Source organism: Ralstonia sp. Ralssp110 (assembly GCF_047325135.1).
Classification (GTDB): domain Bacteria; phylum Pseudomonadota; class Gammaproteobacteria; order Burkholderiales; family Burkholderiaceae; genus Ralstonia; species Ralstonia mojiangensis.
This window is the reverse complement of record NZ_CP168609.1, coordinates 229,804-460,489: the sequence shown is the minus strand read 5'-3', so window position 1 is coordinate 460,489 and position 230,686 is coordinate 229,804. Positions and strand designations below refer to the sequence as shown.

At 63.5% G+C, this 230,686-nt stretch carries 194 protein-coding genes, 2 pseudogenes and 1 riboswitch (2 of these 197 running past the window's edge); of the genes and pseudogenes, 113 read left to right on the top strand and 83 right to left on the bottom strand.

What is annotated here, in order from left to right:
* Both ACEN9T_RS02635 and ACEN9T_RS02630 read left to right on the top strand, forming a co-directional pair.
* A protein-coding gene (locus tag ACEN9T_RS02635; protein WP_413706340.1) for a c-type cytochrome crosses the window boundary here: on the top strand, positions 1–156 show its 3' portion. Its footprint begins 1,011 nt before the window's first position; 156 of the gene's 1,167 nt are visible here — the last part of the coding sequence; its start codon lies off the left edge, out of view; the stop codon is at positions 154–156.
* Positions 157–181: 25 nt separating this feature from the next.
* Positions 182–1,123 (top strand): ABC transporter substrate-binding protein, encoded by a 942-nt coding sequence (locus ACEN9T_RS02630; RefSeq protein WP_413706339.1) that lies wholly within the window; start codon positions 182–184, stop codon positions 1,121–1,123.
* On the opposite strand, the gene ACEN9T_RS02625 is transcribed toward ACEN9T_RS02630, so the two are convergent.
* Complete coding sequence (locus ACEN9T_RS02625) at positions 1,120–1,485, bottom strand: hypothetical protein (RefSeq protein ID WP_413706338.1); 366 nt, start codon at positions 1,483–1,485, stop codon at positions 1,120–1,122. The two genes, ACEN9T_RS02630 and ACEN9T_RS02625, sit on opposite strands and share 4 nt — an antisense overlap.
* Before the next feature lie 55 nt (positions 1,486–1,540).
* Positions 1,541–2,437, bottom strand: coding sequence for a LysR substrate-binding domain-containing protein (locus ACEN9T_RS02620; RefSeq protein ID WP_092975378.1), 897 nt, complete (start codon positions 2,435–2,437; stop codon positions 1,541–1,543).
* A gap of 118 nt (positions 2,438–2,555) precedes the next feature.
* Here ACEN9T_RS02620 and ACEN9T_RS02615 point away from each other — a divergent pair, with 118 nt between their 5' ends.
* The 9 genes from ACEN9T_RS02615 to ACEN9T_RS02575 all read left to right on the top strand — a co-directional run bounded on the left by ACEN9T_RS02615 (position 2,556) and on the right by ACEN9T_RS02575 (position 13,963).
* Positions 2,556–3,617, top strand: coding sequence for an SMP-30/gluconolactonase/LRE family protein (locus ACEN9T_RS02615; protein ID WP_413706337.1), 1,062 nt, complete (start codon positions 2,556–2,558; stop codon positions 3,615–3,617).
* A 183-nt stretch (positions 3,618–3,800) separates the two neighbouring features.
* Positions 3,801–4,739, top strand: coding sequence for a 5-dehydro-4-deoxyglucarate dehydratase (gene kdgD, locus ACEN9T_RS02610; RefSeq protein WP_092975375.1), 939 nt, complete (start codon positions 3,801–3,803; stop codon positions 4,737–4,739).
* A gap of 27 nt (positions 4,740–4,766) precedes the next feature.
* On the top strand, positions 4,767–6,338 hold the full coding sequence (locus ACEN9T_RS02605) for an aldehyde dehydrogenase (NADP(+)) (protein ID WP_413706336.1): 1,572 nt from the start codon (positions 4,767–4,769) through the stop codon (positions 6,336–6,338).
* Between the two features lie 97 nt (positions 6,339–6,435).
* Positions 6,436–7,788 (top strand): MFS transporter, encoded by a 1,353-nt coding sequence (locus ACEN9T_RS02600; RefSeq protein ID WP_092975370.1) that lies wholly within the window; start codon positions 6,436–6,438, stop codon positions 7,786–7,788.
* Between the two features lie 18 nt (positions 7,789–7,806).
* Complete coding sequence (locus ACEN9T_RS02595; protein ID WP_413706335.1) at positions 7,807–9,216, top strand: enolase C-terminal domain-like protein; 1,410 nt, start codon at positions 7,807–7,809, stop codon at positions 9,214–9,216.
* A 35-nt stretch (positions 9,217–9,251) separates the two neighbouring features.
* A complete protein-coding gene (gene garD, locus ACEN9T_RS02590; protein WP_413706334.1) occupies positions 9,252–10,853 on the top strand; it encodes a galactarate dehydratase in 1,602 nt (533 codons plus the stop codon).
* Between the two features lies 1 nt (position 10,854).
* Entirely contained in the window at positions 10,855–11,700 is an 846-nt protein-coding gene (locus ACEN9T_RS02585) for an NAD-dependent epimerase/dehydratase family protein (protein ID WP_413706333.1), read from the top strand.
* A gap of 4 nt (positions 11,701–11,704) precedes the next feature.
* Positions 11,705–12,607: an SMP-30/gluconolactonase/LRE family protein gene (locus ACEN9T_RS02580; RefSeq protein WP_092975357.1), complete on the top strand. Its 903-nt coding sequence runs from the start codon at positions 11,705–11,707 to the stop codon at positions 12,605–12,607.
* A 54-nt stretch (positions 12,608–12,661) separates the two neighbouring features.
* Complete coding sequence (locus ACEN9T_RS02575; protein WP_413706332.1) at positions 12,662–13,963, top strand: MFS transporter; 1,302 nt, start codon at positions 12,662–12,664, stop codon at positions 13,961–13,963.
* Positions 13,964–13,985: 22 nt separating this feature from the next.
* On the opposite strand, the gene ACEN9T_RS02570 is transcribed toward ACEN9T_RS02575, so the two are convergent.
* The gene (locus tag ACEN9T_RS02570) at positions 13,986–14,567 is read right to left on the bottom strand and encodes a hypothetical protein (RefSeq protein ID WP_092975351.1); all 582 of its coding nucleotides are present in this window, start codon (positions 14,565–14,567) and stop codon (positions 13,986–13,988) included.
* A 253-nt stretch (positions 14,568–14,820) separates the two neighbouring features.
* On the opposite strand from ACEN9T_RS02570, the gene ACEN9T_RS02565 reads away from it, so the two are divergent.
* Positions 14,821–15,606, top strand: coding sequence for an MHYT domain-containing protein (locus tag ACEN9T_RS02565; RefSeq protein ID WP_413706331.1), 786 nt, complete (start codon positions 14,821–14,823; stop codon positions 15,604–15,606).
* Positions 15,607–15,701: 95 nt separating this feature from the next.
* Positions 15,702–18,446 (top strand): DNA translocase FtsK 4TM domain-containing protein, encoded by a 2,745-nt coding sequence (locus ACEN9T_RS02560; RefSeq protein ID WP_413706330.1) that lies wholly within the window; start codon positions 15,702–15,704, stop codon positions 18,444–18,446.
* 128 nt (positions 18,447–18,574) lie between these two features.
* Here the strand turns inward: ACEN9T_RS02560 and ACEN9T_RS02555 are convergent, their stop codons facing one another.
* The 7 genes and pseudogenes from ACEN9T_RS02555 to tssJ all read right to left on the bottom strand — a co-directional run bounded on the left by ACEN9T_RS02555 (position 18,575) and on the right by tssJ (position 27,151).
* Positions 18,575–19,285 carry a hypothetical protein gene (locus tag ACEN9T_RS02555; protein WP_413706329.1) on the bottom strand — a complete coding sequence of 237 codons (711 nt, stop codon included), beginning with the start codon at positions 19,283–19,285 and terminating at the stop codon, positions 18,575–18,577.
* A 57-nt stretch (positions 19,286–19,342) separates the two neighbouring features.
* Positions 19,343–20,119 (bottom strand): hypothetical protein, encoded by a 777-nt coding sequence (locus ACEN9T_RS02550; RefSeq protein ID WP_413706328.1) that lies wholly within the window; start codon positions 20,117–20,119, stop codon positions 19,343–19,345.
* A 404-nt stretch (positions 20,120–20,523) separates the two neighbouring features.
* Entirely contained in the window at positions 20,524–21,015 is a 492-nt protein-coding gene (locus ACEN9T_RS02545) for a hypothetical protein (RefSeq protein WP_413706327.1), read from the bottom strand.
* 840 nt (positions 21,016–21,855) lie between these two features.
* Positions 21,856–24,343 (bottom strand): annotated as a pseudogene (locus ACEN9T_RS02540) (type VI secretion system Vgr family protein); the annotation flags it as partial.
* Between the two features lie 70 nt (positions 24,344–24,413).
* The gene (icmH, locus tag ACEN9T_RS02535; protein ID WP_092975336.1) at positions 24,414–25,199 is read right to left on the bottom strand and encodes a type IVB secretion system protein IcmH/DotU; all 786 of its coding nucleotides are present in this window, start codon (positions 25,197–25,199) and stop codon (positions 24,414–24,416) included.
* Positions 25,196–26,542, bottom strand: a complete 1,347-nt coding sequence (gene tssK, locus ACEN9T_RS02530; protein ID WP_024978983.1) for a type VI secretion system baseplate subunit TssK — start codon at positions 26,540–26,542, stop codon at positions 25,196–25,198. The genes icmH and tssK overlap by 4 nt, the downstream gene beginning before the upstream one ends.
* A gap of 15 nt (positions 26,543–26,557) precedes the next feature.
* Positions 26,558–27,151 carry a type VI secretion system lipoprotein TssJ gene (tssJ, locus tag ACEN9T_RS02525; RefSeq protein ID WP_254775731.1) on the bottom strand — a complete coding sequence of 198 codons (594 nt, stop codon included), beginning with the start codon at positions 27,149–27,151 and terminating at the stop codon, positions 26,558–26,560.
* Positions 27,152–27,588: 437 nt separating this feature from the next.
* On the opposite strand from tssJ, the gene ACEN9T_RS02520 reads away from it, so the two are divergent.
* From ACEN9T_RS02520 to tssA, 14 genes are all read left to right on the top strand, one after another.
* The gene (locus ACEN9T_RS02520; RefSeq protein ID WP_092975583.1) at positions 27,589–28,221 is read left to right on the top strand and encodes a hypothetical protein; all 633 of its coding nucleotides are present in this window, start codon (positions 27,589–27,591) and stop codon (positions 28,219–28,221) included.
* A gap of 34 nt (positions 28,222–28,255) precedes the next feature.
* The gene (gene tssB / locus ACEN9T_RS02515; protein ID WP_009241817.1) at positions 28,256–28,768 is read left to right on the top strand and encodes a type VI secretion system contractile sheath small subunit; all 513 of its coding nucleotides are present in this window, start codon (positions 28,256–28,258) and stop codon (positions 28,766–28,768) included.
* Positions 28,761–30,245: a type VI secretion system contractile sheath large subunit gene (gene tssC / locus ACEN9T_RS02510; RefSeq protein ID WP_024978980.1), complete on the top strand. Its 1,485-nt coding sequence runs from the start codon at positions 28,761–28,763 to the stop codon at positions 30,243–30,245. The genes tssB and tssC overlap by 8 nt, the downstream gene beginning before the upstream one ends.
* A gap of 105 nt (positions 30,246–30,350) precedes the next feature.
* Positions 30,351–30,854 (top strand): Hcp family type VI secretion system effector, encoded by a 504-nt coding sequence (locus tag ACEN9T_RS02505; RefSeq protein ID WP_009241815.1) that lies wholly within the window; start codon positions 30,351–30,353, stop codon positions 30,852–30,854.
* Between the two features lie 68 nt (positions 30,855–30,922).
* Positions 30,923–31,396: a type VI secretion system baseplate subunit TssE gene (tssE, locus tag ACEN9T_RS02500; RefSeq protein WP_024978979.1), complete on the top strand. Its 474-nt coding sequence runs from the start codon at positions 30,923–30,925 to the stop codon at positions 31,394–31,396.
* Positions 31,397–31,475: 79 nt separating this feature from the next.
* On the top strand, positions 31,476–33,326 hold the full coding sequence (tssF, locus tag ACEN9T_RS02495) for a type VI secretion system baseplate subunit TssF (RefSeq protein WP_413706326.1): 1,851 nt from the start codon (positions 31,476–31,478) through the stop codon (positions 33,324–33,326).
* Positions 33,290–34,381, top strand: coding sequence for a type VI secretion system baseplate subunit TssG (tssG, locus tag ACEN9T_RS02490; RefSeq protein ID WP_413706325.1), 1,092 nt, complete (start codon positions 33,290–33,292; stop codon positions 34,379–34,381). The genes tssF and tssG overlap by 37 nt, the downstream gene beginning before the upstream one ends.
* Before the next feature lie 39 nt (positions 34,382–34,420).
* Entirely contained in the window at positions 34,421–37,144 is a 2,724-nt protein-coding gene (gene tssH, locus ACEN9T_RS02485; protein WP_413706324.1) for a type VI secretion system ATPase TssH, read from the top strand.
* A gap of 21 nt (positions 37,145–37,165) precedes the next feature.
* Entirely contained in the window at positions 37,166–39,928 is a 2,763-nt protein-coding gene (locus ACEN9T_RS02480) for a type VI secretion system Vgr family protein (protein ID WP_413706323.1), read from the top strand.
* Positions 39,929–40,019: 91 nt separating this feature from the next.
* Entirely contained in the window at positions 40,020–40,886 is an 867-nt protein-coding gene (locus ACEN9T_RS02475; RefSeq protein ID WP_413706322.1) for a DUF4123 domain-containing protein, read from the top strand.
* Between the two features lie 133 nt (positions 40,887–41,019).
* Complete coding sequence (locus ACEN9T_RS02470) at positions 41,020–43,659, top strand: T6SS effector BTH_I2691 family protein (RefSeq protein ID WP_413706321.1); 2,640 nt, start codon at positions 41,020–41,022, stop codon at positions 43,657–43,659.
* Entirely contained in the window at positions 43,660–44,406 is a 747-nt protein-coding gene (locus ACEN9T_RS02465; RefSeq protein WP_413706320.1) for a putative type VI secretion system effector, read from the top strand.
* Between the two features lie 137 nt (positions 44,407–44,543).
* Positions 44,544–44,951, top strand: a complete 408-nt coding sequence (locus ACEN9T_RS02460) for a hypothetical protein (protein WP_254775722.1) — start codon at positions 44,544–44,546, stop codon at positions 44,949–44,951.
* 33 nt (positions 44,952–44,984) lie between these two features.
* Positions 44,985–46,061: a type VI secretion system protein TssA gene (tssA, locus tag ACEN9T_RS02455; protein ID WP_092975307.1), complete on the top strand. Its 1,077-nt coding sequence runs from the start codon at positions 44,985–44,987 to the stop codon at positions 46,059–46,061.
* Between the two features lie 5 nt (positions 46,062–46,066).
* Here tssA and ACEN9T_RS02450 read toward each other — a convergent pair whose 3' ends face one another.
* The 8 genes from ACEN9T_RS02450 to ACEN9T_RS02415 all read right to left on the bottom strand — a co-directional run bounded on the left by ACEN9T_RS02450 (position 46,067) and on the right by ACEN9T_RS02415 (position 57,143).
* A complete protein-coding gene (locus ACEN9T_RS02450) occupies positions 46,067–47,617 on the bottom strand; it encodes a TIGR04222 domain-containing membrane protein (protein WP_413706319.1) in 1,551 nt (516 codons plus the stop codon).
* Positions 47,618–47,692: 75 nt separating this feature from the next.
* Positions 47,693–48,526: a hypothetical protein gene (locus ACEN9T_RS02445; RefSeq protein ID WP_413706318.1), complete on the bottom strand. Its 834-nt coding sequence runs from the start codon at positions 48,524–48,526 to the stop codon at positions 47,693–47,695.
* A gap of 155 nt (positions 48,527–48,681) precedes the next feature.
* Positions 48,682–49,497 (bottom strand): OmpA family protein, encoded by an 816-nt coding sequence (locus ACEN9T_RS02440; protein WP_413706317.1) that lies wholly within the window; start codon positions 49,495–49,497, stop codon positions 48,682–48,684.
* Positions 49,498–49,499: 2 nt separating this feature from the next.
* Positions 49,500–50,495: a type VI secretion system-associated protein TagF gene (gene tagF / locus ACEN9T_RS02435; RefSeq protein WP_413706316.1), complete on the bottom strand. Its 996-nt coding sequence runs from the start codon at positions 50,493–50,495 to the stop codon at positions 49,500–49,502.
* Positions 50,492–54,442: a type VI secretion system membrane subunit TssM gene (gene tssM, locus ACEN9T_RS02430; RefSeq protein ID WP_413706315.1), complete on the bottom strand. Its 3,951-nt coding sequence runs from the start codon at positions 54,440–54,442 to the stop codon at positions 50,492–50,494. Before tssM ends, tagF begins: the two co-directional genes overlap by 4 nt.
* 52 nt (positions 54,443–54,494) lie before the next feature.
* The gene (locus tag ACEN9T_RS02425) at positions 54,495–55,979 is read right to left on the bottom strand and encodes a hypothetical protein (RefSeq protein WP_092975289.1); all 1,485 of its coding nucleotides are present in this window, start codon (positions 55,977–55,979) and stop codon (positions 54,495–54,497) included.
* Between the two features lie 11 nt (positions 55,980–55,990).
* Positions 55,991–56,260: a PAAR domain-containing protein gene (locus ACEN9T_RS02420; protein WP_092975286.1), complete on the bottom strand. Its 270-nt coding sequence runs from the start codon at positions 56,258–56,260 to the stop codon at positions 55,991–55,993.
* A gap of 25 nt (positions 56,261–56,285) precedes the next feature.
* Positions 56,286–57,143, bottom strand: a complete 858-nt coding sequence (locus ACEN9T_RS02415) for a M15 family metallopeptidase (RefSeq protein ID WP_092975283.1) — start codon at positions 57,141–57,143, stop codon at positions 56,286–56,288.
* A 261-nt stretch (positions 57,144–57,404) separates the two neighbouring features.
* On the opposite strand from ACEN9T_RS02415, the gene ACEN9T_RS02410 reads away from it, so the two are divergent.
* The 5 genes from ACEN9T_RS02410 (at position 57,405) to ACEN9T_RS02390 (ending at position 63,758) form a co-directional block, all read left to right on the top strand.
* Entirely contained in the window at positions 57,405–58,163 is a 759-nt protein-coding gene (locus tag ACEN9T_RS02410) for a hypothetical protein (RefSeq protein WP_092975280.1), read from the top strand.
* 149 nt (positions 58,164–58,312) lie between these two features.
* Positions 58,313–61,378 carry a type VI secretion system Vgr family protein gene (locus tag ACEN9T_RS02405; RefSeq protein ID WP_413706314.1) on the top strand — a complete coding sequence of 1,022 codons (3,066 nt, stop codon included), beginning with the start codon at positions 58,313–58,315 and terminating at the stop codon, positions 61,376–61,378.
* 25 nt (positions 61,379–61,403) lie between these two features.
* Entirely contained in the window at positions 61,404–62,453 is a 1,050-nt protein-coding gene (locus ACEN9T_RS02400; RefSeq protein ID WP_254775720.1) for a DUF2515 family protein, read from the top strand.
* On the top strand, positions 62,450–63,385 hold the full coding sequence (locus tag ACEN9T_RS02395) for a hypothetical protein (RefSeq protein WP_175537186.1): 936 nt from the start codon (positions 62,450–62,452) through the stop codon (positions 63,383–63,385). The genes ACEN9T_RS02400 and ACEN9T_RS02395 overlap by 4 nt, the downstream gene beginning before the upstream one ends.
* 97 nt (positions 63,386–63,482) lie before the next feature.
* Positions 63,483–63,758 (top strand): hypothetical protein, encoded by a 276-nt coding sequence (locus ACEN9T_RS02390; RefSeq protein WP_092975271.1) that lies wholly within the window; start codon positions 63,483–63,485, stop codon positions 63,756–63,758.
* 49 nt (positions 63,759–63,807) lie between these two features.
* Here the strand turns inward: ACEN9T_RS02390 and fliD are convergent, their stop codons facing one another.
* From fliD to ACEN9T_RS02360, 6 genes are all read right to left on the bottom strand, one after another.
* Positions 63,808–65,844 carry a flagellar filament capping protein FliD gene (gene fliD, locus ACEN9T_RS02385; RefSeq protein ID WP_413706313.1) on the bottom strand — a complete coding sequence of 679 codons (2,037 nt, stop codon included), beginning with the start codon at positions 65,842–65,844 and terminating at the stop codon, positions 63,808–63,810.
* A 194-nt stretch (positions 65,845–66,038) separates the two neighbouring features.
* Positions 66,039–71,888 (bottom strand): excinuclease ABC subunit UvrA, encoded by a 5,850-nt coding sequence (gene uvrA / locus ACEN9T_RS02380; protein ID WP_413706312.1) that lies wholly within the window; start codon positions 71,886–71,888, stop codon positions 66,039–66,041.
* Between the two features lie 245 nt (positions 71,889–72,133).
* Positions 72,134–73,027, bottom strand: coding sequence for a class II glutamine amidotransferase (locus tag ACEN9T_RS02375; protein ID WP_092975262.1), 894 nt, complete (start codon positions 73,025–73,027; stop codon positions 72,134–72,136).
* A 79-nt stretch (positions 73,028–73,106) separates the two neighbouring features.
* Positions 73,107–74,012, bottom strand: coding sequence for a mechanosensitive ion channel family protein (locus ACEN9T_RS02370; RefSeq protein WP_413706311.1), 906 nt, complete (start codon positions 74,010–74,012; stop codon positions 73,107–73,109).
* 328 nt (positions 74,013–74,340) lie between these two features.
* On the bottom strand, positions 74,341–74,796 hold the full coding sequence (locus tag ACEN9T_RS02365) for a universal stress protein (RefSeq protein WP_252694944.1): 456 nt from the start codon (positions 74,794–74,796) through the stop codon (positions 74,341–74,343).
* An 80-nt stretch (positions 74,797–74,876) separates the two neighbouring features.
* Positions 74,877–75,887: a zinc-dependent alcohol dehydrogenase family protein gene (locus tag ACEN9T_RS02360; protein ID WP_413706310.1), complete on the bottom strand. Its 1,011-nt coding sequence runs from the start codon at positions 75,885–75,887 to the stop codon at positions 74,877–74,879.
* 153 nt (positions 75,888–76,040) lie between these two features.
* Here ACEN9T_RS02360 and ACEN9T_RS02355 point away from each other — a divergent pair, with 153 nt between their 5' ends.
* Positions 76,041–77,267 (top strand): MgtC/SapB family protein, encoded by a 1,227-nt coding sequence (locus ACEN9T_RS02355; protein ID WP_413706309.1) that lies wholly within the window; start codon positions 76,041–76,043, stop codon positions 77,265–77,267.
* On the opposite strand, the gene ACEN9T_RS02350 is transcribed toward ACEN9T_RS02355, so the two are convergent.
* Positions 77,268–77,450 (bottom strand): DUF2892 domain-containing protein, encoded by a 183-nt coding sequence (locus ACEN9T_RS02350; protein ID WP_252694840.1) that lies wholly within the window; start codon positions 77,448–77,450, stop codon positions 77,268–77,270. It lies immediately after the preceding gene.
* A 32-nt stretch (positions 77,451–77,482) separates the two neighbouring features.
* The gene (locus ACEN9T_RS02345) at positions 77,483–77,950 is read right to left on the bottom strand and encodes a CBS domain-containing protein (protein WP_413706308.1); all 468 of its coding nucleotides are present in this window, start codon (positions 77,948–77,950) and stop codon (positions 77,483–77,485) included.
* A gap of 288 nt (positions 77,951–78,238) precedes the next feature.
* Between ACEN9T_RS02345 and ACEN9T_RS02340 the strand changes: the two genes are divergently transcribed.
* The 6 genes from ACEN9T_RS02340 to ACEN9T_RS02315 are packed head-to-tail and all read left to right on the top strand — an operon-like array spanning position 78,239 to position 81,969.
* Positions 78,239–78,739 (top strand): universal stress protein, encoded by a 501-nt coding sequence (locus tag ACEN9T_RS02340; RefSeq protein WP_413706307.1) that lies wholly within the window; start codon positions 78,239–78,241, stop codon positions 78,737–78,739.
* 40 nt (positions 78,740–78,779) lie between these two features.
* Positions 78,780–79,619 (top strand): universal stress protein, encoded by an 840-nt coding sequence (locus ACEN9T_RS02335; RefSeq protein WP_413706306.1) that lies wholly within the window; start codon positions 78,780–78,782, stop codon positions 79,617–79,619.
* A 34-nt stretch (positions 79,620–79,653) separates the two neighbouring features.
* On the top strand, positions 79,654–80,307 hold the full coding sequence (locus ACEN9T_RS02330; protein WP_413706305.1) for a BON domain-containing protein: 654 nt from the start codon (positions 79,654–79,656) through the stop codon (positions 80,305–80,307).
* Between the two features lie 45 nt (positions 80,308–80,352).
* Entirely contained in the window at positions 80,353–80,883 is a 531-nt protein-coding gene (locus ACEN9T_RS02325; RefSeq protein ID WP_092975237.1) for a flavodoxin family protein, read from the top strand.
* A gap of 45 nt (positions 80,884–80,928) precedes the next feature.
* The gene (locus tag ACEN9T_RS02320) at positions 80,929–81,291 is read left to right on the top strand and encodes a TraR/DksA family transcriptional regulator (protein ID WP_092975234.1); all 363 of its coding nucleotides are present in this window, start codon (positions 80,929–80,931) and stop codon (positions 81,289–81,291) included.
* 30 nt (positions 81,292–81,321) lie between these two features.
* Complete coding sequence (locus tag ACEN9T_RS02315) at positions 81,322–81,969, top strand: BON domain-containing protein (RefSeq protein ID WP_092975231.1); 648 nt, start codon at positions 81,322–81,324, stop codon at positions 81,967–81,969.
* 82 nt (positions 81,970–82,051) lie between these two features.
* Here ACEN9T_RS02315 and ACEN9T_RS02310 read toward each other — a convergent pair whose 3' ends face one another.
* A complete protein-coding gene (locus ACEN9T_RS02310; protein ID WP_092975229.1) occupies positions 82,052–82,852 on the bottom strand; it encodes a helix-turn-helix domain-containing protein in 801 nt (266 codons plus the stop codon).
* A gap of 395 nt (positions 82,853–83,247) precedes the next feature.
* Here ACEN9T_RS02310 and ACEN9T_RS02305 point away from each other — a divergent pair, with 395 nt between their 5' ends.
* From ACEN9T_RS02305 to mgtA, 7 genes are all read left to right on the top strand, one after another.
* Entirely contained in the window at positions 83,248–84,495 is a 1,248-nt protein-coding gene (locus tag ACEN9T_RS02305) for a PAS domain-containing sensor histidine kinase (protein ID WP_413706304.1), read from the top strand.
* Complete coding sequence (locus ACEN9T_RS02300; RefSeq protein WP_092975223.1) at positions 84,492–85,139, top strand: response regulator transcription factor; 648 nt, start codon at positions 84,492–84,494, stop codon at positions 85,137–85,139. The genes ACEN9T_RS02305 and ACEN9T_RS02300 overlap by 4 nt, the downstream gene beginning before the upstream one ends.
* Positions 85,140–85,283: 144 nt before the next feature.
* Positions 85,284–86,420 carry an ABC transporter permease gene (locus ACEN9T_RS02295; RefSeq protein WP_413706303.1) on the top strand — a complete coding sequence of 379 codons (1,137 nt, stop codon included), beginning with the start codon at positions 85,284–85,286 and terminating at the stop codon, positions 86,418–86,420.
* A gap of 2 nt (positions 86,421–86,422) precedes the next feature.
* A complete protein-coding gene (locus ACEN9T_RS02290; protein ID WP_092975574.1) occupies positions 86,423–87,121 on the top strand; it encodes an ABC transporter ATP-binding protein in 699 nt (232 codons plus the stop codon).
* Entirely contained in the window at positions 87,118–88,203 is a 1,086-nt protein-coding gene (locus ACEN9T_RS02285) for an HlyD family secretion protein (protein WP_413706302.1), read from the top strand. Before ACEN9T_RS02290 ends, ACEN9T_RS02285 begins: the two co-directional genes overlap by 4 nt.
* Positions 88,204–88,220: 17 nt before the next feature.
* Positions 88,221–89,675 (top strand): efflux transporter outer membrane subunit, encoded by a 1,455-nt coding sequence (locus ACEN9T_RS02280; protein ID WP_413706301.1) that lies wholly within the window; start codon positions 88,221–88,223, stop codon positions 89,673–89,675.
* A gap of 95 nt (positions 89,676–89,770) precedes the next feature.
* On the top strand, positions 89,771–92,368 hold the full coding sequence (gene mgtA, locus ACEN9T_RS02275; protein WP_413706589.1) for a magnesium-translocating P-type ATPase: 2,598 nt from the start codon (positions 89,771–89,773) through the stop codon (positions 92,366–92,368).
* Between the two features lie 9 nt (positions 92,369–92,377).
* Here mgtA and ACEN9T_RS02270 read toward each other — a convergent pair whose 3' ends face one another.
* The 4 genes from ACEN9T_RS02270 to ACEN9T_RS02255 form a co-directional block, all read right to left on the bottom strand.
* Positions 92,378–93,028, bottom strand: a complete 651-nt coding sequence (locus ACEN9T_RS02270) for a phosphoribosyltransferase (protein WP_413706300.1) — start codon at positions 93,026–93,028, stop codon at positions 92,378–92,380.
* A gap of 4 nt (positions 93,029–93,032) precedes the next feature.
* Positions 93,033–93,716: a dienelactone hydrolase family protein gene (locus tag ACEN9T_RS02265; protein WP_413706299.1), complete on the bottom strand. Its 684-nt coding sequence runs from the start codon at positions 93,714–93,716 to the stop codon at positions 93,033–93,035.
* 87 nt (positions 93,717–93,803) lie between these two features.
* Complete coding sequence (locus tag ACEN9T_RS02260; RefSeq protein ID WP_413706298.1) at positions 93,804–94,292, bottom strand: hypothetical protein; 489 nt, start codon at positions 94,290–94,292, stop codon at positions 93,804–93,806.
* 185 nt (positions 94,293–94,477) lie between these two features.
* Positions 94,478–96,028 (bottom strand): AAA family ATPase, encoded by a 1,551-nt coding sequence (locus ACEN9T_RS02255; protein ID WP_413706297.1) that lies wholly within the window; start codon positions 96,026–96,028, stop codon positions 94,478–94,480.
* Positions 96,029–96,154: 126 nt separating this feature from the next.
* On the opposite strand from ACEN9T_RS02255, the gene ACEN9T_RS02250 reads away from it, so the two are divergent.
* The 4 genes from ACEN9T_RS02250 (at position 96,155) to phbB (ending at position 99,159) form a co-directional block, all read left to right on the top strand.
* Positions 96,155–97,192, top strand: a complete 1,038-nt coding sequence (locus tag ACEN9T_RS02250; RefSeq protein ID WP_413706296.1) for a zinc-dependent alcohol dehydrogenase family protein — start codon at positions 96,155–96,157, stop codon at positions 97,190–97,192.
* Positions 97,193–97,239: 47 nt separating this feature from the next.
* Positions 97,240–97,893, top strand: coding sequence for a nitroreductase family protein (locus ACEN9T_RS02245; protein ID WP_413706588.1), 654 nt, complete (start codon positions 97,240–97,242; stop codon positions 97,891–97,893).
* 176 nt (positions 97,894–98,069) lie between these two features.
* Positions 98,070–98,405 carry a carboxypeptidase regulatory-like domain-containing protein gene (locus ACEN9T_RS02240; RefSeq protein WP_254775717.1) on the top strand — a complete coding sequence of 112 codons (336 nt, stop codon included), beginning with the start codon at positions 98,070–98,072 and terminating at the stop codon, positions 98,403–98,405.
* A 7-nt stretch (positions 98,406–98,412) separates the two neighbouring features.
* On the top strand, positions 98,413–99,159 hold the full coding sequence (gene phbB / locus ACEN9T_RS02235) for an acetoacetyl-CoA reductase (RefSeq protein ID WP_413706295.1): 747 nt from the start codon (positions 98,413–98,415) through the stop codon (positions 99,157–99,159).
* 23 nt (positions 99,160–99,182) lie between these two features.
* Here the strand turns inward: phbB and ACEN9T_RS02230 are convergent, their stop codons facing one another.
* Both ACEN9T_RS02230 and ACEN9T_RS02225 read right to left on the bottom strand, forming a co-directional pair.
* Positions 99,183–99,500: an HPF/RaiA family ribosome-associated protein gene (locus ACEN9T_RS02230; RefSeq protein WP_413706294.1), complete on the bottom strand. Its 318-nt coding sequence runs from the start codon at positions 99,498–99,500 to the stop codon at positions 99,183–99,185.
* Between the two features lie 2 nt (positions 99,501–99,502).
* A complete protein-coding gene (locus tag ACEN9T_RS02225; protein ID WP_413706293.1) occupies positions 99,503–99,772 on the bottom strand; it encodes a hypothetical protein in 270 nt (89 codons plus the stop codon).
* 487 nt (positions 99,773–100,259) lie between these two features.
* Between ACEN9T_RS02225 and ACEN9T_RS02220 the strand changes: the two genes are divergently transcribed.
* The 4 genes from ACEN9T_RS02220 to ACEN9T_RS02205 are packed head-to-tail and all read left to right on the top strand — an operon-like array spanning position 100,260 to position 105,298.
* Positions 100,260–100,853, top strand: coding sequence for a rhomboid family intramembrane serine protease (locus ACEN9T_RS02220; RefSeq protein WP_413706587.1), 594 nt, complete (start codon positions 100,260–100,262; stop codon positions 100,851–100,853).
* A 53-nt stretch (positions 100,854–100,906) separates the two neighbouring features.
* Entirely contained in the window at positions 100,907–101,695 is a 789-nt protein-coding gene (locus ACEN9T_RS02215; RefSeq protein ID WP_092975187.1) for a polysaccharide deacetylase family protein, read from the top strand.
* A complete protein-coding gene (locus ACEN9T_RS02210; RefSeq protein WP_413706292.1) occupies positions 101,670–102,950 on the top strand; it encodes a putative glycoside hydrolase in 1,281 nt (426 codons plus the stop codon). Before ACEN9T_RS02215 ends, ACEN9T_RS02210 begins: the two co-directional genes overlap by 26 nt.
* Positions 102,905–105,298 (top strand): exo-beta-N-acetylmuramidase NamZ domain-containing protein, encoded by a 2,394-nt coding sequence (locus ACEN9T_RS02205; protein ID WP_413706291.1) that lies wholly within the window; start codon positions 102,905–102,907, stop codon positions 105,296–105,298. The genes ACEN9T_RS02210 and ACEN9T_RS02205 overlap by 46 nt, the downstream gene beginning before the upstream one ends.
* A 55-nt stretch (positions 105,299–105,353) precedes the next feature.
* Here the strand turns inward: ACEN9T_RS02205 and ACEN9T_RS02200 are convergent, their stop codons facing one another.
* Together ACEN9T_RS02200 and ACEN9T_RS02195 are read right to left on the bottom strand one after the other, a co-directional pair.
* Positions 105,354–105,947, bottom strand: a complete 594-nt coding sequence (locus ACEN9T_RS02200; protein ID WP_413706290.1) for a copper resistance protein CopQ — start codon at positions 105,945–105,947, stop codon at positions 105,354–105,356.
* A 73-nt stretch (positions 105,948–106,020) separates the two neighbouring features.
* A complete protein-coding gene (locus ACEN9T_RS02195) occupies positions 106,021–106,716 on the bottom strand; it encodes a hypothetical protein (protein ID WP_413706289.1) in 696 nt (231 codons plus the stop codon).
* 86 nt (positions 106,717–106,802) lie between these two features.
* On the opposite strand from ACEN9T_RS02195, the gene ACEN9T_RS02190 reads away from it, so the two are divergent.
* On the top strand, positions 106,803–107,735 hold the full coding sequence (locus tag ACEN9T_RS02190; protein WP_413706288.1) for a 1-phosphofructokinase family hexose kinase: 933 nt from the start codon (positions 106,803–106,805) through the stop codon (positions 107,733–107,735).
* A gap of 29 nt (positions 107,736–107,764) precedes the next feature.
* On the opposite strand, the gene ACEN9T_RS02185 is transcribed toward ACEN9T_RS02190, so the two are convergent.
* The 4 genes from ACEN9T_RS02185 to ACEN9T_RS02170 all read right to left on the bottom strand — a co-directional run bounded on the left by ACEN9T_RS02185 (position 107,765) and on the right by ACEN9T_RS02170 (position 111,271).
* Positions 107,765–108,208 (bottom strand): BCAM0308 family protein, encoded by a 444-nt coding sequence (locus ACEN9T_RS02185; RefSeq protein WP_254775714.1) that lies wholly within the window; start codon positions 108,206–108,208, stop codon positions 107,765–107,767.
* A gap of 229 nt (positions 108,209–108,437) precedes the next feature.
* Positions 108,438–110,375, bottom strand: coding sequence for an ATP-dependent zinc metalloprotease FtsH (gene ftsH, locus ACEN9T_RS02180; protein ID WP_413706586.1), 1,938 nt, complete (start codon positions 110,373–110,375; stop codon positions 108,438–108,440).
* Positions 110,376–110,528: 153 nt separating this feature from the next.
* A complete protein-coding gene (locus ACEN9T_RS02175) occupies positions 110,529–110,750 on the bottom strand; it encodes a hypothetical protein (protein ID WP_092975562.1) in 222 nt (73 codons plus the stop codon).
* 14 nt (positions 110,751–110,764) lie between these two features.
* Positions 110,765–111,271: a lecithin retinol acyltransferase family protein gene (locus ACEN9T_RS02170; RefSeq protein WP_092975165.1), complete on the bottom strand. Its 507-nt coding sequence runs from the start codon at positions 111,269–111,271 to the stop codon at positions 110,765–110,767.
* A gap of 340 nt (positions 111,272–111,611) precedes the next feature.
* Between ACEN9T_RS02170 and ACEN9T_RS02165 the strand changes: the two genes are divergently transcribed.
* The 12 genes from ACEN9T_RS02165 (at position 111,612) to ACEN9T_RS02110 (ending at position 126,010) form a co-directional block, all read left to right on the top strand.
* Positions 111,612–112,034, top strand: a complete 423-nt coding sequence (locus ACEN9T_RS02165) for an Hsp20/alpha crystallin family protein (protein ID WP_092975163.1) — start codon at positions 111,612–111,614, stop codon at positions 112,032–112,034.
* Positions 112,035–112,051: 17 nt separating this feature from the next.
* Positions 112,052–113,416 carry an MBL fold metallo-hydrolase RNA specificity domain-containing protein gene (locus ACEN9T_RS02160; protein ID WP_413706287.1) on the top strand — a complete coding sequence of 455 codons (1,365 nt, stop codon included), beginning with the start codon at positions 112,052–112,054 and terminating at the stop codon, positions 113,414–113,416.
* Positions 113,413–114,354, top strand: a complete 942-nt coding sequence (locus ACEN9T_RS02155; protein WP_092975158.1) for a ribose-phosphate pyrophosphokinase — start codon at positions 113,413–113,415, stop codon at positions 114,352–114,354. The genes ACEN9T_RS02160 and ACEN9T_RS02155 overlap by 4 nt, the downstream gene beginning before the upstream one ends.
* A gap of 29 nt (positions 114,355–114,383) precedes the next feature.
* A complete protein-coding gene (locus tag ACEN9T_RS02150) occupies positions 114,384–114,662 on the top strand; it encodes a DUF1488 domain-containing protein (protein WP_092975155.1) in 279 nt (92 codons plus the stop codon).
* Between the two features lie 10 nt (positions 114,663–114,672).
* Positions 114,673–116,217: a thymidine phosphorylase family protein gene (locus tag ACEN9T_RS02145; protein WP_413706286.1), complete on the top strand. Its 1,545-nt coding sequence runs from the start codon at positions 114,673–114,675 to the stop codon at positions 116,215–116,217.
* A 79-nt stretch (positions 116,218–116,296) separates the two neighbouring features.
* The gene (locus ACEN9T_RS02140) at positions 116,297–116,731 is read left to right on the top strand and encodes a hypothetical protein (protein WP_413706285.1); all 435 of its coding nucleotides are present in this window, start codon (positions 116,297–116,299) and stop codon (positions 116,729–116,731) included.
* Between the two features lie 298 nt (positions 116,732–117,029).
* Complete coding sequence (locus tag ACEN9T_RS02135) at positions 117,030–118,115, top strand: efflux RND transporter periplasmic adaptor subunit (protein WP_413706284.1); 1,086 nt, start codon at positions 117,030–117,032, stop codon at positions 118,113–118,115.
* Entirely contained in the window at positions 118,115–121,228 is a 3,114-nt protein-coding gene (locus tag ACEN9T_RS02130; protein WP_413706283.1) for an efflux RND transporter permease subunit, read from the top strand. Before ACEN9T_RS02135 ends, ACEN9T_RS02130 begins: the two co-directional genes overlap by 1 nt.
* The gene (locus ACEN9T_RS02125; protein WP_092975144.1) at positions 121,225–122,481 is read left to right on the top strand and encodes a TolC family protein; all 1,257 of its coding nucleotides are present in this window, start codon (positions 121,225–121,227) and stop codon (positions 122,479–122,481) included. The genes ACEN9T_RS02130 and ACEN9T_RS02125 overlap by 4 nt, the downstream gene beginning before the upstream one ends.
* Before the next feature lie 45 nt (positions 122,482–122,526).
* Complete coding sequence (locus ACEN9T_RS02120) at positions 122,527–123,051, top strand: cytochrome b (protein WP_413706282.1); 525 nt, start codon at positions 122,527–122,529, stop codon at positions 123,049–123,051.
* 35 nt (positions 123,052–123,086) lie between these two features.
* A complete protein-coding gene (locus ACEN9T_RS02115) occupies positions 123,087–125,378 on the top strand; it encodes a heavy metal translocating P-type ATPase (protein ID WP_413706281.1) in 2,292 nt (763 codons plus the stop codon).
* 5 nt (positions 125,379–125,383) lie between these two features.
* Positions 125,384–126,010, top strand: coding sequence for a hypothetical protein (locus ACEN9T_RS02110; protein WP_092975135.1), 627 nt, complete (start codon positions 125,384–125,386; stop codon positions 126,008–126,010).
* Positions 126,011–126,046: 36 nt separating this feature from the next.
* On the opposite strand, the gene ACEN9T_RS02105 is transcribed toward ACEN9T_RS02110, so the two are convergent.
* Positions 126,047–128,233, bottom strand: a complete 2,187-nt coding sequence (locus tag ACEN9T_RS02105; RefSeq protein ID WP_413706585.1) for a copper-transporting P-type ATPase — start codon at positions 128,231–128,233, stop codon at positions 126,047–126,049.
* Between ACEN9T_RS02105 and ACEN9T_RS02100 the strand changes: the two genes are divergently transcribed.
* Positions 128,192–128,326 (top strand): hypothetical protein, encoded by a 135-nt coding sequence (locus ACEN9T_RS02100; RefSeq protein ID WP_413706615.1) that lies wholly within the window; start codon positions 128,192–128,194, stop codon positions 128,324–128,326. The genes ACEN9T_RS02105 and ACEN9T_RS02100 overlap by 42 nt on opposite strands.
* Positions 128,327–128,478: 152 nt before the next feature.
* Here ACEN9T_RS02100 and ACEN9T_RS02095 read toward each other — a convergent pair whose 3' ends face one another.
* The 4 genes and pseudogenes from ACEN9T_RS02095 to ACEN9T_RS02080 all read right to left on the bottom strand — a co-directional run bounded on the left by ACEN9T_RS02095 (position 128,479) and on the right by ACEN9T_RS02080 (position 131,128).
* Entirely contained in the window at positions 128,479–128,955 is a 477-nt protein-coding gene (locus ACEN9T_RS02095; RefSeq protein ID WP_413706280.1) for a hypothetical protein, read from the bottom strand.
* Between the two features lie 324 nt (positions 128,956–129,279).
* Complete coding sequence (locus ACEN9T_RS02090; RefSeq protein ID WP_413706279.1) at positions 129,280–129,699, bottom strand: hypothetical protein; 420 nt, start codon at positions 129,697–129,699, stop codon at positions 129,280–129,282.
* Positions 129,611–130,018: a helix-turn-helix domain-containing protein gene (locus tag ACEN9T_RS02085; protein WP_413706584.1), complete on the bottom strand. Its 408-nt coding sequence runs from the start codon at positions 130,016–130,018 to the stop codon at positions 129,611–129,613. Before ACEN9T_RS02085 ends, ACEN9T_RS02090 begins: the two co-directional genes overlap by 89 nt.
* A 299-nt stretch (positions 130,019–130,317) precedes the next feature.
* A pseudogene (locus tag ACEN9T_RS02080) lies at positions 130,318–131,128 on the bottom strand (IS5 family transposase).
* A 632-nt stretch (positions 131,129–131,760) separates the two neighbouring features.
* Here ACEN9T_RS02080 and ACEN9T_RS02075 point away from each other — a divergent pair.
* On the top strand, positions 131,761–132,243 hold the full coding sequence (locus tag ACEN9T_RS02075; protein WP_413706278.1) for a hypothetical protein: 483 nt from the start codon (positions 131,761–131,763) through the stop codon (positions 132,241–132,243).
* Here the strand turns inward: ACEN9T_RS02075 and ACEN9T_RS02070 are convergent.
* The 9 genes from ACEN9T_RS02070 to ACEN9T_RS02030 all read right to left on the bottom strand — a co-directional run bounded on the left by ACEN9T_RS02070 (position 132,240) and on the right by ACEN9T_RS02030 (position 145,383).
* Positions 132,240–133,390, bottom strand: a protein-coding gene (locus ACEN9T_RS02070) for an IS3 family transposase (protein ID WP_413706277.1) whose coding sequence is annotated in 2 segments (ribosomal slippage) — positions 132,240–133,144 and positions 133,144–133,390 — 1,152 coding nt in all. Because the reading frame shifts where the segments join, the coding sequence is not laid out codon by codon here. The genes ACEN9T_RS02075 and ACEN9T_RS02070 overlap by 4 nt on opposite strands.
* A 560-nt stretch (positions 133,391–133,950) precedes the next feature.
* Complete coding sequence (locus ACEN9T_RS02065; RefSeq protein ID WP_413706276.1) at positions 133,951–135,129, bottom strand: acetate/propionate family kinase; 1,179 nt, start codon at positions 135,127–135,129, stop codon at positions 133,951–133,953.
* A complete protein-coding gene (locus ACEN9T_RS02060; RefSeq protein ID WP_413706275.1) occupies positions 135,126–136,571 on the bottom strand; it encodes a bifunctional enoyl-CoA hydratase/phosphate acetyltransferase in 1,446 nt (481 codons plus the stop codon). Before ACEN9T_RS02060 ends, ACEN9T_RS02065 begins: the two co-directional genes overlap by 4 nt.
* A 9-nt stretch (positions 136,572–136,580) precedes the next feature.
* Positions 136,581–137,087 (bottom strand): hypothetical protein, encoded by a 507-nt coding sequence (locus ACEN9T_RS02055; RefSeq protein WP_092975989.1) that lies wholly within the window; start codon positions 137,085–137,087, stop codon positions 136,581–136,583.
* 9 nt (positions 137,088–137,096) lie between these two features.
* Positions 137,097–138,248 (bottom strand): ABC transporter permease, encoded by a 1,152-nt coding sequence (locus ACEN9T_RS02050; RefSeq protein WP_413706274.1) that lies wholly within the window; start codon positions 138,246–138,248, stop codon positions 137,097–137,099.
* Between the two features lie 12 nt (positions 138,249–138,260).
* Positions 138,261–141,077: a ribosome-associated ATPase/putative transporter RbbA gene (gene rbbA / locus ACEN9T_RS02045; RefSeq protein ID WP_413706273.1), complete on the bottom strand. Its 2,817-nt coding sequence runs from the start codon at positions 141,075–141,077 to the stop codon at positions 138,261–138,263.
* The gene (locus tag ACEN9T_RS02040) at positions 141,041–142,114 is read right to left on the bottom strand and encodes an HlyD family secretion protein (RefSeq protein WP_413706272.1); all 1,074 of its coding nucleotides are present in this window, start codon (positions 142,112–142,114) and stop codon (positions 141,041–141,043) included. Before ACEN9T_RS02040 ends, rbbA begins: the two co-directional genes overlap by 37 nt.
* The gene (locus ACEN9T_RS02035; protein WP_413706271.1) at positions 142,111–143,634 is read right to left on the bottom strand and encodes an efflux transporter outer membrane subunit; all 1,524 of its coding nucleotides are present in this window, start codon (positions 143,632–143,634) and stop codon (positions 142,111–142,113) included. The genes ACEN9T_RS02040 and ACEN9T_RS02035 overlap by 4 nt, the downstream gene beginning before the upstream one ends.
* Positions 143,635–145,383: a PHA/PHB synthase family protein gene (locus tag ACEN9T_RS02030; protein ID WP_413706270.1), complete on the bottom strand. Its 1,749-nt coding sequence runs from the start codon at positions 145,381–145,383 to the stop codon at positions 143,635–143,637. It abuts the gene before it with no gap.
* Between the two features lie 530 nt (positions 145,384–145,913).
* Between ACEN9T_RS02030 and ACEN9T_RS02025 the strand changes: the two genes are divergently transcribed.
* Both ACEN9T_RS02025 and dbpA read left to right on the top strand, forming a co-directional pair.
* Complete coding sequence (locus ACEN9T_RS02025; protein WP_413706269.1) at positions 145,914–146,099, top strand: hypothetical protein; 186 nt, start codon at positions 145,914–145,916, stop codon at positions 146,097–146,099.
* A gap of 14 nt (positions 146,100–146,113) precedes the next feature.
* Positions 146,114–147,511, top strand: coding sequence for an ATP-dependent RNA helicase DbpA (gene dbpA, locus ACEN9T_RS02020; RefSeq protein ID WP_413706268.1), 1,398 nt, complete (start codon positions 146,114–146,116; stop codon positions 147,509–147,511).
* 50 nt (positions 147,512–147,561) lie between these two features.
* Here the strand turns inward: dbpA and chrA are convergent, their stop codons facing one another.
* Positions 147,562–148,797 carry a chromate efflux transporter gene (chrA, locus tag ACEN9T_RS02015; protein ID WP_413706267.1) on the bottom strand — a complete coding sequence of 412 codons (1,236 nt, stop codon included), beginning with the start codon at positions 148,795–148,797 and terminating at the stop codon, positions 147,562–147,564.
* Between the two features lie 124 nt (positions 148,798–148,921).
* Between chrA and ACEN9T_RS02010 the strand changes: the two genes are divergently transcribed.
* The 3 genes from ACEN9T_RS02010 (at position 148,922) to ACEN9T_RS02000 (ending at position 152,683) form a co-directional block, all read left to right on the top strand.
* Positions 148,922–150,304: an ethanolamine ammonia-lyase subunit EutB gene (locus tag ACEN9T_RS02010; RefSeq protein WP_413706266.1), complete on the top strand. Its 1,383-nt coding sequence runs from the start codon at positions 148,922–148,924 to the stop codon at positions 150,302–150,304.
* 20 nt (positions 150,305–150,324) lie between these two features.
* Positions 150,325–151,116, top strand: coding sequence for an ethanolamine ammonia-lyase subunit EutC (eutC, locus tag ACEN9T_RS02005; protein ID WP_413706265.1), 792 nt, complete (start codon positions 150,325–150,327; stop codon positions 151,114–151,116).
* 64 nt (positions 151,117–151,180) lie between these two features.
* Positions 151,181–151,286: riboswitch (glycine riboswitch) on the top strand.
* A 143-nt stretch (positions 151,287–151,429) separates the two neighbouring features.
* Positions 151,430–152,683: a D-amino acid dehydrogenase gene (locus tag ACEN9T_RS02000; RefSeq protein WP_413706264.1), complete on the top strand. Its 1,254-nt coding sequence runs from the start codon at positions 151,430–151,432 to the stop codon at positions 152,681–152,683.
* A 67-nt stretch (positions 152,684–152,750) separates the two neighbouring features.
* Here the strand turns inward: ACEN9T_RS02000 and ACEN9T_RS01995 are convergent, their stop codons facing one another.
* Positions 152,751–153,815, bottom strand: coding sequence for a porin (locus ACEN9T_RS01995; protein ID WP_413706263.1), 1,065 nt, complete (start codon positions 153,813–153,815; stop codon positions 152,751–152,753).
* Between the two features lie 120 nt (positions 153,816–153,935).
* Positions 153,936–155,822, bottom strand: a complete 1,887-nt coding sequence (locus ACEN9T_RS01990) for a bifunctional sugar phosphate isomerase/epimerase/4-hydroxyphenylpyruvate dioxygenase family protein (protein WP_413706262.1) — start codon at positions 155,820–155,822, stop codon at positions 153,936–153,938.
* A gap of 137 nt (positions 155,823–155,959) precedes the next feature.
* On the opposite strand from ACEN9T_RS01990, the gene ACEN9T_RS01985 reads away from it, so the two are divergent.
* The 5 genes from ACEN9T_RS01985 to ACEN9T_RS01965 all read left to right on the top strand — a co-directional run bounded on the left by ACEN9T_RS01985 (position 155,960) and on the right by ACEN9T_RS01965 (position 161,520).
* Positions 155,960–156,727 carry an IclR family transcriptional regulator C-terminal domain-containing protein gene (locus ACEN9T_RS01985; RefSeq protein ID WP_413706261.1) on the top strand — a complete coding sequence of 256 codons (768 nt, stop codon included), beginning with the start codon at positions 155,960–155,962 and terminating at the stop codon, positions 156,725–156,727.
* Between the two features lie 205 nt (positions 156,728–156,932).
* Positions 156,933–158,318 carry an MFS transporter gene (locus ACEN9T_RS01980; RefSeq protein WP_413706260.1) on the top strand — a complete coding sequence of 462 codons (1,386 nt, stop codon included), beginning with the start codon at positions 156,933–156,935 and terminating at the stop codon, positions 158,316–158,318.
* 18 nt (positions 158,319–158,336) lie between these two features.
* On the top strand, positions 158,337–159,170 hold the full coding sequence (locus tag ACEN9T_RS01975; protein WP_413706259.1) for a shikimate dehydrogenase family protein: 834 nt from the start codon (positions 158,337–158,339) through the stop codon (positions 159,168–159,170).
* A 4-nt stretch (positions 159,171–159,174) separates the two neighbouring features.
* Entirely contained in the window at positions 159,175–160,365 is a 1,191-nt protein-coding gene (locus ACEN9T_RS01970) for an MFS transporter (RefSeq protein WP_092975944.1), read from the top strand.
* A gap of 81 nt (positions 160,366–160,446) precedes the next feature.
* Positions 160,447–161,520 (top strand): 4-hydroxyphenylpyruvate dioxygenase family protein, encoded by a 1,074-nt coding sequence (locus ACEN9T_RS01965; RefSeq protein WP_092975941.1) that lies wholly within the window; start codon positions 160,447–160,449, stop codon positions 161,518–161,520.
* A gap of 77 nt (positions 161,521–161,597) precedes the next feature.
* Here the strand turns inward: ACEN9T_RS01965 and ggt are convergent, their stop codons facing one another.
* The gene (gene ggt / locus ACEN9T_RS01960) at positions 161,598–163,328 is read right to left on the bottom strand and encodes a gamma-glutamyltransferase (protein WP_413706258.1); all 1,731 of its coding nucleotides are present in this window, start codon (positions 163,326–163,328) and stop codon (positions 161,598–161,600) included.
* Positions 163,329–163,472: 144 nt separating this feature from the next.
* On the bottom strand, positions 163,473–163,949 hold the full coding sequence (locus tag ACEN9T_RS01955) for an Lrp/AsnC family transcriptional regulator (protein ID WP_092975935.1): 477 nt from the start codon (positions 163,947–163,949) through the stop codon (positions 163,473–163,475).
* A 110-nt stretch (positions 163,950–164,059) separates the two neighbouring features.
* Here ACEN9T_RS01955 and ACEN9T_RS01950 point away from each other — a divergent pair, with 110 nt between their 5' ends.
* Positions 164,060–165,238: a cystathionine beta-lyase gene (locus ACEN9T_RS01950; RefSeq protein WP_413706257.1), complete on the top strand. Its 1,179-nt coding sequence runs from the start codon at positions 164,060–164,062 to the stop codon at positions 165,236–165,238.
* Between the two features lie 11 nt (positions 165,239–165,249).
* Here the strand turns inward: ACEN9T_RS01950 and ACEN9T_RS01945 are convergent, their stop codons facing one another.
* Positions 165,250–165,702, bottom strand: coding sequence for an Lrp/AsnC family transcriptional regulator (locus ACEN9T_RS01945; protein ID WP_112188049.1), 453 nt, complete (start codon positions 165,700–165,702; stop codon positions 165,250–165,252).
* A gap of 132 nt (positions 165,703–165,834) precedes the next feature.
* Here ACEN9T_RS01945 and ACEN9T_RS01940 point away from each other — a divergent pair, with 132 nt between their 5' ends.
* The 8 genes from ACEN9T_RS01940 to ACEN9T_RS01905 all read left to right on the top strand — a co-directional run bounded on the left by ACEN9T_RS01940 (position 165,835) and on the right by ACEN9T_RS01905 (position 170,887).
* On the top strand, positions 165,835–166,737 hold the full coding sequence (locus ACEN9T_RS01940; protein WP_413706256.1) for a DMT family transporter: 903 nt from the start codon (positions 165,835–165,837) through the stop codon (positions 166,735–166,737).
* Between the two features lie 156 nt (positions 166,738–166,893).
* Complete coding sequence (locus tag ACEN9T_RS01935; RefSeq protein ID WP_413706255.1) at positions 166,894–167,163, top strand: DNA-binding protein; 270 nt, start codon at positions 166,894–166,896, stop codon at positions 167,161–167,163.
* Positions 167,164–167,282: 119 nt separating this feature from the next.
* Complete coding sequence (locus ACEN9T_RS01930; protein WP_413706254.1) at positions 167,283–167,813, top strand: DNA-binding protein; 531 nt, start codon at positions 167,283–167,285, stop codon at positions 167,811–167,813.
* 225 nt (positions 167,814–168,038) lie between these two features.
* Entirely contained in the window at positions 168,039–168,305 is a 267-nt protein-coding gene (locus tag ACEN9T_RS01925; RefSeq protein WP_024978729.1) for a DUF2282 domain-containing protein, read from the top strand.
* Positions 168,306–168,327: 22 nt separating this feature from the next.
* The gene (locus ACEN9T_RS01920) at positions 168,328–169,197 is read left to right on the top strand and encodes a DUF692 domain-containing protein (RefSeq protein WP_413706253.1); all 870 of its coding nucleotides are present in this window, start codon (positions 168,328–168,330) and stop codon (positions 169,195–169,197) included.
* On the top strand, positions 169,184–169,942 hold the full coding sequence (locus ACEN9T_RS01915) for a putative DNA-binding domain-containing protein (RefSeq protein WP_413706252.1): 759 nt from the start codon (positions 169,184–169,186) through the stop codon (positions 169,940–169,942). Before ACEN9T_RS01920 ends, ACEN9T_RS01915 begins: the two co-directional genes overlap by 14 nt.
* Positions 169,939–170,409 carry a DoxX family protein gene (locus ACEN9T_RS01910; RefSeq protein WP_413706251.1) on the top strand — a complete coding sequence of 157 codons (471 nt, stop codon included), beginning with the start codon at positions 169,939–169,941 and terminating at the stop codon, positions 170,407–170,409. The genes ACEN9T_RS01915 and ACEN9T_RS01910 overlap by 4 nt, the downstream gene beginning before the upstream one ends.
* A gap of 61 nt (positions 170,410–170,470) precedes the next feature.
* Positions 170,471–170,887: a BON domain-containing protein gene (locus tag ACEN9T_RS01905; protein ID WP_027679014.1), complete on the top strand. Its 417-nt coding sequence runs from the start codon at positions 170,471–170,473 to the stop codon at positions 170,885–170,887.
* Positions 170,888–170,900: 13 nt separating this feature from the next.
* On the opposite strand, the gene ACEN9T_RS01900 is transcribed toward ACEN9T_RS01905, so the two are convergent.
* Entirely contained in the window at positions 170,901–171,323 is a 423-nt protein-coding gene (locus ACEN9T_RS01900) for a hypothetical protein (RefSeq protein ID WP_413706250.1), read from the bottom strand.
* A gap of 97 nt (positions 171,324–171,420) precedes the next feature.
* Between ACEN9T_RS01900 and ACEN9T_RS01895 the strand changes: the two genes are divergently transcribed.
* The 9 genes from ACEN9T_RS01895 (at position 171,421) to fdhD (ending at position 183,537) form a co-directional block, all read left to right on the top strand.
* Positions 171,421–171,822, top strand: a complete 402-nt coding sequence (locus ACEN9T_RS01895; RefSeq protein WP_051530863.1) for a MerR family transcriptional regulator — start codon at positions 171,421–171,423, stop codon at positions 171,820–171,822.
* 274 nt (positions 171,823–172,096) lie between these two features.
* Positions 172,097–173,350 (top strand): TolC family protein, encoded by a 1,254-nt coding sequence (locus ACEN9T_RS01890; RefSeq protein ID WP_413706249.1) that lies wholly within the window; start codon positions 172,097–172,099, stop codon positions 173,348–173,350.
* A gap of 4 nt (positions 173,351–173,354) precedes the next feature.
* A complete protein-coding gene (locus tag ACEN9T_RS01885; RefSeq protein ID WP_413706248.1) occupies positions 173,355–174,503 on the top strand; it encodes an efflux RND transporter periplasmic adaptor subunit in 1,149 nt (382 codons plus the stop codon).
* Between the two features lie 2 nt (positions 174,504–174,505).
* Positions 174,506–177,601, top strand: a complete 3,096-nt coding sequence (locus ACEN9T_RS01880) for an efflux RND transporter permease subunit (protein ID WP_413706247.1) — start codon at positions 174,506–174,508, stop codon at positions 177,599–177,601.
* A gap of 151 nt (positions 177,602–177,752) precedes the next feature.
* Entirely contained in the window at positions 177,753–178,166 is a 414-nt protein-coding gene (locus tag ACEN9T_RS01875; RefSeq protein ID WP_413706246.1) for an Hpt domain-containing protein, read from the top strand.
* Positions 178,167–178,456: 290 nt separating this feature from the next.
* The gene (locus tag ACEN9T_RS01870; protein ID WP_413706245.1) at positions 178,457–180,112 is read left to right on the top strand and encodes an OFA family MFS transporter; all 1,656 of its coding nucleotides are present in this window, start codon (positions 178,457–178,459) and stop codon (positions 180,110–180,112) included.
* 28 nt (positions 180,113–180,140) lie between these two features.
* Positions 180,141–182,480 (top strand): FdhF/YdeP family oxidoreductase, encoded by a 2,340-nt coding sequence (locus tag ACEN9T_RS01865; protein ID WP_413706244.1) that lies wholly within the window; start codon positions 180,141–180,143, stop codon positions 182,478–182,480.
* Positions 182,480–182,725, top strand: coding sequence for a hypothetical protein (locus tag ACEN9T_RS01860; protein WP_092971900.1), 246 nt, complete (start codon positions 182,480–182,482; stop codon positions 182,723–182,725). Before ACEN9T_RS01865 ends, ACEN9T_RS01860 begins: the two co-directional genes overlap by 1 nt.
* Entirely contained in the window at positions 182,722–183,537 is an 816-nt protein-coding gene (fdhD, locus tag ACEN9T_RS01855; RefSeq protein WP_413706243.1) for a formate dehydrogenase accessory sulfurtransferase FdhD, read from the top strand. Before ACEN9T_RS01860 ends, fdhD begins: the two co-directional genes overlap by 4 nt.
* A gap of 18 nt (positions 183,538–183,555) precedes the next feature.
* Here the strand turns inward: fdhD and ACEN9T_RS01850 are convergent, their stop codons facing one another.
* Positions 183,556–185,451 carry a potassium transporter Kup gene (locus tag ACEN9T_RS01850; RefSeq protein WP_092971902.1) on the bottom strand — a complete coding sequence of 632 codons (1,896 nt, stop codon included), beginning with the start codon at positions 185,449–185,451 and terminating at the stop codon, positions 183,556–183,558.
* Positions 185,452–185,800: 349 nt separating this feature from the next.
* On the opposite strand from ACEN9T_RS01850, the gene ACEN9T_RS01845 reads away from it, so the two are divergent.
* Both ACEN9T_RS01845 and ACEN9T_RS01840 read left to right on the top strand, forming a co-directional pair.
* On the top strand, positions 185,801–186,004 hold the full coding sequence (locus tag ACEN9T_RS01845) for a cold-shock protein (protein ID WP_004627322.1): 204 nt from the start codon (positions 185,801–185,803) through the stop codon (positions 186,002–186,004).
* 176 nt (positions 186,005–186,180) lie between these two features.
* Positions 186,181–186,387 (top strand): cold-shock protein, encoded by a 207-nt coding sequence (locus ACEN9T_RS01840; RefSeq protein WP_024978714.1) that lies wholly within the window; start codon positions 186,181–186,183, stop codon positions 186,385–186,387.
* 76 nt (positions 186,388–186,463) lie between these two features.
* Here the strand turns inward: ACEN9T_RS01840 and ACEN9T_RS01835 are convergent, their stop codons facing one another.
* Both ACEN9T_RS01835 and ACEN9T_RS01830 read right to left on the bottom strand, forming a co-directional pair.
* Positions 186,464–187,987 (bottom strand): CoA-acylating methylmalonate-semialdehyde dehydrogenase, encoded by a 1,524-nt coding sequence (locus tag ACEN9T_RS01835; protein ID WP_413706242.1) that lies wholly within the window; start codon positions 187,985–187,987, stop codon positions 186,464–186,466.
* A 1-nt stretch (position 187,988) separates the two neighbouring features.
* A complete protein-coding gene (locus ACEN9T_RS01830; protein ID WP_325652944.1) occupies positions 187,989–189,326 on the bottom strand; it encodes an aspartate aminotransferase family protein in 1,338 nt (445 codons plus the stop codon).
* Positions 189,327–189,480: 154 nt separating this feature from the next.
* Here ACEN9T_RS01830 and ACEN9T_RS01825 point away from each other — a divergent pair, with 154 nt between their 5' ends.
* The 4 genes from ACEN9T_RS01825 to ACEN9T_RS01810 all read left to right on the top strand — a co-directional run bounded on the left by ACEN9T_RS01825 (position 189,481) and on the right by ACEN9T_RS01810 (position 193,947).
* Positions 189,481–190,884: a PLP-dependent aminotransferase family protein gene (locus tag ACEN9T_RS01825; RefSeq protein ID WP_413706241.1), complete on the top strand. Its 1,404-nt coding sequence runs from the start codon at positions 189,481–189,483 to the stop codon at positions 190,882–190,884.
* 190 nt (positions 190,885–191,074) lie between these two features.
* Positions 191,075–191,818, top strand: coding sequence for an acetoacetate decarboxylase (locus tag ACEN9T_RS01820; protein ID WP_092971907.1), 744 nt, complete (start codon positions 191,075–191,077; stop codon positions 191,816–191,818).
* Between the two features lie 48 nt (positions 191,819–191,866).
* Entirely contained in the window at positions 191,867–192,652 is a 786-nt protein-coding gene (locus ACEN9T_RS01815) for a 3-hydroxybutyrate dehydrogenase (RefSeq protein ID WP_092971908.1), read from the top strand.
* A 32-nt stretch (positions 192,653–192,684) separates the two neighbouring features.
* A complete protein-coding gene (locus ACEN9T_RS01810; protein ID WP_024978708.1) occupies positions 192,685–193,947 on the top strand; it encodes a DUF3734 domain-containing protein in 1,263 nt (420 codons plus the stop codon).
* Positions 193,948–193,952: 5 nt separating this feature from the next.
* Here the strand turns inward: ACEN9T_RS01810 and ACEN9T_RS01805 are convergent, their stop codons facing one another.
* Both ACEN9T_RS01805 and ACEN9T_RS01800 read right to left on the bottom strand, forming a co-directional pair.
* The gene (locus ACEN9T_RS01805) at positions 193,953–196,064 is read right to left on the bottom strand and encodes a cation:proton antiporter (RefSeq protein WP_092971909.1); all 2,112 of its coding nucleotides are present in this window, start codon (positions 196,062–196,064) and stop codon (positions 193,953–193,955) included.
* A complete protein-coding gene (locus ACEN9T_RS01800; protein ID WP_413706240.1) occupies positions 196,061–197,137 on the bottom strand; it encodes an oxidoreductase in 1,077 nt (358 codons plus the stop codon). The genes ACEN9T_RS01805 and ACEN9T_RS01800 overlap by 4 nt, the downstream gene beginning before the upstream one ends.
* 266 nt (positions 197,138–197,403) lie before the next feature.
* On the opposite strand from ACEN9T_RS01800, the gene ACEN9T_RS01795 reads away from it, so the two are divergent.
* The 3 genes from ACEN9T_RS01795 to speG are packed head-to-tail and all read left to right on the top strand — an operon-like array spanning position 197,404 to position 201,287.
* The gene (locus ACEN9T_RS01795; protein ID WP_413706239.1) at positions 197,404–199,524 is read left to right on the top strand and encodes a TonB-dependent receptor; all 2,121 of its coding nucleotides are present in this window, start codon (positions 197,404–197,406) and stop codon (positions 199,522–199,524) included.
* A gap of 22 nt (positions 199,525–199,546) precedes the next feature.
* Positions 199,547–200,689 carry a PepSY-associated TM helix domain-containing protein gene (locus ACEN9T_RS01790; protein WP_092971911.1) on the top strand — a complete coding sequence of 381 codons (1,143 nt, stop codon included), beginning with the start codon at positions 199,547–199,549 and terminating at the stop codon, positions 200,687–200,689.
* Between the two features lie 55 nt (positions 200,690–200,744).
* Positions 200,745–201,287, top strand: coding sequence for a spermidine N1-acetyltransferase (gene speG / locus ACEN9T_RS01785; protein ID WP_092971912.1), 543 nt, complete (start codon positions 200,745–200,747; stop codon positions 201,285–201,287).
* Between the two features lie 16 nt (positions 201,288–201,303).
* Here speG and ACEN9T_RS01780 read toward each other — a convergent pair whose 3' ends face one another.
* Positions 201,304–202,020 (bottom strand): ArsR/SmtB family transcription factor, encoded by a 717-nt coding sequence (locus ACEN9T_RS01780; RefSeq protein WP_413706238.1) that lies wholly within the window; start codon positions 202,018–202,020, stop codon positions 201,304–201,306.
* A gap of 88 nt (positions 202,021–202,108) precedes the next feature.
* Here ACEN9T_RS01780 and ACEN9T_RS01775 point away from each other — a divergent pair, with 88 nt between their 5' ends.
* The 3 genes from ACEN9T_RS01775 (at position 202,109) to ACEN9T_RS01765 (ending at position 204,947) form a co-directional block, all read left to right on the top strand.
* Positions 202,109–203,248: a cytochrome P450 gene (locus tag ACEN9T_RS01775; protein WP_413706237.1), complete on the top strand. Its 1,140-nt coding sequence runs from the start codon at positions 202,109–202,111 to the stop codon at positions 203,246–203,248.
* A gap of 47 nt (positions 203,249–203,295) precedes the next feature.
* Positions 203,296–203,640: an antibiotic biosynthesis monooxygenase family protein gene (locus ACEN9T_RS01770; RefSeq protein ID WP_092971915.1), complete on the top strand. Its 345-nt coding sequence runs from the start codon at positions 203,296–203,298 to the stop codon at positions 203,638–203,640.
* A 152-nt stretch (positions 203,641–203,792) separates the two neighbouring features.
* On the top strand, positions 203,793–204,947 hold the full coding sequence (locus tag ACEN9T_RS01765) for a Gfo/Idh/MocA family protein (RefSeq protein ID WP_413706236.1): 1,155 nt from the start codon (positions 203,793–203,795) through the stop codon (positions 204,945–204,947).
* Between the two features lie 53 nt (positions 204,948–205,000).
* Here the strand turns inward: ACEN9T_RS01765 and ACEN9T_RS01760 are convergent, their stop codons facing one another.
* The 17 genes from ACEN9T_RS01760 to ACEN9T_RS01680 all read right to left on the bottom strand — a co-directional run bounded on the left by ACEN9T_RS01760 (position 205,001) and on the right by ACEN9T_RS01680 (position 224,140).
* Positions 205,001–205,291, bottom strand: coding sequence for a hypothetical protein (locus tag ACEN9T_RS01760; protein ID WP_092971917.1), 291 nt, complete (start codon positions 205,289–205,291; stop codon positions 205,001–205,003).
* Between the two features lie 169 nt (positions 205,292–205,460).
* A complete protein-coding gene (locus ACEN9T_RS01755; protein ID WP_413706235.1) occupies positions 205,461–208,700 on the bottom strand; it encodes a cytochrome P450 in 3,240 nt (1,079 codons plus the stop codon).
* Between the two features lie 150 nt (positions 208,701–208,850).
* The gene (locus ACEN9T_RS01750) at positions 208,851–209,642 is read right to left on the bottom strand and encodes a DUF2968 domain-containing protein (RefSeq protein ID WP_413706234.1); all 792 of its coding nucleotides are present in this window, start codon (positions 209,640–209,642) and stop codon (positions 208,851–208,853) included.
* 106 nt (positions 209,643–209,748) lie between these two features.
* On the bottom strand, positions 209,749–211,155 hold the full coding sequence (locus ACEN9T_RS01745) for a sigma 54-interacting transcriptional regulator (protein WP_092971920.1): 1,407 nt from the start codon (positions 211,153–211,155) through the stop codon (positions 209,749–209,751).
* A gap of 15 nt (positions 211,156–211,170) precedes the next feature.
* On the bottom strand, positions 211,171–212,850 hold the full coding sequence (locus ACEN9T_RS01740; protein ID WP_254775662.1) for a TadG family pilus assembly protein: 1,680 nt from the start codon (positions 212,848–212,850) through the stop codon (positions 211,171–211,173).
* Between the two features lie 63 nt (positions 212,851–212,913).
* Entirely contained in the window at positions 212,914–213,243 is a 330-nt protein-coding gene (locus tag ACEN9T_RS01735) for a DUF3613 domain-containing protein (RefSeq protein ID WP_413706233.1), read from the bottom strand.
* The gene (locus tag ACEN9T_RS01730) at positions 213,240–214,175 is read right to left on the bottom strand and encodes a hypothetical protein (protein WP_413706232.1); all 936 of its coding nucleotides are present in this window, start codon (positions 214,173–214,175) and stop codon (positions 213,240–213,242) included. The genes ACEN9T_RS01735 and ACEN9T_RS01730 overlap by 4 nt, the downstream gene beginning before the upstream one ends.
* Before the next feature lies 1 nt (position 214,176).
* Positions 214,177–215,166, bottom strand: a complete 990-nt coding sequence (locus tag ACEN9T_RS01725) for a type II secretion system F family protein (protein WP_413706231.1) — start codon at positions 215,164–215,166, stop codon at positions 214,177–214,179.
* 9 nt (positions 215,167–215,175) lie between these two features.
* Positions 215,176–216,102 carry a type II secretion system F family protein gene (locus tag ACEN9T_RS01720; protein ID WP_252694202.1) on the bottom strand — a complete coding sequence of 309 codons (927 nt, stop codon included), beginning with the start codon at positions 216,100–216,102 and terminating at the stop codon, positions 215,176–215,178.
* Positions 216,095–217,450, bottom strand: coding sequence for a CpaF family protein (locus ACEN9T_RS01715; RefSeq protein WP_092971925.1), 1,356 nt, complete (start codon positions 217,448–217,450; stop codon positions 216,095–216,097). The genes ACEN9T_RS01720 and ACEN9T_RS01715 overlap by 8 nt, the downstream gene beginning before the upstream one ends.
* Positions 217,447–218,790, bottom strand: a complete 1,344-nt coding sequence (locus ACEN9T_RS01710; protein ID WP_252694204.1) for an AAA family ATPase — start codon at positions 218,788–218,790, stop codon at positions 217,447–217,449. The genes ACEN9T_RS01715 and ACEN9T_RS01710 overlap by 4 nt, the downstream gene beginning before the upstream one ends.
* A 9-nt stretch (positions 218,791–218,799) precedes the next feature.
* Complete coding sequence (locus tag ACEN9T_RS01705) at positions 218,800–220,164, bottom strand: type II and III secretion system protein family protein (RefSeq protein WP_092971927.1); 1,365 nt, start codon at positions 220,162–220,164, stop codon at positions 218,800–218,802.
* Entirely contained in the window at positions 220,157–221,086 is a 930-nt protein-coding gene (cpaB, locus tag ACEN9T_RS01700; protein WP_092971928.1) for a Flp pilus assembly protein CpaB, read from the bottom strand. Before cpaB ends, ACEN9T_RS01705 begins: the two co-directional genes overlap by 8 nt.
* A gap of 55 nt (positions 221,087–221,141) precedes the next feature.
* Positions 221,142–221,645 carry a TadE/TadG family type IV pilus assembly protein gene (locus ACEN9T_RS01695; RefSeq protein ID WP_092971929.1) on the bottom strand — a complete coding sequence of 168 codons (504 nt, stop codon included), beginning with the start codon at positions 221,643–221,645 and terminating at the stop codon, positions 221,142–221,144.
* Between the two features lie 64 nt (positions 221,646–221,709).
* A complete protein-coding gene (locus ACEN9T_RS01690) occupies positions 221,710–222,174 on the bottom strand; it encodes a prepilin peptidase (protein WP_413706230.1) in 465 nt (154 codons plus the stop codon).
* A 96-nt stretch (positions 222,175–222,270) separates the two neighbouring features.
* The gene (locus ACEN9T_RS01685; RefSeq protein ID WP_004627381.1) at positions 222,271–222,450 is read right to left on the bottom strand and encodes a Flp family type IVb pilin; all 180 of its coding nucleotides are present in this window, start codon (positions 222,448–222,450) and stop codon (positions 222,271–222,273) included.
* A gap of 565 nt (positions 222,451–223,015) precedes the next feature.
* Positions 223,016–224,140 (bottom strand): collagen-like triple helix repeat-containing protein, encoded by a 1,125-nt coding sequence (locus ACEN9T_RS01680; RefSeq protein WP_413706229.1) that lies wholly within the window; start codon positions 224,138–224,140, stop codon positions 223,016–223,018.
* A gap of 490 nt (positions 224,141–224,630) precedes the next feature.
* On the opposite strand from ACEN9T_RS01680, the gene ACEN9T_RS01675 reads away from it, so the two are divergent.
* From ACEN9T_RS01675 to ACEN9T_RS01660, 4 genes are all read left to right on the top strand, one after another.
* The gene (locus ACEN9T_RS01675; protein ID WP_092971933.1) at positions 224,631–226,103 is read left to right on the top strand and encodes a collagen-like triple helix repeat-containing protein; all 1,473 of its coding nucleotides are present in this window, start codon (positions 224,631–224,633) and stop codon (positions 226,101–226,103) included.
* A gap of 268 nt (positions 226,104–226,371) precedes the next feature.
* A complete protein-coding gene (locus ACEN9T_RS01670) occupies positions 226,372–228,045 on the top strand; it encodes a ShlB/FhaC/HecB family hemolysin secretion/activation protein (RefSeq protein ID WP_413706228.1) in 1,674 nt (557 codons plus the stop codon).
* Positions 228,046–228,174: 129 nt separating this feature from the next.
* On the top strand, positions 228,175–229,428 hold the full coding sequence (locus ACEN9T_RS01665; protein ID WP_092971935.1) for a helix-turn-helix transcriptional regulator: 1,254 nt from the start codon (positions 228,175–228,177) through the stop codon (positions 229,426–229,428).
* A 302-nt stretch (positions 229,429–229,730) separates the two neighbouring features.
* A protein-coding gene (locus tag ACEN9T_RS01660) for a putative bifunctional diguanylate cyclase/phosphodiesterase (protein ID WP_413706227.1) crosses the window boundary here: on the top strand, positions 229,731–230,686 show its 5' end (the start). It continues 1,132 nt past the right edge of the window; only the first 956 of its 2,088 coding nucleotides appear in the window; its start codon is at positions 229,731–229,733; its stop codon lies beyond the right edge, outside the window.

The following is a 230,686-nucleotide window of genomic DNA, read 5'->3' as shown; positions in this document are numbered from 1 at the left end:
GCGCGCGGTGCGCGGGGCGCGACGTGGTCCGACGCTGATTTCCTGTGTACCTCTGCCGCACGGGGCGCCGCTCGCAGCACAAGCGGCCTCGATTCCTTGATCGCCCGCATGGACGCCGAACCGGTGCGCTATGTGAAAGGCGGCTTCATCCACTGACCCTCGACCGCATCGCTCCATCACCATGCCGCAACATCGACGACGTTTTCTGCAATCCACGCTGGCACTTGCTGCCGCGCCTGCCTTGTCCATCGCGCAACCCCGCCTCGTGCTCAAAGCTGGCGACCAGAAGGGTGGCCTGCGCGCGCTGCTGGAAGCGGCCGACGCGCTCAAGGGTGTGCAGTACGACATCCAATGGACCGAGTTTCCGGCGGCCGCACCGTTGGCCGAAGCGCTCAATGCGGGCGCTGTCGACCTCGGCCCGATAGGCGATGCGCCAGCCATCTTTGCCTTGGCGGCGGGTACGCGCATCAAGCTCATCGGCGCCAACCGATCGGACCCGTACGGCACGGCGGTGCTGGTGCGGCCCGATTCTCCGTTGAAGACCGCGGCAGATCTGAGGGGCAAATCAATCGGCACCAACCGGGGGTCGATTGGGCATTTCGTTGCGCTCAAGGCGTTGGAATCCGCAGGGCTGGGTCCGGACGATGCCAACTTCCGTTTCCTGCCGCCGGCGGATGCCAAGCTTGCGCTGGTCAACGGGTCGATCGATGCGTGGTCAACGTGGGAGCCCTACACAGCGATGGCCGAAACGGTCAAACATGCGCGCGTGCTCGTCAACGGACGAGGGTTGTGGTCGGGCCTCAGCTACCTGGCAGCGACCGACGCTGCGCTGGCGGTCAAGCGCGACGCACTGCGCGATTTCCTGCAGCGCGTGGTGCGCGCGCAGGTGTGGTCGTACCAGCATGTCGACAGTTTCTCGGCCACGCTGGCCCGCATCATCGGCATTGCGCCGGAGGCTGCGCGGCTGCAGTTCGCACGTCGACAGACTGTGTGGCGCTCCATCGATCCGCAGCTCATTGCGGAACAGCAGCGCACGGCCGATTTCTACGTGAAGGTGGGCCTGCTCAAACAGCGGCTGGAGGTGGCCACCACGTTTGACACGGGGTTTCCGCTGATCGCCTAGCGGGTGTTGCCCGAATGGGATTCCGCACTGGGCCGAGAGCCGCCATGCGGGCCGGCAGTACCCGGCGCTTCTGCGACGTTCTTGGGCAGGTTGGTGGTCGGCGTGACGGCATCTGGCGCGTTGTTGCCGCCCTTGCCAAAACGCGCTGCCAAACGGTCCTGCACTGCGGTCAGCTGGACCTGCTCCTGCGCTTTCTGGGCGCGCTCCGTCTCGGCCTGCTGGGCAGCGGCGGCTTGCTCAGCCGGCGTGGGCGGCGGCAGTTTGCCGTGAGCGGGATGCGGCAGCGCAACCACGGTCAAGCCGATGGCCGATGCGGCGAGCCACAGGGCCGAGCGTGGAATGTTGTTGGGTGTCTGGGGCATGGCGGTCTCCGGGTGGGGATCGCCGTGCCTCCAGCAAGTGCGGTGCCGCGTGAGTTCAGCGCCCCTCGGCTAGCGCGTTGTGCAGCACCGTCTTGAGCACGTTGAACACGGGGTTGTCGTTGTCCTTGCGATAGGCCATCCAGAGTTCAACCGGCTTGGCCGGCGTGGTGCGCACCGGGCGATAGACGACGCCCTCGAAGTGCAGCATGGCCGCCGCCGCCGGGATGAGCGCTACGCCAATGCCTGCACGCACCAGCGCCAGCATCGAGTGGATCTGGCTGACGTATTCGACGATGTCGGGCAGCACCTCTGCGCGTTCCAGCAGGCCGCTCACCATCTGGTGGAAATAGCGCGCCTCGTATGGCGAATACATGAGCAGCGGCTGGCCTTCGCAGTCGCGCAGGCTGGGGCGTTGCGGCCAACTATCGGCCACGGCTTCCGGCAGGGCGATCACGAGCGCTTCCTGCGAGCACGGCACGGCAATCAGCTCGCCGTGCTCCACCGGCGGGCGTAGCAGGCCGACATCGATTTCGCGCGCATCCAGCGCCGAGAGCTGCGCGCCGCTCACCATTTCTTTGAGCGTCAATCGCACGCCGGGTGAAGCCGCCCGCACGGCGCTCACCAGCGAAGGCAACTTCCCGTAGCCAACCGATGCGGTAAACCCGATCGCCAACTGTCCGGCAGCGCCCGTCGCGACACGCCGGGCCGTGGCGGCCGCTTCGTCCGCCAAACGCAGGATGCGCGACGCATCGGGCAGGAAACTGCGCCCCGCAGCGGTCAGCTTGACCGAACGGCTGTTGCGCTCCAGCAGCTCTGTCCCGACTTGGTGTTCCAGCAGGCGGACCTGGCGTGACAGCGGTGGCTGCGTCATGTGCAGACGCTCCGCTGCGCGCCCAAAGTGCAGTTCTTCGGCCACGGCAACAAAGCAGCGAAGTTGGCTGAGTTCAAACATCGATTCAAAACCTGTATGGATTGAGTCAGTGCTTATCTTGGATGGGAAAGATCGCCGGTGCAAGAATCGGCTCGCCCCTTCGTCTTGAAGGGCCAATGACAACCATCAGGAGACGAGCATGTCCATGGAAAGCGCGGAAGTCGACCGCCGCAGGTTTCTCAGGAGCGTGGCAGGCGCAGGGCTTGCGGCGGCCAGCGGCCTTGCAGCCGCACAGAAGATCGAAGGGTTCAAGCCGAACGCGCGCTACCCGGACGTGGCGGTAGAAGTGCTGGATCCGAGCTTCCTGAAATACCGGCTCTACAGCAGTTCCGTAGAGCAACTTGCCACCGGCATGCGCTGGGCGGAGGGGCCGGTGTACTTTCCCGCCGGGCGCTACCTGCTGGTGAGCGACATCCCGAACAACCGCATCATGAAGTACGACGAGACGAACGGCGCGTTCAGCGTGTTCCGCGAGCCGTCGAACTATGCCAACGGCAACACGCGCGACCGGCAGGGGCGCCTCGTCACGTGCGAGCACTCCGTGACGCGCCGCATCACGCGCACCGAATTCAACGGCAGCATCACTGTGCTGGCCGATCAATATCAGGGCAAGCGGCTGAATGCGCCCAACGACATCGTGGTCAAGTCCGACGACAGCATCTGGTTCACCGACCCGACGTTCGGCATCAACGGCAACTGGGAGGGCTTCAAGGCGCAGCCTGAGCAGGCCACGACCAACGTCTACCGGATCGACCCGAACGGCGGCATCCGCGCGATCATCACCGACCTCGTCAACCCGAACGGCCTGGCGTTCTCGCCCGATGAGAAGAAGCTCTACGTGGTCGAGTGGAAGGGCACGCCGTCGCGCAGCATCTGGAGCTACGACATCGCACCCGACGGCACGGCGTCCAACAAGACCAAGCTGATCGACGCCAACGGCGCGGGGGCGCTGGATGGCTTTCGCGTCGACAAGGATGGCAATCTCTGGTGCGGCTGGGGGTCGGACGGGCGCCTGGGCATCAATTCTGCCGACTACGACGGCGTGAAGATCTTCAACGCGCACGGCAAGCCGATCGGCTTCATCCACCTGCCGGAACGCTGCCCGAACCTGACCTTCGGCGGGCCGAAGAACAACCGTCTGTACATGGCCAGTTCGCATTCCCTGTACGCCCTTTATGTGGAAGCCGAGGGCGCGGTGTGACGCGCCAATGACCAAACGCGGCCGCGCCGTCACGTGCGGCTGCAGCATCGAAATCGGAGACTTAGGGAAGACCCTGTATCAATACAAGTTTTGTATTAATCGAGACAGCAGTTGGCTTGGACTTGAATCGATCCGGGTGCAAGAATTCGCTCATCAACAACACGCATTCATCGCGAGCGAGACATGTCCCGATACAGCCCCAAAGAATTCGCCCAACAGATCGGCTCTGGTCTACTGTCCTTTCCGGTCACGCACTTCAAGGCGTCGGACCTGTCGTTCGACGAGGCAGCGTATCGCGCCAACCTGAACTGGCTGTTCAGCCACGATGCCGCTGGCCTGTTTGCCGCTGGTGGCACCGGCGAATTCTTCTCGCTCACCGCGGCAGAAACCGACCGCGTGGTGCGCGCTGCCGTGGCGGAAACCGGCGGCAAGATTCCGGTGATCGCCCCGGCGGGCCGCGGTACGGCCGAATCGATCGAATACTGCAAGGCCGCTGAAGCTGCCGGCGCCGACGGCATCCTGCTGCTGCCGCCTTACCTGACCGAAGCCTCCGCCGACGGCGTGGCCGCGCACGTGGAGCAGGTCTGCAACTCGACCAAGCTGGGCGTGATCGTCTACAACCGCGCCAACCAGATCCTCGACGAAAACCACCTCGAACGCCTGGCAGACCGCTGCCCGAACCTGGTCGGTTTCAAGGATGGTGTGGGCGATCTGGAACTGATGACGCGCATCTACGCCCGCCTGGGCGACCGCTTTACCTACGTTGGTGGCCTGCCGACCGCCGAGACCTTTGCGCTGCCGTACCTGACGATGGGTGTGTCGACGTATTCGTCGGCCATCTTCAACTTTGTGCCGAAGTTCGCGCTAGAGTTCTACGCCGCCGTGCGAGCGTTCGACAATGCCAAGGTCTACAAGATGCTCAACGAGTTCGTGCTGCCGTACATCCAGCTGCGCAATCGCAAGCGCGGCTATGCGGTGTCGATCGTCAAGGCCGGTATGAAGGTTATCGGTCGTGACGCAGGTCCGGTCCGCGCCCCCTTGACCGATCTGACCGACGCCGAAATGGCAGAACTGTCTGCGTTGGTGTCGCGCATTGCCGAAGTGGAAAAGCTGGCGGCCTGAGCGCAACCGAAAACACAAGGAATCGATATGCAATTGAGCGGCGAACTGTTGTTGGGTGCTGCCCGCGTGGCGGGTGGTGCCGGCAAGGTTCACGCCATGAACCCCGCCACCGGGGAATGGCTCGAACCCGAATTCACCCTGGCCTCCAAGGCCGATGCCGCACGTGCCGCTGAACTGGCCGCCGCGGCTTTTGACGTTTACCGCGAGACCTCGCCGGAAACCCGCGCTGCCTTCCTGGAAGCCATCGCCAGCCAGATCGAAGCGCTGGGCGATGCGCTGATCGAACGCGCGATGGCCGAATCGGCACTGCCGCGTCCGCGCCTGGAAGGCGAGCGTGGCCGCACGTGCAACCAACTGCGCCTGTTTGCAAGCGTGGTGCGTGCCGGGGATGCCGTGGGCGCCCGTCTTGATTCGGCCCTGCCGGAGCGCAAGCCGCTGCCGCGCTCGGATCTGCGCATGCGCCGCATTGCGCTGGGCCCGGTGGCGGTGTTCGGTGCGAGCAACTTCCCGCTGGCGTTCTCGGTGGCGGGTGGTGATACCGCATCGGCGCTGGCTGCAGGTTGCCCGGTGGTCGTGAAGGCGCATCCGGCGCACCCGGGTACGTCCGAACTGGTGGGTCGTGCCATTCAAGCTGCGGTTGCCCAGTGCGGGCTGCCGGAGGGCGTGTTCTCGCTCATCCTGGCGGACAACGACGCGGCGGGTGCACTGGTGGCCGATCCGCATATCCAGGCAGTTGGCTTTACCGGTTCGCGCGCAGGCGGTCAGGCGCTGCTGCGCATTGCGCAGGCACGCCCGCAGCCGATTCCGGTGTATGGCGAGTTGAGTGCCATCAACCCCGTCTTCCTGCTGCCCGATGCGCTGGCCAAGCGCGCTGCTGCGCTGGGCCAGCAGTACGTGGCATCGCTCACGATGGGCGCGGGCCAGTTCTGTACGAACCCGGGCTTGCTGCTCGCCATCGACGGGCCGGAACTCGATGCCTTTGAAGCTGCCGCCGCTGCTGCCATGGGCGACGTGGCTGCGCAGCCCATGCTTACGGCGGGCATTCACTCCGCTTACACGCGCGGCGTCGACAAGCTGGCTGCCGAAGCCAACGTGCGCTGTGTCGCGCGCGGGCAAGGCAGCGACCAACCCAACCGGGGGCAAGCCGGCTTCTACATCACCGATGCGAAAAGCTTCCAGGCGCAACCGACGCTGCACGACGAGATCTTCGGTGCCACCGGCCTGGTCGTACGCTGCCGCGATGCAGAAGAGCTGCGCGCGCTGGCTGAATCGCTCGAAGGCCAGTTGACCGCCACGCTGCATCTGGATGCGGGTGATACAGCCATCGCGCGTTCGCTGCTGCCGATTCTGGAACGCAAGGCGGGCCGCATTCTGGCCAACGGCTGGCCGACCGGCGTCGAAGTGTGCCACGCCATGGTGCACGGTGGTCCCTGGCCGGCAACGACGGATGCACGCACGACTTCGGTCGGCACGGCAGCCATCGAGCGCTTCCTGCGCCCGGTGTGCTACCAGGATCTGCCGGCCGAACTGCTGCCCGAGGCACTGCAGGACGCCAATCCGCTCAAGCTGCGCCGCCTGGTGGATGGAAGCTGGGCCTGAAGCCGTAACAGTCGAATAGCAAAACAACACGCCGGGCCGCACAGGACCCGGCAACCTGAACCACCGGCACGACGGGTGTCGGCTTAAGGAGGAGACGATGGACATCAAAGCCCCCGCAGTGGGAGCACAGGCCGTGCCGCGCGCTGAGCGCATGAGCCGCGTGCGTTTCGTGATCCTCGCGATGCTGTTTATCGTGACGACCATCAACTACGCTGATCGGGCGACCATCTCCATTGCCGGCTCGGCCATGCAGAAGGAGCTCGGCATCGATGCCGTGTCGCTTGGCTATATCTTCTCGGCGTTTGGCTGGGCCTATGTGATTGCGCAGATTCCAGGCGGCTGGCTGCTTGACCGCTTTGGCTCCAAGCGCGTGTACACGTTCAGCATTCTGCTGTGGTCGCTGTTCACACTGGCGCAAGGCGCGATCGGCTTCTTTACCGGGGCCACCGCCATCATCATGGTGTTCTGCCTGCGCTTCCTGGTAGGGGCGGCAGAGGCGCCGTCCTTCCCTGCCAACAGCCGTATCGTGGCAGCCTGGTTTCCCGCCAATGAGCGCGGCACCGCAGCGGCGATCTTCAACTCTGCGCAGTACGCCGCCACGGTGGTGTTTGCCCCGCTGATGGCCTGGCTGGTGCACGCATTCGGCTGGCATCACGTGTTTATCGTGATGGGCGTGATCGGCATCGTCATGGCGGTCGTGTGGAGAGCCTTCGTGCACGAGCCGAAGGACCACCCGGGCGTCAACCGTGCCGAAATCGAGTACATCGAAGCTGGCGGCGGCCTGGTCAACATGGACCGTGCCGGCGTGGCAAAGACGGAAGGGCCGAAACTCGGCTACGTCAAGCAGCTCCTGCAGAACCGCATGCTGATGGGTGTGTACATCGCGCAGTACTGCATCAATGCGCTCACGTACTTTTTCATCACGTGGTTCCCGGTGTATCTGGTGCAGGCGCGCGGCATGTCGATCCTGAAAGCGGGCTTTGTCGCGTCGATTCCCGCGGTGTGCGGCTTCCTCGGCGGCATTCTGGGCGGGATCATTTCTGATGCACTGCTTCGCCGTGGCGCCTCGTTGTCGGTGGCGCGCAAGGTGCCCATCGTGCTGGGCATGCTGCTCTCCATGACCATGGTGATCTGCAACTACGTCGATGCGCAGACTGTCGTGGTGGCCGTGATGGCGCTGTCGTTCTTCGGTAAGGGCCTCGGCGCGCTGGGCTGGGCGGTGAACTCGGATACGGCTCCGAAGCAGATCGCGGGTTTGTCTGGCGCGCTGATGAACACGTTCGGCAACCTGTCGAGCATCACGACCCCCATCGCCATCGGTTACATCGTCAACACCACGGGTTCGTTCAACGGTGCGCTGGTGTACGTCGGTATCCATGCCGCCGTTGCGATCGTCTGCTACCTGTTCATGGTGGGTGAGATCAAGCGTGTGGAACTCAAGCCGCTGTAAGCCACAGGAGCCTTTGCAGTGACGTTGCAATCGATCGAATCCGGCGCGCGCACCCACACACCGCGTGTGACGGAGATGCAGGTGATCCCTGTCGCTGGCCGCGACAGCATGCTGCTGAACCTATGCGGCGCGCATGCTCCGTTCTTTACGCGCAACCTCGTCATCCTGAAGGACAACGCCGGGCGCACCGGCGTGGGCGAGGTGCCGGGCGGGGAGGGCATCCGTCAGGCGCTGGAACGCGTGATTCCGCTGGTGGTTGGTCAATCGATCGGTCGTACCAATGGCGTGCTGAACAGCATTCGCCGGGTGCTTGCGGGCGGGGGCAATGCGGCGCACCAGGCGACGGTGCACCAGGTGACCTCCGCTTCGGAGGCCGCTGTGCTGCGCCAGCCGCACGAGATCAACCTGCGCATGGACAACGTCATCACGGCGGTGGAAGCCGCGTTGCTCGATCTGCTTGGCCAGTTTCTGGAGGTGCCGGTGGCCGAACTGCTCGGTGCCGGCCAGCAGCGCGATAGCGCGCCGATGCTCGCCTATCTGTTCTACGTGGGCGACCGTCGCAAGACTGATTTGCCGTACCTGGATGGCATCAACGGCGCCGACGACTGGCTGCGCCTGCGCCACGAAGCCGCGATGACGCCCGACGCCATCGCACGCTTGGCTGAAGCCGCCACCGCGCGCTACGGCTTTGCCGATTTCAAGCTCAAGGGCGGTGTGATGCCCGGTGCCGATGAGATGGAAGCGATTGCCGCCATCAAGGCGCGCTTCCCGCGGGCCCGTGTGACGCTGGACCCGAATGGCGCATGGTCGCTCAACGAGGCGATTGCGCTGTGCAAGGGCCAAGGGCATCTTCTGGCTTATGCCGAAGACCCGTGCGGCCCCGAAGCCGGCTACTCGGGCCGTGAGGTGATGGCCGAATTCAAGCGCGCCACCGGCATTCCGACAGCTACCAACATGATCGCCACCGATTGGCGTCAGATGGGCCACGCCGTCCAACTGCACGCGGTCGATATTCCGCTGGCCGATCCGCATTTCTGGACCATGCAAGGCTCCGTGCGGGTGGCGCAGTTGTGCGACGAGTGGGGCCTGACGTGGGGCTCGCATTCCAACAATCACTTCGATGTGTCGCTGGCGATGTTCACGCATGTGGCTGCCGCCGCGCCGGGCAACATCACGGCCATCGATACGCACTGGATCTGGCAGGAGGCCGAGGAGCGCCTGACGCGCGAACCGCTGCGCATCGAAGGCGGCTACGTGGCCGTGCCCGAACGGCCCGGCCTGGGCATCGAGATCGACATGGAACGCGTGCACGCGGCCCACGCGTTGTACCAATCTCTCGGCCCGGGCGCGCGCAACGACGCTATGGCCATGCAATACCTCGTGCCGGGCTGGACGTATGACCCGAAACGTCCGAGCCTGGGGCGTTGAAGCAAAACCCGTTTGAATCAATCACGGAGTCTGTGATGTCTGAACCGACGCTGGCCCCTGAGGCCGGCAACGCAACTGAAAAGGCGCTGACGATCCGCGTGCACGACGGTGACAACGTCGCCATCGCCGTCAACGCACGCGGCTTGCCGGCCGGCACGGCATTGGCCGATGGCACCGTGCTCGTTGAGGGCGTGCCGCAAGGTCACAAGGTGGCGCTGGTCGACCTGGCCGAAGGCGACGCCATCATCCGCTACAACGAGGTGATCGGCTATGCCGTGAAGCCGCTACCGCGCGGTAGCTGGGTCAACGAGCATGCCGTCAAGCTGCCGTCCGCGCCCGCGCTGGATGAGCTGCCGCTGGCCACGCGCCCCGACCCCAAGCTCGCCAAGCTTGAGGGTTACACCTTCGAGGGCTATCGCAACGCAGACGGCACGGTTGGCACGAAGAACGTGCTCGGCATCATGACCAGCGTGCAGTGCGTGGCCGGCGTGACGGATTACGTTGTTGGCCGCATCAAGCGCGAGTTGCTGCCGCGCTTCCCAAACGTTGACGATGTGGTGGCGCTTAACCACGTGTACGGCTGCGGCGTCGCCATCAATGCGCCGGCCGCCATCGTGCCGATTCGCACGCTGCAAAACCTGGCGCTCAACCCGAACTTTGGCGGCGAGATCATGGTGATCGGCCTGGGCTGCGAAAAGCTTGTGCCCGAGCGCCTCGTGCCGGAAAAGCTCGCGCCGGGCGGCCGCATTCCCATTGAAGTTGCCGGCACCGCAGATTCGCCCGTGCTGCGTCTGCAGGACGAAGCCTTCGACGGCTTTATCGGCATGACCGACGCCATCATGGAGATGGCCGAGCGCCGTCTGGAACACCTGAACAAGCGCCAGCGCGAAACTTGCCCGGCGTCCGATCTCGTGGTCGGGGTGCAGTGCGGCGGCAGCGATGCGTTTTCGGGGGTCACGGCCAACCCCGCGGTAGGCTTTGCGGCGGACCTGATCGTGCGCGCAGGCGGCACCGTGATGTTCTCGGAAGTGACCGAGGTGCGTGACGCCATTCATCTGCTCACGCCGCGCGCCATTGACGAAGACGTCGGCCGTGCGCTGCTGCGCGAGATGGCCTGGTACGACGACTACCTGAGCGGCGGCCAGACTGACCGCAGCGCCAACCCGTCGCCTGGCAACAAGAAAGGTGGCCTGTCCAACGTGGTGGAAAAGGCGCTGGGTTCGATCGTGAAGTCGGGCAGCACGCCCATCGTCGACGTGCTTGGCCCCGGTGAGAAAGTGCGTCGCAAGGGCCTGATCTTTGCGGCAACGCCCGCGAGCGATTTCGTGTGCGGCACGTTGCAGCTGGCCTCCGGCATGAACCTGCAGGTCTTCACCACCGGCCGCGGCACGCCGTATGGACTGGCCATGGCGCCCGTCATCAAGGTGTCCACGCGCAAGGCGCTGTCCGAGCGCTGGCATGACCTGATCGACCTCGACGCAGGCCGCATCGCCACGGGCGAAGCGAGCATTGCCGACATCGGCTGGGAGCTGTTCCACCTGATTCTTGACGTGGCGAGCGGCCGCAAGCAAGTTTGCGCCGACAAGCTGGGCCTGCATAATGCGCTGGCTCTGTTCAACCCCGCCCCGGTGACCTGATATGACCACTGAAGTCCACGTTCAACCCGACCCGCTCGCGGGTGTGACCACGCGTTGCCACCGCCTGCTGCTCACTGGCGCAGGCGGCAACCTCGGCAAGGTGCTGCGCGAGCGTCTGCCCAAATACGCCGATCTTTTGCGCTTGTCTGATATATCAAATCTCGGCGAAGCGCGCACCGGCGAGGAGCTCGCACCGTGTGACTTGGCTGATGCGAAGGCCGTCGATGCGCTTGTTGCCGGCACGGATGCGATCGTGCATCTGGGCGGCGTGTCGGTCGAGCGGCCGTTTGAAGAGATCTTGCCGGCCAATATCGCAGGCACTTACAACCTGTACGAAGCTGCCCGTCGCCACGGCGTGCGCCGCATCGTGTTTGCCAGCTCGAACCACACCATCGGCTTCTACAAGCAGGGCGAGGTGATCGACAGCACCGTGCCCACCAAGCCCGATGGCTACTACGGGCTCAGCAAAGTATTCGGCGAACAGCTCGCCAGCTTCTATTTCGATCGCTATGGCATCGAGACGGTCGCCATCCGGATCGGCTCCTCGTTTGCCGAAGCGAAGGACCGCCGCATGCTCGTCACCTGGCTCGGCTACGACGACTTGGAACAGCTTATCCGCCGTGCCCTGTTTGTGCCGAGCGTGGGCTTTACCGTGGTCTACGGTATGTCGAACAACCGCGACCGCTGGTGGGACAACCGCCACGCCGCGCACCTCGGCTACACACCTACGGAGACGAGCGAGATCTTCCGCGCGCAGGTCGAAGCACAACCACCGCTGCCCGCAGATGACCCGGCGGCGCAGTACCAGGGCGGGGCGTTTGTCAAAGCCGGCCCGTTCGGAGACTGACGCAATGCAAGTGAACGTAGAGCCGGTGGTCGAGCGGGTTGGCAGCATGCAATGCGGTGTGGGCGAAAGCCCCATCTGGCACGCCGGCGAGCAGGCGCTGTACTGGACAGACATTCCGGGCCGCAGGCTATGGCGCTGGAACTTCTTCTCCGGCCAGGCCAACAGCTGGGCGTTGCCCGAGATGGCCGGCTGTATTGCCATGACGTCCAACGGCTGGGCGATGGCCATGGAGACGGGCATCTTCCTCGCGCCACAGCCCAGCGCCGGCGCCGAGCTTGGCCCGCTGCAGCGCCTCGCCACGGTGGCGCACCCGCGCCCTGACATGCGCTTCAACGACGGCCGCTGCGACCGCCAGGGCCGTTTCTGGGGCGGGACGATGGTGCAGGACACGTCGCTGGGTCTGCCGATTGGCAAGCTGTATCGCTTTGATGCGCAGGCCACTCACGCCGGGCGTGTAGATGCCGTTATCGACGATCTGATCGTGCCGAATGGCTTGGCTTTCAGCCCCGATGGCAGGACGATGTATCTGTCGGATTCGCATGCAAGCCGCCAGACCATCTGGGCCTTCGACTACGACGTCGACACCGGCACGCCGCACAATCGCCGCGTCTTCATCGACATGAATGTGCACCCGGGGCGTCCGGATGGCGCCGCGGTGGACGCCGATGGCTGCTACTGGATCTGCGGCAACGATGCTGGGTTTGTGCACCGTTTCACGCCGGATGGCCGTCTCGATCGCAGCATTGCCATTCCCACGTCCAAACCTTCCATGTGCGCATTCGGTGGGCCCGGGCTGGACACCCTGTTTGTGACGTCGATCCTGATCGGCGACGACCCGCTCTCGGGCGCCACGTTTGCAGTGCGCCCGGGCGTGACCGGATTGCCGGAACCTGTCTTGCACCTCTGAACCCGCAGTTCGCCCCACACACAAGAACACACCGGGGCTTTTAGGAGACAACTCATGAAACCCATCAAAGGCTTGCGCTGGTGGATCATCGGCCTCGTACTCAGCGGCCTGATCATGAACTACCTGGCCCGCAATGCGCTGGCGGTGGCGGCGCCTGAAGTCAACAAGGTGCTGAACATCAGCACGCAGCAGTACGGCTACATCGTCGCGGCATTCCAGGCGGCCTACATGGTGATGCAGCCGGTGGCAGGCTACGTGCTTGACGTGCTGGGCACCAAGCTGGGTTTTGCGCTGTTTGCGGCGGCCTGGTCGATGGTCTGCCTGCTGCACAGTACGGCGGGAAGCTGGCTGTCGCTGGCGGCGTTCCGCGCGATGCTCGGGATGACGGAAGCGGCCGGTTTCCCTTCGGCGCTGCGGGCAACGGCAGAGTGGTTCCCGGCTAAGGAGCGGTCGATTGCAACCGGCTGGTTCAACATCGGCTCGTCCGTGGGCGCGGTGGTGGCGCCGCCTCTGGTGGTCTGGTGCATCTTGCACGGCAACTGGCGTTTCGCCTTTGCCGTGATCGGCGGGATCGGCCTGGTGTGGAGCGTGCTGTGGTTCCTGCTGTATCGCGTGCCCGCCAAACACCACCGCCTGTCGGCAGAAGAGCGCGATTACATCCGCGCCGGCCAGGAAACACCGGACGACAACGCGAATGTGCCCAAGCCGTCGTGGGGCAAGATCGTCAGTGGCCGCCGGTTCTGGGGCATCGCCATCCCGCGCTTTTTGTCTGAGCCGGCATGGCAGACGTTCAATTATTGGATTCCGCTTTATATGGCCACCGAGCGCCATATGAACCTGAAAGAGATCGCCCTGTTTGCGTGGCTGCCGTTCCTGGCAGCGGACGTGGGGTGCGTGCTGGGTGGCTATCTGGCGCCGTGGTTCCAGAAGCGATTCTCGGTATCGCTCGTGACGTCTCGCAAGTTGGTGATGGTGACGGGCTGTCTGTGCATGATCGGCCCCGCCTGCATTGGTCTGGCGACGAGCCCCTACACGGCGATTGCGCTGTTCTGCGTGGGCGGCTTTGCGCACCAGACGCTCTCTGGTGCGCTGTACACGCTCACGTCCGACATGTTCGGCAAGCATGAAGTCGGCACAGCTGTGGGGCTGGCGGGCATGTCCGGCTACATGGGTGGCATGCTCTTCTCGCTGGCGGTCGGCACGCTGGCATCGACCATCGGCTACAACCCGCTGTTCGTGGCGCTGGCGGTGTTCGACATCGTGGCGGCCATCCTCGTGTGGACCATGCTCAACGACAACCAAGCGCGTCCGGTGCCAGTGCAGCCAGGCGGAACGGCGCCCAGCACGGCGGTTTGATTTCTCTTGTCGCCAACGTCGATCACGCAGCCCGCTGAGCAATCTTCGGGTTGAGCTTGGCAGGGCTGAGCGGGTCGAAGTCGACCCACTCGCCGTCGCGCCAGCGGCCTGCGGCTTCTTCAACATCCATTCCGCCGCCGCTGGCCAGAATGCGCGCGGCTTCGGCCTCTCGCTCCGGTGTCACATGTACGGCCAGCAGCACGCCGGAATGGCGCGTACGCAAGGTGGCGTCGGGCGGCTGTGCGGGATTGGGCTCATCGCGTGTGGCGAGCATCGCTCCCGCCAGCGAGCCGATATAGGCGCCCACCCCGGCCGCCACTACCGAGAACAGCACGGCCACGTGCAGCGCAATCAGCACCATAACGCCGGCGACCGCGCCAATTGCGGCGCCAATCGCCATTCCCTTGCCGGCGCCCGCATGCGCGCGAGCAGCACCCGGGTCTGCATTGCGGTCGCCGCCAATCGGAAACGCTGCGTGCTGGCCGGATGGGTTGACGAAGAAGACGTTCACATCGTCCTCGGAAAAGCGCTCGGCAAAAAGCGCGCGTGCGGCGCCTTCGGCGCGTTCAAACGTGTCGAAACGGGCAGCGACGATGAGCGACATGGGGCCTCCTGAGAAACGCATTTCTCATAGCGCAAGCAAGGCGGGGGCCAGCACCCAAAGTGGACCCAAAGTTACCTAGATCAGGTAATTGGCCGGGCAACCACTCGTCTCCATACTTGCCCACCAAGGCCTGATCAAGGCCAATTTCCAGCCACACGATAACGAGAACGTGGCTGCCCAGAAGTCGGGGGCAGCCGGCCGATACCGCCCGGCGATCTGGCGGTCTTTTGGTATTACAACGGGAGGGTGTCTCATGTTCAACGGCTTTTCTGCGGTGCCGGGCGCGGTTGTGCCCTATGCATACGACTGGCTGCTGGTGGGGCTGTCGTATCTCATCTCGGTGGCGGGGGCGTATGTCGGCTTGCGATGGTCAAGACGCGTGCGCAACAAGAACGGCACCATCGACATGGACCGGCTGCTCTGCGCCAGCGTGGCGCTCGGCGGCGGTGCTGTCTGGTCTATGCACTTCATCGGCATGGCGGCCTATCGGACACCCGTCCGGATCGAGTTTGATCTCTTCATGACCATGGTGTCGCTGGTGGTGGTGATGGTGTTTGCCGCCGGCGGCCTTGTCATTGCATCGCGCACCACGGGCAACCGCCTGCGCAACATTTCCGAGGGTGGTGTGCTGACCGGCCTTGGCGTGGCGGTGATGCACTACACCGGCATGGCTGCTGTGCACACCAACAGCAACTTCGACTGGGACATCTCCATCATGGGCATCTCGGCGTTGATTGCGGTGGTCGTGTCGATGGTCGCGCTGTGGCTTGCAACAACCGTCAAAACACGCGGCCAGCAGTGGGGCGCGGCGCTCATCATGGGCGTAGCCGTCTGCGGCATGCACTACACGGGCATGACTGCCGGCACGATGATCTGCACGGGGCAGAGCTATTCGCCGTCGCTGTTCGCCATTGAAGGCAGCAACATCGGCTATGCCGTGTTTGCGCTGGCCGGCACCATCCTGATGATCATTCTGCTGATCGAAGCCTCGCGCAGCGCAAGCAGTGCACGCGCCACTGCATCGGGCACGCTGCGCTGAAACGTGTTGCCTGAACGCCCGGCCGACTGTTTTTCGGTCGGGCGATTCTCATGGCGGTGGCGCGCCCCGCTACAATCGCGGCCTGGCATTTGTCGATGGCGTTTGAAATGGTGCTTGGCTGGTTTGGGATTTCCACCGTGTGGCTGCTGCCGCTGGTGTGGCGGTATGTAACGCGCGCGCTGGCGGGGGAGCGGGACTTCCTCAAAGGTCGGGGCACCGTGCGGCTCTGGCTGGTGACGCTCGTCGCGCTGAGCGCCAGCGCCGCGCTTGAAGCTCTGACTTCCGGGGCCGATCCGCAGGACAAGGCGGGAGGTGCTGCCGGGCGCGCAGTGTCGTCGCTGTTCTCGCACATGCTGGGCTGGACAGGGGCGTTCCTCCTGATGCTGGGCGTGCTGATCTGGGTCGCGCCCATGGTGTTCGGACGATCGTGGGGTCAGGTGTTCAACCGCCGCCGCACGGCTGATGCCGAGACGTCTGCCGAGCCAGACACCCGCCACGACGAACCCGTTGACGATGGCTTGAAACCGACCGCGCTTGGTCTCGGCGGGGCAGGGGAGGCGCGCTGGAGCGGTAATACCGGCCACACGCAGCCCGCCGTGCGTCACCGTGGCATCGAAGCCGTTTCTGCGCGGCGCCAGCCCGCGTGGCAGCCACCCCCGCGAACGCGCCCCTCGCCGCCGCAGCCGGGCGAAATCTGGCCGCTGATCGATGCAAAGAAGGGCGCGCCGGTAGACGCGCCCGCAAGCGCGAAGACGGCGCCGCCTGTCGCAGCGCCCATTCCGCCGCAGGCGCCTCCAGCGCGCCCCAAACCGCGCGCCACGATCGTCAGCAGCCCGTTCCATCAACCGCAACTGGGTCTGCAGGCGCCAGCGCCGGCACCAGCTGCACAGGCCATGCCCCCAAGCGAGCCGGTTGTCCTGGCCGAGCCGGCCGTGCCGGAGTTGGTGGAAGCGCAAGCTCCCGTTGCAGAAACTCAGTCCGTGGATCTGGACGCCGTACGCCAGGAGGCAGAGGCGCTCCTGGCGGAACTGCGCGGGCTGATGGCGCCCGCCGTAGTGACGATGCCTGAGCCGGAGGTTGCCGAGCTGCTAGTCGAAGCTGACGCTGCTCCGATTGTCGAAGCATTGTCCGAGGCGGAAGCACAGCCCGAGGTGGAAGTGCTGCGCGCCACGCTGTCCATCGAGCCGACCGCGCAGCCGGAAGCCGCACCTGCATTGCCCACGCCCAAGCCGCGCATCGTCCTGCCTGCCGTGGTGGGGGAGGTGGTGTCACGGGCGGCACCGGCCATCGCCGCCGTGCCCGCGCCGGCGCCCGCTCCTACACCTGTTCCGGCTCCTGTTGCACCGCGCATCGTCGATTACCGCCTGCCAGGCGCCGCATTGCTGACCGCCGCATCCACCAGCGCTGAAGCGGTCTCCGCCGAACACCTGGAGGAGACCAGCAACCTGATCGCCCAGCGCTTGGCGGAGTTCAAAGTACCGGTGACGGTCGTTGGTGCCTCGGCCGGCCCGGTCATCACGCGTTTCGAGGTCGACCCGGCGATTGGCGTACGTGGCGCGCAGGTTGTCGGGCTGATGAAAGACTTGGCGCGTGCACTCGGCGTGACGTCCATCCGGGTGGTCGAGACCATCCCCGGCAAGACATGCATGGGCCTGGAACTGCCCAACGCCAAGCGCGAAATGATCCGCTTGTCAGAAGTCGTGAACGCGGCGGATTTCCAGTCGCACGCATCGCACCTCGTACTGGCCATGGGCAAGGACATCACCGGCAACCCGGTGGTGACCGATCTCGCACGCGCACCGCACCTGCTGGTGGCCGGCACGACCGGCTCGGGCAAGTCGGTGGCCGTCAACGCGATGATCCTGTCGATGCTGTACAAGGCCACGCCCGACGACGTGCGCATGATCATGATCGACCCGAAGATGCTGGAGCTTTCGGTGTACGAGGGCATTCCGCATCTGCTGGCACCGGTCGTGACGGACATGAAGCAGGCCGCGCACGCGCTCAATTGGTGTGTGGGCGAAATGGAAAAGCGCTACCGCCTCATGTCGGCGCTGGGCGTGCGCAACTTGGCCGGCTACAACCAGAAGATCCGCGCGGCGGAACAGGCCGGCCGCAAGGTGCCGAACCCGTTCTCGCTTACGCCCGATGCGCCCGAGCCGCTCTCAACGCTGCCGCTGATCGTGGTCGTCATCGACGAGTTGGCCGACCTGATGATGGTGGCCGGCAAGAAGATCGAAGAACTGATCGCGCGCCTCGCACAGAAGGCCCGTGCCGCCGGCATTCACCTGATTCTGGCGACGCAGCGGCCGTCGGTCGACGTCATCACCGGCCTGATCAAGGCGAACATTCCCACGCGCGTGGCGTTCCAGGTGTCCTCCAAGATCGACTCGCGCACGATTCTCGACCAGATGGGCGCTGAATCGCTGCTTGGCCAGGGCGACATGCTGTTCTTGCCGCCGGGCACTGGCTACCCGCAGCGCGTGCACGGCGCGTTCGTTGCCGACGAAGAAGTACACCGCGTGGTCGAACACTGGAAGCAGTTTGGCGAACCCGAATACGACGAGGCCATCCTCGCCGGTGATCCGGGTGAAGCTGCCGCGAGCGGTGATCTGTTCGGTGGCGAAAGCAGCGATGCAGAAGCCGATCCGCTCTACGACGAGGCCGCGGCGTTTGTGCTCAACACGCGCCGCGCGTCGATTTCCTCCGTGCAACGGCAACTGCGCATCGGCTACAACCGTGCGGCTCGGTTGATTGAGCAGATGGAGGCGGCTGGGCTGGTGTCGCCGATGGGGCGGAATGGGCAGCGTGAGGTGTTGGCGCCGGCAGGCGGGGAGTGACAGGCGGGTGTCTGCCACTCCCGGGGGGGTGCGGCGCGACTGATTCATTGCGTCTGCTGCGGACCTGAAAACCTTGGCCGACTGGCGGTTTCCCAGAAGCCCAGTCGGGTATCAACTGCCGGCGCCGCTCAACTTTCGGCGGTGACGTTCAACGATTGCAGCCACGCCCCGAGCTGCACCTCGCCCTCCTCATCCAACTGCCCCGACAACACGCCATACCACTCAACGACCCCCTCGGCCGGCAGGGTGGCCTTGAGAATGGGCAGGCTGTTCTCCAGAAAGCCCGGAAAAAACGGGATGCCGCGCATGTACAGGAAGTGCGAATCGGTGATGCGAACGTGCGCGTAGACATCGCGCAGCCAATCCAGATACGGCAATGCCTCGGCCACGTGCCCGCTCTGCGTGAGCGACGAGATGAACTGCGTGCGAGCCGTGACGCTGGACATTTCGTGCGTTTGCTCGTTGATCTCGTCGAACTTCATCAACCAGGCTTCGCCGCGCTTGAGTTCGCCGCACATGACGGAGGTCGTCGCTAGCTGCAGCGCGTTGTGTGCGCTGGGTTCCTGTTCGAACAGCGCAAGCCAGTAAGGAAAAGCCTCGGCATAACGGCGCATGTCCGAATAGGCGAGTGCGCATAGGCGGTTGGCGTCGGCGTGGCGACTCGCGTAGGGTGCTGCCGCGGTGATGGCTGCTTCGTACTGGCCTTGTTGGTAGGCCTCCAAGGCAGGGGCGAGTTGGGGGGCGATGTCGGGCGAGGTGTCGTCGTCTTTCGGCGATGAGGGCGGGTTGGCGACCTGGTCTTTGGTGTTTCGGCCGAATAGTTTTTTAAGTAAGCCCATGGTGTCTTCTCGTTGTTCGTCAGTTTGACCACGCACTCTGTAGAGCGAGTAGCCAGCCTAGACATCCGCATACTGCTGGCACATAAACTTGGCGCCGAGCATGTCTGCAATCTCACCGAACACCGAAGTGAGCGCGTTCACGTGCTGTGCCTCATTGGCGAAGGGCAATTCGTATCGGGCGATGCGTCCGCGAGCATCTGATGAGCGATCGTTACGGGAAGCTCGGAATTCAAATGTGATGTCGTATCCGCCGCCGCCGCGGGCCGGATAAATGACCGTGCATATCACTTTCGCCACAGCGCGATGCCGAAAGCGGAAGCTGTCGCTTCCGCATCTGAAGCCGACCCACGCCTTGTCGTGCGAACGGAATACCACGAGCACATCGTCCGACGGCAACTGTGTTAGACCGTCCGCCAATTCGCTTGCGGAAACCATTGAGGTGCCGGCGTCGCCATGCTCCTGTTCCACGACCTCGTGTTCGGCGACCATCTTTAGCAATAGGTCATAGACGAGCCTCGTTGCAGCTTGGCGGCCGTTCTCTTCGCTGTACACGATCAGTTGTCGAAAACGTGCTCGCTCGCCTGTCTCCTCCGGCATCGGGACGTTGGCGCTCTCTACAGCGGTCCCAGCCCGTTCATTCTCAGGATTGGCTTTGCTTCGACGGTCCAGCACGGCGCTCAACCAGATGAGAAGAGCCGTTTGCGGCACCAGCACGGCGATCATCACGGCAATCAGGGCACCGAGTCCCGCGAGGAGGCCGTGCTTAGGTGCGACGTGCGATGCAGCTTGCGCCCCGGCGTAGACAGGAAGGGTCAGATAGAGAAGCCAAAACATCTATGACCTGCTCAGTTGCCGAGAACGAATTTAACGTGCTGGATTCGCTAGGGCACGCGATGGAAGTGCCGAATGCGATGTGGCCACGGACGCGAGTCGGTCGATGTTGCGGGACCGTGTGCGATGTTAGTGCGAAGTACCGGGGCTGATCACTGTATCGCCGCGCTTAAGGGCGTTCTCGATCAAACGTTTGTTCAGTTCTACACGATTTTTCTTGCGTTCGCGGGAAACGTGCGAATTGACCATTCTCATTCAGCAAGCTGGAACGCCCTGTCAACAGGACGTCCGATTCAGGGTCGTAATATCTCTGCCACTTACCACGCAGGAACTGAGCGATCGTTTGTTCCACCAGGGTCTGCGCCTCAGCGTTCGTCTTTATGCTCTTATCGTTAAGTAGAAGGGAGCTACCTGGCAGGGCAAACGCCACGTTCAATTGCGGGATCAACCACTTTTAACTTTCCGTTGGGTTGACGCATCAAGCAAAAATTTGCGCCGTAGACGAAGCCCGCGTCGGCGTCGTACGGAACAAGGCCGATTCCATACAGCACGCCGGGCTGGAGCTTTTTGGGTTCCGTCAGAATATTGGCGCCCGCGATAGCCTGGCCATAAGTGAGGCACTCGCCGCGCTTCAGATAAAGCGGTTTCGAGGATTCCGGAACCTCGACCTGCCAGTATGACTCACTTCCAAAAGACCCCGTTGCATGAGAAACGCCGACGAAATGGATCCGAACAGGTTGATTTCCATTCTCATCAGCCGCCGCAAGACATACGACGGGCGAGTCACCTGTTTGTTTAATTGCGAGCCCGATCGAACCCTTCGAAGTAGCGAAGCTACACGACGAAATGAAGAAAAAAGAGAGGAGTCCGGCAGCTTTATTTCGGAAGATTCGATGCATTGTCTGGATCTTTCAAAAGAGGGTCAAGCACCTGCCTTAGTTGGTTTGGTGTACCAACATTTCCGGCGTGAATGACGGCTCCATAGTCTTTCAATATACAGAGGGCAAAATAGTCTGAAACCAGGTTGCCCTGCTGCTCCATGTTGTAGTCGCTAAAAACCTGGTTCGGCTCAATCTGATAACGGTAGGCGCTGTTCCCTCGAATGGTCACTGTCAAGCCATGCAAGCGGACAGAGTATCCTTTTTGGTACTGCCAAACATGCGTCATTTCGTGCATGAACCACGCGCGGTTCATGTTTACGGTACGTTTCTGCTTCTCATTTGGGTCTTGAGAGAAATCCTCGACGAAATCTTCATCCCGGAAGTACATGTTTCCATTCGGGGTGACCGCGGTATCTTTACTTTGCAAGTCAAACCAGAAGTAACTACCCCGATGAACTCGTACTCGACTGTAATCCACGCTGTCTTTGAATACGGTTTTGGCCATCTCGATTTCACCTTCCGTCAAGGGGCGCTCGTCACCCTTTACCGTAACCTTCTTAACGGAGGAGCCGACCTCTGTGTCGTTGGTTTTTACGCCGGACAAATCAACCTTCAATTCTTCCGGTGGATTCGTGTTGGTTATTCCGCAACAATCGACGTGTTGTGTGGGAGTCAACGTAGCTGTTTGAATGGGAACTGGTCGGTCAGTGGCAATGCGTTGCGTTTTACCACCATCATCGGTGACGCCAGAAACTGTAGTCCCATCCTGCAGCTGGAGTTTGTAGCTGACATTCGAGAGTACATCGCCTCGCTGATTAACAAACTGGATCTGTTCGTCATAAACCGCAATAGGTCCGAGCAACCCCACAGGCAACGCCGGCAACGCCGCCGCCTGCCCCCCAGGCCCCTCAAACGGATGCCCAGCCCCCTTCACCGACAGCAACCCAGATGTCTCAAACGTCACCGCATTCCCTTCCAGCCGGATCAACGAATCCCCGCCGTGCAGCACGATGTTCTGCTGCGCGAGGATCTCGACTGAATCGGCGGACGAGGTCACGGTAACAGCCTTGTCCGCCAGCACGGCCAGCGCATCGGTATGCGCCTGGATCGACACCGGCCCGCCTTCGGCAATCACGCGCACACCATTGCGTTGAGCAAATAGGCTCACGCCTTTGGCCGCCGCCGCTGCGATGACATTGCCTGCCGCGAGGTGCCAGTCAGCCTGCGCGGTGCCGTGCAAATGCCGCCCCGCGTAGACGGTGGTCGTGGCTTGCGAGGTGAGCGCGATGGTGGATGGCGATTCCGTCACCAGCAGCGGCTGGCCAAATTTGTCGACTGGCTGCTGAGAGTCCTGGCCGTTGACGTTGCTGGGGTACTTGCCGTCCTGCGCAGGGTCGAGCGCTTTGTCGATCGGCTCGAAGGCTTCGTTGGCGGCCAGCGGCAGCGCTTGCTGGCTGGAGGCCGCGTCGGACAAGCGCTGTGCAGTCTTCTGCGCGGCGGTGAGTTGCCCGCGCGCTTCATGGGCGTCGAGCAGCGTGCCGGCGGCTTGCGCGCGCGCGGTGGTCGAGAGCAGCAGGCCCGCGCCCGCGCGCACCACGGCCCAGGCATCGGTGCGCAGTTCGGCGCCAGTGCCGCGCCAGCTGCCGCGGTCTCCGCCTGTGGCGCCGTGCGAGGTGACATAGCCGAGGTTCAGCTGGCTGTTGGCGGTGGAGCTGGCCAGGCGGGTGCGCAACTGGCCGGGATGATCGTCGACGACCCACTGGTTGTAGCCATCGCCGCCGAGGCCCTGCGAATGCCAGCCGGAAAGGGCTTGCCCAAGCGGCGCATCGGCAGGGGCCCAGGGCAGTGCGTCCTGCGTGTTGTGCAGCTGCATGGCGATCATCGGACGATCGATATCGCCGTCGATAAACGTCAGCAGGACCTGCGTGCCGGCGCGCGGCAGGTGATTGCCGCCCCAGTTCGGGCCCGCGCTGGCGCTGGCCACACGCACCCAGGCGGTGACCTGCGTGCGGTCGCTGCTGGACGGGTCGGAAAACGCATTGGCCTCCGGCGCGCGCAGCCACGGAAAACGCACGCGCACGCGGTGGTCGCGGTCGGTGGTAAGCGGCGCGCCGTCATCGGCGATGACCACGGCGGCCTGGCCCTCAGGCGCCGTCGGGCGACGGCGATAGGGCGGCACGATGGGCGCCTCTGCCGGCACAGCGACGAAACGATTGCGGTAGCTGCCCGATTCGATCTCGGTGGTGGAGAGCAAACGCGCGATGTCGGCGCCGAGGTTGTTGGCGGCTTCGTGCTCGATCTGCAGCGTGACGAACTCGCTGTGCTTGCTGTCGAAATGCTGTGTGAGCGTAAAGCGTTGGCCAGCGCCCAATTGGCGCACGCTGCCTTGCCCCTCGTAGCGCAGGTATGCGCCTTCGTGCGCCTGCATGCGCAGTTGCGCGGCGCGGCTGGCCTCTTGCGTATTCGTATATTGATACGAGCCCGAGGCCTCAAAACGCTCCAGCGTCGGCAGTTCGCCACCGGGTTCGCTGGCGCTGGCTTGGGCGCTGGTGGCGGCCAAGGCCTTGTAGTCCCACGAGGCGAGTGTCACTGCGTTGGTGCCGACGCTGTGCGCGTTTGACAGGCGCTCGATCGCGTCGTCGCTTTCGGTGGCGTCAACGCGGTGGAAGCGGATCTCCGGCTGCGGGCAGGCGGGCCGTTGCGCATCGTTGTCGAAGATGACGACAGTGTGACGTGACTGCGCGCTGCCTTGCTGTTGCTTGTCGTCGCTTTGCTCGTGTTCAATGCGGAACGACAGGCCTTCCTCGGCCAGCAGGCGCATCACGAAGGCGTAGTCGGTCTCTCGGTATTGGCAGCAGATCGAGCGCTTGGTACACGGCTGTGTGGCGGCAATCTTGTAATGCGCGGTGGGATATTCGCTGAAAACCTCTTCGATGATCTCCAGCGCGGTCTTGTCCTGATAGACGAAGCAATCGCTGCGCGTGCGCAGCCGATCCAGCCACGGCACGACGCGCAGGCGGTAGCGCGCGAGACCGCCGTCGCCACCAAGCGATGCGCAATCCGCTACGTAACCGTGCCACGCGCGCCGCTTGCCGTCGGCTTGCACCAGGCGCAGCGTGACTTCCTGCGAAGCCAGCTTGGCGGTATCCAGATGCGCCGATGGGCTCAGGCAATCGATATGCAGGACGAACGAGGCCGACACCGCTTCGGTGGCGGTAAAGCGCTCCACGACCAGGTTGTCGGAAGCGAGCGCCGTCTCAAGCGTGATCTGGCGGGTCTGCTGCCCGAGCAGCGCGCCCAGGACGGCTTGTGGCACGGCGGCCGGCAGGTTGGACAAAGGCTTCATCGGAACAGCGTCGCGCTGGGGTTCGTGTTGCGGTTCAGCAGGAGGATGGGCACGCGGCCCATCGTGGCCATCACGGCAGCGAAATCGTCAGGTGCGAGAAGCGCGGCCCGAGCTTGATGACCTGCGAATAGCCTTCCAGCGTTTCGTTGGTCTTGGTGCTTAGCGTGTGCGACAGGCCGAGGAAGCCCAGCAGCCCGATCAGCGCAAACACGGCGCCAAAAATCCACAGCGGCGTTTCACGCTTGAGCATGTGCGCGACCTTGTCGGGCAGCGGCCAGTGCGGGGCAAACGCGGCGCGCTTGCCCTTGATGGCGGAAATTTCGTCGCCCAGGCGTGCGGTCAGGTAAGCCAGTTTCTCCGGGCCTTCGAGGATGTACTTGCCGCGGAAGCCCAGCAGCAGGCACATGTGAAAGACTTCCAGCGCCTGCAGGCGCGGCGCACCGTGTGCACGCAGCTCTTCAAGCTTGACGAAGAAGGTCTCGCCGGCGAGCTGTTCGCCAAACAGCACGAGCTGCAGCGGGCGGCGCTCCCAGGCCGGGCGGATCGCAAAGTTGGACGACAGGATGGTTTCGTCCACGGCGGCGCAGAACGCGTACTTGGCGTCGAACACGTCTTCGGCCGACACGTTCAGGCGCTTGGCGCCGCGGTCGAAATCGTCGAGGAAGGCACGTACGCGCGAGAGGAAATCTTCTGCGCTGGTCGGCTGCTGGGCATTGCGCAACTGGAACAGCATGAAGAAACCGTCGTACAGCAAGTCGAGCAGCGTGCGCGCGTGCGTGTTGGATTCACGTGCATCCGCCGCAGCGGTTGCCGGTGCCGAGCCGCCAAACAGCGAAGGGGTGGAGGTAGCGCTCATGAAGTCACCGCGATCAATTCAAGTTTGAGTTCCCGGATACCGGCCGGGGCATAGATGGTGAGGGTCTGCGCCTGCAGCATGCGTTCGTACAGCATGCCCCGCGCTTCAACGGCGAAGTAGCACGCGCCCGGGCGCACCGGAATGGCGGGGGGCACCTGCGGCGTGTAGGTGAGCGGCACGCCGGGCATGGACGACAGCACGAGCTTTTCCACGTCGTCTGGGGCGCCGACCTTGAAGCGCGCCGGAATGGCTTCCACCAGCTCAGCGGCGGGCATGTCTGCCGACACCGACAGGTAGAAGCTGGTCTGGTCGTCGATCTTGCCGGAGTCGATGCGGCCGAGGTGGAACGACGGGCGCGTCTCTTCCAGGGCAATCGCAAAGTAGCGCGTGGAGATGACGGTATCGAGCAGCTCGCGCACGATCGTGTCGAGCTTGGCAAACACCGGGCCCGGATTGTCGTGATCGTAGGCGGGTAGGTCGGCCAGCGTGTAGCTCTTGGTGAACGTCATGAGCGCGCCGGCCAGACGCAGCATTTCCTGGAACAGGCGCTCAGGGTGCAGGTCGGGGTGGTGATACAGGTGCGACAACGCCGCAAAGGCCGCATTGGCCGTATGCAGCAGCCAGAAGGATGCAATGTCGCCGGAGCGGAATTCGATGATGTTCTTGGTCGGCTCGCGGTGGAAGCCGTACAGCGCGTTGACCTTGGCCTGCAGCGCGTCGAGCAGGCGGCGCAGGCGCTGATACAGCACGGCCGAGGCGTTGATCGCCATGCTGGGCGCGACAAAGCTCTCGTCCAGCTCAAAGCCGCCGGTGCCGGTACGCCGCACACGCACCACGGGCAGCGAGATGAACTGCTCGCGCGGCTCCGTTTCGGCAATCAGCTTGACCGACTTCTTCAGATACGTAATAGCGGCGGGTTCGGCCTCCGTATACAGGTCGGCCGTTTCCTCTTCCGTGCCGACAAAGCGTGACACAGATGCGCCCTCGATCTGCTCGCGATAGTTGCCGCCGTTGTCTTGCAGCGGATACAGCGCGATATGGAAGGTCAGCTCCGACACGCCAGCCGGAATGGCGTCGAGCACCAACGGCGGCGGAAGCGCGTCGGCCTGTGGAGCGAAGTACAACTCGCCGTCGGGAAAGAACAGCGACAGCTCAATCACGCGCAGCACGCCGCTGGCCAGCGCATCGGTATCGAAGCGCGCATGGCGGATGCCCCATCCGTACGGCTGGATGACTTGCGCGGTCGCGTGCAGGCGCGATTCGTGATACGCGTCCTGACGCTGGAAGTGCTGCGGACGCAGGAACAGCCCTTCGCCCCAGAGAATCTTTGCGGAGTAACTCACGTTGGCCCTTGTTGTTCAGCTACCGCACACCGCGGGGGAGAGCAGGTTCAGATCAGTCAGCGGCGTGGTGCCGGCGGGGGTGGTCAGCGTGCCGGACGTGACCGTCATGGCACAGGCGTGCAGCCCGATCACGATGCCCGACTTCTCGTTCTTCTCGGTGTTGAAAGCAAACTTCCAGCGCTGTGACGCAGGGCTGCGGAACAGCGCCACGATGCCCAGCGTGGTTGCTTCGCGCGAGACCTTCTCGGTGAAGTCGTAGCGCTGGCCTGGGATCAGCGTCATCTCGCGCACGTTGACCAGATCGGCGCCCAGCGTTTGCTTCTCACGCGCCGGGTCGATGAAGGTGTCATACGGCGCCTGCAGGAAGCTGGTCGGGTCTTTCAATGAATACAGGCGCACCACTACCGCTACGGGACGGCGGTCGTTGGCGGCGTTCAGGTTATTGCCCGCCGTCATCTTGAGCGGCACTTCGCGCGGCGGCTTCTGTGCATCGGGCAGGTTCGACGATTTGAGCCCCATCGCTTCCAGCGCACCGTTGGCCGCGCCGGCCAGCACGCTCGCACCGGTGGAGCAGGCGGCCAACGCCACCACGGTGGCGCTTACCAGCATCAGCTTGAGCGCCCCTGCGAGACGGTGCTTCAGAGAGTGCTTCAGAAGGCGGCCGCAGCCCGGCTGCCTTGCCGCTTGCCCCCAAGCAGCATCGAATTTCATCATCTTCATGCCTGATTTCTGAATTACTTAATTCTCTTTGTTTGACTGCTGCTGCGCCCGTTCCACTAAAGGGGTGGCGAATTGTTTCGGTTTCTTAATAAAGTAAATCGAAAGAATGTTTCGGTTTCTTAATAATCGAAGATTGTTGCCGGATGCGGCGCTAAGGTACTGAATACAAAGGATGTTTCGGTTCCTTAATAATCCGTTTTTGGTTGTCAACGGCAACGAGCGGAGTGTACTATTTCGCGCCAGTCGAGACCAACATTTAACTCGTCAATTCCGGCGAATTTGATTGGGTATCGACACACCGCTTTGAAACTTTGAAGAGTCTCGCCGTGGCCAAATCCTCGTCTACTTCCGTTCTCCGTTCCTTCATCGTGCTGGCTGCTGCCACCGCGCTCTTTGCGGGTTGTGCGACCAATAACCCCGGACCCCAAACCGACGAGGCCTTCGGCAAGAGCATGTCGGAGGCGGAAGCTGCGGCCAAGGGTGGCCAGCAGGACAAGGCCATTGATCTGTACCAGCAGATCGCCAAGCAGAACCCGACCCGTGACGAGCCATGGGTGCGCATCGCGCAGATCCAGTTCGGCGCAGAGAAATACCCCCAGGCCATCCTGGCTGCAGAAGAAGCCCTGCAGCGTGACAACGCTGATCGCCAGGCCAAGAGCATCCTGGCGGTGAGCGGCTTGCGCGTGGCGCGCCGATCGCTGCAGGAGCTGCGTGCCGACAGCGCGCTGGCCGGTGACGTGAAGACCGACGCGCAGGTGCTTGCCAAGATGCTGCGCGACACGCTGGGCGAACAAGTCCTGTTCCCGGGTGAACAGCCGGTCGCCAAGCAGCCGGTACGCCGCCCCGCGCGTGTTGTCCGCCGCGCAGCGCCGGCCGCCGAGCATGGCACCACTGCTGCGCCTGCAGCAGCCACCGGTGCTGCCAGCGGCAGCGCAGACCCGTTCGGCGCACTGCGTTAAGCACAGCGCTGGTTCGCATTCCTGGAGGAACGTGATGGCCAAGAAAGAAAGCGTACAGAAGCGTCTGCAGAAGGTGCGTCCGCCGCGTGTGCAATTGACGTATGACGTCGAAATCGGCGATGCAATCGAGACGAAAGAGCTGCCATTCGTGGTGGGCGTGGTGGCTGACCTGTCGGGCCAGTCCGAAGTGCAGCAACCCAAGCTGCGCGACCGCAAGTTCGTCAACATCGACCGCGACAACTTCGACGAAGTGATGAAGGGCGTGGAGCCGCGTGCGGCGTTCCAGGTGCCGAACACACTGACGGAAGACGGCGGCCGTTTTGGCGTCGACCTGAAGTTCCGCTCGCTCGAAGACTTCAGCCCCGAAGCCGTTGTCGAGCAGGTTGAGCCGCTGCGCAAGCTGCTCGAAGCCCGCTCCAAGCTGGCTGACCTGCGCAACAAGATGGCCGGTAACGACAAGCTCGAAGACCTGCTGTCGGAAGTGCTGAAGAACACCGAAAACGCGAAGAAGCTGGGCGCCAAGCAAAACGGGGGCGAGGATGCTTGAGAACCAATCCGCTGCGCAGGGCGCCTCGGTTGCGGAAGAGGTGAGCCTGCTGGACAGCATCGTAGAGCAAAGCCGCGTCGCCAAGTCCGACTCCGAGCGTGAGCGCGCGAAAGACATCATTGGCGAGCTGGCCAGCCAGGTGCTGAGTGGCACCGTGGTGGTGTCCGACAATCTGTCGGCCACCCTCGATGCACGCGTGGCCGAGCTGGATCGCCTGATCTCGCAGCAACTGAGCGCAATCATGCACGCGCCGGAATTCCAGAAGCTGGAATCCACCTGGCGCGGGTTGAACTATCTGGTCAAGGAAACGAGTACCGGCCAGACGATCAAGATCAAGGCGCTCAACGCGACCAAGCGCGATCTGACGAAGGACTTCAAGACCGCCATCGAGTTTGATCAGAGCGCGCTGTTCAAGAAGGTCTACGAAGAAGAATTCGGCACCTTTGGCGGTGCCCCGTTTGGTGCACTGATTGGCGACTACGAAGTCACGCGTCAGCCTGAAGACATGTACTTCATCGAGCAGATGGCGCACGTGGCAGCGGCATCGCATGCGCCGTTCATTGCGTCGTCATCGCCTGAGCTGCTGGGCCTGGAATCCTTTGCCGACCTGGGCAAGCCGCGTGACCTGGCCAAGGTGTTCGACACGGTCGAATACGCCAAGTGGAAGTCGTTCCGTGACTCGGAAGATTCGCGCTACGTCGGTCTGACCTTGCCGCGTTTCCTGGGCCGTCTGCCGTACAACCCGAAGGACGGCACCGTGGTCGAGAGCTTCAACTTTGTTGAAGACGTGGACGGCACCGATCACAGCAAGTACCTGTGGTGCAACGCCGCCTGGGCGTTCGGCGCGCGCCTGACGGCAGCGTTTGACGACTTCGGCTGGTGTGCTGCCATCCGCGGTGTGGAAGGCGGCGGCCTGGTCGAAGACCTGCCGACGCACACCTTCAAGACCGACGACGGCGAAATCGCACTCAAGTGCCCGACCGAGATCGCCATCACCGACCGCCGCGAGAAGGAGTTGAGCGACCTCGGCTTCATCCCGCTCGTGCATTGCAAGAACACGGACTACGCCGCGTTCTTCGCCGCACAGTCGGCGCAGAAGGCCAAGAAGTATGACTCCGACAGTGCAAACGCCAATGCGGTCCTGTCTGCGCAGCTGCAGTACATCTTCTCGGTATCGCGCGTGGCGCATTACCTGAAAGCGATGATGCGCGACAAGATCGGCAGCTTTGCCTCGGCCAAGAACGTTGAGACGTTCCTGAACCGCTGGATTTCGCAGTACGTGCTGCTGGACGACAACGCCACGCAAGAACAGAAGGCGCAATTCCCGCTGCGCGAGGCGTCGATCCAGGTGGCGGAAGTGCCGGGCAAGCCGGGCACGTACCGTTCGGTGGCGTTCCTGCGGCCGCATTTCCAGCTCGATGAACTGTCGATCTCGCTGCGTTTGGTGGCGGATCTGCCCAAGTCGGCCAACTCGTAATTCCTGACCGGACTCTCCCCGGGGGGGAATGTTCGGGCATAACCACCCGTTACGCTCGTTACCCGTTGCAGTACCAACAACCAATCTATTGAAGAGGGTCTCTGTATGAAGGATATCTACGTCAAGTTCGACAGCCCGGCAATCAAGGGGGAGTCGCAAGACAAGGATCACAAGGACTGGATCGAAATCAACAGCTGGTCGCAGGCCATCAGCCAACCGCGTTCGGCCACGGCTTCGACCGCCGGCGGCCACACGGCTGAGCGTTGCGAGCATCGCGACATGGTTTTCACGAAGGATCTGGACGTCGTCAGCCCGCTGCTGTACCAGCACGCTTCGGGCGGCACGACCTTTGGTGAAGTGACCATCGAGTTCTTCCGCGCAGACGGCGAAGGCAACCGCGTGAAGTACCTCGAAGTCAAGCTGAAGAACGCCATCCTGAGCGAAGTCGATTCGCAAGTGGTCGCCCAGGGCATTCCGACCGACACCTTCAGCCTGCGTTACGCCGCTGTGCAGTGGAAGTACACGCAGCAGAAGAGCGCCGGCGGCCAAGGCGGCAACTCGCAAGGCGCCTGGAGCCTCACCAAGAACGACAAGACCTACTCGGTTTAACGTTTGGCGTTCTCCTGATGACAAGAGCCGCAGCCGCCGTGCTGCGGCGTCTTGTTTTCTAGCAGCATATGAAAGGCTTCGAACCCAGCCTGCTCGACAAGCTCTTCGACGACGAGCCGCACGCGCCCATGCCCACGGCATTGCGCCAGCTCTCGCTTGAAGAACTCAAGAGCACCGTGGCACGCGATATTGAATCCTTGCTCAACACGCGCATCGTGTTGGAAGAGGACGACTTGCACGGCTTGCCGGAATGCAAGCGGTCGTTGCTCACGTATGGCCTGAACGATTTTTCCGGCCTGAGCCTGGCCAGTTTCTACGACCGCAACTACATCTGCCAGTCGCTCACCAAGGCGATCGAGCGGCACGAGCCGCGACTGCAGCATGTGAATGTGTCGCTGGAAATCAATGAACGCGCGACCAATGCCTTGTGCTTTGGGATCAGCGCGGTGCTGCTGGTGGGGCCCGCTCGCGAGCCCGTGAGTTTTGACGCCATGCTGCAACCATCGACGCTGCGGTATTCCGTTTCGCGCGGACGCGGCTGAGATTGCACGGACCTGCACAAACGCACCACCCGCAATACGCTGAAGCACCCGCAGGATCGCCACCGGACCGCCACGAAGAATGGAAGAGCTGCTGCCTTATTACGAACGAGAACTGGCCTTCCTGCGCCGGTACTCGCGCGACTTCGCCGAGCGGTATCCGAAGATCGCCGGCCGCCTTGCCATGTCGGGCGACGGCTGCGACGATCCGCATGTCGAGCGGATGATCGAGTCGTTTGCCTTCCTGACCGCACGCGTCAGCAAGAAGCTCGACGACGACTACCCAGAATTTACCGAGGCGCTGCTGGAGGTGCTGTATCCGCACTACCTGCGGCCCTTTCCATCGTGCTCGGTGGCGCATTTCGATGTGCGCGGCGTGGCTGCGCAACTGAGCGCGCCGGTCACGATTGCGCGCGGCACATTTCTCACCACACGCGTGGTGCGCAAGGTCGAATGCCGTTTCCGCACCGCGTACGACGTCACGTTCGCGCCGGTGCGCGTTGCCGGCGCGACGTTCGAGCGCGCAGTGTCGGCGCCGGCGGCCGTGCAATTGCCCAAAGGCGCGACGGGCGCCATTGCCATCACGCTCGAATACGTGGGCGAGCGCGGCGGTTTTGAATCGCTGCCACTGGACAAACTGCGCGTCTATATGGACGGCGAACCGTCTTTCGTAGCCGCGCTCGGTGACGCGCTGTTCCTGCATACCGCGGCTGGCTATGTTGAAGCTGAACGCGCAGGCGTCTGGAAGCGCCTGATTTCCGTGCCTTTGCACGAAGTCGGTTTCACCGAAGACGAATCCCTGATCGATTGCCCGGCACGCTCGCACCCGGCCTATCGGCTGTTGACCGAGCACTTCAGCTTTGCCGAGAAATTCAACTTCTTCGACATCGACCTGGCTGCATTGCGACGCGGCCTGACGCCGGGCGTGCCGGTGCGCCGTCTGACGCTGCATCTGGTGCTGAAAGACGTGCGCAGCGATTCGCACGCCGCACGCCTGCTCGAGAACCTGCAGCCGGAGCACCTGCGCCTGCATTGCACGCCCGTGGTCAATCTGTTCCAGCAGAAGGCCGACCCGATCCGCATCGAACATACGGCCAGCGCCTACCCAGTGGTGGCCGACAGCCGTCGCGCGCACGGCTTTGACATTTATTCCATCGACAACGTGCAACTGGTGCGCGAGACCGCGGCACACGAAAAGGTCACGGAGTTCCGGCCGTTCTACTCCCTCCATCACGGGGAAGAGCCCGGCCGCGCGGGCCATTATTGGCTGGCACGCCGCAACGAGCTGATTGCGCAGCGCAGCCCGGGTTTCGAAACTGAAATCTCCATCGTCGATACGCAGTTCGACCCCGCCAGCCCGCAGACGGATACGCTGAGCCTGACCGTCACCTGCACGAACCGCGACCTGCCTTCGACGCTGGCGTTCGGGCAGCCCGATGGTGATCTGTCGATGGAAGGCAGCTCCATCGCCCGCAACATCACCTTCCTGCGCAAGCCGACGCCGTCGATGCGGTTTGGCGGCGGACGGGCGGCGCAATGGCGTTTAATCTCGCTGCTGGCGCTCAACCATCTGTCGCTCGTGCAGAACGGTCTGCCGACGTTGAAAGAGATGCTGCGTCTGCACGATCTGCCGCGCAACGCGATCTCGGCACGGCAGATCGAGGGCATCGTTGCCCTGGACTACCAACCGGCGACGCAGTGGCTGGCCGGCAAGCCGTTCGCCACCTTCGTGCGCGGCCTGGAAGTGCGCCTCACGCTGGATGAAGACGCCTTTGTGGGCACCAGCATGCACCGGTTCATCCGTGTGCTGGACCACTTTTTCGGCCTGTACGTCCACATGAACAGCTTTGTGCAGTTGATTGCGGTCTCGCGCCGCAGCGGCAAGGAATTGGTCAAATGCGCACCCCGCAGCGGCGAATCGATCCTGGTGTGATCCGGCGGCTGCTCCAGCAGCCGCACCGGTACCAGTTCTTCCAAGCCGTGCGGTTGCTGGAGCAGCTGTTTGCGCGCGAAGGCGGCATGGCGCCCGAGCAGGCACTGGCCACGCGCCTGAGCTTTCGTAACACGCTGTCGCTCTCGTTTCCGCCCAGCGAACTGCAGCACATCGAGGCCGAGGGCATTACCGCCGAGATGCTCGAAACCGATACCGCGTTCATCGCTGCGCTGGAAGAGGGCGCACTCGATTTGCTGGCGATCACGCCCACGTTCTTCGGCATGCTGGGCGGCCAAGGTGCCTTGCCGCTGCGCTACACCGAAATCGTGGCGGAGCGCGAAAGCCTGTGGCGCGACCGCGCTGCACGTGCGTTCTTCGACATCTTCTCGAACCGGGCAACGGCGCTGTTCTACCTGGCGTGGAAGAAATACCGCCTGCCGTTCCAGTACGAAGTTGACAGCAGCAAGCATTACCTGCCGCTGCTGCTATCGCTGGCGGGTGCGGCTGACAAGACGCTGCGCCGCGATCTTTCCACCACGCCGGGGCCGATCCTCGACGAAGCGCTGGCCGGTTATGCCACGGCGATCCGGCATCGGCCGGTGTCTGCGGCGTACCTGCAGCGTGTGCTGTCGGATTACTTCCAGGCGCCGATGCGGGTGGAGCAGTTCGTCGGCGGGTGGTATCGCGTGCCGGCGTCGCAGTACACGCGGCTGGGCAGCACCAACAACGTGCTGGGCGCCACGGCGCTGGCCGGCGCGCGGGTGTGGCAGCGCGACCTGCGCGTGCGCCTGTGGGTCGGGCCGCTCAAGCGCGCGCAGTACCGCAATTTCCTGCCCGGTGCGTCTGGCGCGCTGGCACTGCGCAAGATGCTGACCATCCTGTGCGGCACCACGCTGGAGTTTGAGATCAAGCTGATCCTGCGCCACCAAGACGTGATCGGCAGCACGCTGGACAACAGCAACGACGGCCGCCTGGGCTGGGACACCTTCCTGTGCTCCCGCCCCGCGCAGCAGGACCGCAGCGATGCGCAGTACACGCTCGCGCCGCTGCATTGATACCGACACATTCATCGATTCTTTCGGAGCGCTGCCGCCATGGCCATCCCACTCAAAACCCTGATCGCCAAGCTGAATGCGACAAGCCGGCAAGCCGCCGAGCGCGCCGCGTCGCTGTGCATGGCGCGCGGCAACTACGAGGTCGATCTCGAACACCTGTTCCTGGCGTTGCTGGAAAACCGCCGCAGTGATTTTGCTGTGGCTGCCCGTGCCAGCGGTATCGACCTCGCGGCGCTGCAGCGTGACCTGGAGGCCGAGATCGGCCGCTTCCAGACCGGCAATACGCGCACGCCGGCGTTTTCGCCGTACCTGCCGAAGCTGTTCGAGCACGGCTGGCTGATTGCCTCGCTCGATTCGCAAATCACGCGCATCCGGTCCGGCCATCTGCTGCTGGCACTGTTGACGGAGCCGAGCCTGTCGGCGCTCGCGCAACGTGGCTCGCGCCTGTTCGGGCAGATTCAGGCAGACCGCCTCAAGCACGATTTCGATCGACTGACCGCCGGTTCAGACGAACAAGTGCAGGCCGTGGACATTGCTGACGACGGCGCAGATGCAGCGCAGGGCGAAGGCGGCAAGCCCGCTGCCGCCCTGACGGCCACACCGGCGCTGGATCAGTTCACCGTCGACCTGACGCAATCCGCGCGCGATGGTCGCATCGACCCTGTGATCGGCCGCGATGCCGAGATCCGCCAAGTGATCGACATCTTGATGCGTCGTCGCCAGAACAACCCCATCCTCACCGGGGAAGCGGGCGTGGGTAAGACCGCAGTGGTGGAGGGCCTGGCTTTGCGCGTGGCTGCCAACGACGTGCCGCCGCCGCTGCAGGGCGTGACGCTGCGCACGCTCGACATGGGTCTCTTGCAGGCCGGCGCCAGCGTCAAGGGCGAATTCGAGAACCGTCTGAAGAACGTGATCGACGAGGTGAAGAAGAGCCCGAAGCCGATCATCCTGTTCATTGACGAAGCGCACACCATCATCGGTGCGGGCGGGCAGGCCGGGCAGAACGATGCGGCCAACCTGCTCAAGCCCGCGCTCGCACGCGGCGAGCTGCGTACGATTGCGGCCACCACGTGGAGCGAATACAAGAAGTACTTCGAAAAAGATGCCGCACTGGCGCGCCGCTTCCAGGTCGTGAAGGTGGAAGAGCCCAGCGAGCCGCTGGCGGCCGCCATGCTGCGCGGCATGGCTGGGCTGATGGAGCGCCACTTTGGAGTGCGCGTGCTGGATGAAGCGATTACCGAGGCAGTGCGGCTGTCGCATCGCTATATCAGCGGCCGCCAACTGCCGGACAAGGCCGTCAGCGTGCTGGACACGGCCTGCGCCAAGGTGGCGTTGGGCCAGAGCGCCACGCCCGGTGCCATCGAAGACGACCAGAAAACGCTGGAACGCCTGCAGGGCGAAATCAACGCGCTGCAGCGCGAGCAAAGCGCCGGTGCCGAGCACGATGCACGCTTGAAGGCGCTGAACGAGCAGCGCACGGAACTGGAGCAACGCGTCGCGCAAAACACCGAACGTCTGGCGCAGGAGCGCGCGCTGGTTGCACGGATTCAGGCGCTGCGCGAAGCGCGCGAAAGCGATGCCGCGCAAGCCGGCGAGGAAGACGCACTGCCCGTGGCCGCCAACAGCGACGTGGTGTCGATCCCCAAACGCAAGCGCGCTGCCGACAAAGCGGACGAGCAGGACGAACTGGCCAAGCTGCTTGCCGAGCTGCGCGCGCTGCAAGGCGAATCGCCCATGGTGCCGCTGCAGGTGGATGGCCATGTCGTGTCGGAAATCGTCTCGGCCTGGACGGGCATCCCGCTGGGCCGCATGGTCAAGGACGAACTGCGCACGGTGCTGAACCTCAAGCCGCTGCTGGCCGCCCGCGTAATCGGGCAGGACCACGCGCTGGATGCCATTGCCCAGCGCGTGCGCACCGCCACCGCCAACCTGGAAGACCCGAACAAGCCGCGCGGCGTGTTCCTGTTTGCCGGCCCGTCGGGCGTCGGCAAAACGGAAACAGCGCTGGCACTGGCTGACATTCTCTACGGCGGTGAACGCAAGCTCATCACCATCAACATGAGCGAGTACCAAGAAGCGCACAGCGTGTCGGGCCTTAAGGGCTCGCCGCCGGGCTATGTCGGCTATGGCGAAGGCGGCGTGCTGACCGAAGCCGTGCGTCGCAACCCGTACAGCGTTGTGCTGCTGGATGAAGTGGAGAAGGCCCACCCGGACGTGCTGGAGATGTTCTTCCAGGTATTCGACAAGGGCGAGATGGACGACGCCGAAGGCCGCCCGATCGACTTCCGCAACACCATCATCATCCTCACGTCGAACGTCGGGTCGCAGGCCATCATGCAGGCGTGCCTGAACAAACCTGCCGAGGAACTGCCCGACACCGATGCGCTGGCAGAGCTGCTGCGCCCGACGCTCTACAAGGCGTTCAAGCCCGCATTCCTCGGGCGCATGAAGGTCGTGCCGTATTACCCGATTTCCGACGACGTGCTGGCCGAGATCATCACGCTCAAGCTGGGTCGCATCCGCGATCGCGTGGCCATTAACCACAAGGCGACGTTCCAGTGGGACAGCGCGTTGGTTGAATCCGTGCTCGCACGCTGCACGGAAGTGGATGCCGGCGCCCGCGCGGTTGATCACATCCTCAACGGTACGCTGCTTCCGCAGATTGCCGAGTCGGTGCTGACGCGCATGGCCGAGGGCGACAGCGTCGAGAAGATCAAAGTCGGCGTCGGCAAGAACGGCGAGTTCAAGTACCGCATCAACTAAGTGGCTTCGCTGGAGCACATCATGGTCTCTCCGACCGAGTTGGCAAACCTGCTACGTGCGTCGTTCTCCCAGGCCGACCGGCTGCTGCGGCTGGAAACGCCGTTGGGGCCGAACGCGCTGCTGCCTGAACAGGTGGACGCTGCCGAGCACATCGACGCAGGCGGTTTTCGCCTGGAACTCACGGCGCTGTCTGACAACGCCGACATCGATTCGGCCAAGTTGCTCGGCCAGCCGGTGCGGCTGGACTTGCTGACGCAGCAGAGCCGAAGCGCGCTGCGGCCGTTTCATGGTCACGTGACGCGCTTCGAGCAGGTGGGGGCCAACGGCGGCCTGGTGCGCTATCGGCTGGTGATCGAACCCTGGCTGGCATTCCTGCGCCACCGGCAAGACAGCTTCCTGTTCCAGGACATGTCGGTCATCGAGGTGATCGACAGCCTGTTTGGCGACTACCAGGGCCAAGGCCGCCTCGTGCCCGCATGGCGCTGGGCCTTGCGCGACAGCTCGGTTTACACGCGTCGCAGCGTCATCACGCAATACGACGAAAGCGACTTCGATTTCGTCACGCGCCTGCTTGCCGAAGAAGGGCTGTTCTATTTCTTCGAGCACGAAGCCAAGGATGGTGACGCGCTAGGCGTACATCGTATGGTCATTGCCGATGCCGACGACGTGTTTGTCGACAACGCACAGGCGAGCATCCGTTTTGGCCGCGCAGATGCCACCGCCACCGAAGACGTGATCGACCGCTGGCAAGGCGCGCGCCGCTGGCAAACGAACGCCGTGTCGATTGCAAGCTGGGACTACCGCACCAACGCCAAGCGCGCCGCGCAGCTCGGCGCGCAGCAGCAAGGTAACGACGGCCCGCAGCTGACGCTGCAAGACACCGATTACCCCGGTCAGTACTGGTTTGAAGACAACAACCAGGCACAGCGCGTCGCGCGGCTGATGATGGAAGCGCTGGAGCTGCGTGACAAGCAGTTCGACGGCGAAGGCACAGCGCGCACGTTGGCGACCGGCACGCGCTTCCAGTTGCTCGATCATTTCGATCACGACGATGGCGAGCAGCGCTTTGCCGTGTTGGCCGTGACGCACCAGGCGCGCAACAACTTCAACGACCGCTTCGGCCAGCTGCTGACCGAAACGCTGGGCGCACTGCGTGGCGGCGATGTGCTGGCCGCCGGCAGCAACCACGGCACGGGCGACGACGCGCCGTTCTATCGCAACCACTTCACCGTCGTGCGCGACAACGTGCCCGTGCGCCCGCAGCAGAGCGACGAGCAAGGCCGTGCGTTGCACCCACGTCCGACCGTCAACGGCAGCCAGACCGCGCTGGTGGTGGGCTCGGAAGGCCCTGTGCATACCGATCGGGACCATCGGATCAAGGTGCAATTCCACTGGCAGCGCGGCGCGCGGTCAGCCAGCCGCCAATCGCATCCGGCCGGCGACGACAACGCGCGTGCCAGCGCAGGTCTTGGCGCATGGGTGCGCGTGACGGCGCCCGTGGCCGGCCCGAACTGGGGCGGCGTGGCGCTACCGCGCGTCGGCCAGGAGGTGCTGGTCGAATTCCTGCAAGGCGACATCGATCGGCCTGTGGTGGTGGGCGCTGCCTACAACGGCAGCGGCCAGACCGACGCGCAGTACAACCAGAACCAGGCCGGCGCAGCCGGCGCCACCGGCAACGCGCCGGCGTGGTTTGCCGGCGACAGCAAGAGCCAGGGCGCCTACGCCCACAACGCCGTGCTGTCCGGCATCAAGACGCAGGCGCTAGCCGGCAGCCAGTCGGGCTCGTCGGGTTACAACCAACTCGTCTTTGATGACTCCGAAGGGCAGGCCCGCACGCAGCTCAGCACCACGCAGGCCGCCACGGGCCTCGTGCTTGGCCATCACAAGGAACAGGTCGACAGCGCGCGGCAGGCAGATCTTGGCCACGGGGCCGCGCTGGCCACCGACGACAGCGGCAGCGTGCGCGCCGGCGCCGGCCTGCTACTCACCGCGCACAGTGCCGACGCCGGCGCCGCGCTGCAAGACAGCGAAGCCGCCGCCAGTCAGATCGAAGCCGTGAGCTACCTCGCCGAATCGCTTGCCGACGCAGCGCAGAAGCAGAAGGCCGGCCTGGCCGATGAACCTGCCGCCAAGGAGCTTCCCGCGCTCAAGCAACTGCGCCACACCACCGAAGTGCTGCGCCATGCGGAAAGCGCCGGCGAGGGCGCACAAGCCATCGCCTACAGCGAACCGCATCTGCAAGTCTCCGCGCCCAAGGGCATCGTCAGCACGACGCCTGTGGATGCTGTGCTGGTTGCCGGCACGCAAGCCACGCTGATCGCGAAGCAGGACACCAACGTTGCCGCGGGCGGCAATCTCTCAGTCGCAGTCGCCGAGGGATTGAGCCTGTACGCGCACGGCAAATCGCTTGGGCAGGCGGGCGACGCGACACCTGGCATCGCCATGCATGCCGCCAGCGGCAAGGTCGGGCTCTCCAGCCTCAAGGGCGAGAGCCATCTGGTAGCCGAGAAGGCCGTGACCGTGGCGTCCACCCAGGGCAACGTGACGGCGGAGGCGAAGCAGCATGTGCTCGTCAATGCGGCCGGTGCGCAGATCAAGGTGACGAACGGCACGATTGAGCTGCATGCACCTGGGATGGTGACGTTTAAGGGGGCGGGGCATCGGTTTGTGGGGCCGGGTGGGGCGGGGGCAGACAACAGTCTTGCGAGTGGCAATCTGAAGGGGTGCAGTCCTGCTGTAGAAGGTGCTGCACGCGAGCAAAGCGCACTCATACCGTTAGGTTGAAGGTGCCATGACTGATCAACTATCGCGGCAGGCTGCACAGATTAGCCAAGCATTGCATTCCAGTGTGATTGCAAGGCTAGACGCGGATTGCATGCTGTTGATCGACACGGTGCCGCGCATCATTTCGGAAGACGATGCACTCTGGGAAGGCTATTCGCAGAGCAGAAACGAGCGCGTCAAGGTTGCACACCCGGGCATCGACCCCTCGCATTACCCAATGCTGTTGCCTTTGAATGTCGCAAAGTTCAAAGATAGTCATTTTCTTGAGCAAAGCGTTCTGAGTGCGCTCGAGGAATTGCCTTCTCAATCTCTATGCAATGGTTGGGGCCGGCGGATAACCGGCTGGCTGACCAGTTCAGAGCCCGTCCGTAACGTAGCCCGTCACTTGGCATCAAGCATGCTCCAGCGTCACCCTCAACACGGTGGTCTTGCTTGGTTGCGCTTGCAAGACCCCGCAGTGCTGTGGTGGCTTTGGTCATTTCTTTCTCGTGCACAGCGAAATGCTTTACTTGGGCCCATCGAAACCTTTTGGTTGCTGAATCCAGCTGGTAGTTTGATTGAGCTGCGGGTTGATCCCATTGATGGCGAACGTGCACAGGCGCCGCTGACGTTGAGTCCGGACCAGTGGCAAGACGTTGGTTGCATCGCATCGCTAAACATGGCACTCCGAGAGTGGGGGCGAGCTCAGATCATCGGAGCGCAATTCGATTCCTTGTGCATGGGCGCGCTCGCGGCCGTACGCCGGGCGCGCGCAGCCGGTTTCAATGACAAGCGCGATCTCGCGGCCTATGCACGCGCCGCGTTGGATATCCATCCGGATTTTGACGCCCATCCGCTAGTACAGGCTCGTCTCGCGCTGCGCAGCGAGGGCGACTATTTCACGAGTTTGATCGACGGCCTGGAAGAGCACGACTGGCAGCGCATCGCGAATGAGAGCGGTGTGGTAGCCGTTGGCTGAAGTGCCATCAAGGCATAGCTAATTTCGCCAAGACAATCCAGAACACCTCATGCCACCTAGTTCACCCCCCAGCCAATTCTGCGACCAGTGCAAAGCCACCGGTCTGCCTATTCTGCCGGTTCGATATGCCGTCGTGCCGAAGAGCGTCAATGCGGCGTTGCCTGACTGGGTCAGCGGTGACCGGGTGAAAAGTGTGCCTTTGGGAGACGATTTTCAATATGCACTGCGTACGTTGCGCACTGGCTACCTGTATCTGTTCTATGACAAAAATGCACGCGGCTCCAAGCAGTGGGAATGTTACGCAGTTGGTGAAGATGGCAGCCTGATTCGCCAATCTGATCCAAAATCCGCTCAGCCGCAAAGTACCCCGGTACTGCAATGCTCACGCCACGGGACCAATAACACTCAAGTGCACTATCTGGTGATTGAACACCCTGAAAGATGCGGTGCGACCTGGATTGCCTATAGCGAGCATAAATGGAGCGACGAGACCCTGGAGGAGTATCAGAAGAACAGCAAGCTCCGCAACAAGCGTATGCAGACCATTCAACCGGGGGTGATGGCTGCTGGAGCAAAGCACAGCCATGGCCACATTGCCGACAAGGCAGTGCTTGAAGCTGTGCTCGAATACGCACCAACAACGCCCAAGGCTCCGCTGCCGTTCAATCCCTCCGTGGGCACTTTGAGTAAGGACGACGGCAGCTATCTGGCGAACAAGCTTGAACAGATGAGTACCCGGTATCCATGGCATTTCCGGAACGGTATGGCAGAGGGTACGGTCAAGCACATGGAGAATCGTGGTAAAGGCGCAGGGACGACGGCCAAGCCCCATGTGCTGGCGCTCTGGGACGCCATGGGAATCACGCACGAACTCAACGGTTTCAGGAACGACGCAGCCGGATGGATCAAAAAGTACAGCGATGAGCGGGAATTGCAGTTGACGGCACTCAACAGCTATGCCGGGCTCAAGGAAACGCTAGAGGGCGTTGCTCAGGCGCAAGGGGAAGAATACATTCGGCGCGGTGTGGAAGACGGCCCACTGCAGGACGGGATACGTGAGCTGGAGGAGAAACTGAAGTCTTCGCCGGACGATGAGTATCTGCAAAATCAGCTTAAGCAGTTTCGGAGTCTGCAAGCCACACTGGCGGCTTCAGCGCCGCAGGTGGGCAAGGCGTTTGGCAAGAGCATGGCGGAACAGGCATGGCCCAAGTATCAGGACCGCATTGATGCGTCTGCCGAAAAATTCAAAGCAAGGTTGGAGGAATTTCACGCGAAGGCGGCCGGGATTGTCGACAGACGTACCGTACCGCTTATTCACTGGCTGGAGTCCGCGCTGCTGCTTGACACGCTGAACGACTACCATGGCGAGAACGTGGAAGACGGATTGCTGTTCGAGCAGGACATTGGCGAAGCGATCTTCGGGCTGGGTAGTTGCCGATCTGGGGCACGGAAAATCTCGGACTGGGTTGCCGAATGCAAAGCCAGCGTGGAGGGCAACCTACTTTGGCGCGCGGTTGCGCTCAACCAGACTGCCGCGCGAGCAGAGCTGGACAAGGCGCTGGCCGAAGCGAAGCAGCACAAGAGCCAGCGCACCGAAGCGAAGACTCTGGAGTGGATGGGCTACACCACTAAGAGCCTCAAGGCTTTCGCCGACACTTATAAAAAGGCGCAAAGTGTATTTGATGCGAACACCAAGGCCGCGTCGCAAGCTGGTTCATTGGCTTTCGGCGCGCGGCTGAAGCCGTTAAACATGCGCGGGGTGGATAAAGTTGTCATCAGTGCGGGTGATGCAGTATTTCGCTTTTTCCGTATCGATACGCTCGCTGACTACGTCAGCGAGAAGATCATTCAGCATATTTTCAGCGTCCGCGCTTTTGTCACCCCGGCCGATTCGGTCAATCTGATCATCGCTCAGGCCAAGAGTGAAGGACTGCTGCGCGAACAGTTATTGAAGCGCTTGCGTACGGCGCGTGCATTTTTGGCGGCGGACACGCCGGCGATCAGAAGTGCACAGGCTGAATCGCTCAAGGCTACGTGGGGTGGTTTCAGAGCCAGCGGTGGCACGGCCGTGGGCCAAGCGGTGAAAGATGCGCGGCTGGCGTTGGTGGTAGGGGCGATCGAAGGGGTGAACTTCGCGAAGCTGCTTGCTGACTGCAAAAGCAAGAACGACACCAAGAGCTACTTGAGCTTACTGGCTTCCAGCATGAGCATCACTAGTGCGATGTTCGATATCGCTGCCACGGTGGCGAAGAACATGCCCAATATGGGGACCAACACTTGGGCATACCAAGGGTTGAAGTTGTGGGGTGGGATGCTCAGTGGCGGTGCTACGTTTATCGGGGTTGCGCTGGATATCGGCGATGCCGTAAAAAACTACGACAAGGGTTATGGCTATTTGACGTTCTTCTATTCTGCAAAGGGACTCATGGGTTTGGGCTCTGGCGTACTCACTGTAGCCGTCGGTCTCACCTATGCAGCGCCACTCGTCGCGCGCCTCACTGGTCGTGTTGCAGTGGGCACTGCCGTCGAAGCCGTTGGCGCGCGCGCGGCCGCGTTTATTGGGCTGCGCATCTTGGGCATGGCCGCTGGCGGATGGGTCACCGTTGGATTGATTGGCATTCAGGTAGTTATCTGGATCATTACACCCAATGCTCTCGAAGAGTGGGTCGATCATTCGGCCTTTGGCAAGAAACGCGGCACCGGCGGCTATAAGACTGCAAAGGAACAGGATGAGAAGTTGTCGGATGCTTTGGTCAAAATGGGTTTCCAATAAATGAAAATCGAGCAACGGCCTGAAGGGCTGGTAAAGCTGACTGGCACGATAACGAACTACAAGGTCACCCGTGCAGAAGCGAGTTTCGTGTTTACGGAGGACGATCGGGACAAGCTCGGAGTGGTCGCCATTGCAGCGGGCATCGCGGGGCTGAGTGGACCCGCGATCGCGACAGCAGCGTCCGCATCGAGTGCGGAGGAACATGCTGATTACGTCGAATTCGACCTTGACGGCGATCCGGTCAAGGGCTGGGTCTGGCGCAGTCCTTTCAAAGAAGGGGACAAAGTCGAAGTGGCCGCCGAATGGCGTAATGACCACTATGAGACAGCGGGCATTGCCAGACCAGAGGACCGCATCATCGCGTTGTACCCGCATTGCTCTCGGGGTAAGGCCCGGCATATCAAGAATGCGGTGAAATGGTGGGTTATAGGAGTAGCAGGGATACTTGTGGGACTAGGGGCGCCGATACTGGGAATCATGCTGTTGCTCGTCGAGTCGCCGCAGAATTTGCTGCACGACGTTTTCCCGTACGGCTTCCTCGCCATGAGCGCCGGGTTCTATGCGTTCTTCGGCCTGATGACCATTAGCCTCGCCCGAAAATGGATGCCCTTCGTGCGACTGACGGAGCGAGTCTGCCGCACCCTGGGCATCCCTGACTCTGCCAATGTCGATTTGGTCAAATCTGCGAAAGCCCAGCGCAAGCCCGATGACCCGGGGGAATACGGTTCCTTCTACTTCCGCTATTGATCTGACTCCAGAGGCGAATCTCGGTCGATTCCGGGCACATGAAGATTTAGAAACAATCCCCCCAACCGCCTCAAGCCTGCGTAGCATCTCCACCGTCCGCCCCGCGCGTGCGGACGTCACATTTCACGCACGCTGATATGAACGCACTGTCCCGCCTCGCCGCCGCTTTTGCTGTGGTCGCGTTGCTCGTCACGCCCGCTTTCGCTCAGGACGACACCCCGTTGCAGGTTTCGTACCGCCAGGTACTGACCGAATATTTCAAGGACGCGCCGACCGCGTCGAAGAAATACGACGGTCGCCGCCTGGTCTTCAAGGGTCAGGTCTATCCGTTGTCCGACGACAGCCTGAACACGCTGGCCCTGACCGAAGAGCTGAAAGTGGGCGCGCCGTTCCAGGACGATCAGCGTGACGCGCTCAAGGCGCTGTTTCCCGATCACAAGCTTGCGGCGTACAAGCCCAGCAAGGACATCACGCTGGATTGCCTGAACCGGCAGTTCGTTGGCCTGACGCTGGCGCTGGCGGATTGCCGTGTCGGCAAGCCCTGATTTTCGTATTGCATTCCGGTTTCGTTTCCGAACATGGCCTCTCTTCCGTTTGACCAATTGCTCGCTCCGCTGCCCGGCGCCCAGCCGTGCGGTGAAGACATGCTCTTCTCTGCAGAATTCGACAGCATCCAGGATGCGCGCCGGTTTGATGACCCGTCACTCGATCAAGGTGAGTGGGTCACGGAGATCAAGGAGGCCGACTGGCGCGCCGTCATTGCCGAGAGCACGTCACTGCTGCAGAACCGCACGAAGGATCTGCGCCTGGCCGCATGGTTGGCCGAGGCGCTGTCCAAGGAGCGTGGCTTTGCCGGCCTGCGCGAGGGCTACGAATTGATCGCCGGCTTGTGCGAACAGTTCTGGGAGCACCTCTATCCGCTGCCGGAAGCCGATGATCCTGAAGCCCGCACGGGCAGCATGGCGTGGCTTGCGACGCGTTCGAGCCAGCTCATTCGCGAGGTGCCGCTGGTGGACGCGGGCAAGGGTGGCTACAGCCTGATCGATTGGGAAGTCGCGACCAGCCTGGTCGAAGCCATCCGCCGCGATCCGGAACAGGCAGACGAGCTGTCACGCGGAAAAATAACGCAGGAGCAGTTTGAATCCGCACGGCGCGCCACGCCGCCTGCGTTCTACAAGACGCTGCACGACGATGTGGTCGGCTGTGGCGCCGCGCTGCTGCGGTTGGAATCCGTTCTGGATGCACGGGCGGGGGATCACGCGCCGAGTTTCCGCCCGGCGCGGGAAGCCTTGCAGGCGGTGCGCGCATTGGTGGAGCGCTTTGGTGGCAAGCCAGAACCCAAGCCCACCGCGGTGGAAGCGAAGGGCGCTCAACAACAGGCTGCCCAGTCAGCCGCAGGCGCGGTTGTTGAAACGGTTGCCGTCGGCCCGATCCGCACGCGTGCGCAGGCGCTGAACCAGCTGCGCGATGTAGCCGAGTTCTTCCGCCAGACCGAGCCGCACAGCCCCGTTGCTTACCTCGCCGCGCGTGCCGCGAAATGGGGCGACATGCCGCTGCATGCGTGGCTGCGTACGGTGGTCAAAGATGATGCGACGCTGTCGCAGATTGAGGAGCTGCTGGGCCTGGGCGATCCGCCGTCGGAAAGCGCGAGCTGAACCGGCTAGCTGCTCGAACAACCGCCGCAGCCGCTGGATCCGCAGCTACTCGAGCTGCAACTGCTAGAGCTACTGCTTGAACTGCAGTTGCTCGACGTGTCGCCTCCGGAGCCGCCGGAACTGGCGCCGGCGGGTGGTCCCATCATCGATCGGTATCCGGCCCACGCTGTGTTGGCCAGCACGCTCGTGCCGCCAAACGCGGTCAACCACAGTAGATCGTGCGTCGACAAACCGGCACGTGGCCCCTGCTGGCCGCGCTGACGGTAAACATCGAGCGCGGCGTTGGCCCCCGCAGTGGGGCCGGCACGGCCGACGCCGATCAGCCGCGCCGTCACACCCCAGTACACGATGGCGAACAACGCCATCTCGACCAGCAGCCACATCACCGGACGCTCCCGGGACAGCCCCACAAAGACCTTCATCACGCCAAGCCACAGCGTCGCCAGCACAATGGCCCACGCAGCGAGCGTTGTTCCCCGCATCGCGCCGCGGGTCCACAGCCATCCTTCGCTGCGCAGCCGATTTGTCATATCGGATGCTTCATCGACGAGCCGATTGCGAAAGTTCGGCCACGGCGAGCGCTCCTGCGTTTGCCGGGCGAGCCATGTCCATGCGTTGACGTGGCGCTCCGGCGTTCGGTCCTGGTTCGCGACCACGTAGGTGTTGCGGTCGCGTTTCCTTTTAGCCGGAGGGACCATGCGGATCGCACCCGCATCAAGCAGCGCCAACGCCGCAACCTGTGCCATTCGTGCGGCGTCACCGGTGATCAGCGCGGCCTCGGCAGGCGTCAGCTGACGCGGCACGTTGCCCCCGCTGGTTCCCCATGGGTTGCGGCTGTACGAGACTCGATGCAGGCCCCGGATCAGCAGACACGCCATCAGGCACACGCCCAGATAGAACGCGAGAAACCGCGGCCCCGAATAGCTCAGCACATCGACATCCGAGGCGGCATTCGTGGTGATGGCGATGAGGCTGACGCCGATCACAAGCCATACGGATGGCATGAATGAGCGCGCGGTTGATGCAGGCGGCGGTGTGACAGGGTTGGACGGATGTCGTGCGGGGCTGGCAGCCTCTGGCGCACTGTCTGGCTGGACAGGTTCCGGCACCGGCCAGATATCGGGAGGCGGCTCCATACCAAACGTGCGCTGATAGCTTTCGATCGTTTGCTGGTAGTGCTGTGCGTAGGTGTCGTCTTCGTCCGGGGCACCAATACCTGGCGCATGGTGGAGCGGCGCGCCCAGTACCTCCCCGCAGAACACCGTCCAATACTCTTTCGAATATTGCAGATGGAGATGCCAGGCGGCATCAATGGCCTCGGAAGGCGTGACGGGGTGCCCTGCAAACACCGCTAGATACGCGAAGCGCTTGTATTCCTCGATGACAGTCAGCGTATATAAACGCGACCACCCCTCGGCTTCGGCCAGGCGGTGGCTGAACGGCACTGGCGCATCAGGCGCGTCCGGTGAATACTCGCTCAGCCGACGCAGGCAGGCTTCCCGATCGGCTTCGGTCGGGGCGGAATCGGGCAGGATCGATGGGGCGGACGGTGTCATGTGCGTTGCTGTCAACCGTTAATGCCTACTTGCTCGGAGGACACTGCGCGCTTGCATGCACCTAGCCGCGAACGACTAATTCTCTTCATGTCGCTCCAACGCTTCAAATACCGCGCGCTCACAGCGGCCGAAGTCAAAGCTGCGCAAGCGGAGATGGCGGTTACCGTATTCACCAGCCGCCATCATTTCTGGGATCGGGCGCAGAGGCCCCGCCATCAGGCGCATCAGCGTCTGTGAAATGACCACGAGCAACATCGGCGCCAGGGTAAACATCCCGACCATCATCCCCGTGAGGGTGCTGGCATCTTCGAGACCCAACTCGCTGCCCGCCACAAAAAGCATGATCACGAGCATCAGCGCGCTGAAATAACCGAGAAGGCCGATCGCCTCGTTAAAGCCGGAGCTCCTGCGCGACAGTATGGTCTCCAGCGGCTCCGGCAAGTCGCGAGGGCGCTTTGTAACATAGACGGTCTGTGGCTCACGGCGGCCGGTCAAGCGCATGCCCCACGCCGAAAAACAGTCGTTGTCCCACCAGCCTGCAGCAAGCACGCGCATGCCGTTCAGGCCTGCGAAATAGGGCGCATTGGACGAAACACGACGGTCCGTGACCTGGTATTCGCAGAAGTAGATGACCCGGTTGTCCGTCAGCGTGATGACGACGGGGGTCACGCGATAGTAGGTGTCTCGCGAGATATCGTCGGTGTAGTCATATGCGCTGTGCGCATTGGTGTCGACGCTCCGTCCCATGGCCTCATAGGCCTTGAATGCCGCGTTATCCACCTGTACTGAGCGAATGATTCCGCTGACGATCGCGACGGGCGCGCCCTGTCGTCGACTGGCAAGCCAGTGCTCAAGCTGCTGCCAAGCCCATACCAGATGGCACCAGAGCCACCAGATACGCTCTTTCATCGGAGAAAACTGCGCGATTGGCTGCGACGGCTTCCTGGTGGGGTCGAGGTACTCAAGCCGGATCTGGGAGGGCGCACGCCGTTCATCACCCGGCTGTAATGAGGTAGCAGGCGACGGCTCACGCAACCGTGCCCGCCGGCGAGCATCCTCCCGCGTCACTTACTCGCCCGAAACTCAATCCGCCGATTGCGCGAGCGGCCTTCATCGGTGTTGTTGGCGGCGACTGGCTGATCCGGCCCCACGCCCATCGCGGTGAGCGTGCCTTGCTCGGCGCCCTTGGCGATGAGGTAGTTCTTGACCGTTTCAGCGCGCGCCTGGCTCAGGTTGAGGTTCAGCGCGCGGCTGCCGGAGTTGTCGGTGTGGCCGACGATTTCGATCTTGCGGCCGTTCAGGCGCGGCAGCACGGCGGCCATTTCATCCAGAATCGCGCGGCCCTTGGGCGTGAGCGTGGCGCTGCCGGTTTCAAACTCGATGATGCGGTTGGCCAGCGTCTGGTCCAGCAGCCCTTGCTCGGACACCGCCGCCACGCGCAGCCCGTTCTTGATCGTGTAGCTCTGGCCCAGCGCCGTCGCCATGTCGCTTGTGAGCTGCTGGCGCTGCGCCTCGTTACCAACGTCGCCGTGCAGGGAAACCTGCGTACCGTCGATGTTGAGCTGCCCACGGTTGACCTGTTTGATGGCCGGCGACAGGATCTTCTGCACGTTGGCAGACCAGTTGGGCGGCGAGACAACATTACCCACTTCGATCTGATCTACCACGTTGGCGCTGCCGTACAGCTCGCGCAGCTTGGTAAGCACATTCGCCTTGGTGGCTTCGTCCGGAACCATGCCGCCGGCCACGACCTGACCCGGCACGGGGGCATCGCCAGCGGCGGCATGGGCGGCCAGGGCACTCCCCAGGCACACCAGCATCGCGGCGTTCGCCAGAAGTGTTGCAGGCCGGAAGCCGCGCTTGATTGCATCCAGACCCATGTTCATTCTCCGATGAAGACTTCGCGGAAGGTATCGACTGCCACGCGCAGCGAGAGCTGCGGTTGATCCAGGTAACTCACGAACTTGGCCAAGCCGTAATCTCCGCTGACATGCTGGTCGACCCATTCCGGATCGTCGATGTTGATGTTCTGTTCGGTATACGCCAGCGGCGACATGACGCTGTGCAACGTGCGTGACGAGGCGCCGTTGAAGCCGATGACCAGCCGCTCGGCGCCGTTGATGTCGCCCAGGAACAGAGACAGTTCGAAGTCCGCCCGCTGCAGGAAGCGCGACACCAGCTCCAGCCAGAAGCTCGCCACCAGGCTGCGATAGAGCGGGTCTGCCGGCAACGGCAGCGTGAGGCCTTTCTCAAGCCGTGACGAACCGTTCGCCATCACGGGTTGGAGCAGCGTGCCGAGCGCCAGCAGCGTGCGGCGCAGGCGGATGTTGTGGCCCTCCGAGCGCAGCATCTGCTCAAGGCCGGCTACGGTCTGGAAATCGATGAAATCCGAGAAGCTTGCGTCGTGCGATTGCGTGCTCGTGCCGCCCGTGCCGGTCTCTACGCCGTGCTGACCTTCGGCGAGCAGGCGCAGGCCTTCAGTGGCGTCGGTGGCCGTGCCGAGCGAGATCATCTGCTGGCCGGCGCGTGTCCAAAGGCGCGCCAGTGCAATCGGGCTGCGCGCGATGAAGTTGATCGGGCGATCCACCTCCATGGCCGCCGCCGTCAGGAACGGAAAGCGGCGCGATGACAGATCACTGCTGGCCATGAGCGTGCCCGCAATAGCGAGCTTGCTCTGCGAGCCGAGAAACGCAAACTGCACTGGCTTCCAACTGTCGTAGGTCGTTTTCCAGTCCGGGGCTTCGGCCAGCAATTCCATACCTTGTGCCAGCCAGCGGTCCAGCGTGTCGAGCAACTGGACGTTGTTGGCGCTTTTGACGAAATCGCCGCGCGAAGGAAGCTTGCCGAAGTACGAAAGCTGCAATTGGGTCTGGCTCATTGCGCCGTCCCTCCTTGCTCTTCCGTGATGCTGTGCCGAGCGGCCTGCGTTGACACGGCCGCTTGCGCCGCAGGCGGCGTGCCTGCGGGTGCTGCCGGGACGGGCGGCGTCAGGGTGTTCTGCGGTGCCGAAGCATCGGCAATCGACGTCGGCAGGCGCAGGCCGCGCAGACCTTGGCCTTGCGGCGAATCCGATGCCGTCGTGCCGGCGGTCTGCGGGCTGCTGATGATACGCAGGCTGATCGATACCGTCAGATTGTCCTTCGTCCAGGACAGATCGAACGCGCCATCCGGACGACGCTTGCGCTGTGCCGTGGCAATCAGGCGCTCCAGGCCAAAGCGGCCGGGCTCGTTGAGCAGCTCCACCGTGCGGCCGTCAAACGTGGTGGCCGTCACGCGTGCACCCGGGGTGCCTTGCGGATTCGGCCAGACGAAATTAGCCCACTGCGGTGGCGTGTTGCGATAGCGCAGTTGCTGCCCATCGATCTCGATCGTGTACTCGGTCGCGCCTTGCGACGGCACCGGCAGGATCTGGAACACCGTCTGCGGTGCCGCGGCTGCTGCACCGCCTGCGCCGCCGGCCGCACCGCCCGTGAGCGGGGCGATCCAGCGCGTGAAGCCCGTGGTGAACTCGGGCACAAAGGCAATGCCCAGATCGCCCCACGTGCGGGAGGCGATCATGTCGCCGCGGCGCACCGACAGCGGGCCGATCGTCGTGCTGGCAAACTTGGCAATCGCGCCATCTGGGCCGAACACTTGGCCGATCTCAGCCGCGCTGGCCTCGATCTTGGCGTTGGGTGCAAACGGATACTTGTCTGCCAGCGTGGTGGCGAACGGCTGATACACCTGCGCGTTCCACACCTTGTTGACTTCGGTCGTGGCCGGGCGAATCGCCACCGCATACGACTGCAGCAGCGGGCGCACCAGCAGCGGACGCAGCGTGGCGCGCTCGCTGTCGGTCATGCCGGTCAGCATCTGTTCATCCACGTACTTGAGCGTGTCGGCCAGTTCCGAGCCGTTGCCGTCCAGCGTTTGCTGCATGAGCTGGCGTGCACCCGGTCCCGGGTCGCCCTGGTTCTTGATCTGGTTAAAGCGCGTGCGCACCTTGGAGAGCGAATCCATGTAGCCGCGCAGCAGCGACTTGTCGTCGCGCATGACAACCACGCGGGCGAGCCCCGAGAACTCCTTGCCCACCGGCCCCATCGGAATGGCACCGGCCTCAGCATTGCCGCCCACCTCCAGATTGACGTTCACCTGCGACGGCGTCTGGCGCGCGAACAGCTGCTTGAACCAGCCCAGCACGCCGGTCTTGGCCTGCTTCAGGCCGGCGTTGAACATCGACGGGTTGTCCCACGACGTCTGCTCATACGCGGTGTCGAGCACCTTGCGGATCGGCGAGTTGGTCGGATCGCCCAGCAGGTTCATCCCGGTGACGGCCTGATCGAAGCTGGAGAAATCCTGGATCGCCACGCCTTGCATGAAGCGTTGCCATTCACGCGCGTATTCGGTCTTGTACATCGTGACCAGCGCCTTCTGGATCTGCTCGGGGCTGCCTTCCAGCGTGAGGTCGTCGCGCGCGGCAACGTTCAGCACCCAGTCCTTGGTCTGCAGTTCCTTGTTGGCGGCGTCCTTGATGGCGGGCTGCACGTAGCCGAGCCACGCTTCCTTGGTGAACGTGCCGGGCACGGCGTAGCTGCCTGCAACCAGCCCGGCACCGGTATCGCCGACGATGCGTGCGACGGTCATCGGGGCGTAGCGCGTGGAGGCGCGGGCCTTGATCTCGGCATAGGCGCGTTCGCGTGCCGGCATGCCGCGCACCACGCGGCGCAGGTTCTCACGCGTCTGGTCGACCAGCGAGAGGTTGCCTTCCAGCAGCGGCCAGTTGTCGTCGTTCACCCGGGCCAGGAAGAACGACAGGTTGCGCTCCGCCGAGCGGATCATCTGCTCGCGCGGCATGTTGCCTCGGTTGTCTTCCAGCCAGCCGCGCCAGAAGCGCGTGATCTGATCGGTCAGGTGTGCGACTTCCACGTGGCGCTTGTCAGACAGCATCAGGTAGGTCTTGAGCGCGTTGTAGCCGTCTTCCACGTTGGTGGGCGAGGCATCGGTGTAGCGCTTGGCTCCGGTTGAAGCCGTGGCTTGGTTCGGTGCAGCAGGCGCATTGGCGGCGGCACCTGATGCACCCGACGCACCACCCACGGTAGCGGTGGCCGTCGTCACGGACGTGGTCATCACAGCACCGGTTTCCGGCGGGCGCACCATCGGTGCCAACTGATCCGGATGCGCGTTGACTTCTGCCAGGAAGGTTTCGATCGCGCCGCCCACCGGCTTGAGCATGACCTGGCGCAGGCCGTTGTAGTACTCGTCGAGCAGCTTGTGCTGCAGCGTGTCGCCCTGGTACAGGCCCAGCGACAGTGCGAGCGGATGGTCGTTGCGATACCGGTCCAGCTGTTCGATCCGGTCTTGCAGGATGTCGAGTGCCTCCAGGCGAGCCTGCAGGTCCACCCGGTTCTGCTGCATCTTCACGATCTTGTCGAGGTCGGCCTGCACGTTGGCGGTCAGCGTGCGGTTGCCCATGTACGACCACGTCCAGCCGCCAAGCATCACGCCCAGCGCCAGCACGAGCGCAAAGAACGTAGCGATGCGCAGGCGCGTCTTGGCGGGGCTGGCGAATTGCCGCACGGTTTGCTTGTCGGCAAAGATCACCTTTGAGAACAGGTCGCGCAGGAAGAAGCCGTTCTTGGAGAACACTTCGCGCGTGCGTGCGGCACCGTCGGTCGACAGGCCAAAGCGGCGTGCAATGCGCTCGGCCGACACGCTGTTGGTAGCGCCTTCCTGCAGCGCGCTGGTGAAGTAGAAGCCGCGGAACACCGGCTTGTACTGGAACGGGTTTTCATCGAACAGCGTCATCAGGAACGCACGCAGCGTCGGCTTGATCGATGCAAATTCCAGCGGGAAGCTCAGCAGCCCCGGCGAGAGCTTGTTGTTCCGGTGCAGCGCGATCTGCGCAACGCTGATCTCCTTCAGCCCGTCGCACAACTCGTCAAAGCGTTGGTCGAACACGGCGGCCACATCCGGCTTCGAGTCCGGCTCGAAGGGCAGGGTGGCGCCCCATACGCGGTCCCGCTCCTGCTTCTCGCTGTCGCCAAAGAATTCGGTAAAGCCGGTGATCAGGTCGGCCTTGGTGAACATCACATACACCGGGGCAAACACTTCCAGGCGTTCGGTCAGTTCCTGCACACGCTGGCGCAGGTTCTTGGCCAGGTTGATGGCGAATTCGGGGCGGTTTTGCGTGAGTTCCGACACGCTGACCGTCACGACGATGCCGTTGATGGGGGCCTTGGGGCGATAGCGCTTGAGCAGGTCGAGGAAGCCGAGCCACTCGCGGCGGTCTTCTTCGTGCACCGAGTAGCGGCCGGCCGTGTCGAGCAGGATGCCTTCGGTGGTGAAGAACCAGTCGCAGTTACGCGTGCCGCCGATGCCCTGGATGACCGCGCCGCCCTTGTCAGCAAACGGAAACTGCAGGCCGGAGTTGAGCACAGCCGTACTCTTGCCCGCCGCCGGGTTGCCGATCACGATGTACCAGGGCAGCTCGTATAACGCCGCGCTGCCCGACATCTGTCCGAGCTTGGAGCGCTTGATGGTCTTGACGGCTTCGGCCAGGCGCACGCGCAGGGCTTCCACTTCTTCGCGCTTGTCTGGCGTGGCCGCCTTGTCGGTGGCGGCCTGTTCCAGCACGCCCTCCAGCTTGTTGCTGGCCTGACGCGCACGCCAGCGCTTCCACAGATACGTCAGCAGCCACAGCGCGAGCAGCACGCCTAGCGCGACGCCGACCCAGACCAGGCCAACCTCGAAGGTCTGCGCCATCAGGAGCAGGAAGATGGTCAGCACGATCACGCCAAGAATCGATAGCGTGCGTGAGTTGGTCAGGAAGTTCAGGAAGCGTTGCATGTTGCCTTCGGCTCGGGAACAGACGGAATCGGAATCAAAATCAGGAACAAGGTCACGTCAGACTCGGCACCACCGCGATGGCGCCGCGCTGCTGGATGTCGTTGGCGGTAATGGCCAGCACCGGCTTGCCGGTCTGCTGGCTCAACTGGTGCGCCACCACGACCGAGAGCAGCGGGCCTGCAGCGCCCACGTAGCCGCAGGGCGTGCCAATCGGCAGCAGATCTGCAGCCAAGTCCAGCGCTGGAAAACGTTCGGAAAACACGCGTGCCACCTCGACGGTGCGCACGGGGTGCATGCCAGTGTCTGAAACGACGCCGGCAACGGTGATGGGGTCGGCAGCCGAATCGCCTTCTGCGCTGCCTGCCTTCTCGGCGGGTGCTGCGTCCTGTTTGGCCTTGACTGGCGCAGCGGCCAAGGTATCGAGGACGTGGCCCACGGCGTCGCCGAGCGCCTGCAGTTGCGGCTGGCCGCGGTCAGGCGTCGGCGATTCAAGCCGTGCCACGCCGGCGCGCGTGATCGTGAACGACTCCATCGCAGCGGCTTCGCCCCCCAGCGTTGGCGGAAGCAGGCGCTGCGCAATGGCAGGCGCGCACAGCAGCACGCCCGCAGCGGCTTCGCCCGGCACGCGGCCATGCTGGCGATTGGCTTCGAACAATTGCTCGTGCTGCATCAGTTGTTCGACAGCGCTGGGGCCGACCAGCGAATCCGCCACCACCACCATGCGCAGCACGCGCTCGTCGCTGCTGCGGTTCACACCTTGCGTGGCGCGATCGAGCAGCAGCAGCGCATCGGCATCGCCCTTGGCGGTGATGGGCTCAAGCGTCAGTCGGTCGGCGGGCCAGATCAACGCGACGCGTTGGCGCAGCCAGCCATCGGCCACGGCTTGATGCTGCGGTGTCCAGTCGCGCGGGAGCAGGGCGGTGATGATCAGGCGCGTGATTTCCGGCGTGGTCATTTCCGGAACCGTAGCAACGGCGTGTGCTGCCAGCTCTTCGGCCACCTGGCCGGCCAGCAAAAGGGCGCGCAGGCGTTCGTCCAGCCAGTCGACGTCGGGATGATGCTCGGCAAGTTCGGCGCGCAGGTCTTCAATGTCGACGCCTTCCACTTGCGCGGCAAAGATCGGCTGGCCGAAGCCTTGCACATCGGTCAGGCCAGGTTGCGTACTGGCTTGCACTGCGTCCACGACCGAGGCCGCGTCATTGCCCGCGGGCGCGCGCAGGGCGCTGGCCAGCAGCACGGCGCGCCATTGGCGCGTGGCGTCTTGCGGGTCGGGGGCTTTGGCCTCGGTGCCCCCAGCGGCCGGTGCGGTCGCGGCCAGCTCCCGCCCTGCAGCCACATTGGAGCGGATGCCATCGAGCGCGCGCTTGATGACCCAATAGCCGACGATCATGCCCACCGGCAGCAACAGCAGGTAGGTGAGGATGTCGGCGGTGGTGGGCATGCGGTTGGCGGACTGCCACCACACGATGACGGCAATCCACACCACCACGAAGACAGCGAGCAGCGTCAGCCCGGACCGAAAGAGTCTTGCAACCATGTCGTACGCGTTCAGATGCTGCCGGTGTTGCCTTGGCTGGACAGGAGCGTGGCGCCGCAGGCGGTCTTGTCGCCATGGCGCGCCGCCTGCTTGCCGTCGATGATGACGTTCGGGTCGCCCGTCACGATGACGGTCGTGCCGCCGTGGCCGTTCTTCGGACACGTCACTTTGTCGCCCACGCAGGCGATGCCCTTGCCGCCGGTGCTTGTGTTGCCCGATGCGGTGATCACCACGCCGCCGTGGTCCGTCTTGTCACCCAGCAGGATGAAGGGCCGTGTCATTGCATGCTCCCCATGTGTCCTATCGTCATTGCCTTGGTGCGGGCTGTTTGCCGAGCACGCCTTTGCGGCGCAGCTCCACGTGGCCCAGGTCCATCATCTTCCAGCGGCCGCCCCACACGAGGCCGACCGATTCCGCCGTCTGGCCGTACAGCTCGTAGCCGCGCATCGCCCACGGGTCTTTCTCGCTGATGATCAGCTTGCCGTCGCGGAAGAACGCGTTGTCCGCCGCCAGGCCGTACTGGTGATAGCTCTGGAACGCCGTGGCCTGCGTGACATTGCTGCCCATTGCCGCCAGCTTCACTTGCCGCTCGGGGCTTCGGTAGCCTTCGAGCAGCGCCATTTCGTAACCGTGTTCGTCGCGCATGATCTTGTAGACGAGCAGCAAACGCTGGCGGAAATCCGCGTCGAGCAGGTTCCAGTCGCGGCTCGCATCGCGGATGGCCGGGCGGACCTGCTCGACTTCACGCGTGGTGAACACCTCCGGCGGCAAGGGCGGCGGTGGGATCAGCCGTTCGCCATTGAGCAGCGCCGAGATGTGCGGATCGGGCTCGCGCACCTGGTCGTCATCGAACTCGAACGACTGCTGCTCGCGCAGCGCCAGTGCCAGCATGGGCGGCACCGAAAGTACGCCAAGCGCACCGAGCAGCAACATTCGCCGCCGTACCACGAACTGCTTGAACGCCGATACGCCCGACGTCGCGTTGTCCACCGACTCGCGCAACGATCCTGCTGAGCGCGCGCCCACCACCGCAGCCCCTGTGCTCACGCGCCGCCATTGCGCACGCAGCAACGCCGCGCAGCGCTGCCGCACCGACGGCAGCAGCAGCACGGCAGCCACCACCACCATGGCAACGAAGTAGAGAACCAGAGCGAAAAAAACCATACCGACCTGCGGAGCGTGAGCGCCTACGTCAATTCATCCAGATTTATATCTGTATTTAGAACTCTAAATTATTAATAAACGGTAATAATCAAGCGCTCGCTACGCAGAAATATTAAGAAACGATAAAGAAAATACTGCAACGTGCGTCAATCATTTGTCTTTCAGCAAGGCCAGACTTAGAATCAGCAGCCACCACCGGAATCGGCGCTTGTTTGTAATCCATACGTTCGCCGCGCATTCTATTTCAATTCTGGACCCGTGATGAGTAATAACGGCGATTTGAAACAAGAAGGGCCACCAACGCTCTTCAATTCTGAATCCGAGACCGATGAGGCCGGGCATACGCGCATTCTGGCGAGCCTGGAAGGCCGCGTCGCGGCCAGCGGCAAGGCACCGAAAAAGTCGGGACAGCGCTATGGCGTTGCCGCGGCGGTCGTTGTGCTCGCCGCCGGTATCGGCGCATGGATCATGCTGAACCCAAGCGGCGAACCTGCGCCCGCACAGATGGCTGAGCAAGCAGCGCCAGCGGCCGCTCAACCGGCCGCAGCCACGCAAGCAGCACCTGCGGAAGCTACTCACACGGCCGCTGCGGCGCCTGTTGCCTCCGCGAGCGAACCCGTGGCGGAAGTACAGGCTGCCACCATCGTCAATGTTCCGGCGGGCGAAGACCACGCCACGGAGAAGAGCGACAAGGCGCCGGTTGCAAGCGCACTCGCCAAGGAGGCGCATGACGAGGCGCCGGCCACGCACACCCTGGCGGCAAAGTCTTCAGGCACCCCGGCCAATACCGACGAAGGCAAGACGGCAACCGCCAAGCTGGTCGCCAAATCGACGAATACACCATTTAAGGCGTTGCAGCAGCCAACAAAGCCCAAGGCGCAATCCTCTGCCAAAACCGCCAAGAACAAAAAAGGCACATTGGCGCCCGATGATCCTGACGCCGATCTGCTGGCCGCATTGCTTGCGCCGCAGAATGCGGCCAATAAGGCCGCCAATTCACCCACTTACAAAGGGCAATAGCCGCCCGGCTACCCGGTTGGTTGTTTTTACAATCGGGTAATTGAGCGGGGGCGGGTGCGATGCTCGACATTGCGCTGCCTCGTAAATGCCCGCGCTGGTTTCACGAAATCCCTCGGTGATACGCCACGCGTTGCAGCATCGGACAGCGAATGGACGCCACGACCCTTCTTCAGAACCTCTTCGCACCAACACGCCGCCTGTATTCGCTGGAAGGCGATGGGCCGCTTGCGGACCTCGCGGTGGAAGCCTGGCTCGGTCGGGAGGCGCTGTCCGAGCTGTTCGAATGGCGTGTGGTGGCCGTGAGCGCCAATGCGCGCATCGCACTCAAATCGTTGCTGGGCCAGCGCGTCACGCTGGTCACAACGCTGGCCGATGGCACGCAGACCAAGCGCACAGGCCTGATCCGTTTGGCTGAGAAGCTTGGCGCGGATGGCAGCCTCACGCGCTATCGCCTGACCGTGGTGCCCTGGTTCTGGCTGACCACGCAGCAGCGCCATAGCCAGGTGTTCCAGAACCGGCCCCTGCCCGACATCATTGAACAGATGCTGTCGCCGTACGAGCCGTATGCCTCGTGGCGCTACGCGGCCGGTGCTGAAGCGCGCATGGCCGACTTCGGTACACGCGCACACATCGCCCAGTTTCGCGAGACCGACTACCACTTCGTTACGCGCCTGCTGGCCGAAGCGGGGCTCGGTTTCACCACGGTGGAAGACGACCAGGCGCATGGCGGCCACACGCTGGTGATTTTTGCCGACAGCACGCAGCTGCCGGAAGATGCGGAGTCCGCATCGGCAGGCGGTATCCGTTTCCACCGCGCGCACAGCCTGGAAGAGCGCGACGCCATCCAGCAACTCGCCTGCCACAGCCGCACGACGGTGGGCGGCGTGGCTGTGGCCGCGTGGGACCCGGAAGGCAAGCAGAGCGCTCGCGCCCACGCGCCTGCCCGCTTCGCCACCAGCGCGGGGAGCCCGGATGCGTATCTGTCGATCAGTCCGTCGCTGGCCCCCGATTCCGCCAATGCCCAGCGCATTGCCGAACAGGTCATGGAAAGCCTGGAGGCGCGCGCGCTGTTGTTTTCGGGGCGTGGCACGGTGCGTACGCTACGCAGCGGCACGCGCCTGCAGGTGGTGGATTGCCCGCACCTGCCGCAAGACGTGGAAGGCGCCTATCCGCTGTTGATGGATCTGGTCGAACACTGCGGCATCAACAACCTGACCGTCGATACGCACAACGCGCTCAGCCAGCGTTTGGGGGGGCTCGACGCCGCGCTGGAATTCGATACGCCGCCCAGCGCACCGGAATCCGGCCCTGGCATCTTCGGTTTCCAGGAGGCAGAAGGCCCCGTCGAGCGCAACGCCCCAACTGGCGATCTGCTCAAGGCCGCACGCACGCACGGCTACGCGGGAATGTTCCGCGCAAGCGATGCACGTCGGCCGTGGCGCCCCGCTGTGACAGAACCCGATTGCGGCCGCCTGTACGCCGCACCTACCGCGCAAGGCGTGCACAGCGCTATCGTGGTCGGCCCGGACGGCCAGACGCAGGCAGGCGGAGAGGGCGAACACCACGCCACCCCCGCAGGCGAAATCCGCGTGCGCTTCCCTTGGCAACAAGGCGAGCGTGCGGATGACCGCAGCAGCCGCTGGGTGCGGGTCGCGCAGCGGCAGGCCGGTTCCGGCATGGGCTGGCAATGGCTGCCGCGTATCGGGCAAGAAGTGCTCGTCAAGTTCAGCGAAGACGACATCGATCAGCCCGTCGTGATCGGCTCGTTGTACAACGGCCAGGGCGAGGCCGGCATTGCGCCCACGCCGGGCGGGCAGGGCGCATCCGACCAAAACGACAGCACAGCCCTCTACAAGCAAGGCAGCGACAGCGCCGCCAGCGCGCAAGGCAACGTGGCCGGCGGCCACAGCCCGGCGTGGCACGGCATGGGCACGGAGGCCGACGGTCACCGCAACGCCGCCGCCCACACTGGCTTCAAGAGCGCGGAACACGGCGGCAGCGGCTACAACCACCTCGTCTTTGATGACAGCGACGGCCAGTTGCGCACGCAGCTCGCTACCACGCAGCAATTCAGCCAGCTCAACCTTGGGCATCTCGTCCATCAGCAAGACAATCGGCGCGGCAGCTTCCGCGGCCAAGGCTTCGAGTTGCGCACCGATGGCCACGCCGCCGTGCGCGGCCAGGCAGGCCTGCTGCTGACCACCTACCGCGACGCCAGCAGCGGCAAAGCCGTGCCCACCGGCGACAACGCGGCAGGCATTGCGTTGATCAAGCAAGCCAAGGAATTGACGTCATCGCTGGGCCAAGGTGCGGTTACGCACCAGACGGCCGCACTCGACACCGCCAAGAACGACGATGCCCCGCTGGCCAAGCAAGCCAAGGCGGTGGCCGGCATGGTCGACGGCAAGGCGCTTGACGCCGCCAAGCAAGACGCCAGCGCCGGCAACACCGCCACGCAAGGCAAGGTGCCGCATCAGGGCGAAGCCATCGCGCATCTTGCAGGCCGAGCGGGCCTCGTCATGGTGGCCGGGCAAGACCTGCAGCTCACCAACGGCGAAAGCATCGCGCTGGGCAGCGGCCAAGACACCAACCTCGCCGTCGGCAAACAGGCGCGCATGCATGCCGGCCAGGCGATTGGCGTGGCTGCCGGTTTGTCGAAGGCGGGTGACAACAACATCGGCCTGCAGCTCACCGCAGGGCAAGACAACATCGACGTACAGGCGCAGCACGACGTACTCAAGCTGATGGCCAAGCAGGACCTGAAGCTGGTGTCGGCCAATATGAATGTGGATTTTGCAGCCGCCAAGCGGATTCGCATCGCCACGGCCGGCGGAGCGTCGATCACGCTCGAAGGTGGGAATATCACCGTGGAGTGTGCGGGGCCGATTACGTATAAGGCGGCGCAGCGGACGTTTGAGGGGCCGGTGAGCAAAACCGTCACTCCTGCAGGGTTCCCGACGACATCGTTCGGGCTCTATGATGAAACCTTCCGTCTGCTGTCCCCGAACGGCAAACCGATGCGGCCGACGCCGTACCAGATCACGGCTGCGCAGGGCGACGGGCACGAATCCAAGACGCAATCCAATACGGGTGGTACCCCTCGCATCGGTACCGAGGCTCCACAGCAGTTGCGTTTCTCGCTGCTGTGGCACGAGACCGAGGTGGATGAGCATGCTCACACCGGCGGGCCCGACCAATACGTCAGCACGACATAAGCTACGAGGACATCAAGCGCGAGCCATGAGCGATGAAACGACCGTCACCGCTATCACCAACGACCGCCCAGACAGCTGCGTCGATGTGAACTGTCAATGCCCGACGATGTGGTCGCTGGCACAACAGTTTTGCTATCTGCGGCTGTCTAACCGCAAGGGCGAGAAAAACAACCGCCTCATCAACTTCTTTCCGGCCCGGGCTCGGCGTATCGCCGCCACCTATGCCCGCCTCTACCTTGAGCAGGAGGAGCATGGAGACCCGAGGAAAAAGGGACGCTACTACTGGATGGCGCTCGGTGCCTTTGCCAGCAAAACAGTGGCATGCTCGTTGGAGACCCTGCAGTTGTCGACCCGGGCGGTGGGCGATACCGTGCGTACGGGGTTAGGCAAGGGTAACTTCTGGCTGTTTAACGATATTGCTGCATGGCACTGGTATCACAACTTCGATGCTGACTCGTTCGACACGTGCTTGAAAATGCGCGACGTAGACACCTACGTGGACAAGGTCAAGGAGCAGGTGCACAAGATGCCGTGGGCTGGCGAGGCGCTGCCGAAGATCAAAAACCTGCGGTGGACGCCAGAAGTCAAAGAGGCGTTCGATAAAGTCAAAGAGTTTGACGGAGCCACGAGCGACGTGAAACGACGAGATTTCCAGTTCAAGAATCTCATGGCCCTGGCCCGCCATGAACAAGGGAACATCTTGCAACCGCTGATCTATAACGATTCGGATTTCGCTTGGTGGGTACAAGTACAGCGTGGTGGCGCCGATGTCGGCAAATGGACGTGGGGCCATGCAGTAGGGGTCGCCACCAGTTGGATGGCACCCAAGCTCAAGGTGGCTTTCGTGGCGGCGTGCGATACCGACTTGCCAGCGTTTGAGGACGTCGCTCCGGAGAACACGAAACTGGAAAACTACGATAGCCGCATGAAGTGGATTGGCCTGGTTGCAGATAAGTTTCACGGCCTGATGATCAAGGATCCGCGCGGAATGGAAGCGCAACTCTCGACCATGGCTGGCTGGGTCGGCACGCCGGACAGCGTGCGCTACCCCGACGAAACAGCCCCCGCACGATGATGGTTCGAACACGCCGCACGGTTTCGTGTCTTCTCGCAACGCTGGCCGCGCTCCTGGTCATGGGGTGCCAGCCTTCCTCCACCAGCAAGTCATCCAGCAAAATAGTGATGCCGCAAAGTATTGAGATTGAGATCGGCGAGTCGCCGCAGGCGCTCATTGGGCGCTATGGCAAGGCCGTGGATGTTGACAACAAGAATGAGCAGGCCTACGGCGTTACCTTCTATGCGGTGGATTGGCCCGACAGCTCGCAAGGTACGGTCGTCATCAAGAACCAAAAGAGCGAGGTGCGTCTGGACACAGCCCTGGGTGTCTCGGGTTCGTTCGACAAGGCCCACGCTGAAGAAGGCATCTACGACTACAGCATCAGCCTGGGCATCCCCCCGCGAAACAACGTTACGCACGATCAGGCACGCCTGCAGTTCTACGAAATGCTCAAGCGTATCCAGCAGGCCGGCTGGAAGCGGTGGATATATCCGGAAAATCCGCGGTTGGCAGGTGCCGAGGCCTTTCGCTATCGGCTCGTAAAAGACCAAGGGGTGGATTCACTGGACCCGGAGTATGTGCCGGGCCTGGAAGACTGGATGAAACTCCCCGACATGACCTCGTGGCGCTTTTATCTCAACGGGGTCTACATGGACGTTCAGATGTCCAGAGACTCGACGCGCATGAAGGTGGATGAGCCGGGCGCGTACTTCGTCAAAGTCAAGCTCGAGGGCTACGCCAACTTCTGGCGCAATGCGTTCAATGAGCAAGACCGCCCACACTGGCGTGACCTCTTTTCCGGCCTGCAACGCCAGATGCATGCCGAGCGTGCCAACGCCGAGCAAAAGCTGAAGGCTCAGGGCTACACCATTGACACCAGCTACCGCAACCCGGACGAGACGTCCGATGATCAGCCCATCTCGCCGCCCGCCAAGACCGGCGCGAAATGATGGTCGGGCGCGGATGCTTGCAGGTCACTCGCGTGCGGTGACACGGTATGCCTCATGCGCTCGCGTTTCCACTTCCTAAGTCAGTCAGCTCTCTCATATGAACCTGCAATACAAACTCGCCGTAGCCCTCCTCACCACCGCCTGGATGAGCGCAGGCATCTGCGCCCAGCACACCTCCACCGTGCCGGCCTCAGGCAATGCCTCGCAAAGCGGAATCAAGAAAGCCGTGCACGCAAAGAAGCACGGTAAGCGAGCCAAGGTCGCCCGTGCGCGCAAGAACACGCCAGTCACCCGTGACGGCGACGCAGAAGTGCTCGCCCAGGTGCTGGGTTCGGATAACAAAAACCCATTGTGGGGAAAGCCGCAGCAGTAACCGGGCAAATGGCCGCAGCGGTTGTGCACTCAAGGTGCAGTCAGCGCGGTCAGCCCCCCGCCCGCTGCTTCTGCAATAGCGCCAACTGCGTCGTCAGGTAGTTGCTGGTGTTCGTCATGCTGGCTACCACCTTCGACAGCGCATTGAACTGCGCGTAATACAGCGCCTGCTTGGCATCGAGCTGCTTCTGCATCCGGTCGATCTGGGTGCCGAGCGAAGTGATCGAATTGTTGATGGCGTCGGTGGCGTTCTGCACCATGCCGTTGCTCGACAACAAGTTGCCCGATACGGTGTGCAGTTGCGCCGCGTAGCCGCGCTGCACGGTGACGGTGCCGCGGTCGCCCAGCGCACCGCCAGTGACTTGCACCGTCAGGCCATCCACAGCCGAGCCGCTGGCGCCGTACAGGTTCTGGCCCGAACCCGTGGCGGCAGCGCCGTTGATGGTGCCTTGCACATCGCGCCCGGCCGTGGCCGTCGGGCTGCCGCCGAGCAGCGACGCCGCGCCATTGCCTGACACAGACACCGTCGATACCGATCCGTATTGCTTGTCGGTCAACGTCAGCACGCCGTTGGCATCGGCGCCGATGGCCACTTCGACCTTCGCCCTCTGCAGGTCAGGCGATGCGTTGATCTGACTCTGGATCTGCGCGGCCAGGCTCGACGGGGTGTAGCTGCCCGCGGGCACCTTGATGTTGGTCGTGATACCGCTGAGCGTGACCGACAGGCTATCGTTCACGCCGCTCTGGATGGTCGTGTTGGCAGCCGCCGAGCCTTTCAGCGAACCCTGCGTGGCCAGTTGCGTAACGTTGATGCCATAGCTGCCGGCCTGTGTGGCCGTCGAAAACGCCGAAACCTTCAGCAGTGAATCCGTCGCCGTGCCCGTGCCGGCAAACACGGCCGCCACCTGGCTGGGCGATTTCTTCAGGGCAGCGGTCAGCTTGGGGTCGTCAATCGACAGCGTCCCTTCCTTGTCCATCGTCACGCCGATGCTGCCCAGCGACTGGAACGCACCGTTGCCGATGCCCTGGCCCAGCACGTCGGTCAACTGGTTGATCATCATCTTGGTGCTGACGTCGCCGGCCAGCGCGCCGTTGTTGGCGGCGTTGGCGGTGTCGAACTTGGTCAGCGCGTTGAGCTGGATGCGCAGCGCGTTGTACGCCTTCACAAAATTGAGCACCGACTGGCTGGCCTGGCCAGCGTCGCTGCCGACCGTGACGGTCGTGCTACCCGTCTTCGCCAGCGTGAACGAGGTGCCATCCACCACGTCCGTCAGCGTGTTGGTGGCGCTTTGCACGCTGATGCCGTTGACGGTGGCCATGGCGTTGCGGCCCGTAGCCACCTCGGTCATGTTCTGCGTGCCGGCCGGATCGTGGCTCAGCAGGGATTGCAGTGCGGGGTCGCCCGACACGGAAATCTTCATCTCCGAGTTGGCACCGCCTGCGGTGGACGTCAGCACCAGCCGATAGGGCGAATTGCTGCCGTCGTTGACGATGCTGGCCGAGACGCCCACGTTGGCGCTGTTGATGGCGTCGCGGATGCCGGCGAGCGTGTTGTTCGACGGGTCGATGGTGATCGAGCCGCCGGCCTGGTTGCCGTTTTGCGTGAAAGTGGCGCCGGTGTATTTGCCGTCGGCAAAGCTGCCGCCCGAGACGCTACCGAATGAAAAGGTGAGGGTGGTGGGCGTGCCGCCGCCAATGGGCGTCTTGCTGGATGCCTGCCCGTTGGCCGACAGCACCTGCGCCTGAGCAAGCTGCGTCACGTTGACTTGGTACGTGCCGGCGGGCGCCGTGTTGGACAGCGAAGCAGTGAGGATTGACGTGTCGTGCCCGCTGGCCTTGTTACCCGTGAACGTGTCCGGGTTGTTCAGGGCCGCCATCGCGGTCTGGAAGGTCGACAGCGCGCTTTTGAGGGAGCCGACCGCCGACAACTGCGTCTGAAACGCCTTTTGCTGCGTCTGCCGCAGCGTCATGCCCTTGCTCTCCGCCTGCATTAGCTTCGTAACAAGGTTGTTGACGTCGATATTCGTGCCGATGCCCGGAATGGAAATCGGCGGAATGTAGGTGTTGCTCGTGGACGAAGTGGCCATGGTCGGACGCGCGCAAACGCTTTCTTCACAATCTCCACAATGTGACGGCAGCGCAGCCCGGTTCTTTAGGGCAAACCCTGCTTGGGCAGGCTCTTTGTCCGGGTTTGCTCAGGAAAGCGAAAGGATTGCCGACGCCACACGACGCGACGGGCAGGGCCGACGGTCTCCACCAGGGTGAAGACCGCCGCGCCACGTCAGACCGTCGCGCCTTCCTTGCTCGGATCGACCTGCTTGCCGCGCGCTAGCACCGGGACCAATGCTGCGCCAGTGTGGCTGGCCGCCACCCGCGTCAACGCCTCCGGCCCGCAAGCCGCGACGATCGTGCCGCCCTCATCGCCGCCTTCCGGGCCGAGATCGAGGACCCAGTCCGCCTCGGCAATCACGTCGAGGTCGTGCTCGATCACGATTACGCTGTGCCCGCCGTCTGCCAAGCGATGCAGCACCCGGATCAGCTTGGCCACATCGGCCATGTGCAGGCCGACGGTCGGCTCGTCCAGCACGTACAGCGTATGGGGCGCCTTCTGGCCGCGTCGGGTCAGGTCATCGCGCACCTTGGACAATTCGGTGACGAGCTTGATGCGCTGCGCCTCGCCGCCGGACAGCGTGGGCGAAGGCTGGCCGAGCGTCAGGTAGCCGAGGCCAACGTCCTTCATCAACTGCAGCGGGTGGGCGATGCTGTTCATCGCACCAAAGAACTCGACCGCTTCGTCGATTTCCATGGTGAGCACATCGCCGATGTTCTTGCCGCGCCACGTGACGGCAAGCGTCTCGGCGTTGAAGCGTTGGCCGTGGCAGACGTCGCAGCCGACCTTCACATCAGGCAGGAAGCTCATGGCGATGGTGCGCACGCCCTGGCCTTCGCAGGCGGGGCAGCGGCCGTCTCCGGTGTTGAAGGAGAAGCGCGAGGCGGTGTAGCCGCGTGCGCGCGCCTCCAGCGTGTCGGCAAAGAGTTTGCGGATGGTGTCCCACACGCCGATGTACGTCGCCGGGCACGAACGGGGTGTCTTGCCGATCGGCGTCTGGTCGACTTCCAGCACGCGGTCCATGGTTTCCCAGCCGGTGACGCTGTCGCAGCCGTGCCAGTCGTGTTTGACGTCGAGCTTGCGCGGCATCTTCGCCTCAGGCGTCTCAGCCTGCGCGGCCTTGCGTGCGCGCCGCGTGGCCGGCGAAGACAGCACCGAACGGCCGACCGCATCGAGCAGGTTCGTCATCAACACATCGCGCGCCAGCGTCGATTTGCCCGAGCCCGATACGCCCGTAATGGCCACCAGGCGCGACAGCGGCATCGTTGCGGTGACGTTGCGCAGGTTGTGCAGCTTGGCGCCGTGCACCGTCAACCATTGCTCGGGCACTGCCTGAGCGCCGATGCGTGGTGCGACCACCTGACGGCGCGGCTGCAGCGGATGCTCGATCGGCTGCGACAGGAACCGACCAGTGAGCGAATCCGGCTGGGCTGCCAGGTCCGCTACGCCGCCTTGAGCCACCAACGTGCCGCCGCGCTTGCCGGCGCCCGGGCCGATATCGATGATGTGATCGGCGCGACGGATCGTGTCTTCATCGTGCTCAACCACCACCAGCGTGTTGCCCTTGTCGCCCAGCTTGCGCAGCGCGTCGAGCAGGATCCGGTTGTCGCGCGGATGCAGGCCGATGGTCGGCTCATCCAGCACGTAGCAGACGCCTTGCAGGTTGCTGCCGAGTTGCGCAGCCAGCCGAATACGCTGTGCTTCACCGCCCGACAGGCTTGGCGCGGCGCGATCCAGGCTCAGGTAGCCCAAGCCGACTTCCTCCAGGAATGACAGGCGGCTGTGAATCTCGGCCACCACGTCGCGGGCGATGTCGGCGTCGCGACCGGTGAGGTCCAGGCCTTCGACCCAGCGGCGGGTCTGGCTGACCGTCCACTGCGCAATGTCGACGATGGGCTTGTCGGCAAACGTCACCGCGCGCGCCGTCGGGTTCAGGCGCGTGCCGTGGCAATCCGGGCAGGGCAGGTCGGTCATGCCTTCCGGATCGACTTCCTCCGACGGCAGCGTCTGCTCGCGGCCGCGATCATCGCCGCCGAGCACGGTGTCGTCAAACGCGGCGCGCTGTTCGCGCGTGAGCGCCAATCCGGTACCGACGCAGCTCGCGCACCAGCCATGTTTGCTGTTGTACGAGAACATGCGCGGGTCCAGCTCGGGGTAGCTGGTGCCGCAGGTCGAGCACGCGCGCTTGGTCGAAAACACCTTCACGTTGCCGACGTGCGCCGTGCCGCCGTGGTGCATGGCGTGTTGCAGGCCATCCAGCGGCGCGAGCACGTGCATGATGCCCTTGCCGTACTCCAGCGCTTGTTCCAGAAGCGCACGCAGCGCCGCTTCGTTTTCCGGCGAGACAACGATGTCGCCCACGGGCAGTTCCAGCGTGTGCTCGCGGAATCGATCCAGGCGCGGCCACGGATCAACGCTCAGGAATTCGCCATCGACGCGCAGATGCGTATAGCCGCGCGCCTTGGCCCATTTGGCCAGGTCGGTATAGACGCCCTTGCGGTTCACGACCAGCGGCGCAAGCAGGCCGATGTGCTGGCCGCGATGGTCGCGCATGAGCTGGGCAAAGATCGCCTCCGGGCTTTGCGCTGATACCGGCGTGCCGTCATGGATGCAGTGCTGCACGCCCAGTTTCACATACAGCAGCCGCAGGAAGTGCCACACCTCGGACGTGGTCGCCACCGTGCTCTTGCGGCCGCCACGCGACAGGCGCTGCTCGATGGCCACAGTGGGCGGAATGCCGTACACGGCATCGACTTCCGGCCGCCCCGCGGGCTGCACGATCGAACGCGCATACGCATTGAGCGATTCAAGATAGCGGCGCTGCCCCTCGTGGAACAGGATGTCGAACGCCAGCGTCGACTTGCCCGAACCCGACACGCCCGTCACCACGTTGAACTTGCCGTGCGGAATATCGACGTTCAGGCCTTTCAGGTTGTGCTCGTGCGCGTGGACGATGCGCACGACGTTTTCGCCCTGGACTTCCGCAAGCGCAGCGCGCTTGGCGCGGCGCTCGGCCAGTGCCGTCTGCAGCGGTACGCCTTCGATGGCTTCCGGCTGGCCGACGCTGGCTTCGTATTGCTTGAGCGCGGCGCCGGTGTGCGATGCAGCACAGTCTTTGACCTGCGCAGGCGTGCCGGCGCAGACAAGCAGGCCGCCGGCATCGCCGCCTTCGGGGCCGAGATCGATTATCCAATCCGCCGCACGCACCACGTCGAGGTTGTGTTCGATCACGATCAGCGAATGCCCGGCGTCGAGCAGCTTGCCGAACGCGCGCATCAGCTTGGCGATGTCGTCAAAGTGCAACCCGGTGGTCGGCTCGTCGAACATGAACAGGCGGCCGGCGTTGGCGGGCACGTCCTGCTTCACGCGCTTGCGCGCCGCGGCCTGGGCGGCCTGTGCGGCTTCGGCCAGGAAGCCCGCCAGCTTCAGGCGTTGCGCCTCGCCGCCGGAGAGCGTCGGCACCGGCTGGCCAAGCTTCACATACTCCAGGCCCACGTCGACGATCGGTTGCAGCACGCGCAGTACTTCGGCGTCATCAGCGAACACGCTGGCGGCTTCGCTCACCGTCAGCTCCAGCACATCGGCCACCGACAATGCGCGGCCGGCACGCGGCAGCTTCACTTCCAGGATTTCGGCGCGATAACGGGTGCCGTCGCAATCCGGGCAGCGCAGGTAGATGTCGGATAGGAACTGCATCTCGACGTGCTCGAAGCCCGAGCCGCCGCAGGTCGGGCAACGGCCGTCGCCCGAGTTGAAGCTGAACGTGCCGGCCGTGTAGCCGCGCTGCAGCGCCATCGGTGCCTTGGCGAACAGCTTGCGGATTTCATCGAACGCGCCAACGTAGCTGGCGGGGTTAGAACGCGCGGTCTTGCCGATCGGGGATTGGTCAACGAACACCACGTCGCTGATCTGATCGGCGCCGCGCAACGCGCGGAATGCGCCGGGCGATTCCGTCGCCTTGCCGAAGTGCCGCGCCAGCGCGGGGTGCAGCACGTCCTGGATCAACGTCGATTTTCCCGAGCCGGACACGCCGGTCACGCACACCAGGCGCTGCAGCGGAATCTCGACCGTGACATCGCGCAGGTTGTGTTCCGCTGCGCCTTCGAGCACCAGACGCGGCGTGGCGTCGTTGACGGGACGCGCTTGCCAGTCGGTCGCATCGGCCACGCGGCGCTGGCCCGACAGATACGCGCCCGTGAGTGTGTCCGCGTGGCGGATGGCCGCCGGCGTTCCGTCGAAGACGATGTTGCCGCCGCGCTCGCCGGGGCCGGGGCCCATGTCGATCAGGCGGTCGGCGGCCAGCATCACCGAAGGATCGTGCTCGACGACCACCAGCGTGTTGCCCGCATCGCGCAGGCGTTGCATGGCTTGGACAATGCGATCCAGATCGCGCGGGTGCAGGCCGATGCTGGGTTCGTCCAGCACGAACAGCGTGTTGACGAGCGATGTGCCGAGCGCCGTCGTCAGGTTGATCCGCTGCACTTCACCGCCAGACAGCGTGCGGCTCTGGCGGTCGAGCGTCAGATAGCCGATGCCGACGTCGCACAGATACGCCAGGCGCGTGCGCACTTCGTCCAGCAGCAGCTTCAGTGCGTCGTCGAGCAGCGTGGACGGCAGCGTCAGTTCGTCGAAGAAACGGCGGATGCGCTCGATCGGCAGCAGCATCAGGTCGTGCACGGTCAGCCCGGGCAAGGCTTCGAGCTGGGCGCGGCTCCAGGCCACGCCGCGCGGCATGAAGCGGTGTTCGGGTGCGAGCACGGCGTCGGCGTTTTCCTTGGTGCCGAGGCGCCATTGCATCGACTCGGTTTTCAATCGTGCACCGCCGCAGGTTTCGCAGGTCGTGTAGCTGCGGTACTTGGAGAGCAGCACGCGGATGTGCATCTTGTAGGCCTTCGACTCCAGGTAGTCGAAGAAGCGTCGCACGCCGTACCACTGCTTGTTCCAGCCGCCACGCTTGAAGGCCGGGTCGCCGTTGATGACCCAATTGCGCTGGGCTTCGGTCATCTCTGCCCACGGCGTGCCGCGCGGGATGTCGGCTGCGGCGGCGTAGCGCATCAGGTCGTCTTGGCACTCCTTCCAGGCCGGCGTCTGCATCGGCTTGATGGCGCCGTCGCGCAGCGTCTTGCGCTCGTCCGGGATCACCAGCCCCAGGTCGACGCCAATCACTCGGCCGAAACCACGGCAGGCATCGCACGCGCCGTAAGCGGAGTTGAACGAGAAGAGCGCGGGCTGCGGGTCGGCGTAGCGGAGGTCGCTTTCGGGGCAGTGCAGGCCGGTGGAAAAGCGCCAGATCGTGGGCTCCGCACCTTCATCGGCAGGAAGCACGTAGACGCTGACGCGCCCGCCGCCGCGCTTGAGCGACGACTCGATGGCCTCCAGGGCGCGGGCACGCTCGGTGCCCTGCAGGCGGAAGCGGTCGGCCACCACGTCGAGCAGCTTGCGCTTGCCCGTGGACGATTCGACCACGCGCTCGGCCTGCACGCGCGTATAGCCGCTGACCGACAGCCACTGCGTGACTTCTTCGGGGCTCGTATTGGCGGGCAGCTCGACGGGAAAGGTCACCACCAGGCGCGGATCGCCCTCGCGCGTGCGCGAAAGCAGCTCGTCGTAAATGGTTTCCGGCGTGTCGTGGCGCACCGGCAGCGCGGTGTCGCGGTCGAACAGCTGTGCGGCGCGCGCAAACAGCAGCTTCAGGTGATCGTTCAGCTCCGTCATCGTGCCGACCGTCGAGCGCGAGCTTCGCACCGGGTTGGTCTGGTCGATGGCGATGGCGGGGGGCACGCCTTCAACGTGCTCGACCTGCGGCCGGTCCATGCGGTCCAGGAACTGGCGCGCATAGGCGCTGAAGGTCTCGACGTAGCGGCGCTGCCCCTCAGCGTAGAGCGTGTCGAAAACGAGGCTGGACTTGCCGGACCCCGATGGGCCGGTCACGACGGTCATTTCGCCCGTACGCAGGTCCAGATCGAGGTTTTTGAGATTGTGCTGACGGGCTCCGCGCAGGCGAATGACACCGGAGGACATGGAGGGCGTTCCTTGGAGCTTGGAGGTAAGGGGGAATGCTGGCGCGGGTGAACCATTGGCAGCTGCGCCGGCAATCAGAATTCGAACCGTAAACTGTAGCGGATTATGAAGATCCGGTTCGGCTACGAAACATGTCGCGAGCGCGAGCGTAACGCAGGGCTCCTGACAGCGTTTTGTCAGGAGGCTTCAGCGGAGGGGGCAAAAAGGAGTGGGGTGATGCCTATGTCACCCCAGCGGGAGCGCGATCAGCTTGCTTCGCGTCCGTAAGTGGCTTGGTTGGCGGGCAGGTCAAAACCCGTGGGGCCGGGCGTTCGTGGCACAAAACGGTGGTGCTCGACCATGCCGCCCTTGACGATCACGACAGTCTCTTCAGGGATCTCCGCCCAGGCGCCGGGCAGGTCGACAAGCGGCTCTGACAGCACAAGAAACGCCCCGTCCCCTGCGTCTTCAATTGCGGCGCTGTCAGGATAGAGCTGGTGCAGGTGCTTGAAAGATGTGCTGTGGAAGAGCGAGCGCGATTCGCCCTCGCTGGAATAGCGCGCTGCCACGATCTGGACGCCGTCCGTTGCACAGACCGTCATGTTCAGCGGGTATTCGACGCCGTGGCGGCGGCCGATGTCTTCGATCAGCCCGACCATCTGTTCGAGCGCGCCGCGCGGGTCGCGGTCAAGCCCGAACGAGAGCGCCAGGAAAAACATGATCTCGGAATCGGTCGAGCCTTCGATCCAGCGAAACAGCTCGGGCGCCACTTCCATCATCAGCGCGCGGCGGAGCAACGGATATTCGCGGATCAGCCCGTTGTGCGCAAAAAGCCACCGGCCGTAGCGGAACGGGTGGCAGTTCGTTTCCTGGGCGGGGGTGTCCGTTGCCGCGCGCACGTGGGCGATGAACATGGACGAGCGGATGGCGCGGGCGGCTTCACGCAGGTTGGTGTCGTTCCACGCGGGGTGCAGGCAACGATATCGGAAGGGCACTTCAGAGTAGCGGCCGTACCACCCGATGCCGAAACCGTCGCCGTTGGTGGTTGTCTCGCCGCCGAGGCGGGAGCGCAGGCTCTGGTCAATCAACGAGTGCCGCGGCCGGAACAGCACTGTCTCCATCTGAATGGGATTGCCTGAATACGCCAGCCAGCGACACATGATGCGTTTGCCTGTAAGGGATGCCTTGAAAGGTGAGTCTATGCAATGCGTTTGCGAATGCACAAGAAAATCCCGACCCTCATCCGGCCAGGGTCTGGGCAGTTTTGCGGCCTTGGCGGGCAGGCTCGCCCTCCGTTTCTGGAGCGGCGTCTTGCACGATATGGAGCTCGCGAATCCGCATGGGCACGGCGCAGCGGGCATCTGCGAGGGTGGCGCGGACTTGCTGGGCGAGCGTCCAGCGCATGTCCCAGAAGTGCTCGGTTCTGGCCCAGACGCGCAGATTCAGCACCGCAACACTGTCGTCAAAACGCATCACCATGGCCAGCGGTGGCGGGTCGGCCAGCACCATCGGTTCGTTGGCGGCCAGCGTTTTGAGCGCATCAAGGGCTCGCGGAATATCGTCTTGCAGCGAGACCTCTGTCTCCAGATCCAGCCGGCGGGTCGGGTTGCGCGTGTAGTTGCGCACGGAATGGCTCCACAGCGCGCTGTTCGGTACGTATTCGCAAATGCCGTCAGGCTTGGTCAGGCGCGTCATGAACAGGCTGACTTCTTCCACCGTGCCGGCAACTTCACCGCCGCCGCCATCGATGTAGTCGCCCACCCGGAACGGCCGCAGCGCGAGCAGCATGATGCCCGCCGCAATGTTCTGCAGCGTGCCCTGCAGCGCCAGCCCGATGGCCAGGCCGGCTGCGCCCAGTACGGCAATGATGCTGGCCGTTTCAATGCCCACCCGGGACAGCGCCCCAACGATGGCAAGAATGCGGATGCCCCAGACGGCGATGTCGCACAGGATGGGCGTGAGCGTGGCGTCGACGCGGGTCTGGCCGCCCATCAGCCGGTTGAGCCAATGGCCGACGCGCTTTGAGATCCACCAGCCGAGACACAGGATGAGCAGCGCCGCACACAGGCTGATGGCTAGGCGGCTGGAGGCGTCCCAGAGGAAGTTCAGGCGTTCGGGATGAAGGTGCGAGAGAAAGTGGTCCATGGTCGAGCAGTATGGGTAGGCAGGCTGGGGCAATTGCCCCCAAGCCGATGCATCGACCATTGGGATGGAGAATTGGCTTCGGTTTGAAACCGAAAGTGACAGTCGCGCCTTGGTCAAATTGACGCAGGGCCGGTCTGGACAGGGTGGAATGCGGAAGGAGACGAGTGCACTCGAGCACACAATCCGCGCGGTGGCAGGCTCACACGCATGTCGCGGTGGCCCCGGAAATCTGGTCGCTCGGCAACGCCATCTGGCGTTCAGACAGACTTCGCCGCCCGGCCGAGGTCCGGGCGGGCGGCGCAGTCAGGCCGTGCCTTCCCCTTACTTCTTATTCCTCGACCTCGCTACGTACCATCAACACCGGCTTGTTGGTCTTGCGCACCACGCCCTCGGCCACGCTGCCGAGCACCAGATGCTTGAGCCCACGCCGGCCATGTGTGCCGAGCACGATCAGGTCGGTTGCCGTTTCGTTGGCTTCCGCGACAATCGTGGCGGAGATTTGCCCAGGCGCAATGGACTTTTCAAGCAGTTTGGTCGAATGTTTGACACCCGCCGCGTCCAGCTTTTTCGATACCTCGGCGAGCGTGTCCCGGCCGTAGCTGACCACCTGGTTTGCGTAGGCAATCGAGTCAGCGCCGACCATGTCGAAGGTGATGTCGCTGCTATCGGCTACAAACAGGGCTTCGACTTCTGCGCCCGTCGCCTTGCTGACCACAATGGCCTGGTGCAGCGCGAGATAGGAGGCGTGACTGCCGTCGACGGCGAGCAGGATTCGCTGATACATGATGGTCTCCAAGGCATAGCGCAGTAGGGCACCGCGTGTAATCAGCGTAGACAGCGTGGCGCCGAGGCTGTTGATGCGTATCAAAGGTCTTCCGAAGACACCCGCAGGACGGCAGCGCCGGCCACCCGCCCGGCCCGGAGGTCTTCCAGGGCGGTGTTCGCGTCTTGCAACCGATAGGGCGTGACATGAACCTGCAAGGGGACTTCCGCTGCGATGTGCATGAGGGCGAGCCCATCCGCCCGCGTCAGATTCGCCACCGACACCAGCTGGCGTTCTTCCCATAGCAACCGGTACGGAAACGCGGGGATGTCGCTCATGTGAATGCCGCCGCAAACCACCGAGCCGCCCTTGACCACGGCCTGCAGTGCCTGCGGCACGAGCGCGCCGATGGGCGCGAAGATCAACGCGGCGTCGAGCGGCTCCGGTGCGGGGCCGTCGCTGGCGCCTGCCCACTTGGCGCCGGTGGCCAGCGCAAGTTGTTGCGCCGGGGTGTCGCCGGCCCGGGTGAAGGCAAAGACTTCGCGCTGCTCTGCCACGGCAATCTGCGTGATGAGGTGGGCCGCAGCGCCAAAGCCGTAGATGCCGATGCGGCGCGCATCGCCGGCCATGCGCAGCGTGCGGTAGCCAATCAGGCCGGCGCAGAGCAGGGGTGCCGCGTGGGCATCGTCGTACCGCGCCGGAATTGGCAGGCAGTATCGCGCGTCGCAGACGACGTATTGCGCATACCCGCCGTCGCGCGTGTATCCGGTGAAGGCGGGGTGGTCGCACAGATTTTCGCGTCCGCGCAGGCAGTACGGGCAGACGCCGCATGTCCAGCCGAGCCACGGAACGCCAACGCGCTCGCCTCGGGCGGGCGTTGTCACACCTTCGCCGCATGATTCGACGATGCCCACGATTTCGTGACCGGGAATGAGGGATGGTTTTGGCGCGGTCAGCTCGCCATCCACGATATGGAGATCGGTACGGCAGACGCCACACACGGACACCGCGATCCGGACCTCGCCCGGCCCAGGCGTGGGCATGGGCACTTCACGCCAGATCAATGGCTGTCGGGCGCCTTCCATCACCATGGCCTGCATCGATTCAGACATCGCTGTCTCCGTAGGGCGTGTCTGGCCAAGTATGGATCAGCGCCGCGGAACTACGTCCCGCCAGTCGACCATCGACTGCGCCAGATCAATCGAAAAGCGTTGCCGCGCGCAATACTGAATGGGTGTAATGCAATGGTCATCCGACTCCCCCGAATGTCTTCGCTGCTGTCCTTCTCGGTTGCCGTGGGCGTGGGCCTGGCGATCGGCCTCGAGCGCGAGCGTAGCCATGCCGACAGCGCAGAGCTGCCTGCGGGCATGCGAACGTTTGCGATCGGAGCGCTGGCCGGTGCCATTGCGGCAAGCCTGCCGGTACCGTTTGCCGTGCCCGCTGTGTTGCTGACGGTTGCGGTGTTGGCGGCGGTGGGTTATCACCATTCGGCCAATGTGGATCCTGGCGTGACAACGGAACTCGCCCTTGTGGCGACCACGCTGTTAGGCGCCTATGCCGTGAGCGAGCCCGAAATGACGGCTGGCCTCGGTACGGTCCTTCTTGTCCTGCTCTATGCCAAAGCGGGTTTGCATCGGTTTGCACGCACGGTTATCACCCAGCGTGAACTCGCCGATCTGCTGCTGCTTGCCGTCGCGGCATTGCTGATCTGGCCTGCGGTTCCCGACCGGGACATGGGGCCGCTGAACGCCTGGAACCCGCACACGCTGTGGCTGGTTGTGCTACTCGTCATGCTGACCGGCAACATGGGCCATTTTGCGGCGCGATGGTTTGGAGAGCGCATCGGCTTGCCGCTGGCTGGTCTGTTTAGCGGATTTGTATCAAGTGTCGCAACGATCACGGTGATGGCAGCGCGCGTCCGGAAGGGGCATCGTCCTGTTGACGGCGCGGTTGCCGCAGCGCTGCTGTCCAATGTCGCCACGCTGATGCAGATGCTGCTGCTGATTGCCGCCATCAACGTCGACTTGTTGCGCGTGCTGGCGGCTCCGCTGGCGTTGGCCATGATGGCGACTGCGGCATGGTCGGCGCTCTGGATATGGCGCGCCAGCGAGCCGCATCAAGAGGCGCCGGAGAATTCAGCGTCATCCGTCAACTGGCGCGTGGCGATCGGTTTTGCGCTGTGGACGGCAGCCTTGCTGCTTGCCGCCGCCGCTGCGCGGACGTGGTTCGGGACGGCCGCGGTGGTGGCGGTGACCGTGGTTGGTGCGTTTGCCGATGTGCATGCCGCGACCGCATCCATTGCAACGCAGGTTTCCGGCCACACGCTACAGACCTCGACGGCAAGCACGCTGGTGATGCTTGCGCTGACAGCCAACACGTTCTCGAAGGTTGTCGTGGCCATCAGCGGAGGCCGCGCTTTTGCCGGCAAGGTCACCGCCGGTCTGCTGGCCATGCTTTTGTCCAGCTGGGCGGTGTACTGGTTTGTCGCCTAGTCAATCCCGCCCGATGCCCAGCACCCAATAGAGCGGGCACATGCGGACCAAGCCCGTCACCAGAGGTATCAGCCCCACCCAGCCCACCCATGCGGGCACCTTGCCAAAGAACGCCAGCAAGATCATGGCGATGCCGATCAAGATGCGGACGGCGCGGTCTGCGGTTCCAACATTGGTAAACATGGCTGTGCTCCTGAAGAACGGTGGGTAAAGACTTAGAGAATCAAATCGCACGGCTCATGCTGGCGAGACCCGGTAGCGTTGTCGCGGCCGAGAATGCCGGCCAGCAAGGTCCATTCGCCGCCGATGGCGCGGATGGTGTCGTCCAGGCTGAGCATGCCAACCAGCCGCTGCTGACGATCAACCACGGCCAGACGGTGCAGGCCGTGGCTCAGCATCGAGCGCAAGGCTTCACTGATCACCGCGTCATCATGGATGGTCAGAAGGCCGCGCGTCATGACCTCCGATACGGCGATCTGGGTGCAATCACCGTGGCTGGCAATGCCGTGCACCACCATGTCCCGGTCTGTCACGATGCCCACCACGCGCGAACCCCCTGTGGTGTCTTCCGTGACAAGTAACGCGCGGGCATTTTCGTCCCGCATCAACCGGGCGGCCTGCTGCAGCGTCGCCGTTGCCTGAACGTGGACGATGCGGTGGGAGCAAATCTCGTCGACCCTCATGCTGAACTCCGATGCGCGTACGTTTTCACTATATGAACGGGCCGGTGTCAGAAGTTGATCCCGCACAAGGTGCCGTGAGCTTTTCCAGACTGCGCTAGTGGGGCAGCCGATAGCGCATGAGTCTATCGAGCGTGGGGCCAAAGCTATTGAGGCAGATCAAGTGGCGCAGCCTGCGCATCGGGTGCGCTAAACGCTGATGTAAATCAAGGGGTGATCCGCTTGGTGGTCCAACATGGAATCCAGCAACCCCCCTTTCGGGGAGGACGACGGATTCGATGGAGGCACATCATGTACGACAGGATTCTGGTAGCGGTGGACGGCAGTCCGACGGCAGATCGCGCGCTGGACGAGGCAATCCAGCTTGCACAAAAACTTGGCTCTGAGCTGGTCATCGCCCACGTGATCGACAACTCGTATCTGATGTACGACGTCGGCTATATCGACGTCGGCGCCTTTACCGAGGCATTGGTCAAACAAGGCAATCAAATTGTTGCTGACGCGCGTGACAAGGCCGAAAAGGCGGGAGTGCACGTCCACAGCGTGGTGGTTGACGACCCCATCGGAACCTTCGATATCGGTACCGCCATTGAACAGGCGGCGCAAAACGTCGGTGCGCAAGCCCTGGTGCTGGGCACGCACGGGCGTCGCGGCTTCCAGCGTCTGTTCCTGGGCAGCGTGGCCGAGAGTGTTGTCCGCCGGAGCACACTGCCGGTGCTGCTCGTGCGTGCGTTGCCGACTGAGACGCCGCACACGGCGACGGAACCGCTGAGCAATGCCGTCATTGCCTAACCGGGTAGTTCATCCTCTGACACCACATCAGGATCTGATCATGAACTACGCCAGTGTGATGGTGCATCTGGACCGCAGCGAACGCGCCATGTACCGCCTCAACCTTGCGGCCCAGTACGCACAGGCGCACGGCGCCAAACTCGTCGGGATCTATGCGAGCTTTGCGCCAAGCCTCAGCTGGTTCTACATGATGGAGAACGCTGCGCGCTATCTGGAGGAAGACCGCATCCGCCGCGACGGCATCCGCGATGCTGTACACGCGCGCTTTCGCCAGGCGACGGAAAGCCTTGGGGTAGAAACAGAGTGGCGTGCCGTGGAAGGCGACCCCGTGGCACTCGTGCTGCGTGAAGCGCGGGAGACCGATCTTCTCGTCATTGGGCAACGGAACCACGATGACCCGGATGAATTTATCGCGGGCGACTTTGTGGAAACCCTGATCCTGGAGTCGGGCCGTCCGGTGCTGGTGGTGCCATACGCGGGCAACTTCACGGCGCTGCCCAAGCGTGTGCTCGTCGCCTGGAGCGGCGGTCGCGAATCGGCCCGTGCGCTGCACGACGCCATGCCAATGATGACGGGCGCAACAGTGCACGTGCTGCAGATCACCAGCAAGCAGCCCAAGCACTGGGCCGAAGAAACCACGGTAGGCCAGGTTGCGCGCGCCCTGAACGCGCGCGCCATTCATACAACGGTGGAAGAGGCGGACTGTGCAGATTCCGACACCGCCGTGGGCGAGCTGCTGCTCTCGCGCGCGGCCGACTTCAATGCTGATCTGATCGTGATGGGCGCCTACGGGCACAGCCGCCTGCGCGAACTCGTGCTGGGCGGGGTGACACGCACCCTGCTGAAGACGATGACCGTGCCGGCGCTGATGTCGCACTGAGCTTCGACCTCAATTGAACCTGAGGAATATCACCATGAAGAACGATATCCAGCTCAAGCACGATGTCGAAGAGGAACTGCAATGGGACCCTGCGGTGGATGCCAGCCGCTTTGCGGTGCAGGCCAAGGACGGTGTCGTCACGCTCTCTGGCGGTGTCGACACGTTCGCCGACAAGCACGCCGCGGAAGAAGCGATCCGGCGCGTTGCGGGCGTGACCGCGCTTGTCATCCATGTGGATGTACGGATGCCACCAGGCATGGAGCGCCCCGACGACGATATCGCACAGGCGATCAGCAGTGCGCTGCATTGGAATGCGTCGGTGCCGCCGGATGCTGTCCAGATCACTGTCGAAGACGGGGCGGTGACGCTGCGCGGTGAAGTCGACCAGGACTTCCAGCGCCGCGCGGCACTAGACACGGTGCGCCGCGTGCACGGCGTGAAGTCCGTGGCCAATGCGCTGACATTGCGCGCCGCCGCCGGCCCGGCAGATCTGAGTGATCGCATTGCAAAGGCACTGCAACGCCTGGCTGTGGTCGACGCCTCGCGCCTCAGTGTTTCCGTGGCGGACGGGACGGTGACTTTGTATGGACCGCTGCGCAACCTCAACGAATGCCGTGCCGCCCGCGAAGCCGCATGGGACGCGCCGGGCGTGCGCGCCGTTGTCGATCAGATGTGGGTTGTTTCCTAGAGGCAATTGCCCGTTCCACTGCTTTCGAAAACCCTGGAGTCCAAGATGGAAAAGAAGCTGATCGTGTACTACTCGCGCACTGGTACGGCACGTCAGGTGGCCGAGCAGATGGCTGCGCAGAGCGGATGGCAGCTTGCCGAGGTGACGGACGAGCATCCGCGCGCCGGCTTTCTGGGAGATGCGCGCTGTGTCATCGAAACGGTATTCCATGCGCGCGCCAAGTATCGCTATGAAGGTCCGCCCCTTGATGAAATCGAACACGTCATCGTGATCGCACCCATCTGGATGGGCCACCTGGCTTCGCCCATGCGGGACTTCCTGGCTGACCAATTGCTGGGGTCCACGCACCTTTCCGTCATTTGCGTCATGGCGGCGCGCGGGGCATTCCGTGCGGTAGAAGAAATCATGCGCATCACCGCGACCATTCCTGCACCTGTGCTGGCGTTGTTCCAGCGCGATGTGCTCAGCGGGTTGTCGCAGGAGGAGATGGCGGGCTTTATCGATCAGGTGAAGACCGCCGGCCGGTGGGAGCAATCGCGGCAGCGCGCGGCTTGGCTGTCGCCCACGGAAGCCTAACGCCGACACGCCGCGCGACGCTGATTCAACAGAAGGAGACTGGGCATGACCCGCTTTACCGAGGCGCAATGGAAACGGCTGAGGAGCTTGCTCGACGAACAGGAAGCACGCGTGCAGCGCCAGTTGTCTGCGCTGGGCGCATCGGCTGAGCCGGTGCCGCGTGAAGCGCCGTTCGAAAATGCAGAGCTTGCCGATGAAGAGGCCGGCGACCAAACGAACGACGTCATGCTCGCCCGTTACCGAAGCGAGCTTGAGCAACTGAACGCTGCACGCGAGCGTATGGAGCAGCGCAGCTACGGTATCTGCGTCGATTGCGGCGAAGCGATTCCGTTTTTACGCCTGCAAGCCCAGCCGACTGCCATGCGCTGTCTGCCTTGCCAAACAGCGCTCGAGCGCCGCCGGGCATAGCGAGGCGACTCTATCTAGCAGGAGCGAGTTATGAAAAGCGATCTGGGTATCAAGCAGGACGTCAACGACGAACTGCTTTGGGAACCTGCGGTGGATGCCGCAGCGATTGGTGTGGAAGTGGACAACGGCGTGGTGACGCTGACCGGCCACGTGCGCAGCTACATGGAGAAGGTCGCTGCCGAGCATGCGGCTGAGCGTGTTGCCGGCGTGCGCGGGGTCGTGCAGAAGATCGAAGTCCGCCTGCCGGGAGCACACACGGACGAGGATGTCGCTCAAGCCGCCCGTGCCGCGCTTGAATGGCAGGTCAGCTTGCCGTCCAACCGCATCGAGGTGCTGGTCGAAAACGGTTGGGTGACGCTCTCGGGTGAGGTGGACTGGCCATACCAGAGCGAGCAGGCGGCGCATGCGGTGGGATCGTTGCGCGGTGTAGCGGGGCTGATCAACCGGCTGCGAATCAAAGCACGCGTGGCGCCAGCCAATGTTGCCGAGCAGATCGGTGCGGCGCTCAAGCGGCATGCCGCGCGTGAGGCCGACCACATCCAGGTCTCCGTTCATGGCGGGACGGTGACGCTCAGTGGCCACATTGGTTCGGCATCGGAGCGGCGCGCGGCCAAGGGCGCGGCATGGTCCGCACCTGGCGTGACGGAAGTCATCGATCATCTCCAGATCACGCCGTAAGGTTGGAAACAATGCAGGAAAAACGCCGCCCCACGAGAAAAAGGCCGGGGCGGCGTGATTTTTTGAGCGGCAGGGCGAGCGGTCAAAGCTCCGTCAGTGCCGCCTTGTCAGTCAGCTCGATGTTCTTGCCACTCACGACGATCCAGCCTTCGCGCTGGAATCTCGACAGCGCACGGCTGACCGTCTCAAGCTGCATGCCGAGGTAGCTGCCGATTTCTTCGCGGGTCATGCGCAGCGTGAAGCTCAAAGCGGAGTACCCGCGGTCCTGCATGCGCGTGGAGAGATTCAGCAGGAAGGTGGCAACACGCGCTTCCGCGCTCAGCCCGGCGAGCAGCAGCATGAGGCCTGACTCGCGCACGATCTCTTCAGCCATCAATTGGTGAAGGCGACGTTGCAGTGGGCGGATGTCCTGGCACAGGTCTTCAATGCAGTGGAACGGCATGGAGCAGACCGTGCTGTCTTCCAGGGCAATCGCATCGCAGGTGTGGCGATCTGCGGCAATGCCGTCCAGGCCAAGCGTTTCGCCCGGCAATTGGAATCCGGTGACGTGACTTGCGCCGTTGGGGTGCGACACCACCGTTTTGAACGATCCCGACCGAATGGCATAGAGCGCGTGGAAGCTGTCACCTGCGCGGAAGAGTGCTTCGCCTTTGGCGATCTTGCGCCAGGTGTGCACCATCTGATCGAGCTGTTCGCGTTGCCCGGATGGCACAGCGCTCGCGATACAGGTCCAATGCATCATGCAATTGCCACATTGGCTGTTCGGGATCAGTGGCGTAGTCTCCCGGGCCTGTGTGGCGTCGCGCACCAGCCTGAGTTGGGGCAGCGCAGCAGGCTGCCGAAGTTCAACGGGTACGGGGGACTCTATCGTGCGCGGAATCATGGGGCGGCTCCGGAAGGCGTCTGTGGTCTTTGAACCACACATCCTCGGTGAGGTGGTGGGTATCCGGTCACTGCCCTCCATCAAGGCTCGGTGTCCGTAGGCAGAAGTATCGGAGGCGCGGCGTTTGCGCGAAATCAGGCGGCGCTGAGATGTGCGTCGGGATGCGCCATGCCCCTGTCAGGGTTTCCTGACAGCCACAGCAGGGTTTTCCGGAGGGCTTCTCCGTCACATGGGGAGTATCAGCCGCTCCCGGAATGCGATATGTTGTTTGCTTCTAAGCCCTTTTCCGGTGTGCGGTGGCGGACCAAGACACTCAATCCTCGAAGGCAACGCACCGGCGCCTGCCGCAACTGCAATCCACTTCGGCCGAACTGATGGCGGGGGGGCTTGCGATTTTGCTGCTGGCCGCGACGGTTGCCCTGCGAGCCGTCGCCTTCCGGGCTTGGGATGCCCACTTCATCCTGTTGGCCGCGGCAAGCATCGCTGCGGTTGTCGCACTGGTGTTCTATTGGCTGCGGCTTCGGAAGTTGCGAGCCGCTGTCGCCCGGGACGTGACCTACCTTGAAAAGAGCGAAGCCCGGCTGGCCGGCATCATTCGTTCGTCCATGGAAGCCATCATTTCCGTGGATGAAGCCCAACGCATCGTGCTGTTCAATCCCATGGCCGAAACCCTGTTTGGTTGTCCGGCTCGCCATGCCATCGGCCGGCAGTTGTCAAACTTCATTCCTGAGCGATTTCGCGGCGCGCACGAAGCGCACGTACGGCGTTTCGGGGTGACGGGCGTGTCGGAGCGCCAGATGGGCAAGCAGCGCCCGCTGTTTGCCCTGCATACCGATGGGCGGGAATTCCCGATCGAAGCGTCGATTTCACAGATCGAGGTGAACGGGGGCAAGCTCTTCACGGTGATGCTGCGTGACACCACGGAACGTGTCCGCGCGGAAGCGGCGCTGCGGCGCTCTCAGGAAGAACTGCAGCATCTGTCGGACAGCGTTCTGGCCACGCGCGAAGAAGAGCGGCACCGCATCGCCCGTGAGCTGCACGACGATCTGGGCCAGCGTCTGAGCGCACTCAAGATGGATATTTCGCTGCTGGCGGCGGATCTGCGGGCCGCAGGAAGTGACAAGGCGCTAATCGACCAGACGCAGGCGATGCAACACGTGATCGACGAGACGATTGTTGCTGTGCGACAGATCTCTGCTGACCTTCGGCCGCCCTTGCTGGATGAGCTGGGGCTCGTGCCCTCCATCGAATGGATGGCCAAGAATTTTCGCCAGCGCTTTGGCTTGGTCGTGAACGTGCATGCGCAAGAGCTGGCAATGAACGAGCGCGCTGCCATCTCGGTCTTTCGGATCGTGCAGGAGGCGCTCAACAATGTCGTGCGCCACGCCGATGCCACTCGCGTTGAGATCGCGTTCTCGCAGCAGGATGACCTGCTGGAGTTGTCCATTCAAGACAATGGGCATGGCTGGAGTGGGGCGCCGCCGGCGGTGGGTGAACGCAAGCCACTGGGGTTGCTTGGCATCCGCGAACGTGCCCGGTTACTGGGCGGGCAGGCAACGATCACCCATGCGCCTGGCGGCGGCTTTCGCCTGAGCGTGAGCTTTCCCGCCGTTCACGAAGCCACTGAGGAGGCGCGGACATGATTCGCGTGATGATCGCCGACGATCATGCCGTGATGCGCGATGGCGTGCGCCATATCCTGGAGCGCGCGGGCGATTTTGAAGTCGCATGCGAAGCGTCCGACGGTACGCAGGTCTTGCAACTGGTGCGTGACAACCAACCGCAGGTGATCGTGCTGGATCTTTCGATGCCGGGGCGCAGCGGGCTGGAACTGCTCCGCCAGCTGCACGACGATCACCCCAGGGTGCGCGTGCTGGTGCTGACCATGCATGCTGAAGAACAGTACGTGGCCCGCGCCTTCCGTGCAGGGGCGGCCGGCTACCTGACGAAGGAAAGCGCCGCGACCGAACTGGTCACCGCGCTGCAGAAGGTGGCGAGCGGCGGCACGTATGTCAGCCCGCCCATGGCGGAGAAGCTTGCGCACAGCCTGGGCGAGCCCAGCGAGGAGGCGGCCCACACGCGCCTGTCCGATCGTGAGATGGAGGTCTATCGGCGGCTGGTGCGAGGCGAGCCCTTGACCGAGATTGCCACCAGTCTGTGTGTGAGCGCCAAGACCATTAGCACCTACAAGATGCGGCTGATGGACAAGCTGCAGCTCTCCAGCGAAGCCGCCCTCGTGCGTTACGCGATACGTCATCGCTTGTTTTCCGACGACGATACGCTGTAGCGCATTCTCCGCAGGACTGAGCCCGGCCTTGCGACACATCAAAGGCCGCCGCCCCGGAATCGCTATCGTTGATGCACATGCATCGGCCGGTCGGTATCACCCCGGGGCGCTCCCCTGTCTGCCGTGCATGGCCAAGGGGGCCATGTGCAAGCCATTCTCAAACTCGCTTACAAGCTGCTGGTCAATGACAAGGCCAAGCTGAGCGGCTTGCTGGTCGGCATTACGTTTGCGGTGTTTCTGATGATTGAGATGACGTCGCTGTTTGCGGGCGTGCTCAATCGGTCTTCGTCTGCCGTGTACAACATCGGCGCACGCATGTGGGTCATGGACCCGGCTGTCAACACCGTGGCCAACACGATCGGCATGCCGGAGTATGTTCTTGATGCGGTACGCAGCATTCACGGTGTGAAGTTTGCCGTGCCGCTGTATTCAGGTGGTGCACTTGTGCGCCTGAAGAGCGGGACATATCAGCCTGTGACCGTCGTCGGCATCGACGACACCAGCCTGTTCGGCCGCCCGCACATGCTCAGCGGCCGTATCCAGGATCTGTACGGCGAGAACGCTTTCATCGTCATCCAGGACGCCGAGTTCGGAAAGCTGGAAAACCCGCATATCGGCACCGAGTTCGAGGTTAATGACCACCGGGGAGTGATCGTCGGCATTGGCGACGTGGCGACCAGCGGATTGTTTGGCGTGCCCACCCTGTACACAACGTACCGTCGCGCTGTGCAGTATCTGCCCGGTACGCGCTACACGATGTCGTACATCCTGATCGAGCCCAAGACCGAGGCCGACATTGCAGCGATCGAACGCGCGGTAGACCGGCTCGGTTATCGCGCCCTGACCAAGGAAGAGTTCATCAGCCGCATTTCGCACTTCTATACCTTCCAGACCGGGCTTGGCACCAACATCCTGCTGATGACGGTGATCAGCTTCGTGGTAGGGCTGTCCATATCGGGGCAGACGTTCTACACCTTCATTCTCGAAAACCTGGAGCGCTTTGGCGCACTCAAGGCCATCGGAGCCAAGGGGCGTGAGCTGGTCACGATGATCGTTTTCCAGGCCACGTTCGTTGCGCTGGTGGGCTACGGGCTGGGCATCGGCCTATGCGCCGCGTCGATTGCGCTGGTGCGCCTTCGCATTCCGGACTACGCAGCCATGATCACGTTCACCAATCTGATGCTGGCGCTGGCCATGGTGATCGTGATCGCCGGTATATCGGGCTATATCGGCGTGCGTAAGGTCCTGCGCATCGAGCCCTTTGACATCTTCCGGGGTTGATCGTGGCCAACGTTGCCATTGCCGCACAGGCGCTCGATAAATGGTTTGGCGAGGGCGAGGCGCGTACTCGCGCGCTCATGCAGGTCAGTTTCGAGGCCGAATTCAACGAGATGCTGTTCATCGTCGGGCCCTCGGGTAGCGGCAAGACCACGTTGCTGAGCGTGATCTCCGGCATTCTGCGCCCGGATGGCGGCCGCGCTGTCGTGGACGGGGTCGATATCTGGAGCCTGGGCGGCGACGCACTGGCCGATTTCCGCCTGAGCAAGATCGGCTTCGTGTTTCAGGACTACCACCTGTTCCCGCGCCTCACCACGGTCGAGAACGTCGCCATTCCGCTGATCCTGCGGCATGTCGCGTGGGACACAGCGCTCGACCAAGCCATGCATTACCTCGATGTGGTTGGGCTGAAGAACCGTGCGCAGTTGCCGCCGGTCAAGCTCAGCGGTGGAGAGCAGCAGCGCGTGGCGATTGCACGCGCCATCGTTTCGCAGCCCGACATCCTCATCCTGGATGAACCCACCGCATCGCTGGATGGCGACACCGGCCGCTCCATCATGCAGTTCGTAAAGACGGAAATCCTGAACGCGCACCGCTGCATCGTGATCGTGACGCACGACGCGCGCATCCTCGACATGGCCAGCCGCATCCTCGATATGGAGGATGGCAAGCTGAGCCGCATTGAACACGGAGAGATGCGATGAAGATCCGATGGTTGTTTGTGCTTTCTGTGATCGGCGCGCTGGCTGGGGTTGGGGCGGCCATCTACTACGCACGGCAGAAGCCACCGCTGCCGCCTGTTTTCCAACCCGCTGCCAATCCGTACGCGACGGGCATTTACGCCAACGGCATTGTCGAAAGCGATCAGCCCAGCGGTGCCAACCTTAACCTGTATGCCGAGGTGTCGGGCACTGTCGCGCGTATCGCCGTGCAGGATGGGCAAGCGGTCAAGCGCGGCGATGTCCTGATCCAGATCGAGGATTCCGTGCAACGCGCCCTGACGGCACAACAGCAGTCGCAAGCGGATGCCGTCGATGCCCAGTTGAACGCGCTGCTGGCCCAACCGCGTAAGGAAGCGCTGGAGGTCACCCGTGCACAGGTGAGCGCCGCAGATGCCGGTTTGCGCACCGTGCAGGATCAGTTGGATAAGCTTGAGGCGGCTGCCCGGCTCAACCCCAAGGCCGTCAGTCGCGATGCAATGGACAACGCTGCCAACGCGGTACGGGTGGCGCACGGCAATCTCGCTGTTGCGCAACGTCAGTACGACCTGACGCGCGCCGGCGCCTGGAGCTACGACATCCGTACGCTGCAGAAACAGCGCGATGCCTTGCAGAAGGGTGCGGCAGCGGCAGCGGCGCTGCTCGAAAAATATGCCGTGCGGGCGCCGATGGACGGTGTTGTCATGTCCGTCAACACGGCGATGGGTGGCTATGTATCGCCGCAGGGTACCTATGACGCCTACACGCGAGCCAACGTGCCCCTGGTCACGATGAGCACCGGTCAGAACAAGCTGGCCGTGCGTGTGTATGTGGACGAGATTCTGGTGCACCGCCTTCCGCCGGGCTCGGTACAGGCACGCATGTTCGTGCGCGGCACCGATGTCAGCGTGCCGCTGGAGTTTGTGCGCGTGCAGCCCTACGTGTCGCCCAAGGTCGAGTTATCCGACCTGCGCTCGGAACGCGTGGATGTGCGCGTGCTTCCGTTGCTTTTTCGCTTCAAGCAGCCTGACAAGCTCGCCGTCTATCCCGGCCAGCTGGTCGACGTCTATCTGCAGGGGGCGTCGTGAAAACGGTGGCGTGTGCGATGGCCGCAGCGCTGATGGTTTCGGGCTGTGCCGTCGGACCGGATTTTCACGCACCGCCTGCGCCCGGCGTCGATCGCTATCTTCATGATGGCGATCCTGCCCAGGCTGCCTCTGCAGATGGCATTGCGCAGCGCTTCACGGCTGCCACAGTGCCTGCAGACTGGTGGCACGCCCTCGGCAGTCCTGCGCTTGATCAGGCCATGGAAGCAGCCATTACGGCCAACCCGAGCCTGCAGCAGGCAGAAGCAAACCTGCGCGCCGCGCAAGACTTGTTGCGAGCTGGCGCTGGAGTGTTCTATCCGCAGGTGGCTGGATCAGCCGATGTGTCACGTCAGGCAGCGGTGCCCGCCAGGCTCGGGCAGACCGGCGCGCCAAGCCTTTTTACGCTGTGGACACTGGGGGCATCCATCAGTTACGCGGTCGATATCTTTGGCGGCAATCGGCGTGCGGTGGAAGCACTGGCGGCGCAGGCGGAAGAGCAAAGGTATGTAGTGGCCGCTGCCTACCTCACCCTGACCGGCAATCTGGTGAACACCGTGATTGCCCATGCCGCCTATCGGGCGGAAATCGACACCACGCGCAGCCTGATTGCCGTGGTGCGTGAGCAGGTGGAGATTGCACATGCGCAGGTCGAAGCCGGCGTCACGGCGCATGCCAGTGAGTTGAGCCTGGCTGCGCAATTGGCGTCGTTGGAGGCATCACTGCCGCCGCTGGAGCAAAAGCGTGACCAGGCTGCGCATCTGCAGGCGGTGCTGGCCGGCCGATTTCCTTCGGAGACAGACCCCGTAGACGTTGCGCTCAACGGGCTGCAACTGCCGGCGGACCTGCCCAGACTGGTGCCCTCTGAACTGGTGCGCCAGCGGCCCGACGTTCTGGCCGCACAGGCACGCCTGCACCAAGCCAGCGCCGAGGTGGGTGTTGCAACGGCGGCGATGCTGCCCAGTTTGACCCTGAGCGCAGACTACGCCCGGATGAGCGGTCGCAGCGCAGATCTGTTTGGCGCAAAAGCCGGCGCCTGGAGCGTGGGGGCAAGCCTTGCCGCCCCGCTGTTTGAGGGCGGCACCCTGTATTTCCGTCGTTCCGCATCCCGGCAGGCTTTGCAGGCCGCCGATGCCGGCTATCGGCAGGTGGTGCTCTCGTCGTTCGAACAGGTGGCCGATGTGCTGAGGGCACTTGAACACGATGCAGCGCAGCTTGACGCACAGTTGCGCGCACTGGCGGCCGCAAGTGCCACCCTGGAAGAGATCAACGCGAACTACCGTGCCGGTGTTGCTAACTATCTGCAGGTGCTGAGTGCCGACCTGCAGTATCAGCAAGCCGTGCTTGGCACGCTGCAAGTGCGTGCACAGCGGCTGCAAGACACCGTGGCGCTGTTCCTTGCGCTGGGCGGGGGTTGGCGTGGCGCCAGCATTGAACCGCTGGTAGCGGGACACGCACAGCAACCGCCGGGGTGACGACGAGCGTTGAGTTGCGTCAAAGCCCGGCGCGCGTCCTGCGCTCTAATGGTTTGCACATCCAGGTGCTTTGCACGCAATTTCCCATGCGCATCATGCCCGTGCCGTCTCCGCATTTGCCCGCCGACGATCTCTCGATGTGGTCGGTGCTTGCCTCACAGGACGTGCTGGGCCGGCTTCAGACCCAGACGCACGGCCTGACGCAGGAAGCCGCAGCACAGCGCCTGCGTGAACACGGGCTCAACCGCGTGGCCAACGGCCATCACGAGGCTGTGCTGAGTGAGCTGGTGCGCCGCTCGGTCAATCCGCTGAATGTGCTGCTCATCTCGCTGGCGGGCGTCTCGGCGGTGTTGGGCGATATACGGGCGGCGGTGCTGATTGCCGTCATGGTGGTACTGAGCGTTGTGTTGGGCTTTCTGCAGGAGCATCGCTCCAACCGCGCGGCGGAGGCACTGCGTCGCATGGTGCACACAATGGCAACGGTAAGGCGCATCGGTTCCGACGGCGCCGAAGCAAGCCAGGAAATCCCGATCGAGCAACTGGTGCCGGGCGATATCGTGCAGCTTTCCGCCGGCGACATGGTGCCGGCGGACTTGCGGCTGCTCAGCGCGAAGGATGTGTTCGTCAACCAGTCGGCCCTGACTGGTGAGGCTATGCCGCAGGAAAAGCATGCGGAACCTTCCGACAGTCAACCTGCGGCAGATTTCGATCGACCTAATCTGTGCTTCATGGGCAGCGCCGTGGTGAGCGGCTACGCGACGGGCGTTGTCCTGACCACCGGCCGCCGGACCGCCTTTGGTCATGTGGCGAACCTGATTGCCGGGCAACGCGAGCAGACCAGCTTTGATCGCGGCATTACCCGGTTCACCTGGCTGATGCTGACGCTGATCCTGGTGATGGCGCCCACGGTCTTTCTCATCAATGGACTGACCAAGGGCAACTGGTTCGAGGCGCTGTTGTTTGCGGTGGCCGTGGCCGTTGGTCTGACGCCCGAGATGCTGCCGATGATCGTCACCGTCAATCTGGCCAAGGGCGCCATTGCCATGTCGCGCAAGAAGGTCATCGTCAAGCGGCTCAACGCCATCCAGAATTTCGGTGCGATGGATGTGCTGTGCACCGACAAGACCGGCACGCTCACACAAGACCGCATCATCCTCAAGCATCACCTGGATTTGCGCGGTGAAGAATCAGATGAAGTGCTGGAGTATGCGTTTCTTAACAGCTTCTATCAGTCCGGCCTGAAGAACCTGCTGGACGTGGCCGTGCTCAAGCACGTGGAGCTGGAACAGCGCCTGGATGTACATGCGCGTTTCCAGAAGATCGATGAGCTGCCGTTTGACTTCGAGCGGCGGCGCATGTCGGTGGTGCTGGCGCAGGACGATGGCAAACATGTGCTGATCTGCAAGGGTGCCGTGGAAGAAGTGCTGGCTGTCAGTGCGCGTTACGTGAGCGGCGACGAGGCTGGCCCGCTGGAGGCAAGCCACCTCCAAGATACGCGGCAACTGGCGGAGAACCTGAATGCTGACGGTTTCCGTGTCGTGGCTGTTGCATACAAGGAGATGCCGCCCGAGCAAAACCAGTACGTCGTCGCAGACGAGTCGGGGCTGACGTTGCTCGGGTACATCGCCTTTCTCGACCCACCGCGTGATACGGCCGCCCCCGCCATTGCTGCATTGAAGGCCCGCGGCGTGGCAGTCAAGATCCTGACCGGGGACAACGGCATTGTTGCGCGCAAGATCTGTCGCGAGGTCGGGCTGGCCGTGGAACCGGTGGTGCTTGGCGCCGAGCTGGCCGCCATGTCACCTGACCAGATGGCCGAGGTAGCCGAGCGCGCGTCGGTGTTCGCCAAGGTATCGCCGGCGCAAAAGGCGGCCATTGTCGAGGCACTGCACCGCCGGGGCCATGTGGTGGGCTTCATGGGCGACGGCATTAACGATGGGCCGGCGCTCAAGGCCGCGGATGTCGGCATCTCCGTGGATAGCGCGGTCGATATTGCGAAGGAGTCCGCCGACATCATCCTGCTGGAGAAAAGTCTGGCCGTGCTGGGCGAGGGCGTGACGGAAGGGCGCAAGGTGTTCGGCAACATCGTCAAGTACATCAAGATGGGCGCCAGCTCGAACTTCGGAAACATGTTCAGCGTGCTGGGCGCAAGCCTGTTTCTGCCCTTTCTGCCAATGGCACCGGTGCAGGTTCTGCTCAACAACCTGCTCTACGACTTTTCGCAAACCGCAATCCCGACCGACAATGTAGACGAGGACTACCTTGTCAAACCACGACGATGGGAGATCGGCAGCATCTTGAAGTTCATGCTGTACATGGGGCCCGTCAGTTCGTTGTTTGATTTTGCGACCTATGCGCTGCTGCTGGGCGTCTTTCACGCGTGGGCGGATCCGGCGCTGTTCCAGTCCGGATGGTTTGTTGAATCGCTGCTCACGCAAACGCTCATCATCCATATCATCCGCACAGCCAGGGTGCCGTTCGTGCAAAGTCGGGCAAGTACCGCTCTGGTGCTGACCAGCATCGCCATTGCTTGCGTGGGTGTCGCCATGCCGTTGACATCGGTCGGGGCGCTGTTTGGCTTCGTACCGCTGCCGGCAGCGTACTGGCCGTGCCTGGCAGCGATCATAGTGGCCTACGGGTTGTGTGCCTATGTGATGAAAGCCTGGTACGTGCGCAGATACGGTCTGGATTGAGCGGGCATGTCAGCCAGCCTGGCGCTCGCTTTGCGGGGCCACGTCCAACGCAGCACGCACTTCGGCGTCTTCCACCTGAGGAAAGTCGGCGTAATACAAACCGACCGCCCGGAAGCCCTGCGGCGCGTAGAGGCAGACGACCTCATCGGCAAGCGGTCGGATCTCGTCCAGGCTGTCCGGCGCCGCCACGGGAACCGCGCAGATGAGGCGTTGCGGATGACGCTGCCGTATGGCGTGGAGTGCCGCCTTCATGGAAGCCCCGGTCGCCAGCCCATCGTCGACCACGATCACAACGCGTCCTTCTACGTCATACGGACCGCGATTTGGGGTATAGAGCGCACGGCGCCGACGGATGACTTCCATTTGTTCAGCGCTTTCCTGTTCGAGGTATGTCGTGTCCGCGCCAATGCGGCTCGCATAGGGTGCGAAGTAGGTCCAGCCGCCTTCTTCTAAAGAGCCGACAGCCAGTTCAGGGTTGAACGGCGCGCCGAGTTTGCGAACCAGCACCACATCAAGCTGACCGCCGAGTGCGTGTGCGATGAGTGCGCCCATTGGAACCGCACCCCTTGGGATGGCCAACACCAGCGGGTGCATGTCCCGATACTTTTCCAGCGCCTGCGCCAGCATGCGCGCTGCATCTAATCGATCTTTGAATCGCACGGGGCTACCTCGCGTGTCGTTGGGGTTGGGTGGCAGCGCTCAAATAGCGGACGAACCATGCCCGCGCCAGCTCGGCCACCTGTTCGAGGGCACCCTCTTCTTCAAAAAGGTGTGTTGCGTGCGGCACCGTCTCAAGGGCTTTCTCACAATGCATCTGGCTCAGCGCTTGCCGGTTGAGATCGAGAACGTCCGAATCGGCCGCACCTACGATCAGCAGGGTCGGGCAGGCGAGTTTGTCCAGTGCGCGTGGGCCCGCAAGATCCGGCCGACCGCCGCGGCTGACGACCGCCTCGATCGGGCAGGCGTCGTCCGACTCGGTCGCTGCCAGGATCGCGGCTGCGGCTCCGGTGCTGGCGCCAAAATACCCGAGGCGTAACCCGCGTTCGCGGGCGATGCTGCCCACCGCGCGTGTGGCTGTACGCAGACGCCGCGCCAGTAGGTCGATGTCGAACCGGCACGAGGCATGCGATGCCTCTTCGGCACTCAACAGATCGAACAGCAGCGTGCCCAAGCCGGCGGCATGAAGCTGATCGGCAACATACCGGTTGCGCGGGCTGAGCCGCGAACTGCCGCTGCCATGCGCAAAGATCACCAGGCCGTTTGCATTGCCGGGGCAGTCCAACGTGCCTTCCAGCACTGCGTCGTGCGCCACGATATCCATGCTCAGAGAAAGTGGCTCGGCATTCATGGATGGGGTTTCCTGGAGTGAGGTGGCAGCCTGGCGGCTGGAGGCTGCCGGTCGTCTTGTGCTCGATACGGGCGAGGCGTGTGACGATCAGGCGGTCTGTTCAGCTTTTCCCTTTGCTGGGCGGGCCAGTCCGTTCTTCTTCGCCTCGGAGTCTGGCGGAGCCATGTGGTTGAAGCTGTCAAAGAAGGCCTTCAGCGAATCGGAAGATGCGGCAAACAACTGCGAGGAAGAGGTCTGTCCTTCAGGTTGCCGCATTTGCTGAGTCCACTCAGTCAGTCGACGCAAATAGGCCGCCTGTAGCTTGTTCGTGAAATCGGCCCATGTCTTCAGAGCGTTAGCACCGTGGCTCGATTGCATCTTCATGAAGATGCTCTGCGCAGCGGCCAGCGATGTCCAGTCATGCGTGCCACTCAGCTCATGTTCCAACGCACGCAGATCTTCCAGCGCAGCCTCTGCCAGCTTGAGGCGGAAATGGGCCAGGTCGATCTGCGCCTCGAGCATGAAGCTGGCGGTGCGGCTCATATCGCGCATGGCGACGCATGCCAGGTTGCATGCCATATCAGCAGGTTGTTGCATTGTGATCTCCGGTGGGGTCTTGGCGGACAGGTGAACGGGGCCGCCGAATAAGGTTTCCATCTGCAGCGTAGGCACTCTGCAGTTGTGTGCGTTGATATGGCGCAAACTGGCGGCCGCGCGTGAAACACCATCGCCGCAGTGCTAGGTCTCGTGGCACTTGGTTGCCTGAGCCAGGCCGTGCAGAATCATTGCCCTTTGCCTTTGATGTAAGGCACCACGTTCGACATCTCGTCAGGTATCACATGTGCCCGCTCGTCCGCACTGAGAGGCTGTTGTGTGGCGATCTGGGCCTCCAGCACGTGCAGATCTGCCTCGGATGCGTCGAGCCCACCGCGCATGCGCTTGCGGATGCGCATACGCAGCCTGTCGACGTCGGCAACGCAGTCCACGATGGCCACGGCCACCCTCAACCGCCGGGCCAGCGAGAAGAAACGTCTGCGTTGATGCTCGGCCAGGAACGTCGCGTCCGCAATCATCGGAAAACCAGACCTCGCGCCCACCTTGCAAACGGCGGCCAGACGCCGATAAGTACGTTCGACCGCACGGGGCAGGTAACGATCTACGGCGGCGACATGCTGGACGCGTTGGCGTTCAACATCGGAGCGCACGCGGATCATCCCTTCTGCTTCGGCAAGCTGTGCGGCGCGGGTGGATTTTCCGCTGCCGGAAAGGCCATGCATGAGAAGAATGCAGGCGTCGTTTCGGCAGAGCAGCTCCCGAGATAGGTCGAGCATGCGGCGTGCCTCGGCGCGCGGCTTGGCAGCCAGATCGGGCGTTCCGTCCAACTGATGGGCGCGTTCCAGCAGCACGCGGGCGCGCACGAGTGCGCGCATCGATGCGTAGAAAGGCAGTACCGTCAACCCGCCATAGTCGCCACATCGTTCGAGATAACGGTTGATCAGGCGATACGCCATCGCATGCAGGCCCGCTGCGAGCAAGTCCATGAACAGAAAGGCTGTGTCGTACATGGTGTCGATCCACCGGAGCGACGGCGAGAATTCAAGGCAGTCGAACGGCGTCGGCTGGCCATTGATCAAGACGATGTTGCCCAGGTGCAGATCACCATGGCATTCGCGGATGTGCTGGCAGCGCAGGCGTGACGCAAATGTCTCTTCGAGGCGACTTGCGTGTTGACGAAGCAGCGATATCGTGGCCGCCGCAATCGGGGGTTCCGTGCTGAGGGCAACGACACCCGCTGCGCAATCCTCAAGCGTGCGCCGAACGCTTGCAGGTGTTCCAGCGTCTGAACCGGCGCGGGCGACAGGCGCGGTTGCGTGGAAGTCTGCAATCAGGTCGGCCAGCGCGTCGATCTCTTCGGGGCGGACCTGCGAATCATGGGCCAATGTGCTCAGCACGTCTTGCTGGGCGAAGCGGCGCATGCGGACCGCGTACTCACAAGGCACGCCTTGTCCATTGACGCGGATGGCATCCGTGGCCGGATCGTGCGAGATCGGCACCACGCCAAGGTATAGCGCTGGGGCGAGGCGGCGGTTGAGACGGCACTCCTCTTCGCAGTCGATCTGTCGCGCACGGAGCGTCGAAAAATCGACGAAGTCCAGCTTGATCGGCTTGCGTACCTTGTATGCAAAATCGCCCGCCAGGAAGACCCACGACAGATGGGTTTCGATCATCTGCAGATCGGCAGCGGGGTGCGGATACGCTGCCGCCTCAAGCATGCGTGTGACCAAGGCTTCCGCTGGCTGCGTGCATGGAATGGTGGTGGCTTGTTCGGCCATACGCAGTTTCGCCTCCGGATACAAGAAGTCAATATCGCGCGGTTGCCGCCATGCGCCCTGACGTAGATCAACGTCCGCGCAGGGCGGTTGCCTAGCATGGAGTCATCGTCCTCTTTGGTGATTGCCATGAAAGCACTCGTCTACGAAGGGCCCGGCAAGATCACTCTGGCCGACAAGCCGAAACCGGAATTGCAGGCGCCCGGCGACGCGGTAGTGCGCGTTACGTTGACGACCATTTGCGGTACCGACCTGCACATCATCAAGGGCGACGTGCCGACATGCGAGTCGGGGCGCACGCTGGGCCACGAGGGCGTGGGTGTGGTGGAGTCAGTGGGCGCGGCGGTGACATCGCTCCAGCCTGGTGACCACGTGCTGATCTCGTGCATCTCGTCGTGCGGAAAATGTGCGAACTGCCGGCGCGGCATGTACTCGCACTGCGAGACGGGCGGCTGGATCCTGGGCAATCGCATCGACGGCGTGCAGGCTGAGTACGTCAGGATTCCGCACGCCGAGACCAGCCTTTACAAACTGCCGCCAGGCGTCGATGAAGAAGCGCTGGTCATGCTGTCCGACATCTTTCCGACCGGATTCGAATGCGGCGTGCTCAACGGTCGCGTGCAGCCCGGCAGCAGCGTGGCGATTGTCGGTGCCGGCCCCATCGGGCTGGCTTCGTTGCTGACGGCGCAGTTTTACTCGCCCGCGCAGATCATCATGATCGACACGAACGCGGCGCGGCTGGAGGTGGCCGGCCGGCTGGGCGCAACGGCCTGCATTGATGTCTCCAATGAAGACGCGGTTGCCGCCGTGAAGCGGCTGACGGAGGGCGTAGGAGTCGATTGTGCAATCGAGGCGGTGGGCGTGCCCGCGACGTTCGAACTCTGCCAGCAGCTCGTTGCGCCGGGTGGGGTGATTGCGAACATTGGCGTGCATGGCGTCAAGGCAGATCTGCATCTGGAAACCTTGTGGAGCCAGAACATCGCCATCACCACGAGGCTCGTGGATACGGTCAGCACACCGATGCTCCTTAAAACAGTGCGTGCGGGGAAGCTGATGCCTGGGCAGCTCATCACGCACCGGTTCAAGCTCGATGACATCCTCACCGCCTACGACACGTTCCGCAATGCTGCGCAGACACATGCGCTGAAGGTGATCATCTCAGCCTAGGCGGCGACACACGTTCGATGGATTTTCAGTTTTGTGAGGTGGATGCCATGAGCGAGGCGATGCTCCTGTCTTATGACCCTGTGCAGTATCTGTTGCCGCCGCCAGCGTCCCACGCTGCGCCGGCAGCCATTGCACTGGCGCCGCCGCTATTGGATGGCGGTGGCACGTTGACCGCGGCGCTGATCAAGCGAAAAAGCGTGCGCGAGTTCGCGCCGACGCCACTGTCTCTGCAGCAACTGAGCGAATTGCTATGGGCGGCGAACGGCATCAACCGGCCGGAAACGGGCGGGCGCACCGCGCCGTCAGCGCATGGCTTGAATGAAATCGACATCTACGTCGCGCTGCCAGAGGGCGTCTACGAATACGAGCCGGTGGCGCATCGTTTGCGGCTCAAGCACGCCGTGGACGCGCGCAACCTCACCGGATATCAGGACTTTGTCGGCAAGGCGCCGCTGGATCTGGTGTACGTGGTGAACCATGCGCGTGCAGACCAGATGCCCGGAGCGGTGCGCGAAACCTTTGCCGGCGTAGCGGCAGGGGCAATCTCGCAGAACGTATCACTTTACTGTGCCTCGGCGGGGCTGGGCTGCGTGGTGCGCGGCTGGCTCAATCAGCGTCTTCTGGCAGAGGCCCTGTCGCTCAATGAAGACGAAGTTCCAGTACTGGCACAAACGGTCGGTCAGCCGGCCGCAGAGCAATGAGGTATGAGATGAGCAAGGCATGTCGTCTTTCGCCACGCTGCCTTCTTGCCGCGTTGGCTTTTGCCGCCAGCGCGCACGCTGGTGCAGCTGGACCGGATGCGGCGGCCCCGGAGGTTCGCTTCCAGAATGAGATCGCCTATGTGTCAGGCGGTGTGGGGAGCGACGAGCGAGACACCATGCACGCAATGGCACGTCGTTTCAATGTGCGGCTGAACGTGGTGTCGGCCAGAACCGGCGAGGCGTTATCGGACGTGGACGTGTCGGTTGCGGACGAGCGCGGCACGCTCCGTTTGCGCGTGCGCACGGAAGGACCGCTGTTGTATATGCGATTGCCGCGCGGGCGTTATCAGATAACGGCCGCGTATCGGGGCGTGATGCAGACCCTGAGCATTCGCGCTGGCGCGCAGCCGGTCGATGCCGTTGTCCGGTTGCGTATCGAACCCGGAGCAGACGAGTGGCTGCTGTGCAAGCGCGATTGCCCTCGCACTGGCGCACGCCCGACGACGCGATGAGGCCATCATGACAACATATCGCATTGCGCTCATCACCGGTGGTATGGGCGGCCTGGGCGAAGCCATTGCCGTCCGTCTGCATGCCCAAGGGCATCGGGTTGTGGTCACGCATTCGTTGCGCAATACGCGTGTGACCGCATGGCTGGCCGAACAGCGTGCCCAAGGACGTCTGTTCCAGACATTCGCAGTGGATGTGGCCGACTACGACGCTTGCCAGCGATGCGCATCGGATGTGCTCACGACGGTAGGCCCCGTCGACATTCTCGTGAACAACGCCGGCATCACGCAGGACATGACCTTCAAGCGCATGACGCTGGATGCCTGGCGGAACGTGCTGGCCACCGATCTCGACTCCGTCTTCAACATGACCAAGCCGCTGTACGAAGGCATGATCGAGCGCGGTTGGGGCCGCATTATCAATATCTCGTCGGTCAATGGATCGCGGGGCGCGTTCGGGCAGACGAACTACGCGGCCGCCAAGGCCGGCATACACGGGTTCACCAAGGCGCTGGCACTCGAGTGTGCGTCAAAGGGCGTGACCGTCAACACGATTTCGCCTGGTTATCTCGCCACGCGAATGACGCGCGATATTCCCAGCGAGATCATGCAAGAGCGCATTCTTCCGCAAATCCCGGTAGGCCGTCTCGGCCGGCCGGAAGAAGTGGCTGCCCTGGTGGCATTTCTGTGCGGCGAGGACGCCGCCTACGTTACCGGTGCCAACGTTGCCGTGAATGGTGGCTTGCACATGCAATAGCGCATGCGCACGACCACGACGCCTCAAGAGTGTGATCCGCGTTTGTCGTTGGCCTCGACGAGCATGCGTTCCACGTGCGTGAAAGCCTCGCGAAGTGCGACATATGGGTCCTCGTTGGAGCTGTTGCTCGAAACATGCGTCTGATGCGGGGTGAGCACGTTGACGTGGACGTCGAACGGCTTGCCCTGATGTTGATGCTTGGCTCCCACGGCAAGACTGACGCGGCAGCGTATGAGATCGCCACGAATACGCTTCAAGCGGTCTGCAAGGGTGGCAACCGTTTCTTCGACAGCCTTTGAATGCGGAATACCCTGGAACGAAATATCGACTGGCAGGCTCATGGTCAGGCTCCGGTTGTTGGGTTGCCGGTGTTGACACCGATGCGTTCATTCTTGATCGCACGATTTCCGGCACCTTGATACGGATCAAGCCAATTGGCACGGCAGGCGATTTGTTGCGGTGCACATACAGACGACCTCAGATGATGTGCCAGTTCGGTTCTCACATCGTCCGCCGCAGCAGATATTCGAGTGGCGACGTCGTTGTAGTGCACGAGATGCTCAATGATCTGGGCGCGTTTTCTTCCTGTGATGAGCAGACCAAGGTCTCCCACGGTGTCGCGTCCTCGCCGGTAGCTTGCCGGAAACGACGGGTTGGTCGACTAGGCCGCTTGCCAGCAGGTAATGCATCAATGCATCGGCACATGGCTTGGTGATTGCCAAACCATAACGGCGATCGCGCGCCATGCCGTTGAGGGGGGCGAGCAACTGCAGTTCGCTTATACGGTGTGCCGCCGCAACACGAGCCAGCTCATCCAAGGATGCGGTGAACAGTTCGTGCTGCAGCGCACGGGCCTGCTTTGGGAAAGATTGGCGCGATGGCCTGGCCCACGGGGGACCGATAGGAAGCGTCCAATGGCACGAGGCATCCTCTTGCGTGCACGTGGGTCCATCGTTTCATCTGGCCGTGTCGTGGCCTCGCGCCACATCAAGGGAACCTGTGACTTTGCGGAACCACGACACGCCGTCGGACCGGCTTGCGCGAGATCAAGCTGGCCCACGCGCGCCGCCGTATCGTGGGCAGAGATCAGGGGTGCTTTCATGATCAAGCTGCTCATCTTCATCAACGTGGCCGTGTTCGGTGCAGAGCTCATTGCGGGAGACGCGTTGCTGCGTGCCTTTGCGCTCTGGCCGCTCGGCATATCAGGAGAGGGCATGCGGAGCGGATTCATGCCGTGGCAACCGCTGACATACGCCTTCCTACACGCAAATGGCGCGCATCTGGCGCTCAACATGTTTGGCCTCTACATGTTCGGGCGCGACGTGGAACGCGCCGTGGGAGCGCCTCGGACTTGGCTGCTTTATCTATCCAGCATCTTGAGTGCGGCGTTCGCGCAAATCGCTTTTACGGTCTTGAGCGTTTTTCCGGCGGGGCCGGTCATTGGCGCTTCCGGGGGCGTGTTCGGATTGCTTCTCGCTTATGCCGTCCTGTTTCCCAATCGCATGATCGTGCCGTTGATCCCACCCATCCCGATGCCTGCGTGGGTGTTTGCGACGCTCTATGCGATCGTGGAACTGACACTCGGCGTGAGCGGAACCGAAGTCGATGTCGCGCACTTTGCCCATCTGGGCGGCATGGCAGGCAGCGGGGTGCTGCTTTGGCATTGGCTGCGCGGCACACCACGCGAGTCGTAGGCTGTGCGGGTTAGGCGAGACATGCCATCCATCCTCCTTCGGAGCTGCGGCTGATGAAAACCTGGGTCTTCTCGTTGTGTTGCGCGCTTCTGATGATTGCGTACCCAAGCGCCAACGCAGATATGCCCACCGTGCAGCCGAGTGTAGTGGTGCTCGTCTATCACCGCTTTGCATCGACGGTGGATAGCAGCATGACGGTTCGGATGCCGACATTCGAAGCGCATCTGCGTGCGATCGAGGCGGCCGGTTATCGCATCGTTCCGCTCGCGGACATCCTGCGCTGGCACGAAGGCAAGCAAGATGCGCTGCCGGCGAAGGCTGTCGCCATTACCGTGGATGACGGCCATCGGTCCGTGTACGAGACGTTGTGGCCCGCGCTGCGCGGCCGGAGCATTCCTGTGACGCTATTTGTGTACCCGTCTGCCATCTCAAATGCCGCATACGCGATGACTTGGCTCCAGTTACAAGAGTTGGCCCGCACCGGCCAGTTTGACGTGCAGTCTCATACTTACTGGCATCCGAACTTCCGCGTGGAACGAATGCACCGTAGCGCCGATGATTTCGTCAAGTTCGCCCATGATCAGTTGCGCCGCGCAAAGGTGCGCATCGAAACAGAGATTGGTGTCCCGGTGCATTTTCTGGCGTGGCCTTTTGGCATCCACGATCCTGAACTGGAACGCATCGCGCAGGAGGAGGGCTACACCGCCGCCTTCACGCTGGACGCGCAACCACTGCGAGTGTCTCAACCCGCCCTGGCACTGCCCCGATACCTGATCACCGATGGTTGTGGCGCGCAATGCATGACGAACATTCTCAATGCAACCGGGGGCAACCATGACTAGCCGTCTGCGCCTCTGGCTTGCAGCGGCGTGGCTCTCTTGCGCGCAGGTTGCCGGCGCCGCCGAGCTTCGCGTGGTCGACGCACAGACCCATCTGCCCGTGGAAGGCGCAATCACATTCGTTCAGGGCGAGAGCGGAACGACCGATGCTGCTGGCCTGGTCGCCATTCCGGACACGGCAGTGGATGCACGCAAGACGGTCAGCATCCGCGCCCCCGGCTATGGTCGTGCCGAGCTGGTGCTTGGCGGCGCACAGCCCGCCACTGAGATAGCGCTCAAGCAGATCAAGCCCCGGGCGGTCTATCTGTCGGTACAGGGCGTATCCAATCGATCCTTGCGTGATGCGGCCGTTGCACTACAGGGCGAGACGGCCATCAATGCGCTGGTCATCGACATGAAGGGCGACCGCGGCGACACACCTTACCCGAGTGCGGCCCGTTCAGAAGTGGGCGTGACGCCCGTACAGAAGAACGGTGCGGCCCGCACCGAGCAGTTTGCCGCCCTGATTCGTCAACTTCGTCTACGTGGCCTGTATCTGATTGCGCGCATTGTCGTCTTCAAGGACGACCGCCTGGCATTGGCGCACCCGGAATGGGCCGTGCGAGATCGCGATGGCGAGGTCTGGCGCGATCGCGAAGATCAACAATGGATCGACCCAAGTATCGAAGCCGCCTGGGCCAATACGCTTGACGTGGCGGAAGAGGCGGCAAGACTCGGATTCGACGAAATCCAGTTCGACTACCTGCGTTTTCCGGACGCCAACGGCTTGCATTTCCATCAGGCCAACACGCAAGCACACCGGGTTGCGGCCGTGACAGGTTTTCTTGCGCAGGCGAGAGAGCGGCTGCGGCCATACAACATTTACTTGGCGGCGGATATTTTCGGTTACGTGTGCTGGAACACCGACGACACGGCGATCGGCCAACAGATCAACACACTGGGCGCTGTGGTCGACTACATTTCGCCCATGCTCTATCCATCAGGTTTCACATGGGGCTTGCCGGGCGTCAGAAAACCCACCGAGAAGCCCGGCGAGATCGTCTCGCACTCCCTGGCCGAAGCGAAGCGGCGCACAGGTTTGCCGGGGGCGAGGTTCCGGCCATGGCTGCAGGCGTTCCGGGACTATGCCTTTGATCATCGTGAGTTCAATGCCGAGATGATTCGCGCCCAAGTCGATGCTGCCGATGCGGAGGGAACCAACGGGTGGATGCTATGGAACGCGCGCAATCGGTACGATCGAGCCGATTTGCCGCGATAGTCGCGACATTGGCTGCGGTGCTGTTGGCCTGCATGCAAAGCGGGCGGGCCGCCCCCGTCACCAACGAGCTTGGGCCACTGGGTGCGCCTGTGCCCATGCACGATCTGGAAGCCGTAGTGGCCGCGCAGATTGCCGACGGCAATGTGGCCGGGGCGGTCGTAGCGATTGGTGATGCCAGCGGGGTGCGCGAACGCGTCGCGTTGGGTCAGCGATCCAACGGACCCGCCGCTGAGCCGATGACGGAAGACACGATCTTCGATCTGGCATCCCTTACCAAAGCAGTGGCCACGGCCACGGCGGTACTGCAGTTGGCCGAGCGCCGACGTTTGGAGTTGGACGCGCCGGCCAGCCGTTACTGGCCTGCCTTCGCAGACGGAGGGAAGGCGCACATCACAATCCGGCAGTTGCTCACTCACACTTCGGGGCTGCCTCCAGGCCTGGCCGCCCAATCGGAACTCCGGGGCCCCGCCACGGTGCTTCACGCCATCGGGGTCATGCCGCCGATTGCGGCGCCCGGGCATCGTGTCATCTACAGCGATCTCAACTATGTCGCGTTGGGTGAGGTCGTCCATCGTGTCAGTGGGATCGGGCTTGACGCATGGTGTGCGCAGAACATTTTCCAACCGCTTGGCATGCGCGACACGGCGTTCCGGCCGAGCCACAAGGCGATTCCCCGCATCGCGCCAACCATCATTCGCAACGGACGATGGCTTCGCGGCAAAGTGCATGATCCGACGGCCGCGGCACTGGGTGGTGTCTCCGGCAACGCGGGCCTGTTCTCCACGGCAGATGATCTCGCCAGGTTCGCCAGGATGCTCCTTGATGGGGGCCGCTTGGGGAATCACCGTATCTTGCAACCGGCCAGCGTCGCCCAGCTGTTGACGCCGGACGGTTCGACAGCAGTGGAGGCGACGCGCACGCTGGGATGGGAAGTCCAGGCGCCGTTGATCCCCAACCGCTATCGCGCACCGCGTGCCGGACTTCTTCAGCACCTGGGCTATACCGGAACCGGCTTATGGATCGACTTGGTCACGCGACGATTCGTGATTGTGCTTACAAGCCGGCTGTATCCGGCCGAGCGGGGTAACGCCATGCCGTTGCGTGAGGCTGCGCTGAACCTGGTATCGAGCACTGCGCCGTTGCTCTCCGGTGAACAGATCGCGGCGCGCGCCCCGACCATGGCCGATGCGGTGATCAGTGCCGGAAGCCGCCTACCCATGGCGGTCGGTCCCGTACGATCCGGTATCGACGTGTTGGAGGCCAGCGGCTTCGCACCGCTTGCCGGAAAGCGGGTCGGCTTGGTCACGAACCACAGTGGCTTCGATGCCCAGGGACGGCGCACCATTGATGTACTCAATCAGGCACCCGGTGTGCGGTTGAGCGCCATCTTTGCGCCAGAGCATGGCATTGGCACCGATCTCGATGCGCGCTTTGGTGACACCATTGACGCGCGCTCCAACGTGGTCGTCCATAGCCTCTACGGCAACAGCAAGGACATACCACGCAGCGCGCTGGCCGATATCGACGTCCTGGTGTTTGACCTCCAGGACGCTGGCGTACGCTTCTTTACCTACCTTGCCACCCTGGGGGCGACGCTGGAGGCCGCAGCGACGGCCCACATCCCCGTGCTGGTGCTGGACCGTCCCAACCCGATGGGCGGTGATCTCGTTGGTGGGCCGGTATCCGATACGGCAAACCGCTCATTGACGAACTACGTGTCTCTGCCGCTTGTGCACGGCATGACGATCGGCGAGCTTGCCAGGTTGCTGAACGACCAGCTGCACATCGGCGCAGCACTGCATGTCGTAGCCATGGAGCAGTACGACCGCGCAATGCGCTTTGCCAATACCGGGCTGGGTTGGGTTCCGCCATCGCCAAACCTGCGTGACTTCGCTGCCTTGGAGCGGTATCCGGATGTGGGGCTGATCGAGGGCGCAAGTGTCAGCGTGGGTAGGGGCACGTCGGCGCCGTTCGGCATGGTCGGGGCACCGTGGATGGATGGCGCTGCGGTCGCGCAAGAACTCAATGCGCTGGATACCGGTGCCACCTATACGCCCGTCCATTTTGTTCCCGCGGAGGGGCCATACCATGGCCGCTCGTGCTCGGGTGTGGCGATCCACCGGACGTCTGCGCTCACGCGCCCGGGCCGCATCGGTTTGGCACTGGCCCGGGTACTGTCGGTGCGCTATCCGGAGCATTTCAAGCTGGAAGCGATCCGTACCTCCGTTGGGTCAGAGACGGTCTGGGCAATGCTTCGGGATGGTGTGTCGCTGGACGCGATCGAGCACACCGTCATCGCGCAGACCGATGTCTTTCTTTCCGAGCGGGCCGCCTATCTGCTGTATTGAGGACGACGGCCGCTACGCGCCCAGACGGAGTCCGACAAGGCCAAGCCAGGTGCCGCTACTTCGTCTGGTTGCCGCCATCCGTATAGGTGTCGCGCTTACTCTTCGCACCTTCCGTGTACGGATCGAACTTGCCACTCCTCGACCCATCTGTGTACGGATCGCGTTTGGCTTGTCTGGCGCCATCCGTATAGGTGTCGCGCTTGCCTTTCGCACCTTCCGTGTACGGGTCAAACTTGCCGCGTCTTGATCCTTCTGTGTACGGATCGCGCTTGGCTTGTTTGGCGCCATCCGTATAGGTGTCGCGCTTGCCCTTTGCGCCTTCTGTGTATGGATCGAACTTGCCGCGTCTCGATCCCTCTGTGTACGGATCGGGCTTGGCCTGCTTGGCGCCCTCCGTGTAGGGATTCACTTTGCCGGCTCTTTGGTCGTCGCTGTTCGGTGCTGTGTCGGACTTACTTTGTGCGTACGCCGACGTGGAAGCTGCCGCCACGACGAGCAGAGTCATCATGAGTTTTCTGCGCATTTTGTGCTCCTGTAAACAAATCAAGTGCAACCGCTGGATCACGGACCGTTTCCATCCATCACGTGCTTGCCCGATGGCTCTTTCAAGAATAGGTGGCTGCCAGAGCCCCTCGTTGACAGCAATCAAACAGCTCTCTTTGATCGACGCCTGCGTAGCGCGTTGCTTTTTGCACGCGCATTTCCATCTGCCAGGGCAGCCGTCACGCACCGCGCGCGCTCTTGGATGTCGTTGGTGGTTGCGACGGCGATCGGGCTTGCGTAGCCGACGCGGCTATCTCGTTGAAGGTGTTGACCAACGTCTGCCAAGAGTCGAGGGACGCGATCAGCAGTTGTGCGGGAGGCGCGGCCGTTCCGGGGCGATGTTGGAACTGATCGTTCCACTCCGTCGCCTGGCGTATATAAGAGCGCTGTGCGTCATTGAGGAAGTCGGCCCATTGGCGAACTGCGTTTGCACTCTGGTTGGCTTGGAGCTTCATGTAGGCGCTCTGCGCAGAAGCCAGTGCGCTCCAGTCTTTGACTGCGTCCGACTGACCTTCCAGCTGGGACAGATTCTCCAGCGCGGATTCCGCCATCTTGATGCGAAGGCGTGCCAGCTGAAGCTGACTATCGACGAAGAGCTCGGCTGCGCGGCTGGCATCGCGCATGGTGGCGCAGGCGAGATCACAGGCTGCATCAATAGGCTGTGGCATCACGATCTCCGGTTGACATGACTGCAGGGTAGGCGCTTCGTTATTGCCGGAGTTGACCTGACGCAAGTCTCCGGGCTGGCTTGCCTCGCCCTTCTGTTGGGGCGTGTTTCCCGAGGTGGTTAGCTGCTTGAGCCAGAGGCGTTGTTCCCGACGCGGTGCGCTCGGCGTGATGCCGATCAACGCCATCGGAGCGGTGTTGGCTAGCATGGATTCATCGGTGCAAAGGAGCATGTCGATGCGGGCAGGTGCGCAGACCTTGTCATGCTGCCTGCCGTAGCCCCTTGAGGTGTGCAATGCCGGAAATCGTCACGCTTACGGTCAATCCCGCAATCGATATCGCTACATCGGTGGAGCGCTTGACTGACACACACAAGATGCGCTGCACCCCGGCGCGCTGTGACCCTGGAGGCGGTGGAATCAACGTCGCCCGCGTTGTTCATCGCCTGGGCGGGGAGTGCCTGGCCATTTACCTTGCCGGCGGCCCGGTGGCCGAGCGGTTGGGACGTCTCCTGTCGGCAGAGGGCCTGCCGTTCGTCGCCCTCGGGATCGAAGGAGAGACACGCGAGAACTTTTCCGTGACGGAACTGTACAGCCACCGTGAGTTCCGGTTCGTAATGCCGGGGCCGGTCCTCTCGGAAGCAGAATGGCAGCGCTGCCTGGACTACCTGGATGCGCTGCGACCTGCGCCGCGCTACCTCGTGCTGAGCGGAAGCCTTCCGCTCGGGGTCGCCGAAGATTTCTATGCACGCGTTATTGATAGAGCCAAGGTTCATGGCTGCCGGGTCGTACTGGATGCCTCGGGGCCGGCATTGCGCGCGGCGTTGCCGCATGCACCATACCTGATCAAGCCCAGCCTGAACGAGCTTCGACAACTGACGGGGCGCGCGTTGGAGACGGAAGCGGATTGCATGCAGACGGCTCAAGAGATTGTCCGCAATGGGCACGCGCATGCCATCGCGCTCACCCTTGGCGCAGGCGGGGCGATGCTCGTCACACAGGAAGAGGTTGTCCGCTCAGGTGCCATCGCAACGTCAATCGTCAGTACGATCGGTGCGGGCGACAGCTTAGTGGGAGGAATGGTGTGGGCGCTTAATCGGAATGCGCAGATGCGGGAAGCATTTCGATACGGTATGGCCGCAGCTGCTGCAGCGTTGCCCCATGCCGGTACCGAACTGGGTAGCGCCGCCGAGATCGAGCAGCGCTACGCAGAGGTTTCAGTGTCTTGATACGCGCCAGCCGGGGCCGGATTGAGGTGCTACCGGCTCCATTTCACGTGCAGTTCGGTTTCTGCATTGCCATAGTCAAACGTCAGGTGTCCGTGGAATGCATGGTGAATTGCATGGCCGATATCGCGCGCCAGATGAAACCCGGTCGTCAAGATGTTGGTGCCGCTGCTCGTGCTCTCGACAGCCATGATGCGCTCCATCGGATGATCCGCGCGCAGATCTGCCTCGCGGTGGCGGGCGAGCGCCAGAATCTCTTCCCGATGGGCCGCCTCAAAGTCCCCCGACAGTTGGATTCGCCCTGCAGGCATCTGGTCAGCGGCCCGCTGGCATGCGGAGCAGATCAAGGAAGCGGCCCCGGGAGGAGGACTACGCCACAACCAGCGGCCCTTGAGGTAGACAGCACCGCAAACCGGGCAGCAACTTGCAGCCGGTGCCTTGTCAGGTTGCCGATACCGGGTGTGGATCGGCTCCACGGCAAATGGGCTCCAGCGTGCCGGCCGCACTCGTTCGGATTGAGAGCGTTGTTTCATGTTGACTCCTATGAGGGCGAGTTCCTCCGGCCTGCTGCAGACCAGAATCTACACCGCAGCGGCGGTGGACAATTCCCAGAGTACTTCCTGCAGCGCAACGCAATTTGGGCTGAATCAAACCTCCTGCCATAAACACACGTGTCCGGCGGTATGCGTTGCGTGTGTCATTTCGCTAATGCGGTTGTTGCGCGGGCAGCGGTGCCGGGGCGCTGGCGGGGGAGCCCGCTTCTGACTTCGGAGGCAGCATTGGCGTCACGTTGCCAGCCAGAATCATGTCCAGGTCGTGGCGGTCAACCACCTCTTTTTCTAGCAGCATGCGCGACAGCGCTTCCAGCTTGGAGCGCTGGCCTTCCAGCGTGGCGGTCACGCGTGCGCTGGCATCGGTCAGCACCCTGCGGACTTCCGCATCGATCAACTGCGCTGTGTGTTCGCTATATTCCTTGCGCTCGCGCTGCATCAAGCCGGCACCGGCAAGCAGCGGGTTGGGTGTCTGCTCGTAGGTGGCCAGACCGAGCTGCTCGCTCATGCCGAACTGGGTGATCATCTGGCGCGCCATGTCAGTCGCGCGCTGCAAGTCGTTCTGCGCACCAGTCGATACGTCGTGGTACACGATCTGCTCGGCAACGTAACCGCCCAGCAGCACGTCGAGCCGGTCCAGCAATTCGCTACGCTTGAGCAGGTAGCGGTCCTCCGTGGGCGTCTGTTGTGTGTAACCCAGGGCGGCGATACCTCTTGGAATGATGGAAACCTTCGAGACGCGATCAGCCAGCGGCCGGTGCTCGGCCACGATGGCATGACCCGCCTCGTGGAAGGCGATCGTCTCTTTTTCCTTGGCATTCATCACACGGCTCTTCTTCTCGGGGCCGCCCACGATGCGGTCAAGTGCCTCGTCAAAGTCAGCGGTTTCCACGGCAGATTTACCTTCGCGCGCTGCAAGAAGCGCCGCCTCATTGACCAGGTTGGCCAGATCGGCACCGGCAAAACCCGGCGTTCGCGCGGCGATCTTGCTCAGGTCGACATCGGCCCCCAGCGTGACGTTCCTGGCGTGGACCTTGAGGATCTGCTCCCGGCCCTTGAGGTCCGGACGATCCAGGGTGATATGGCGGTCAAACCGTCCAGGGCGAAGCAGGGCGGGATCGAGTATCTCGGGCCGGTTCGTCGCGGCCATGATGATGACGCCCTTGTTGCTGTCAAAGCCGTCCATCTCGACCAGAAGCTGGTTCAGCGTCTGCTCGCGCTCTTCATTGCCGCCGACCAGGTTGAACGCACGTGTCTTGCCCAGGGCATCGAGTTCATCGATGAAGATGATGCACGGCGCCATGGACTCGGCCTGACTGAAGAGATCCCGCACGCGTGCAGCGCCCACGCCGACGAACATCTCGACAAACTCCGATCCGCTCATGCTGAAAAATGGCACCCCCGCTTCACCGGCCACTGCCTTGGCAAGCAGGGTCTTGCCCGTGCCGGGCGCACCCACAAGCAACACGCCCTTGGGAATCCTGCCGCCCAAGAGCTGATACCGCAGTGGCTCTTTGAGAAAGCTGACGATCTCCGACAGCTCTTCCTTGGCTTCGTCGATGCCGGCAACGTCGGCAAAGGTCACGCCGGTTTCCTTTTGCATGTAGACCTTCGCTTTGCTCTTGCCGATTTCCATCAGCCCACCGGCTGCGGCTCCACCCATGCGCCGGATCAGAAAATTCCAGACAGCGAAGAACAGGAGCGCAGGCACAACCCACGACAGGAGCGTGCTCAACCATTTGTTGTCTGGCCGACCGACAAACCGCACCTTGGCCGCCTCCAGTTCCGGAACCAGGGCCGGGTCATTTACGCGAAGGGTCTGGAAAGGATGATCGGCCTTGCCCGTGCGTCGGATGACTTCGATCTGCTGCGGCGTCAGCAACGCTTCGATGCCTTCCGTCGAGAATGTGCCGGTGATGTCCTGCTCACCAATGGCAACGTCTTTGATCTTGCCCGCATGCAAGAGGAGCTTGAAGTCGCTGTAGGGGAGGGTGTCGACCTGCTCCGACATGAACAGCGTTTGGAACGCCAGCATGCTCAACGCAACGATGACGGCGTACCAGAGCGAAAACCTTTGCTGCTGCGGCTTCAAACTCTCTTTCACTTTTTCACCTTCGCATGGTCGCGCGTCAACCAACGTCCCGATCGAACCTTGATATTCGTGCGTGGGCCGGAAAGCCGGTTGATGCGGATCAACCAGCCCGCAAGTCAGTGTTGCCTTCCAGCAGAAAGGCCTGCATTGGCGCTATCGGTGGCGTGCGCGCGATGGCGGAAACAGTCTCCAGCAACCGGCCTGATGCCGGAAGAACACGATGACGAGTGGGCGCACAGATGTCGTCAGCTCTGCCCGCACGCAGCCGCAATCAACGCCGGGGCAATGCAGGCGCGTGATTCGCAGATGCGGTGTGTCGTTCAGGCCGAACCATTTGGCAATCAGTTCGCGCAACGAGGTGTCGTATTGGGGCATGGTGTTCTCCGGCGTCACGCGGCCCGTGCCTGTCGCAGAGGCCGTGCGGTCCGCCATTCGGCGCAAAGTGCCAGCCCCATCAGCTTGAGTAGCGTGCGCGCAGCCCGCGCGGGGCTTCTCAGGCACGCCTCCACCTGCACGCTGCGGCATTCTCCAAACAGGCACCACGAACAGAAGTGCTCGCAATTGTTGGTCAACAGCCGGTAGTTGCGCTCCCCGAGGCGCGAACACGCGCGGCGCGCGACTTCTTCGCCGTCGTAACAGGGGCGGCCTTCGCGCTGGATGGTCACTACAAAACCGCATGCAAAGCAGCTAATGGAAATGCGCTCCACCGGCCCCCGGCGCTGGCGGCGAGAGAAACCGGCGTAGTGAATCACCTGTCCGTTGCCAACATAGATGCCGTGGTGTTCGTATCCATCGCGTTCTGCGACAAGGTGCGCACCAACAGGGAGCAGCGTGTCAAAAGCAGCGAGGTCGTGAGAGTCATTCCACTGGGCGATGCATTCAACGTTCTGGCTCATGGCGCGCTCCGCGTTGTACTGGCTGGGCGTTGTCGTGTTCTGGGGGCGATTCGACAAGACGCTGCGTTGCTTGTTGGCGTGTCCCCAGTATTGGCAGCGCACTCGCCGGCGTCATGCAGGCTGCGCTGAGAATGCTGTCGGAGCTGCGGATTTCCATGTCAGGAAAGCCTGACACGGCGGCCGACACCGCGGAAGCGGTGTGCTCGATACGAATCTCCTGCCCCCCGCACCGCGCTCCTGTGCGCCGCCGTTGATCTGCCGCAAAGCGCTCTGGCACTGTCGTGCCACGATGGATCTGCTGGCCCCAAGATCCCCTGGGGCCAATCATCAGGAGGCAGTCATGAGTCAGCTTAAGCGTTATGACCCGTTCGCCATCGAGCCGGTCGGCGACATCTTCCAAGGGCTTCTGCGCTCGTTCCGCGGGAGTATGGATGGCGCGCTGCCGTTCAAGGTGGACGTGACGGAGTCCGACAAGGCATACAGCGTTGTCGCAGAAATCCCGGGTGTGAAGAAGGAAGACATCGAAGTAACGGTCGATCGCGGCACCGTCATGATCTCGGCCAAGGTGGAACGCAATTCCGAAGAGAAGGAAGGCGAACGCGTCATCCGCAGCGAGCGCTATAGCGGAACCATGCAGCGCATGTTTACGCTGGATGCTGCGGTTGATGAAAGCAAGGTCGATGCGGCGTACGAGAACGGACTGCTGCATCTGACGCTGCCCAAGAAGGACGCGTCACCACAGCAGCGCGTCACGATTCGCTGAGCATCGGGGAGCGAGGCATGCGGCTGCAATTTCTCGGTGCGACCGACACGGTGACCGGCTCGAAATACGTGCTTGAGAGCGGCACGCGCCGTGTCATGGTCGACTGCGGGCTCTTTCAGGGCTACAAGTCATTGCGCCTGCGGAACTGGGACAAGCTCGCTGTCAACCCGCACCAAATCGATGCGGTCGTGCTTACGCATGCCCATATCGATCACAGCGGCTATCTGCCGCTGCTGGTCCGCAATGGCTTTCGTGGCCCGGTCTATTGCACGAAAGGCACGGCGGAACTATGCAACATCCTGCTGCCTGACAGCGCCCGGCTCGCGCAGGAGGATGCCCAGTACGCGAATGCGCAGGGGTTCTCGCGTCATCATCCTGCATTGCCGCTTTATGACGAAAAAGACGCTGCCAGGGCATTACGCCGCCTGCATCCCATCGACTACGGCGAGCGCTTTCCGGTGACCGATGGCGTGGAAGCCGAGTTCCACCGGGCAGGGCACATCATCGGTGCGGCCACGGCGACGTTGTTGACGGAGGGCCGCCGCATCGTCTTCTCTGGCGACCTGGGGCGGCAGGTCGATCCCGTGATGCGGCCACCTGAGCCCATCGCGGAGGCCGATACCTTGCTGGTCGAATCCACCTATGGCGATCGCGTGCATCCGGAGGGCGACCCGCTCGATGCACTCCAGCAGGTTGTGCAACGGACGATCGGGCAGGGCGGCACGCTGCTGATTCCTGCCTTTGCGGTGGGGCGTACCCAAGAGCTTCTGTATTGCCTCTACGTGTTGATCCGCGAACATCGAATTCCGCATGTGCCGATCTATCTCGACAGCCCGATGGCCGAGCTGGCGACCGAGGTGTTTGCACATCATGTTGACGATCTGCATATCGGAGCGGCCGACTGCCAGGCCGCTTGTGCGTTGGCCATTCCTGTGCAAAGTCCTGAACAGTCGATGCACCTGGGGAACGATCGCGCTCCCAAGATCATTCTTGCGGCAAGCGGCATGGCAACAGGCGGGCGGGTGCTGCATCACCTGAAGAGCTTTGGCGGCGGCAAGCGCAACGCCATCCTGATGTCAGGCTTCCAGGCGGCCGGCACACGAGGCGCCGCCCTGCTGGCCGGTCAACGGGCGCTACGCGTGCACGGACGTGAGGTTGCCATCCGAGCCTCGGTTGAGCAGATTCAGAATCTGTCCGCCCACGCGGATGCCAATGAGCTGATGAGCTGGTTACGGGGCTTCACGCGTCCGCCACGGCAGACCTTCGTCGTGCATGGCGAACCGGCCGCCAGCGACGCCTTGCGCCAGCGCATCGAGCATGAACTGCAGTGGCCAGTCCGCATGCCGGAGTACCGCGAGTCCTACGATCTGGAGGGGGCATGACCGCACCAGCCGTTGCCCTGGAGCCGCAGCGTGTGCTGATTGCTATGCCGGGCTGCGACGCCGCCACCATGCGGCTTGCCATCCCGCTGAGCGCGGAGTTGGGGCATGCCGCCGTGAGCCACTTTCCGGATGGTGAATCCTACGTGCGGCTTTACACGCCCGTGCACGGCGCTGAAGTTGCCATTGTCTGCACACTCGATCATCCCGACGAGAAACTCCTGCCACTGCTCTGGCTGGCGATTGCCGCACGCGAGGGCGGGGCACGCCGGGTTGGCCTGATCGCGCCGTACCTGCCGTATATGCGGCAGGACGTCGTCTTCAATGCGGGCGAGATTCGCGCCGCAGAACACTTTGCCGCCCTGCTGAATCCGGTCTTCGACTGGCTTGTTACGGCGGATCCGCATCTGCATCGCATTTCGCATCTATCGAATGTGTATCGCATGCCGACGGTCGCCGTGGAAGCCGCACCTGCCATTGCCGCATGGATTCAGACCCATGTACAGGCGCCGTTCCTGATCGGGCCCGACGACGAAAGCAGGCAGTGGGTCGAGCATGTGGCCGGCATTTGCCAGGCTCCATGGGCAGCGTTGGCCAAGACGCGACACAGCACATGGCACGTGGAAATGGCGGAGTTGCCAAACATTCCACCACGGTGCGTGCCCGTACTGGTGGACGACATTATCTCGACGGGGCGCACCATGCTCGCTGCGGCAGCCTTGCTGCAGCATGCCGGCAAACCGCAGCCGGTCTGCATTGGGGTGCACGCCGTGTTTGCCGCCGACGCCTACAGCCGGCTTTGCGCGGCCAGCACGGATGTCGTCACGTGCGACACCATCCCCCATCCCTCGAACCAGATTGCACTCACAGAGCCGCTGGTCGACGCCGTTTCACGCATGTTTGATTTACCCCTGGCTTCGAGCAAGCAGATGCTTGTTTGATCAGGGCGCTTTCGTCTCTGGAGGCCATCATGAAACAGATCAGGTTCCTGCCTGACGACCCGACATACTGCGCAGCAGGGCCGCGTCTGCAATGCCGCGCTTCGGTCGATGGCAGCTCCGCAAGCTATGCAATCACGGCCGAGGCCCTTGAGGACCATTTTGGCGCGCGCTCCTGCCAGTCTGACGATCTGCTCAGTGCATTCAAAGTGCACCGCGGTCATATCGAAGATGTCGCACGCATTCTGTTCGAGCAAACAGGTTCCAAGGAGATCACGCTACACAGCGGACACTTCCGTTTTGCAGGCTGACGCGCATGTCATGAGCACGATCTCCATGCTCTCGGCTGACGTACCCGTCGCGCCGCCGGGATGCCTCAAGTTCAAGGCGCTTGGCATTGACACGTGGCAGGAGCACGTCATCTACATGCACCCGGACAGCGCGATCTGCCGGTCGGAGGGCTTTGCCGCGCAGGCGCGTGTGGAAGTCCGCATCGGGCAGCGATCTCTGATCGCCACGCTGAACCTGGTGGGATCGGGACTGCTGGAAAAGCATGAGGTGAGCCTGTCAGCCAGCGCGGTCGATTCGCTGATGGCGCGCCCCGGGGACGAAGTGTGCGTTACGCACGCGCCGTCGCTTGAGTCGCTGCGCGCCCTGCGTGCAAAGATTTACGGTGGGCATCTGGACGCGAAGCAATTGCAGGAGATCATTGCTGACATCTCGCACGAGCGCTATGCCGATGTCCATATCGCAGCATTTCTCAGCGCGTGCGCAGCCGGCCGCATGACCATCAAGGAGACCATCGACCTCACACAAGCCATGGTCGACTCGGGCGAGCGGCTGCGTTGGGATCGCGCGGTCGTGGCAGACAAGCACTGCGTGGGCGGTCTGCCCGGCAATCGCACCAGCCCCATCGTCGTTGCCATCTGTGCGGCGGCGGGGCTGCTGCTGCCCAAGACTTCATCGCGTGCGATCACCTCGCCAGCGGGTACCGCCGACATGATGGAAACACTCACCCGCGTCAACTTGACCGCTGCGGAGCTGCGATGCGTAGTGGGGCAGGTTGGGGCATCGCTCGCGTGGGGCGGGGCCTTGAGCCTCAGCCCGGCGGACGACGTATTGATTCGCGTGGAAAGAGCGCTCGATGTCGACAGCGATGCACAGCTCGTGGCGTCCATTCTTTCCAAGAAGATTGCAGCCGGGTCCACTCATGTGTTGATCGACGTGCCTGTAGGCCCGACGGCAAAAGTCCGCAGTGTCGAAGACCTCGAGCGCCTTGAAATGCTGCTCAAGCGCGTGGCCCAGGCGTTCGGGGTGCAGGTGCTGATGGTGCGCACGGATGGCGCGCAGCCCGTTGGCCGCGGGATCGGCCCTGCGCTGGAAGCAAGAGACGTTCTGGCCGTACTGCAGCGCTCGCCAACGGCGCCCTTCGACTTGCGGGAACGGTCGTTATTGCTCGCCGGCGCATTGCTGGAGTTCTGCGGCGCAGCGGTTGCCGGAACGGGGCTCGACATGGCAACCGGCCTGCTGGATAGCGGTGCCGCATGGCGGAAGTTCGAAGCGATTTGCGAGGCGCAAGGCGGCTTGCGCATCCCCGGAGAAGCCATTTTCCGCCGCGACGTCGTTGCTGAGAAAAATGGCATCGTCACCAACATCGACAACCGTCACCTTGCCCGCATCGCAAAACTTGCGGGCGCACCGATACGTCAAGTCGCGGGGGTGGAAATGCATGTGCGACTGCGCGATCAGGTGAGCGTCGGACAACCGCTGTTCACGATCCATGCACAAGCCTCGGGCGAGCTGGAGTATTCGTCGGCATATGCGTTGACGCATGCTGTGGTCGGTCTGTCTCCGATGGGTGGTTGACATCAAGCACCAAACGAAAGGCACATTGCTTTACAATCCACACATGCCACGTGCGACCGCAAGCAACTCGCTTCGGGCAATGCTGTTGTTGACCATCGTGTTGATGCAACTGCTAAGCCCGCTTCTGCACGGCCATCTCGGAACACCGAAACAATCTGGCCTGCACGTGCACACCGCACTTCCTGCTGCGGTTGATTCTCATTTCCAATCCGTATCGTTTGCTCATCGTCCTCCTATTGAGGAGTCGGTCGCCATTGGCCTTCATGACTGGGCGTTGACGAGCCAGGAACCCTTCGAGGTGGATGTCGAGCCTGCCATTGGTCCGGCGGATCTTGGCGCATTTCTTTGGGCAGCCGCGGCAGCTGGTGTATCTGCGCTGACCTTCCTCCTGCTTGCGGCGCTGGCTCGCGCCGCTGTATTTCGTCCCGCCTACCGGCCCGCGCCCGTTCGAGCGCGGTGGCGCGATCGCATCAATCGGCCACCTCCGGCCCAAGCACCTCCGCTGCAATCCTGATCCGTACCCGGTTGACGGCCGGTGTGCGCGTTGCTCTGCAACTTGTTGACCTGCAACAAGCCTTTAGCGTCTGCATTGGCGATGATGAATGTGTCAGAAGCGCTGTCTTTTGGCGCATTTCGCACGCCTAACGCTACGCGGCGGTAGCAACTCCACGTTCCATTGGCCCTCCACCGTAAGAGCTTGTCGTTCGCAATGCATGGAAATGCTGGGCGACGGTTGATCTTGAGGTCGCCCGCGTATGCGCGGCAATCAGAGGTGGCGTCCGTGGCGTTGCCTCCGAGGATTGGAGTCAGGCATGTCTTTCAAACGAATCGTCGCGGCCAGTGCGTGTATTGCGCTGATCGCGTTTCCCCTTGAGCAGGCCGCTGCCCAAGCAGGCACCCAGGTGGTGCCGCTATCGGCTGAGCAGGCGCGCTCCCTCGGCGTGCGTTTCAGCCCGGTCGCCGCTTCTTCAGGGTTGGAGGTCGGCACGCATGCGCGTGTCGTGTTCAAGCCGGATGCGCAATATGTAGTAGCCGCCCCATACGCGGGCATGGTGCCCCGGGTGTTGGTGTCGGTCGGGCAAACCGTCCGGGCAGGCCAGCCGCTGGCCGGTTTTTTGAGCCCGCAGCTCTTCGAAACCAGCCGCGCATTGACGGAAGCCAACTCGCAGGCGCGGCTCGCGCAGCAGTCGCTAGCGCGCGACAAGGCGCTGTACGACGACGGCATCATCGCTGCAAGCCGCTGGCAGGCAACACAGGCGCGGGCCACTGAGGCCGGTGCCATGGTCAAGGCGCGCAAGGCAGAGCTGGCCTCCGCAGGCATTGCATTCAGCGGCGCGGGTGGTGAGGCGCAATTGGTTGCCAGCCGTGGCGGTGTGGTTTCCGAAGTCAACGCCGTTCCGGGGGCGCGAGTCGACGCGGCGGCACCGCTTTTCAGGATTGTTGATCCGGCGGCGCTGGAGCTGGACCTGCTCGTTGGCCGCGACATACCGGTGCCTGCCACAGGCGACCGCGTCGAGATCGCACAACGCGGCGCCGGCGGCACCGTCATTGGTGTTGCGCCTTCCGGCGATGGCACTGCAGGTGTGCGTGTTCGCGCATCGCTGGAGCGACGTGGAGACCTGCGTGCCGGGGAGAGCGTCAACGTCACGCTCAAGCTGCGCAGCGCGGCCAATGCAAACGCTCCTGGCCTGCTGCGGGTTCCTGTGGCCGCGTTGATCTATGTGCGAGGCGTGCCAGGCCTATTCGTCGCAACCGACAAGGGTTTCCGCTTCCAGGATGTCGCAGTCGCCAGTACAGACGACGCCATCGCCGTCGTTCGTGTCAACCTGCCCGCCGGTACACGCGTAGCGGTGACAGGAGTCGGTGCGCTCAAGGGCTTGCTGGCGGGAGAGCAGTGATGTTGCCCCGCCTGATTGAGTTCTCTTTGCGCCAGCGCGTGCTGGTGCTGATTGCGGCTGGCGTGCTCGCTGCGGCCGGCGTGTGGGCGTATCTGAACCTGCCGATCGACGCGTTTCCCGATATCTCGCCGACGCAGGTCAAGGTCGTGTTGAAGGTGCCGGGCATGACCCCGGAGGAAGTCGAGCAGCGGGTCTCCACGCCCATCGAGCAGGAGCTGCTCGGCCTGCCGCACAAGACGATCGTGCGCTCGGTGTCCAAATATGGCATCAGCGACGTGACCGTCGATTTTGAAGAGGGGGTAGACGTCTACTGGGCGCGCCAGCAGGTGTCGGAGCGTCTGGCTGGTTTGGCACGCGATCTGCCATCGACCGCCGTGGGCGGTCTGGCGCCCATCACCACGCCGTTGGGCGAGATGTTCATGTTCACGGTGGAGGGCGATGGCTATTCCCTGGCCGACCGGCGCCGCGTGCTGGACTGGGTGATCCGGCCAGCGCTGCGCACCGTGGCAGGCGTAGCCGACGTCAACGCCCTCGGCGGCGAGGTGCGCAGCTACGAGGTGACGCCTGACCCCGCCCGGTTGCGAGCCCGCGCCGTCACCCTGGAGCAACTGCGTCAGGCGCTGGACGCCAACAATCGCAACGACGGGGCAGGGCGGCTGGACCGCGGAGACGAGCACTGGGTCGTGCGCGTGGAAGGTGGCATACGCGGGCTGGACGATTTGCGTGCGATTGTCGTGGTGCCGGCGCAGAGCCCGAATTCCGCCCTTGCGGTCACGGTTGGCGATGTTGCGACCGTGCGGCTGGGCGAGGCCACCCGCAACGGCGCTGTCAGCAAAGACGGCAACGGTGAAGCGGTTGAAGGGCTGGTGCTGGGCCTGCGCGGCAGCGATGCCCGCAAGCTGGTCGAGGCGGTGCAGGAGCGGCTGGACGCGCTAGGGCCCCAGTTGCCAAAGGGCATGTCGACCCACGTCTTCTACAACCGTGGCGAGCTGGTAACCCGTGCGGCCAACACCGTGGTTCGCGCCCTGATTGAGGCCAGCGTGCTGGTGGTCATCACCTTGTACGTGTTCCTGGGCGGGGTACGGGCTGCCCTGGTCGTGGCGACCACACTGCCGCTGTCGATGCTGGCAACCTTCCTTCTGATGCGCTATGTGGGTCTGACTGCCAACCTGATGAGCCTCGGTGGGCTCGCCATTGCGCTGGGCATGCTCGTGGACGCAGCCGTCGTCGTGGTCGAGAACATCGAGACGGCCATGGCGCGCGCGCAAGACCACAAGACAGACCCCGCGCTGCGCGGTGCGGTCATCCGCCATGCAGTCGCAACGGTGGCGGTACCGATGCTGTCGGGCGTTTCGATTATTGCCATCGTGTTTCTGCCGCTGCTGTCGCTGCAAGGTCTGGAGGGCAAGCTCTTCGGGCCTGTGGCGCTGACCATCGTGCTGGCGCTGGCCTCGTCCGTGGTGATTGCCTTTACCGTGGTTCCGGCGCTCGCTTCTTTGCTCTTGCTTACGCATGCAGATGAGCCGCCCTGGCTGATGCGAAAGGTCGCGAGCGGTTTTGCGCGAATCCAGGCGTGGACGACCACACATCGCCGCATGGTGTTCGGCCTGGCCGGGGCGGCGTTGGCGCTGGCCGTGGTGTTGTACATGTCGGTCGGCAAGACGTTCATGCCCACGATGGACGAGGGCGACCTGATCGTGCAGTTGCAGAAAGCACCGTCCGTTTCGCTAACGGCTTCGCTGGACATGGACCAACGCGTGCAGCAGGCGCTGCTCAAGGAGGTGCCGGAAATACGCTCGATCGTCGCGCGCTCGGGTTCGGATGACCTTGGCCTTGACCCGATGGGCCTGAATGAAACCGATACCTTCCTGGTGCTCAAGCCCAAGGATCAGTGGCGCGGCAGCAAGGAAGACATCGCGATTGCGATCCGGCGCGTAATGGAGCGCTTCCCGGGCGTGATCTACGGCTTCACGCAGCCCATTGAGATGCGTGTCTCGGAGATGCTGACCGGCACACGTGGTGACGTTGCCATCAAGCTGTTTGGCAGCGACCTTGCCGCCATCGACGCAGCCGCGCAGGCCATTGCAGCCAAGGTCCGCACCATTCCGGGCGCGGCAGAGGTAATTGCCCCCAGCAACAGTGGTGTGCAGTACCTGAAAGTGTCGCTGGACCGCGCAGCGGTCGGGCAGGCCGGCTTCTCCGGCGACACCCTCCAGGCGCAACTGCGCGCCCTGATCGAGGGCGACCGGATTGGCGTGGTGCCTGAGGGCATCGTTCGCACGCCGCTGATCTTGCGTGGCGGAGCAGGCTTGCGGCAGGCGCCCGAAAACCTGACCAACCTTCTGGTAACGGCACCCGACGGCAAAGCATGGCCGCTCACCTCTCTGGCACGTATCGAACGCGTGGATGGGCCCGTGCGCATCAACCACGAAGACGGCGCCCGGTTTGCCGTGATCCAGGCCAATGTTGATGGTCGGGACCTGGCGGGTTTCGTGCAGGAAGCCCAGGCGGCAGTCAGCGGTATTGGCACGTTGCCAAAAGGATTGCGGGTGGTGTGGGGCGGACAGTTCGAGAACCAGCAACGCGCTGCAGCGCGTCTTGCGTTGGTTGTCCCATTGGCCCTGTGCGCAATCTTTCTCCTGCTGATGTTGACGTTCCGCTCGGTGCGGCAGGCAGTGCTGGTGGTCGCCAACATTCCGTTTGCGCTCGTGGGGGGCATTGCGGCGCTGCGGATATCGGGCGAGTACCTCTCGGTGCCGGCCTCCGTTGGCTTTATCGCATTGCTCGGGATCGCGGTGCTCAACGGCGTGGTGCTGGTTTCGCACTTCAACACGCTGCTGGAGTCAGGTTTGAGCATGACGGAAGCCGTGCGCGATGGCGTGCGAGACCGGCTGCGGCCCGTCCTGATGACGGCCTGCATTACCGCACTGGGGATGATTCCGCTGCTGCTGGCCAGCGGGCCGGGGTCAGAGATTCAGCGGCCGCTGGCGATCGTGGTATCGGGCGGGCTGATTTCTTCGACCGCCCTGACACTGCTTCTTCTGCCCCTGCTGTTTGAACGTTTTGGGTTGCCTCGGCCGCGTGCGGCCGCCGGGCAGGGAGATTCACAATGAGGTTGGATCTGTTTCGCATCGTATTGGCGGGAGCGAGCACGATGCTGCTTTGCAGCGCCGCCGCGCAAGCGCAAATCTCGCCGGCCTATCTACCGGCGGAGAGCGCAGTGCGCGAGGCCGTCGCACAGTCGCCCGACGTGCTGGCGGCAGAAGCCCGCCGCGATGCTGTACTGGCTCGGGCTGAGGGCATCCGCGCCGGCACAGCGGAAACCGTCGTGCGCGCAATTGGCCAAGGGCGCCAGGTGCGCGATCCCTCCGAACGCCATGCTGAAGGGCAGATCGCTGTGGAGCGGCCATTGCGGCTTTGGGGCAAAGCGCAGGCCGATGGGCAGCTTGCCGATGCCGCCGCCGAGGCGGGTCAGCTTGCCGTCAAGGATGCACGCCATGAGGCATCGCGCCAGATTCTGGCCCTCTGGTTTGGTGCCGTGCGCGCAGGACAGGCACGCTACGCAGCGCAGGAGAACGCCAAAGCGGCGGCTGACCTGGCGGCGCTGACTGCCCGGAGGGTGCAACTGGGCGATGCCTCACGCCTGGAGGCCGAACTGGCCGCGGCCGATCGGGCGCGCACGCAAGCCGCGCTGGCGACAGCCGCTGCAGCGGAACAAACCGCGCAGGCGGAACTGCAAGCCCGCTTTCCGGGGCTTGGCCATCCCGCGTTTGGCCCCGATCCAGCGCTGCCCGCATTGCCGCAAGAACCACCAGATCGATTACGTACCCAGTACATCCAGGACAGCCACGAATATCGCCTTGCCATGGCAGAAGAGGCTCAGGCGCAGCATATGGCCAAGCGGGCCGATCTTGATCGCCGGCCTGACCCGACCGTCGGCATGTTTGTTACGGTGGAGCGCGGCGGTGCGGAGCGCATCATGGGTGTGAGCGTTGCCATGCCGATCGGCTCGGCGCATCGCCGCTCAGCGGCTGCGGCGGCCGCTGCCGATGCGGAAACTGCTGCAAGGCGCAGACTGGGTGCCGAGCGTCGGCTGGGTGCCGAATTCGATGTCCTTTACGGCAACCTGCAAGGAAAACGGACGAGCGCGCAGGCGCAGATGGAAGCGGCTACGGTGCAAAGGAGCGCATCCGACCGGGCAACGCGCGCATATCGTGCAGGTGAGTCGGGCTTGACTGAGCTACTGGCAGCACGCCGTAGTCTGGCCGAGTCCGTGCTGGCCGAGCGGCTCGCACGCGTCGACCTGCTGGAGGCAGACAGCCGCCTGCAGCTCGATCTGCATCGGATGTGGGACTTTGACGATTGATCTGCCGCGGCTTCACCTTTCACTCAACACGCTTTGGATAACGCTATGCAATCCGAACTGAAATACTCCCTCACCATGCGCTCGCTCCATTGGCTCGTGGTTCTGGCGGTGTTAATCGCCGTCGTGGCCATCGAGATCATGGATTTCTTCCCGAAAGGCAGCGCCGAGCGAGGCGCTCTGTTTATGGTCCATCAGACAGCGGGGCTCTCCGTGTTCGCTCTGATGGTGTTGCGCCTGCTGGCCCGAGTGGGCATGCAGGCGCCGCCTCCCGTGCCGGGCTCACCCCTGGTGCAGCTTGCAGCGCGACTCACGCACGGCGCGCTCTATGTCCTGATGGTCGGTATGCCCGTTTTGGGCTTGCTGGCACTGGCCTTGGCAGGCAAGCCGATTCAACCATTCGGACTGAATCTGACGCTGGCGTTGGCGCAGGACAAGTCGTTGGCCCACTTGGCCAAGGAAATTCATGAGTCGGGCGCGACGGTGGTTTATATCGTGGTCGGGCTGCATGCCGCTGCGGCGCTCTGGCACGAGTTCATCCTGAAGGATCGGCTGCTGCGCCGCATGATCTAGCCCACATGGAAACAGCGTCGACAAGAGGCTCAACGATGCACGCCACGCGCTTGCTCGCCAATGTTGCATTGCTTGCCTTGTCGGTGCTGACCTTGGCGGCGGGGCTATGGGCGCGGTACCTCGGTGCCGATGTGCTCGCGCAGCAACTCTGGCTGATTGGCGTTATACCGAACTGGCTGGCCCTGGCCGTCTCGATTGTTCGGTCACTGATGCGGCGGCAGGCCGGGGTGGATGTTCTGGCGGTGATGTCGATCACCTTTGCGCTCCTGTCAGGCGAGGTGCTGGTCGCATCGGTCATTGCGTTGATGCTCGCGAGCGGCCGCGCGCTGGAGGACTTTGCCCAGGCGCGTGCGCAGCGCGAGATGACTGCCTTGCTGGGTCATGCGCCCAAGCGGGCCAATCGCTTCGACGACGGACAGTGGCACCAAGTCAGCCTGGAGAAGGTGCAAGCGGGTGACCGGCTGCTGGTGCGACACGGCGAAGTCGTGCCGGTGGACGGTACTTTGTCCGAGCCCGCCGATCTTGATGAGTCTACGTTGACAGGAGAATCGCTCACCCGCCATCGCCAGGCAGCCGATGCAATTTGCAGCGGCGTGCTGAATGTCGGCGCCGCTTTCGAAATGATTGCGAGTGCGTCGGCCGAGAAGAGCACGTTTGCGGGCGTTGTCCGGCTGGTCAGTGCAGCGCAGGCGGAGCGCAGTCCCTCCGTCAGGCTGGCTGACCGGTATGCACTTACCTTTGGGGGCGTTGCCGTTCTGCTGGCGGGAGCAAGCTGGATATTCACGGGTGATCCGGCGCGTTGTCTTGCCGTGCTTGTCGTGGCCACGCCGTGCCCGCTAATCCTGGCTGTGCCTGTCGCCATCGTTTCGGGGCTGTCGCGTTGCGCCAAGCGAGGCGTACTGGTCAAAGGCGGCGGCGCACTGGAGCGGCTGGCGTTGGCCGACACGCTGTTCTTCGACAAAACGGGCACGCTGACCAGCGGATATGCACGACTGGTCGACGTTGAGTGTGCACCGCAGTACACGTCCGATGTTGTGCTGGGCTTGGCCGGTTCACTCGCGCAGGCGTCGAATCACGTTACGGCAGAAGCCGTCGCCAAGGCCGCGCGCGAACAGGGCGCGACGCTGCAGTTGCCGAGTGCGGTGATTGAGAGTCCGGGAGCCGGCGTTTGCGGCCGCGTTGAAGGGCATGTCGTTTCCATCGGCTCGTTGCCTTATGTCTTGGATTCGTCTGATGTGCCGCGCTGGGTGGAAGCGTTCGTCAAGCGCATGAGCTATGCCGGCGCGTCGGCTGTCTTTATCGGCGTGGACGGTGAACTGGCGGGCGCATTGCAGTTGGTGGACCGCGTGCGCCTTGAGGCGCCTCGTGCGCTGCGACTCTTGCGTCAAGAGGGCATGACACGCCAAGCGATGTTGACCGGGGATCGGGAAGACGTTGCCGAATCCGTGGCATCCGTGTTGGGGGTGACAGAGGTCTATGCGGGCCTGTCGCCGGCGGCCAAGCTCGCGGCGATTCGAAATGCACGCACCGCGGGTCGGGTGGTCATGGTTGGCGATGGCGTCAACGATGCACCAGCGCTTGCTGCTGCGGACATTGGCGTGGCAATGGGCGCGCGCGGCGCAGCTGCGTCTTCGGAAGCCGCAGACATTGTCTTGCTGGTGGACCGCCTGGATCGGCTCGTTGATGCGGTCCGGATAGCACGCCGCACACGCAGCGTCGCGCTGCAGAGCGTGATGATCGGCATGTCGCTGTCGTTGGCCGCCATGGTTGTCGCAGCGCTCGGTTATCTGCCGCCATTGGCAGGCGCATTGCTGCAAGAGGTCATCGATGTGTTGGCGATCGCCAGCGCGTTGCGAGCGCTACGGCCTACAGAAAACGAGGCAACCGGTTCACTTGTCTCTGCGGACGTCGAGCGCCTCAAGGCCGAACACGCGGAGTTGGAACCCATTCTGAGCCGGATCCGCGTGGTCGCAGACTCGCTTCCCCATATGGAAGGCTGCGCGGCAAAAACCGCGTTGCTATCGCTCAATCAGTCCTTGGCAGAGGTGCTGGTGCCGCATGAGCGCCGCGACGATACCCAGCTCTATCCGGACGTCGCCCGCTTGCTTGGCGGAGATGACCCGATGGCGGCAATGAGCGCCATGCATCGCGAGATATTCCGCATCACGAAGCTGCTGGGCCGGATCGTGGCGGATGTTTCTTCTGACGGACCGGATGCCGCAGTGACGCAAGAGCTGCAACGCTTGCTCTATGGTCTCGATGCCGTCGTGCGGCTGCATTGCGCACAAGAAGACGAACTGTTCCATGTGCTCGGTGGAGAGGCTTGAGCGCCATGGCAAACCTGCTCGTATTGTTCGCGACCGTCCTGCTGCTGAATGTGATGCCGGCCTTCGCACCGCCGACGTGGATGGTGATGTCATGGATCGGCCTTTCACGGCCTGATGCCAACCCGGTGCTTCTTGCGGGCGTTGCCGCCTGCGCGGCAACCCTCGGCCGCCTGGTTCTGGCGCGGCTATCCTGCACGCTTGTCCGTAACCGCTGGATGCGCGAGGCGGATCGTCAGAACATCGATGTGGCGCGCGCATGGCTCGAAGACCGCAAAGGCATGACGGTCGGGCTGATGCTCGCGTACGCCTTCAGCCCGTTCCCATCCAACTACATCTTCATCGCCTACGGCTTGACTGGGATGCGGCTATGGTTGATCGGGCTCCCGTTCTTTGTTGGCCGCTGGATAAGCTACCTGACCTGGACGCACATTGCCCAGTTGGGTGCACGCTATCTGGATGAGGAGACGGAGATCGACGGCGCGTATATGGGGGTGTACTTCATCGTGTCGCAGGTCGTGTTTCTAGCCCTCGTTTATGGGTTCGCCAAACTGGATTGGCGCTACTTTCTGCAAACGAAGCGTCTGCGCTGGCGGCGGCCGGAGTCAATTGCATCGGCTGCCAAAGACACATAGACAAGGGCAGGGCGTTGAGCACGCGCTTCAAAGCAGTCAGATGCTTATGCGGCGCAGGCGCAGCGCATTGGAGACGACAGAAACCGAGCTCAGGCTCATCGCGAGCGCCGCAATCATCGGAGACAGCAGCAAGCCGGTCGTGCTGTATAGAACGCCGGCCGCAAGCGGCACCCCCAAGGCGTTGTAGACGAACGCAAAGCCGAGGTTCTGCTTCATGTTGCCGATCGTTGCCTCAGACAGCGTGCGCGCGCGTGCGATGCCGCGCAAATCTCCCTTGAGGAGCGTAACTTGCGCGCTATTCATCGCGACATCCGTGCCCGTGCCCATGGCGATGCCGACATCGGCCTTCGCCAGTGCGGGCGCATCGTTGATCCCATCACCGGCCATGGCAACGATTCTGCCTTCGCTTTGCAGCCTCGTCACGAGGGCCAATTTATCGGCGGGCCGGACTTCGCCATGAAATTCGGTGATGCCGAGCGATTGGGCGACGGCCTTTGCCGTTACCGTGCCGTCGCCGGTGGCCATGACCACGCGGATGCCCTTGTCCTTGAGCTGCGCCAACGCTTCGGCCGTCGTCGGTTTGATTGGATCGGACACGGCAAGCAAACCGGCAAGCGCCCCATCTGCGGCAAGGTACATGACGCTGGCGCCCCGGGCTCTTAGTTCGTCCGCGGCCTGGGCCAGCGGGGCGGCGTCAATGTGCTCTTGCTCCATCAACACGGTGTTGCCAAGTGCAAGCTTTTTGCCAGCGACAGACCCACGCACGCCGATGCCACTGCTGGATTCGAAATTCTGGGCGGCCTGCAATAACAATCCGCGCGCTCTGGCGGCCTCTACAACGGCCGCCGCCAATGGGTGCTCGCTGCCCTGGTCCAGACTGGCCGCTAAGCGAAGCACTTCCGACTCATCGAAGCCGTTGGCGCCCAAGCAGCGATCAAAGGCGGGCTTGCCTTGCGTGAGTGTTCCCGTCTTGTCGACCACCAGCGTGTCGACCTTGCGCAGATTCTCGATGGCGGCTGCGTCGCGAAACAAAATGCCGTTCATGGCGCCCTTGCCGCTGGCCACCATGATCGACATTGGCGTTGCGAGGCCCAACGCGCATGGGCACGCGATGATCAGCACAGCAACCGCGTTGATGAGCCCATACACCCAGCTAGGCTGCGGTCCAAAGACCCCCCACGCGAAGAGGGTGAGCAGGGCAATCGCCACCACAGCAACAACGAAAAATCCCGCGACCTGATCCGCCATGCGCTGCATGGGCGCCTTGGAGCGCTGAGCCTGGGCGACCAACTGAACGATCTGCGAGAGGACGGTCTGAGAACCCACTTTCTCCGATTCGATGATCAGGCTTCCTGCGGTGTTCATCGTGGCGCCGATCACATGGTCACCCACTCGCTTGGTCACAGGAATGGGCTCGCCAGTAATCATCGATTCATCGAGGGAACTTGAGCCTTCGATCACGATACCGTCGGTGGGAACCTTCTCGCCAGGACGCACGCGCAGACGGTCGCCGACGTGTACGTGGTCCAGGGGTACGTCCATTTCGCTGCCGTCCGGGTTGAGGCGCCGTGCGGTTTTGGGGGCAAGGCCGAGCAGCGATTTGATTGCGGCTGATGTCTGGGAGCGCGCCTTCAACTCCAGCAGTTGACCAACCAGCGTCAGCGAAACGATGACCGCCGCCGCTTCAAAGTAGACGCCGATGCGACCATGCTCCGCGAACGTCTGAGGAAATGCGTTCGGAGCGATGGTCGCGATCACGCTGTACAGATACGCGGCGCCCGCACCCAGTCCAATGAGCGTCCACATATTTGGACTGCGGTGCATGAAGGATTGAACGCATCGCTTGAAGAATGGATAGCCCGCCCACAGCACGACGGGCGTCGAGAGGGCCAGCTCGACCCAGCTCTGCTGCGGGGCGTTCATCCAGCCATATTGGTGTCCGAACATCGCCAGGACGAACGTGGCAACGGTGAGCGGAAGCGTCCACCAGAAGCGCTGCTGGAAGTCTTTAAGTTCGGGGTTCTCTTCGTCATCCAAGTCCGGAACGATCGGTTCCAGAGTCATACCGCAGATCGGACAATTGCCTGGACGGTCTTGCCGGATTTCAGGATGCATGGGGCATGTGTAGACGGTCCCCGCTTGAAACTCGGCGGGAGCGGCCGCAGCCCGGTCTTTGTCAGCATGCCCGGCAGCTGCTGTTACGGCCCGGCCGTGCTCGTGCATTGCACCGTGTCCGTCATGGCGATGGTCGGCGTGGCCACCATGCGAGTGCGAGTCGTGCTCAGCAGCGTGGACGTGGCGGTGTTCTTCCATTGACATCGGCTCCTATCAATTCGACTGCTGCCAGATGCACTTGCTTGAACGGCAACATGCGTTTCTTACGCTCAGGAAACGATAAACCCTCCCATGCAGGGAGGGTCAACTGGAATTGTTGTGCGAAAGCAGCGTTGAACGCACCCCGCCCGAATCTACTTCTGCATCATGCCGCCCACACCGGGACCCATTCCGGGACCCATTCCGCGGCCCACGCCCATTCCCATGCCCTGACCATCCTTCATCATTTGCATCATCTCCTGCATCAAGGCCGTGTTCCGTTCCATCATGCCCCGACACGTGGCCATCTGAGTGGCTTGGCCCCTTCTTGCTGCCGGTTGCATAGCGCCCGTCTGTCGCACGCTGGTCATCATGTCTTGCATGACCCGCATGCGCTCGCTCATGAGCGCTTGTCGCTCTTCCGGGGTATTGGCCCGTGTCATGCGTTCCCTGATGGCACGCAGATGGGCGATCTGCGCGTCAAAGTCTGCATTGCTTTGCTGAGTGGCCGTCGCGGCCGGCGGCGATGTCTTTTTTTCGTTGGATGGACCGGCGGCGAGGGCAACAAAACTCGATGCGAACAGTAGCGCGGTCGATGCTGTTGCGATGAGGGTACGTCGATTGTTTGCCATGATGAGCGGCCTAGAGTGTGATGTGCGGCGGATACTCGCTCTGTCAATGTAGAGGCCACGCACGATCGGCCATTGATGCATGTCAAGCGCCGCGGCTTGGTCTTGGCGGAGGGGAGTGGGGCGAACGTGGGCGGCGATTGTCGCGCCACGCGCGCGCCCGTCGTGATCTCTTTGCGGAAACTAGTGCATCGGCCAACCATCGATCCGTTAGAAGCTGCGGTCCGAGCAAACATGACTTGTGAACGTCATTAGTTCCGGTCTAACACGTGCCGGCCCGCAGATATGTGTCCAGCCGGTTTTTAGTTGTCGTGCTCGCAGCCAAATTCAAATGTCGGCACGGGCGTGCACTTTGTGCTCGGTTCGATTCTTCCTGGGGGCGGTTCGTCGGGCGGTGGTGCTGGTGGCTGGCCCGCTGCTGGGCTGGCCTGGCCCGACTTGCTGCATGGCCCGCTCCAGGTCCAGCCGGTTGATCAAGCGCTGCCGCTTGGTCTGCGGCGCCGGACGTTTGGGCCGCGGCGGCTCGCCCACCAACGTGCGCGAGGGCCCGACCTGCCGTCGATCATCGCGCTGCGCCCGCAGTTCGGCCGCCACCGCCAACACGTGCCCCAACCGTTTGTGCTCCACGATCGCGCCCTGGTCAATCTGCGCCAGCCGGTCATAGGTGGTGTAGGGCAGGGAAGCGCCGTCGGCCCACAGCTCGATCGTGCCATCCGGGTACTCGGCCACCTCGAGGTAGCGGTGCACCAGCTTGCGGTGCTCCGGCCGGTCTTCCAACAAATACATCACCTTGGCGTACTGCAGGGTCAGGCTCGCCGACACCTTGCGCCATTCGCGCCAGCAGAAGATGCGCGCCAGGTCCTCGTCGCCACGCAGCGGCCGGTGGGCATCGAAGTCGCTCCTCGGCAACTTGGCAAAGCGCGCATTGAAGTCCGCCATGAACGCCGGCACAAACGCGTCGCTCCACTTGCCGTCGTGACAAGCCCAGCCGCTCAGCCGCGCGCCAGATCGCCAAGCCTTGGTCAGCAACGGCTTGAACCACCTTGAAGCGGTCCAGTTCACGCATCGTCATGGTGATGGTCTCGGGCTTCGGCATGGCGGTCTCCGGTCTCGAACAGACGGGAAACCGCCAGCAGTCGCCGAACCTAAATCTCCTAGCCCTGAAAGCTTGCCTGTTCGGGTCAGCCTGGCTCCAACGCATCGTTGCGTCCATGACCTCCCAGACGTAATCGTCGGGTGACAAACGCCTTCCGACAGAAAAATGCAATGACAAATTCGCTGAACAAAGCGAATTTGGGCGCACTTTTCTGGCCTGGAGGGTGAGATGCAGCACAAGGGAGGCAATTTCAAATGCACTAAGAAGCTCTAACAAAAAGAGTTTTGAAGCTGTCGCCAGCAGATGATGCAGCAAGCGATTTTCATGAATGCCTCGTGGATCACGGCGAGGCGTTCGAAGCGGACGCGCAGGCGCTTGAAGTTGTGCAACCAAGCGATCGTACGCTCGACTACCCATCGGGTTTTGCCAAGGCCGTTGCCGTGCGGTTCGCCTCGGCGAGCAATTTGAGTCCGGATGCCTGCGGCGTGTAGCGGGCGACGGTATTTGTCGTGATCGTAGCCGCGATCGCCTTGCACGATGGTCGGTTTGGACAGCGGCCGGCCGCGCTTGCCTCGAATCGGCGGGATGGCATTGATGAGCGGCAGCAGTTGCGTGACGTCGTGCCGGTTGCTCCGGTCAGGATCAGCGCGAGGGGGATGCCTTGCGCTTCGGTAACAAGGTGGTGCTTTGAACCAGGTCGAGCGCGATCGGTGGGATTGGGTCCTGTTTTTGACCCGATCCCACGGCGCGAATGGAGGAAGAATCGACGATGACGCGTGACCAGTCGATGCGGTCTGCCGCGCGCAGCTTGGCTAGCAGAACCTCGTGCAGTCGGTCCCAGACGCCGGCTGCCTGCCAGTCGCGCAGACGGCGCCAGCAGCTCATGCCCGAGCCGCAGCCCATTTCCTGGGGCAGCATCTCCCACGGTATGCCGGACTGCAGCACGAACAGGATGCCGGTCAACACCGCACGATCGTCCAACGGCTTGCGCCTTGGGTATCGGGGCCGACGTGGCTTCGGCGGCGGCAGCAATGGTTCGATCAGCGCCCACAGATCGTCATCGAGTATCGATTTGGCCATGTCCTCTTCGCCAATGAAACAACGAAGAGGTTAACAGGACGCGGCCAGGGTTAACAGCCCTGTCTGTTCATTATGTTAGAGCTTCTAAGCCACAAGCTCGGCAGGATCCGTCCAATCCTAACTCAACCACGCCCAGTTAATAAAAAAAAACCCGCAACAATGAAATTCCACGTGGATTTATCGAATCCGAAACAAAAAAATATATGAGTCTTGGTTTTTTTGTAAAACTCTGGCATCAAGCCTTTACTTGATTGGGATTTATGCTTATGTGTAAGCAGAATTGGCCCACATCAGAACTTGACTGGCCAATGAAAACGAGCGGTTGCATGGCAGTGCGACCGCTCGATTGCCCGAATGAAGAACTTCGGAAGAAGGAAATCTATCGAAACGCAAGCCCAATGTATCCGCACCTTCACTTTGTGGGTGATTGGTACGTTAGCCCTCGATATGCAAACTGATTTTGGTTGAGGTCGCGGCCAAAATTAAGGCGATTTCGCGCCTAGCATTGGCGATCGGGGCCTTCGTTTGCAAAATTGATCGAGGCAACGATGGTACGAGTGAATCAGCCTAATGTAAGGCATCGTGTCAAACCAAGGGGTACAGCGAAATCCTCTTATAGAGGGCGGCGTACATTGTATATCTTTGATTCGCCGCGCAATCGACAACGTTTCCAGGTGTATGGTCAGCTTTGTTTTGCCCACTGCATTATCGCGGAGGGTGATCCAACTATTCGACACTATCTACCATCAAAACCACCGGACGAGCCCGGCGAGGGCCTCTATCGACAGACGGTTATGGTTGAGCGTTATGACGGTCATTGGGAGCGATGGCAGTTCGAAAAATGGCACGCCGATGACTGCGCAGGCGACGCCAAGCTCGTTCTCAAAACAGAAGATCAGATCAGGCGATCCAAGTTTTTGCTAATGAATTGGATGGCCTTGTGCGCTGATCGAAATCGCGTACAGGGAGAATCATTGGCGCTGGAGCTGGGAGCGCTCATGAGGGCGATGGATGGTTGCGAACGCCTGACAGTTCAGCAAGCTATCCGCATCGAGGGAATCGATCCCGCACTGATGCTTGGGGTTATCGCGATTGAATCGCCCCGACTTTCCTAGACACCCGCGAGCCGTTGGGAATGGCGTTGTTCGAACTCTACCGGTGATAGACCGTTGGCGCTCGAATGGCGCCGTGTTGGGTTGTAAAACATCTCGATGTAGTTGAAGACATCGGACTTGGCCTCCTGCCGGGTGGCATAGATCTGCCGGCGCACCCGCTCGCGTTTGAGTAACTGGAAGAAGCTCTCCGCCACTGCGTTGTCGTGGCAGTTGCCGCGCCGGCTCATGCTGCACAGCAGGTTGTGCTCGCGCAGGAAGCTTTGCCAGGTGTGGCCGGTGAACTGGCACCCCTGATCGGAGTGAATCAGAACCTGCTGGTGCGGGCGCCGCCGCCATAGCGCCATCAGCAAGGCATCCAACGCCAACTGGGTATCGATGCGCTGCCCCATGGACCAGCCCACGACCATGCGCGACCAGAGATCGATGACCACGCTCAGATACAGCCAGCCTTCGTGTGTGCGGATATAGGTGATATCGGTCACCCAGGACTGATTCGGGCCGTCGACCGTGAATCGCCGTTGCAAGTGGTTGGGCGCGACCACCGCCGGCTTGCCGGCCCACCTCGCCGGACGCCGCCGGTAGCCCGATTGCGAACGCAGCCCCTCGGCCTTGAGCAGCCTCGCCACGCGGTGCTTGCCGCAGCGCTCACCCAAGTCGCGCATGTCCAGGGTGAGCTTGCGATAGCCATAGACCCCGCCGCTCTCGAACCACGCCTGCTTGAGCAGGCCAAGCAGGCGCTGGTCGTCCCTCGCACGCGGGCTCAAGGGCTGCGCCTGCCAGGCGTAATAACCGCTGGGATGCACCGCCATCGCTTTGCACAGACGGCGCACGCTGTATTGACCCGCGTGCGCCTTGATGAAGGCGTACCTCACCCGGATTGCTTGGCAAAGTACGCTGCGGCCTTTTTTAGGATGTCGCGCTCCTCGGTCACCCGCTTGAGTTCAGCCTTGAGCCGGCGCACCTCCTCGGATTGCGATACCTGCCCTTGCGGCTCTGCCACGGGCTGGCGTCGCTGTTTGATCCACTGGTACAGGCTGTGCTGGCTCACGCCTAACCGCTGCGCGACCTCGGCCACGCTGTGGCCTCTATCCACGACCTGATTGACCGCCTCGACCCTGAATTCTTCGGTGTATCTCTGTGCACTCATCGCACCTCCTGTCTAACCTCTAGTTTGAGGCTCACAGGTGTCTACTGGGGCCGGGGCGATTCATTCTTCGGGTAAGCCGCTCGCAGCAATATCCTTCAAGGTGCGCGGAGACGGTGAACCGGAGTCATGCATATCTGAGCCTGCGGCGGAGATGTGTTGACTAACGCGGCGACGCCCAATGTTGCTCATATTGACGTACGCCGCATGTCATAAGTGTGGCACCCCGGGAGTCGCGGCGAAACAGTTCAAACGAACGAAGTAACGCCTCAGATCCTGCTGCAGAACAGAGGGACGTAACCATGAGCCGACAAATCGGCATGTGCCTCACACAGCATTTCGACGCAGTTTTACGTCTGAACCCAACGCATTTTTAGGTTCGGCGACTCCAGCATGCCTGGGTTAGCCTGGGGGGGTACGACATTTCTATTTGGCTCAAATGCGACATTACTATTTGGGTCTAACATGCTTGGTTCGCATAATTTGTGTTATGTAAAATAATATAGATGCATCCTAGCGACACGACGGCGGGCCCTGGAACTCGGCGATTTCCCCAAAAAACCTTATGAGCACAGCTTGACGGCATGCCGTGCTGCCACCCACTCCTCATTTGTAGGCTCTACTGCCACGCGGATCCGGCTCGCTGAACTGGAAATGACTGCTGCGTGCGCTTGGTTGGCCTCGTCATCAAGGTTGGCGCCCAAGAAACCAAGTCCGCCCACAATGCGCTCGCGCAGTACGGCGTTGTGCTCGCCAATACCCGCCGTGAAGACCAGAAAATCCAGGCCGCCGAGTACGGCCACCAGGGCGCCGATCTCGCGGACGATCCGGCGCACGTAGAGCGCGAGCGCCGCTTGCGCGCGCGGGGTGTCACCCTCGTGCGCAATCAGGTCGCGCGGGTCGGAAGACAGCCCTGACACCCCCAGCAGGCCCGATTCGTGATACAGCACGTGCCCAACCTGCGTGGGGGAAAGATGCTCCGTTTCCATCATGTAGAGCACTGCACCCGGATCAAGCGCGCCACATCGCGTCCCCATCATCAGGCCATCGAGGGCGGAGAACCCCATCGTTGTGGCCGCGCTCTTCAGCCCGTGCATTGCACACAGGCTGGCGCCACTGCCCAGGTGCGCGACGATGGTTCGCCCGAGTGCGATGTCGCCATGCCGTTCCAGCAAAGCGATCGACATGTATTCGTACGACAACCCATGAAAGCCATAACGACGCAGACCGCGCTCCCATGCCGTGTACGGCAGCGGCAGCATCGTCTCTACCTGCGGCAGCGTGCGGTGGAATGCGGTATCGAAGCACGCGACTTGCGGCACATCGGGCAAGTCCGACAGCAGCGCCTCGATGGCCTCCAACGCAAACGGCTGATGCAGCGGCGCCAGAGGAATGTAGCTGCGCAGATCGGACAGCACATCGGCGTTCACGTGTACCGGCACGAAATATTTGGAGCCGCCATGCACCACCCGATGCGCCACGGCCATCAGGCGGCGGCCGTCCAGCCTGTGTTCGACACGCCGGCGAATGTGCATGAGCGCGGCGTGATACGGCTGCGCGCTGTCTAGCGCTAGCGCCTGTGTCGGCGTGCCAGCCTCCGTCGCCGTGGGGTGATCAGTGCCAATCCCCTCCACTTTCCCGCTCCACATGGGCACACGCGGCAATGGGCGCAAGGTGGCATCGAACATTGCAAACTTGATGCTCGACGAGCCGCAGTTCAGTACGACGATGCAATCGGTCATGGCGGTAGATTGCGGTAGCGGTGGGCCAGCAACGTGGCAAGGGCGCACGACGCGATGCGCGATTCGCGCGAGTCGGCGCGGCTGGTCAAAACAATGGGCACGCGGGCGCCGAGCACAATGCCCGCGCTGGCTGCGCCACCCAGGTATTCCAACTGTTTGGCGAGCATGTTGCCGCTTTCCAGATCGGGCACCACCAGCACATCGGCCTGCCCTGCCACTTCCGAAACAATGCCTTTGATGCGTGCGGCAGCGGCAGACACCGCATTGTCGAAAGCCAGTGGCCCGTCCAGCACTCCGCCCTCAATCTGGCCGCGGTCCGCCATCTTGCATAGCGCGGCCGCATCGAGCGTGGCAGGCATGCGCGGGTTCACCGTCTCGACCGCAGCAAGGATCGCTACCCGAGGCCGTTGAACGCCGATTGCATGGGCCAGGTCGATGGCGTTGCGGACGATGTCAGCCTTTTGATCCAGGGTCGGCGCGATATTGATGGCGGCATCCGTCACGATAAACGGGCGCGGATACGCGGGCGACTGCATCAGGAAGCAATGGCTGATCCGACGTTTAGTGCGTAGCCCGGCCTCCTCGCGCACCACCGCCGCCATCAACTCGTCGGTATGCAGGCTGCCTTTCATCAGCGCCTCTGCCCTGCCCTGCGTCACAAGCTCCACTGCGCGGGTTGCAGCGGCACTGCTGTGCGGCACGTCCTCGATCTCGATGCCACTGAGGTCAAGGCCGGCTTCGGCGGCTACGCGCATCAGCTTGGCCTTCGGCGCGACAAGGCAAGGCACGATCAGGCCTTCGGCGCGCGCGTCCAGCACGGCAGACAGGCTCAGCGCATCGCACGGGTGGACAACGGCCATCCGGATCGCACCAAGAGGCCGCACATGGTCGAGCAGCCGATGGATGCCATCACTGCCGGTGGTGATACGCACATCCGGCAGCGTGGTACGCGGACGCTCGATCCGCTCGGTGGGCGCGATGACCTCGGCCTCGCCCGTGATGGCCACCGTGCCGCTGTCGTTTGTGCAACTGCATGCCAGCTTGATCCGCTTTCTTTCCGCCTCCTTGCTGACCACCGTCACGCGGATGGTCAAGGTGTCGCCAACGCGCACCGGCGCGAGAAACTGCAGCGTCTGCCCAAGGTAAATCGTTCCCGGCCCCGGCAAGCGGGTCCCGAGCAATGCGGAGATGAGCGCACCGCCCAGCATGCCGTGAGCAATCACGCCATGAAAGCGTGTGGCCGCCGCAAACTCAGGGTCCAGGTGCTGCGGGTTGACGTCTCCCGACAGCACGGCGAAGAGCTGGATATCCTCGGCAGTGAGCGTGCGCAGAATGGCAGCCGTGTCGCCAATGGCAATTTCGTCAAAGGTGCGATTGCGCACCACACTCAGATCGCCGGCCGGCAGCAACGCCGGCGGTACAGGCAGATGATCGGGGCCCATGTGTGTTCGTCAGGAAGCTTTGTGAAGCTGACCGTTGCCCTTGCCGGGCGTACGGACAGGATTTGAGCGCTCGGTTGCAGAGCGGAGCCATGCATCGCCCGGCACGCCCCAAGCCGATAGCATGCCCTGCAGCGCTGTATGGACCGGCATGGCGTTGCCGGTCGTGCTCAACGCGCGTACGGAAGCCTGTTGCCATTCCAGCATGACGCGCTGGTAATCCGCCACCAAGCTCGACTGGTTCGAGATGGCCGTCTGCAGCACGCCTTGCAGCACATCCATGGTGCGCTGGCTGGCCTGCCAAAATGCGTTGGGCAGCAGTGCTGCAAACGCGTTCCAGTCCTCGACGCTTTGCAGATCGGCCAGCGCAGACTCGGTGCGGGCAACGTCCTGTGCCAGCAGCTCGGCGCCCAGTGCATACCAGTGCTGCCGTGTTGTCTTGAGCAGACCCAACGTCTGCAGCCCGAATGCGATCTGCGCCTTTTGGAGCGCGAGAGGCACGTTGGCGGGTGTATCCATGTTGGCTCCTTATGCCATCTGGCTGATGGTTTGGCGAAAGCGCGTCAATGATGCGACAAACAGCACGGTGCCGATTACGCAGATGGCCAGACATTGCGGCCACACGACCTCGAGCCCCGCACCGCGATAAAGAATGGCTTGCGACGCCGATACAAAATGTGTGGTCGGCGCGGCCAGCATGATGTCCTGCACCACGCTGGGCATGCTTTCGCGCGGGGTGGTGCCGCCCGAGAGCAACTGCAGTGGCAGCAGCACCAGGACCAACAGCATGCCGAACTGCGGCATGGACCGCGCCACCGTCGCAAGAAAGATCCCCATGGAGGTCGTGGCAAACAGATGCAGCGTAGCCACCAGCATGAACAGCAGGATCGAGCCTTCGATCGGTACATGCAGCGCGCCCTGCACCACGCACACCAGTGCAACAAGCGCGGCCAGCACCACCACCAGCCCCATCGACCACACCTTGGACACCATGATCTCGAATGGCGTGACTGGCATCACCAGCAGGTGCTCGATCGTGCCGTGCTCTCGTTCGCGGATGAGTGCGGCGCCGGTCAGGATGATCGACAGCATGGTGACGTTGTTGATGATCTCCATCAACGAGCCGAACCACGTCTGCTCCAGGTTGGGGTTGAAGCGCGTGCGCAGCACCAGGTCGACCGGTGTGGCGGGCGCGGCGCGGTGGCGCTGCAGGAAGGTGCTCACCTCGCCCGAGACGATCTGCTGGATGTAGCCGTTGCCGGTAAAGGCCTGGCTCATCCGCGTGGCGTCGATGTTGAGCTGGATGGACGGTGCGCGTCCGGCCAGCACATCGCGCTGGAAGTTGGGCGGGATATCGAGCACGAACGTATAGCGGCCGCTGTCCATGCCTGGGTCCACCTCCGTGAGCGGAATCAACGCAGGCGTGCGGAAATGCGGAGGATAGAAGCTTGAGACAATGCGCGCCGACAGCGGCGAGCTGTCTTCATCAACAATGGCGATCGAGGCGTTGTGCAGGCTCTCTGGCATGGCGGTTGCCGCCACGTAGATCGACAGGGTGAAGGTGTAGACGATCAGCACCAGCATCATCGGGTCGCGCGCCAGGCTTCGCAGCTCCTTGATACCAAGGCGGAAGATGTTATTCAGGCGGGCGGTGCGTCGATCGGCTTGAAGGTTTGGCATGGCGGGGCTCTCCTATCGATCCTGCTTGCGCAGCATCAGCAAGGTGGCGCCCAGGATGACCGGCACTGCCGCCAGGAGCGGCCAGAAGGCGCTGCCCAACGCCCCCATGTCCAGCGCCTTGCTGAAGACGCCCCGGCTGATGGTCAGGAAATGCGTGGCGGGATATACGCGCCCGATAATGGCCCCCGCTCCTTCCAGCGACGACACGGGATTGAGCAGCCCTGCAAATTGCACGCACGGAATGATCGTGCCGATCATGGTGACGAACATGGCCGCGATCTGGCTTTGCGTGAAGGTGGACGCAAACAGCCCGAAACCCGTCGAACACGTCACGAAGATCAGTGCCCCCAACGCGAGCGTCGCAAAGCTGCCCTTGATCGGCACACCGAACACCGTCACTGCCAGCAGCGCCAGCAAGAGGAAGTTCAGCATGGCGAGCACGATATACGGCAACTGCTTTCCAAGCACGAACTCCGCGCGAGTGACCGGTGTCACGTAGAAATTAATGATGGAGCCCAACTCCTTTTCGCGCACCACCGACAACGCCGCCAGCATGGCTGGAATCATCATCAGCAGCATCGGAATCACGGCGGGCACCATGGCAGGCAGGCTTCTCACGTCGGGGTTGTAGCGATAGCGCGTTTCGATGCTGCTGGGCGCCGCCAGACGCACCCCCAGCCGGTGCACCGCAGTATCCGCAAGCCAAAGCTGGTGGATGGCCTGCACGTAACCGCGGACGGTTTCGGCGCGGGTGGGCATGGCACCGTCCACCCAGGCACCGATCTGCACGGCCGTGCCGCGTTCTACGTCGCGCGCAAAGCCAGGCGGGATTTCAATCGCCAGCGACAACTCGCCGTTGCGCATGCGGCGATCCAACTCAGCGTAGTCGCGAATTGGGGGTTTTTCGATGAAATAACGCGAGCCCGCCAGGTTGAGCGTGTAGTCGCGCGAGAGCACAGTCTGGTCGCGATCCAGCACGGCGTAGGTCAGGTTCTCCACGTCCAGGCTGATGCCGTATCCGATGATGAACATGAGGATGGCCGTGCCCAGCAGCGCCAGCGTGGCCCGCACGCGGTCGCGGCGCAGCTCCAGCGCCTCGCGCTGCGAATAGCTCAATGCGCGCGCAAGACTGAAGCGGCGGCGGGCGGGCATGCCGGCGGGTGCGCTGGCCGCCGCCGCGCGCACCGGCAGCGGCGCAGCAATCTCGCCGGTGCCCGAAGACGCTTCGGCAGCCTCCTGCAGATAGGCAACGAACGCCTGCTCCAGCGTCTGCGTGCCGCGAGCGCGCACCAGCGCCGCGGGCGCATCACTTACCAGCACCCGGCCGGCGTGCATGAGCGAGATGCGGTCGCATCGCTCGGCCTCGTTCATGAAGTGCGTGGAGATGAAGATGGTCACCCGATCCCGCCGTGCGAGGTCGATCATCAGGCGCCAGAACATATCGCGCGCGACCGGGTCCACCCCCGAGGTCGGCTCATCTAGAATCAGCAGCTCCGGCTTGTGCACCATCGCCACCGCGAGCGACAAACGCTGCCGCATGCCCAGCGGCAAGCTCTGAGGCAGGCTGTCGGACACCTCCTGCAGCCCGAAGCGGGTCAGCATCTCAGCCGCACGCGACTGCACCTCGGCTTCGGGCACCTGGAACAGGCGCGCATGCAGCACGAGGTTCTGACGCACGGTCAGCTCGCCATACAGCGAGAACGCCTGCGACATGTAGCCCACGCGCCGGCGTGTGTCGATGTCTTTCGGGTCCACCGGATGGCCAAACAGCCACGCCTGACCCTCGCTGGCAGGCAGCAGGCCGGTGAGCATCTTCATGGTGGTCGATTTGCCGCAGCCGTTCGAACCGAGAAAGCCGAAGATCTCTCCACGACGGATGCGGAAGTCGACGTGGTCGACTGCGACAAAGTCACCAAAACGCATGGTCAGGCCGTTCGCTTGCACCGCAATATCGTCTTCTGCACCGGCCACCAGGGGCGGCACGACCACGGCGTGATGCCCCTGCCGGCGCGTCAGCGGCAGCAGTGCAATGAAGGCGGCCTCAAGGGAATCGGTACCCGCACGGCTGCGCAGGCCAGCCGGTGTGCCGGTGGCGAGCACCTGCCCCGCGTCCATGGCGACCAGCCAGTCGAAGCGTTCGGCCTCTTCCATGTAGGCGGTGGCCACGATCACGCTCATGCCCGGGCGCGTGGCGCGAATACTGCCAATCAAGTCCCAGAACTGCCTGCGCGAGAGCGGGTCGACGCCCGTGGTCGGCTCGTCCAGAATCAATAGGTCCGGGTCGTGGATCAGCGCGCAGCACAACGCCAGCTTCTGCTTCATGCCACCCGACAGCTTGCCGGCAGGCCGTGAGAGAAACGCCCGCAGGCCGGTGCTGGCCGTGAGGGCATCAATGCGGCGGCGGCGCTCCGCTGCATCGTGGCCGAACAGGCGCCCGAAGAACTGCAGGTTCTCCTCGATCGACAGCGTGGGGTACAGATTGCGCCCCAACCCTTGCGGCATGTAAGCAATGCGTGGGCCGACCGCGGCGCGCGCGCGATGGTCGGCCATGTCGCTGCCCAGCACATGTACTGCGCCGTCCTGCAGGGCACGCGCGCCGGCCACCAATGACAGCAGGCTGGACTTGCCCACGCCATCCGGACCGATCAATCCGACCATGCAGCCGGCGGGAAGGTCGAGCGTGACGCCATCCAGCGCCAGCGTCTTGCGGTAGCGCAGGCTCACGCCGGCAAGGCTCGCCACGGGCGCCGCGGGGTGCACCTCATGCAAGGGGGATGGGTCAGCAGACCGCGTCACTGCGGAACCTTGATCGCCAGGGTGGCCGGCCATTCGGCCTGCGTGTCGAGCTTGAGCCACGCCATGCCGGGCAGACCGGTCTTCACCAGCTTCAAGTGCTTACGCAGCAGATCGCGATCGATCTGCGCCTTCACGCGGAACATCAGCTTCTGCCGCTCGCTGGCCGTCTCCACGGTCTTGGGCGTGAATTGAGCGGTGCTGGCCACAAAGGACACGCGCGCCGGAATCACGTATTGCGGCGCAGCGTCCAGCACGATACGCACCTCGCTGCCCATGGCGATGCGGCCCGCGTCCGTCTCCGGCACGAAAAAGGTCATGTAGACGTCGGACAGATCCACGAGGTTGAGCAGCCGCCCGCCGCCGGCCAGCACCTCACCGGGCTGGGCGATGCGGTATTGCACACGGGCGTCGCGCGGGGCCGTCAAGGCGCTGTCGTCAATATCGGCCTTGATGCGCAATACGGTTGCGTCTGCTGCCTTGACGGTGGAACCGGCGCCGGCCACCTGCGTATGAGCGGCCAGCACGGCCGCCTGCGCGGCCTCGGCTTGCGCGCGGGCAGCCACAAGCGCGGCCTTGGCGCTGCGCACGCGGGCGCGGTCGTCGTCCAGCTCCTGCATTGACGAAGCGCCTTCGTGCGACAGCGTTTCCGAACGCGCCAGCCGGCGCTGCGCGGCATCAAGGTCGCTTTCACGCAGGGCGATTTGTGCGAGAGCCGCTTGCCTATCGGCTTCTCGCACGGCCACCTGGGCCTGCGCACTCGCCACGGCAGAGACCGCTTGTTGCTGCCGTGCCTGGGCCTCGTCACGTTGCGCTTCCAGCGTCTGCACCTGCATGTGCGCAAGCGGCTGGCCGGCCGTCACGAAGTCGCCCTCGTCCACCAGAATGTCCTGCACGCGGCCAGGCAGCTTGGTGGCCACGTCGATTTCTGTGGCCTCGATGCGGCCATTGCCGCTCGCAAAGCCCTTGCCGGGGCCCTCTTGCCGCAAAGCCTTCCACGCGAACGCTCCGCCAGCCATCACCAGGGCGGCCGCCAGCAGCGCAATCCATCGTTGTCGGGGAGTCGTAGTCATGGTGTTGTTCCGCCCGATACGCCCGATACGCGCGGGGGCGGCGTCAGGCTCAGGTGAGGTTGCAAATCAGATTCGGATTCGACGGCCTGCGTGCCACCACCCAGTGCGGCATACAGGCCAACGCGGCTAGAGAGAAGCGCACGGCGTACCTGCACCAGTTGCTGCTGCGCGGCCAGTAGGTCGCGCTGGGCGTCGAGCACCTCCAGGAAGGTCGATGCTCCAGCGTCGAAACGTAGTTGCGACAGCCGCGCGCGTTCGGTCTGTGCCGCCAGTGCGGCCTTCGCAATGTCGAGTTGGTCGGCCAGCCACTTGCGTGCAGAGAGCGCGTCGGACACGTCGCGGAATGCGCTCTGCACGGTCTTCTCGTAACCAGCCACGGCAAGGTCTCGGCGGGCTTCTGCCAGGTCGAGGTTGCTGCGCAGCATTCCACCTTCAAAGAGCGGGAGGCTGATACTCGGCGCAAATACCCAGGCGCGTGTGCCGGGCGCAAACAGGTTGCCCAGTTCCGGACCCAGCGTGCCGTAAGCGCCGGTCAGCGCCACGCGGGGAAAGAACGCGGCCCGTGCCGCGCCGATGCTGGCGTGCGCAGCACGCAGCCGGTGCTCCGCGGCGGCAATGTCCGGGCGCTGCGTCAGCAGGTCGGAAGGCAGGCCTGCGCGCAGTTCGGCCAGCATGCGGTGCTCGTCAAGTGGCTCGGAGACCGGCGGCAGGTCGATTGGTTTGCCGACAAGCAAGGCCAAGCCGTGCGCCTGCGCGTCGCGCGCCTGCTGCAATTGCGTTAGCAGCGCCTGCGCCTGGGTCAGCAGGGTCTCGACCTGCGTTTGGTTCAATCTTGACGTCGCGCCCACCGCCACGCGGCGCGAGAAGATGCGCAGTGTTTCGGTCCGGCTATCCACGGTTTGTTGCGCCAGCGCGATGCGCTCGTCGAGTTCACGCAGCACCAGATAGCTGTCGGCCACCTGCGCGATCAACCCAAGCGCTACCGCACGGCGTGCGGCGTCGGAAGCCACATAGCTTTCCAATGCGGCCTCGTTGAGGTTGCGTACGCGTCCCCAGAAATCGATCTCCCAACTGGAGACACCGGCCCCCACCTGGTACTGGGTGACACGCATCGGCATGCCGAACGGGCTCACGTCCGCCGGAATGCTCAAGCGGCTGACGCCGGCCTGCGCATTGAGGTGCGGAAATATCTCCGCGCGCTGGATGCCAAACGCAGCACGCGCCTCTTCCACACGCAGCACGGCAGTGCGCAGGTCGCGGTTGTTTTCCAGCGCCTGCTCGATCAACGCCTGCAGGCGCGTGTCCGTAAAGTACGCCTGCCAGCCGGTCGCTGATGCTGACAGGCCATCCCGGCCATCGTCGGCGTCGTAGTGCTGGGCCACGGGCAACGCGGGCGCCTCGTAAGGCGGCGCCATCGAGATGCAACCCGACAGTGCCAGCACAGTGACGGTGACTACCATGGCGGCCATACGCGTGTCGGCGTAGCTGCCACACGCCCGGAGCTGCTTCTGCACACGCATTTATTTCTCCAGCACGTAGGCGCCTGGCGCGTCCGCCAGTGGCGGCAGTGCCGGGGCGCCCATCTTCGGTGGCTTCACCGGTGCGGGGCCCGATGCATGCGCGATCAGCCATGCATGCCACGCCGGCCACCACGAACCGTCGGTAATGGGTGCCGATGCCAACCAATCATCCGGCGCCACTGATACCTCGCCGACGTTACGTGTCTGCATCTGGAACCGCCGATGCGAGTTGGCCGGCGGGCTGACAATGCCGGCGTTGTGGCCGCCGGTGGTCAATACGAACGTCAGCTCCGCCTCGGTCAGGTGATGCAGCTTGTAGACCGAGCGCCACGGCGCTACGTGGTCAGTCAACGTGCCCACCACGAAGATGGGCAGGTCGATGTCGTTGAGGGCCACCGGCTTTCCGTTGACGGGGTAGCGGCCCTCGCTCAGGTCGTCATTCAGGAACAGATGCCGGAGATACTGGCTGTGCATCCGCGCGGGCATGCGCGTGGCATCGGCGTTCCAGACCATCAGATCGTTCATCGGTGCGCGGTCGCCCAGCAGGTATTCACCCACGACACGTGACCACAGCAAGTCGTACGAGCGCAGCATCTGGAAGGCTCCGGCCATCTGGCTGGCGCGTAGATAGCCGGTTTGTTCCATCTGCGCTTCCAACAGACTGACCTGTGCCTCGTCGATGAACAGGCCGAGTTCGCCCGGCTCGCAAAAGTCTGTCTGTGCGGCAAAGAGCGTCATGGATGCCAGCCGCGCATCGCCATCGCGCGCCATGGCAGCCGCGGCAATGGCCAATAACGTGCCCCCGAGGCAGTAACCGGTGGCGTGGACGCGCTGGCCCGGCACGATGGCATTGACGGCATCGAGCGCGGCAAAGACACCGAGCTTGAGGTAATCGTCCATGTCGAGGGCGCGATCAGCCTCGTCGGGGTTTTTCCAGGAGATGCAGAACACCGTATGGCCCTGCTCTATCAGATAACGGATCAGCGAGTTCTGCGGTGACAGATCCAGGATGTAGTACTTCATGATCCATGCCGGCACGATCAGGATGGGCTCGGCTTGGACCTTGCTCGTGGCCGGCGCGTACTGGATCAGCTCGATCAGGCGGTTGCGCAGGACCACCTTGCCGGGCGTGATTGCCACGTCGTGGCCCACCATAAAACGTTCGGTGCCGGCGGCCGGCGCGCCGCTCATGGAACGCTCGAGATCATCGAGCGCATTGAGCGCACCGCGCACGAGATTGGTGCCGTTCTGCTCGAACGTCCGACGCAGGACAATCGGGTTGGTCGCCAGTTGGTTGCCCGGCGACATCATGTCGAGCCATTGACGCGCAGCAAAGGCAACGACGTCCTCATGATGCTTGGCGACACCCCAGACGCCGCGCGTGGCCGCCTCCCACCATTGTTCAGTCAACAGGAAAGACTGGTGCAATACGTTGAACGGCCACAGGCGCCACTCGTCAGCCGAGAAACGACGGTCGCGGGCCGGCGGCTGGACGCAAAGACACACGTCCTGCGGGCCGGACGCCATGCAGTTCCGGATGTAAGCCTCGAGTTGCTCAGCCTGCGTCAGTGCCAAGCGGAACAGATCCAGACACTTGCCTGGCGAAACAGCCAGATGCAGTGCCCAATCCATCAATGCCAGTTGCATTGATGCAAGCGACAGCGAATTCGATGTACGCGCAAGAGCGGCGTGAAACGGCAGATCAATCAGCTCTGCAGTTGGTGAAGACGGCACGGGGGCGGTGCGCATGGTTGGGGGCGTCAAACGATTGCGGATATGCAACCCATTAGATGCCAGCGGCTGCGGGCCGGACTTGACGCACCTCAAACCAAGACAAGAGTGCGGACTCTACGTAATTTCAAAGAAATGACATCTGCGGTTGGCTGCCAGTCGTTGCAGAGCCTTGGCCCGCGACTTACGGGCCTAAATGGGTGTGTTAGAGTCCGGCGGGGAAAACGTGACGATCTGCAAGATCAGCCCCATATCTGCATCGATCTCAGCGTTGTACCCGCGAATCTGTTGCACCAACAGGATGCATTGGGCGCTTGGCGTGGGCGTCGCCCGAAAAACGACATCGCGCAGAGGCCAATCCCACGAGACGAGATGCAATCCCCACCTCTCGGGCCAAATCAGGTAAAGGGCCGCGCAATCTTCTAGGAATGGCGCGGCAAAGCCATTTGTGATTGATGTATTGATCTAGATTTACATAGGCGCACACGCGGCGCCGGTCTACCTGCCTCGTTATCGAGACGCAACGAAAAATCCATTCAGAGAAAACCGTGTTCACTTGCATCAACCAGAGCTGCGGCACGCAGTGGGAACTGTCCGATGTCGTCATCAAGGACGAGGGCCAAGGGCCGCTGTTCCGTTGTGCGCTATGCGGCGCCCGCAACTATGTCGAACGCTTCGAGGCTGACGACGGCACCGTCGTCTACGAACAACTCGAAGGCAAGCCGTCCAAGTGAATCAGCGCAACAACATGACCATTGAACCGACCGCCACGCCCTTCAGCACCCTAGCGCTCGCCCCGGCCGTGCTCGCGAATCTGGCGCAGCTTGGCTACACCGACATGACGCCGATCCAGGCTGCAAGCCTGCCCATCGCGCTGGCTGGCCACGACCTGATTGCGCAGGCAAAGACGGGTAGCGGCAAAACCGCAGCGTTTGCGCTGGCCCTGCTCGCACGGCTTGACGCGCGCAGCTTCGACGTGCAGGCGATGGTTCTCTGCCCGACGCGCGAGCTTGCCGATCAGGTGGCACAGGAGATCCGCCGCCTGGCACGCGCTGAAGAAAACGTGAAGGTCTTGACGCTCTGCGGCGGCACGCCGATGCGTCCGCAGGCGGCAAGCCTTGAGCATGGCGCGCATGTCATCGTCGGCACGCCGGGGCGCATCATGGACCATCTGGAGCGCGGCAATCTCGCGCTCGGCGCGCTGAAAACGCTCGTGCTTGACGAAGCAGACCGCATGCTCGACATGGGCTTCTTCGATGACATCGCGACGGTCGTGCGCCAATGCCCGGCCGATCGCCAGACGCTGCTGTTCTCGGCAACGTACCCGGAAGGTATTGCGAAGCTGAGTCAGCGCATTCTGCGCAATCCGAAGGAAGTAAAACTCGAAGAGCGCCACGACGACAGCAAGATTCGCCAGCGCTTCTACGAGGTGACGGACAACAAGCGGTTGCATGCGGTCGGGCTGCTGCTCAAGCACTATCGGCCTGTGAGCACGCTCGCCTTCTGCAACACGAAGCAGCAATGCCGTGACCTGCTCGACGTGTTGCGCGCCCAGGGCATCCACGCGCTGGCGCTGCATGGCGAACTCGAGCAGCGTGAGCGCGATCAGGTATTGATCCAGTTCGCGAACCGCAGTTGCTCGGTGCTCGTCGCGACCGACGTTGCCGCGCGCGGACTCGACATCGCACAGCTCGAAGCGGTGATCAACGTTGACGTGACGCCCGACCCCGAAGTACACGTGCATCGCATTGGCCGCACGGGCCGCGCCGACGAGAACGGCTGGGCGTTGAGCCTCGCGAGCATGGACGAGATGGGCCGTGTCGGCAACATCGAACAGGCGCTCGGGCGCGAGGTCGAATGGCACCAGCTCGACGAGCTTGATACCGGCAATGACGCTCCGCTGCTGCCGCCAATGGAAACGCTGCAGATTCTCGGCGGACGCAAAGAGAAGATCCGCCCCGGCGATGTGCTCGGTGCCCTGACAGGCGATGCCGGCTTTCGCGGCGACCAGATTGGCAAGATCAACGTGACCGAATTCTCGACCTACGTCGCGGTCGAGCGCGGCATCGCGCGCGATGCGCTGCGCAAGCTCAACGCCGGCACGCTGAAGGGCAAGAAGGTCAGGGTTCGGCTCATGGACGAATGACCCGCTGCCTTTGCGCAGCTACCGGTTGCCGCTCGTAGGGAGAGCGCGATTCAACCCAGCACGGCTGCGGCAACGCCCGCCGCCGCACAAAACGCCACCACAATCAGCGGTGGCGTTTTCCATCGCGTCAGCAGCAGAAACGCAATCGCCGCGACGGCAAAATCGCTCCATGACCGCACGGCGCTCGTCCAGACCGGCGTGTAAAGGGCAAATGCCAGCAATCCAACCACTGCGGCATTCACACCCGCCAACAGCGCCGCCATGGAAGGACGCGCGCGCAACGCTTGCCAGTAAGGCAACGCCGCGGTGACCAGCAGCAGGCCCGGCAGAAAGATGCCCACCGTAGCAAGCGCAGCACCGGCCCAATGATTGAGCCCCGGCGCGATCGTCCAGCCGAGGAAAGCGGCGAAGGTGAATAACGGCCCGGGCACCGCCTGCGCGGCACCGTAGCCTGCCAGAAAATCGTTCGACGCGACCCAACCAGTCGCCACTGTCTGCTGCTCCAGCAGGGGCAGCACGACGTGCCCGCCCCCAAATACCAACGCGCCTGACCGATAGAACGCGTCGAACACCCTGGCGGGCATCCATGGGTAGATATCCGTCGCGACAGGAAGCCCGAACAGCAGTGTGCAGAAGAGCATCAGGCTGACGATGCTCGCCACGTGGGACACGCGGAATGCAGCCCCCTGCTCTGCCCTCTGACCGCTACTCACCGGACGGGATGATCTGCACAACGCCAACCCGAGAATGGTGCCGAGCACGATCACGACCAGTTGCGCGTAAACGGTCGTCAACGCGCTGAGCACGGCAATGCTGACCAGCGCGATACCTGCGCGCTGCCAGTCAGGACAGAGCTTGCGCGCCATATCCCACACGGCCTGCGCCACCACCGCAACGGCAACCAGCTTCAAACCGTGGATCAGCCCCGCGCCAATCGGGCCGCCGAGGCTCGGCGCGAGCATCGCAAAGACCAGCAGCAACAAGACGGAAGGCAGCGTAAAGCCGCACCATGCCGCCAACCCGCCACGCCATCCCGCCCGAAGCAGCCCGACGGAGAATCCCACCTGGCTGCTGGCAGGCCCGGGCAGAAACTGGCATAGGCCAACGAGGTCCATGAACGTTGCGTCGTCCAGCCAGCGGCGGCGCTCTACGAACTCGCGCCGGAAGTAGCCGATATGCGCGACAGGGCCGCCGAAACTGGTGAGGCCCAGCTTGAGAAAGACCGCAAGCACTTCCATGGCAGAGCCCGCTTGGTGCAGGCGGGACGGTGTGGCGGATGCGGTCATTTACGGGCGAGATCGACGTTTGGGAAACGCGTATTAGAACATTGCCGCCGTGACATAGAAGGCAACTAAAGTGGCAGGATAGGCATTGCCGTCACCGTCATTGGACGCTTCCGCGTATCCCATCATGCACTTCGCTCAGACCATTGGCGTGCAACGCCATGTGTTCAACGATCTCAAGACGCTCCTGGCCAAAGCCAGCCCGGCGCGCTCGGGCGACTATCTGGCGGGTCTGGCCGCGGCCAGCGAGGGCGAACGCATGGCCGCGCGCATGGCGTTGGCGGATGTGCCGCTGTCGGTATTTCTCAACGAAGCGCTGGTGCCTTATGAAGACGACGAGGTCACGCGCCTGATTCTTGACCGGCATGACGCGCAGGCCTTCCAGCCGATTGCCTCGCTCACGGTGGGCGAGTTTCGCAACTGGCTGCTCCTGCATGAGACGGACAGCCAGACACTGGCAAGCGTCGCGCCTGGTATCACGCCCGAAATGGCTGCCGCGGTCAGCAAGCTGATGCGCAATCAGGATCTGATCGCCGTAGCCCGCAAGTGCCGCGTGGTCACACGCTTTCGCAACACCATCGGCTTGCCCGGCCGGTTGTCGGTCCGGCTGCAACCCAACCACCCGACGGACGACCCCAAAGGTATTGCCGCATCGATCATCGATGGCCTGCTCTATGGCTGCGGCGACGCGACCATCGGCATCAACCCCGCTGGCGACAATCTCGGCGCCATCGTCTCGCTGCTGCAATTGGTTGACGAACTGCGCAACCGCTACGCCATTCCCACGCAGTCGTGCGTGCTGACCCACGTGACGAACACACTGCGCGCCATTGACCAGGGCGCGCCGGTGGACCTGGTGTTTCAGTCCGTGGCCGGCAGCGAGCAGGCCAACGCGGGATTCGGCATCAGCCTTGCCTTGCTGGCAGAAGCGCATGACGCCGCGCAGGGCCTGGCGCGCGGCACGGTCGGCAACAACGTGATGTATTTCGAGACCGGCCAGGGCAGCGCGTTGTCGGCCAATGCGCATCACGGCGTCGATCAGCAAACCATGGAGGCGCGTGCCTATGCGGTGGCGCGGGCGTTCTCGCCGTTGCTGGTCAACACGGTGGTCGGTTTTATCGGTCCGGAGTATCTCTACGACGGCAAGCAGATCATCCGCGCCGGATTGGAAGATCACTTCTGCGGCAAGCTGATGGGCCTGCCGATGGGCTGCGACGTCTGCTACACCAACCACGCCGAAGCCGATCAGGACGACATGGATACGCTGCTCACCCTGTTTGGCGTGGCGGGCATCCACTTCATCATGGGCGTGCCGGGCGCCGACGACATCATGCTCAATTACCAGAGCACATCGTTTCATGACGCACTCTATCTGCGCGACACGCTGGGCCTGCGGCCGGCGCCGGAGTTTGAGGCGTGGCTGCAAAGCATGGGTATTGTCGACGCCGCTGGGCGCCTGCAAGACGCCACGGCGCGGCAGCCGCTGCTGCAGTTGGCCCATGCGCTGTGAACCCCGTTGGATATCCGCACATGCCGAAACACACGCTCGTTCAGCCGAATTCGTGGACACACCTGCGTGCCTTTACCGACGCACGCATTGCGTTGGGTCGGGCCGGCAACAGCCAGACGACCGACGCCGTGCTCGCGTTTGGCGTGGCGCACGCCCAGGCGCGCGATGCCGTGCATTTGCCGCTCAATCGTGCATCTTTAGCGGTCGCGCTTGGGCAGGCGGGCTTCACGGCCCTGGCGGTGCACAGCGCGGCGGCCGATCGGGCCCAGTATCTGCGCCGCCCCGATCTCGGCCGCCGGCTTGACGAAGCCAGCCGCGCAGAACTCGGCGCGCTGCGGCCAGCGGAGCCATTCGACGTTGTCTTCGTGATTGCCGATGGGCTCTCCGCATTGGCCGTGCAAAGCCATGCCGTGCCGCTGCTATGCAGCGTGCGTGAGCGTCTGCCGGCCGGCTGGTCGATCGGGCCGGTCGCCATCGCCGAGCAATCCCGGGTTGCGCTGGGGGATGAGATCGGTGCGTTGCTTCGCGCACGACAGGTCGTAATGCTGATCGGTGAGCGGCCGGGGTTGAGTTCGCCTGACAGCCTAGGCATTTACCTGACCTACGCGCCGCGCGTTGGCCGCTCGGATGCAGAGCGCAATTGCATTTCCAATGTGCGGCCGGCGGGCCTGACCTATGACCAGGCAGCGAACCGGCTGGTGTTCTTGCTCAAAGGCGCACTGGCGCTCGGCCGCAGTGGCGTGGACCTGAAGGACGACACGCCGTCCGTTGCCCCCGGTACAGCCCGACTTGCCGAACGCCACGACCCGTGACACACTCCCTCCCGCTGCCCACACCGGCAGCACGCAGGCGCGGCTGACGCACCAACGACAGTTGCAACACGCCGCAGGAGAGACCGGGCTCAACGCACACACGCGCAACGCCCGGCGCCGATGGAGCAACCACCCCGGAAACTCTCAGGCAAAAGGACTGTGGCGTCGACTGCGAATCTGGAGAGAGGCGCACGCGTGCGCCCACCGAAGGGGAAGGCGCCACCACTGCTGGCGCCCAAGCTCTCAGGTCCCAAGACAGATGGGGTGAGCCGACCGGATCGTCCGGTCATGACATCACTCCATAGGGACCGCCATGACGCACATCGTCATCGTCGGCGCCGGCATATCCGGCGTCACCACTGCTTACACGCTCTCGCAACTCGGCTATCAGGTCACGGTGCTCGACCGCCACTTGTATCCGGCCATGGAAACCTCGTTCGCCAACGGCGGGCAGCTTTCCGCCAGCAACGCTGAAGTCTGGAACAGCACCGGCACGCTGCTCAAGGGCATCAAATGGATGCTGCGCAACGACGCCCCGCTCCTGCTCAATCCCAAGCCGTCCTGGCATAAGTATTCGTGGATCGGCGAGTTCGTGGCCAGCATCGCGCACTACCGCCGCAACACTATCGAAACCACGCGCATGGCCATCGAGGCCCGCAAGCATCTGTTTGCGATGGCCGAACGGGAGCAGATCGATTTCGACCTGCAGAAGCGCGGCATTCTGCACGTCTATCACGACAAGGCGAGCTTTGCGGCCGCAGGCAAGGCCAACGCCCTGCTCATCGCCGGGGGGCTTGAGCGCCACGCCGTGAGCCCGGAAGACATTGCCGCCATCGAGCCCACACTGCGGGGCAACTACTACGGCGGTTATTTCACCGAGTCCGACGCCACCGGCGACATCCACAAGTTCACGCGCGGCCTCGCGCAGGCCTGCGAAAAGCGCGGCGTGCGCTTCATGCACGGCGTGGACGTGCGCGATGTGCAAACCACAGAGCACGGCGTTCGTCTCCTGCTGCAAACCACGCTGGATGACCGCCTTTCCACCAGCGAGGCGAACGTCGTGCAGGACCTTGCCGCCGACGCGATGGTCGTCTGCGCGGGCGTGGGCAGCCGGCATATCGCACAAATGGTTGGCGATCGCATCAACGTGTATCCGGTCAAGGGGTATTCCATCACGGTGCACCTGGACGACGAAGCCAGCGTGCAAGGCGCGCCATGGGTCAGCCTGCTCGATGAGAGCGCGAAGATTGTGACCAGCCGACTTGGCACCGGCCGCTTCCGCGTGGCCGGCACGGCGGAGTTCAACGGTTACAACCGTGATATCCGTGCGGATCGCATCGAGCCCCTGGTGGCCTGGACGCGCCGCAACTTCGCGATTGGTACGTCGCGCGTGGTGCCGTGGGCCGGCTTGCGTCCGATGATGCCGGACATGATGCCGCGCGTCGGCCGCGGGCGGCATGGGCGCGTGTTCTACAACACCGGCCATGGGCACCTGGGCTGGACGCTTTCCGGCGCCACCGCCGCGATGGTGGGCGACGTGATCGCGCGAGATTGCCCGGTGCATTGATCGCAGCATGAAAAAAGCCCGCCAGTGTCCCGGCGGGCTTTTTTCATTGTGAGAACGATCCCAGCGATCAGAACTTGTGCCGCACGCCCAGCATGACGCCCAGGCGCGAGTTGTTGCCATACGTGTTGCCCGAGTTGTTGAACGTGGCCGCGCTGTTCAGTGCAATCCAGGCGCCTTGCAGGCGGGTGTAATCAACTTCGGCGTAGACGTCAGTGCGCTTGCTGAGGGCGTAGTCGAGCATACCGGCGGTGGTCAGGCGCTTGCCGCTGGCATCGAGGTGCTTCATCCAGTCGTACTGCACGGTGCCGATGAAACTCAGTGCGCCGGAGATCGGTACCTTCGCGCCCACATAGGCGGCCTGGTTCTTGTAGTCGGCCACGTCGAGGCGGCTGTTCGTATAGCCCAGGTACCACGTCGCGATCGAGGTATCGAGCTTGCCGCCAAAACCCCAGACCGTCTGCTTGCTGGCGAGCGCCGCCGGCACCGCGCCGAAGAACGCCGATGACACATCGCGCGTGACCTGGTACACCGCGCCCACTTCAGCCGAGCCCATGCTGTAGACGATCGAGCCGGCGCCGGCCGAACTCTTGCTGAAGCTGCCCGCAGCCTCGCCAAAGGTCCAGGCGCCCGCAAGCTGCAGCCCGCCGAACGACTTGATGTATTTGACCGTGTTGTCGTAGCGCAGGCCGGTGTAGTTGCCGCCCTGATAGCCAACGATGGAGTTGTTGGCAAACGCCATCGCCTCGTACGAAGACAAGACCTCGTGCGCCAGCGTGTATTGCCGACCGAGGTAAAGCTTGCCGTAGTCGCCTTCCAGGCCGACCACCGCGGTGCGTCCGAACAGGCGCCCGCCCTGCTGGCTGCCGCCGGTATCGGGGAAGAAGCCCGATTCCAGGATGAACATGGCCTTGGTGCCACCGCCCAGATCTTCCGTGCCGCGCAGTCCCCATCGGCTGCCGGTCAGCACACCGTCCATCATCTGCAGATTGCTGTTGCCCGCTGCGTTTTCGTGCGTGCTGTAGCGGATGGTGGTGTCGATCAGCCCGTAGAGCGTGACGCCGCCGGCGGTTTGCGCTGCCGCTGGCAGGCTCGTGGCTCCGAGCACCAGTGCGGCAATCATTGTCTTGTTCATGGCTCCCTTGTCTCCTCTTTGTGTGATGGGTATGAATGTGCGACGGCCGCACGTGCAGCCGTGGTGTTGCGTAGATAGCGCCCACGGCCGCACAACCGTGAGTGCAAAAATTCTCGTGTCTCAGTGGTCAGCCGAAGTGGTGGCGCCGCGGCTCAGTTGTGCCTGCACAGCCATGCGCACGGCAGCATTTGCTGCGCCGTAGCCGAGGTAGCCGTTGCGCTGGACAAGCTCGAAGAAGAAGCGCTCGCGAAAGGGTTCGGTGTAGGCGTGCAGAAAATCGCCGTGCGGGTCGCGGTCGTAGAGAAGACCATCGTCGTGCAGGCGGTTGAGCAATGCGTCATCCAGCCCAAGTCGGGCGGCAACGTCGTCGTAATAGTTCTCGGGAACGTGCTGCAGGCGGGCCGCGCCACGGTCGATGGCCTCGATGGTCTCGAACAGTCGCTCAGTACGGAATGCGATGTGATGCACCCCCGAGCCCGCGTAGGCGGTGATGAACCTGCCCGTGGCCGTGCGCCCGCTTTCCGATACGTTGAGTGGAATCCGCACGTTGCGGTCCGGACTCACCATCGCCCGGCTTTTCACGAGGCCGTACGGGTCGGCAATCTCCTGTACGGCTTCGGCGTGCATGCCGAAGATGGCCCGGTAGAACAGCACGAAGCTGTCGAGCCTGTGCGCGGGCAGCGCCTGCGCAACGTGGTCGATCGATGCCCACCCGGCTGCATCGTCTTGCACGCCTGGATGCAAGACAAAATCGCTTTCGTAGATGCTGCGATCGGCCTCACGATCGTCGATCAGATAGAGCAGCGTGCCATCGGGCGCGCGCAGCGCGGGAATGCTGCGCTCAGTCGGCCCCACGGGCCCGCGCCATTCCTGGGCGCATAACTCACGTGCGCGTGCCATGGCGCGCTCGGCATCGTCTACTTTCAGGCCGATCGCGCAGACAGACGGCCCGTGCAACTGGAAGTGTTCCGACGCTGCGCTGTCCTGCTCCATATTCAAGATCACGTTGACGCCGCCCTGCCGATACAGGTCAACCGCCTTGGAGCGATGGTGCCCCGCAAGGATGAAACCCAGCGCACGCAGGCGCGTTTCAAGTTCCCGCCCTGCCGCAGCATCCACGGCAAACTCCAGGAAATCCACGCCTCCAAATTGCGCTGGCGCCGGCAGTTCCGCACCGCCAGCTTCGGACTCCAGCCAGCGCAGCGAACGCATGCCGTCCAGCGCCGTTAGTCGTGCGGGCGCAGAGCGGAATTCGTCATTGAAGACCTCAAGCGACAACGGCCCGGTATAGCCCGCAGCAAGCAGGTCGCGCGCAAACTCCGTCACAGCAAGGTCACCCTGCCCCGGGAAGTTACGGTGATGCCGGCTCCAGGACAGTACGTCCATCGACAATTTCGGGGCGTCTGCAAATTGCACAAAGAAGAGCTTGTCCGCCGGCACATCGTGGAGGCCATCCAGCGAATCGCCCAGCGAGAGCGTGTGGAAGCTGTCGAGAATCAGCCCCAACGCCGGGTGGTCAGCCTGTCGCACGATCTGCCACGCCTGCCGCCAGGTCCGCGTATGCCGCGCCCAGGCCAGTGCCTCATACCCTACGCGCAGCCCGCGCCGTGCCGCCGCTTCTGCCATCTGGCGCAGATCGTCTGCCGCGAGCGCCGGATCGTCGATAGCGATGTCCTGCACGTTGCTGCAGACGAGTACCATCTCGACGCCCAGCTCGGCCATCACGTCAAACTTGCGCTCGGCCCGCGCCAGGTTTCGCGCGAACAACTCTCGCGGCATGGCTTCGAAATCGCGGAACGGCTGATACAGCATGATCGCCAGCCCTAGGTCTGCCGCCATTTGCCGCACGCGCGCCGGCGATCCATCGAAATTCAGCAAATCGTTCTCGAAGATCTCGACACCGTCAAAGCCTGCGGCGGCGGCAGCCTCCAGCTTTTCAGGCAGCGTGCCGGACAGGCACACCGTGGCGATGCATTTGGGACGACGTGCTGGGTGAAGCGAGTTCATGGCGATACGGTGGTCGGGCGTCAAGCAATGCCCGCAGCGTAGGAGGACCCCCACATGTCGACAAGCGGCATTCGCGCAACAGCGTTCGATGATCGTACAATCGTGCGCACATATCGCTCGTTTTTAGGGTTATCGCCATGACGAAGGAATCGCTCGACAGGCGCGACTGGATCGCCGGATTGGAAAAAGGGCTCACCATCCTGGAGGCGTTCGACCACGAGCACCCCCGGCTGACGCCCACCCAAGCCGCCGAGCTGACCGGCCTCACCCGCACAGCCGCGCGCCGCTACCTCCTGACGCTCGAGCACCTCGGCTACCTCACCAGTGAAGGCACGCTGTTCAGCCTGACGCCGCGCGTGCTGAAGGTGGGCTGGTCGTACTTCGATTCAGCGCGTCTGCCGCGCACGGTGCAGCCATTCCTGCAACAGGTGACCGCCGCCGTGGGCGAGGTGGCGTACCTCAGCGTGCTGGATGACTGGGAGCTCGTCTTCATCTCGCGCACCAGTACCAGCCGAGTGATGAGCACCGGATTCGTGCTGGGAGCGCGTGTGCCGGCGCCGCTCGCCTCGGCCGGCGTGATGATGCTGGCCGCGCAACCCGAGCAGAAGGTCAAGGCATGGCTGGAAACCTGTGTGCTGACGCCCTATACGCCTTACACGATCCTGCGGCGGGACCGCCTGTTCGATGAAATCCGCAAGGCTGGTCGGCAGGACTACGCCGTGGTCGAACAGCAATTGCAGATTGGCGTGCGCGGTGTGGCGGTACCGCTGCGGGATCGACACGGCAACGTGATCGCCGCACTGAGCGTGAACATGCAGGTCGGTGAAGAAACCACGGAGCACGCTTTGCAGCGGGTGCTGCAGGTGCTGCAGGACACCGCGCTTTCGATCATGCGTGTGCTGTAGCGCCTTCCGCCCCGGGAGATAGACAGACTCGGAGAAACCCTCGGGTCGTACGCTATTCGCACCATTCCGTGCGATTATCGAACGTTTTCAATCCACAGTCGCTTGTGCCCCGCCATGGCGGCGGACTACGCTGCGTTGCGTGTACAGACGGTCCTTCATCGAACGAATCGCACGATAGACCGCACAGATAAAACCGGAGACAACCATGACCGCAGCCCCTGCCCACGAGCCCCTGGGCAAGCACCAGTCGAAGAAAGCCGCCGCCAGCGGCTGGATCGGCTCGGCGCTCGAGTACTACGACTTCTTTATCTACGCCACCGCCGCGGCGCTGATCTTTCCGCAGATATTCTTCCCCAAGGGCGACCCGAAGACGGCCATCATCGCCTCACTGGCCACATATGGCGTGGGTTATATCGCACGGCCGATCGGTGCGTTCGTGCTGGGCCATCTGGGCGACACGCACGGGCGCAAGAACGTGCTGCTCTGGTGCATGTTCCTCATGGGTTTTTCGACGATAGCCGTGGGCCTGTTGCCGACGTACGACCAAGTTGGGCTGTTGGCGCCCACGTTGCTGGTCATCATGCGGCTCATCCAGGGTTTTGCCGTGGCCGGTGAAATTTCGGGCGCCAGTTCCATGATCCTGGAGCACGCCCCATTTGGCCGGCGCGGGTTCTTCGCGAGCTTTACGCTGCAAGGCGTGCAGGCCGGGCAGATCCTGGCCGCTGCCGTGTTTCTGCCGCTGGCGCACTACATGCCCGCCGACCAGTTCAACGCCTGGGGCTGGCGCATTCCGTTCGTTCTGAGCTTCGTCGTCATCATCGCCGGCTACGTCATCCGCCGCGAAGTGCACGAAACCCCCGCTTTTACCGCTGAGCAACAGCAGCAAGGCCGCCCACGCTCGCCCGTGATCGACGCCTTCAAATACAGCACGCCAGACATGCTGCGCGTGGTCTGCATGGCGCTGATGAACGTGATTCCGGTGGTGGCGACCATCTTTGGCGCCGCCTATGCGGTGCAGCCGGCTTACGGCATCGGCTTTGCCAAAGACATCTACCTGTGGATTCCGGTGGTGGGCAACATCGTTGCCGTGCTGGTCATTCCGTATGTTGGCGACCTGTCCGACCGCATCGGCCGCAAGCCACCGATCGTGATCGGTTCGCTGCTCGCTGGCCTGCTCGCGTTTGCCTACCTATACGCCATCAGCATCAAGAACGTGCCGCTTGCCTTCGTCATCTCGATTCTGATGTGGGGCGTGGTCTACCAAGGCTACAACGCGGTGTTCCCGAGCTTCTATCCGGAGTTGTTCCCGACGCGCACCCGTGTGTCGGCCATGGCGATTTCGCAGAACATCGGTACCGCCATCACTGCCATGCTGCCGGCCCTCTTCACCGCCGTGGCGCCGCCAGGAGCCACCAACATCTGGCTGACCGTGGGCGCCATTGCCTTTGGCGTCACGGTGATTGCCGCCGTGGCCGCCATGACCGCACGCGAGACCTACCGCATCCATATGGACGACCTGGGCAAGCCAGCCGCCCAACCCGTCGACAAGGCTGAATATGCCCGCCAGCGGGCCGGAGCCTTGGCCGCCTGAAACCCGCACGCCTGAACCATGATTTCTGGAAAAACCACCCTCATCGCCCACATCGGCTACCCGACGGAGACGTTCAAGTCGCCGATGATCTACAACCCCTGGTTCGAGCAAAAAGGCATCGACGCCGTTGTGGTGCCCATGGGGGTCAAGGCAGAAGATTACGCGCAGAGCTTCCAGTCGATCTGCCGCTTCACCAACCTGCGTGGCGCGCTGATCACGATGCCGCACAAGGTCACCACGGTGAATCTGGTCGATGAGGTCACGCCGGCCGTGCGCATCGCGGGGGCTTGCAACGCGGTGCTCAAGCGCGATGACGGCACGTTGCTGGGCGACCAGTTCGATGGTGCAGGCTTCGTGCGCGGCGTGCTTCGCAAGGGGCGCCAACTGAAAGGGGCGCGTGTGCTGCTTTCAGGGGCCGGCGGTGTCGGCTCAGCGATTGCCGCGTCGCTGGCCGCTGCGGGTGTGGGCGAACTTGCTTTGTATGACACCCGCGCAGAATCGGCGGAATCGCTGGGCCGACGTCTGCGCGAGCATTACCCCGCGCTGGTGGTGCGCACCGGTTCGAATGATCCGGACGGCTTCGATGTGGTCGTCAACGCCACGCCGGTGGGCATGAAGGAAGACGATCCGCTGCCCTTCGACGTGGCACGCATCGCGCCGAGCTGCTTTGTCGGCGAGGTGGTGATGAAATCCGAATACACGCCGTTGCTGCGCGCGGCGCTCGACAAGGGTTGCGATGTCCAGGTCGGTACCGACATGCTGTTCGAGATGATTCCCGCGTACCTGGAGTTCTTCGGTTTCGGCACCGCCACCGCAGATGAGTTGCGGCGCAGCGCAGCCATTGCATACTGAGCTGATGACGCGTCGCCCTTTGAGCTTTGCCCTGCTGCTGCCGCTATTGCTGTCGGCACAGCCGGTTGCGACCGACAGTTATCTCCCCGCCCTTCCCGCCATTGCCCAGACGCTGGGCTCGGCCAGCACGAGCCTCACGGTCTTCGCGCTGGCCTTTGGCATTGGACAACTGCCGATGGGCAGCCTTGCCGATCGTTTTGGCCGTCGTCAGGTGCTGCTGATCGGGCTCGCGTGCTATGCCGTGGCTGCACTGGCCGGCGCGCTGGCGGTAACCGCTTCCATGTTGACCGCTGCACGCGCCCTGCAGGGGTTCTCGATGGCCGCCATCCTGGTGTGCGCACGCGCAGCCGTACGTGATCTGCACCCGGCACGCGATGGTCCGCACGTCATGGCGCGTGGCCTCACGGGGCTGGGTTTCGTTGCGTTGGTGGCACCGATTCTGGGTGCCTTTGTCGCGCAACACGCGGGTTGGCGCTGGGTGCTGGCGGGCATGAGCTTCTATGCAATCGTTCTATGGGTGATGTGCTGGCACGGCTTTGCCGAAACCCGGCAAGAGACACAGAGCCAGGCAGGCAGCGTGCGCGAGATCTTCGCCAGCGCGGATTTTCGCGTCTGGGGGTTGCTGGCAGCCACGACCTACGCCGGCATCTTCTGCTTCCTGCTGCTTTCGCCGATGGTCTATATCGCCTATCTCGGCCTGTCTCCCGAGCTTTATGGCTGGATACCGGCCGGCGGATCGCTCGTCTATATCCTCAGTACAACGGGCTGCCGGCGCCTGCTGCGCCGGCAGAGCCTCGTGCGGACGGTGCAGCAAGGCGCAACGCTCAGCCTGCTCGGCGCGGGCATCCAGGGCTTGGGCTGCTGGCTGCTTCCCGGGCAAGCGTGGCCGCTGCTGCTCGGACACGGCATCTATTGCATGGGCCACGGCATTCATCAGCCTTGCGGCCAGGCAGGTGCGGTGGGCGAGCTGCCGCATCTTGCGGGGCGCGCGGTGTCATGGTCAGGCTTCATCATGATGCTGGCGGCCTTCTGCCTGGGGCAGACCGCGGCCGCCTTTGACGATACATCGCACAGCCTTGGCGCCTGGCCCATGGTGGTGCCGATGATGCTTGCCGGCGCCGTGTTGGCGTCCATCGCTTTCCTTTGGCTACCGAAGCTGCAGAGCCAGCCGGATCCACAAAGGGCTGCCGCATAGCGACTGTGGGATGCGCATTGCCACCCGCGTGGTACACAATGCGGTGTCTGCATTCTTAGCTTCAGCCACAGGAGTCTCACCATGAGCCGCAACGCCGACCTGCCATTCAAGACCGCCGGCTTGGAGTTCATCGAGTTCGCCACGCAAGCGCCGGCTGCGCTTGGCCAGGTGTTTGCATCGCTCGGCTTCAAGGCCATCGCGCGGCACGTAAGCAAGGACGTCACGCTGTATCGGCAAGGCGACATGAACTTCCTCGTCAACGCCGAAGCCGATTCCTTCGCGCACCGCTGGGCTGAGGAATATGGCGTGGGTATCTGCGCCATCGGCATCCGCGTTGACGACGCCCAGCACGCCTACGACCGCGCCGTCGAACTGGGTGCATGGCCGGCCGAGGCCGAGCCCATCGGGCCGAGCGAGCTGGTGATCCCCGCCATCCAGGGCGTGGGCGATACGCACCTGCATTTTGTCGATCGCTGGCGCGGCAAGCACGGTGCCAGGGGCGGCCTGGGCGACATCTCCATCTACGACATCGACTTTCGCCCGCTGGACGCAGAGACCGCGCATGAGGACTGGCACCACGCTGGCGTTGGGCTGGCACGCGTCGACCACCTGACGCAGACCGTCGGCGCGGGCCGCCTGCAGGATTGGATCGACTTCTACCGCAACCAGCTCGGCTTCAGCGAAATCCACGAATTGCATGCCAACTGGCACGTCGCGGCGGATTCCCGCGTGATGGTGTCGTCGTGCGGCATGATCCGCATCCCGCTCTATGAAGAAGGCACGCACCGCGCGCACCTCATGCACGCCTACCTGCCCGACCACCCCGGCGAAGGCGTGCAACACATTGCGCTGGCCACCGACGACATCTTGCGCACAGCCGCCGCGCTGGCCGCCAACGGCCTCACCTTTGTCGAGCCCCCGGCGCACTACTACGACACCGTCGACGCACGCCTGCCCGGTCACGGATTGGACCTGGCAGCCTTGCGCCGATACGGCATTCTGGTCGACGGCGAGATCGTCGACGGCGTGCCCAAACTGTTCCTGCAAACGTTCATCAAGCGCCATCCAGGCGAGATCTTCTTCGAGATCGTGCAGCGGCGCGGGCACCACGGCTTTGGCGAAGGCAATCTGCCGGTGTTGACTGCGGCGGCCTGACCCGGAAAACGTCGCCAAGAAAAAAGCCCGCCGAAACTTGGCGGGCTTTTTTCGTACTGCGGGTGGTGCAATGCCGATCAATAACCGGCTGCCAGCCCCGTGTTGCGACGCGGGTCATTCGCGCCATAGAAGCGGTTGTTGCCGACCGGCTTGCCACCCAGCGACGGTGCGCCGACGATGATCGCAGCCAAGTGGTTGGCCGGCTGCGGCGCCCCCAGGTTGTGGCCCATCGACGTCAGGAGCTTGCGCGTATCTTCCGACAGCGCGTACGGCTCCACGTTGGTCACGTCCGGCAGCCATTGCTGGTGGAAGCGCGGCATGTCGACGGCTTCCTGCACGTTCATGCCGTAATCGATCGCGTTGATCATGGTCAGCATGACGGCCGTGATGATGCGGCTGCCGCCCGGCGTGCCTACCACCATGACAGGCTTGCCATCCTTGGTAACGATGGTCGGGCTCATCGACGACAGCGGACGCTTGCCCGGGGCAATCGAGTTGGCCTCGCCCTGCACCAAGCCGTACAGGTTCGGCACGCCGACCTTGGCCGTGAAGTCGTCCATCTCGTCGTTCAGGATCACGCCCGTCTTGGCGGCCGTGACTTTCGCACCAAACCAGTCGTTGAGCGTGTACGTGACCGACACCGCGTTGCCGTACTTGTCAGCAATCGAGTAATGCGTCGTGTTGCTGCCTTCATGCGGCTCGACGCCCGGCTTGATGTCCTTCGACACGCCCGCCTTCTTCGGGTCGATCACGGCACGGATCTTGGCGGCGTAATCCTTGCTCAGCAGGCGGTCCAGCGGGTTCTTCACGAAGTCCGGGTCGCCCAGGTAGCTGTTGCGGTCTACATAGGCGTGGCGCATGGCTTCGATCTGGTAGTGCGTGGCCTGCGCGGAATGCCAGCCCAGGTCCTTGAGCGGATAGCCTTCCAGGATGTTCAGCATTTCGCAGATGATCACGCCGCCCGAGCTCGGGGGCGGTGCCGACACCACGTGATAACCGCGGTAGTCGCACTCGACCGGCGCCAGTTCGCGCGTCTTGTAGCTGACGAGGTCCTCTTGCGTGATCAGGCCACCGCCCGCCTTGCTCGACGCAGCAATGGCCTGCCCGACCCAGCCCTTGTAGAAACCGTCGGTGCCCTTGTTGCTGATCTCGCGCAGCGTCTTGGCCAGATCGCGCTGGACAAGCTTCTCGCCCACCTGGAACGGCTGGCCCCTGTTCAGGAAGATCGCGCCCGATGCGGCGTCTTCCTGGAAGTCCTTGGTGGACGTATGCAGCATGTCGACGTCGCCCTGATCGAGGACGAAGCCCTTGTCGGCGAGCGTGATGGCCGGCGCGATCAGTGCTGCGCGTTGCATGGTGCCGTACTTCTGGCGCGCATACTCCATGCCGGACACTGTGCCCGGCACACCCACGGCCAAGTGCCCCTTGGTGGACGCACCCTTGATGACGTTGCCGTCCTTGTCCAGATACATGTTGGCGGTGGCGGCCTTCGGCGCGACTTCACGGAAGTCGAGGAAGGTCTTGCGGCCATCGGCCAGTTGGATTGTCATGAAACCACCGCCGCCCAGGTTGCCGGCTGCCGGATAGACCACGGCCAGCGCGTAACCCACGGCCACTGCGGCGTCCACCGCATTGCCGCCGCGCTTCAGCACTTCCACACCGACCTTGCTGGCCAGATGCTGTGCCGCAACGACCATGCCGTTTTCTGCGGCCACGGGTGCGACGGATGCCGCGTGTACGACGGTCGTGATGCTGATCGATGCGATTGCGGCGGCGATCCACCGCATGCCTGTTCTTGGATTCTGCATAGGAGCTCCTTTGGTACCTTCAAGGACGCCGGTCGTGCCAGCGTACGTGTTATGGCGCGCGAACCTTATCAGGCCAAGCGCTGGGGCACTATAGCCTCATCCCCGTATTGACGCATTGTGCGGGCGGTGGAACGGCGTGCACCGCTAGCCCAACGGCACCTCGAGCCCGACCTTCACGCGGTTGAGCACCACGGCCGTGCGGTACCACCGGATGTTGTCGTTGTCGTCGAACAGGCGACGCCCAAGGGCTTCGTACTCCGTCATCGTGGCCACGTTCAGGATGAGGACGAAATCGGCCTCGCCCGTCACGTAGTAGCACTGCTGCACCTCAGGGCCGGAGAGTGCCTTCTTGAGCGCGGCCATCGCCGCGGTATTGGTGCGCTCGGCATGCACTTCAACGATCACGGTGATGGGTTTGGCCACCCGCTCGGGGTCCACCACCGCCACGTTGCCGACGATAACGCCTGCTTCCTCCATCCGCTTGATGCGCCGCTGCACCGCGGCCGTCGATAGATTGACCTGCTCCCCGATCACGCGCAGCGGCGTGGTGTAGCACCGCTGCACGGCATTGAGAATGGCGATGTCGAATGCGTCGAGTTCGAGCGATTTCTGTGGGGCCATAACGGACGGGGAGCGAGAAATTTTTGCGTCTGGCTGGGCAGAATAGCTGAAATTGCTCTGCTGACGTGACATAGGATTTCACGGTGCACACGTTCACAGAGGGCCATCCCATGCATTGGCAATCCCAGCTCGTCAACCCCGAAACGCTCGCCCCTGGCGGTTTCCGGTCATTGGTCACCCCGGTCTACCGTGGTTCAACTGTGTTGTTCGACAACGCCGCGCAGGTCGTGGACGACTGGCGCCATGCGCAACACGGCTACACCTACGGCCTCTACGGCACACCGACGGCCATTGAACTCGGCGCGCGGATTGCGCAACTGGAACGCGCACGCCACAGCTTTATCGTCCCGGGCGGGCAGGCTGCCATCGCGCTCGTCTACCTGGCCTGCTGCGGCGCGGGCAGCCACGCGCTGGTGCCGTTCAGCGCGTATGGACCCAACCGCAGCATGGCCGCCGGCTTGCTCAAACGGATGGGCATCGAAGTCGAAACTTATGACCCGCTCATCGGCGCGGGCATCGGCGGCCTCATCCGCTCAAACACCGCGCTTGTTTGGACCGAAAGCCCTGGCTCGGTCACGATGGAAGTGCAGGACGTGCCGGCAATCGTGGCAGCGGTGCACGCGCGCGGTGTGCCGGTGGCGCTCGATAACACGTACGCGGCCGGCGTGTATTTCGACGCCTTTGCGCACGGCGTAGACATCAGCATGCAAGCCCTGACGAAGTACGTGGGCGGCCACAGCGACCTATTGCTCGGCTCGGTCTCCGTCAACTCGGAGGCGATGTTCGAGCGTGTGGGCAGCGCGTTTGCCGATCTGGGCATGGGCGCATCGCCCGACGATTGCAGCCTGGCGCTGCGTGGCCTGCAAACGCTGGGGCTGCGGCTTGAGCGCCTGCAAACGTCCACCCTGGCGGTGGCGCGCTGGCTGCATCTGCAGGACTGCATTGCGACCGTGTTGCATCCGGCGCTGCCGTCATGCCCCGGCCACGAACTCTGGAAGCGCGACTTTACCGGCGCAACCAGCGTGTTTTCGGTGGTGTTCCAGGAAAGCGTCTCGGCCGAACAGGTCAACGCATTCATTGATGCGCTGCGCATGTTCCGAATCGGCATGAGCTGGGGCGGCACGAGCAGCCTGGTGATGCCATATCCCGATCTGGCGCGACCGAATCGCCACTATCGCGGCCGCCTGGTGCGGCTCAATGTCGGGCTGGAAGCGCCGCAAGACCTGATTGCCGATCTGCGGCAAGCCATGGCGCGCGCAGGCATCCAGGAGCCCGCTGTTGTCGCATAACCGCCAGCACGTCAGTCAGCCGGTGCAAACGGCGGCGCACGCCGCTTTACCGGCTGCGTCTTGACGATGGCGGTGTTGGTCTCGGCGTGATACGCCACGCGATCGAGAATCTGGTCGAGCTGATCGATCGAGCGCACATACAGCCGAGCGATGAAACAGTCCTCGCCCGTGACCTTGTCGCATTCGCCGATCTCGGGAATCTCTTCGATCAGCTTCTGCACGATATGCAGCTTGCCCGGCATGGGCCGCACGCGCACGATGGCCTGCAGCGTGTAGCCCAGCGCCGCCGGGTCAATGTCGACGGTGTAATGCCGGATCACGCCGCGCTCCTCCAGCCGCCGCAGGCGCTCCGACACGCTGGGGGATGACAACCCCACCTGCTCGGCGAGTTGCTTGAGCGAGATGCGGGAATCTGTCAGCAGGACGTCGAGAATGCGTTGATCCAGCGCGTCAATCGTGTTCATTGCGTTCCACCTCCAATTCGGGCATTTCGCCTTACTTCATTAGAAAGAACGCCAATTTTGCCTTAGAAAAGCAATGGAAGTCAGCCAATTTGCGTGCGATCCTTGCTGCATCCAACGCTCAAGGTGGTTCGCATGAACGATAAGACGCGCGGCACGGTTGAGATGACCGCCGCCATGGTCATCTCCGGGACGATCGGCTGGTTCGTCGTCCGCTCCGGCCAGCCCGTGGCAGACGTTGTGTTCTGGCGCTGCGTGTTCGGCGCGCTGACGCTGCTGGGAGTGTGCGCCGGCCTGGGGCTGCTGCGCGGCGCCATCACGTGGCGGCGTGCGGGCATTGCCGCACTGGGCGGCGTGGCAATCGTCATCAATTGGCTGCTGCTGTTCGCGGCGTATCCGCGCGCATCCATCTCGATTGCCACGGCGGTCTACAACACGCAGCCCTTCATGCTGGTCGGGCTGGGCGCGCTGTTTCTGTCAGAAAAGTTCACGGCGGCCAAGCTCACTTGGCTGGCCATCGCGTTTATTGGCGTCGTGCTGATTGTTCAGGTGGGGCCTGCAGCCAGCGTGGGCACCGATTACCTGACGGGCATTGCGATGGCGCTGGGCGCGGCGTTTGCCTATGCGGTGGCCGCGCTCCTGATCAAGAAGCTGGCCGGTACGCCGCCGCATCTGATTGCCCTCATCCAGGTGTGCGTGGGCGTGCTGATGCTGGCGCCGCTGGCCAATCTGCGGCATCTGCCGGCTGATGCGCACACCTGGGGGATGTTGATCACGCTGGGCGTGGTGCATACGGGGTTGATGTACATCCTGCTGTATGGCGCCATCCAGCGTCTGCCGACGCATCTGACCGGATCGTTGTCATTCATCTATCCGATTGTTGCCATCGTGGTGGATATCGTTGCGTTCGGGCATCGGCTGCAACTGGCGCAGTTTTTGGGCGCGGGGGCGATCCTGCTGGCGGCGGCGGGCATGAACCTGGGGTGGTCGCCGTATCGGTGGTTGCGGGCACAGAGCGATTCGCCAGCGGCCAAATAAGGCACTACACGCAATAGGCCTCCACATTTGCAACACGAATGAGCAGCCCAACTGCTGTTATTCTTGTGCGTTTTCCGCTGGCGCCCGGCGCGCCCTGCGCCTGCCTCTCTCTCCCTTTGGCAGCCAGCGGACAGAAACCCCAAACATACGTACAAGATGAAGGAAGGTCACCCGCCGGAGTCGGGTCGCGAAACCGCGATCGCCTGGATCCTGGAACAAATGCAAACCTACGACCTGTCTGTCGAAGATTTGCAGGCGCATGGCTGCTTTGACGCGCCACCGCCGCCGCCCGCACCATCCGCCCCCATCGGCCCGGTCTACATGAGCGCCGACGGCCAGCACTGGGACGGCATGGGCGACATGCCCGACTGGCTGAAGCGCGCCGTCAACGCAGGACAGAGCATCGAGCATTTCCGCGTGGGCTGAACGCAAGCGATGCAGGTACGCCGGTTGCGTGGTTGTGTGCAAGCGCTGCCGGTTTGTTGATCTGTGGGCTGATGCCCAGCATGACCGGCCGGCGCTCCAACTCAACGGAGGACGTCATCATGCCGGAACGCAAAACCGTAGAACGTGCGCGCGCCGACAAGCGCCACGGCAAAGCCGCCTCAACCCAGGCGGGCAACTTCGTGAAGGAAGAGATGGATCACATCCGGGAAGGCAAGCACGGTGCGAAAAACACCAAGCAGGCCATTGCGATTGGTCTATCGAAGGCACGCCGTTCTGGCGTTGCCGTCAAGCCGCCGGGGGAAGGCAAGGCGTCGGCCGCCACGCGCAAGAAGGCGGAACATGACGTCAAGGCCGGCAGCAAGGCAAGTAACAAGACCGGCAGCCACGCCAGTGCCAGCAAGGAATCCACGGCCAAGCGCAGCAAAACCACCACGCGCACGCTGAAGAAGGAAGGCCATTCGGCGGCTTCCAAGTCGTCGCTGTCCAAGCAGGCGCATAGCGCGGCCTCCAAGCGTTCGAGCAGTGAGCGCTCGGCGGCGGCCAAGAAGGGCGCTGCCACCAAGGGCGCAGCCGGCCGATCCGCCGCCGCCAAGAAGGCGGCGCGCACGCGCGCGGCGCACGCCAGGTAAATCTTTCCTGTTCAGCCTGAAGGCGGCCCATTGGGGTCGCCTTTTTTATTGGCGGTTTGCTTCAAAAAAAAAAATCGAAAAATTTCTGTTCTCCGTGTCAGGAACGCCCACGTGCGCCGACGAAGGTGCACGGAACACATCTGCGCGATGCCGCAGTGCACCGTACGGCGAGGGATTTGGCCCTGTCCGCCGTTCAACGACACCTGCCACTCAAGGAGAACACAAATGAAACAACACGCCATGATCGCCGCCGCTCTGGGTAGCCTGCTTGCGCTGGGCGCTCTGTCGACACCGGTGCAGGCCGCTGATGCCGCCGGCAAGGAAAAGTGCTACGGCGTCGCCAAGGCCGGCCAGAACGATTGCGCCAGCCCGGGCAGCGCCCACGCCTGCGCTGGCCAATCGAAGATGGACAAGGACCCAATGTCGTGGAAGTACGTGCCGGCCGGCACCTGCGCGCAGATGGGCGGCACGATGCAGGCCCCGTCCAAGTAACGCGCGACGCCGGGTGACCGCCATGCAGACCGCTCTGCCAACCTGCGCCGGCGCAGGCCTGCGCGCACCGCACTTTCCCGTCGTGTTGCACGGGGAAGCCCGCTTCCCCTGGGTGGAAGTGCACAGCGAGAACTATCTGTATGGCGGCCCCGCCCGCGCGGCGCTGCTGGCCGCGCGAGAGCGCCAGCCGGTGAGCCTGCACAGCGTGGGCATGGGGCTGGGCAATGCGGATGGACTGGACGTCGAGCACGTACGCGCCATCGCTATGCTGGCCGATGCGGTGGCGCCAGCCGCCATTTCCGAGCACCTGTGCTTCAACCGCAGTGGCGCGCAGGTCGTCAACGACCTGCTGCCGCTGCCCTATTCCCGCGAATCGCTGGATGTCGTCTGCGCCAACGTCATGCGCGCACAGGACATCCTCAAGCGACCGCTGCTGATCGAGAACATCGCCGCGTACATCGACTGCCGCGCGCTGGTCGATGCCGACGAGGCCCTCTCCGAGGGTGCATTTCTGACCGCCCTCGCCCGGCGTACGGGCTGCGGCATCTTGCTGGACCTGAACAACCTGTACGTGAACAGCATCAACCACGGCGTGACCGTTGAATCGGTACTGGCCGATATCGACCCTGCGCTGGTCGGCGAGATTCACCTGGCGGGCTTCAGCGTAGAAGACGGCATGCTGATCGACACGCACAGCGCGCCCGTCCACGCGCCCGTCTGGGCACTGTACGACGCATGGATCGCCAAGCATGGTGCACGCCCGACACTGATCGAATGGGATGCCGAACTGCCGCCCGTGCAGGTGTTGCTGGACGAAGCGGCACGCGCCCAAGCGACGCTCGATCGCCACGCCAACGCACCCATGCAGGAGCCACGCCATGCGACTGCCTGACTGGGAAGCGCGGCTCATCGGCGCGCTGACGGCCCCCGCAACCGACGAAGAAGCACGCGGCATCGCCATCTACCGCAACGCGCGCCTGGCCATTCTGCGCAATACGCTGGCGGGGGCCTACCCCGTCTGCCGCGCGCTCGTCGGCGAGGACTGCTTTGATGCACTCGTGCGCGACACGCTTGCCGTGCAGGCGTCCACATCACCGAACCTGCATCGCTACGGAAATGCGCTGCCGGACGTCATTGCGCAATCGCCCTTGGCGCACAGCGTGCCCTATCTGGCCGATGTCGCGCGCCTGGAATGGTGCGTGCATTGGGCGCATTACGCCCCGGACGCGCACGTTGAAGCGGCGAACGCCACCCTGCTCGCGCAGCCCGCGGACACCATCCGCGCCGGGCTGGTCGAAAGTGCGCAGTGGGTGGTTTCTCCATGGCCCGTGGTTTCGATCTGGCGCGCACACCAGCCCGGCGCAACCATCGCACTCAACGAAATCGACCTGGGTGTGGGCGAAGCCGCTGTGATTGCCGTGCGCGGGCATCGCGTTGCTGTGCTCGATCTCGATGCCCCGACAGCCACGTTCCTCGCAGCTTGCGACGCTACGCCGTCGCTTCAGGCCGCGCTCGAAACCACGCTGGCTGAGCGGCCGGATTTTGATTTGACCGCATGCCTGTCTGACCTCTATCGATCGGGGCTGCTCGCACTGTCTGCCTGCTCAACAACCTCGTCTACTGGAGACACGCCATGAACACCCTGACTACGACTTTTGCCCCGCTTACGCGCCTGCGCGCGTCGTTCGATCGGCTTGCCGGTCCGCAAAGCACACTTTGTTCGGTCATCCTGTTGATCGCCCGGGCGTATCTCTTTTACGTGTTCTTCCGCTCCGGCCTGACCAAGCTGCACGACTGGGACACCACGGTGCTGCTCTTTACCGAGGAATACAAAGTGCCGCTGTTGCCGCCCGCACTGGCAGCAGCGCTCGGCACGTTCGGCGAACTGGTTTTCCCTTCTCTGATGCTGGCCGGCATCGTGCCGCGGCTGGCGGCTGCCGGGCTGTTCTTCGTCAACGTGGTGGCGGCGGTGTCGTACTGGGCCGATCTGTCGGCATCGGCCATCGAATTTCATTTTGTGTGGGGCGTGCTGATTGCGCTCGTGGCAACGGTGGGACCGGGTTGGCTGGCGGCGCAGACGCTCTGGCAGCGCCGCACGCGTTAAGCAGATTGGGTGGGCGGCGGGCTTATGATGTTGGCTTGTCGCCCTCTCTTCAGGAGCATCGATGCGCTTCCCTCAGTTGTCCGTCGCAGCCTCGGTCGGTGTGTTGGCCGCAATTGGCGCCGCAGCATTGCTTACGGCTTGTGCGTGGGGCGATAGCCCGAACAGCGCCGGCGCGCACATGCTCGACGATTCGCTGCTCTCGTACCAGGTCAAGGCGGCGCTGGATCAGGACACCGCGCTCAGCACACGCCAGATCCGCATCCGCTCCACCCCTGATGGCAAGGTCACGCTGACAGGCTGGGTCGATACGCCCGAAATGGCCCGGCGCGCCGGCGACGACGTCAAACGCTTTGTTGACTCGGCCAAGCTCGACAATCAGTTGCGCGTGCTGTCGCGCATGCAGGTGCTGGGCGGCGGCCCGTACATCCCGGCCGGCTTGCCTCCCGAGGCACCGGCCAGCGCCCCGGCCGCGCGCTAAACGACGCAAGCGGTCACGCCGCCCGCGCGCCTGCTCGCCCGGGCACGCGGCCCACGGGCAGCGATTGCAGCAGCCCAAAGCCGATCTCCGCGATCAGGAACGGCACCACCAGCAGCGTCGCGCCCGATGCCAGCGCGTATGCCTGCCACGCCGCAAACAGCCAGCGGGCCACGGCGTCGTACCGGCCGAGCGCCACACTCGTCTGTCGGATACGCAGCACCGACCACACGCACACCACCGACCCCATCAGATTGGCCATTAGCAGATGGGTTGGCTCAAATGCCGGCAAGCTGCCGATGCCCAGCGCATGCGCCAATGCGCTGAGCGCCTGATGCAACAGCGCGAACGTCCACGGCGTAGCAAACGGCGCGGTCACGATCAGGTCATACCAGGCGCTGGCCCGCACCATACGCAGGAAGGTCGATTCGGAAACCATGGGGAAACTCCAGAAGTGAAGTGAAGGAGTCGCCACGGTAAAGCTTGGTGTACGCTCCAAGGTCAAGCCCCGACCGTACCCCTCCTCCCAAACCACCATGCCTGCCGCTCTTCCCGCTCCCATTTCCAATGCGCATGCCGGCGACCTGTCCATCGGTGATCTGGCCGCCGCCACCGGCGTCTCACGGGATGGCCTGCGCTTTTACGAGGCACGCGGGCTGATCCGTGCGCGGCGCCGAAGCAACGGCTACCGCGCCTATCCGCCCGAAATCGTGGAACTGGTGCAATACGTCCGCACGGCCCAGCAGCTGGGTTTCACCCTGGCGGAAATCAAGGAAGGCATGGCGCAGGTGTGGCAGCAACCCGACACCGATGCCGCCGTCACCGCGTTGCTGCGCGAGAAACTCGCCACGATCGATGCCCGGATCGCCAGCCTGCAGGCCATGCGCGATGCACTTGCGACCCGCGTCGGCATGGCATGCCCGCTTGCACCGGCCTGAGACGATCGTCATGTCCTGTCATATAACTGTCGCAGACTGCCGCCGCAGGGCGCGTTTTTGCGCGTTTTCTAACGCCCTGACGGCTGGCTGAGTCGTGAAAGGCGCTTGAAAGTTCGCGTCGGTAAAAACGCTCCCGTCTCAAGGGGAGTCTGCTGCAGTGAAACATCGGGGTGCGTTCCATTCACGGGCGAGAGCCGTGCTATGCGCGGTGGCCTGCCTGCCATTTGCCGCTGCCTGGGCAGCCACGTCGGCAACGGGCCCGGCCGCGGCCAGCATGCCGGTCGCCACCATGCCGCCGATCAAGCCTTCCGTGCCGGGCGTGACGGGCGCCGGCTTCAACCTGGTCGAACTGTTGCAGGAGTTGAAAGGCAACAACCCGCAACTGATCCAGGCGCGCCATAACTATCTGTCGGCCAAATCGATACCACCGCAGCTTGCGTCGCCCAACAACCCGCAGCTCGGCTACATCTGGAACAGCATTCCCAAGGGATTCCCGCTGGCGGTCAACCGCGCAGGCGGCAGCCAGTACAACCTGACCCAGCAGATCCCGTTTCCGGGCAAGAAGGCGCTGGCGGCCGAGATTGCCGATCGCCAGGCGGAATCGCTGAACGCGCAAAACGACGCGCTGTACCTGCAGCTCTACGCGCAGCTTTCCACCACGTACTACCAGGCGATCGCGCTCCAGAAGCAGATCGACGTACAAAAGCTGACCATCACGCGCCTGGAGCAGGTCAAGCAGATCACGCGTGTGCGCTACGCCAACAACGCCACTGCGTATGCCGACTTCCTCAACGCGCAGGTCATGCAGAGCAGCGCGCAGAACGACCTGTTTGCCGCGCAACGCCAGTACGACAGCACGCTGCAGACCCTCAACACGCTCATCGGCAAGGAGCCGAGCTTCCCGCTTGTGCTGCGCGCTGACGACGAGTCCGTGCACCTGCCGGAGGAACCGCTGCCCGAGCTGGAAAACCAGGCGCTGCGCGAGCACCCGTCGATCAAGGCATCGGCCGAGCTGATGGACGCGGCGCGCAAGAGCGTGACGCTGGCGCGCAAGGCTTACCTGCCCGACTTCCAGGTCATCGCCACCGTCACCACGGACAACCCGCCGTATGGCGTGCGCCCCAACAGCTACCAGATCGAGCTGGACGTGATCATCCCGTTCTGGTTTCTGACCAAGGAGAAGTACGGCGTGAACCAGGCGGTGGAAAGCCAGATTGCCACCGAGGCGAATGATGTGTCGGTGCGCCAGCAGACGTTACTGGCGGTCGATACCGCCTACAACACGTTGCGCCAGACCCTTGCGCAACTCGATTTCAACAAGCAGCGGCAACTGCCCCAGGCGCTGGCGGCCTATCGCGTGACGATGACCAACTACGCCAGCAACAACGCCGATTTCAACGACCTGCTCACCGCCCAGGGCGCGCTTAAGAACGCCGAACTGTCGGTCGCCCAGGCACAGGCCACGGCCTTGCAGGCCTATCACGCGCTGCTCGCGGCCACGGGTCGCTCGCCGGTTCAAGCTCAATAACATCATGAAGAAGTTCTCTCCCGTTGTTGCAGTCCTCGCCTTGGCCGCAGCTCTGGCTGTTGGTGTGGTGGTCGGACGCAAATGGCCCGCCGCTGCGCCCGCCGAGACCGCAAAACCCGCTGCCACCGCGGCATCCGCTCCTGCGGCCACGGCGCGCGCGAAGCCGGATTCCGTGGAAATTCCGGCCGGCGGCTTCGACCCGCAGCAGGTGAAGGTTGCGCAGGTCAGTCAGCTTTCAGTGCCGGTGGAGCTGTCCACGCCCGGCAAGCTCGCCTATAACGCCGAGCGCACCAAGCTGGCATCGGCGCGCGTGGCTGGGCGGCTGGACCAGATTCTCCTGTTCGAAGGTGCGCTGGTGCGCGAGGGGCAGCCGATTGCGCAGCTCTACTCGCCAGACTTCATCTCGGCACAGAAGGAATATCTGCTGGCGCTGAATACCGCCCGCCAGCTCAAGGGTTCCAACATGAAGGATCTGCAGGACGATGCAGACGCCACCGTACAGTCCGCGGCAGGCCGCCTGCACGTGCTGGGCATGTCCGATGCCGATGTCGCGCAGATCGCCAAGCGCGGTACCCCCGCTGAACACCTGACACTGCGCGCGCCCATCTCAGGCACGATCGTCAAGCGCAACATGGACCCAGGCGCCTTCCTGAACGTGGGCGACTCGTTCATGAGCCTCGTCGATACGCGTGTGCTGTGGTTCACGGGCAATGTGTATGAGAACGACATTGCCAGCGTGCGCATCGGCCAGCCGATCTCGCTGCATACGTCGGCGTATCCGGACCGCGAGTTCACTGGCCGCGTGAGCTTTATCGCCCCGAACATCGACCCGGCCACGCACACCCTGACGGTGCGCTGCGACGTGCCCAACACCGATGGCCTGCTGCGCCCCGAGATGTACGCCACCGCGCGCATCCAGACCGGCAGCGGCCAGGCCACGGTGGTGCCGAAGGCCGCCCTGGTGAAAGACCACGGCAGCTACTTCGTGATTGTTCAGAGCGACGCCACGCATTTCAAGCGCGTGGAAGTGCACGGCAAAGACACCGGCACCGACGGCGACTTTGCCGTGACGGCCGGGCTTGAGGCTTCGTCACAGGTGGTGGTGCGCGGCGCCGCGCTGCTCAACGAGATGATCGTCAAGGCGGGGGCGTAGGCATGGGCTTCAACCCCATCGCGGGCATCCTCAAGCGGCGGCTGCTGATTGTCTTCCTGGCGATCGCGCTGCTGGTGGCGGGCGTGCTGGCGTTCCGCGAGTTGCCGCTGCAGGCGTATCCGGGCGTGGCGCCGCTGTCGGTGCAGGCCATCACGCAATGGCCGGGCCGCAGCACGACCGAAGTCGAACAGCAGATCACCATCCCGATTGAAAATGCGCTGGCCGGTGTGCCGGACGTGCAGTCGTTCCGCTCGGTATCGCTGTTCGGGCTGTCGGTGGTGACGCTCAAGTTCAAGGAAGGCACCGACAGCTTCAAGGCGCGGCAGAACTTCTCGCAATATGTGGCGGCAGCCAATCTGCCGACTGGCGTGCAGCCGTCGCTGAGCCCCGACTCGGACGCGACCGGTGAAATCATGCGCTTCCGCCTCGTGGGCGATGGCGTCGACCTCACCACGCTCAAGAGCTACCAAGACTACGACATCTCCAAGGGGCTCAAGCACGTGCAGGGCGTGGCCGATGTCAGCTCCTTCGGTGGCAAGGTGAAGGAGTATCACATCGTGCCGTCGCCGGCGAAGCTGCAGTCGTACGGCATCACGCTGTCACAGCTCATCGCGGCCATCAGCAACGCGAACAACAACACCGGCGGCAACCTGCTGCGCGACGGCGAGCAGCAGTTCGTCGTGCGCGGCGTCGGCCTGCTGCAAACGGTAGATGACATCCGCAACGTGGTGGTAGCCGCCAACAACGGCGTGCCGGTGCGCGTGCGCGATATTGCCGAAGTGGAAGTCGGCAACGTGCAGCGTCTGGGCCAGGTGCAATACAACGATCAGCCCGACGTGGTGGAAGGCATCGTGCTGCTCAAGCGCGACGCCAACGCCAGCGAGGTGCTAGCCAAGGTGCGCGAGAAGGTAGCGGAGCTAAACAACGGCATCCTGCCCAAGAGCATTCAGGTCAAGCCGTTCTACGACCGCCAGGTGCTGCTCGACATCACCATGGGCACGGTCGAACACACGCTGGTGGTGGGGATTTCGCTGGTGCTCGCCGTGCTGTTCGTCTTCCTGGGCAACTTCCGGGCGGCGGCTGTGGTGGCGGCAGTGATTCCGCTGGCGCTGTGCGTGTCATTCATCAGCATGGAGCACTTCCATGTGCCGGCCAACCTGATCTCGCTTGGGGCGATCGACTTTGGGGTGATTGTCGATGCCGCCGTCATCGTGATGGAAAACATCATGCGGCATCTGGAAGAAGGCGCCGAGAAGCTCGACGATGCCATCGTCAAGGCCACCAGCGAAGTGCAGCGCGCGATGATCTTCTCCACGGGCATCATCATCGTGGCGTATTCGCCGCTGTTCTTCATCGGTGGCGTGGAAGGCATCATCTTCAAGCCGATGGCGTTCACGATGGGCTTTGCGCTGATGGCGTCGATCGTGCTGAGCCTGACGTTCGTGCCGGCCACCACGTCGTTCGTGTTCGGCAAGACGCTGCATCCGCATTCGCCGGCGTTTATCACGGCGATTCTCCGTTGGTACAAGCCACTGCTGCGCAAGCTCATTGCGCGCCCGATGGCCGTCTTTGCCACGGCCATCACGGCGCTCGTTCTGACGTTGTATAGCGCCACGTTCCTCGGTACCGAGTTCCTCCCCACGCTGGAGGAAAACAACCTGTGGCTGCGCATTACGTTGCCCAACACGGTCGACCTGGACTACTCATCGTCAGTGGCCAACGACCTGCGCGCGTACTTCGTCAAACAGCCGGAGATCAATCAGGTTTCGGTGCAGATCGGCCGCCCCGATGACGGCACCGATTCCACCGGCGTGTTCAACCAGGAATACGGCCTGTACTTCGCGCCACCTGACCAATGGCCCGCCGGCATGACGAAGGCGAAACTGGTCGAGCGTCTGTCCAAGCGCCTGGAGAAGATTCCGGGCATCGAATACAACTTCTCGCAATACATCCAGGACAACGTGGATGAAGCGCTCTCGGGCGTGAAGGGCGAGAACTCGGTCAAGCTGTTCGGCAATGACCTGAATGTGCTCGAAGCCAAGGCCAATGAAATCCAGGCGCAACTCAAGAAAGTCCCGGGCCTCGTGGACGTGGGCATCTTCCGCGAACTGGGCCAGCCGACGCTGAACGTTTCCATCGACCGCCAGGCCGCTGCGCGCTTCAACATCAACGTGAGCGATGTGCAGAACCTGGTGCAGTACGCCATTGGCGGGGCGCCTGTCACGCAAATCCTGGAGGGCGAGAAATCGTTCGGCCTGGCGGTGCGGCTGAACCAGCAGGCACGTGCGTCGTACGACGCCATCCGCGAACTGCTGATCGATACGCCCGACGGCCAGCACGTTCCGCTGTCGATGATCTCCAAGGTGGAAATGACCGACGGCCCGTTCTTCATCTACCGCGAACTGGGCAAACGCTACATCGCCATCAAGTTCGGCGTGCGCGGCCGTGACCTGGGCAGCGCGGTGGACGAAGCACAGCGCACGGTGGGCGACAACGTGCAGTTGCCCGAGGGCTACACCGTCAAGTGGGATGGCCAGTTCAACGAGATGAAGGTCGCCCAGAGCAAGCTGATGGTGATCGTGCCGTTGACGATTCTCGTGATCTTCCTCCTGCTGTACAGCACGTTCGGCAATTTCAAGGATGCGCTGATGGTGGTGCTGAATGTGCCGTTTGCCGCCATCGGCGGGCTGCTGGCGCTGCATATCGCGCACGAAACCTTGTCGATTTCGGCGGGGATCGGCTTCCTGTCGTTGTTCGGCATCGCCATCCAGGACGGGGTGATCCTGATCTCGTACGTCAATCGGCTGGCGCAATCCGAAAACGTGCGCGAAGCCACCGTGGACGGCGCCGCACTGCGCCTGCGCCCTGTGATCATGACCGCCATGCTGGCCGGCCTGGGCCTGTTGCCGGCGGCGCTGTCGCACAGCATCGGCTCGGAAGCGCAGCGCCCGCTGGCGCTGGTCATCGTGGGCGGCATGGTCACCACCACGATTCTCACGCTGCTGGTCCTGCCGGTGGTCTTTACATGGGCGCACCGTCATCGCCGGCCGCCCTCGCGCGATTCGGACGTCAATCCGACAGCGGCCATGCTGCCTTAAGCCGCGTGCGTTGAAAGCGCAACGGGCGCATCGCTTTGCCAGCGGTGCGCCCGTTTTCATTTGGGCTCACACCAGAATCGGACCAATCTCATGGTGACGCGTGGGCGAGGCGAGCAGAGTGCGTCTCTGGTTCTCATCGCACGCATCGCCCATGCTCCCCACGTCCAACGTCCCCACCAGCGTCGCCGCCCAGTTCCCGCCGCAGGTCGTCGCCACACTCATCGAGCTGTTTGGCAATGATCTGCAGCAATGGCGTTTTATCGTCGATCTATTTTGCGAGACGGCAGAACAGGATCTCGCCAACCTGGAGAACGCCATCCACGGCGGCGAAGATACGCAGATCGTTGAAGCGGCGCATCGCATCGTCGGTTCCGCACGCATGCTGGGGCATCAGCCGATTGGCGATGCTGCCCGCCGCATCGAGCGCGCTGCGCAGAGCATTGGGCCATATCCGCAGCGGGCGGAGGAAATGCAATCCGCCCTCACCTGCCTGCGCGCGTTGGCCGATGAATTCCGCCAGCAAGCAATCGCCTGCCCGTGGCCAAACGCAGCGGTTAGGAGCTGACGGCGCACCACGCTCCGGCGGTCATTGGTTGAACAGCAACGCCACCTTCCCACCCGGGCATTTATGTTTTCAGACACATAAATTAAGCAATTAGGCTGTACGTTGCGTAATCCGCAATACAACGGGTGACTACAACTATTGATCTAGAACACGCTGCCCCACTATCTTTCGCGGGCAATGTCGGCGCAGTCCAACTGCAGTCGACTGACACGCACCGGCCATGACCGGCGCGGCCGCAACGTTTCACAACATACGTCACAACACGGGCTCAACTTATCCGGGGGGATTCGATGTCCGAAGCAGTCCTGCATCCATTTTTTTCGCGCGAGCGCACCGTCGCCGCGGTTGGTTTCAACCGCTGGCTGGTTCCGCCTGCCGCACTGGCCATCCATCTGTGCATTGGCATGGCCTATGGTTTCTCCGTCTTCTGGCTGCCGCTTGGCCGCGCGTTGGGCATCACCAAGCCGCTCACCTGCGGCGCCGATGTCTCGCTGATCGCCGAGCTCTTCACCACCACCTGCGACTGGCGCGTCTCCAGCCTGGGCTGGATGTTCACGCTGTTCTTCGTGTTCCTGGGCGCATCCGCTGCGATGTGGGGCGGCTGGCTTGAGCGCGTTGGCCCACGCAAGGCCGGCGTCGTCTCAGCCGTGTGCTGGTGCGGCGGGCTGTTGATTTCCGCGCTCGGCATCCAGATGCACCAACTGTGGCTGCTCTGGGTGGGCTCGGGCGTGATCGGCGGCATCGGCCTGGGGCTGGGCTACATCTCACCCGTGTCGACGCTGATCAAGTGGTTTCCGGACAAGCGCGGCATGGCGACCGGCATGGCCATCATGGGCTTCGGCGGCGGCGCGATGATCGGCGCCCCGCTGGCTGACCGCTTGATGAAGCTGTTTGCCACGCCCGAAACGGTCGGCGTGTCGCAAACGTTTATCGTGCTGGCCGGCATCTACTTCGTGTTCATGATGGCCGGTGCGCTCGGTTACCGCGTGCCGCCCACGGGCTGGAAACCGGCCGGCTGGACACCCTCGCCCGCCAAGGCGAAGGACACGATGGTCACGCAACGCCACGTGCACGCAAACGAAGCGCTCAAGACGCCGCAGTTCTGGCTGATCTGGGCCGTGCTGTGCCTGAACGTCTCGGCCGGTATTGGCGTGCTCGGCATGGCCTCGCCGCTGCTGCAGGAAGTGTTTGGCGGCAAGCTGCTGGGCGTGACGACGTCGTTCATGGACCTGACCGCTGCGCAAAAGGGCCAGATCGCGGCCATCGCTGCTGGCTTCACCGGTCTGCTGAGCCTGTTCAATATCGGCGGCCGTTTCTTCTGGGCATCGCTGTCAGACCGCCTGGGCCGCAAGATGACGTACGCGATCTTCTTCGTGCTCGGCTTCGTGCTGTACGCATCGATTCCGTGGACGTCGCACACCGGCAATATCGCGCTGTTCGCGCTGGCCTTCTGCGTGATCCTGTCGATGTACGGCGGTGGTTTTGCGACCGTGCCGGCCTATCTGGCTGACATGTTCGGCACGCAGATGGTGGGCGCCATCCACGGCCGCCTGCTCACGGCGTGGTCGACGGCAGGCATTCTGGGCCCCGTGCTGGTGAACTACCTGCGCGAATACCAGATCGCCCATGGCGTGGAACGCGCGGCCGTGTACGACATCACGATGATGATCCTCGCCGGCCTGCTGATCCTCGGCTTCATCTGCAACCTGCTGGTGCGCCCGGTCAACGTGAAGCACTTCATGACCGAAGCGCAACTCGACGAGCAACGTCACGCTGCGGCCACCAAGAGCCCGACACCGTCGGTGATCGCACCGGAAACGTCGCTGGAATGGAAGGCGCATCCTGGCTCGGCCGTGGCCGTGGTGCTGGCTTGGGCCGCCGTGGGCCTGCCGTTGGGCTGGGGGGTTTGGATTACACTCCAAAAAGCTGCCGTTCTGTTCTCCTGACACCTGATTTGAAGCCGCCCCGCCACCCATGAAGCACCAGAAGATCGAGTTTTACCGTCACCCGGCCGGTGGCTGGGGCGCGCTTAAAAGCGTTGCGCATCAATTGCTGTCGCAGGGCATCGCGGCCAAGGGCGCCAAGACGATGCTGTCGGCCAACCAGCCCGACGGCTTCGACTGCCCCGGCTGCGCCTGGCCCGATCGCGACCACGCCTCCACCTTCGAGTTCTGCGAGAACGGCGTCAAAGCCGTAGCTGCAGAAGCGACGTCGCGCCGCACCACGCCGGAGTTCTTCGCACAGCACACCGTGAGGGAGTTGGCCGACTGGTCCGACTACGCACTCGAAGACCAGGGGCGCCTCACGCACCCGATGGTGTACGACGCGGCCAGCGACAAGTACGTACCGATCGAATGGGACGCCGCCTTCGCTCTGATCGCGCAGCACCTGCGCGCGCTGCCCGATCCGAACCAGGCGATCTTCTACACCTCGGGCCGCACCAGCAATGAGGCGGCTTTCCTCTACCAGTTGTTCGTGCGCGCCTACGGCACGAACAATTTCCCCGACTGCTCCAACATGTGCCACGAGCCTTCCGGCACGGGCATGCGGGGCAGCATCGGCGTCGGCAAGGGCACCGTCACGCTCGACGATTTCACCAAGGCTGATGCCATCTTCATCTTCGGCCAGAACCCGGGGACGAATCACCCGCGCATGCTCGGTGAGCTACGCGAGGCCTCCAAGCGCGGCGCGGCCATCGTCTCGTTCAACCCGCTGCGCGAGCGCGGGCTGGAGCGCTTTGCCGATCCGCAAAGCAAGATCGAGATGCTGACGCTGGGCTCCACGCGCATCAGCACGGAGTACCACCAAGTCCGCATCGGCGGCGACCTGGCCACCGTCAAAGGCATCATCAAACACGTGATCGAGCGTGACGACGTGGCACGCAGCCGCGGAGAGCCTGCCATCATCGACCACGCCTTCATCGCCCAGCACACCGGCGGCTACGACGCCTTCGCCGCCGACGTGCGCGCCGAATCGTGGGCAACCATCGAAGCCGAATCGGGCCTGCCAGAACACGAAATCCGCCAGGCCGGCGACACCTACATCAAGGCCGGCAGCGTCATCGCCTGCTGGGGCATGGGCATCACGCAGCACAAGCATTCTGTGGCGACGATCCAGATGATCGTCAACCTGCTGCTGCTGCGCGGCAACATCGGCCGCCCGGGCGCCGGCGCGTGCCCCGTGCGCGGCCACAGCAACGTGCAGGGCGATCGCACCATGGGCATTTACGAGAAGCCCGCCCCCGCGTTTCTGGATCGGCTGGAGCAGGTCTTCGGGATTCAAGTACCGCGCGAACATGGCTACGACACCGTCGGCGCCATCGAGGCGATGCGCAATGGCGCGGCGCGCGTGTTCTTCGCCATGGGCGGCAACTTTGCGGCGGCCACGCCGGACACCGCCGCCACGTGGGCCGGCCTGCGCCAGTGCGACCTGACCGTGCACGTAACCACCAAGCTCAACCGCAGCCACATCGTGCACGGCAAGGCCGCGCTGATTCTGCCCTGCCTGGGCCGTACCGAGGTCGACCAGCAGGCTGGCGGCACGCAAGGCGTGACGGTGGAAGACTCGATGAGCATGGTGCACATGTCGGCAGGCATCAATCCGCCGGCCTCGCCGCATCTGCTGTCGGAGCCGGCCATCGTGGCGCGGCTGGCGGAAGCCACGCTGCCCGAGAGCACCATCCCGTGGCGCTGGCTGGTGGAAGACTATGACCGCATCCGCGAGCGCATCGAAGCCGTGTTCGACGACTTTGCCGGCTTCAACGAGAAGATCCGCGTGCCGGGCGGCTTCCGCCTGCGCAACACCGCATCCGAACGGGTGTGGAGCACGCCGTCGGGCAAGGCGGAATTCCACACGCACGCCGTGCCGACCGACACGCCAGTCCATCGCGCCCGCGAGCGCCATGCGGATACGACGGTCTTCACGCTGGCTACGGTGCGCTCGCACGACCAGTACAACACCACCATCTACGGCATGGACGACCGCTACCGTGGCGTGTTCGGCCAGCGCCGCGTGGTCTTCATCAACAAGGAAGACCTGCACACGATCCGCATGAAAGACGGCGAGTGGGTCGACATGGTGACGCTCTCTGAAGACGGCACTACGCGCCGCGCCGATGGCTTCCGTCTGGTGGCGTATGACATTCCGCGCGGGTGTCTGGCGGCGTATTACCCCGAAACCAACCCGCTGGTACCGCTCTCTTCCGTCGCTGACCAGGCTCGCACGCCGACTTCAAAGTCGATTCCGGTGATGCTGGTGCCGAGCCAGGTCGAGCGCGCTGCGGATACCCAGGCCGCCAACACGGCAGAAGCCTGATGCCAACCGAGCCGGCATGGTCTGCGCTGCAACTAGCGCTACTGGCCGCATTGCGCGAGACCGATGCAGGCAAACCGGTGTCGCTGCCGTGGCTGACCAAGCGCGTAGGCGAGCGCGCCAGCACAGTACTGCGCGCGCTGCATCCGCTGGCTGATGCTGGCCTGCTGCGCGTAGCCATGGACGACACACGCTGGCTCATCGTGCTGCTCGACGCCGGCCGCGTTCTGCCCGATTTCACTGCATGACTTTTCTGCCCCGCCACCCCGCCGGCTTGCCCGTCGTTTCCACCATCGCGACGAAGCGCACGCGCGCCGGCACGCAAGAAGACACCTCCACCGCTGTCGCCGATGAAGCACCGGTCGCTCTGGTCTTCAACGGCATCACCCATGCAGTGATGATGGCGTCGCCAGCCGACCTGGAAGACTTTGCACTGGGTTTCGCGCTGTCTGAAGGCATCATCGACAGTCGCGCCGATTGGCGTGGTGCAGATGTGGAAGCGCATCCGCATGGGCTTGAAGTGCATGCGGAAATCGCTTCGCATTGCTTCGTGCGGCTGAAGGAACGCCGCCGCGCGCTGGCCGGCCCAACCGGCTGCGGCCTGTGTGGCATTGAAAGCCTGCAGACGTTTGAAGATGCTCCGACACCGTTGGGGCCGGCTGCATGGCTGGCGTCATTGACCGACGCACAAGTGCTGGACGCCATGCACGCGATGACGGCGCATCAGCCGGCCAACGCGCTCACCGGCGGCTTGCATGCCGCAGGCTGGGTATTTGCAGACGGCAACGCGCCGCTGCATGTGCTGGAAGACGTGGGCCGTCACAACGCGCTGGACAAGCTGATCGGCCGGCTGGCCCGGCTCGGCATCCGCCCCGCAGACGGGTTCATCGTCATGACAAGCCGCGCGAGCTTCGAACTGGCGCGCAAGTGTGTGCAGGTACAGGTGCCGCTACTGGCAACAATCTCCGCTCCGTCCTCGCTGGCGATTCGCCACGCCAAGGCCGGACAGCTGACACTGCTGGCGTTCTGCCGGGGTGATGGCGTGACGCGGTTTGCGTAGCGCACAGCACGCCCGAGGCTAAATCTCCACCTTGCTCCCCAGCTCAACCAGCCGGTTGGCAGGAATCCGGAAGAAGTCCGACGGTTTGGCGCTGTTGTGCTGCATCCAGGCAAACAACGACTCCCGCCACATCGCCATGCCGGGCAGCGGCGACGGCACCACCGTGGCGCGCGTAATGAAGAACGAGGTTTCCATATCCTCAAAAACGATGCCCAGCCGCTCACCGACGTTGCGGACGATCTCGTCAACGGCTGGTGTTTCCTTGAAGCCGAAATCGACCACAGCGGTGTGGATATCATCGCCAATGGTTTTGATGGCCAGGCGCTTGGCAGGGTCCACATACGGCACGGCCAGCGTGCGGAAGTGAATGAACAGCACGCGCTTGTGCAGCACGTGGTTGTGCTTGAGGTTGTGCAGCAACGCCAGGGGCACGAAGTCGATGCTGGGCGTGAGATACACGGCCGTGCCGTCCACCCGATACGGAGGATGGCGCAGCAGCCCTTCCATGAACGGCTCGAGCGGAATGCCGCCTTCCACATTGCGCGCCTTCAACAGCTGCGTGCCCGAGTGCCACGTCACCATCAGGAAGAAGATCAAGCCACCGAGCAGCAGTGGGAACCAACCACCTGCGGCAATCTTCAGCAGGTTGGCGGAGAAGAACGACAGATCCACCGCCAGGAAAACCGCGCCGATGCAGGCCACCAGCGACAGGCGCCACTTCCAGGCGTTGCGCATGACCACCGTGACCAGACCCGTCGTCAGCACCATGGTGGTCGTTACCGCAATACCGTAGGCCGCTGCCAGATTGTCGGATTTGCCGAAAGCCAGCACCACCGCCACCACCAGCACCAGGAGCATGTAGTTCACCACCGGCACGTAGATCTGGCCGATCTCCACATCCGACGTGTAGAGAATCTTCATGCGGGGCGCATAGCCCAGATGCACGGCCTGCGCCGTCATCGAAAATGCACCTGAGATGACTGCCTGTGACGCAATGACGGTGGCCGCGGTGGCCAATAGCACCATCGGGCCCACTGCCCAATTCGGCATCAACAGAAAGAAGGGGTTCTGCACAGCGCTTGGCTCACGCAGGAGCAAGGCACCCTGGCCAAAGTAGTTCAGCAGCAGACACGGCATGGCAATGTAGAACCACGCGTAGCGGATCGGGCGCGCGCCAAAGTGGCCCATGTCGGCATACAACGCCTCGGCGCCGGTCAGCGCCAGAAACACCGAGCCGAACACGATGAACGCCAGCACCGTATGCCGAAACCCGAATTCAATGGCGTACACGGGGCTCAGCGCCACCAATATCTGCGGCGACTTCACCACCGAAACTATCCCCATCAGCCCCAGCAGCACGAACCAAATCACCATGATCGGCCCGAAGAGGCGCCCAACCACGTGCGTGCCCTGCTTCTGGATCAAAAACAGGGCGATCAGTACGATCAGCGCGAGGGGTAACACCCATTTCTGCAACGCGGGCGCCATGATCTCCATGCCTTCAATGGCGGAGAGCACGGAAATGGCGGGTGTGATGACGGCATCGCCATAGAACATGGCGGCGCCCAGCAGGCCGAGCAGCATCAACGTGCGTGTGAACCGCGCGCTACCGCTGCTCGCACGCATGGCCAGCGCCGTGAGCGCCAGGATCCCGCCTTCGCCGTTGTTGTCAGCGCGCATGACGAACAGCACGTACTTGATGGACACCACCAGCGTCATCGCCCAGAACAGCATCGACAGGATGCCGAAGACGGTCTGATCGGAAAACGGAACCCCATGCTCGGGGTTGAAGCATTCCTTTAACGCATACAGGGGGCTGGTGCCGATGTCCCCGAAGACCACGCCAATTGCGCCCACCATGGTGGCCATCAACGCGGGATTTTTCTTGGTTTTACTGGCTGCGGCGGTCGTCATGGGTAGGCTGCGACTGGAACGACGGGGGCACACGCAATTTTCGTGCACCGTCTGCGGCGCTGGCTTTACGGTGGGCCGAGTGCGGCAGAAGCCACTAAAGCTTAGGTGAAAACGCTCGGTTTTGCGCGGGTGTTTGCACCGATGGCGAGCCTGCGCGAACCCTGCTGAACGCCAGAAAACGACGGGGCTACCCGGTCCGAAAAGAAAGCTTAAAAAAACAGACTTTGACGGGGAGACGCGCCAAGCATATATTCACCAAACGATCGTTTGGCCGGTTAGGCCGGGTCTGCCTGCTGCGTTTGTATTTGGCCGGCGGCCGATCGATTTCTCAACTTCACGACTCAAAATCATGGCTACTGGTACCGTCAAGTGGTTCAACGACGCAAAGGGTTTCGGCTTCATTACCCCGGATGATGGCGGCGAAGACCTTTTCGCACATTTCTCCGCTATCAACTCCGCAGGCTTCAAAAGCCTGAAGGAAGGTCAGAAGGTGTCGTTCGAAGTCACGCAAGGCCCCAAGGGCAAGCAAGCTTCGAACATCGTGCCCCAGTAACTAGGAGCACGCGGGCGCGGTAGCCCGGTTTTGGCTTGCCGCGCGAGGTTTCCTCGCGCGTGTATTGGCCGGGATATTCCGCCAGGCAGGTTGTTCAGTACGTGTTTGCCATCAAGCAGTCGGATGGCCGCCGGAAGCGGTGGCCTGGTTTGACGAACCCCTATTGGGAGCATGCAATGGCCAGCCGAATTGAAGAGAACGCCGTTCAATATGATCCGCCCGCCGGGGCAGCTGCAGAAATGCATGCTGCCCCGAGTTTCATTCGGGATTCGGAAATCCAGTTTTCGCGCTCGCAGACATTCCATGAAGGCCAGCGCGTCAGCTTTGATGTAGAGATTGGGCCCGATGGCGAACTGATCGCCGTCAACATCAAACCGATATGACACGCCGGTTTCAATTCGGCATGTTCAAAAGGAAAAGGGAGGCACTGCCTCCCTTTCTCATGGGTGACGCGTCGGCTTACTTGGCTGTCGGCATCACGAACTCGGCGCCCTTGGCAATCGAATCCGGCCAGCGTTGCATTACGCTCTTGTAACGCGTGTAGAAACGCACGCCTTCTTCGCCATAGGCGTGGTGGTCACCGAAGAGCGAGCGCTTCCAGCCGCCAAAGCTATGCCATGCCATCGGCACCGGAATCGGCACGTTGATCCCGACCATGCCCACCTGGATCTGCCGCGCAAATGCGCGCGCCACGCCGCCATCGCTCGTGTAGCACGACACACCGTTGCCGAACTCGTGCGCGTTGATCAGTTTCACCGCCTCGGCAAGATCGTGCACGCGCACCACCGAAAGCACCGGGCCGAAGATCTCTTCCTTGTAGATCGTCATCTCAGGCTTGACGTGGTCGAACAGCGTGCCACCCGTGAAGAAGCCCTCAGCATGGCTCTCGACCGTGTGGCCGCGGCCGTCCACCACCAGCTTGGCGCCCTCTTCCACGCCCTTGGCGATATAGCCTTCGACCTTGGCCTTGTGCGCAGCCGTCACGAGTGGGCCCATTTCGCTGTCGGCTTGCATGCCGTTGCCGATCTTGAGCGCACGGGCGCGCTCGGCAAGGCGCGGGACGAGCTTGTCAGCCACGTCGCCCACTGCCACGGCCACAGAGATCGCCATGCAACGCTCGCCAGCCGAACCGTAGCCGGCACCGATCAGGGCATCCACCGCTTGGTCGAGGTCCGCATCGGGCATGACCACGAGATGGTTCTTTGCGCCGCCCAGGGCTTGCACGCGCTTGCCGCGCTTGGTGCCCTCGGCGTAAATGTATTCGGCGATGGGCGTGCTGCCGACGAACGAGACGGCCTGCACATCCGGATGCTCGAGCAGCGCATCGACGGCATCCTTGCCACCCTGTACGACGTTGAACACGCCATCGGGCAGGCCAGCCTGCTTGAGCAGGTCGGCAATCATCAGACTGGGGGTCGGATCGCGCTCACTCGGCTTGAGGATGAACGTGTTGCCGCACGCCAGTGCCACCGGCGCCATCCACATCGGCACCATGAACGGGAAGTTGAACGGCGTGATGCCGGCCACCACGCCCAGCGGCTGGCGCAGGTTCCAGTTGTCGATGCCGCCGCCAATGTTGTCGGTGAACTCGGTCTTGAGCAGGTTCGGAATGCCGCAAGCAAATTCCACCACTTCGATGCCGCGCGTGACTTCGCCCTTGGCATCGGAGAACACCTTGCCGTGCTCCCGCGTGATGGCTGCAGCCAGGGCATCCTGGTTCTGGTCGAGCAGCTCCTTGAACTTGAACAGAACGCGCGAGCGCTTGAGCGGCGAGGTCTCCGCCCAATCGGCGGCGGCCGCATGCGCCGCGGCCACGGCGGCGTCCACTTCGGATTTGCCGCCCAGCAGCACCTGCGCGCTCACGGCGCCCGTGGCGGGGTTGAACACATCGGCGCTGCGCGTGCCGGTGCTGGCATGGCGTTGCCCGCCGATGTAATGGCTGATGACGGATTCCGTCACGGCGGGATCAATCGGTCGGTTCATTTCAGGCTACCTCTTGCAGAACGGTGCGAACGGTGTCGAAGATGCGCGCGATCTGCGCCTCTTCAATGATGAGCGGCGGGGAGAACGCCAGGATGTCGCCGGTGTAGCGCACCAGCACGCCACGCTCCAGGCATTTCAGGAAGACTTCGTAAGCCCGCGCGCCCACCGCGCCCGGCCGCGATTCCAGCTCGATGCCGGCGACCAGGCCCAGGTTGCGGATGTCCTTCACATGCGGCGCACCCTTGACCGAATGCGCCGCTGCTTCAAACGCCGGCGACATCGCACGCGCGCGCTCGAACAGCCCTTCGCTGCGGTACAGATCCAGCGCTGCGACCGCCGCGGCCGCAGCCAGCGGGTGAGCCGAATACGTATAGCCGTGGAACAGCTCGATCGCACCGGGCGCGCCGGCATCGACCACGGTGTCGTGCACCGACTGGCGCACGGCCACAGCCCCCATCGGCACGGCAGCGTTGTTGATGCCCTTGGCCATCGTCAGCAGATCGGGCGTCACGCCAAAGAACTCCGCTGCCGTTGCCGCGCCCAGGCGGCCAAAACCGGTAATGACCTCATCGAAGATCAGCAGGATGCCGTGCTTGTCGCACAGCGCGCGCAGACGCTGCAGATAGCCCTTGGGCGGCACCAGCACGCCCGTGGAACCCGCCAGCGGCTCGACGATGACGGCGGCGATGGTCGATGCGTCATGCAGCGTCACAAGGCGCTCAAGCTCGTCCGCCAGGTGCTCGCCCCAGGCCGGCTGGCCTTTGGAAAACGCATTGTGCTCAGGCGCATGCGTGTGCGGCAGATGGTCGACGCTGGGTAGCAGGTTTGCCGAGAACGCCTTGCGGTTCGGCGAGATACCGCCCACCGAGATGCCGCCAAAACCCACCCCGTGATAGCCGCGCTCGCGGCCGATCAGGCGTGTGCGCTGCCCTTCGCCCCGTGCGCGGTGGTACGCCAGCGCAATCTTGAGCGCCGTATCCACCGCTTCCGAACCCGAGTTGACGAAGAAGATGCGGTTCAGACCCTCCGGCATGATCTCGGCGACTTTTTCTGCCGCACGAAACGCCAGCGGGTGGCCCATCTGGAAGGTGGGCGCGAAATCCAGCGTGGCGGCCTGCGTGGTGATGGCGTCGACGATTTCCTTGCGGCAGTGGCCGGCATTGACGCACCAGAGGCCCGCCGTGCCGTCCAGCACCTCGCGGCCATCGCCGTCGCGATAGTACATGCCCTGGGCCGACGTCAGCAGGCGCGGCGCGGCCTTGTACTGGCGGTTGGCCGTGAACGGCATCCAGAAGTAGGACAGATCGGTGGTTTCCAGCGGGTGCGGTGCGGGTTTCATCGGTCACTCCGAAAAAACAGCGAAAGGGAATGGACTGGCAAGCCAGCCGTTGGAGCAAACTGTACAGAGTCAAATCCGACACGGACATGCACAGATGGCGGTTCTATAAGAAACTGTATAGGCGTCCACCACCGCATCCCCGCTGCATCGCAACATGCAACTCGAACTCGATCCTTCTCATCCCCAGCGTACGTTGGTCGACCAGATCGTCCAAGGTATTCGTGCGGCGGTCGACAGCCACACTCTGCTGCCAGGCACGCGGCTGCCTTCCGTGCGCAAGTTGGCCCAGGCCCACGATGTGAGCACCTTTACGGTGGCGGAGGCCTATACACGGCTGGCGGCACTGGGCGCCATCGTGGCGCGGCCGCGCTCGGGCTACCTGGTGGCGGCGCGCACCCCCACCCAACCGGCGCCCGTGGCCCCTCGCTGGGAGCCGCCCACACTCAACGCGGCGTGGTTGCTCTCGGATGTGTTTGCCGATCGCTCCATCGCCATCAAACCGGGCTGCGGCTGGCTGCCGAACGACTGGCTCGACGAGCGCGGCGTGCAGGAAGCCATGCGCGCGGTGAGCCGTGTTTCCGCGCTTCGGGTGGCGGGCTACGGACACCCGTGGGGTTATGCGCCGCTGGGCGAATATGTGGCGCAGTCGCTTGCGCTGCGTGGGCTGCCGGTGGAACGCTCGCAAGTGCTGCTGACCAGCGGCGCCACGCAGGCACTCGACCTGATCGTCCGCACCCTGTTCAAAGCCGGCGACGTCGTCGCCGTGGATGATCCGGGCTACTGCAATGTGCTCCAGGTGCTCAAGCTGGCCGGCCTGCGCGTGGTCGGCGTGCCGCGCACACCGGATGGGCTCGACACAGCAGCATTGGAAACCATCCTCCGCGCGGACGATACCGACCGGCCGCGCGCCCTTTTCACCAGTTCCGTGCTGCAGAACCCCACCGGCTCTTCAATGACCGCACAGAACGCTTATCGCGTGCTGCAACTGGCCGAACAGCACGGCCTGTGGATCGTTGAAGACGACTTGCACCGCGAACTGGCCGACCCGGCCGCGCCGATGCTGGCCGCGCTCGACGGCCTGCGCCGCACGCTCTACGTGAGCGGCTTCTCCAAGACGATCTCGCCGTCATTGCGCGCGGGCTACGTGGTGGCCGACGCCGCCATCACGCGCGAACTTGCGCGCACCAAGATGGCAGTGGCACTCACCTCGTCGGAGATCACCGAGCGCATCGTGCACGCTTTCGTCACGCGCCCCGTCTATGGAGAGCACGTGGCGCGGCTGATTGCGCGGCTTGGCGAAGCTCACACGCACGTCGAAGCTCTCATGCGCCAACATGGTGCCGAATTGTTCGATACACCAGGGCACGGCCTCTTCCTGTGGGCCCGGCTGCCGGGCCACGCAGATGCCTCCGCGCTGGCCAATCGGGCCATCGATCACAACATCTGGCTTGCACCGGGACAGTATTTCCGGCCGCATGACGAGCCCAGCCCGTGGCTACGCTTCAACGTGGCGTACTCCGCCGAACCTGCACTCTGGGAATTTCTCTCGCGCGCGTAACGGCGCTGTCCGCATATGTCGCAATGACGTATTGCATGCAATCAATCACGTTACGGGCACTCAAACGTGATTCGCGTGAACGGAAGGTTGCAGCGTCACAAAAGCGCGACACGATGCGCTGTCGCCTACCGTTCTCTTGCGCCGTACCGATTCCCAACGCCACTTGCAGCCAGCCTGCACAAGGAGTGCCATGGACATCAAGACCGTCCGCGAAACCGCGTTCGCAATGCCGCTCACGAGCCCCGCGTACCCGCCCGGCCCGTACCGCTTCATCCATCGCGAGTTCTTCATCATCACGTACCGCACCGACCCGGCCAAGCTGCGCGCCATGGTGCCCGAGCCGCTGGTGGTGCCTGAACCGCTGGTCGCCTACGAGTTCATCCGCATGGCCGACTCCACCGGCTTTGGCGATTACACCGAGAGCGGCCAGGTGATTCCCGTCACCTACGAGGGCAAGCCCGGCACGTACACGCTGGCGATGTATCTCGACGACCACCCGCCCCTGGCCGGCGGCCGTGAAATGTGGGGCTTTCCCAAGAAGCTCGCCACGCCCAGGCTCGTGACGGACAAGGACACCCTGATCGGCACGCTCGACTACGGCCCCGTGCGCGTAGCAACCGGCACCATGGGGTACAAGCACCGTGAGCTGGATCTGGCTGAGCAGAAACGCCGCCTGGAGCGCCCGAACTTCCTGCTCAAGATCATTCCGCACGTGGACGGCAAGACCGCGCGCATCTGCGAGCTGTCGCGCAACTACATGATTGATGTCGACATGAAAGGTGCCTGGACGGGCCCAGCATCGTTGGAGCTGGCGCACCATGCGCTGGCACCCGTGGCCGAACTGCCTGTGCTGGAGATTGTCGAAGCCCGGCACATCATTGCAGACCTGACCCTTGGCATGGGCGAGGTCGTGTTCGATTACCTCGCGCAGTAACGCCTGCCCGACGCCATCCTTTTTTCCGTCAACCCTCGGAGTACACACATGTCTGATTTGAAAGGCAAGGTCGCCGTCGTCACCGGTGCCGCAAGCGGCATCGGCAAGCAGATCGCCCTCACGCTCGCCGGCTCGGGCGCGGCCATCGCCATCGTTGACCTGAACGAAGACGGCGCCAAGGCCGTCGCCAAAGAGATCACCGATGCGGGCGGCAAGGCGATCGGCCTGCGCATGGACGTGACCGATGAACAAGCCGTAGACAGCGGCATCGACCGCGTGGCTGAAGAGCTCGGCTCGGTCGATATCCTCGTTTCGAACGCCGGCATCCAGATCGTCAACCCGTTCGTGAGCTACTCGTTTGCCGACTGGAAGAAGATGCAGGCCATCCACGTCGATGGCGCGTTTCTGACCACACGTGCCGCGCTGCGCCACATGTACAAGGACAACCGTGGCGGCGTGGTGATCTACATGGGCTCGGTGCACTCGCACGAGGGTTCGCCGCTCAAGTCGGCCTACGTGGCGGCCAAGCATGCGCTGCTCGGCCTGAACAAGGTGCTGGCCAAGGAAGGCGCCGCGCATAACGTGCGTTCGCACGTGGTGTGCCCAGGTTTTGTGCGCACACCGCTGGTCGAAAAGCAGATTCCCGAGCAGGCCAAGGAACTCGGCATCAGCGAAGACGAAGTCGTGAAAAAGGTCATGCTGGGTGATACCGTGGACGGCGTGTTCACCACGGTGGAAGACGTGGCCGAGACGGTGCGCTTCCTGGCCACGTTCCCGAGCGCCGCGCTGACCGGCCAATCGTTCGTGGTGAGCCACGGCTGGTTCATGCAATAAGTCTCTGCACACGCAAGGAGGTTGGAGGAGATATGCCCGCACCCAAACTACGCGTGGCCGCAAGCAAGCGGCCCACACCGGCAGAATCGTCGCGCCCGGCAGATGCACCGCTCACCACGGCACAGCGCATCGTGCTGCCGGCGTACGAGAACATCGCGCTGGTGCTGCAAGGCGGCGGCGCGCTTGGCTCGTACCAAGCCGGCGTGTTCGAAGGGCTGGACGAAGCCGGCATCGTGCCGAACTGGATTGCGGGCATCTCCATCGGGGCGCTGAATACGGCCATCATTGCAGGCAATGCGCCCGAGCATCGGCAAGCAAAGCTGCGTGAGTTCTGGCAGATCATCACGCAGCCGACGTTCTCGCCGCCGCTGCCTGACATCCTGGAAAACGCCTGGTTTGACGGCAATGCGCATCTGCGCAAATGGCTGACCGCCATGCAAGCCGCCGATACGCTGCTCGAGGGCCAGCGCGGCTTTTTCACACCGCGCTTTCCCGCTCCCCTGCCAGCCAACGAAGTCGACCCGCTCGAAGCCAGCTATTACGACACTACGCCGCTCAAGGCGACGCTGGAACGCCTGTGCGATTTCGACCGCATCAACGATGGCGGCATCCGCGTGTCAGTGGGTGCCGTGAACGTGCGCACAGGCAATCTGGAAGCGTTTGATAACACCGAGCGCCGTCTGCGCGCAGAGCACTTCATGGCATCGGGCGCGCTGCCGCCGGGCTTTCCGCCCGTGCTGATCGACGGCGAGTATTACTGGGACGGCGGTGTCGTCTCCAACACGCCGCTGTCCTATGTGCTTGGCACCAAGCCGCGCCGCGACACGCTGGTGTTTCAGGTGGACCTTTGGAGCGCGCTGGGGCCGGTGCCCAATACGATGATCGGCGTGGCCAGCCGGCAGAAGGACTTGCAGTACTCCAGCCGCACGCGGCTTACTACCGACTGGATGGAGCGCTCGCAATCGACTCGTCGGTTGATGCGCAAGCTGCTCGATCACCTGCCACCCAAGGAGTTCGAGCGCACGCAGTGGTACAAGCACGCGCAGGAAATGGCCTGCACCAAACGCTACAACGTCTTCCACCTCATCTATGCCGCCAAGGAACATGAAGGGCCGGGCAAGGACATCCAGTTCGGGCCATCAACCATGCGCGACCACTGGGCCTCGGGCCTGGCGGATATTCGCGAATCGCTCTCGCATCCGGAGTGGCTAGAGATGCCCGACAACGACACGGGCTTCGTCACGCACGACATCCACCGCCATCCAGGCGTGGAGCGGGAAGACAAGCGGCTCTGAGCAATCTACTCCTGAGCGGCCGGCATGCGCAGCGCAGTCGACAGCGGCGGCCGCGGCAGCGCGGCCGTCCAGGCACGGCGGATGACCGCGCTGATCTGCTTGTAGACCTCTTTCGAGATCACCGTTTCGGCCAGCATCGTGTCGATCTTGCTCTGACCGATGTAGAGCGCGAACAACACGAGCAGGCGCTTTTCCAGGGCGGCGCTGTAGTCGCCAAACTTTCCGCGCAGTTCGGCCAGACCCTCTTCCGCCGCCTCGATCCGGGCAATCAACACGCCGTCGAGCAGATCTGCCATGCGCTCGCCCAACACGGGCTGCAGCGACGCACGGTTGTACGCGCGCAAGCGTTCGAGCACCGTCTGGCGACAAATGAGCAATTCAAAGCGATCAGCCAGCGCGTTGGCCAGCGGGCGGTCGATATGCACCACGCGGTGCAGCCAGACCGCGAACCGGTAGCCGGCGTGCTTGGCCAGGATGCGCCGCGATGCGCGCTTGTAGCCAAGACGCCCCTCCGTGCGGGCCGCGTCGATCATGTCCGCGGTGTTGCGCATCATCGCGTCAAGGTTGCGGATGGAGACGAGGCCGTTGCCGTACTCGGGAATCAACTCGCGCTCGCGCGTGGCGAGTGAAACGAGACCTATGGTCAGGCGCTCGCGTTCGGACAGCGCTTCTTCAAGGTTCAGCTCGACCGCACCAGCCGCGACCTCCCGCCGATACGCCCGCGCCGCCTGATCCGTCGCACCCGAGGTGAAATGGAAATGCCCGCCGATGCGGCGCATGGTGGATTCCACTTCCTCCGTCGACATGTTCAGCGCCTGCCCTTGCAGGGCCTGCTCTTGCGGCGACAACTGATCCAGCCCCAGCCGGCGCATCACCCAGCGCAATGTGGCGCCGTTGAAGAGCACGCTCACCAGCACAAAGCCGGTGGCAAGGATGGTGACGAAATGGCGATCTGCCTCGTGCACGGCCTGGTTCTCCGCCACGCCCAGTGCCAACACCAACGTGACGGCGCCACGCAAGCCGCCCCACGCAATCGCAAGCTTGTAGGCATGGCTGACTGGTGCAGAGAGCTTGAGCCACGCGAGCGCAGGCAACAGACCGAACAGCACCGCGAGTCGTGCACCAAGCGCAGCCAACACGATCACCGCCAGCCAAAGCGCGTCTTTCCACACCACGCCGTGCAACAGCTCCGGAACGCGCACCGCAGCCAGCAGGAAGACCACCGCCCCAGCCAGCGCTGCAATCTGCTCCCAGATGAGCTGCAGGTGCGACCAGTTGCGCGGCGTCAGGCGCGTGCGGCCCAGCGCGCCGATCACCAGCCCCGCACAAACCACCGACACCACGCCCGACACGCCCAGCACGTTTTCGGCCACGAGATACAGCGGATACGGCAGCGCCAGCGTCCACGCGGCTTCAGCCTGGGCAATGCCGCGCAGCGCAGGCAGCAGGAATGCGGCGATGCGCCCGGCAATCAACCCGAACACGACGCCGCCACCAAACGCCTTGGCCAGTTCGCGCAGGCCGGTGCCAACGGTGGCATCACCGCCGTGGCCTGTCAGCATGGCAAGCAGCACGCCCATGATGGCAATGGCGGCCGCATCGTTCAGCAGCGCTTCGCCTTCCACCAGGCGGATCAACCGTGCTGGCGCGCCCACGTCGCGAAATACCGCAATCACAGCGGATGGATCGGTCGTGGCAATCATCGCGCCGAGCAACAAACACGTGACGATGCCGAACGGCGTGACAGCGGCCGCAGCGAGTCCGATCACGCCCGTGGCGACCACCACGGCGACGATGGCCAGCATCAAGATCGGCGCGGCATCCGGCGCCATGCTGCGCACGTCCACCGACAGCGCTGCCTGAAAGAGCAGCGGCGGCAAGAACAGCCACAGATACGCCTCTGCCGGCCAACTCGGATCGACGAGCGGCGCGAAGAACGTGGCCGCGGAGGCCGGCGCGCTGTTCTGAACGATCACATAGGCGCCGCCGATGCCGATGCCCGCCAGCGCCAGCAATGTCGATTCCGGCAGCGTCAGGCGCGAGGCCAGCATCTGCACCAGCGCCACCACGGCGAGCAAGCCGCCCGCCACCAGCAACAGGATGACGACGCCGTTCACGAGGCCGTCTCCCGCGCAGCCAGCCAATCCGCGCGTTCTGCATCGGTCAGGTCCGGTACGACAGCCGTGCCGGTTTCGGCCGCGGCCACGGCGGCTTCCAGCACGGCCATGACGGCCACGGCTTGCACGGGCGGGACCGGGTTTGCGCGCTCGCCGAGGATGGCGTCGCGCACAGCAGCGTAGTAAGCGCGCTGATCGCCCGAGGGCGTTGCAATGCTGGTTTCGGCTGAGGTTGCGCCGTCGATCAGCAGGCCCGCGTCGTCGTCCGCACCCCAGCCTTGCGCACCGGGCTGCATGCCGGCAAGGAGCTGCGCTTCCTGCTGATCCATCCGGCGCTTAATGAACGAACCGCGCGTGCCATGGACGACCCAGCGCGGCGAGCCGCCCGCCACCAGCATGCTCGCGTGAAGAACCGCTCGGCGCTCGCCCGCTTCAAGCACGACATGCGCCCAGTCCGGCGTTTCGGCGCCCGGCCGCTGGCGTGCAAACGAGGCGCTCACCGCATCCGGCAAGCCGAGCAGTTGCAGCGTCTGGTCGATCAGGTGCGGGCCAAGATCAAACCAGATGCCCGTGCCCTGCCCCGCCTGCTCACGCCAGCGGGCACGAACCTGCGGGCGATAGCGGTCGAAATGCGCCTCGACGTGCATGGCCTCGCCGATGCCCCCACCGGCAATCGCAGCTTGCACAGCGAGGAAATCGCTGTCCCAGCGGCGGTTCTGGAAGACCGACAGCACGCGCCCCGTTTCACGCGCCAGCCGAGCCAGATGCCGCGCCTCTGCCAGCGTGACGGTAAACGGCTTGTCCACCACGACATGTTTGCCCGCGCGCAACGCAGCTTCAGCCAAAGGCGCATGGCGGTCGTTAGGCGCGGCAATGACGACGAGGTCGACCTCCGAATGCGTTGCCGCCGCCTCGGGCGTGCAGACCACGGCGTTGGGCCGATCCGCATGCACGGCGTCGGGCCGGTTGGAGCCAATGACGTGTAAATGCAGCCCCGGCGTAGCGTCGATCAATGCTGCGTGAAACAGTTTGCCGGCGTAGCCGTAGCCCACCAAAGCGGCTCTCAATGGCATCTGATGTGATGAATGCGACATGGGGAAAAAATGGCAAAAACAGGCGAATGAGACGGTGGCGGCGCAACTTGGTGCCCAAAACCTTACGGGTGATACATGAAAAATTGCCTCGCGCGGGGCCAGCAAACGTTGCCCATCGTCAAAAACACGCCTTAACTCTCTTGTAAATAGGAATTGTTCTCATTATTATCTGCGCCTTCACATTCTGAAGGCGCCAACCTCGGGGGAGGGAGTCGCGCCCTACTTTTCACTTTACGGGAACTGCAATGCCGCCGAAACGTTTGTGCCTGTCTCTGGCCGTCCTTGGAACGCTGCCGTTTGCCCAGGTGGCAACTGCCGACGACACCGTTGCCGCAGCCGACGCTGGCACGTTGCCGACTTCCACGGTCAAGGGTACGCGCAGCAGCACGAGCTACGACACGCCCATCGCCAACACCGCCACGAAGATTCCCGTGCCGCTGCGCGAGATTCCGCAGTCGGTGAACGTCGTGCCGCGTGCGGTGATCCAGGACCAGGGCGCGCTGTCGATCAACGACACCCTGCGCAACGTGCCGGGCGTGTCGGCCTCGCTGGGCGATGCGCAGCGCGATCAGGTGACCATTCGCGGTTTCTCGTCGATCAATGACCAGTACGTCGACGGCCTGCGGGACGACTCGCTTTACTTCCGCGATCTCTCCAACATCGACCGCATTGAAGTGCTGAAGGGTCCGGCGGCCGTGCTGTACGGGCGCGGTTCGTCCGGCGGCATCATCAATCGCGTGACCAAGAAACCGCTGGCCACGCCGCTGGCCGAGGTGGGCGTCGTGGTCGGTACGGAGCGCCAGAAGCGCGCCGAGTTCGACCTGAACACGTCCATCAACGACGACGCCATCCGCGCGCGCGTTACCGGTGCGGTTGAGGATTCGGGCGGGTTCCGCAACGACTACTTCCTACGCCGCCAGGCGATCTCGCCGTCGTTCCTGTTCAACCTGGCGCCCGATACCAAGCTGACGGTGCAGTTCGATTACCTGCACGACAAGCGCATCGCAGACCAGGGCGTGCCGTCGTACCGCGGCCGTCCCGTGAACGTTCCCATCGAGACGCGCTATGGCTCCGCCGACGCCGCTGCCGGTAATGTCGAATCCACCGTCAAGAGCGTGACCGCTACGCTGGACCACCGCTTCAACGATAAATGGTCGTTCCACAGCGTGGTGCGCAACTACGAATACTCGCTCGGCCGAAACAACTACACGACCGTCAGCCGCGTTACCGATGGGCCGATCCCGACCGTCACGCTCGCTGTCAACCAACGCAACCGCAGCGACCGCGGCACCCTGTGGCAGAACGAGCTGACGCAGAAGGCCGAGACCTGGGGCATCCAGCACACGCTGCTGTACGGCATCGAGCTGGGCTATCAGGACAAGAGCGACCGCGTGGCCGGCGCGCCCGGCACCACGACCTACAACCTCTTCAACCCGACGCTGCAGGTGTTGCCGACCGTACCCGGCAACGCGGTGCCCACCAACTACGGCCTCTCGCACAACGAGACGTATGCGGCGTACGTACAGGACTTGATCAAGTTCTCACCACAATGGACGGTGCTTGCCGGGCTGCGCTATGAAATCCTCAAGCAAAGCCGTGACGACCTGACCCCGCGCAATGTGGATCTGTCGCGCACCGACAAGCCGGTCAGCCCGCGCCTCGGCGTTGTGTATCACCCGATCGAGCCGCTTTCGCTGTACGCGTCGTACAGCCGCTCGTTCCAGCCGCTGGCAGACAGCTTCACGTTCTTCCCCAACAGCGGCGCGCTGGCCCCGCAGTCGACAACGAACTACGAGATCGGCGCCAAGTACGACCTCTCGGCCGGTGCAAGCGTCACGGCGGCGCTGTTCGACATGAAGCAGACGAACCTGACGGCGGCGGATCCCGTCACGCTGCTGGGTGTGCCCATCGGCACGCAGCGCACGCGCGGCCTGGAGCTGTCGTTCACCGGCGAGATTGTGAAAACCTGGTCGCTGATGGCGAGCTATGCCTACCTGAACGGCCGTCTGGAGAACCCGAACGACCGCAGTGGCAGTGTGGCGGTCAACGGCAACCAGCCGTCCCTCACGCCGCGGCACAGCGGCTCGGTATGGTTGAAGCACGATCTGCCGAACGGCTTCTACATTGCCGGCGGCGTGCGTGCGGAAGCTGCGCGTTACGCATCGCAGTACAACCTGACAACGCTGCCCGGCTACATGACCGTCGACCTGGGCGCCGGTTATCGCAGCAAGCACGTTGACGTCACGCTGAATCTGCAAAACCTGTTTAACCGCGCGTACTACGTGTCGGCGCACGGCGGCGCCGAGAACTACAACATGCCGGGTGCCCCGCGCATGGCGTTGCTGGGCGTGCGCTACAAGATGTAAGCGGCGAACAGGCGAACCTGCGATGCTGCGACGAGTGATCTTCCGCCTGCACTGGCTGATCGGGTTGTCAGCCAGCGTGGTGCTGGCCGTCGTGGGCGCCACCGGCGCGCTGATGGCGTACGAGGACGAACTGCTGCGGGCGCTCAATCCCGGCGTGCTCAGCCTACCCGCGCGCAGTGGCCCTGCGCCAACGCTGCCGCAGGTGGCTGCCCAGGCGCGCGCCGCCATGCCCGAGCGCCCCGTCACCTTCATCACTGCGGCATCCGACCCCACCGAGCCCTGGCGCGTCTGGTATGCGTGGCCGCCCGGAAAACGCGGTGGCAGCAGCCGCGGGGAACTGCGCTACATCGATGCCGCAACCGGCACGTTATTGCCCGAAGCGCACGGGCAGCGCTTCTTCGCCACCGTCAAGCTGCTGCACCGGACCTTGCTTGCCGATGAGATCGGCAAGCTGATCGTAGGAGCGAGCACGATTGGGCTCGTCGTCATGGCCCTTTCCGGCTTGTATCTGCGTTGGCCGCGCCGCGTAACGAATTGGCGAAGCTGGCTCGTCATCCGCTGGAGCCGCGCAGGCCGCATCCGCTGGTGGGATGTACATACCGTCATCGGAACGCTGGTGCTGCCGCTGTATGTGCTGGCCGCCTTCAGCGGCCTGTATTGGGCGTATGACTGGTACCGCGATGGCCTGCAGCGCCTGGCCGGCATGCCGGTTGTCTCCAAGGCAAAACCGATGGAAGGTTCTCGAAAACCGCTCGAAGATGCGGCAATTGAGCGCACGTGGAACGCTTTCCTCGCCAACGCGTCGAACTATGGAACAGCCACCCTCCGTATCGACGATGCCCGCAGGGGCCATGTCGATATCAACTGGCTCCCGGTCGATGCACCGCACGACCGCGCCTTCAACCGATTGACGCTGGACGCTAGTACCGGAGCCGTCCTGCGCAACGAATCCTTCGCAGCAAAGCCGCCAATGCAACGCCTGCTGGCAGGCATGTTGCCGCTTCACAATGGACGCTATTTCGGCCCGATCGGCGTCGTGCTAGTGTTGATCGGAGCGTTGATGCTGCCGGTGTTTGCGGCAACGGGGTGGTGGCTTTATCTGGATCGGCGCCGACGCGCGCAACCGCAGCGCAAACACGCATCCGCAGCGACACGTCCTTGCTGACACTGTAGGGACGTCGACGCGATGTCGGGCGCCTCAACATAACAAGGACAACACCATGGTGATCGAAAAATCGCGCGACCTTTCCCTGCGCCCGCTGGAGCGCAACGACCTGCGCTTCGTGCACGAGCTGAACAACGACGCGAAGATCATGCGTTACTGGTTCGAAGAACCGTACGAAACCTTCACTGAACTCTCACAACTCTACGACCGCCACGTGCACGATCAGCGCGAGCGCCGCTTCATCTGCGAGAACAATGCCGGCGAAGCCGTGGGTCTGGTCGAGTTGATGGAGCTGAACTACATCCACCGCCGCGGCGAATTCCAGATCATCATCGCGCCCAGCTGGCAAGGTCACGGCTATGCTTCAACCGCAACGCGACTGGCCGTCGACTATGCATTCATGGTGCTGAATCTGCACAAGCTGTATCTCGTTGTAGACGTGGTGAACGAACGCGCGATCCACGTGTACGAAAAATGCGGATTCCAGCGCGAAGGCGAGCTGATCGAGGAGTTCTTCAGCAACGGTGCGTATCACAACGCCTTGCGCATGTGCGTGTTCCAGCGGGACTACGTAAAAGCGATTCGCAACGCCAGCTAACTCGGGCTGCACGTACCTACGCCGTGTGAAGCCACGCATGCAATTCGCGCTGCCCGGCTTCGGTCACACTGAGTGCGCGCAAATGCTTCTGCCGCGCCAGCCACCCGAGTGCGATACAGCGTTCTGCTACAGCTGCCCCGAGTGCACCGGCCAGATGCGGGCGGCGCTCGCTCCAATCCATGCAACCGTAAGCGAAGCGGCGCCGGCCGTGGCGCAGCGTGTTCACATCGACGCCGATGGCGGCCAGCGCCTGCTCACCCTCGGGCGTAACCTCATAGGCGCCGTGCGTGTCATCGAGCTGCGTCAGCCAGCCGCGCGACAGTAGTTTCTCCGAGACCTCCGTGCCAAGCTGACCAGCCAGGTGGTCATAACACAGGCGCGCCGCACGCAGGTTTTCCGGCACGGTCGAGCGCCGCGGGTCGGCCGGCTTTTCAGGCGCGACCACCAGCAGCGATTCGATCATCTCTGCCACCGCCGGCGAGCGCAGCCCGAAGTATTTGTAGCGCCCGCTGGACAGCGAAGTGATGAGCGCATCGGCCTCAAGCCGGCGCAAGTGCGCGCTGGCCGTGGCCGGCTCCACGCCCGCGCCGTAAGCGAGCTCCTTGGCGGTAAGTAAGCGGCCTTCCATCAACAGCAGCAGCATGCGGATGCGGGTCGGATCACCAATGGTGGCGGCCACGCGGCCGATGTCCGGCTGAGTTGTCGATTCGGTGGCTGAGGAAAATGCGGTCATGGTTCGATGGAGACCAAACTGTTGGCGCGTGACAGGCGGGCGGGCAGTCCAGACAATGGGAGCCATCTTACTCCCGCGCCCCACGCTGATGACTGCCCTGGACATCGTCCCGCCCGCCGACGCGCTGCAAGCCATCGTGCATGCCGACCCGGCCCCCTATTACGCCGAACTTGCGGCCGACCGCCCGTTCTTCTTCGATGCCGCCCTCGGGTGGTGGGTCGCAGCCAGTGCTGAAGCCGTAGACGCTGCGCTCGGCAGCGCTGCCTGCCGCGTACGGCCGGCCGATGAACCCGTGCCCAGGGCCGTGGCCGCGACGCCCACGGGCGCATTCTTCGGGCGCCTCGTGCGTCAGATCGACGGGCCGGACCACGGCGCGCGCAAGGCGAAGGTGATGGCCGCGCTGGGCCGGCTGGACGTGTCGGCGCTGGCCGGCCGCGCGCAGCGGCATGCTCGCACTGCGCTGCCCGATGCAACGCATCTACACGCTGCGCTGGAGACCGATGCCCACTTCGCCGTGCCACTCGCCACGATCGCGCAGACGCTGCTGGGCGATCACGCCGATGCACCTGCCTGCCAGGCTGACATTGCCGCGTACCTGGCCGCGCTCGGCCCAGGTGCCAGCGCAGCAGCCGTTGCACAAGCCGATGCCGCCGTCGACCGCCTCCAGCGCCGCTTTACCGACTCCCCGCTGGCTAGCGGTGGTGATGACGGCGACACAGAGATCACCAACCTCGCCGCCCTGCTCGCGCAAACCTACGACGCCTGTGCCGGGCTGCTCGGCAACTGCATCGTCGCGCTGTCGCGGCACTCGGGATTGGCGACACGGCTGCGCGCGCAACCGCATGCCATCGAGCCCTTCGTGCGCGAGGTCCTGCGCCGCGATGCGCCCGTGCAGAACACGCGCCGCTTTGTCGCGCACGATGTTGTGCTGCTCGGCCACCCGCTGCGCGCGGGCGACAAGATCCTGGTGCTGCTGGCGGCCGCCAACGTGGATGGCACAACCAACCCGGACCCACTACGCTTCGACATCGACCGCGCAGCGCCGCGCCTGTGGACGTTCGGCGTCGGCGTGCACCGCTGCCCCGCCGACGCATTGGCAACCACCATCGCACGCGAAACAGTGCTGCATCTGCTGAGCCTGCCGGATGTCGACCGGTGGCTCGCCAGCCTTGGCGAGGTGGCATATCGCCCCTCGCCCAACGCGCGCATCCCCAGCTTTCACGCTTGAAATTGCAAACAACGAAACCGCCGCGAAAACACCCCAGGAGACTTGCCATGATCGCTGTCATCTTCGAAGTCGAGCCCGCACCGGGCCAACGCGACACCTACCTGAACCTTGCCGCGCGCCTGAAGCCGCTGCTTGAGCAGGTCGATGGTTTCATCTCGGTGGAGCGCTTCCAGAGCATCACCAACCCCGACAAGATGCTGTCGCTGTCGTTCTTTCGCGATGAAGAGGCCGTCAAGGCCTGGCGCAACATGGAGCAGCACCGCGGCGCCCAGCACGCCGGCCGCGACCACGCGTTTGCCGACTATCGGCTGCGCATCGCCCATGTGGTGCGCGACTACGGCATGACCGAGCGCGCCGAAGCCCCCGCCGACAGCCGCGCCGAGCACGCCTGAGCGCCCGGTGCGGCGCCCCGATAGGGCCCGGTGTGACGCCTTTTTCGCTCACCGGGCACCGCCTTTGCTTAGTCAGTTAGAACCCGCACGGCCGAGCGCGCCGCACCACGGCATCGGCATGCCCCGTGCGCAACGATTGCAAAGGAATTGTCATGTCTACCGCTTTTCATGAGGCCGAACGTGAGCCGCAAGCCGCTCCTGCACGTACCGTTCAGAGTCCTGTGCGTTATGCCGTGGTCGGCGCCGGTTGGATTTCCCAAGCCGCGTTTCTGCCGGGCGTGGCACAGAGCGGCAACTCCATCGTCACCGCGCTAGTCACCGGCGATGAGGTCAAAGCCACGGCACTGGCCGACCGCTATGGCATCGAGCACGTGCACGGTTACGCCGACTACGACCAGTTGCTGACCTCCGGAGATATCGACGCGATCTACCTCGCGCTGCCCAACGACATGCACCGGCAGTACGCCCTGCCCGCCCTGCAGCGTGGCATTCACGTCCTGCTTGAAAAACCCATGGCCACGAGCGAGGCCGATTGCGAAGCGATGATCGAAGCGGCCCGCAATGGCAATGCGAAATTGATGATTGCCTACCGGCTGCATTTCGAGCCCGCCACGCTGGCCGCCATTGAGCTGGTGCGCGCAGGCAAGCTCGGGCGCATCCGCGCGTTCTCGGCCATGTTCAGCCAATCGGTGGCACCGTCCAACCACCGCGCCAACCATGGTTACTGGGCGGGGCCCGTGTCAGACATGGGCGTGTACCCCATCAATGCAGTGCGCAATCTGTTTGGCGAAGAGCCGGTGGAGGTTTCAGCTTGCGGGGTTCGCGACCCCGATCTGCCATTCAACTTCGATGACACCGTCAGCGTGACGCTTCGCTTTGCCGATCACCGCGTTGCGCAATTCGTGGTCAGCTACAGCGGCGCCAGCATCGATCAGTACCGCGTCCTCGGTACCAAGGGGGATCTGGAAGTTTCGCCCGGCTTCATGTTTGGCGTGGGGCTGAAATACCGCGCCACGATCGACGGCAAGACGCAAGAGCAAGCGTTCGACGCAACCGACCAGTTTGGCGGCGAGCTGCAGTACTTTTCGGATTGCATTCTCCACAACCGCGAACCCGAACCCAACGGCGAGGAGGGCCTGGCCGACGTGCGCGTACTGGCCGCCATTGAACGCGCGCTGGAATCCGGCCAGCCGCAAAACCTGGGGCCGTTCCAGCGCCAGGGCCGCATGGAGACTGCGCAGGTACGCAAGCTGCCGCCTGTGCCGTCGCCAGAACTGGTGGACGCTGCGGAACCTAGCCAGGGATAAGAAAAACCGGGAAAAAAACGCCCGCGACGAATGGCGGGCGTGGGATTCAGGATTTACAGATTGATGCGCTGGACGGCGTCGCGCATGCGCTTCCGGATCGAGACGTCCGAGTTGGTGTTGTTGCTGGAGCCGTCGGTTTCCATGGCGTTATCGCACCGCCACTCGGTGGCTTCACCGTTGTCGGTCAGCGCACAGACGCGGTGGGTCCAGCGGTCCCACACGAACACATCGCTGCCGGCCTCGCCAGAGAGCAGCGGCTCAAAACGGTACATCCACAAGTACCCGACACCCAGCAGGGTGACCAGAAAGATCGCCATCCAGGACGCTTTGATTCGGCGCCACATTCTCTTTTCTCCTCATGGAGCCGCTGCGCCGGACGCGTCTGACAGTGCGTCGCTGGGCCAAAAGCTCGGTGCTCCGAGGGGCAAATCGTAACATGGGGCACTTGCGCCCCCGCTCAAGCGGGGCCGCCAATGCGGCAGTGCCGCAACACCGATGTCTCTCCCGGCGGCCTCAGTTGAAGACGTCCTGGCGGTAGCGGCCGGATTGCATCTGCGCCGTCAACCAGTCCGACGCGGTCGCCAGGTCGCTACCGTAGCGCGCTTGATGCATGCGGATCAGCGTGTCGCGCACCGCCGGCGCCATCGCACGGCCGTCGCCGCACACGTACAACGTGGCGCCGGCATCCAACGCCGCCCATACGGCTTCGCGCGCGTCCCACAGTGCATGCTGGACGAAGCGATGCGGATGATCGGCCACGCAGGAATACGCCGGGAAAACGCGCACGACACCTGCGTTTTCCCACCCGCGCAATGTGTCGCGGTACAAAAAGTCGTGCTCGGGGTGGCGGCAGCCGAAACACAGCAGCGACGTTGCCACCGCCTCGCCTGCCGCCTGCTGCGCGGCGCGCTCTTCCAGGAAACCTCGGAACGGCGCGATGCCTGTGCCGGCGCCGATCAACACCATTGGCTTACCGGCATCGGCGTCGGGGGCAAACGGTGGGTTGGGCGTGCGCACGGCAGCGGCGATCTCAGCGCCCGCATGCAGCGTCATCAGGTAATTCGATGCCGTTCCGCGATACGTGCCGACCCCGGACCAAGCCGGCCCCGACACCGTGCCCACGGTCAGCGCTGCCACACCCGGCGACACACGCGCCGACGAAGCGATGGAATAGAAGCGCGGCCGCATCGCGCCAAGCCGCGCGAGAAACGCCTCCAGCGTCAGTTCAATCGCAGGAAAGCGGATCAGCAGGTCAAGCACGCTCACGTGCGCGGTTTGGATGTCCTGGTCGAAGCGTTGAGCTGCATCGTCGCCTTCCAGCCAGACGGCAAGTTGGCCACGCGTGAATGGACAGCGCGTGGCCGAATGCAGCGCGGTGATGTCGCGCACGGTGGCGGTGTCCTGCAGCTCGACGAAATCACGCAGCAGCTGGCGCACGGACACCGCTCGGTTAAGCGGCAAGTGCCGCACGTGCGCATGGCGCGCGGTCAGCGTGACGAGCGCGTCGCCCTCCAGCCCGAGTCGCGCGATGGCCGCGTCGACTCGGTCGTCGGCATTGCGCGGATAGACGGCGAGGTGGTCTCCGGTGGCGTAGGTCACGTCGTCGGGCAACCGCACGGTGAGGTGACGCGTGGGGCCACGCGGGGCTTCCTGTGTGAAGTCCCACAGGCCGGTAGAGTCGCTGATGAGTTCTTCGTTGGCCAGCACCGTCATCGCGCGGGCGGTGGGTGGCAGCGTGGCGGCGCGCACGGCATCGGGGGCGAGATAGTCGACGTGGACGGATGGGCCATCGGTCTGCGCCTGACGGGCGCCCAGGGCGCTCCACAGGCTGCGCGTCCAGGCATCGACGGCGGCATCGAAACCGGCGTTGCCGTCAGCCTCGCCGCGCGGCACGATGGCTTGCGCACCGGCCGCCGCGAGCATCGCGTCCACCCGCTTTGGAAACGCCTGGAACGCGGGCCATTGCGAGTTGCCGCAGCCAAGCACTGCGTAGCGCAATCCTGTTGCCTGCCGCGTAAGGGCATCGGCGGCATCGAGCCGCGCCTCCAGCGTGCGGGCGCTGTCCGGAGCACGGCCGTTGTACGTGGCCGCCACCACGATCAGCACGCCTTGCTGCGGCAGCGCGTCGGCAATCGTATCCAGCGGTGCGACCTTGGCGTCGAAGCCGGCGCGCGATGCGGTGGCAGCAAGCTGCTCGGCGATGTCCTGGCAGGTGCCGAGGCTACCGCCGTACAGCACATGCATCGGTTCGCCGCCGCCGGCGAGTGCGGCTTCGGCGTCGTTTTGCGTGACCACCTCCGTGCGCGACGGCATGGCGATCGACAGCCGCTCCCGCGCATTGCGCAACCGCGCGCGCAGGCGGAAACCGTCGGGTTTGAGCGTCAGCGTTTCTTTGATGTGAAAGCCGTAGTCGTACGGGTCGGACAACGCAAAGCGCTGCAGGATCACCGCGAGCGCCAGCTTGGCTTCGGTCAACGCAAACTGGCGGCCGATGCAAGCGCGCTCGCCGTTGCCGAAGGGCTTGTAGGCGTGCGGGTGAAGCTTGGCTTCGTTCTCAGGCAGGAAACGGTCGATATCGAAGACTTCGGGGCGATCCCACACCGCCGGATCACGATGCAGCGCCAGCAGCACGGTCACCACACGCTGGTCCTTGCGGATGGCGTAGCGGCCGCCAATGCGCGTGTCTTCATAGGGCGCCACGCCAAAGCTCGGGGCGGTCGGCCACAGGCGCAGCGTTTCCTTCAGCACGCGCTCGATTACATCCAGCTGCGCGAGGTGCGCATACTGCGGCACGGTATCGCCCGGCAGCACGCGGTCAACCTCGGCATACGCCTGCGCCAGCACGGCCGGATGGCGGAGCAGCATGTAGAGTGCGAAGGTCAGCAGGCCGCTCGTGGTTTCATGCCCGGCGATCAGGAAGGTGATGACCTGGAAGCGGATGTTCGTGTCATCCAGTGGCTCGTCCGACACCGGATCGCGGGCGTTGAGCATCAACCCAAGCAGGTCACTCGCGCCGACGCCGCCATCTTTTGCCTGACGGCGCGCGCGGATCACCTCGTCCACCAGTTGATGCATGGCGGCCACGTCGTGCGCAAACCGGCGATGGTGCTCGCGCATGAAGCGGTCTTTGAGCGGCAGGCGCGTGAGCTTGCCCATGGCTTCTGACAGCACGCCCACCATGGCCGCCAGGAACGGATGCAGCTCCGGTGTGTTGAACGAATCGAAGCGGTATCCGAAGCCCGCCAGCGAGATGGTGTCGAGCGTGAGCCGCGTCATGTCGTCGGCCACGGGGATATCAGCGTCGGGCCCCTGGCGCGCCCATTTGTCGGCCAACGCATTGGCCACTTCAAGCATCACGTCGAAGTAGCCCTTCATCGCACGCTGGCTGAAAGCCGGCAGCAGAATGCGATGCGCCTTGCCCCAGTTGGGCTCGTCCTGATGCGCGGTGAAGAGGCCGTCGCCCGCACCCGCCCGCAAGAACGACAGCGGCGGGCCGATCAGCTTGCGAAAGCGCGTTTCGTCGCACAGTTCGGCCACCAGGTCGGCGGAATAGACGAACGGCACGCGCCGCCCGGCAAAGTCGAGCTGGTAAAGGCCTTGGGGAAAGTGTCGACTGGTTTCCAGGAGCGTCTGGGCCAGACGGTCTTTGGGAAGTTGAAGCAGGTTGCCCAGCCACGGCAAGCCCTTGGGCTGCGGGATGGGCTCCGCCGCTGCGGGCGATGCATTGGCGGGTAACTCGGAGGCGGAACGCATGCGCGGTCGACTGCGAAAATGGATTGTCCGCCAATGTACGCGCCGCCCCGCTCCGCATCAAACAAAGTCGCCATGTTTGAATGCCCACCCCTAAAAGTGAACCGGGCGACCCGTAGGCCGCCCGATCTGGGGATGACGTGAAGCGTTGAATCAGCGCCGGCGCGGCTGAGAATTGAACGGCGCGTTGACCTGCGCTTCGAGTTCGCGGATCTGACGCTGCAGCTCTTCCACGCGCGCCCGAGCGGCACGGCGTTCGATATCCAGCGCGTCGGCTTCGGTCCGGGCAGTCTTCTGCCGTTCCTGCGCCTGGGCCTGCTGCTGACGCTGGATGTCCAAGTCGGTCTTCAGGCCACGGAGTTTTTCCTGCTGGGCGGCAATCTGGCGCTCGGAGCGCTCTTTCTGGGCTTCCAGGCGGATACGCTGCAGTTCCAGATCGGCCATCGTGCGGGTCTGCCTGGCGAAGTCGTTGTACAGGCGTTCGGCAGCGGCTTCGTTGGTGGTCTTGATGACACGCCAGAGGTCCTTCTGCTGGAACAGCGTGACGTAGTAAGTCAGGTCGCTCTGGGCAAACAGCAGGCTGGCGCCATAGGCGCCGTTGTACGTCGTGCGCAACTCCGAGAGTTCGTGCGCCTGCATGCGCTGTTGCAGCTCGAATACAGCGCTGGTCGAAGCCCGGCTGCCGGTGCTGGCCGCGCCGCTGGGCGTGGCTGGCGCACTGGCAACGGGTGCAGCTGCAGCCGGCTGGCCAACCGTGGCGGTCAACGCCGGCACGGGCGCAGCTGCGGCAATCGGTGCAATGGCGGTGGGCGGTGCGGCTGGGCTCTGCGCCACGGCAGATGTGCAGGCGGCCGTACCGGCCAAGACTGCGACTGCGGCCGCGATGGCCAATCCCCTCTGAAACGCCTGATGCGACGCTTTCCCTGATTGTTGTTGTGTTCTCATCTCGACCCTGTGGATTCTGCGCAGGTGTTGCAGCCGAAAACTATACGCGATCCGCCGCCCGAGTGGCGCGCCGGACGCCCGCCCCGCAGTAGGGTGTTGTATGGCGTCACTCCAGTTCGCGCAGCTCGGCTTCGCCGTCGGCAATCTGGTATTTGCGCATCTTTTCCCACAGCACCTTGCGGCTGATGCCCAGCGTGGCGGCGGTGTCCTGGCGGCGCCAGTTGTTGGCGTCCAGCGCGGCGAGGATACGGCGGCGCTCCTCTTCGCCACCCGTGCCCCCATTCCCACCGCTACTGCGCTCGCCATAGCCGCCATGGCTGCCCTCGCGCTCGAAGGCGTCACGCTGCAGGCCGGCGAACAGCGGCAGGATGCGGGCTTCGTCCCAGCGGCCGAACTGGCGCAGCGTAATGCCGATGCGCTCTGCCAGGTTGCGCAGCTCACGCACATTGCCGGCAAAGTAGGCGCGACTGACCGAGGTACGCACCCATTCCGGCACCGGCGGCATGGCATTGAAGGTTTTGTCGCCCAGCAAATGCCGCAGGAAGGAAAGCAGCAGCGCGATCTTGTCATCCGCGCCACGCTGCTCCAGGCTGGGGATGCGCAGCTCGATCACAGCCAGGCGGAAATACAGATCGGCGCGGAACTTGCCCGTGGCGACCATCTCGCGCAGGTTCTTGTTGGTGGCAGCCACGAGGCGGAAATCCAGCTTGACCGGCACCGTCGAGCCCAACCGCGTGCATTCGCTGTCTTCCAGTACGCGCAACAGCTTCACCTGCTGATACAGCGGCAGATCGCCCAGCTCATCGAGGAACAACGTGCCGCCGTTGGCCTGTTCGAAGTAGCCGCGGTGCGCGTACATGGCGCCCGTGAATGCGCCCTTGGCATGGCCGAAGAATTGCGATTCGAACAACCCATCGGGAATCGCGCCGCAGTTGACCGCCACGAACGGGCCCTTGCCGTAGACGCTGTTCTTGTCGTGCAGCAGGCGCGCAATACGTTCCTTGCCGGCGCCGGTTTCACCGTAAAGCATGACGTTGCTGTCGCAATCAGCAAAAGTATCGACCTGCTCCAGCAACCCGTGCATGGCCGGCGATGCGGCTACGAGGTCGCTCTGATCCTGCGCCTGGGCCTGCGCAGACGACATCGACGGCAGGACCTTGCTGATCTGCGCGCGCAGCTCGGTTGCGCCAAAATCCGGACCCAGCACGTACGTGTATTCGGGCGGGAAGCGGCTCGAATCATGCTGCGTGTCCGCCGCCACCCAGATCACCGGCATGCCTTGCGCAGCCTGCCAGTCGAGCACCGTAAAGCCACCGCTTTCCACCACCGACGCGCTGATCACCGCCACCGCCGGCTTCAGCCGAGGCTCGGCCGGTTGAAAATCGATCCCGCCCGCACGGATGACCTCCGCCCCAAAAGGGGCCATGAACCGCGCCACACGATCGGCAATATCGTGACGGCCTTCCCAGACAAAAATCTCAAGCGTTTCGTACGCCCAGCGATCGGTTTTCATGTCGTCGCTTCCATGTCAGTAAACCAACTCGACGGCGTCGCAGTCGAGCGAGAGGAGTTTGATGTCGGCGTAGCCGAGTTGGATGCCGAGGACTTCGAGTAGAGGGGTGAGGACCGCGTCGAGCGTCGCGCCAATCACCGCTAGCACCGGAGACAGAATCGCCGCACCGATCGGCCCCAGTGGAATTCCGAGGACCGTCAATTGCAGTTGATTGAGGTTGCTGTTCAGGACCGAACCGAACACCGCCTGTGTCGCCACGCGTGGTGGTGAATTGCCGCTCGTATCAGTCTGCGGATTCAATCCGATCTGCGTAGCGGCAATAGTTTCATCAGTCCAACCAGAATTGGCTGCCGGCGACACATTGGCCTTGATACTCACTGCGCCGATCCCAAGCAGATTGACAAGCGGCGCTGGCGCGGCAGATGAACAATTCAACGCGCCACTGACTGCCGTATCCGCCCCCATAGCAATGCATAGCGAAACGGGCTGAGGTTGCACCGAGATGGTGGCTGTCGAGTTCAGACGAGGAACGACGCAATTGGTTGATTTCGCGTGCCCCTGCGCGCCGGCCACCTGCAAACCAATCGGCAATGTAATGCCGGCGAGCCCCAAGACGTTGGCATTGATGCCTAAGCCCAACCGGACCTGAGCCGTCCGCGCTTGCGTTCTCCATTGCCCCGCATTCGGGCCCGACAAGAATTGCCCCGGCGGCCCAACAGCAATCGCCGGCGGTTCAATGATCTTCAGCGATAGCGTGACCGTCCCAAGCCCCAGGATGTTGAGCGCAACAGGCGCCACATTCACGGCCGACTGGCTATTTGCAATCTGCGCAGCCGTTGTCAGAAGATCAAGCACGTTGACGGTGGCATTGAGCGCAGCTTGTTCATTACCGGCCAGCGCCAGCACCTGCAGCAAGCCGGGCGAAGAGGCTCCACCATCGCCAATATTGATCGGCACATTCAGATCGTTGCCAAACGACAGCGCATTGCTGGCGCCTGCCCCACCTACCGACACCCCGGCCAGCCCGGACTGCGACGCCACCGAGATCACAGCATTGAAAAGCGTCCCCAGGCTGGGCGACAGCGACAGCAGTTCCTGCATCGAACCCGCACCCAGCGCCACCGCAAGATCGGCCAGGCGGATGTTGGTCGTGGCCAGCCCCTGATACGAGACGGCATCGATATTCAGGTTCGTGTGGAGCAGGTATCCGAGCAGTTGGTTCAGGAGTCCGTTATCGACGGAGGCGAGCCCGGACCCGAGAGAGAACGCGACGATGGATGTGTTCTTCGCAATCGCCGTCGCTGTCAGTTGCCGCCGGCCCACCATGAAGAAATACGGCACGTTTTGGGTAATCGTCACCTGTGCGGCGTTGGTGTTGCCGTCGACTGCTGCCTGCGCGGTGAAATACGTGGGCGCCGTGCCCGCGCTGGCATCCCAAACGCCCGGCACGACTGCAAGCGTGACATTGGTGCCATCCACCGTCAGTCCGTTCTGCACCACCGCTTGTTGTGCAGCGGCAGGCAGGTCAAGGCGCTGGGCCGCGGCCATGGCTGCCAGATCAGCCGAGCGTTGCAGCGCGCGCTGCTGATAGAACAGGTTGCCGATGTCGATCGACACCAGCACCGCCAGACCAACCGTGGCGATAAAGGTGGCCGTCATCACGCTTACCGCGCCGCGCAGGCGGCGACGGAGCATGACGGCTTGGCGAAGATGGGAGGCGGCGGCTCGTGTCACAGCGTCGTGTGCGTTCTGCAGGAATCAGCGCCCGGACTGCTGAACAAGGTTGACCGTCGACGCCCGCGTTCCGGAACTCTGCTGTGCCAGGCCAGGCATGGCCTGATTAAACGAATTGAGGTAACGCTGATAGGCCAGCGCCGCCTGCTCGCCTCGCAACAGCACAAACTCACCCGCGTAGGTGCCATCGGCTTGCGCCTTGAGCAGCGCTCGCGTCGCATCATTCACGTTGGTGCCGACTTTGGGCGCCGCCGCGGCGCTCTGCGGGTCGCTGCCCGAGAACCCTTGCGCGCCGGCGACGCCGCACGTCAGCCATACCGCCAAACCGGCGGCCGTCAGGATGCGGGAATTCATTGCGAAACCTCCAATGTGTCAAGCAGGCGACCGCGCTGCAATGCCAGCGGGCGCTCCGATGTGCGGGTGGCAGTCGCCGCGGCGGCGACCGAAACGCCAGCGGACGCTGTGGCAGAGGGCCCCGCTGCCACGGCGCGCGGCACCATCGTCGTGGTTTCCCGGGCAATACGGCGATCTCGCCAGGCGGTACGGACGCGTGCAACGTCGTCCTCAACCGCCTTGCGCGCCGATGCTGTCAGTTGTGCATGTGCGGCCAGCGACGCAGCATCGTCCTTGCGATCATTCACCGTGAGCCAGATCACTAGATTGCCCGCGATCTTCGGGCTGGTCGCGGCCATCTGCTGCGCCTGCATCAACGGCACGCGGGCTTGCTCGACCTCACCCGACCGCATCAGCGCGTAGCCAAAATCGCTGGCCGTGCTGGCGTCAGTCGGATTGGCTTGGGCAGCCACCTGCAGGCGGCGGGCCGCTTCGGCAAAGTTGCCTTGACGCCCCGCAACGATGCCCAGGCCGCGCCACGCTGCGGCATGGAGCAATCCGCCTTGCGTGCCTGCGCCCATGGCAGAGGTGGCGCCCACCACCGCGCGGTATTCGGCGTCGGCTGCAGCAAGTTGATCGGTTTCGCGTAGCGCGTCCGCACGCAGCAGCATGATCTCGGGCGCGCGGCCATAGCGTTGCTGGTAGGCATCGATATGCGCAAGCGAGGCGTAGTACAGCCCCTGCTCTTGCATCCTGCGAATCAGCGAAAGATACGTTGCCGGACTGGTGATCTCGGCCTTCTCCTGGCTCTGGCGCTGACGTGCCATTTCAATGTCGGCATCGGTGCGCAGGCTCATGTCGGATGTTGCCATCGATCCGCAGCCGGCCAGGAGAATGCTCAGCACGGCCACGCCGGCCAAGCTGGCGCGCGCGGCATTTGGAAAGCGTGTCATCTCAATGTCCCCCGGTGTGTTGCAGGCTGCGCATGACGCCCATGAAACCTGGTCCCGCAGTGACGATCAGGAGCGCGGGCAATAGCGTCATGACCATAATCATCGTCATCTGCACGGTCAGCTTGCCCACACGCTCTTTCAGGCGCGCGCGGCGGTTTTCCTGCAGACGCCCGCCGAACTGCCGCAGCGGCTCCTGCACCGCGCCGCCGAAGCGATCCACCTGCGTGAGAAGCGTGATGAGGCCCTTCAGGTCTTCGTTGTCGAACAGGCGTGCAATGCGCAGCAATGTCTGCTCGCGAGGGCGGCCCGAGGCGAATTGCTGGTTGGCCCGGCCAAACTCACCTGCCAGCACGGGCAGCATGCTGTGGAATTCGTTGGCAATCACCTGCAGGCTTTGGTCGATCGACAAGCCGACACCCTGAAGCAGCCGCAGCATGTCGACCATGACGGGCAGCTCATCGTCCATACGACGCCGGCGGCTCTCCTTGCGGCGCCCGAGCAACCACTTCGGCCCAAGGTAGCCCAGCGCAAGACCGACAAAGCCAAACACGAACACAAACAGCAGCGAGGACCCGTGCAATGCGCCGAACACGGCAAGCAGCGGCGGCAGCAGGATACGGGTGCCACCAAAGACGGTGCGGGCGTGTTCGCCGTAATAGCCGCATTCTTCAAGCAGCTTGCGGTCTTCCTCAGTCACGATGCGGCGGCCCAGACCGGTGTCGATCCAGCGCTGCCCCACCTTGGCAATCTGTTGCTGGAGCTGCTGGGCTTCCCGCGAGCCATGCGGGCGCGGTTTGGCAGCGGGGTGCACAACCGGCGACGCGGAGGGCGCAGTGGGGTTGGCCGCCGTCGCGCGCATGTCGGACAGCGCCGTATCGAGCTTGCGTGCGCTGCGATGTCGCGTGAGCGTTGCACGCAGCGCGAGTCCACCGAACACCAGCACGCCCGCGGCAGCTGCGGTCAGACTGAGGGTAACCAGGGTGTCGTCCATGCGTTCTCCTCAGACCGATTTCGCGAGCTTGGCCAGCATGACAGCGCCGAGCACTTCCATGCCGAAGGCCGTCAGAATCAACGTCTTGCCGAACGGATCGCGCCACATCGACATGATGTACGCCGCGTTGAACATGACGATGACTCCGCCCACCACAATCGGCAGCAGGCCGATGATCCATGCCGACAATCGCGTCTCGGCCGACAGGGCAAACAGCTCGCGCTGGGCCTGCTGCCGGTCGCGCATAAACGCTGCGGTGCGCTCCATCACAATGTCTGCACGCCCGCCGTAGCGCAACGCCAAGCGGAGCACCGATGACAGCAGGATCAATTCGTTCACGCGGTACTGTTGGCCGACGGTCAGCACCGCAGCATCGAGGTCCTTGCCGGCGCGCTGCATTTGCGTGATGGCGATCAGGCAGTTTCGCAACGGCTGCTCGGTGTTGGCGCTGGCTGCCTGAAACGCCGCGGGGACCGCGCTGCCGATGCTCATCAGCCGCACCACGCCATCGAGAAAGCCAGGCAGTTGCGCCAGCAGGCGCTCGTTCATCTTCCGGGTGCGGTTCCAAAACAGGAAAGCGACGATCACCACGTACAGGGCTAGCGCCGTCAGGGCCGAAAGCGCGCTCGACATCGCCCAGACAGCGAGCGCAATCATGAACGCGGGGCCAATAAGAAATATGTAGAAGCGCCGGCTCGGTTCGATATCTGCGCGGCGCAGTGCATCCTGCCAGGCGCGGTTCAGCGAGTCGGGCACGCTTGCCGGCACGGGCTCCACATTCGGTTGATAACGCGCATTGATCTGCTCGGTCTGTGCGCGTACGAAGCTGCGTGATGCCTCGCGCTCGCGACGGCGCACGGCCTCCGCCCACAGCATGAGCGATGCGCCCATCAGTAGCAGTGCGAGGCAACCGAACCAGAGCGTCATGCTAGACATGGAAACGGCCTCCGCCGCCGAATCCGGTCATGCCACCGTCCATCCCGCCGCCTTCGCTGTTGCGCATGCGGGCCAGCTTGGGCGAATGCGGCTGCAGGCCGAGCGCCGTCCAGCGGTCGACCTCTTCGCCATCCGGGCCGATATAGGGCTCGTAGCGGTACAGCTCCTGCGTGGAGATGATGTTGTCCCCCAGCCCGGTCACTTCCGTGATCGACAGGATGCGGCGCTTGCCGTTGGACAACCGCCCGATCTGCACGATGAAATCAATGGCGTTGGTGATCTGCCGGCGTAAGCTCACCTCACTGCCCTGGAAGCCGGCAAAGCCCGCCAGCATCTCCAACCGGTAGAGGCATTCGCGCGGACTGCTGGCGTGAATGGTGCCCATTGAGCCATCGTGGCCAGTGCTCATGGCTTGCAGCATTTCCAGCACTTCACCGCCACGCACTTCGCCCACGATGATGCGGTCGGGCCGCATGCGCAGGCTGTTGCGCAACAGCTCCCGAATCGTGACGACGCCCGTGCCCTCAAAGCCGCCCGGCCGGCTTTCCAAGCGCACCACGTGCGGATGGTTGAGCGAAAGTTCGGCCGTGTCTTCGATGGTGATCACACGCTCGGCCTCGGGAATGTGATACGCCATCGCGTTAAGCAGCGACGTCTTGCCCGAGCTGGTGCCACCGCTCACCAGGATGTTGCAGCGGGCGCGCACAGCAGCTTCGATCAGCGCGCCGATCTCTTCACTCATCGTACCCAGGCCGAGCAGGTCTTCCGGCTTGAGCGGGTCTTTCCGAAACTTGCGGATCGACACCACCGGCCCTTCGAGCGCCAGCGGCGGAATGACCACGTTGATGCGGCCGCCGTCGGGCAAGCGTGCATCGACCATCGGGTTCGATTCATCCAACCGGCGCCCGATCGGCGCGAGGATACGGCGCACGATGCGCAGCAGGTGGTTGTTATCGGCAAAGCGCACCGGAATGCGCTCCAGAATGCCGTGGCGTGACACGTAAACGTCCAGATGGCCGTTGACGAGAATGTCTTCCACCGCCGGATCGGCCAGCAGATCTTCAATGGGGCCAAAGCCGGCCAACTCTTTGGTCAGCGCCTCGGCAATCTGCCGGACTTCCGTCTCGTTGACGGGAATGCGGCGCATGCGCGTGAAGCCTTCCACTTCCAGATCGACAAAGCGCTGAATGGCTGTGCGCGACCAGCGACCGAACTCGGCACCAAGTTCTTCGATGCGCGTCAGCAGGTGTTCGTGCGCGGCTTCCTTGATGTCCTGGAAGGCCTGCGAAACGGCAAACGCGCCGTTGCCGGCGTCCGGCTGGTTGGAGAACTCGATGGGTTGGGTCATGTCGCGTTCCGTTCGGTGGTACCGATATCCAGTTCAGTGGCGTCTGCCGACTTGCGTTTGGAGCGTGCGCCAAAGCGGCCGCCCAGTCGCGCACTCACGCCTGACACCCAGCTTGAGACACCTGAAGCTCGCTCGCTCTGCTGGGCGTAGCCGAGTGTCTGGGCAATCTGGGCAAGCGCGCGCACATAGGCATCGGTAGGGTGCGTTTCCGCGAGCATCGCTCCCTGGTTGGAGGCAATGACCAGCGCTTCGCGGCGGTTCGGCACGGTCAGCACCGAAGGAATTTCCAGCCGCTCGGCGATCTGCGCTGCGTCCAGCGACAAGCGCGTGTCGAATTTCGAAATGGTCAGATGCAGGTGATCGCGGTCAATTTCTCGCTTCTTGAGTTCCTGCATCAGCTCGGCCGCCGACACGATGGCGCCCACGCTCTGCTCGGTCACCAGCATCACGTCGTCGGCGGCTTTGATGATCTGCGCGATGAAGTCGATGTTGCCAAAGCCGCCCAGGTCGACGACCTGCAGGTCGAAGAACGTACGCAGCCGGCTCAGCAGGCCGAGCGCTTCAGAGAACGAAATGTCGCGCATCTCAGCCAGCGAGATCGGCAGCGGCAAGACGGCAAGCCCGTTCGGATGACGCGACAGCGCGGTCTGCACAAACACCTGGTCGAAGCGGCGCAAGTTGCGCACGGCCTCGACGAAATGGAAATTGGCCTGCACGTTCAGGTAGAGCGCGCCATCACGCAGCGGCTGCCCCAGGTCGAGCAGCATCACATCACTGGCCGACGTGCGGCGCACGAGCGTGGCCAGATTGGTGGCCAACGTGGTGGCGCCCACGCCGGGGCGCGCACCCAACACGGCCAGCACGCGGCCACGGCGGGTCGGCTCGGCCGATGCGCGCTCCGCCAGCAAGCGGCGTACCACGCGCACAGCCTCGGCCGGGGCGCCATCCACGTCGACGAAATCCTTGACCCCTGCGCGCAAAGCAGCGAGCATCGCGCGGCCGTCGGCAGCGGAACCCACCGCCACCAGCGGCAAGCCCGGAAACAAGCGCGTGAGTTGTGCGACCAGTTGCGTCGCCTCGTTGATCGCGTCGGCCCCCTCGCCCAGCTTTTGGTCGTGATCTGGCACATCAATCAGCGTGGGCGACGAGGCAAAGCGCACGAACACCACTTCGGGGTTCACTGCGCCAATCTGCTCGATGAACGCATCGTGGCCAGTCGTCTCGGCCACCAGCACACCCAGCTCGCGAATCGCCCCGGCCAGCCAGCGGTGCACACCTGCCGCCTGGGCATCGCCCTGCATACCGCCGCGCGCGCCGCCGTGCAGAAGGAAGTAATCCATGCCGGCCCCTTACTTAGAGAACCCGGGCATGGCGGCCGGATCAGCCACCCCCAGCGCAAACGGCCGCCACACGGCGTCGCGTGCGGTATCGCGATCCTGCCCGCCGCTCTGTCCCGGCAGCATCTTGTCGATCGGCGCATTGCGTGCCATCGGCTTGACCAGATGCGGCGTGACGATGATCACCAGTTCCCGCTCTTCCTGGTTGTAGTTCAGGCGTTTGAAGAACGTTCCGATGATCGGAACGTCGCCCAGGAACGGTACCTTGTCGACGTTGGACAGCGTCGATCGGCTGACCAGGCCACCGATGACAAAGCTCTCGCCATCACCCAGTTCAACCGTCGTATCGGCACGGCGCGTGACGATGGCCGGCACCGTCGCACCGTTCAGGGTGACGCCTCGGCTGAAATCCAGGTCGCTGGCTTCGGGCGCCACTTTCAGCGCGATGCGGTTCTCCGACAGGATCGTCGGGGAGACCGTCAGCCCGATGCCGAATGGCTTGTATTCGATGGTGGTGGTACCCAGCGCTTGCGGCACGGGAATCGGAATCTCGCCGCCGGCCAGGAAGTTGGCGCTCTGACCGGACAGCGCAACCAGGCTTGGCTCGGCCAGCACGCGCGCCATGCCGTTCGATTCCATCAGGCTCAGGTTGGCGAAGAGCCCTTTGCTGACCGACGAGACCAGCAGGTTGAACGCCGAGCCGATCGGCATGGTCGATTCAGTTGTCAAGCCGCCCGATCCGAACGTGACCTTGGAAAGCGACGATGGCGCAAATGTCCGAAAATCGAAACCGCCGCGCGTACGACCGAACGTGAACCCAGCCTCCTTCAGCACCGTCTTGCTGAACTCCACCACACGCACGTCGACTTGCACCGTGCCCGGCACGTTCATCGAGGTGGTGTCGATGACGTTGCCGTCTTTAGGTTTTTCCCCGCCGCTGGCTGCGGCGGCCGAGCGGCGCGCACGGGCAAGCGCGTAGACATCTTTAGGCTGGCCGGACACGACCGCGCTATCGCCCTGCGCAACCACGGCCGGATCGCCAGGCAGAGGCGCCGCGGGGTCCACTTGGACGTTGTAAGTCGTCGCAACACCGCCTTGCGTCCATACCATCACGTTGGCCGCACCCGGCTTCTTCGCGATGATCAAAACGCTCGTGGCCGTACCACGCCCCTTGAGCAGCAACGCATCGGCAATTTCAGGGTTGCCGATGGCAATGCGCTCGAGCGGTTTGCCCAGGCGAATTTCGCGCTGACTGCCCGTCAGGAGATGAAGCGTCTGGCCGGTCGGTGCCGTCTCGGCAAATGCGCTCGGCACGAAGGCGGCGCAGCCCAACGCGAGTACGCCCATCCAACCGCGAACCATGGCGGCATCAGTCATGTTGCTCCTCACGTTTTCCTGCGCGGATGATTTCTACGCCGCCGGTCGCGGCCGTATTGGCTCGTGCGGTCGTGCGTGTTGACGCCACGACGGGCAGCGGCGGCATCTGGAGCACCGGCGAGCGGCGCGCCGTGCCAGTCAGGCTGGCCATCGATACGCCGGCCTGGGCCACGTCCATCGGATTGCGGTTGGCCGCAGCCAGCAGGGCGGCATCCTGCGGCTTCACGGTCGGCTCGGCATCGTCGGCCGGATTCCGCAGCGCGAGCAGCAGGCGGCCGCTCTGATGCGCCATAGCCAGTTGGCTGACAGCCTCCACCGGCACGGCCAGCACGGCCGTCTTGGCCTGATCGACCTTGCGCGTGACCCCGTTGTTCTCGGGCTGCTTCTGTGCCCCTTCATTGACGGCCAGCGGGCCAAACGCCAGCACGCGCAGGTGCGGCAACAGCAGGCGCGCCTGGCTGTCTTCGACCTCCTGGCCATCCTTACGCATCACCAGGAACACGTCGACGTAGTCACCCGGCATGACGCGGTTGCCCACACCGATCACCTCGTCCACGTTGATGGCGACCGCGCGCTGCCCGGCCTCCACCTGCTGCGCAAGGCCCGACGACAGCTGCGAGGCAATCAGCGGCACACCCACGCCGACTGGCAGAATGGGTTCACGCCCGACCACCTTCGTCACGTCTGAAAACGCCTCCGCCGGATTGATGGGCAGTTGCTCGACGGCCACCTGGTCTGCGGTGATGGGCTTGCCCGCTTCCAGCGGTTTCGTGGTCACGACCACGGGATAGACGGTTTTGCCATCTTTCTGCTCCGCCACGGGCGCCGGCGGGCGATGCGCCGTCTTCCATGCTACGGCGCCAAGAATGGCGGCCAGCAGCAATAGCGCGGCGGCGAAGATCTGGAGGTGTTTGCTGGTCATCTGGGCGGCGTGTCCAAGCGGTCGATCGAGAGGGTCAGCGAACTGAAAAAAAGCTTCAGGAGCCAGGCACCAGCTGCACGACGGCAGAGCCCGTCAATGTGGCCGGTGCGGGCAAGAGGGGTATCGAAGGCAGCAGCGGGTTGTTGCCGGAGGTCACGGGCAACGTCAGGACCACGCTCAGGCATTGCATGCCTGCCACGTTCTGGCAATTCACGAGCGGGGTGCTGTTCTGATTGGTCTGCACCCGCCCGGTAAGGAACGTGGGGAGTACCGACGTCACGGCCGCATAGGCAGCTGCCACGCGCTGCGTGTTGGAAGGCTGATAGCGGAGCGCGGCGCGTGCGCCCTCTTCAGCCGCAAGGGTCAGCGCCTGCTGCATGGCGAGGATCACGCCGTAGTACACGATGCCAAGCATGAGCACCAGCAGCACCGGCACGACGACGGCAAATTCGACAGAGGCTGCGCCGCGACCACCGCGCCGCCGAGGGCGACGGACAGCATGTGCGCGGACTTCCGGGTGCATGCGAGCACCCTCCCGTTCCCGTTGCAATGTCGGCATGGCCGACTCCTTTCTTATAGGCAGGCCGCTTAGCGGCTCTTGTTCAACGCTTCAACTGCCTGAACTACATGCCCGGCAGCCAGGGCATGCGCATTGTCGTAGGTACCCACGGCAAGCTCAGCAACCCGATTGCCATGTAGGCGGCGTACGGAATGCCGCGGCGGCCCGCCTGAGCGGTATCCCAGCGTGCGATAGCCGGGCACACGCGCATCACGATCCAAGCCGATGGAGAAGACGCATCAAGCTGGCGTAACCCCATGATGGCGAGCGCGTGCAAGCCGGAAATCATGCTCGAGACAAGCCAGACGGCCACGAGGCCATGCCAGCCGGCCAGCAGGCCGACGACGGTGAAAAACTTCACGTCGCCGGCGCCCATCCACCCGAGTGCATATAGCGGCAAAAAGCAGGCAAACGCGATCGCACCGCCGAGCCAGAAATCCTGCCAGTCATAGGCAAGGTCCTGCACCCCGCCCAACTTGATCAGAGCGACGGACAGCACTACCCCCGCGACGACGAGCCAGTTCGGCACGCGCCGGGAGCGAATGTCTAATGCGATTGCGAGAACTGCGAGAACTGCGACGCTTGCCCAGCCAGCACTATCGATGTGGCTATGCAAAGCCAAGCTCTAGCAAGCAGTCCCGCCCTTGACGGCCGTACAGATGTTGGTGAAGACGGTGTTGAGCTGCGTGCCCAGCTTGCCCACGATGACCGTGATCGCAGCGGCAATGAGGCCAGCGATCATGCCGTACTCGACGGCAGTGGCACCTTGTTCGTCACGGATGAACTTCAGAATGGCGTTCTTCATGATCTCTCTCCTGTTTGCACTCGCCCGCGGATGTGTTGATCTCGACCAGCTTTCGGCGCTCCAACCTTAGCCAGTTCATATTTGCTAATACCGGATAAAACGCATGGGGATTTACAGCGATGACACGAATAGCAAAAAATTTCGCTGTTCGCGCCGTTCCACTAATGGAACGAAATTCAGATATCACCAAACGAAGCGTCCCGCACACGCCTGGTGATCACCGCACGCCCCCCATGGGCATTCATTTTTCCGGCGTGTCACGTATGTCACGTAACACCCCGTAACAACTTTATAGGCGTGCAGCGCCGCAAACAAAATAACTCAATTGAGGTACTTGCCTCAAATTAGAATGAAGTCTCTATTTAATTTTATTAAAGACACGCCAACCCTCTGAAAACCAATGGAAATCCCCTAATGACGGTCAGACTAGATCGATTATCTGAACGGGTTTCCCATTAATCCTCGGGGCCGGTCTGAACGCTCCCCATTTCTGTCCAGGCAAAAAAAGGATGCGCGAGCGACGGGAACACGCCCGCGCACCTTCAAGAGCACAGACAGGTACTGCTCAGTGCGCCAGGCTGCCAACGCCGCCCAGCAAGTTGGTGACAGGGGCCAGCGGATTGCTGCCCGATGCGCCGCCGGCTGCGCTGGTCGCGCCGCTCAGCAGGTTGGTGACGGGCGCCAGCGGGTTGCTGCCACCGGCGGCACCGCCCAGCAGGCCCGTAACAGGAGCCAGAGGGTTGGAGCCACCCGATACGCCGCCCAGCAGGCCGGTCAGCGGAGCCAAGGGGTTCGTGCCGCCAGTGCCGCCGCCTACGCCGCCGAGCAGGCCGCCCAAGGGGTTGCTGCCCGCCGAACCGCCGGTCGTGGCAACGCCGCCGATTGCCGCGACGGTGGTGCCGAGGGAAGTCACCACCGGGCCAAGGTTCGAGACCACCGGCACGCCCGTTCCGGTGATGGTGTTGCCGGCGCCGGCCACACCGCCGCCAACGGTGCCCAGCAGGTTATTCAAGGCCCCGCCCAGGCCCGTGGAATCGCCAATCATCTGAGTGGCGCCGCTGACCTGCGTGGTAACCGGCACGATGGCCGTGCTCAGTTGTTGCGTCACCTGCTGCACCGCGCCGGAAGACAACGCGCTGCCCAGCAGCGTGCCTCCGCCGATCAGCGCCTGGCCAATCTGCTGAACGCCGCCACCCACGGGTTGCGTAATCGGTGCCAGCGGCGCGCCGGAGCCTTGACCCAGGCCCTGCACGAGCGAGCCGGCGCTCACGGTCGCCTGGCCAAGATCCGTCACGACATTGCCGGTGCTGGCCACCGTCGTGCCGATCGGATTGGGGTTCTGCCCCATCTTGCCGAGCCCGGTCTGGATGCCCAGGCCGAGATCGCTGACAGCTTTGCCAGCGTTGTCCACCGTGCCGCCGAGGCCTGCTTTGGCTTGATCCGACAAGCCCGGAATATTTGCGTTCTGAAGCGTCGAGCCGAGGCTGCTGACTGCCTGCCCGGTTGCCACGACGGTGTTGCCGGTGCCGTTTGCCACCTTGCCGACGGGCGTCACACCCGTCGTGTCGCTCGGGCTCGGATTCGGCGAACTGCCCGAGCCAGAGCCCCCCGAAGAACAAGCCGCCAGCATGAGAGCGGCAACAGCGCAGGCCAAAGGCGCAACGCGAATGGAGTGTCGAATGTGAGTCATGGTCCGTCCCTTTCTTGGAATGATGTGTCTTGATGTCTGAGCTCGGTACTGCGGACTGCGGGCCACATTCTGCAAATGGCATGCCAGGCGTGTCAGAAACGTGACTCAGTTCTCAAAGGACGGCGTACTTATTGGTTTTGCGGACAGCACGTCAGGTGTTACCCGACCTTAAACACGGGCTGTTACCCCACTCAAATCCGTGTTCCGAGCGTTACGACGTAACGTGACACGGAACACAATCAACCCCGACATAACGTCAAAAGCAAACGTTTAGCCCCTACTTTGGTAGGGTATGTAAATCCCGCATTCTGGTTAGTTTCCACAATCTCTCCATTTTTATTGAGGCAAACGCGGCAAATTCACAGACCCCATTACGCATTGCGTAATAATCGTGACATGGCACACCGTTTGCAGAGTCCGGCCACCTCACATCAACAGTGAGACTTTTTCCAGCTGACTAAAGCGGACTTTTTAAAACGGGAGATCCATCATGAATAAGAACATCAAGTGCCTGGCCGCCACCATGGCAAGCCTGTTGGTTTTGGGTGGTTGCGCCAGCTCCGGCTCCGGCGATCTCGGCAGCTCGTTGGGCGGCTCGAACGGCGGCGGCTCGAATAACAACGGTGGCGGTTCAACGCCAACGCCTTCGCCGGCACCGTCCCCGTCGCCCTCCCCCTCGCCGTCGCCTTCTCCGTCCCCGAGCCCCACTCCGACGCCGGCACCTGCGCCGCTGACCCCGAGTGGCGCCGTCCTGAACAATGCAGGCGGCATCGTCACGGCAGCCGGCTCGACCGTGAGCGGCCTGGGCAACACCATCGCCACCGCACCGTTGCCCTCGCAACTGAGCGGCGTGCAAAGCGGCCTGGGCGGTGTGGTTGAAAATGCTGGCGCGACGGTCTCAGCGCTGGGCACTGGCGTACAGAACGGCCTGGGCAGCATCGGCCGCAACGCCAACCCGGTCGGCACAACGGTTTCCAGCCTCGGTAATGTGGTGACCGGCGCGGGCAACACGGTCACGAGCGCCGGCACGCTGGTTAACAACCTGGGCACGGGCCCGCTGGCGCCGCTGGCCCCGGTGACGACGCCGCTGGCTGGCGTGGTCACGCAAGTCGGCCAGGCGGTTGCCAACGGCGGCGGCACGCTGGGCACGGCCCTGTCGACCGGCCCGGTGGAACAACTCACGCAGCAACTGAGCACGGCCATCGTGCCGTTGACTTCCCAGATCACCAGCGGGACGCAGACGCTGGGCGCGGCCACGGGCCTCGGTGCGCCGGCAAATACGCTGCTGGGCACGATTGGCGGCGCGGTGGCCAACGGCGGCACCACGCTCACTGCGGCCAATGTTCCGGTGGTGAGCGGCCTCGGTGGCGTGGTGACGGCCACGGGCAACACGGTTGCCGCGCTGGGCGGCGTTGTCTATTCGCCGACGGCATCGGGCGGCAACCCGCTTGCCCCGATCACCGGCCTGCTGGGCGGTCTGGGTGGCGCAACGGGTGGCAGCAACCCACTCGCTCCGATCACGGGTGCACTCGGCGGCCTCGGCGGTGCCGGTGGCTCCAACCCGCTGGCGCCGATCACGGGCTTGCTGGGTGGCCTCGGTGGTTCGACGGGTGGCAGCAACCCGCTCGCTCCGATCACTGGCGCGCTCGGCGGCCTCGGCGGTGCCGGTGGCTCCAACCCGCTGGCGCCGATCACCGGCCTGCTGGGCGGCCTGGGTGGTTCGACGGGTGGCAGCAACCCGCTTGCTCCGATCACCGGCGCACTTGGTGGTCTCGGCGGCGCGGGCGGCTCCAACCCCCTCGGCCCCGTCGGCACAATCACAGCACCGGTCGGCAACGTGGTTACCACGGTGGGCACGGGTCTGACGTCGGCTGGTGCGGCAACACCGCTGTCGCCGGTCACTGGCGCGGTGGGCGGCCTGCTGGGCACGGTGGGCACCGCACTCGGCGGCACGCGCCACTGATCAACGAGCCACGCTTCGGCGGACCGGCTATCACGCCAGTCCGCCGATGTCACGTTTCAAACGCACTGATGCCGCGCAACGCGGCATCGTTGTTGGGCTGGCTGCCACGCACCGATGCATCCCAGTATTTACCTGGGCCGTTGCGTCGCGTGAACGCTCCCTCTATGTGTCTTGTTGTAAAGCACCATGTCTCGCGGTTATCGTTTGATGCAACGCGCGGCTGCACGGCTTCGCGACACCACAAACGAAAACCACGGAGGAGACAGGCGTGCGGACCACCACCATGCGGTTGGCCCTGGCCACAGGCGTAGCACTGACCGGCCCGGCACTGAGCTGGGCCCAGAGCAGCCCCACCCAAGGCAACCCGATCGACACGCTTCCCAAAGTCGATACCTCCCGCCCGCCCCAGCAGAAGATCCAGGTGGAAGTGCAGCGGCCGAATCCGGCGCTGGAAAATCTGCTCGCGACGCATATCACACCGACCAAGTTCCAGATCGAAGGCGTGAAGACGCTGCCGTTCCCCGAGGTCGCCGCGCATTTCGCCCCGTTGGCCGGGCATGACGTCACCGTCGCGCAACTGCTGCAGGCCGCGAACGATGTCACCAAGCTGTATGCCGACCGCGGTTTCCCGCTCTCGTTTGCTTTTGTGCCGGCACAAACGTTTGAAGGCGGCGTCGTGCGCGTCACCGTGGTGGAAGGCTACGTGGCACGTATGCGCATCGAGGGCACACCCGGGCCACTGGAAGGCCGCCTGCGCGAAGTCTCGCAGCGCCTGATGAATGAAAAGCCCTTGCGCCGCGAAACATTCGAGCGGGTGACCGGTGTGCTGGCGCTGCAACCCGGCGTGCAGATCACCGCGACCGTGCAACCGCCCACCACCACCGATGGCGCGAGCGAACTCGTGTTGAACGTGAAGCGCCAGCCGTACACCATCGGCACGGGCGTCGAATATCGCTCGCCGGGTGTGCGGGCAATCATCACGGGCACGCTCAATAGCGTGACGCCGCTGGGTGAGCAGATCACCGTCTCGACGCTACAACCGCGCGGGTCGGATCACGAGACGTTCTACTCCGCCACGTGGGCGCAGCCGATCGGCACCGATGGGCTGCTGGCCAAGCTCACGTGGTCGCACTATCGCGGCATGCCCGAGAATCTGCCGCTGGAGCAACTGGGCTATCAGTCGCGATATCTGACCGACACGCAACGGCTTGGGTTGTCGTTGAGCTATCCGGTGCTGCTGTCGAACACGCGCAACCTGACGGTAACGGGCACTTTCTACGGTAACGACGACAAGCAGCGCTATACACCGCAAAACCCCGGTTTTGCTCAAACTGAACTGGATGCCAAGGTGCGCGTGGCCGGCGCCGAAGCGCTGTACACCGAGGTGAAACCCGGTGAAACGCGCCGTGCGTCGCTTGGCATTTACCAAGGCATCAACAGCCTCGGCGCAGGCAAATCGGTCAACAACAACGTCGACCTCAGCTTCTTGCGCACGCGCATCACCGCCAGCGAAGCCCACGACCTGCCCCTGGGTTTTGGCGTGGTCGTGTCGGGGGCTGCGCAGTACAGCGGCGCGGTGCTGCCGTCATCGGAGCAGATCAGCTTTGGCGGGCGCTTCTTCGGCCTCGCCTATCCGGCCGGTGAAGTGGCGGGTGATCGCGGCTGGGGCGCGTCGGTCGAACTCAATCGCGCCTTCCAGGTATCGATGGAGTACCTGAAGACCGTGCAGCCCTACGTGCTGTATGACACCGCCAAGGTCTATTCGAATGCAGGCACGCTCGTGCACGATCAGCTCGGGTCGATCGCGCTGGGCGTGCGGTTCTCCGACCGGAAGTATTACACGCTGGACCTAGCAGTCGCGCGCCCGGTAGGCGACAAACCGATCAACTCAAGCTCGCGCAGCCTGCGGTTCAACGCGGCCTATACCTACCAGTTCAACTGACACACGCCGATCATGAACATGTGTACGAATTTTTTATATTTTTTATATTTTCAGCGCTGAAAGTCGACCATACTCCCCTCTCAAGAGGGGGATACATCGCCGCTGGAATTTGGGAGCATCGAAAGCGGAATGTTAAGTTTTTCCAAAGAGTTGCCGATTACCACAGAAGTCGCGCAGAACAACAATAATCATTACAGCGACGGCGGCATCACGCCGCAACACGCCGACAGCAAGGGATTGCACTCTGAGTTGTCGCAATACGCACCGGGGGCCATCATGCTGCAACGTCTATCGGATGACGCAGAATTCCATCGACTCGTCGATACCATCTACGAGGCGGTACTCGAGCCTGCGCAGATGCCGATCGCCCTGGCCCTGCTCTCCGTCTACGCCGGCGCCGAAAGCGCACACTATTTCGTCTGGGACAAGCACACCGACACGCCGCGTCACGGCGTTTCGTCGGGCTGGTGTCAGCATTGCCCGCAGCAAGGTCACTGCAACGCCTTCTGCCAAGACCCGCAACTGCTCAGCGCAGCACAACCTGAAGAAACGTCGACGGCATCGATGACGCTGATCGACACGCCGGACATGCGCGTCACGATGCGCCTGCGCACGCGCGAGGACGATGCATCGGAAGTCGGCGCCCTTGAGCGCGAGACCCGCCTGCAGCGCGTGCTGCCTCACCTGCAGCGGGCAGCGCGCATGCAGCAGCGCCATCTGGAGCTGAACGAACTCGCCGCACTCGGCATGGCCGGGCTGGATACGCTGGACTTCGGCGTGATGGTCATCGAACGCACCATGCGCGTGAAATACGCCAATGCCTGGGCGCGCACGATGACGACAGAAGACGACCGTTTGTCTCTCGATGGCAGCGTTCTACACTCAGCAGATCACACGCACGACACTGCGCTGCGCAACCTCATCGAACATGCCGCGGGGTCGCTGGGCGTGCAGGGCGCGGCCGGCTCGTGGATGTACCTGGCGCGCGATGGCCGCCCGGTGCCTTTCATTGCTACGCCGCTCGCACCTTCCGATGCAATGCGTTCGGCCTGGGCTTCGCCGCTGGCGCTGGTGCTGGTAGGCAACTCCGAGGCCCGCTCGGTCATGGACGCCGGCGTGCTCGCCTCACTCTTTGGGCTGACCAACAAGGAATGCATCGTCGCTGCGCGGCTGGCCGCAGGTGAAACCCTGCAGGAAATTGCCGAGCGCGAATTCCTCTCGCTGCACACGGTCCGCGTGCATATCCGCGACATCCTGCGCAAGACCGGCACACACCGGCAGTCTGAACTGGTGCGCCTGCTGCATCTGCTGCCCAGCGTCGATCTGGAACGTGCAGGTGCCGCCACTCCGGCTTCACGCCGCCGAGGCCGCCTCAACGCCTGAGCGCGCGCGATTTTCCTCCCCACTTCATTTGAGTTCGGACGCCCAATCACGGGCGTCTAGCCATCCGCGTATACCCGGCTCACGTTTCGGCGGTTTCTGCCGATCCTTCAAGACAGGCGTGGCGCCGTGATGCTTGCCTGATGCCAAGCGGTAGCGGCGAATGATCCCGACGCATTCTGTGAATAGCGCGCAACAAACGCACCTTTTCACGGCCTGAAACGACAGGTTTTTGCGCTATCCTCGCCGCAAAACACAGACTAGGCGCTGGTCGTAGATCGGGGGGCCGCGCCGGATGCGCTCGCATGCATAACGATTTCCATATTGCGCTGCTGCTGTTTGCGTGGGTCAGCACGGGGTTGACCACGTTTGCCGCACTGGACGCTGCGACACGTCTGCCGGGGGGTTCGACGATCGCAAAACGCCGCAACTGGCGCATCGCCTGCGCGGTCATTCTTGGCATGGGGTTGTGGTCGGGGCTTTGGCTCGGCCAGCTTGGCTTGCATCGGCAGGTCGGCACGCCCATTTCCGCGCCGATAGCGGCGACACTCATGACGGCGCTGGCAGCATCGCTGGCGGCTTTCTCTATCGTGCTGCCGGACACGTCGTCCTCCAATGGCGCACAGGCTCCGCAACGACGCAGCATTGCCATGGCGGCCGTGGCGCTTGGCATCGGTTTGTTGACGATGGAGCTGTATCTGACACGCCCCTGGGCGCATGACGAGGCCTTGCCGCTGCGCCGCGCCCTGCTTGGCTGGGGCGGCGGCGCGCTGGTGCTCGGCGCAGGCGTGTGCCTGGCGATGTGCATGGCGTTTCATATGCCTGCGGCCCAGCGCCGCGCCGCCGTGGGTTTGCGCGCACGTGCTGCTGCCGTGCTGGCCACAACGGCTGTGCTGTCGCTTGCACTGTGGCCAGGCGCCGCCGCATGGCCGGTCGACGAGTCGGCGATGCATATCGTGCCCATCATCATGCTCAGCGCCGGCGGTGTGTTGATCGCGCTGGGCTTGCATGCTGCGCTGATGATGCTTGAAACCCGCGTCGACTCGGCGCAGGCGCACCTGGAAGCATCGCTGGCGCGCGTGGCAAGTCAGACGCCCCGGCCTCAACTCCATGACACGCTGACCGGTCTGCCAAACCGCCTGCATCTGCGCGAAGCATTAGAGGCGGCAATTCTGTCGTCCACGCGGCGCGGACGTCCGTTTGCCCTCTTCTATCTGGATCTCGACAACTTCGGTCAGATCAACGACCAATACGGCCGCAA

Coding starts and splice junctions, on each gene's coding strand:
- ACEN9T_RS02115 (WP_413706281.1), top strand. CDS start 123,087: ATGCACGCCACGCGCTTGCTCGCCAATGTTGCATTGCTTGCCTTGTCG.
- ACEN9T_RS02545 (WP_413706327.1), bottom strand. CDS start 21,015: ATGCATCGAATCTTCCGAAATAAAGCTGCCGGACTCCTCTCTTTTTTC.
- ACEN9T_RS01730 (WP_413706232.1), bottom strand. CDS start 214,175: ATGACACGCTTTCCAAATGCCGCGCGCGCCAGCTTGGCCGGCGTGGCC.
- ACEN9T_RS02105 (WP_413706585.1), bottom strand. CDS start 128,233: ATGCACGAGCACGGCCGGGCCGTAACAGCAGCTGCCGGGCATGCTGAC.
- speG (WP_092971912.1), top strand. CDS start 200,745: ATGGTGATCGAAAAATCGCGCGACCTTTCCCTGCGCCCGCTGGAGCGC.
- ACEN9T_RS02320 (WP_092975234.1), top strand. CDS start 80,929: ATGACCCGCTTTACCGAGGCGCAATGGAAACGGCTGAGGAGCTTGCTC.
- ACEN9T_RS02230 (WP_413706294.1), bottom strand. CDS start 99,500: ATGAGCCTGCCAGTCGATATTTCGTTCCAGGGTATTCCGCATTCAAAG.
- ACEN9T_RS02250 (WP_413706296.1), top strand. CDS start 96,155: ATGAAAGCACTCGTCTACGAAGGGCCCGGCAAGATCACTCTGGCCGAC.
- ACEN9T_RS02310 (WP_092975229.1), bottom strand. CDS start 82,852: ATGATTCCGCGCACGATAGAGTCCCCCGTACCCGTTGAACTTCGGCAG.
- ACEN9T_RS02580 (WP_092975357.1), top strand. CDS start 11,705: ATGCAAGTGAACGTAGAGCCGGTGGTCGAGCGGGTTGGCAGCATGCAA.
- ACEN9T_RS01900 (WP_413706250.1), bottom strand. CDS start 171,323: ATGGTTTCCGAATCGACCTTCCTGCGTATGGTGCGGGCCAGCGCCTGG.
- ACEN9T_RS02345 (WP_413706308.1), bottom strand. CDS start 77,950: ATGAGGGTCGACGAGATTTGCTCCCACCGCATCGTCCACGTTCAGGCA.
- ACEN9T_RS02160 (WP_413706287.1), top strand. CDS start 112,052: ATGCGGCTGCAATTTCTCGGTGCGACCGACACGGTGACCGGCTCGAAA.
- icmH (WP_092975336.1), bottom strand. CDS start 25,199: ATGAGCGCTACCTCCACCCCTTCGCTGTTTGGCGGCTCGGCACCGGCA.
- ACEN9T_RS01710 (WP_252694204.1), bottom strand. CDS start 218,790: ATGGATTACTTCCTTCTGCACGGCGGCGCGCGCGGCGGTATGCAGGGC.
- ACEN9T_RS01750 (WP_413706234.1), bottom strand. CDS start 209,642: ATGAGAACACAACAACAATCAGGGAAAGCGTCGCATCAGGCGTTTCAG.
- ACEN9T_RS02130 (WP_413706283.1), top strand. CDS start 118,115: ATGTTGCCCCGCCTGATTGAGTTCTCTTTGCGCCAGCGCGTGCTGGTG.
- ACEN9T_RS01945 (WP_112188049.1), bottom strand. CDS start 165,702: ATGAACACGATTGACGCGCTGGATCAACGCATTCTCGACGTCCTGCTG.
- ACEN9T_RS02375 (WP_092975262.1), bottom strand. CDS start 73,027: ATGTGTCGCTGGCTGGCGTATTCAGGCAATCCCATTCAGATGGAGACA.
- ACEN9T_RS01735 (WP_413706233.1), bottom strand. CDS start 213,243: ATGAATTCCCGCATCCTGACGGCCGCCGGTTTGGCGGTATGGCTGACG.
- ACEN9T_RS01760 (WP_092971917.1), bottom strand. CDS start 205,291: ATGTGGCGCCGAATCAAAGCGTCCTGGATGGCGATCTTTCTGGTCACC.
- ACEN9T_RS01825 (WP_413706241.1), top strand. CDS start 189,481: ATGCAACTCGAACTCGATCCTTCTCATCCCCAGCGTACGTTGGTCGAC.
- ACEN9T_RS02365 (WP_252694944.1), bottom strand. CDS start 74,796: ATGTATCAGCGAATCCTGCTCGCCGTCGACGGCAGTCACGCCTCCTAT.
- ACEN9T_RS02065 (WP_413706276.1), bottom strand. CDS start 135,129: ATGACCGATTGCATCGTCGTACTGAACTGCGGCTCGTCGAGCATCAAG.
- ACEN9T_RS02440 (WP_413706317.1), bottom strand. CDS start 49,497: ATGGGTCTGGATGCAATCAAGCGCGGCTTCCGGCCTGCAACACTTCTG.
- ACEN9T_RS02555 (WP_413706329.1), bottom strand. CDS start 19,285: ATGGGCTTACTTAAAAAACTATTCGGCCGAAACACCAAAGACCAGGTC.
- ACEN9T_RS02170 (WP_092975165.1), bottom strand. CDS start 111,271: ATGAGCCAGAACGTTGAATGCATCGCCCAGTGGAATGACTCTCACGAC.
- ACEN9T_RS01975 (WP_413706259.1), top strand. CDS start 158,337: ATGATTTCTGGAAAAACCACCCTCATCGCCCACATCGGCTACCCGACG.
- ACEN9T_RS02030 (WP_413706270.1), bottom strand. CDS start 145,383: ATGCGCACCGCCCCCGTGCCGTCTTCACCAACTGCAGAGCTGATTGAT.
- ACEN9T_RS01665 (WP_092971935.1), top strand. CDS start 228,175: ATGTTAAGTTTTTCCAAAGAGTTGCCGATTACCACAGAAGTCGCGCAG.
- ACEN9T_RS01950 (WP_413706257.1), top strand. CDS start 164,060: ATGCATTGGCAATCCCAGCTCGTCAACCCCGAAACGCTCGCCCCTGGC.
- ACEN9T_RS01965 (WP_092975941.1), top strand. CDS start 160,447: ATGAGCCGCAACGCCGACCTGCCATTCAAGACCGCCGGCTTGGAGTTC.
- ACEN9T_RS02220 (WP_413706587.1), top strand. CDS start 100,260: ATGATCAAGCTGCTCATCTTCATCAACGTGGCCGTGTTCGGTGCAGAG.
- ACEN9T_RS02120 (WP_413706282.1), top strand. CDS start 122,527: ATGCAATCCGAACTGAAATACTCCCTCACCATGCGCTCGCTCCATTGG.
- ACEN9T_RS02155 (WP_092975158.1), top strand. CDS start 113,413: ATGACCGCACCAGCCGTTGCCCTGGAGCCGCAGCGTGTGCTGATTGCT.
- ACEN9T_RS02000 (WP_413706264.1), top strand. CDS start 151,430: ATGACGCACATCGTCATCGTCGGCGCCGGCATATCCGGCGTCACCACT.
- ACEN9T_RS02605 (WP_413706336.1), top strand. CDS start 4,767: ATGCAATTGAGCGGCGAACTGTTGTTGGGTGCTGCCCGCGTGGCGGGT.
- ACEN9T_RS02400 (WP_254775720.1), top strand. CDS start 61,404: ATGAGCGATGAAACGACCGTCACCGCTATCACCAACGACCGCCCAGAC.
- ACEN9T_RS02425 (WP_092975289.1), bottom strand. CDS start 55,979: ATGGTTGCAAGACTCTTTCGGTCCGGGCTGACGCTGCTCGCTGTCTTC.
- ACEN9T_RS01695 (WP_092971929.1), bottom strand. CDS start 221,645: ATGCCGACATTGCAACGGGAACGGGAGGGTGCTCGCATGCACCCGGAA.
- ACEN9T_RS02445 (WP_413706318.1), bottom strand. CDS start 48,526: ATGAAAGAGCGTATCTGGTGGCTCTGGTGCCATCTGGTATGGGCTTGG.
- ACEN9T_RS01715 (WP_092971925.1), bottom strand. CDS start 217,450: ATGACCCAACCCATCGAGTTCTCCAACCAGCCGGACGCCGGCAACGGC.
- ACEN9T_RS01740 (WP_254775662.1), bottom strand. CDS start 212,850: ATGCTCCGTCGCCGCCTGCGCGGCGCGGTAAGCGTGATGACGGCCACC.
- ACEN9T_RS01775 (WP_413706237.1), top strand. CDS start 202,109: ATGACTGCCCTGGACATCGTCCCGCCCGCCGACGCGCTGCAAGCCATC.
- ACEN9T_RS02420 (WP_092975286.1), bottom strand. CDS start 56,260: ATGACACGGCCCTTCATCCTGCTGGGTGACAAGACGGACCACGGCGGC.
- ggt (WP_413706258.1), bottom strand. CDS start 163,328: ATGCAGAATCCAAGAACAGGCATGCGGTGGATCGCCGCCGCAATCGCA.
- tssJ (WP_254775731.1), bottom strand. CDS start 27,151: ATGCTGGTAAGCGCCACCGTGGTGGCGTTGGCCGCCTGCTCCACCGGT.
- tssC (WP_024978980.1), top strand. CDS start 28,761: ATGCTTGAGAACCAATCCGCTGCGCAGGGCGCCTCGGTTGCGGAAGAG.
- ACEN9T_RS01920 (WP_413706253.1), top strand. CDS start 168,328: ATGCAGACCGCTCTGCCAACCTGCGCCGGCGCAGGCCTGCGCGCACCG.
- ACEN9T_RS02190 (WP_413706288.1), top strand. CDS start 106,803: ATGCCGGAAATCGTCACGCTTACGGTCAATCCCGCAATCGATATCGCT.
- ACEN9T_RS02215 (WP_092975187.1), top strand. CDS start 100,907: ATGAAAACCTGGGTCTTCTCGTTGTGTTGCGCGCTTCTGATGATTGCG.
- ACEN9T_RS01885 (WP_413706248.1), top strand. CDS start 173,355: ATGAAGAAGTTCTCTCCCGTTGTTGCAGTCCTCGCCTTGGCCGCAGCT.
- ACEN9T_RS02040 (WP_413706272.1), bottom strand. CDS start 142,114: ATGACTACGACTCCCCGACAACGATGGATTGCGCTGCTGGCGGCCGCC.
- ACEN9T_RS02565 (WP_413706331.1), top strand. CDS start 14,821: ATGTTCAACGGCTTTTCTGCGGTGCCGGGCGCGGTTGTGCCCTATGCA.
- ACEN9T_RS01780 (WP_413706238.1), bottom strand. CDS start 202,020: ATGACCGCATTTTCCTCAGCCACCGAATCGACAACTCAGCCGGACATC.
- ACEN9T_RS02195 (WP_413706289.1), bottom strand. CDS start 106,716: ATGCTAGCCAACACCGCTCCGATGGCGTTGATCGGCATCACGCCGAGC.
- ACEN9T_RS02575 (WP_413706332.1), top strand. CDS start 12,662: ATGAAACCCATCAAAGGCTTGCGCTGGTGGATCATCGGCCTCGTACTC.
- ACEN9T_RS01820 (WP_092971907.1), top strand. CDS start 191,075: ATGGACATCAAGACCGTCCGCGAAACCGCGTTCGCAATGCCGCTCACG.
- ACEN9T_RS01835 (WP_413706242.1), bottom strand. CDS start 187,987: ATGAACCGACCGATTGATCCCGCCGTGACGGAATCCGTCATCAGCCAT.
- ACEN9T_RS01770 (WP_092971915.1), top strand. CDS start 203,296: ATGATCGCTGTCATCTTCGAAGTCGAGCCCGCACCGGGCCAACGCGAC.
- ACEN9T_RS01910 (WP_413706251.1), top strand. CDS start 169,939: ATGAACACCCTGACTACGACTTTTGCCCCGCTTACGCGCCTGCGCGCG.
- rbbA (WP_413706273.1), bottom strand. CDS start 141,077: ATGGCCGGCCACCCTGGCGATCAAGGTTCCGCAGTGACGCGGTCTGCT.
- ACEN9T_RS01755 (WP_413706235.1), bottom strand. CDS start 208,700: ATGCGTTCCGCCTCCGAGTTACCCGCCAATGCATCGCCCGCAGCGGCG.
- ACEN9T_RS01705 (WP_092971927.1), bottom strand. CDS start 220,164: ATGACTGATGCCGCCATGGTTCGCGGTTGGATGGGCGTACTCGCGTTG.
- ACEN9T_RS01930 (WP_413706254.1), top strand. CDS start 167,283: ATGCCGGAACGCAAAACCGTAGAACGTGCGCGCGCCGACAAGCGCCAC.
- ACEN9T_RS02630 (WP_413706339.1), top strand. CDS start 182: ATGCCGCAACATCGACGACGTTTTCTGCAATCCACGCTGGCACTTGCT.
- ACEN9T_RS02355 (WP_413706309.1), top strand. CDS start 76,041: ATGTCTTCGCTGCTGTCCTTCTCGGTTGCCGTGGGCGTGGGCCTGGCG.
- ACEN9T_RS02480 (WP_413706323.1), top strand. CDS start 37,166: ATGGTCTCTCCGACCGAGTTGGCAAACCTGCTACGTGCGTCGTTCTCC.
- ACEN9T_RS02125 (WP_092975144.1), top strand. CDS start 121,225: ATGAGGTTGGATCTGTTTCGCATCGTATTGGCGGGAGCGAGCACGATG.
- ACEN9T_RS02330 (WP_413706305.1), top strand. CDS start 79,654: ATGAAGAACGATATCCAGCTCAAGCACGATGTCGAAGAGGAACTGCAA.
- kdgD (WP_092975375.1), top strand. CDS start 3,801: ATGTCCCGATACAGCCCCAAAGAATTCGCCCAACAGATCGGCTCTGGT.
- ACEN9T_RS01830 (WP_325652944.1), bottom strand. CDS start 189,326: ATGAAACCCGCACCGCACCCGCTGGAAACCACCGATCTGTCCTACTTC.
- ACEN9T_RS02585 (WP_413706333.1), top strand. CDS start 10,855: ATGACCACTGAAGTCCACGTTCAACCCGACCCGCTCGCGGGTGTGACC.
- cpaB (WP_092971928.1), bottom strand. CDS start 221,086: ATGACCAGCAAACACCTCCAGATCTTCGCCGCCGCGCTATTGCTGCTG.
- ACEN9T_RS01955 (WP_092975935.1), bottom strand. CDS start 163,949: ATGGCCCCACAGAAATCGCTCGAACTCGACGCATTCGACATCGCCATT.
- ACEN9T_RS02335 (WP_413706306.1), top strand. CDS start 78,780: ATGAACTACGCCAGTGTGATGGTGCATCTGGACCGCAGCGAACGCGCC.
- fliD (WP_413706313.1), bottom strand. CDS start 65,844: ATGGCCACTTCGTCCACGAGCAACACCTACATTCCGCCGATTTCCATT.
- ACEN9T_RS02405 (WP_413706314.1), top strand. CDS start 58,313: ATGGACGCCACGACCCTTCTTCAGAACCTCTTCGCACCAACACGCCGC.
- ACEN9T_RS01895 (WP_051530863.1), top strand. CDS start 171,421: ATGCCTGCCGCTCTTCCCGCTCCCATTTCCAATGCGCATGCCGGCGAC.
- ACEN9T_RS02175 (WP_092975562.1), bottom strand. CDS start 110,750: ATGCCCCAATACGACACCTCGTTGCGCGAACTGATTGCCAAATGGTTC.
- ACEN9T_RS02450 (WP_413706319.1), bottom strand. CDS start 47,617: ATGACACCGTCCGCCCCATCGATCCTGCCCGATTCCGCCCCGACCGAA.
- ACEN9T_RS02245 (WP_413706588.1), top strand. CDS start 97,240: ATGAGCGAGGCGATGCTCCTGTCTTATGACCCTGTGCAGTATCTGTTG.
- ACEN9T_RS01935 (WP_413706255.1), top strand. CDS start 166,894: ATGAAGGAAGGTCACCCGCCGGAGTCGGGTCGCGAAACCGCGATCGCC.
- tssF (WP_413706326.1), top strand. CDS start 31,476: ATGGAAGAGCTGCTGCCTTATTACGAACGAGAACTGGCCTTCCTGCGC.
- ACEN9T_RS01790 (WP_092971911.1), top strand. CDS start 199,547: ATGCTGCGACGAGTGATCTTCCGCCTGCACTGGCTGATCGGGTTGTCA.
- ACEN9T_RS02475 (WP_413706322.1), top strand. CDS start 40,020: ATGCTGTTGATCGACACGGTGCCGCGCATCATTTCGGAAGACGATGCA.
- eutC (WP_413706265.1), top strand. CDS start 150,325: ATGCCGAAACACACGCTCGTTCAGCCGAATTCGTGGACACACCTGCGT.
- ACEN9T_RS02600 (WP_092975370.1), top strand. CDS start 6,436: ATGGACATCAAAGCCCCCGCAGTGGGAGCACAGGCCGTGCCGCGCGCT.
- ACEN9T_RS02255 (WP_413706297.1), bottom strand. CDS start 96,028: ATGGCCGAACAAGCCACCACCATTCCATGCACGCAGCCAGCGGAAGCC.
- ACEN9T_RS01880 (WP_413706247.1), top strand. CDS start 174,506: ATGGGCTTCAACCCCATCGCGGGCATCCTCAAGCGGCGGCTGCTGATT.
- ACEN9T_RS01875 (WP_413706246.1), top strand. CDS start 177,753: ATGCTCCCCACGTCCAACGTCCCCACCAGCGTCGCCGCCCAGTTCCCG.
- ACEN9T_RS01810 (WP_024978708.1), top strand. CDS start 192,685: ATGCCCGCACCCAAACTACGCGTGGCCGCAAGCAAGCGGCCCACACCG.
- ACEN9T_RS02055 (WP_092975989.1), bottom strand. CDS start 137,087: ATGGATACACCCGCCAACGTGCCTCTCGCGCTCCAAAAGGCGCAGATC.
- ACEN9T_RS02615 (WP_413706337.1), top strand. CDS start 2,556: ATGTCCATGGAAAGCGCGGAAGTCGACCGCCGCAGGTTTCTCAGGAGC.
- tssA (WP_092975307.1), top strand. CDS start 44,985: ATGGCCTCTCTTCCGTTTGACCAATTGCTCGCTCCGCTGCCCGGCGCC.
- ACEN9T_RS01675 (WP_092971933.1), top strand. CDS start 224,631: ATGAATAAGAACATCAAGTGCCTGGCCGCCACCATGGCAAGCCTGTTG.
- ACEN9T_RS02350 (WP_252694840.1), bottom strand. CDS start 77,450: ATGTTTACCAATGTTGGAACCGCAGACCGCGCCGTCCGCATCTTGATC.
- ACEN9T_RS01925 (WP_024978729.1), top strand. CDS start 168,039: ATGAAACAACACGCCATGATCGCCGCCGCTCTGGGTAGCCTGCTTGCG.
- ACEN9T_RS02505 (WP_009241815.1), top strand. CDS start 30,351: ATGAAGGATATCTACGTCAAGTTCGACAGCCCGGCAATCAAGGGGGAG.
- ACEN9T_RS02095 (WP_413706280.1), bottom strand. CDS start 128,955: ATGGCAAACAATCGACGTACCCTCATCGCAACAGCATCGACCGCGCTA.
- ACEN9T_RS02280 (WP_413706301.1), top strand. CDS start 88,221: ATGGCCGCAGCGCTGATGGTTTCGGGCTGTGCCGTCGGACCGGATTTT.
- ACEN9T_RS02060 (WP_413706275.1), bottom strand. CDS start 136,571: ATGGGCCCCGATCATCTGCCTGTACCGCCGGCGTTGCTGCCGGCCGGC.
- ACEN9T_RS01815 (WP_092971908.1), top strand. CDS start 191,867: ATGTCTGATTTGAAAGGCAAGGTCGCCGTCGTCACCGGTGCCGCAAGC.
- ACEN9T_RS02265 (WP_413706299.1), bottom strand. CDS start 93,716: ATGAATGCCGAGCCACTTTCTCTGAGCATGGATATCGTGGCGCACGAC.
- ACEN9T_RS02460 (WP_254775722.1), top strand. CDS start 44,544: ATGAACGCACTGTCCCGCCTCGCCGCCGCTTTTGCTGTGGTCGCGTTG.
- ACEN9T_RS02415 (WP_092975283.1), bottom strand. CDS start 57,143: ATGGTTTTTTTCGCTCTGGTTCTCTACTTCGTTGCCATGGTGGTGGTG.
- ACEN9T_RS01840 (WP_024978714.1), top strand. CDS start 186,181: ATGGCCAGCCGAATTGAAGAGAACGCCGTTCAATATGATCCGCCCGCC.
- ACEN9T_RS01860 (WP_092971900.1), top strand. CDS start 182,480: ATGCCAACCGAGCCGGCATGGTCTGCGCTGCAACTAGCGCTACTGGCC.
- ACEN9T_RS01905 (WP_027679014.1), top strand. CDS start 170,471: ATGCGCTTCCCTCAGTTGTCCGTCGCAGCCTCGGTCGGTGTGTTGGCC.
- ACEN9T_RS01970 (WP_092975944.1), top strand. CDS start 159,175: ATGACGCGTCGCCCTTTGAGCTTTGCCCTGCTGCTGCCGCTATTGCTG.
- ACEN9T_RS02570 (WP_092975351.1), bottom strand. CDS start 14,567: ATGTCGCTCATCGTCGCTGCCCGTTTCGACACGTTTGAACGCGCCGAA.
- ACEN9T_RS01800 (WP_413706240.1), bottom strand. CDS start 197,137: ATGCCATTGAGAGCCGCTTTGGTGGGCTACGGCTACGCCGGCAAACTG.
- ACEN9T_RS02110 (WP_092975135.1), top strand. CDS start 125,384: ATGGCAAACCTGCTCGTATTGTTCGCGACCGTCCTGCTGCTGAATGTG.
- ACEN9T_RS02260 (WP_413706298.1), bottom strand. CDS start 94,292: ATGCAACAACCTGCTGATATGGCATGCAACCTGGCATGCGTCGCCATG.
- ACEN9T_RS02560 (WP_413706330.1), top strand. CDS start 15,702: ATGGCGTTTGAAATGGTGCTTGGCTGGTTTGGGATTTCCACCGTGTGG.
- ACEN9T_RS02010 (WP_413706266.1), top strand. CDS start 148,922: ATGCACTTCGCTCAGACCATTGGCGTGCAACGCCATGTGTTCAACGAT.
- ACEN9T_RS02135 (WP_413706284.1), top strand. CDS start 117,030: ATGTCTTTCAAACGAATCGTCGCGGCCAGTGCGTGTATTGCGCTGATC.
- ACEN9T_RS01765 (WP_413706236.1), top strand. CDS start 203,793: ATGTCTACCGCTTTTCATGAGGCCGAACGTGAGCCGCAAGCCGCTCCT.
- garD (WP_413706334.1), top strand. CDS start 9,252: ATGTCTGAACCGACGCTGGCCCCTGAGGCCGGCAACGCAACTGAAAAG.
- ACEN9T_RS02315 (WP_092975231.1), top strand. CDS start 81,322: ATGAAAAGCGATCTGGGTATCAAGCAGGACGTCAACGACGAACTGCTT.
- ACEN9T_RS02085 (WP_413706584.1), bottom strand. CDS start 130,018: ATGCGTGAACTGGACCGCTTCAAGGTGGTTCAAGCCGTTGCTGACCAA.
- uvrA (WP_413706312.1), bottom strand. CDS start 71,888: ATGTCCTCCGGTGTCATTCGCCTGCGCGGAGCCCGTCAGCACAATCTC.
- ACEN9T_RS02390 (WP_092975271.1), top strand. CDS start 63,483: ATGAACCTGCAATACAAACTCGCCGTAGCCCTCCTCACCACCGCCTGG.
- ACEN9T_RS02240 (WP_254775717.1), top strand. CDS start 98,070: ATGCACGCAATGGCACGTCGTTTCAATGTGCGGCTGAACGTGGTGTCG.
- ACEN9T_RS01680 (WP_413706229.1), bottom strand. CDS start 224,140: ATGACTCACATTCGACACTCCATTCGCGTTGCGCCTTTGGCCTGCGCT.
- ACEN9T_RS02210 (WP_413706292.1), top strand. CDS start 101,670: ATGCAACCGGGGGCAACCATGACTAGCCGTCTGCGCCTCTGGCTTGCA.
- ACEN9T_RS01995 (WP_413706263.1), bottom strand. CDS start 153,815: ATGAACAAGACAATGATTGCCGCACTGGTGCTCGGAGCCACGAGCCTG.
- mgtA (WP_413706589.1), top strand. CDS start 89,771: ATGCCCGTGCCGTCTCCGCATTTGCCCGCCGACGATCTCTCGATGTGG.
- ACEN9T_RS02370 (WP_413706311.1), bottom strand. CDS start 74,012: ATGGACCACTTTCTCTCGCACCTTCATCCCGAACGCCTGAACTTCCTC.
- dbpA (WP_413706268.1), top strand. CDS start 146,114: ATGACCATTGAACCGACCGCCACGCCCTTCAGCACCCTAGCGCTCGCC.
- ACEN9T_RS01685 (WP_004627381.1), bottom strand. CDS start 222,450: ATGAAGAACGCCATTCTGAAGTTCATCCGTGACGAACAAGGTGCCACT.
- ACEN9T_RS01980 (WP_413706260.1), top strand. CDS start 156,933: ATGACCGCAGCCCCTGCCCACGAGCCCCTGGGCAAGCACCAGTCGAAG.
- ACEN9T_RS01990 (WP_413706262.1), bottom strand. CDS start 155,822: ATGAACTCGCTTCACCCAGCACGTCGTCCCAAATGCATCGCCACGGTG.
- ACEN9T_RS02465 (WP_413706320.1), top strand. CDS start 43,660: ATGAAAATCGAGCAACGGCCTGAAGGGCTGGTAAAGCTGACTGGCACG.
- ACEN9T_RS02145 (WP_413706286.1), top strand. CDS start 114,673: ATGAGCACGATCTCCATGCTCTCGGCTGACGTACCCGTCGCGCCGCCG.
- ACEN9T_RS02165 (WP_092975163.1), top strand. CDS start 111,612: ATGAGTCAGCTTAAGCGTTATGACCCGTTCGCCATCGAGCCGGTCGGC.
- ACEN9T_RS02150 (WP_092975155.1), top strand. CDS start 114,384: ATGAAACAGATCAGGTTCCTGCCTGACGACCCGACATACTGCGCAGCA.
- ACEN9T_RS01865 (WP_413706244.1), top strand. CDS start 180,141: ATGAAGCACCAGAAGATCGAGTTTTACCGTCACCCGGCCGGTGGCTGG.
- ACEN9T_RS02035 (WP_413706271.1), bottom strand. CDS start 143,634: ATGCGTGTGCAGAAGCAGCTCCGGGCGTGTGGCAGCTACGCCGACACG.
- ACEN9T_RS01985 (WP_413706261.1), top strand. CDS start 155,960: ATGACGAAGGAATCGCTCGACAGGCGCGACTGGATCGCCGGATTGGAA.
- ACEN9T_RS02625 (WP_413706338.1), bottom strand. CDS start 1,485: ATGCCCCAGACACCCAACAACATTCCACGCTCGGCCCTGTGGCTCGCC.
- ACEN9T_RS02205 (WP_413706291.1), top strand. CDS start 102,905: ATGGAACGCGCGCAATCGGTACGATCGAGCCGATTTGCCGCGATAGTC.
- ACEN9T_RS02100 (WP_413706615.1), top strand. CDS start 128,192: ATGCCCGGCAGCTGCTGTTACGGCCCGGCCGTGCTCGTGCATTGCACC.
- ACEN9T_RS01845 (WP_004627322.1), top strand. CDS start 185,801: ATGGCTACTGGTACCGTCAAGTGGTTCAACGACGCAAAGGGTTTCGGC.
- ACEN9T_RS01890 (WP_413706249.1), top strand. CDS start 172,097: ATGCCGGTCGCCACCATGCCGCCGATCAAGCCTTCCGTGCCGGGCGTG.
- ACEN9T_RS01870 (WP_413706245.1), top strand. CDS start 178,457: ATGTCCGAAGCAGTCCTGCATCCATTTTTTTCGCGCGAGCGCACCGTC.
- ACEN9T_RS01915 (WP_413706252.1), top strand. CDS start 169,184: ATGCGACTGCCTGACTGGGAAGCGCGGCTCATCGGCGCGCTGACGGCC.
- ACEN9T_RS01850 (WP_092971902.1), bottom strand. CDS start 185,451: ATGACGACCGCCGCAGCCAGTAAAACCAAGAAAAATCCCGCGTTGATG.
- ACEN9T_RS02395 (WP_175537186.1), top strand. CDS start 62,450: ATGATGGTTCGAACACGCCGCACGGTTTCGTGTCTTCTCGCAACGCTG.
- tssG (WP_413706325.1), top strand. CDS start 33,290: ATGCGCACCCCGCAGCGGCGAATCGATCCTGGTGTGATCCGGCGGCTG.
- tssM (WP_413706315.1), bottom strand. CDS start 54,442: ATGCAACGCTTCCTGAACTTCCTGACCAACTCACGCACGCTATCGATT.
- ACEN9T_RS02140 (WP_413706285.1), top strand. CDS start 116,297: ATGCTGTTGTTGACCATCGTGTTGATGCAACTGCTAAGCCCGCTTCTG.
- ACEN9T_RS01795 (WP_413706239.1), top strand. CDS start 197,404: ATGCCGCCGAAACGTTTGTGCCTGTCTCTGGCCGTCCTTGGAACGCTG.
- phbB (WP_413706295.1), top strand. CDS start 98,413: ATGACAACATATCGCATTGCGCTCATCACCGGTGGTATGGGCGGCCTG.
- ACEN9T_RS02410 (WP_092975280.1), top strand. CDS start 57,405: ATGAGTAATAACGGCGATTTGAAACAAGAAGGGCCACCAACGCTCTTC.
- tagF (WP_413706316.1), bottom strand. CDS start 50,495: ATGAGCCAGACCCAATTGCAGCTTTCGTACTTCGGCAAGCTTCCTTCG.
- ACEN9T_RS02360 (WP_413706310.1), bottom strand. CDS start 75,887: ATGTCTGAATCGATGCAGGCCATGGTGATGGAAGGCGCCCGACAGCCA.
- tssH (WP_413706324.1), top strand. CDS start 34,421: ATGGCCATCCCACTCAAAACCCTGATCGCCAAGCTGAATGCGACAAGC.
- tssB (WP_009241817.1), top strand. CDS start 28,256: ATGGCCAAGAAAGAAAGCGTACAGAAGCGTCTGCAGAAGGTGCGTCCG.
- ACEN9T_RS01720 (WP_252694202.1), bottom strand. CDS start 216,102: ATGTCTAGCATGACGCTCTGGTTCGGTTGCCTCGCACTGCTACTGATG.
- ACEN9T_RS02340 (WP_413706307.1), top strand. CDS start 78,239: ATGTACGACAGGATTCTGGTAGCGGTGGACGGCAGTCCGACGGCAGAT.
- ACEN9T_RS02285 (WP_413706302.1), top strand. CDS start 87,118: ATGAAGATCCGATGGTTGTTTGTGCTTTCTGTGATCGGCGCGCTGGCT.
- ACEN9T_RS02325 (WP_092975237.1), top strand. CDS start 80,353: ATGGAAAAGAAGCTGATCGTGTACTACTCGCGCACTGGTACGGCACGT.
- ACEN9T_RS01725 (WP_413706231.1), bottom strand. CDS start 215,166: ATGGACGACACCCTGGTTACCCTCAGTCTGACCGCAGCTGCCGCGGGC.
- ACEN9T_RS02550 (WP_413706328.1), bottom strand. CDS start 20,119: ATGTTTTGGCTTCTCTATCTGACCCTTCCTGTCTACGCCGGGGCGCAA.
- ACEN9T_RS02300 (WP_092975223.1), top strand. CDS start 84,492: ATGATTCGCGTGATGATCGCCGACGATCATGCCGTGATGCGCGATGGC.
- ACEN9T_RS01745 (WP_092971920.1), bottom strand. CDS start 211,155: ATGAAAACCGATCGCTGGGCGTACGAAACGCTTGAGATTTTTGTCTGG.
- ACEN9T_RS02620 (WP_092975378.1), bottom strand. CDS start 2,437: ATGTTTGAACTCAGCCAACTTCGCTGCTTTGTTGCCGTGGCCGAAGAA.
- tssE (WP_024978979.1), top strand. CDS start 30,923: ATGAAAGGCTTCGAACCCAGCCTGCTCGACAAGCTCTTCGACGACGAG.
- fdhD (WP_413706243.1), top strand. CDS start 182,722: ATGACTTTTCTGCCCCGCCACCCCGCCGGCTTGCCCGTCGTTTCCACC.
- ACEN9T_RS01940 (WP_413706256.1), top strand. CDS start 165,835: ATGAACGATAAGACGCGCGGCACGGTTGAGATGACCGCCGCCATGGTC.
- ACEN9T_RS02050 (WP_413706274.1), bottom strand. CDS start 138,248: ATGCCAAACCTTCAAGCCGATCGACGCACCGCCCGCCTGAATAACATC.
- chrA (WP_413706267.1), bottom strand. CDS start 148,797: ATGACCGCATCCGCCACACCGTCCCGCCTGCACCAAGCGGGCTCTGCC.